Raw genomic sequence first — 225,949 nt, forward strand, 5'->3', positions numbered from 1 at the left:
CTGGCCACCGACGGCAAGGCCCGTCGTGGTCGCATCACCTTCCCACGTGGCACCGTGGAAACCCCGGCATTCATGCCGGTGGGTACCTATGGCACGGTCAAGGGCATGCTGCCACGCGATATCGAGGCCATCGGCGCCGAGATGATCCTTGGCAACACCTTCCACTTGTGGCTGCGTCCTGGCACCGAGGTGATCAAGAAGCACAACGGCCTGCACGATTTCATGCAGTGGAAAGGCCCGATCCTCACCGACTCCGGTGGTTTCCAGGTGTTCAGCCTGGGTGCCATGCGCAAGATCAAGGAAGAGGGCGTGACCTTCGCCTCGCCAGTCGATGGCTCGAAGGTGTTCATGGGCCCGGAAGAGTCGATGCAGGTGCAGCGTGACCTGGGCTCGGACGTGGTAATGATCTTCGACGAGTGCACCCCGTACCCGGCCGAGCACGATGTGGCACGTACTTCCATGGAGCTGTCGCTGCGTTGGGCCCAGCGCTCGAAAAACGCCCACGCCGACAACACTGCAGCGCTGTTCGGCATTGTCCAGGGCGGCATGTATCAGGACCTGCGCATGCGCTCGCTGGAAGGTCTGGAGAACATCGGTTTCGATGGCCTGGCCATTGGCGGCCTGTCGGTGGGCGAGCCCAAGCACGAAATGATCAAGGTGCTGGATTACCTGCCGGGCCAGATGCCTGCTGACAAACCTCGTTACCTTATGGGGGTAGGCAAACCGGAAGATCTCGTTGAGGGTGTGCGCCGCGGCGTCGACATGTTCGACTGCGTGATGCCGACGCGTAACGCGCGCAACGGTCATCTGTTCGTTGATACAGGGGTGATCAAGATCCGCAACGCGTTCCATCGTCATGATGAATCGCCGCTGGATCCGACCTGTGACTGCTATACCTGCACCAACTTCTCGCGCGCCTATCTCCATCATCTGGACAAATGCGGCGAAATGCTGAGCAGCATGCTGAATACCATCCACAACTTGCGCCATTATCAGCGCTTGATGGCCGGTTTACGCGAGGCTATTCAACAGGGTAAATTGGCCGCCTTTGTCGACGCCTTCTACGCCAAGCGCGGGCTTCCTGTACCGCCCTTGGACTGACTGTCCGCATCCATTATTAGAAAATTACATTAGGAGTGCCCAATGAGCTTCTTCATCCCCGCCGCATACGCGGACGCTGCAGCACCTGCCGCTGGCCCAGCCGGTACCGGCTTCGAGTGGATTTTCCTGGTCGGTTTCCTGGTCATCTTCTATCTGATGATCTGGCGCCCGCAGGCCAAGCGCGCGAAAGAGCAGAAGAACCTGCTGAGCAACTTGCAGAAAGGTGACGAAGTTGTCACCAACGGCGGCATCGCTGGCAAGATCGTCAAGGTTTCCGATGACTTCGTGGTGCTGGAAGTGTCCGACACTGTCGAGCTGAAGTTCCAGAAGGGTGCCATTGCTGCGACCCTGCCAAAAGGTACGCTCAAGGCTATCTGAGTTACCGGTTTTTTTTCCAGTCGGGGCGCGCAACGCGCCCCGCGTCTTGAACGGGCGGCGTGATGCTGAACAAATATCCTCTGTGGAAATATGCACTGATCGTGCTGGTACTGGTGGTCGGTTTCATTTATTCCGCTCCCAACCTCTACCCGGATGACCCGGCGGTACAGATCAGCGGTGCCAGTTCGGCGCTGCAGGTGAATCAGGCCGACCTCGATCGCGTCAGCAAGGCGCTGGTCGATGCCAAGATCGCGGTCAAGGGTGTAAGCCTGGGTGAAAAGGGCAGCGGGCTGATTCGTCTGACCAATCAGGAAGATCAGTTGCCTGCCAAGGATGTAGTGCGCAAGGCACTGGGCGATGATTACGTCGTGGCCCTGAACCTGGCCCAGACTACCCCGAAATGGCTGCGCAACCTGGGTGCAAGCCCGATGAAGCTGGGCCTGGACCTGTCCGGTGGTGTGCACTTCCTGCTGGAAGTGGACATGGACAAGGCCATGACTGCCCGCATGAAAGTCTACGAAGGCGAGGTCAAGACCTTGCTGCGCAAAGAGCGCATCCGCTACCGCAGCCTGCCTCAGCAGGATGGCGGCATCATGCTGGGCTTCGCTGACGATGCTACCCGCGAACAGGCACGTGCCCTGATCCGCAAGAATTTCAATGATTTCGACCTGACCACCACCGAGCGCAACGAGCTTGCGGTGCTGCGTCTGGCGCTGACCCAGGCGAAAGTCGCCGAGATCCGCGAATACTCGATCAAGCAGAACCTCACCACCGTGCGCAACCGCGTGAACGAGCTGGGTGTGGCCGAGCCGCTGGTACAGCGCCAGGGCGCCAACCGTATCGTGGTCGAGCTGCCAGGCGTGCAGGACACTGCCGAAGCCAAGCGGATCCTTGGTAAAACCGCCAACCTGGAGTTCCGCTTCGGTGCCGAGCCGGGCGCGTCCAAGGCCACCACCGAGGTGTTCGAGTTCCGTGAAGGCGGCCGCTCCGCTGCCGTCGAGCGTGGCCTGATCATCACAGGTGACCAGGTTACCGACGCCCAGGCCAGCTTTGACGAGCATGGTCGCCCGCAGGTGAACATCCGCCTGGATGGTCACGGTGGCGAGCTGATGAGCCGTGCTACCCGTAGCAACGTCGGCCGTAGCATGGCGGTGATCTTTATCGAGCAGAAGCCAGTCACCCGCTACGTCAAGCAGACTGTCGGTGGCGTCGAGAAGGACGTTGCCGTACAAAGCTTCGTGGAAGAGAAGAAAATCATCAGCCTGGCGACCATCCAGTCGCCACTGGGCAGCCAGTTCCGCATCACCGGCCTGAACGGCCAGGGCGAATCGTCGGAGCTGGCACTGCTGCTGCGTGCGGGTGGTCTGGCCGCCCCGATGTACTTCGCTGAAGAACGTACCATTGGCCCAAGCCTGGGTGCCGACAACATCACCAAGGGTATCGACGCGTCGCTGTGGGGCATGTTGTTTGTCTCTCTGTTCATCATTGTCATCTACCGCGCCTTCGGTGTGCTGGCCACCATCGCCCTGGCGGGCAACATGGTGCTGCTGCTGGCGTTGATGTCGCTGCTGGGGGCCACGCTGACCCTGCCGGGGATCGCCGGCATCGTGTTGACCATGGGTATGGCAGTGGACGCCAACGTGCTGATCTTCTCGCGTATTCGCGAAGAGATCGCTGCTGGCATGTCGGTGCAGCGCGCCATCCACGAAGGCTTCAATCGCGCCTACTCGGCAATCGTCGACGCCAACCTGACCACTCTGTTGGTCGGCGGCATCCTGTTTGCCATGGGTACCGGCCCGGTCAAAGGCTTTGCGGTCACCATGTCCCTCGGGATTTTCACCTCGATGTTCACTGCCATCATGGTGACCCGTGCATTGGTCAACCTGACCTGTGGCGGGCGTGACATCAAGAAGCTGTGGGTTTGAGGGAGCTGCGATGAAAACCATCAATTTCATGGGCGTGCGCAAAGTCGCGTTCGCCGTCACCGTGCTCCTCACCGTGCTGGCGCTGTTCAGTTGGTGGCAAAAGGGCCTGAACTTCGGGCTGGACTTCACCGGGGGCACGCTGATCGAGTTGACCTACGAACGCCCGGCTGACGTCAAGGCTGTGCGTGCCGAGCTGGTCAACTCCGGCTTCCACGAAGCTGTGGTTCAGAGCTTCGGTGCTACCACCGACCTGCTGGTGCGCATGCCTGGCGACGACCCGATGCTGGGTAACAAAGTGGCCGAAGCCCTGCAGAAGGTTGGCGGCGACAACCCGGCCAAGGTCAAACGCGTCGAGTTCGTTGGCCCGCAGGTGGGTGAAGAGCTGCGTGACCAGGGCGGCTTGGGCATGCTCCTGGCTCTGGGTGGCATCCTCATTTACCTGGCGTTCCGCTTCCAGTGGAAGTTCGCCGTGGGGGCGATCGTTTCGCTGATCCACGACGTGGTCGTAACGCTGGGTATCCTGTCGTTCTTCCAGATCACCTTCGACCTGACGGTGCTGGCGGCGGTACTGGCGATCATCGGTTACTCGCTGAACGACACCATTGTCGTGTTCGACCGGGTGCGCGAGAACTTCCGCGTGATGCGCAAGGCCTCACTGATCGAGAACATCAACATTTCCACCACCCAGACGCTGCTGCGTACCGTCGCCACTTCGGTTTCGACCTTGCTGGCCATTGCCGCGCTGCTGTTCTTTGGGGGTGACAACCTGTTCGGTTTCTCGCTGGCCCTGTTCATTGGTGTCATGGCTGGTACTTACTCGTCGATCTATATCGCCAACGTGGTACTGATCTGGCTGAATCTGAACAGCGAAGATCTCATTCCGCCGGTCAAGGCCGAGGGTGTGGACGACCGTCCGTAAGTTCTTCCCTGCGCCGCCTGGCGGTGAAAAGGCGCGAGTGTTGAACTCGCGCCTTTTTTTTTGCTCCAAGGCTGGGAGAAGCGCGGGTTCATGCCCGCTGGTACGATCAGGAGGTTCACGTGAATAAATCAATGCTGGTGGGTGCGGTGCTGGGTGCTGTCGGTGTAACCGCCGGAGGTGCTGTGGCGACCTACAGCTTGGTGAACAAAGGCCCCGAAGTCGCCCAGGTGACTGACGTGCAGCCGATCAAGCAGCAGGTGAAAACCCCGCGTGAAGTATGCAAGGACGTGACAGTGACGCGCCAGGCGCCCGTCAAGGATCAACACCAGATAGCCGGTACCGTGGTCGGTGCGCTGGCGGGTGGTCTGCTCGGTAATCAGATTGGTGGTGGTACCGGCAAGAAGATTGCTACGGTGGCTGGTGCGGTCGGTGGTGGTTATGCGGGTAACAAGGTGCAGGAAGGCATGCAGGAGCGTGATACCTACACGACCACGCAAACACGCTGCAACACGGTCAACGACATCAGCGAGAAGGTGGTGGGCTATAACGTGACCTATTCCATCGGTGACCAGGTAGGCAAGGTGAAGATGGATCGCGAGCCGGGATCGACCATTCCGCTGGACAAGAATGGCAAGTTGATCCTGAGCGAAGCTGGTCAGTAATTTGCGTTGCCTGTACCGGCCTCTTCGCGGGTAAACCTGTTCTTACAGGGGCTATGCGATCCATGTAGGAGCGGGTTTACCCGCGAAGAGGCCGGTACAGGCCACGCAAAACCACCAGGCACAAAAAAAGCACCTCGAGAGGTGCTTTTTGTTTGCCGGCAATCTGCGCTTAGCGCTTCATGCTTTCTGGCAGGTGCGGCTGGATGGCAGTCAGTACCGCCTTGAAGCACTTGATGTTGCCTGCAACGATGTGGCCTTTGTCGAGGAAGTCGTGGCCGCCGTTGAAGTCGCTTACCAAGCCGCCGGCTTCCTGGATCAGCAGCACGCCAGCTGCCATGTCCCATTCGGACAGGCCTGACTCCCAGAAGGCGTCGAAGCGGCCAGCAGCCACATAGGCCAGGTCCAGGCTGGCGGAGCCGGCGCGGCGGATGCCGGCGGTCTGGCCGGTCAAGGCGCGGAGCATACCCAGGTAGTTGTCCATGTCCGCCATCTGGCCATCACGGAACGGGAAGCCGGTGCCCAGCAGGGCGCCTTCCAGGCTTGTGCGCGAGCTGACGCGCAGGCGGCGGCCATTGAGTTGGGCGCCACGGCCGCGGCTGGCAGTGAATTCTTCCTGGCGAACCGGATCCACGATCACGGCGTGCTCAAGGCGGCCGCGGTATTTGCAGGCGATGCTGACGGCGAAGTGCGGGATGCCGCGCAGGAAGTTGGTGGTGCCGTCCAGCGGATCGATGATCCACAGGTAATCCTTGCCTTCTTCGCCGCTACCCGCGTGCAGGCCGGTTTCCTCGCCCTGGATGGAGTGGTTCGGGTAGGCCTTGCGCAGGGCGTTGACGATGCTTTGCTCGGCGGCGCGATCGACTTCGGAAACGTAGTCCTTGGCCTCTTTCTCATCGACCTTGATGCTATCCAGGCGTTCGATGGAGCGGAAAATCAGTTCACTGGCGCTGCGAGCGGCGCGCAGGGCGATATTCAGCATAGGCTGCATGGGCGGGTCACCTGGAGATGTTAAAGAAGAAAGCCGATCATTCTAGCAGAAAACTTTGGCGGCAGAAGTGTCACATTTGCTTTCATGGCGTTACGTCTGTCGGTTCTGTAAGATCGAAGACCCTGATTCCTGCATCTGTGAGCACAACACCTTGCTGCAAAATATTCGTGTTGTTCTGGTCAATACCAGCCACCCCGGCAATATCGGCGGCGCTGCGCGTGCCATGAAAAACATGGGCTTGTCGCGTCTGGTGCTGGTGCAGCCGAAAGAATTCCCCGCCTTGGATGCCAGTGCCCGAGCTTCGGGCGCCGACGACTTGCTGGATAACGCCCAGGTGGTCGACAGCCTCGAACAGGCGCTGGTTGGCTGCAACCTGGTGATGGGTACCAGCGCCCGCGAGCGCAGCATTCCCTGGCCGTTGATCGGCCCGCGTGAGTGCGGTGCCAAGGCGGTGGAGCATGCCAATGGTGGCGAGGAAATCGCCCTGGTGTTCGGGCGCGAGCACGCCGGCCTGACCAACGAAGAACTGCAGCGATGTCATTTCCATGTGCACATTCCCTCCAATCCCGACTTCAGCTCGCTGAACCTGGCTGCTGCCGTGCAGGTGCTCTCCTATGAGGTGCGCATGGCCTGGCTGGCTGCCGGTGCGGCGCCGGGCAAAGTCGAGAAGGTTGATGCCACTGAGCTGGCGACCATGGATGAAATGGAGCTGTTCTACGACCACCTGGAGAAAACCCTGGTGGGCATCGGTTTCCTCGACCCCGAAAAACCCAAGCACCTGATGCCGCGCCTGCGCCGGCTGTATGGGCGGGTGGCGGTCGAGCGTTCGGAAATGAGCATTTTGCGCGGCATCCTCACCGAGACCCAGAAAGTGGTCCGGGGCGAGCCGCATAAACGGAAGGACTGACAGATGTTCGAACGCCTGCGTGAAGATATTCAAAGCGTATTCCACCGTGACCCGGCTGCGCGCAATGCCTTCGAGGTGCTCACCTGCTACCCCGGCATGCATGCCATCTGGCTGCACCGCTTGGGCAATGCCCTGTGGAAGCGTGATTTCAAGTGGTTGGCCCGGCTGGTGTCGAATTTCGGTCGCTGGCTGACCGGTATCGAAATCCACCCTGGCGCCACCATTGGCCGGCGCTTTTTCATCGATCACGGTATGGGCATCGTCATTGGTGAAACCGCCGAGATCGGCGATGACGTCACCCTGTATCAGGGCGTGACGCTCGGCGGCACCAGCTGGAACAAAGGCAAACGCCACCCCACCTTGGAGAACGGCGTGGTGGTAGGGGCGGGTGCCAAGGTCCTGGGGCCTTTCACCGTCGGCGCCGGGGCCAAGATCGGTTCCAATGCGGTGGTCACCAAAGCAGTGCCGGCCGGGGCTACGGCGGTAGGCATTCCAGGGCGGATCATCGTCAAGAGCGAGGACACCGAAGTCGAAGCCAAGCGTAAGGCAATGGCTGAGAAGATCGGCTTTGATGCCTACGGTGTCAGTGGCGACATGCCCGACCCGGTCGCGCGGGCCATCGGCCAGATGCTCGATCATCTGCAGGCCGTCGACGAACGGTTGGAGGGTATGTGTGGCGCGCTGACCAAGATGGGCAGTGACTATTGTGCCAAGGAACTGCCGGCCTTGCCGGAAGACGACTTCACCGAGGTTGCCCAAGTGGCCCAGCGCGACACTCAGTCGCATTGATCGCGCCGTACTGAAATCATGTTGACATGCGGGGCGTGTGCTCACGCCCCTCGTCTGCTACAATCGCGCCCGCCTCCCTGATGCAAACCCGACTAAAGCAGTAGGTCTAATAGTTGACTTAAATGCTCGGGAATCGCATACTCGCACACATCCCGAAACTCCCGTGGTACCCAATAGCCATGCGACTGACTACCAAAGGCCGATACGCTGTGACCGCCATGCTCGACCTGGCGTTGCACGCGAAGCATGGGCCGGTGTCTTTGGCCGATATTTCCGAGCGCCAGGGCATTTCCCTCTCTTATCTGGAGCAGCTTTTCGCCAAGCTGCGCCGTAGCAGCCTGGTTTCCAGCGTGCGCGGTCCAGGCGGTGGCTACCAGCTGTCGCGGGGCATGGAAACCATCCAGGTGGCCCAGGTCATCGACGCGGTCAACGAATCGGTTGATGCCACCCGTTGCCAGGGGCTCGGGGACTGCCATGCCGGTGATACCTGCCTGACCCACCACCTGTGGTGCGACCTCAGCCAGCAGATCCATGAATTCCTCAGCGGCATAAGCCTGGCCGACCTCGTCAAGCGCCGTGATGTGCAGGAAGTCGCCCAGCGCCAGGACCTGCGGCGTGTCGCAGGACGAACCGCCCAGCTGGACAAGATTGAGACGTCTGCCGTCGATTGACCCCCTGGGACGACGAGCGACGCCACCGCCTGATAGGAGAGACAAATGAAGTTGCCGATCTACCTCGATTACTCCGCGACCACTCCGGTCGACCCACGCGTGGCCCAGAAGATGGCCGACTGCTTGCTGGTCGACGGGAACTTCGGTAACCCGGCCTCGCGCTCCCACGTCTTTGGCTGGAAAGCCGAGGAGGCGGTGGAAAACGGTCGCCGCCAGGTTGCCGAGCTGATCAATGCCGATCCGCGTGAAATCGTCTGGACCAGCGGTGCCACCGAGTCCGACAACCTCGCACTCAAAGGTGTCGCGCACTTCTATCAGACCAAGGGCAAGCACATCATTACCTCCAAGATCGAGCACAAGGCGGTCCTGGATACCGCTCGCCAGCTGGAGCGCGAAGGTTTTGAAGTCACCTACCTGGAGCCAGGCGAAGACGGCATCGTCACTCCGGCCATGGTAGAGGCGGCGCTGCGCGACGACACCATCCTGGTCTCGCTGATGCACGTGAACAACGAAGTCGGCTCGATCAACGACATCGCCGCCATCGGTGAACTGACCCGTTCGCGCGGCGTGCTGTTCCATGTCGATGCCGCCCAGTCGGCCGGCAAGGTCGAAATCGACCTGCAAAAGCTGAAGGTCGACCTGATGTCGTTCTCGGCGCACAAGGTCTATGGTCCGAAAGGCATCGGCGCACTGTACGTCAGCCGCAAGCCGCGTGTACGCCTGGAAGCCATCATTCACGGCGGCGGTCATGAGCGCGGCATGCGTTCGGGCACCTTGCCGACCCACCAGATCGTCGGCATGGGCGAAGCCTTCGCCATTGCCAAGCAGGAAATGGTTGCAGAAAACGCACGCATCAAGGCCCTGAGCGACCGCTTCTTCAAGCAGGTCTCAAACCTTGAAGAGCTGTACGTCAATGGCAGCCAGACTGCGCGTGTACCGCACAACCTGAACCTGAGCTTCAACTACGTCGAAGGCGAATCGCTGCTGATGTCGCTGAAAGACATCGCCGTATCGTCCGGTTCGGCCTGTACCTCCGCGTCGCTCGAGCCGTCTTACGTACTGCGTGCTCTGGGCCGTAACGACGAGCTGGCGCACAGCTCGATCCGCTTCTCCTTTGGCCGATTCACCACCGAAGAAGAAGTCGACTACGCCGCGCAGAAAGTCTGCGAGGCTGTCAACAAACTGCGTGAACTGTCGCCGCTGTGGGATATGTACAAAGACGGCGTTGACATCTCCAAGATCGAGTGGGCCGCCCACTAAGCAGTCGCCGGCAAGAGCGGCTCCCTGATGAGGAAGGAATTGCACCATGGCATACAGTGAAAAGGTCATCGACCACTACGAAAACCCGCGCAACGTCGGCAAGATGAATGCCGAAGACCCGGATGTCGGCACCGGCATGGTCGGCGCCCCGGCCTGCGGTGACGTGATGCGCCTGCAGATCAAGGTCAACGAGCAGGGCGTTATCGAAGACGCCAAGTTCAAGACCTATGGCTGCGGCTCGGCCATCGCTTCCAGCTCCCTCGCCACCGAGTGGATGAAGGGCAAGACCCTGGACGAGGCCGAAACCATCAAGAACACCCAACTGGCCGAAGAGCTGGCGTTGCCGCCGGTCAAGATCCACTGCTCGGTACTCGCCGAGGATGCCATCAAGGCAGCCGTACGCGACTACAAGCAGAAGAAAGGCTTGATCTAAGTCGCCTGTTGCAAGGTAAGGAGTTCTGATGGCTATCAGCATGACAGAAGCCGCCGCCAACCACATTCGCCGCTCCCTCGACGGGCGCGGCAAGGGTGAGGGCATTCGCCTGGGCGTGCGCACCACCGGTTGCTCGGGTCTGGCCTACGTGCTGGAATTCGTCGACGAACTGGCGGACGAAGACCAAGTGTTCGAGAACCATGGCGTCAAGGTGATCATCGATCCCAAGAGCCTGGTTTACCTCGATGGCACCGAGCTGGATTTCGTCAAGGAAGGGTTGAACGAAGGCTTCAAGTTCAACAACCCCAACGTGCGCGGTGAGTGTGGCTGCGGCGAAAGCTTCAACGTTTGAGGCTGGCTGTGGGTACTCCTTGTCATTACGCATTGTTTGACCTCCAGCCAAGCTTCCGTCTGGATCTCGACAAGCTGGCCACTCGCTATCGCGAGTTGGCCCGCGAAGTCCATCCTGATCGCTTTGCCGACGCCTCTGAGCGTGAGCAGCGTATAGCGCTGGAAAAATCCGCTGCCCTCAACGACGCTTACCAGACGCTGCGCAGTGCGCCGCGTCGTGCGCGCTACCTGCTGGCCATCAGCGGCCACGAAGTGCCTCAGGAAGTCACGGTCCACGACCCTGACTTCCTGCTGCAGCAGATGCAGTGGCGTGAGGAGCTCGAAGAACTGCGGGATGAAGCCGACCTTGATGGTGTCGGCGTGTTCAAGAAGCGCCTGAAGGCCGCTCAGGACACGCTGAATGAGGACTTTGCCGGCTGCTGGGATGCCCCTGGCGAGCGCGACAAGGCTGAACGCCTGATGCGCCGCATGCAGTTCCTCGACAAGCTCGCCCAAGAAGTGCGCCAACTGGAAGAGCGCCTCGACGATTAACCCCGGTGCTGCCCGTGATGGCACCTAAGGTATTCAGATAAGCATGGCCCTACTGCAGATTGCCGAACCCGGTCAAAGCCCTCAGCCGCACCAGCGCCGCCTGGCGGTTGGGATCGACCTGGGCACCACCAACTCAATGGTCGCTGCCTTGCGCAGCGGCCGTAGCGAGCCCCTGCCCGATGCGCAGGGTAACGTCATTCTGCCGTCCGCGGTGCGCTACCTCGAAGGGCGCATCGAAGTGGGGCAGGCCGCGCGTGATGCTGCCTCCAGCGACCCGTTTAACACCGTGCTGTCGGTCAAGCGCCTGATGGGGCGCGGCCTGGCCGACGTCAAGCAACTGGGCGAGCAACTGCCATACCGCTTTGTGGGTGGTGAGTCGCACATGCCGTTCATCGACACCGTGCAGGGGCCGAAAAGCCCCGTGGAAGTGTCTGCCGACATCCTGAAGGTGTTGCGCGAGCGTGCCGAAGCCACCTTGGGTGGCGAACTGGTGGGCGCGGTGATCACCGTGCCGGCCTATTTCGATGACGCCCAGCGTCAGGCTACCAAAGATGCTGCGCGTCTGGCTGGCCTGAACGTGCTGCGCCTGCTCAACGAGCCGACCGCGGCCGCCGTAGCCTACGGCCTGGACCAGAACGCCGAAGGCGTGGTGGCCATCTATGATCTGGGTGGCGGCACTTTTGATATTTCCATCCTGCGGCTGACCGCTGGTGTATTCGAAGTACTGGCCACCGGCGGTGATACCGCTCTGGGTGGTGACGACTTCGACCATGCTATTGCCGGCTGGATCATCGAGCAGGCTGGCCTCTCGTCCGATCTGGACCCGGCTACCCAGCGCGCGCTGCTGCAAACCGCCTGCGCCGCCAAAGAAGCCCTGACCGATGCTGACGTGGTCAACGTCAGCCACGGTGCCTGGCACGGTGAGCTGACCCGTAGCGCCTTCGAAGCCATGATCGAACCACTGGTTGCCCGCAGCCTGAAGGCTTGCCGCCGCGCCGTGCGCGACAGTGGTGTTGAGCTGGAAGAAGTCAGCGCCGTGGTCATGGTCGGTGGTTCGACCCGCGTGCCGCGTGTGCGTGAGGCCGTGGGCGCGCTGTTCGGGCGCACCCCGCTGACCTCGATCGACCCAGACCAGGTGGTGGCCATTGGTGCCGCCATCCAGGCCGACACCCTGGCCGGTAACCGCCGCGAAGGTGGCGAGCTGCTGCTGCTCGATGTCATCCCGCTGTCGCTTGGTCTTGAAACCATGGGCGGGCTGATGGAGAAGGTGATCCCGCGTAACACCACCATTCCGGTGGCGCGGGCTCAGGAGTTCACCACGTACAAAGATGGCCAGTCGGCCATGATGATCCACGTGCTGCAGGGCGAGCGCGAGCTGATCAGCGACTGCCGTTCGCTGGCCCGCTTCGAGCTGCGCGGCATTCCGGCCATGGTTGCCGGTGCTGCGAAAATTCGCGTCACCTTCCAGGTGGATGCCGATGGCCTGCTCAGCGTCGCTGCCCGCGAGCTGGGTTCGGGCGTGGAAGCCAGCATTCAGGTCAAGCCGTCCTACGGCCTGACCGACGGCGAAATCGCCCGCATGCTCAAGGACTCCTTCGAGCACGCCGGTTCCGACAAGCACGCCCGCCAGCTGCGAGAGCATCAGGTAGATGGCGAGCGGCTGCTCGAGGCGGTACAGGGCGCCCTGGACGCCGACGGCGAGCGCCTGCTCAGCAGTGACGAGCGCGACGCCATCGAATTCCAGATGCAAGAACTACGTGATTTGCTGGCCGGCACCGATGGCGCAGCCATCGAGCAACAGACCAAGCGTCTGTCGCAGGTGACCGATGCATTTGCCGCCCGTCGCCTTGATTCGACGGTCAAAGCCGCACTGGCCGGGCGCAACCTGAATGAGATCGAGGAGTAATCGATGCCGCTGGTGACATTCCTGCCGCATGAGAAGTTCTGCCCCGAGGGGCTGACCGTGGAGGTCGAGCCCGGGACCAACATCCTGGAGCTGGCCCACGACCATCACATCGAGATGGAAAGTGCCTGCGGCGGCGTCAAGGCCTGCACCACTTGCCACTGCATCGTGCGCAAGGGCTTCGATTCGCTCGAAGAGGCTGACGAACTGGAAGAGGACATGCTGGACAAAGCCTGGGGCCTGGAGGCGCAGTCGCGCCTTGGCTGTCAGGTGGTCGTCGCTGACGAAGACCTGACCATCGAGATCCCCAAGTATTCGCTCAACCACGCTGCCGAAGCACCGCACTGAGGGCCTGTACATGAGTCTGAAATGGGTTGATGTACTTGAGATCGCAATCCAGCTTGCAGAAAGCAAGCCTGAGGTCGATCCTCGTTATGTGAATTTTGTGGACCTGCACCGCTGGGTGCTGGCATTGCCCGAGTTCAGCGACGATCCGTCACGCGGCGGTGAGAAAGTGCTCGAGGCAATCCAGGCCGCCTGGATCGACGAAGCCGACTAAGCGTCACTTGCAGGTTAGGCAATCCCCTGGAACCCGCGTATAATTCGCGGGTTTAATTTTTCGTAACACTCATATTCTGGAGTTTTCCATGGCTGTTCAACGTACTTTCTCCATCATCAAGCCTGACGCTGTTGCCAAAAACGTCATCGGCAAGATCACCACTCGCTTCGAAGAAGCCGGCCTGAAAATCGTTGCCTCGAAAATGAAGCAACTGTCCAAAGCCGAAGCCGAAGGCTTCTACGCTGAGCACAGCGAGCGCGGCTTCTTCGGTGACCTGGTTGCCTTCATGACTTCCGGTCCGGTCGTTGTCCAGGTTCTGGAAGGCGAGAACGCCATCGCCAAGAACCGTGAGCTGATGGGCGCTACCAACCCTAAAGAAGCTGCTGCCGGCACCATCCGTGCTGACTTCGCCGAGTCGATCGACGCCAACGCCGTTCACGGTTCGGACTCCGAAGCTGCTGCTGCTCGCGAAATCGCTTACTTCTTCGCTGCTACCGAGGTAACCACTCGCTAAGCGAAAGCTTACGGGTGAGGGTGAATCCATGACGACATCTACTGGCAAAATCAACCTGTTGGGTCTGACCCAGCCGGAAATGGAACAATTCTTCGACTCTATCGGGGAGAAGCGCTTCCGTGCCGGCCAGGTGATGAAATGGATTCACCATTTTGGCGTGTCCGACTTTGCGGCCATGACCAACGTAGGCAAGGTCTTGCGCGAAAAGCTCGAGGCCGTTGCCGAGATTCGCCCACCGGAAGTGGTCAGTGAAGACATTTCCGCTGACGGCACCCGCAAATGGGTGATCCGCGTTGCCTCCGGCAGCTGCGTCGAGACCGTCTATATTCCAACCGACGACCGCGGCACCCTGTGCGTATCGTCGCAAGCCGGCTGTGCCCTGGACTGCAGCTTCTGCTCCACCGGCAAGCAAGGCTTCAACAGCAACCTCACTGCCGCCGAAGTGATCGGCCAGGTGTGGCTTGCCAACAAATCCTTCGGGACCGTTCCTGCCAAAGTCGACCGCGCGATTACCAACGTGGTCATGATGGGCATGGGCGAGCCTTTGCTGAATTTCGACAACGTCATTGCCGCCATGAAAATCATGATGGATGACCTTGGCTATGGCATTTCCAAACGTCGTGTCACCTTGTCCACCTCGGGCGTGGTGCCGATGATCGACGAACTGGCCAAGCACATCGACGTGTCGCTGGCCCTGTCGCTGCACGCGCCGAACGACGAACTGCGCAACAAGCTGGTGCCGATCAACAAGAAGTACCCGCTGAAGATGCTGCTGGAATCGTGCATGGGCTACATGTCCACCTTGGGCGGCAAGCGCGTGCTCACCATCGAGTACACCCTGCTCAAGGACGTCAACGACCAGCCCGAGCATGCCGCGCAGATGATCGAACTGTTGCGCGATGTACCCTGCAAGATCAACCTGATCCCGTTCAACCCGTTCCCGCATTCGGGTTACGAGCGACCGAGCAACAACGCCATTCGTCGTTTCCAGGATCTGCTGCACCACGGTGGCTTCAACGTCACCACCCGTACCACGCGCGGTGACGATATCGACGCTGCCTGTGGCCAGCTGGTCGGTCAGGTCAATGACCGTACCCGTCGTAGTGAGCGCTACATCGCTGTTCGCCAGCTTTCTGCGGACGTCGAGCTGCCAGACAGCGCCGCCAGCCACTGACAGGGACCTTGCCCATGAGCCTGCGCGCCGCGTCGATCCTTGCGCTTTCGCTGCTGGCCGGCTGCGTGTCAGGCGGCGCGAGCGACCCTTTGGCCAGCCGCCAGGGCAGGGCGGAGGCAGGGCGGGCTTATGTGCAGCTTGGCTTGGGTTATTTGCAACAAGGATTGACCGAGCAGGCCAAGGCGCCGCTGGGCAAGGCCCTGGCACTGGATGATCAGGATGCCGACGCGCACGCGGCCCTGGCGGTAGTGTTTCAAGCCGAAGGTGAGCCGGCGCTGGCCGGAGCACACTTTCGCAAGGCCTTGCTGATAAGTCGCGGTGACACGCGAATTCGCAACAATTACGGCAGTTTCCTTTATGCTCAGGGACGATTTGCCGAGGCCAAGCAGATGTTTCGCCTGGCCAGTGCCGATACCCTGTATCCTGAGCGTTCACGCGTGTATGAAAATCTGGGCCTGACCGCCCTGAAGCTCGAACGCCGCGATCAGGCGCACGCGTATCTGTTGAAAGCGTTACAACTCAACCAGCACCAACCAAAAGCGTTGCTGGAAATGGCTGAGTTGTCCTACGAAAACAGGCATTATGTGCCGGCCCGGGACTACTACGATCGTTTCAGCCAGTTGAGCGACCACGACGCCCGTAGCCTGCTGCTGGGCAGCCGCCTTGCCAGGGTGTTCGACGAGCAGGGCGCACTGGCCGAGTTGGGCCAGCAATTACAACGACTTTATCCCGGTACGCCGGAATACCAGCAATACCTGTCGGAGCAACGATGAACGCCGCGCATCCCGAAGTAGCTGTAGCGCCTGGCCAGAACCCCGGTGAGCTTTTGCGCCTGGCCCGTGAGAAACGGGACTGGTCTCAAGCCGAGGTGGCCCGCAAGCTCAACCTCACTGTCAGTTCGTTGAACCACGTGGAAACCGGCGCCTTCGACAAGCTGCCCGGGCATACTTTCGCTCGTGGCTACATTCGCGCCTACGCCAAGCTGATGGACCTTGACCAGGCCGCCCTGGTAGATGCCTTCGACCGCTACACCGGTACCCACGCCAAAGGCAGCGACGTGCATTCGCTGGGCCGTATCGAAGAGCCTGTGCGGCTGTCGCACAACATCCTGCGCGGCGTCAGCCTGCTGTTGCTGGTGGCTGTTGTCGGTGGTGGCTTTTTCTGGTGGCAGGACCAGGGCAGCCTGCGGGGCAAGGAACTGGCCAAGATTGCCCTGGAGCACGTCGAAGTCGAAAGCGCCGACGGCACCACACAGATTCACCCGCTCGATGAGCCTGAAGACCAGGCCGTTTCCGTTGGCCAGCAAGCTGAGAGTGCACCGCTGGCTCTGGAGCCGGGCGCTGCCGAGCAGCCTGCTGCCAATGAACAAGCGCCGGTAAGCTCGACCACAGCCACTGCCGCAGCGCCTGCTCCGGCACAGCAAGCGCCCGTGCAACCCGCACCTGCTGCTTCGCCTGAGCCGATTACGCCTCCGGTACAGCCCACTGCTGCACCAGTACCTGCACCGGCAGTGGCCGCCGCTGAGCCTGCCGCGGTGCCGGCTGGCAGTGCCAAGGTCGCCATCCAGTTCACCGCCGATTGCTGGACCCAGGTCAGCGACGGCAATGGCAAGGTGCTGTTCAGCGCCATCAAGCGCAAGGGGGACAACCTCGAGCTGACCGGCAAGCCGCCATTCGCGGTACGCCTGGGCTTTGCCCGGGGCGCCCAGGTCAGCTACAACGGCCAGCCCGTTGATGTTGCTCCGTTCACCAGTGGCGAGACTGCTCGCCTGAAGTTGGGACAGTAAGTCATGCACGGCGAATCTCCGATCAAACGTCGCGAATCCCGCAAAATCTGGGTTGGCAATGTGCCGGTGGGCGGTGATGCGCCCATCGCGGTGCAGAGCATGACCAACACCGACACCAACGATGTCGCTGCTACCGTGGCGCAAATCCAGCGTCTGGTCGATGCTGGCGTGGATATCGTGCGGGTCTCGGTACCGGACATGGACGCCGCCGAAGCTTTTGGCAAGATCAAGCAACTGGTCAGCGTGCCGCTGGTCGCCGACATCCATTTCGACTACAAGATCGCATTGCGCGTTGCCGAGCTGGGCGTTGATTGCCTGCGTATCAACCCGGGCAACATCGGTCGTGAAGACCGTGTACGCGCCGTGGTCGATGCCGCCCGCGACCGCGGCATTCCGATTCGTATCGGGGTTAACGCCGGTTCGCTGGAAAAAGACCTGCAGAAGAAGTACGGCGAACCGACCCCGGCTGCGCTGGTCGAGTCGGCCCTGCGCCACGTCGAGCATCTCGACCGCCTGGATTTCCAGGACTTCAAGGTAAGCGTCAAGGCCTCGGACGTGTTCATGGCTGTCGAAGCCTACCGTTTGCTGGCCAAGCAGATCGTACAACCGCTGCATCTGGGCATCACTGAAGCCGGCGGCCTGCGTTCGGGGACGGTGAAGTCCGCCGTCGGCCTCGGTATGCTGCTGGCCGAGGGTATTGGCGATACCATCCGTATCTCGCTGGCGGCCGACCCGGTCGAAGAAGTGAAAGTCGGCTACGACATCCTCAAGTCGCTGCATCTGCGTTCGCGTGGCATCAACTTCATTGCCTGCCCGAGCTGCTCGCGGCAGAACTTCGATGTGGTCAAGACCATGAACGAGCTGGAAGGGCGTCTGGAAGACCTGCTGGTACCGCTGGATGTGGCGGTGATCGGTTGCGTGGTCAACGGCCCGGGTGAAGCCAAGGAAGCCCATGTAGGGTTGACCGGCGGCACGCCGAACCTGATCTACATCGACGGCAAGCCTGCGCAGAAACTGACCAATGACAACCTGGTCGATGAGCTGGAAAAGCTCATCCGCCAGAAAGCGGCCGAAAAGGCCGAAGCCGACGCGGCGCTGATCGTCCGTGGCTGACACACCGAATTCGTAAGGACTTTTCGTGAGCAAATCGCTGCAAGCCATCCGTGGCATGAACGACATCCTGCCAGAACAGTCGCCGCTGTGGCGCTACTTTGAAGGCACCGTGGCCGGCCTGCTGGACACCTACGGGTACAGCCAGATCCGCACGCCGATCGTCGAGTTCACCGAGCTGTTCAAACGCTCGATCGGTGAAGTGACCGACATCGTCGAAAAAGAGATGTACACCTTCGAGGACCGCAACGGCGATTCGCTGACCCTGCGCCCTGAAGGCACCGCTGCCTGCGTGCGAGCGGTGCTCGAGCACGGCATCACCGGCAACGGTCAGGTGCAGAAGCTGTGGTACATCGGCCAGATGTTCCGCCACGAGCGCCCGCAGAAGGGCCGTTACCGTCAGTTCCACCAGATTGGCGTGGAAGTGTTCAACCTGGACGGCCCGGACATCGATGCCGAGCTGATCATGTTGACCTGGCGCCTGTGGGGCCAGTTGGGCATCCAGGACGCGGTCAAGCTCGAGCTCAACAGCCTGGGCACCAGTGAAGCCCGCGCACGCTACCGTGACGCGCTGGTCGAATTCCTTTCGGCGCGTCTGGAGCAGTTGGACGAAGACAGCCAGCGTCGTCTGAAGAGCAACCCGCTGCGCATCCTCGACAGCAAGGACCCGAACACCCAGGCGGTGCTGGTCGGCGCGCCGAAGCTGGAAGAATACCTGGACGAAGAATCGCGCGTGCACTTCGAGGGGCTCAAGGCCCGCCTGGATGCCGCCGGTATTCCGTTCGTGATCAATACCAAGCTGGTACGTGGCCTGGACTATTACAGCAAGACCGTGTTCGAGTGGGTAACCGACAAGCTTGGCGCCCAGGGCACCGTGTGCGCGGGTGGCCGTTACGACGGCCTGGTCGAACAGATGGGTGGCAAGCCGACCACTGGCGTTGGTTTCGCCATGGGCATCGAGCGCCTGATCCTGCTGTTGGAAACCCTGGGCAAGGTGCCGGACTCCATCAGCCGCCAGATCGACGTGTACCTGTGCGCCTTTGGCGAGCAGGCGGAGCTGGCCGGCCTGCGCCTGTCCGAAGGCCTGCGCGACCGCTTGCCGGGCCTGCGCCTGGCCGTCAACGCTGGTGGTGGCAGCTTCAAGAGCCAGTTCAAGAAAGCCGACAAGAGCGGTGCACTGTTCGCCCTGATCCTCGGCGACGACGAGCTGGCCAAGCAAGAAATCGGCTTGAAGCCCCTGCGTGGCCAGGGCGAACAACAGAACATTGCCTGGGATGCTCTTGCAGAGCACCTGGAAACCGCGATCGCGCAGGCGTAACGCGGTTCAACAAGCGAATAGGCGAAAAGGAGTATTGGGGTGTCGAGTACCGATGATGATGACCTGGCAGGGATCAAGGACTGGTGGAGCCGCAACGGTAAGCCGCTGCTGACCGGCGCTTTGCTGGCTGGCGTGGTGGTGTTGGGCTGGAATACCTGGCACAAGTACCAGAACAACCAGTCGCAAGGTGCCTCGCAGTTGTATCAGGCGTTGATTGAAACCAGCCTGACACCGACCGGCCAGCCGGACACCACCAAGGTCGCGGAGCTGGCCGGCAAGCTCAAGAGCGAGTTTGGCGGCACCGCTTACGCCCAGTACGGCAGCCTTTTCGTGGCCAAGGTCGCGGTCGACAGCGGCAAGCTCGATGACGCCGCAGCCGAGCTGAAAAGCGTGCTGGACAATCCGGCCGACGTCACGCTGGGCGAGATCTCGCGTCAGCGTCTGGCGCGTGTACTGGCAGCCCAGAACAAGGCCGAAGATGCCCTGAAGCTGCTCGACGGCGACGCCGATAAAGCCTTTCTGGCCAGCCGTGAAGAGTTGAAAGGGGACCTGCTGGTTCAGCTGGGTCGCCCCGACGACGCACACAGCGCTTACGAAAAAGCCAAGGCCGCGCTGTCCGATGATGCGGCGGTCGGTGGCTTGCAATTGAAGCTGGATGACCTGGCTAAAGGGGACGCGTAAGTGATCGGTTGGAAACATGCAGCAGTGCTGACCCTGGCCGTGCTGGCCGCAGGTTGCAGCAGCAACAGCAAGAAGGAACTGCCCCCGGCCGAGCTGACCAAGTTCACCGAGGAAGTGGTGCTGAAGAAGCAGTGGAGCCGTTCGATCGGTGACGGCCAGGGTGAAACCTACAACACCCTGGTACCGGCCATCGAGAACGACCGCATCTACGCTTCCGACGTCAACGGCGAAGTCTATGCCCTTGATCGCATCACCGGTGACGTAGTGTGGAAGAAGGACCTGGAGCTGAAGGTTTCCGGCGCAGTTGGCGTGGGCTACGGCCTGGTCATGCTCGGTACCCTCAAGGGTGAAGTCATTGCCCTGGACTCCAGCACCGGTGAAGAGCGTTGGCGCTCGCGCGTGACCAGCGAAGTGCTGGCCCCGCCTGCCAACAACGGTGACGTGGTAGTGGTGCAGACCCAGGACGACCGCCTGATTGGCCTGGATGCCGCCACTGGCGACCGCCGTTGGATCTACGAGAACTCCCCGGCCGTGCTGACGCTGCGTGGCACCGGTGCACCGATCGCCACCAACCGCCTGGCTGTTGCCGGCCTGTCTACCGGCAAGGTTGTGGCTGTGGACATCAACAACGGTGTGCCGGTGTGGGAAAGCCGTGTGGCCATCCCGCAGGGCCGTTCCGAGCTGGACCGTGTGGTCGACATTGACGGCGGCCTGCTGCTGTCCGGTGGTATCTTGTACGTCAGCACCTACCAGGGGCGCGTTGCTGGCCTGGACCTGGAAAGCGGCCGCGAGCTGTGGCAGCGCGATGCCTCCAGCTACGTGGGTGTCGCCCAGGGCTTCGGTAACGTCTATGTGAGCGAGGCTTCCGGCTCGGTCGAGGGTATCGATGAGCGGTCTTCCAGTGCCCTGTGGACCAACGACTCGATGGCGCGTCGCCAACTGACGGCGCCTGAAGTGTTCTCAAGCTACGTAGCGGTAGGGGACTTCGAAGGCTATCTGCACTTGCTCAGCCAGGTCGATGGCCGTTTCGTTGGCCGTGAGCGCATTGACAGCGATGGCCTGCGCGCCCGCCCGCTTGTGGTCGGCGACACCATCTATGTCTTCGGCAACAGCGGCAAGCTCGAGGCACTGACCATCCGCTGAAGCTATGCTTGAAGCCTTGACCGGCTTCAAGTCGCGGCGTAGGACACGCCGCCCGTACCCCGGCCGCTGCCTTGCAGCGGCCTTTGCATTTTCAAGAATTCTAGAGTGGAGAGCCGATGGTTCCCGTAATTGCCCTGGTGGGCCGCCCGAACGTCGGCAAATCCACCATGTTCAACCGCCTGACCAAGACCCGCGATGCCATCGTCGGTGACCTCTCGGGCCTGACCCGTGATCGCCAGTATGGTGATGCCAGCTGGCAGGGTCGCTCCTTCATCCTGATCGACACTGGTGGTATCACCGGTGACGAAGTGGGCATGGACGAGAAAATGGCCGAGCAGTCGCTCATGGCCATCGAAGAAGCCGACTATGTGCTGTTCCTGGTTGATGCCCGTGCTGGCATGACCGCAGCAGACCAGATGATTGCCGAGCACCTGCGCAAGCGGAACAAGGCCGCGATCCTGGTTGCCAACAAGATCGACAACATCGACCCCGACGTTGCCCGCGCCGAATTTTCGCCAATGGGCATGGGTAACGCCATTCCGGTGGCGGGCTCCCAGGGCCGTGGTATCAGTGCCCTGATGGAAGCCGTGCTCGGCCACTTGCCGCGCGATGCCGAAGAGGAAGCCCTCGACCAGGACGTCGCTGAAGGTGAGGAAGCCGTGCGCATTCCTGGCCCAAGCGAGAAGGATGGCATCAAGATCGCCATCATCGGCCGCCCGAACGTTGGCAAGTCGACGCTGGTCAACCGCATGCTCGGCGAAGAGCGTGTGGTGGTCTACGACGAGCCGGGCACCACCCGTGACAGTATCTACATCCCGTTCGAGCGCGATGGCGAGAAGTACACCTTCATCGACACCGCCGGGGTGCGCAAGCGTGGCAAGATCCACGAGGAAGTCGAGAAGTTCTCGGTGGTGAAGACGCTGCAGGCGATCAAGGACGCCAACGTCGTCATCTTTGTCATGGATGCCCGCGAGGGTGTGGTCGACCATGACCTGAACCTGCTGGGCTTCGCCCTTGAGGCCGGTCGCGCCATCGTCATTGCCCTGAACAAGTGGGATGGCATGGAGCCGGGTGAGCGCGCCTACGTGAAGACCGAGCTGGAGCGCCGGCTGTTCTTCGTCGACTTTGCCGACATCCACTTCATTTCCGCGCTGCATGGCACGGGCGTGGGCAACTTGTACAAGTCGGTACAGGCTGCGTTCCAGTCCGCGGTCACCCGCTGGCCGACCAGCCGCCTGACGCAGATCCTCGAAGATGCCGTGAGCGAGCACCAGCCGCCGATGGTCAATGGTCGCCGCATCAAGCTGCGCTATGCCCACCTCGGCGGTGCCAACCCGCCGCTGATCGTGATCCACGGCAACCAGACCGACAGCATTCCCAAGTCGTACTCGCGTTACCTGGAAAACACCTATCGCCGGGTGCTCAAACTGGTCGGTACGCCGATCCGTATCGAGTACAAGGGCGGTGAGAACCCGTACGAGGGCAAGAAGAACACCCTTACCGATCGCCAGGTCAACAAGAAACGCCGCCTGATGTCGCACCACAAGAAGGCCGAGAAGAAGCGTCGCGACAAGCGCTAAGTCGCCCCATGTGGGGGCAGGCACAGCCGCCCCCACAGACGCCCCTTGATCCAGAGCAATCCCCCTATTGTTTCAACCTTTTTCCTGACCGCTCGATCCGCTATGCTCGGACTCCACCCCGTGCCGGATATACCCCAGGAAAGAGGGCTCCATGATCCGCAGCAAACTGCCGAACGTCGGCACGACCATCTTCACCACCATGTCCCAGCTCGCCGTGCAGACTGGCGCGCTCAACCTGTCCCAGGGCTTTCCTGACTTCAATGGCCCGCAGGCCCTGCTTGATGCCGTGGGCCGGCACGTGGCTGCCGGGCATAACCAGTATTCGCCGATGACCGGCCTGCCGGCCTTGCGCCAGCAGGTAGCGGCCAAGGTCGAGCGGCTGTATGGGGCCAGGGTGGATGCCGATCAGGAAGTGACTATCACCCCCGGCGCCACCGAGGCTATTTTCTGTGCCATCCAGGCGGTGGTACATGCCGGTGACGAAGTGATCGTCTTCGATCCCTGCTACGACAGTTACGAGCCGTCAGTGGAGCTGGCCGGTGGCCGCTGTGTTCATGTGCAGTTGAGCGACGGCACCTTCCGTATCGACTGGCAGAAATTCAGCGATGCCTTGACCCCGCGCACGCGCATGGTCATCCTCAACTCGCCACACAACCCCAGCGGCGCGCTGATCACTCGCGAAGACCTCGACCAGTTGGCCGCACTAATTGCCGACCGCGATATCTACCTGGTCAGCGATGAAGTGTACGAGCACCTGGTCTACGACGGTGTACGCCACGCCAGCGTGCTGGCCCATGAGCAGTTGTACTCGCGTGCCTTCGTGGTCAGTTCGTTCGGCAAGACGTACCACGTTACCGGCTGGAAGACCGGGTACGTGATCGCACCGCCTGCCCTGAGCGCCGAGCTGCGCAAAGTGCACCAGTACGTCAACTTCTGTGGGGTGACGCCGCTGCAGTGGGCCTTGGCCGATTTCATGGCCGAGCACCCCGAGCATATTGATGAATTGCCAGCCTTTTACCAGGCCAAGCGCGACGTGTTCTGCGGCTTGCTGGAAGGCTCGCGTTTCAACTTTACCCGCACGACGGGCACTTATTTCCAGCTGGTGGACTATTCGCAAATCCGCCCGGACCTGAACGATGTCGACATGTCGCTGTGGCTGACGCGTGAGCACGGCGTGGCGACCATCCCGGTATCGGTGTTCTACCAGCAACCCATCCCCGAGCAACGCCTGGTGCGCCTGTGCTTTGCCAAACGAGAGGAGACGCTGCGTCAGGCAGCGGAAAGACTATGCGCGATCTGAGTACACTGCCGAACCTGAAAGTCGCCCTGGTGCAAACCACCCTGGCCTGGCATGACCGCGAGGCCAACTACGCGCACTTCGAGGTGCTGCTGGAGCAGGTGGGCGAGGTGGACCTGGTGATCCTGCCGGAAATGTTCACCACCGGCTTTTCGATGCAGTCGGAAAGCCTGTGCGAGCAGGAGAACGGTCCGACCTATAAATGGTTGAAAGCCCAGGCGAAGAAGCACAATGCGGTGATTACCGGTAGTGTGATCATCCAGGCGGCCGATGGCAGCCACCGCAACCGCCTGTTGTGGGCGCGGCCGGACGGCGAGATTCTGCACTACGACAAGCGCCACCTGTTCCGCATGGCCGGTGAGCACAAACATTACACCCCAGGCGAGCGGCAGGTGCAGTTCGAGGTCAAGGGCTGGCGGATTCGCCCGCTGATCTGTTACGACCTGCGCTTCCCGGTGTGGAGCCGCGACGCCCAGGACACCGACCTGCTGCTTTATACGGCCAACTGGCCGGCCGCGCGTCGCCAGCACTGGAACCGCCTGCTACCGGCGCGGGGCATCGAGAACCTGTGCTATGTGGCGGCGGTGAACCGGGTGGGCACGGACGGTAAAGGCTTTGCTTATTCTGGTGACAGCCAGGTGCTGGATTTCCAGGGTGAGAGCCTGCTCAGTGCCGGCGAGGCGGACGGGGTGTTCACTGCAGTACTGAGCGCGTCGGAACTGGCGGCGTACCGGGCCAAGTTCCCGGCCAACCTGGATGCCGATACCTTCGAGTTGCACTGACAGCAGCGCCGGTTTCTTCGCGGGCTTGCCCGCGAAAGGGCCTGGTGGCCAATCTCCCTGGCCCTTCACCGTTACCGCCGCCACCGTATTCGCGGGTAAACCCGCTCCTACACAGATCGGTGGTGGACACACATCTGGGGTTGGACACAGCCCGCTGTAGGAGCGGGTTTACCCGCGAAGAGGCCGGCGCTGGTTGAATCGATTTCCAGTCAATACACATCCCGCCGATACCGCCCATCCTCGATCAACTGCTGTACAGCTTCTTCACCCAGCATGCGATTGAGCGCAGCATCCACCCCCGCCGCCATGCCTTTCAGGCTGCCGCAGACATACACGCAAGCCCCATCGGCTACCCAGCGCTTGAAGTCCTCGGCCTGCTGCAGCATCACGTCCTGCACATACACCTTCTCGGCCTGATCGCGCGAGAACGCCAGGTCCAGCCGTGCCAGGTCGCCGTTGTCCAGCCAAGCATGCAGCTCATCGCCGCACAGCAAGTCATGCGCCCGATTACGCTCGCCGAACAAAAGCCAGTTGCGCTGCTCACCGGCATTGACCCGCGCGCGCAACAGGCTGCGAAGGCCTGCCAGGCCAGTGCCGTTACCGATCAGGATCATCGGCGCAGCGGCCTCAGGCAGATGGAAACCACTGTTACGCCGCAGGCGCAGGCTCAGGGTGCCATTCATTGGCAGGTATTCGGTCAGCCAGCCAGAGCCCAAGCCAAGGTTGCCGTCGGGGTGGCGTTCCTGGCGCACGATCAGCTCCAGCACACCATCGCTAGCGATCGAGGCGATGGAGTATTCGCGGCTGCCGATCGGTACCAGTGCATCCACCAGTGCCTGCGGCTGCAAGCCGATCAGGTGATCGCGGCGCGTCGGCAACTGGCGACCAGCGAGTGCCTGGGCAAGGGTTTCGCTCAGGCCATTCACCTGCACTTGGCTGCTGGCGTCCAGTGCCATGCCCTTGAGGAACGCGTCGATACGTGGCTGCCCATTTAGCGGCAGTATTTCTACCAGGTCGCCGGCTTCCCAGCTCGCAGGTTCTGCAGCCTGCAGGCCAAGCAGGTACACCGGTTGGCCTTGGCTGCCGGGGTTGAGCAGTTTGCGGCGCACCAGCGACCAGTTGGCAAAGGTTGGCGGCTGCCAGGCGGCGACCGGCTGGGCGCCGGTCAGTTGCGCCAGTTCCTGCTGCCATTGCTGCAGAGCGGCCTGGTCGGCGTTGTCCACTTCCACCGGGCTGAATGCACTGCTGGCGCCGCGCTCCCCCAGCCACGCCTGGAGGCGACGAGCGAAGCCGCAGAAGTGCGGGTACTGACGATCACCGAGGGCGAGCAGGGCATAGTTGAGGTTGTTCAGTGCCCAAGGCTGGCCGAGCACCTTGCGCTCGAAGGCGCGGGCGCTGTCGGGTGCTTCACCGTCGCCGAAGGTACTCACCACGAAGAGCGCGCGATGGGCCTGGCGCAGGTCGTTTTCACCCAGCTGGGCAAGGGCGCGCACTTGAACGGGCTGGCCGGCTGCCTGCAGCTGCCTGGCGCTCTGCCAGGCCAACTGTTCGGCAAAGCCACTCTGGCTGGCAAAGCCGATCAGCCAGCCGTCGCCATTGCCGTTGCTGTTGGCGACGTTGCCACGGGCTGCGCGCACCTGACGTTTCTTGCGGCGACGGTCGAGGTACAGCAGCCAGCCGGTGACGAAGAACAACGGCATGGTCAGGCTGGCGATGGTGACGATGATGCGCCCCGGCAAGCCGAAGTACTCGCCCACATGCAAGGCGTAAACACTCTGCAGCAGTTGCGCCTTGAAGGACTTGTCGGTGTAGCGGTCGTGCTTTTTAACCTGGCCGGTGGCCGGGTCCAGGACCAGGGTATTGAAGGCACGTGGGTGGGCAGCGTTGTCGAGCAGGTAGAACAGGTTGGCCGGCTGACCGCCAGCGGGCGGCAGGCGCAGGTTGTAGGTGGACAGGCCTGGGCCCGCGGCATCCTTGAGGTTGGCCCAGATGGCGTCATAGTCCACCACCAGCGGTGGCGCATTCCTGTCGACTTTCTGCGGCCCGTGCCGGCCACGGCCTTCACCACGTTTTTGCTGCTGGCCCGCAGCCGGCGCGTCAGCCAGCAGCTTGTTCAGGCCTTCGCGGTACCACTCATAGGACCAGAACAGGCCGGTCAGGGCGAACAGAAGGTAGAACAGCAGGCACCAGGTACCTGCCACGGCGTGCAGGTCCCAGTTGAAGGCGCGGCCTTTCTTGGCCCATTCGAAGGTCAGCCAGGTGCGCCAGGCCAGTGCTTTGCGCGGCCAGCGCAGGTACAGGCCGGACAGGCAGAAGAACACCAGCATCAAGGTGCAGGCCCCGGTGATTTGCCGGCCAGTATCGCCCATGGCGAGGAAACGGTGCAGCTTGAGCATGAGGTTGAAGAAGCCTTGCCCGGCCACTTCACCCTTGAGCTCGCCGGTGTACGGGTCGGCATAGCGCAGTTCGCCACGGCGTTCGCCCGGTGCAGGCATGAAGAAGATACGTGCAGCGTTGCCTTCACGCACGTCGACCCACAGCATCGACACCTTGTCGTGCTGCTGGGCTTCGACTCGTTTAACCAGCTCGGCCGGCGGCAGCACGCCTTCGGCGCGTACTTCTACCTTGAGTACATCGGCATTGAATGCGCGCAGCAGTTCTTCCTGGAACGAGTACAGCGCCCCGGTAATGCCCATCAAGGCCAGCACCAGGCCAGCGGTGATGCCAAAGAACCAGTGCAATTGGAACAGCGTCTTCTTCACCACGTTACTCACCTTGAGTTGCTGCCGCGACCTGCGCGGCGTGCATTATGCCTTGATACGCAAAAGCCCCGCTCACGGGAATGAACGGGGCTCGGGGTGACTTGATTAGAAGTGGAAGTTGGCACTCATGAGTGCAGTACGGCCAGGCGCTACGTGAGCGTAATGCGTAGCGAATACTTGATCGAAGTAACGCTTGTCGGTCAGGTTCTGCACATTCAGTTGCAAGTCGACATTCTTTGTCAGGCGATAGGTAGCCATGGCGTCATAGCGCCAGTAGGAAGGTACCTCGACCGAGTTGGCTTCGTCACCGAAGCGCGAATCGACAAAAGTCGCTCCAGCACCAACGGTCAGTTGCGGAATGATGTCGTAGGTCGACCAGAACGTGAAGTTGTTACGCGGCGTGCTAGGCATGTGGTTGCCTTCGTTCGCTGCAGTAGAGGTTTTCACGATCTCGCTTTCCATATAGGTGTAGCCGCCATAGACCTTCCACTTGCTGGTCAGGTTACCCGAGTAGGTCAGCTCCACACCCTGGACCCGTTGTTCGCCATCGAGCACCTGATATGTGGCATTGTCTGGATCGGTGACGCGTGCGTTGGTTTTGTCGGTACGGAACAAGGCTGCGGTCAACGATAGGTTATCGTCGAAGAAGTCCCACTTCGTGCCGATTTCGTAGTTGCGGTTACGTTCTGGATCGAGGTTGCTGTTGTTGGCCGCCAGCTCCAGGCCTCCATTACCGCTGGTTTCGCCCGACGGGTTGCTGGAGGTCGACCAGGCGGCGTAAATACTGCCGTTGGGCAACGGCTTGTAGACTACGCCAACTTGGTAGTTCCACAGATGCGCGTTGTTTTCGCGAGAGAAGTCCCCCGCAACCGAGCCACGCCCACCTGTGCTGTATCCGCTTGATTTGGTCTGGTAATCGTCGTAACGCAGGCCGAGGTTCAGCGACCACTGTTCGTTGAAAGTCAGTGTGTCAAATACGTAGGCAGCGCTGGTCTTCGTATCCGTATCGGTGAAGGCTTGGCTGTCGGTAATCGTGCCAGACCAGCCGTCATCCGGGGATGGGTCGTAGAGGCTGGTGCAGTCGCCCGAAGCCAGCAAGGCGGGGGTGCAAACAGTGCCTGTGCCAGCGGCCGAGGTGACGACATACCCGCGGTTATGCGTGTCGCTGTAGGTGAACTCCAGGCCTGTCACCAGGCTATGCTCGATGAAGCCGGTATTGAACTTGGCACTCAGGTCGGTCTGGTTCACCCAACCTTTGGACGTCGAATTGCGGTTCTTGGTGGCGCGATAGACCGTACCGTTGGCGACGTTACCTTTACTGTCATCCGGGTTGGTCACGATGTAGTCGAGGGTCGAGCGCGACATGCGGAAGCTGTTGGACAGTGTCAGGTTTTCGTTCAGGTCATGTTCGATACGGATCGTGCCGCTGTCGTTGCTGGTCTTGCGGTAGTCGCGTCCGTTCAAACCGTAGAAGTTGTCGCGGTCTACATGAGCCGGGCCATCTACATTGTATTTGCTGCGCGTGGCGCTGCGATTCAGCGGGATGCCGTAGTCAGGCATATCGTCGGTTTTCAGGTGGTAGTAACCCACTGTGACCCGTGTATCGGTGCCCAAGCCAAAAGCGAACGACGGTGCCACCCCCCAACGGCTCACATCCACATCGTCACGACCGGCGACGTTGGCTTCGTGCTTCATCAGGTTCAAGCGAAAGGCAGAGGTGTCGGTCAGCTGTTTGTTCAAATCCAGGGTGGTGCGTTTGGTCTGGTCTGAACCCCAAGTGAACCCACCGTTGTAGCTATCGCCAAGTTTTGCGCTCTTGGTGACCAGATTGAGGCTCCCGCCCGTCGAGCCAGCACCGGTAAAAGCGGAGCCAGGGCCTTTTGCGACCTCAATGGACTCCACGTTGAAGATCTCCCGGCTTTGGGATGCGACATCGCGCATGCCATCGACAAATACGTCACTTTCGGCGTTGAAGCCGCGGATGATAGGGCGGTCACCCGCTGGGTTGCCGCCTTCGCCTGCGCCAAAAGTGATGCCTGGGGTTGTACGCAAGGCGTCTACCAAGGACGTCGCCCCCGTGTCACGAATGACTTGCTGAGGGATCACCGTGACACTCTTCGGTGTTTCACGCAGCGGGGCGGTGTACTTCTTCGAGCTGGCGGTGTCCGTCTTGTAGCTGGTGACATCCTGTGCCGCGTTGACGCTGGTTGCGTCGAGTGAAATGACAGAATCAGCAGCCTGATCATCTGCATATGCAAGCTGAGCAGTCGATGCTGCAGAGATGGCAACGCCAATGGCGGACGCAAGCAGGCGTTGTGAGCTCACAGCAGATGGCACGTAATGACGCATTGGTAAGGACCTTCCCCAAGGTTTCGAGGCGGTGGATCTTAATGTAAGCAATTTTGACTAACAATTGAGATTCGTTACCATTCGTGAAGAATTTACAATCTTTACAATTTGTCTTTACGGTTTCATGCAGCTGAAACGTCTTAACTGGCGAATGGGGCTTGTGTAGCGCAAAAGGGAATCAATATCATTGAGCCTTTACATTTCCCAACGGTGCTGTTGCCATGCTGCTTCACATCCCAGGTCTGTTCGACGCTGATGAACTGGCCCGTATTCGCGAGGCGCTGGAGCAGGCCGACTGGGCCGATGGCAAGCTTACGGCGGGTTATCAGTCGGCCAAGGCCAAGCACAACCTGCAGTTGCCGGAAGGCCATGCGCTGGCCAAGGAAATTGGCACTGCGTTGATCGACCGCCTGTGGAAAACCCCGCGCTTCATGTCGGCAGCGTTGCCGCACAAAGTGTTCCCGCCGCTGATCAATTGCTATCGCGAAGGTGGCAACTTCGGCTTCCACATCGACAACGCCCTGCGCCAGCCCAAGGGCAGCCCGGAGCGGGTGCGTACCGACCTGTCTTCCACGTTGTTCCTCAGCGACCCGGAAAGCTACGACGGCGGTGAGCTGGTGATCCAGGACACCTATGGCGTGCAACAGGTCAAGCTGGCCGCCGGTGACATGGTGCTGTACCCCGGCACTAGCCTGCACAAGGTCAACCCGGTGACCCGTGGCCAACGCTATGCCGCATTCTTCTGGACCCAGAGCCTGGTGCGCGATGACAGCCAGCGGACGCTGCTGTTCGAGATGGACAACGCAATCCAGCAACTGACTGCCGATGTGCCGGACCATCCTTCGTTGTTGCAGCTGACGGGCACCTACCATAACTTGCTGCGCCGCTGGGCTGAGGTCTGAGCCGTGTCCTACCTGCTGCGGCGTGAGGAAGTGGTGGATGTGGCCGGCTTGCAGGCCATGCTCGAGGAATCCCCCGGCAAGGCCGCCCAGGCAATTCTGGCGGCAGCGGGGCAGGGTGCGGTCGAGGCGCAGTTGCTGCTGGGGCAGATCCTGCTGGATGGGCTTGGCATCCAGCAGGATGCCACCGTCGCCCGGCGTTGGTTCGGTATCGCTGCACAGGGGGGGAATGCCATGGCGCACAACATGCTCGGGCGTTGCCTGGAGCATGGTTGGGGCGGTGAGGTGAGTTTGGCGCAGGCTGCCGTTCACTACGCCCGTGCGGCCGATTCCGGTTTGGACTGGGGCCTGTATAACCTGGGCAACCTTCTGGCGACCGGGCGCGGGGTGCCGGTCAATCAGGTGCAGGCGCTGATGTGCTACGAGAAGGCTGCGCAGCTGGGGCATGCCAAATCGATGAATCTCTATGGGCGTTACCTGGAGCAGGGCATTGCCACGGCGCCCAGCCCGGCGCGGGCGGTGCGCTGGTATCGGCGTTCGGCCGAGGCGGGGGATTTTCGCGGGATGTTCAGCCTGGCGCTGGTGCTGGTCGAGCGTGGGCAGTTGGCCGAGGCAGGGCAGTGGCTGGAGCAGGCCCGGGTTGCGGGGAACATGAATTTCCTGCGTGCTGCGTTGGTAACCCTGCAGGACGCGGGGCCGGTGTTGATGGCCTTTGCGGCGCGGTATGCCGAGGAAATCGATCGGCGCGAAGAGGCCGGTACAGGAGAGCACACATGAAAACGGGGCCTTTCGGCCCCGTTGTGCATTACAGGTAGTAAGCCTTCAGCGGCGGGAAGCCGTTGAATTCCACTGCGCTGTAGCTGGTGGTGTAGGCGCCGGTCGACAGCCAGTACAGGCGGTCACCGATGGCCAGGTTCAGCGGCAGCCCGTACTTGTAGTTCTCGTACATGATGTCGGCACTGTCGCAGGTCGGGCCGGCGATGACCACTTCTTCGGCTTCGCCTTTTTTCTCGGTCCAGATCGGGAACTTGATGGCTTCGTCCATGGTTTCGATCAGGCCGGAGAACTTGCCTACGTCGGTGTAGATCCAGCGCTCGACGGCGGTACGCGACTTGCGTGCGACCAGCACCACTTCACTGACCAGGATACCGGCGTTGGCGATCAGCGAACGGCCAGGCTCGAGGATGATTTCCGGCAGTTCGTCACCGAAGTCTTCCTTGAGGAAGCGGATGATTTCTTCGGCGTAGGTTTCCAGGCTGTTGGTACGGGTGATGTAGTTGGCCGGGAAGCCACCACCCATGTTGATCAGCTTCAGTTCGATGCCGTCTTCTTCTTTCAGGCGCTCGAAGATCACCTTGACCTTGGCGATGGCGGCGTCCCACACGCTGATGTCGCGTTGCTGCGAACCCACGTGGAAGGAGATACCGTAAGGAACCAGGCCCAGGTCGCGGGCGAGGATCAGCAGGTCCATGGCCATGTCGGTCTGGCAGCCGAACTTGCGGGACAGTGGCCAGTCGGCAGTGGTGGAGCCTTCAGTCAGAATGCGCACATACACTTTCGAGCCCGGTGCGGCCTTGGCGATGTTGCGCAGGTCGGCTTCCGAGTCGGTGGCGTACAGGCGCACGCCCTTCTCGTAGAAGTAGCGGATGTCCTTGGACTTCTTGATGGTGTTGCCGTAGCTGATACGGTCAGCGCTGACACCGCGGCCCAGTACTTTGTCCAGTTCGTAGATCGAGGCGATGTCGAAGCTCGAACCTTTCTCTTTGAGCAGGTCGATGATTTCCACGGCCGGGTTGGCCTTGACCGCGTAGTAGACCTTGGCAAATTCGAAACCGGCGCGCAGGTCGTCATACGCCTGGCTGATCATCTGGGTGTCGATGAGTACGAACGGGGTTTCCTGCTTGTCAGCGAACGCCTTCATTTTCTGGAAGGTTTCACGCGCGAAATAGTCTTCGACCTGGATCGACATGCTCAGGGACTCCATGGGCAAACTGAAAGATTAAGTGGCTGCAAACTGAACGTCCTCCGTATCCCCACTTTGGTTCGCCTACTCAGTACTTGAGCCGGATGGATCGTTTCCAGCATGGACGTTCGGCGCGCACTTTAGGGCGTGAAGAATGCAGAATCAACAGGCAATCCGGGCGTGATCGACGTGGATCGACGACCAGCCATTTGAATAACCGACTCGTGTGACCGGCTGATGTTCCCTGCGATGTTTCAAGCGTAAAAAATTGTGGAATGGAGCGTGTTGGGCCCTTCGCGGGCAAGCCCGCTCCCACAGGGGATACGCGTTCAATGTGGGAGCGGGCTTGCCCGCGAAAGGGCCGGAGGTGTTCATATTTATGGCCACATTTTCCTGGTACCCCCGTACAGGAAATCGCCCATAAATTTTTTGTTACCGACTGGCGGATTTGCTGCTTTTGATGCGAAACATTACTATTCGCACCCTTATCTGCCTCCCTGATGACCCCGACCGTGTCCGGACACAAAGGCTTCTTCGACCACTACCATGAGCTGATCGGCACCTGGACGCGCAAGCTGCGCAGTCGTCAGCAGGCCGAGGACCTCACCCACGATGCCTTTGTCCGGGTACTGGAAACCCCGCGCGAGCAGGTTGAGCAGCCACGCGCCTACCTGCATCAGGCTGCGCGCAACATCGCTGTGGATGGCTTCCGTCGCGAAGACCGACGCCAGGCCCTGGAGCGGGAAGCCTTCGAAGAAGGCGCAACCGGCAGTGGCGACCCGGAAGCCTACGTGCATGCCCTGGAGCTGGCCGACAGCGTTGAGCGGGCGCTGGCCGAGCTGCCTCTCAACTGCCGGCAGGTGTTCATCTGGCAGAAGCTCGAAGGCCTGACTCAGGCCGAGATTGCCGAGCGCATGGGGTTGAGCAAGAACATGGTCGAAAAGTATATGATCCGCACGCTCCGGCACCTGCGTGAGCACCTGGATGTGTCGGCATGAAGAGTCAGGAGATCTTTTCGATGGAACAGCACGGTACCGATGCCGTCCGCGAGCAGGCGGCCGCATGGTTCGCCCGCGTGCAGGATGCACCTCGGGATGCCGGGCTGCACAAGCAGTTGCATGCCTGGTTGGCGAGCGACGAGCACCACCGGGAAGAATATGAGCATCTCTGCCGCGTGTGGCAGGCCGCCGACTTCATTCCACGTCAGCGCCTGGAGGCGCTGTGCCAGCCAGACCCGGTGCAGCAGCTGCCACGACGGCGTTTCATGCGCCAGGCGTTGGCCGCCAGTGTCGCGGTAGTGGCGCTGGGCCTGGGCTGGGGCGGCTGGCACCACCTGCAACTGAACCATCAAGGCAGCCTGCAGACGGCCTTCAATGAGCGCCGTCAGGTCGAACTGCCGGATGGCTCGCATCTGGAGCTCAATGGCAACACGCAGTTGCAGGTCGAGTTCAGCGCCGGCCGGCGGCACGTGCGCCTGAACGCCGGTGAAGTGATGTTCAGCGTCGCCCATGACAGTAACCGGCCGTTTGTGGTCGACACTGCCCAGGGCAGTGTGGTCGTCACAGGTACCCGCTTTGACGTCCGCCTTGACCCAGCTAGCACCCGTGTGGCGGTGGAGCAGGGGGCGGTGCGGGTGCAGGGCAAGGGCGACTCGCCGGCGCAACTGTCGGCCGGGCAGGGGTCGCATATAGATGCACAGGGCCTGGTCGCCGCACCCTATGCGGTCAACACCGGCGCCATGACCGCATGGCGACAGGGCAAGCTGGTGTTCGACAACGCAACCCTCGCCGAAGTAGTGGCCGAAACCTCGCGCTACCGTCGCCAGACATTGCGGGTCGCCCCTGGGAAAGTCGCCCGGCTGCGCCTGTCCGGTACCTTCAGTACCAACGATACAGACGCTCTGCTGCGGGCCTTGCCGAGCATTCTACCGGTGGCCATCAAAGCTCATGAAGACGGCTCCAGCGAAATAATCGCCAAATAGATTCAGGTTTTTTTTCACTCGTTCGTCTTCCTCGCCAGCTGCAACTGCCAAGCATTTCCATTTGCACGCGGTTGGCGTTTATTCCGCATTCCAGGATGTTTCGACGACGTGAACAACAACAAACCTCTCCCACGCTTTCGCGCCCTGGCGCTGGCCCTGGCGGTCAGTACTGTGGCCGTTGGTAGCCCGGCCGCAGAGGCCGCTAATGCCCTCCACATCCAGGCCCAGCCGTTGGGTTCGGCGCTGAACCAGCTCGGCCAGCAGACCAGCCTGCAGCTGTTTTTCAGCCCCGAGCTGGTCGCCGGCAAACAGGCCCCGGCGGTATCGGGCAACCTGGCGCCGGTGCAGGCGCTGCAACAGCTGTTGCAAGGCAGCGGGCTCACCTACGAGATGTCCGGGGACACCGTTGTGGTGAAGCCTTTGCCGACTACCCTTGACCTGGGCAGCGGCAGCCTGGAGCTGGCCCCCACCGACATCAAGGTGGTCGGTGACTGGCTGGGTGATGCCCAGCAGAGCGTGATACAGAACCATCCCGGGGCACGCACCGTGGTACGCCGCGAGGCAATGGTGGAGAAGGGCGCAATGAACGTGCGCGACGTGCTGCGCGGCATCCCTGGCGTGCAAGTGCAGGACTCCAACGGAACCGGTGGCAGCGACCTGTCGCTGAACGTGGGCGTGCGCGGCCTTACTTCGCGCCTGTCGCCGCGCTCCACGGTACTGATCGATGGCATCCCGGCCGCCTTCGCGCCGTATGGCCAGCCACAGCTGTCGATGGCACCGATTTCTTCTGGCAACCTCGACAGCATCGACGTCGTGCGTGGTGCCGGCTCGGTGCGCTACGGCCCGCAGAACGTGGGTGGTGTGATCAATTTCGTAACCCGGGCGATTCCGCAAAAGGCCTCGGCAGAGCTGTCCACCACCCTGGAGACCTCCCAGCACGGTGGCTGGAAACACACCGAGTCAGCCTTCGTCGGTGGCACGGCCGACAATGGCATGGGCGTGGCGCTGTTGTACACCGGGGTGAATGGCAACGGTTACCGTGAAAGCAACAACGGCAACGACATCGACGACGTTATCCTCAAGACGCATTGGGCGCCAACCGATGTCGATGAGTTCTGGCTCAACTTCCATTATTACGATGGCCGTGCCGACATGCCGGGTGGCCTGACCCAGGCCCAATACGACAGCAACCCGTACCAGTCGCTGCGCGATTACGACTACTTTGCGGGCCGGCGCAAGGATGTGTCGTTCAAATGGCAGCGGCAGCTCGACGACGCCACCCAGTTCGAAGTGCTGACCTACTACACCGACAGCTTCCGCGGCAGCACAATAGCCTCGCGGGACATGAAGACGTTGTCGTCGTACCCGCGCAACTACCACACCTTCGCCATCGAACCCCGTGTGTCGCGCATCTTCTTTGCCGGCCCAACCACCCAGGAAGTGAGTGTCGGTTACCGTTACCTGAAGGAAGCGATGCGCGAACAGACGACTCGGCTGGCGCTGATCGACAACGTGCCGACGGAGACCCCGACTTCCGACGGCCACGTGTTCCAGGACCGCAGCGGCGGCACCGAGGCCAGCGCCTACTACATCGACGACAAGATCGACGTGGGCAACTGGACCATCACCCCTGGCGTGCGTTTCGAGCATATCAATACCGACTGGCGCGACCGCCCGGTGCTGGGCGCCAACAACCTTCCGGTAGCCGAGAAGAAGCGCAGCATCACCAGCAACGAGCCTTTGCCGGCGTTGAGCGTGATGTACCACGTTTCCGATGCCTGGAAGGTGTTCGCCAACTACGAAACCTCGTTCGGTAGCCTGCAGTACTTCCAGCTGGGCCAGGGCGGTTCTGGCAACAGTACGGCCAATGGCCTTGAGCCGGAAAAAGCCAAGACCTACGAAATCGGTACCCGTTATGACAATGGCGGCTTTGCCGGTGAGCTGACGGCGTTCTACATCGACTTCGATGATGAGCTGCAGTACATCAGCAACGACGTGGGCTGGACCAACCTCGGTGCGACCAAGCACCAGGGCATCGAGGCTTCGGTGCGTTATGACCTGGCCGGGCTGGACCCGCGCCTGGACGGGCTGTCGGTGAGCGGTGGCTACACCTATACCCGCGCGACCTATGAAGGGGATATCCCAGGGTTCAAGGGCCGAGACCTGCCGTTCTATTCACGCCAGGTGGCCACTGCCGGGGTGCGTTACGCGGTCAACCGCTGGACCTGGAACCTGGATGCCTACGCCCAATCCAGGCAGCGCGCACCCGGCACCGGAATCAATGCCGATGGCAGTTTCAATGGCGACTACATCACCGAGCCGAGTGCCGACGGGCGGTATGGCGATATACCGGGCTACGTGACCTGGCGTGCCCGTGGTGGTTATGAATTCGGGCCGCAGTGGTCCAACCTGAAGCTGGCGGCGGGGGTGAAGAACCTGTTCGACAAGCAGTACTTCACACGTTCGAGCGACAACAATGCCGGCCTTTACGTGGGTGAGCCGCGGACCTTCTATGTGCAGGCCAGTGTTGGGTTTTGATCCGAGATTACCGGGGCCGCTTTGCGGCCCTTCGCAGGTAAACCCGCTCTTGTAGGAGCGGGTTTACCCGCGAAGGGGCGCAAAGCCCCCCAACGCTTACGAAACCACCGCCTCGGCCGGCGAAACGATACTGGTCTTCGCCCCCCGCGACCTCCCCGAGCTCAGGTACGCCGCAATCGACTCCTGCGTCACCTCGCCCAAGAACACCTGCTCGGCATCCAGCACTGGCAACCACGCGCGGTTGAACTCGTACATACGCGACAACAGGATGCGCAAATGCTCATCGTGCGACGCCGTGGCATTGAACGGCCGCAGGAAATCGCCACACGTCCCTTGCTGGCGGTGCATGTCGCGTCGGCGTACATAGCCCAGCGCCTTGTTTTGCGCATCGGTCACCACCACGTAGCGGCGGTCGTGTTCATCAAGCAGCTCCAGCGCATCGCTCACAGGCGTTTGCGGGCTCACCGACGGCGCGTTGTCCGCGGCATCCTCGGCACGCACCAGCAACAGGCGCTTGAGCGTGCTGTCCTGGCCCACGAAGTTGCTGACGAAATCATCCGCCGGGTGGGCCAGCAAGGTGTCCGGATGGTCCAGTTGCAACAGCTTGCCGGCACGGAAGATGGCAATCTTGTCGCCCAGTTTGATCGCTTCGTCGATGTCGTGGCTGACCATGATCACCGTCTTGTTCAGCGCCCGCTGCATTTCGAAGAACTCGTTCTGGATCATCTCGCGGTTGATCGGGTCGACCGCGCCGAACGGTTCGTCCATCAACAGCACGGGTGCATCTGCTGCCAGGGCACGAATCACGCCGATACGCTGTTGCTGGCCGCCGGACAGCTCGCGCGGGTAGCGTTGCAGGTACTGCTTGGGTTCGAGCTTGATCATGTGCATCAGCTCGCGGGCGCGTTCGTGGCATTTCTGCTTGTCCCAGCCGAGCAAGCGTGGCACCACGGTGATGTTTTCTTCGATGGTCATGTTGGGAAACAAACCGATTTGCTGGATCACATAGCCGATGTGCCGGCGCAGGGTGACTTCGTCCAACCCGGTGGTGTCTTCGCCATTGATGAACACTTGGCCCGAGGTGGGCGTGATCAGGCGGTTGATCATTTTCAGCGTGGTGCTCTTGCCACAGCCCGAGGGGCCGAGGAACACGCAGATTTCCCCTTCGTTGACGGTGAGGCTTACCGAGTCGACGGCTGTGACGTCCTTGCCGTTGACGTTGAAGGTTTTGCTGAGGTTCTTCAGTTCGATCATGAGCGCAGTCCTTCTGGAGTCAGGGCACGTTGCAGGGTTTGCAGCAGCAGGTCGGCGATGATTGCCAACAGGCTCACCAGCAAGGCGCCGATCAGCAGCATCGACATGTCGCTGCGGCTGATGGAGGTGAGGATGAGCACACCCAGGCCGCCGGCGCCGATGGTGGCAGCAATGGTCATGACACCAATGTTCATGACCACGGCGGTGCGTACACCGGCGAGGATGACCGGTACGGCTATGGGCAGTTCGACCATGCGCAGGCGCTGACCGAAGGTCATGCCTATTCCGCGTGCGGCTTCACGGATGCCGGGCTCGACATTGGTCAGGGCCAGGTAGGTGTTGCGCAGGATCGGCAGCAGCGAGTACAGGAACACCGCAGTGATCGCTGGCATCGGCCCCAGGCCCTGGCCGAACTTGGAGTAGAACGGCAACAGCAGGCCGAACAGGGCAATCGAGGGGATGGTCAGCAGCACCGTGGCGCTTGCCTGCAGCGGGCCTGCGAGGGCCGGAAAACGGGTCATGAGGATGCCCAGCGGCACCCCGACCAGAATCGCCAGGCCCACGGCAACGCCTACCAGCATGATGTGCTGCCAGGTCAGATGCAGCACCTGGGCCCAGTCCAGGTGGCTGAAGGTATCGATCAGGTTCATGGCTGGCCCTCGCTGTTCAGTGGGTGCTTGCGCAGAAAGTCCGCGGCCACGGCAGTGGGGTTCTGGTGCTCGACATCGACCTTGGCGTTAAGCTGGCGCATGGTTTGGTCATCCAGTTGCTCGGCCAGCGGCTTGAGCAGGCCAGCCAGCTGCGGGTTGGCGTCGAGCGTGGCTTTGCGCACCACCGGCGCGGCGGTGTAGTCGGGGAAGTAGTGTTTGTCGTCTTCCAGCAGCTTGAGGTCGAAAGCGTCCAGGCGGCCGTCGGTGGTATACACCAGGCCGGCGAACACCTGATTGTTGCGCATGGCGGTGTACACCAGCCCGGCGTCCATCTGGCGGATGTTGCGCCGGCCCAGCGGCAGGTCATACATTTCGCGCAGGCCTACCAGGCCGTCGGGGCGGTTGGCGAACTCGGTGTCCAGGGCCACCAGGTGATTACGCTTGCTCTCGTCGCGCAGCACCTGGTTGAGGTCGCTGATCGAGTTGATCTGCGGGTAGGCCTCGGCGACCTGCTTCGGCAAGCCGAGGGCATAGGTGTTGCTGAATTTCGACGGGGTCAGCCAGATCAGGTCTTTTTTGGCATCCAGCTCCTTGACCTTGGCGTAGGTGGCCTCGGCGCTGGGCATGCGCTCTTCGATGTGGTTGTACGACACCAGCGACACACCGGTGTATTCCCACATCAGGTCGAGCTGGCCGGTTTCCTGAGCCTGGCGTGCGAGGCTGCTGCCAAGCCCGCCGATGACACGCACATCGAAGCCGTTGGCGCGCAGGTATTGCGCGGTGATTTCGGCGAGCACGGTCTGTTCGGTGAACACCCGCGCGCCGATGCGGATCAGCGGTTTTTCCGCTGCCTGGGCAAATCCTGCGTACAGCAAGGCCGCGCCCAGTAGCAAGGCGATTCTCTTCTTCATACGTTTCCTATCCTTATTCGACCAGGCCGCGTTCCAGCCAGCGCTTGCTGGAGAAACTCACCGCCGCATCCAGCACCAGTGCCAGCAGTGCGGTGCAGGCGGCACCCAGCAGCAGTTGTGGCTGGTTGTTCAGGGCGATGCCGGGGAAGATCAGGCTGCCCAGGCTGTTGGCGCCGATCAGGAACGCCAGCGGTGCGGTACCCACATTCAGTGCCAGGGCCACGCGTACGCCGCCGACGATGATCGGCACGGCGTTGGGCAGTTCCACTTGCCAGAGTTGCTGGCGCGGGGTCATGCCAATGCCGGTGGCGGCTTCCTTGAGCGAGGCAGGGACGTTTTTCAGGCCTTCGTAGGTGTTGCGCACAATGGGCAGGAGGGAGGCGAGGAATAGCGCGAAGATCGCAGGCCCGGCTCCGATGCCCAGGATACTCAGGGCGATGGCCAGAACGGCCAGAGGGGGAATGGTGTTGCCAACGTTGAAGAACTGCATGAAGCGCTCGGCTTTGTCGACCCGGTGCGGTCGACTTAACGCAATGCCGGCGGGGATGCCCACGGCCAGCGCCGCCGCCATCGAAGCCAGCACCAATACCAGGTGCGCTTGCAGGTAGAACCCAAGATCGTCGCGATAACGCGCGATCGTGTCGATGCCGATCCAGTGGACCAGCAGGGCCAGGATGACGAGCACGGCGGCCCATCCCAACAGCCCCGAACCGTAGCGTTTTGCCACAGGTGGACTCCTTGTGTAGTCGGCGAGCACACTTCTTGGTTGCCGGCCAGTCCTGGCGGCGGGTGGTGTGTTCGCGAGTAGCAGCGTGAGGCAAGCCGAGGGCTGCGATCAGGCCATGAGCCGAACCCCGTCGGGCCCGAAAATGCTGATGAAACCAGTCCCCAACCGAAGCGGTTTGCAGGGGAGTGGACGTCTCCATGGGTGTCAAGGTTCCCATCTGAGGCAGCATTTGACCAGCGTTAATCACTGGGTGGCAGGATTTTTGGCGAGAAAAAACAGCGACTTAATGTGCTGCAGGCGTTGAAATAACTGCGCTTTGGTCATTTGTCGTGATAAAGCGATTGCCTGTTGGATTTCTTTTGTCTATGGCGGCCTCTTCGCGGGTAAACCCGCTCCTACACAGACTGCACCGCATTCGAATCCTGTGTCATACCTGTGGGAGCGGGTTTACCCGCGAAGAGGCCGGCACAGGCGCCATTCATTCGGCAGATTTTGGTCCAGGCCCAACTTCAGGTATGATACTGCCCCTTTCAAATCCCCCAGTCAGGCGATTTCCCATGACCAACCAGGCCGCCGAAGTCGCGAAGCGCCGCACTTTCGCAATCATTTCCCACCCCGACGCCGGTAAGACCACCATCACCGAGAAGCTGCTGCTGATGGGCAAGGCCATTGCCGTCGCCGGTACCGTGAAGTCGCGCAAGTCCGACCGCCATGCCACCTCCGACTGGATGGAAATGGAGAAGCAGCGCGGCATCTCCATCACCACCTCGGTGATGCAGTTCCCGTATCGCGAGCACATGATCAACCTGCTCGACACCCCCGGCCACGAAGACTTCTCCGAAGACACCTACCGCACCCTGACCGCGGTGGACTCGGCGCTGATGGTGCTCGATGGCGGTAAAGGTGTAGAGCCGCGTACCATCGCCCTGATGGACGTGTGCCGGCTGCGCGACACGCCAATCGTCAGCTTCATCAACAAACTCGACCGTGACATCCGCGACCCGATCGAACTGCTCGACGAGATCGAAGCCGTTCTGAAGATCAAGGCCGCGCCAATCACCTGGCCAATCGGTTGCTACCGTGACTTCAAGGGTGTGTACCACCTCACTGGCGACTACATCATCGTCTACACCCCGGGCCACGGCCACGAGCGCACCGAAGCCAAGATCATCCAGAAACTGGACTCAGACGAAGCCCGCGCACACCTGGGCGACCAGTACGACGCGTTCGTCGAGCAACTGGAACTGGTGCAGGGCGCCTGCCACGAGTTCAACCAGGAAGAGTTCATCAACGGTCAGCTGACCCCGGTGTTCTTCGGTACTGCGCTGGGCAACTTCGGTGTCGACCACGTGCTCGACGCCGTGGTCGACTGGGCGCCGCGTCCGCTTGGCCGTGTGGCCAACGAGCGTACCGTGGAGCCTGTGGAAGAGAAGTTCACCGGCTTCGTGTTCAAGATCCAGGCGAACATGGACCCGAAACACCGCGACCGTATCGCCTTCATGCGCATCTGCTCGGGCAAGTACGAGAAGGGCATGAAAATGCGCCACGTGCGCTTGAACAAAGACCTGCGTATCGGCGATGCGCTGACGTTCTTCTCCTCCGAGCGTGAGCAGCTGGAAGAAGCCTTTGCCGGTGACATCATCGGCCTGCACAACCACGGCACCATCCAGATCGGCGACACCTTCACCGAAGGCGAGGCGCTGGGCTTCACCGGTATTCCGCACTTCGCGCCGGAGCTGTTCCGCCGCGTCCGCCTGAAAGACCCGCTGAAATCCAAGCAACTGCGTCAAGGCCTGCAGCAGCTGGCCGAAGAAGGTGCTACTCAGGTGTTCTTCCCTGAGCGCAGCAACGACATCATCCTGGGGGCGGTCGGCGTGCTGCAGTTCGACGTGGTCGCCAGCCGCCTGAAGGAAGAGTACAAGGTCGAGTGCGCCTACGAGCCTATCACCGTCTGGTCCGCGCGCTGGATCAGCTGCGATGACAAGAAGAAGCTCGAGGAATTCCAGACCAAGGCCATGGAAAACCTGGCCATCGACGGCGGCGGTCACCTGACCTACCTGGCGCCAACCCGGGTCAACCTGGCGCTGATGGAAGAGCGCTGGCCGGACATCAAGTTCCGCGCTACCCGCGAGCACCACTGATCGCGAGAGCTTGCCCTTGACCCCTGTGGGAGCGGGTTTACCCGCGAATGCGTCGGTAGAGTCAACACCGCATTCGCGGGTAAACCCGCTCCCACAAGGACGTCGTAACGACTGAAATCAGTTCCCTGCTTTGATACTGGTCCAGATTCGCGTACGAATACGGTCGATCTTCGCCGGCATCGCCTCCAGCGCATATAGCTTGCCCATCACCTCGTCGCTCGGGTAAATCATCGTATTACCCTTCATCGCCGGGTCCACCAGCCCGTCTGCCTTGAGGTTGCCGTTCGCGTATTGCACATGGTTGCTGATGTTGGCCATCACTTCCGGCTGCAGCAGGTAGTTCATGTAGGCATATCCGGCCTTTTCATCCGGCGCATCGACGGGCATGGCGACCATGTCGAACCACATCGGCGCGCCCTCCTTGGGTATCGAATAGCCCACCTTCACGCCATTGTTCGCCTCGTCGGCGCGGTTCTTCGCCTGCAGCACATCCCCTGAGAACCCCACCACCACGCAGATATCGCCGTTGGCCAGGTCGCCCGTGTACTTGGACGAGTGGAAATAGCTGATGTACGGCCGCACCTTCATCAGCAACTCCTTGGCCTTCTCGTAGTCCTTGGGGGCTTGGCTGTGATGGGGCAAGCCCAGGTAGTGCAGGGCGATCGGCAGCAGTTCGGGGCCATTGTCCAGCACCGCGACCCCACAGCTTTTCAGCTTGCTCATGTACTCGGGCTTGAAGATCAGGTCCCAGGAATCCACGGGCGCGTTGTCGCCGAGTACCGCCTTGACCTTGTCGATGTTGTAGCCAATGCCGGTACTGCCCCACAGGTACGGGAAACCGTACTGGTTGCCCGGGTCGTTCACCTCCAGCGCCTTGAGCAGCACCGGGTTGAGGTTGTGCCAGTTAGGCAGCTGCGACTTGTCCAGGCGCTTCAAGGCCTTGCCCTGGATCTGCCGGGCCATGAAGTGGTTGGAGGGGAACACCACGTCGTAGCCGGAATTGCCGGTCATCAGCTTGCCATCGAGGGTTTCATTGCTGTCGTACACGTCGTAGGTGGGCACGATGCCGCTGGCTTGCTGGAAGTTCTTCAACGTATCGGGGGCCACGTAGCTGGACCAGTTGTAGATCTTCACCGTTTCAGCGGCGCTGGCCACGCTGGCGGCCAGCATCAGAGGGGCGAGGAGGAAGGTGCGCATGTCGGGTTTACCTTGCTTTGTCTGTTGTTATCGAAGGCAGGCGATCAGCGGATCAGAAAACAAGCACGTAGGTCTTGCGCACGGTCTCCTGGATGTCCCAGGTGCCGGTGCTGTTGGCCGGTAGCATCAATGCGTCTCCGGCTTCTATGACCAGGGGCTCGCCACCGTCGGGGGTGAACGTGCAGCGGCCCTTGATGAAATGGCAGAACTCCTGTTGCACGATCTGCCGCCGCCAGCGCCCTGGGGTGCATTCCCAGATGCCGGTTTCGACGCCATCGCTGCGCTCCACGCAGGTGACTGACGTGACTGCCACGGGTTCGCCGAGCGGTACCGCGACCGGGTTGGAGCTGTCGAGCACAGCAAACTCTGTGTTCTTGAACTGGGTGATGCTCATGACCGGTGGATCCTGTACGAGTGATAAGGGAAGTCAGTGCATGAAGCCTTCCATGAAGTCCGCAAGCGATATGGCCAGGCGCCGCCTCCACGGCGCGCTGGCGGGGTTGGCGAGGGTCCGGTCCTCGTGGACGAAGCTCTGGATGATCGCGTTGTAGCCCAGCCAGCGGCAGGGCTCGGGGGGCCAGCTGGCCAGGCTCGATAGCGGGCGGTTGTCGAGCACCCAGGGTTGTGCTGTCAGTTCGTTTTGCTGGTTGAGGATCAGCGCCGCCAGGGTGCGCCCACCCAGGTTGGTAGCCCCCACGCCTTCGCCGCCGTAGCCGCCGGCAAGGGCGATGCCGCGCTGGCGGTCGCAGAGCATGTGTGGGCGGAAGCGTCGCGCCATGCCGAGGTTGCCGCCCCATGTATGAGTGATGCGTACCTGTTTGAGCTGCGGGAACAGTTCGCCGAACAGGTAGCGGCGCAGTTCGATTTCATGTTCGTCGAGGTTGAAGTTTTCGCGCAGGCGCCCACCGAAGCGGTAGCCACCGCGGGCACCGAAGACCAGGCGATTGTCGGCGGTACGCTGGCCATAGGTGACCTGGCGGCTGCTTTCACTGAAGGCTTGGCCCTGGCTCAGGCCAATTTGCTCCCAGGTGGCCTCTGGCAGCGGCTCAGTGGCCACCAGCAGGCTCTGTACCGGCAATTGGTGTTTGCCCAGTGGCGGCAGGCTGGCGGCGTAACCCTCCACGGCAGGCACCATCCACTGGCAGCGAATCTGTGCCAGCGGGGTACGCACCTCGCTCGGCTGCCAGTCGATGGCCGGGGTGTTTTCGTAGATCGGTACGCCCAGCGCCTCCACTGCCCGGGCAAGGCCGCGCACCAGCTTGGCTGGCTGGATGGTCGCCGTGTGCGGGCTATAGATGGCTCCAAACGCATTGCTGACCCGCAGTTGGCTCCCCAACTGCTCGGGGCTCAGCCAGCGGTAGTCGTCCTCGGTCATGCCTTGGCGATACAAGTCGTCGAGGTAGGCGCGCAGGCTGCGTTCCTGCTCCGGGTAGCGCGCCGCGCAATACAGCACGCCGCCTTTGCGGTAGTCACAGTCGATGCCTTCGCTTTGCAGCACGCGATGCACTTCATCAGGGATGCCGTGCAGCAGGTCGATGCTGGCGCGGCGCTGTTGCGGCGAGAGGGTGCCGAGCAGGCGGTCTTCGCCTAGCAGGTTGCCCATCAGCCAGCCCCCATTTCGGCCGGAGGCGCCGAAGCCGGCGATTTGGGCTTCGATCACCGCAATGTTCAGCTGGGGTGCCTGGCGCTTGAGGTAGTACGCGGTCCAAAGGCCGGTATAGCCGGCACCGATGATGCACACGTCAACGTCGAGGTCATTGCGCAGTGCCGGGCGCGCGCACAGCGGCTCGTCGAGCTGGTCCATCCACAGGCTGAGCGTGCGCAGGGGTTGCATCTGGTTCGGCTCCACATCCGTCAAGGTCTGTGGGCGATCGTAGTGGTGTCAGCGGGCAGCTGTCTTACGTGCGTGCACGCAGGGAAATTTGCTTCAGGTAGGCCTTGGGCGTGAGCCCGGTGTGCTCACGGAAGCACTTGTAGAACGCCGACAGCGAGTTGAAGCCGGCACTGAAGGCCAGCTCGTCGATCGTCGCCTCGACGCTGTCATCGCCGAGGCTGGCCATCAGGTGCTGCAGGCGTGCCTGGTTGACGTAGCGGTAGAAGCTTTGCCCCAGCACCTGGTTGAGCAGGTAGGAAATCTGGTTGCGGCTGTAGCCGCTGGCGTCGGCGACCTGTTGCAGGTCGAGCTCCGGGTCGAGGTAGGGGCGTTGACGCTGGAAGTAGTGCTCCAGGTCCTGGGCCATGGTCGACAACTGCCGAGGCGACAGGCCCAGGCGGCTGGTGGCGGGGCGCGGGCCGCTGTTGGCGTGGCCTGTGCCGTTCTGGCGGACCAATGTGGCGTATTCGTTGACCCGCCAGATCAGCCCGTCCCTGACGGTGATCGCCTCGCTGGACTGGAACGCAACCAGGCCGTCACCGCCCTGGACCGTGACCTGATACTGGATGAATGCGGTGCAGCCATCGACGCGGATGCGGTCGCTGTGGACGATGTCCTCGCCGGCTTCATGGGGCAGGCAGGCGCGTACGTAGTCGCGCAGTTCCTGGTGGCCGAGCACGCGGTTCTGAAAGAAGTCGTGGTACTGGATATCGGGGTGGTAGAGCGCCATGACACCGTCGAGGTCGCGGTGCTTCCAGCAGAGGTGGTAGCGCAGCACGATTTCGGCGGTAAGCGGCGTTTGCTCGGGGCCGTCGGGGAGGGTGGTGGCGATCATGGTTGGATAGTGCATTGCAGAACACCCAGGTGCAAGGGCGTGGATCCTGCATATTGCACGGTTTGCTCAGGCGGCGTGAAGGGTAAGCCTTTGATTTTTATGAATGTAGTTTTTTGATACAACTGGCATGGCGGCTGCACCTTTCTTGTCACCATCGAACAAGGAGAAAGGCCATGCGCTCGATACTGCTTTGGATGATTGGGGTGCCGATTCCGGTGATCATTCTGATCTGGTTCTTTATGCATTGAGATTTTGGGGGCCGCGCTTTGCGGCCCTTTTGCTACAACTCTTCGCTACAAAAGGCATGTTCAAGGCAGGCAAGCGCGAACATAGTCGAATCCCCATATTTTGTAGGCTTGGAGAAAACCGCACCCGCAGGTAACGTCGCGGAATGCCCTGAGCAAAGCCCTCAGTTATCTGGCCAGCAACTGGTACTGGGTGAGGGTTTCCACCACTTTGTTGTTCACCACCCGCTTGATGTCGGTCAGTGTGCCGTTGGGGGGGCGAGTGAAGTGAAGGAAGTGGCCGAGGACGTTCTCGATGCGTTGCAGCGGCACTTCGGTGTTGGTGTCTGGCACTTCGCCGAAGTAGAACAACAGATTGTCGAGGGTCTGCAGGATGTAGTGGCCGCCCTCGGTGTACGTGAAAAGCTCGCTATTTTTATAATGTTTTATTAAAAAAAAGTAATTGGCAAGCTGCGTAATTGCTCAGTGCTGCTGCAAAAATTTTTCGACCAAAGCAAAACCAGAAACACTCATCAATATATGATTTTGGTACTCTTCAATTGCTAGATTCCTAACTGGGCTTCCGCGCCGATAAAGAGTGCCCGCCATATTAAATTCAAAATCTTTCAACGCGGAATCAGAAACCACACTGTGCTGTAAAATAGGCCACTCACCCGCCTTCAGTTTATCTACAGCCGTAAATATTACCGTAAAGCTTCCTCTGTGATCTTTGAATACTAAATATCTAGCATCCTCAGGCACCTCCTCGCTACTGCTGATAGACACCACAGCGAAAGCAAATACCTTCTTAAATTTTTGTTCCTTGCTTTCTGCGCCAAGCCAAATTATTTGGCTGATTGCAAATCTACCGTCTTCCATCGGAATAGAAAAATAGTCACCCGCTTGCATACGTTTTACTCTTGTCATAAGCCTAGCGCCTTCATCTTGGTCAAAGCGTCAGATAGTACAACGTCCCCAACTAGGGTTATGTCCGGCCACGTCATAAATTGAAGCATTAGGATTGGAGGAGCTATACGACCTGATGCTATTCAATAAATTTGTAACCTCATTGGTCGACAGCGCACCTCCATTAAGATACATGATTTTTTGCTCTAAGAATTCGGCCTCAGCTTTGGTCAGATTGTTGTCAAAAACCACGTGCTGCTGCAAGTTAGACTTCCCTGGAGTCGCAGCATGCACACCTAAGCGGGCCGTGGCATCATGTCCCAGGAGTGTTCTGGGTTGCAGGGAGGGGAGGGGCTTTGCGCACGAAGTCTGTATTTTTTGAGTTTCAGAGGCGCCTGTCAGAAAAGTCGTAGTTGTTGGACTCATTGCACTCAGCTAAGTAACGCATCATTCCTTATCTACGTTTCGATGAAGGGGACCGAAGCCTGGAGCAGTTCACACTACCCCGGCAGCCTCATCGGCTTTCTCGTCCCCTTCGCGAATCACCTCACAAGATTAGAGAAACTGCTCGGCATAGTGACAAGCCACCTGCCGCGTACTCACCTGCCTCAGCGCCGGCACCTCCTTGGCACACCGCTCGGTCGCATACGGGCAGCGTTTGTGAAACGCGCACCCATCCGGCGGGCTCAGCGGGTTGGGCAGCTCCCCGGCGATGCGAATCTTCGGCTTCAACGGGTCTGGATGAATCGCCGGTGTCGCCGACAGCAACGCCTGGGTATACGGGTGCAGCGGCTTCGCGTAGATGTCCTCCTTCGGCCCCATCTCCGCCGGCCGCCCCAGGTACATCACCAGTACCTGATCCGCCACATGCCGTACCACCGCCAGGTTGTGCGAGATGAACACGTAGGCGGTGTTGAACTCCTTCTGCAGATCCATGAACAAGTTCAGCACCTGTGCCTGAATCGACACGTCCAGCGCCGAGGTTGGCTCGTCCGCCACCAGCACTTTCGGCTGCAGCATCATCGCCCGTGCCAGGGCAATGCGCTGGCGCTGGCCGCCGGAAAACATGTGCGGGTAGCGCTGATAGTGCTCGGGGCGCAGGCCGACCTGCTCCATCATCTTCTGCACCTTGTCGCGGCGCTCGGCCTTGCTCAGAGAAGTGTTGATCAGCAGCGGTTCGGCCAGTTGGTCGCCGATCTTCTGCCGTGGGTTGAGCGAGGCGTAGGGGCTCTGGAACACCATCTGCACATCGCGGCGCAGTTGTTTGCGCTCTGCCTTGCTGGCGCCCTTCACCTCGGTGCCGGCAATTTGCAGCGAGCCGGACGAAGGCTCTTCGATCAGGGTCAGGGCGCGGGCCAGGGTCGACTTGCCACAGCCGGACTCACCGACCACGGCCAGGGTCTTGCCGGCCTCCAGTTCGAACGACACGCCATTGAGCGCGCGCACCAGCGCGTGGCCCTTGAACAGCCCGCGGGACACTTCGTAATGCCGGGTCAGCTCCCGTGCGGTAAGTACGACGGCCATCACGCCACCTCCTGATTCAGCGGGTAGAAGCAACGCACCAGGCTGTGGGCCTGTGGGTCGAGGGGCGGGCGCTGGCGCCGGCAATTGTCCTGTACATAGGGGCAGCGTGGTGACAGCAGGCAGCCGACCGGGCGGTCGTAGCGGCCGGGGACGATGCCAGGCAGTGTGGCCAGGCGTTCGGCGCCAATGCTGTGCTCGGGGATCGCGGCGAGCAGGGCTTCGCTGTAAGGGTGGGCGGGCACATCGAACAGTTCTGGCACCTGGCCGACTTCCACGGCTTGGCCGGCGTACATCACGCACACCCGCCTGGCGGTTTCGGCGACCACGGCGAGGTCGTGGGTGATCAGGATGAGCGCCATGTTGCGCTCCTTCTGCAGGTTGACCAGCAGTTCCATGATCTGAGCCTGGATGGTCACGTCGAGGGCCGTGGTCGGTTCGTCGGCGATCAGCAGCTTGGGCTCGCCGGCAATGGCCATGGCAATCGCCACACGTTGGCTCATGCCGCCTGACAGCTGGTGCGGGTAAGCGTCCAGGCGGCTTTCGGCGGCCGGAATCTCGACCTTCTTCAAGAGCTCCAGAGCACGCTGGCGGGCAGCCTTGCCCTTTAGGCCCAAGTGCTGGCGCAGCACTTCCTCGATCTGGAAGCCCACGGTGTAGCTGGGGTTGAGCGCGGTCATCGGGTCCTGGAAGACCATGGCGATGTCCTTGCCCACCACCTTGCGCCGCTGACGGCCGCTGAGCTTGAGCATATCGGTGCCGTCGAAGGTCAGTGAGTCGGCGGTGATGCGCCCGGGAGCGTCGATCAGGCCCATCAGGGCCATCATGGTGACCGACTTGCCCGAGCCGGACTCGCCGACGATGGCCAGGATCTCGCCAGCGTCGACTTTCAGGTCCAGGCCGTCCACCACCGGTACTGCATTGGCGTCGCCGAAGCGCACGTTCAGGTTGTTGATCTGCAACAGTGACATGGCGTTCTCCTCAGGCGGCGTTCTTGAGTTTCGGGTCCAGCGCGTCGCGCAGGCCGTCGCCCATCAGGTTGATTGCCAGCACACTGAGCAGAATGGTCAGGCCAGGCAGGCTCACTACCCACCAGGCGCGCTCGATGTAGTCTCGGGCCGAAGCCAGCATGGTGCCCCACTCGGGGGTTGGCGGCTGTACGCCGAGGCCAAGGAAACCCAGTGCGGCGGCGTCGAGGATGGCTGAGGAGAAGCTGAGGGTGGCCTGCACGATCAGCGGGGCCATGCAGTTGGGCAGCACGGTGACGAACATCAGCCGTGGCAGGCCGGCACCGGCCAGGCGTGCGGCGGTGACGTAGTCGCGGTTGAGTTCACCCATCACCGCGGCGCGGGTCAGGCGCACATAAGAGGGCAGCGAGACGATGGCGATGGCGATCACGGTGTTGATCAGGCCAGGGCCGAGGATGGCGACGATGGCCACGGCCAGCAACAGCGACGGCAAGGCCAGCATCACGTCCATCAGGCGCATGATCGACGGGCCGAGCAACTGCGGGAAAAAGCCGGCCAGCAGCCCAAGGAGAATGCCCGGGATCAGTGACATCACGACTGAGGACAGGCCGATCAGCAGCGACAGCCGTGCACCCTGAATCAGCCGCGAAAGCAGATCACGGCCCAGTTCGTCGGTGCCCAGGATGAACTGCCAGGTGCCGCCTTCCAGCCACACCGGCGGGGTCAGCAGGAAGTCGCGGTACTGCTCGCTTGGGTCATGCGGGGCGACCCAAGGCGCGAACAGCGCGCAGAACACAACCAGGCACATGAAGGCCAGGCCCATTACCGCGCCCTTGTTGCGCGCGAAGGCTTGCCAGAATTCTTTGTACGGGGAGGGGTAAAGCAGGCTCTGGTCCACCGGGCTGGCCGGCGACACGGATTTTGGAATTGGGCTAGTCATGGCAAAGGCCTCAGCGCTGATGACGGATGCGTGGGTTGGCCAGGCCGTAGAGGATGTCCACGACGAAGTTGACCAGAATCACCAGGCAGGCGATCAACAGGATGCCGTTCTGGACCACGGGGTAGTCACGGGCACCGATGGCTTCGATCAGCCATTTGCCGATGCCCGGCCAGGAAAAGATGGTTTCGGTCAGCACTGCACCGGCCAGCAGCGTGCCGACCTGCAGGCCGAACACGGTCAGCACCGGGATCAGCGCATTGCGCAGGCCGTGCACGAACACCACGCGGGCCGGCGACAGGCCTTTGGCGCGGGCGGTGCGGATGTAGTCCTCACGCAGCACTTCGAGCATCGACGAGCGGGTCATGCGGGCGATCACTGCCAGCGGGATGGTACCGAGCACGATGGCCGGCAGGATCAGGTGCATCACTGCGTCCTTGAACGCGCCCTCTTCATCGCTGAGCAGGGTATCGATGAGCATGAAGCCGGTTTTCGGCTCGATGTCGTAGAGCAGGTTGATGCGCCCGGATACCGGGGTCCAGCCCAGGCTTACCGAGAAGAACATGATCAGGATCAGGCCCCACCAGAAAATCGGCATCGAGTAGCCGGCCAGTGATATGCCCATGACACCGTGGTCGAACAATGAACCGCGCTTGAGTGCGGCGATTACCCCGGCCAGCAGGCCGACGATGCCGGCGAACAGCAGGGCGGCGAAGGCCAGTTCAAGGGTGGCCGGGAACAGGGTGAGGAACTCGCGCCACACGCTTTCGCGGGTGCGCAGCGATTCGCCAAGGTCACCCTGGGCAAGTTTGCCGACGTAGTCCAGGTACTGGACCGGCAGTGGCTTGTTCAGGCCCAGGCGTTCCATGGCCTGGGCATGCATTTCGGGGTCGACCCTGCGCTCGCCCATCATCACTTCCACCGGGTCGCCGGGGATCAGGCGTATGAGCGCGAAGGTCAGCAAGGTGATGCCGAAAAAGGTCGGTATCAGCAGGCCAAGGCGCCGGGCAATAAAACTCAACATTGTCGGGGTTACCTCATCAGGCCGTGGGGCGATCAGCCCGCTACGGCAGTGCCGCCGGTCCCCGTGTGGGGTGCCGGCGGTCGTTGTTGTTCTACTTCACCTTGGTCGTGGCGAAGTTATTGTTGGTCAGAGGGCTGATCACGTAGCCCTCCACGTTGTCACGCATGGCCGTGAACACCTTGGGGTGGGCCATGCTGATCCAGGGTTGGTCGTCATCGTACACTTTCAATGCCTCGCTATAGAGCCTTGCGCGTTCGTCGTTGTCGATCACCTCGCGGGCACGGGTGATCAGCTCCTGGAATTTCGAGTTGCACCAGCGCGCGTAGTTCTCACCGTTCTTGGCCGCCTCGCAACTGAGCAGCGGGCCAAGGAAATTGTCCGGGTCGCCGTTGTCGCCTGCCCAGCCGGTTGACACCAGGTCGGCTTCGCCCTGCTTGGCGCGGCGTAGCATCTCGGCCCATTCCATTACGCGGATATCCAGCTTCAGGCCGATCTGCTTGAGGTCGGCTTGCAGCATTTCGGCCGACAGGCGCGGGTTGGGGTTGGTCATGCCGCCGCCGTTGCGGGTGAACAGGGTGATTACCGTACCCTCGGGTACACCGGCCTGCCTGAGCAGGGCGCGGGCTTTGTCGAGGTCGCGCGATGGGTTCTGGTTGTGGGTGTTGTAGCCGATCATGGTGGGTGGGTAGGGGTTTACCCCCACCAGCGCGTTGCCTTTGCCAAACAGTTGGTCAACATGGGTCTGGCGGTCGAAGGCCATGTTGATGGCTTTACGTACGCGCACGTCGTTGAGGTATTTGTGCTGGGTATTCATGGCGATATAGCCGGTGACCAACGCTTCGGTCTCTGCGACCTTGAGGTTGGCGTCGGCTTTTATCGAAGGCACGTCCTCCGGTTTGGGGTACAACGCCACCTGGCACTCGTTGGCGCGCAGTTTCTGCAGGCGCACGTTGCTATCGGTAGCGATGGCGAATATCAGGGCGTCGGCTGGCGGCTTGCCGCGAAAGTAATCCGGGTTAGGTTTGAAGCGGACCTGCGCATCCTTGTTGTAGCGCTGGAAGATGAACGGGCCGGTGCCGATCGGCTTGCTGTTCAGCTCTGCGGTCTTGCCGGCCTTGAGCAACTGGTCGCCGTATTCGGCGGAGTAGATCGAGGTGAACCCCATCGCCATGTCCCGCAGGAACGGCGCTTCCGGGCGGGTGAGGGTGATCACCACCGTGTGGTCGTCGGTTTTGTCCACCGCCTTGAGCAGCTGCCTGAAGGCCATGCTTTCGAAGTACGGGTAGCCGACGCTGGTCTTGTCGTGCCATGGGTGGGCGGGGTCGAGCTGGCGGCGCAGGCTCCACAGCACATCGTCGGCGTTGAATTCACGGGTAGGGGTGAAGTACTCGGTGCTGTGGAACTTCACCCCGTGGCGCAGGTGAAACGTGTAGGTCAGGCCGTCGGCTGAAATGTCCCAGCGCTCGGCCAGGGCCGGCTGGATATCGGTGGTGCCGGGCTTGAAGTCGACCAGGCGGTTGAACAGGGTTTCGGACGAGGCATCGAAGGTGACCCCAGTGGTGTACTGAACAACGTCGAACCCTTCCGGGCTGGCTTCTGTACACACCACCAGCGGTTTGGCCGCCAGTTGCGTGGCGCCGCCCAGAAGCAGCGCGACCAGGGCTAGGCGCAACGGCCGCGATTTCATGAAAGCTCTGTGCATGTGTTGAAAACTCCCTGCTTGCATTGGTTCCAGCGTAGCCGCCCCGGCCCGCAGCGAAACGGGCCAGGGCGCCGACGGTCAGAGAATGTTGAACGGAATGGTGGTGACCACGCGGAACTCATCCAGGCTGCCATCGCCCTGTGCCTTGCTGGCGCGATGGGTGGTGTAGGTGGCACGGATGCTGGTGTCTTTCAGCGGCCCGCTCTGCAGCGCATAGCTGGTGCCGATACCCCACTCATAGTGGGTTTCGCCATCCAGGCCATTCACGTCGTAGGCAGTGCCACGGTAGTGGGTGCCGTCGATACCCCAGCCGCGGGCGTTGTACAGGTTGAACTTCAGGCCAGGCACGCCATAGGGCGCCATGTTCAGCACGTAGGAAATCTGCAGCGATTTCTCGTTGGGGCCGTTGAAGTCCGACAGCAGCGAGTTGGCCAGGAAGATGCCGTTGGTTTCGTGCAGGTAGTCAAAGTACTCGTTGCCGTTGACCTGCTGCCAGGAGGCGCTGAGGGTGTGGGCCTGATGGGTCAGGCCCAGTGACAGGCTGTAGGTGTCGTTGTCGATCTTGCCCATTTTCTGGCTGCCGGCGTCGACGGTCTTGTAGTAGTTCAGGCCGGTGCTCAGGCTGAGCACTGCGCTGTCGCCGAGCACATGGTTGGCGCCGAAGTAGTACTGGTTCCAGAAGTCGTCGACCTTGGTGGCGTACAGGCTGGTACTCAGGCTCTTGAACGGCTGGTAGTTGATGCCGGCGGTGCTGGCACGGTCGGTTTCCACGCCGGTGGCACTGTACTCGCTGCGGAACTTGCTGAGGCTCTGTTCGGTACGTGGCGAGACGCGGTCGAAAGTACCCAGGTCGATGCTGATGTTGTCGAATTCGGCGCTGTGCAGGAATGCGCCCTGGAAGCTCGAGGGCAGGGCGCGGTTGCCGATGTAGGCGATCATCGGCGTGTCCACCGACTGGCGGCCGAGGGTAAGGGTGGTGTTGGACACACGCGCCTTGATATTGCCCAGGCCCAGTTTGCTCCACTGGCCGATGGGGTCGCCATCGCTGTGGGTGAGGGTGCGGTTGTTGGGGCCGGCAATGGCTTCGCGGCTCTGCTGCAGGGCGATGGCGTTGTAGCCGGCGGCCTCGACGGCGAAGCCCACGGTGCCCTGGGTGAAGCCGGAACTGTAGTTGAGGATGGTGCCCTGTACCCAGTTTTCACGGCTGTGGGTGTCGTGGCGGGTGCCGTCGTTCTTGTAGTACTTCCACAGCGGCGCGCGTGCGGCGCGTTCGCGGGCATACCAGTTGCGGGTGCTGCCGGACAGGCTTTGGCCGTCGATGAAGCCGCTGGCTTGCGCTTGCTCGCTTGTGCTTTTGAGGGTGAGCGGGAGGTAGTCCTGGCTCTGCGGATCTGCCTGGGCCACAGTGGAAAAGGCACTGATGGATAACGCCAGTGCGGTCAAGGTGAATACTTTCAAGGTTAAAGCTCCCTTTCTTTTCTAGTTATGGCCGGCCTTGTGGGCCGGGTGATTGCTGCTGTGTTGCCAGGGTTGCCGCGGGATCACCGGGCAGAATCGGGGTGTTGTGTTGGCCGTACTGGCCTCTTCGCGGGCAAGCCCGCTCCCACAGGCAGGGCGCAGTGTCCGAACCTGTCGAGATCCTGTGGGAGCGGGCTTGCCCGCGAAGAGGCCGGTACTGGCTAACGCTTAATCAACACTCACACCGGAAAAATCATTGCGCCCAAACGGGCTGACCTTGAACTGGGAAACCTTGACGCTAAGCGGCTGGTTCACTGTGGAATGCGCCACCGGGGTAATCGGTACCTGCTGCTTGAGCCGCTGCTGGGCCTGCTGGTAGAGGGCGGTGCGCTGGGTACGGTCGGTCACCTGCTTGGCCTGCTTGACCAGGCTGTCGTACTGCGGGTCGCACCACTGCGAGTAGTTGTTGCTGCCGATGGCATCGCAGCTGTATAGGGTACCCAGCCAGTTGTCCGGGTCGCCGTTGTCTCCGGTCCAGCCGATCAGGGCGACGTCGTGCTCACCGTTTTTCATGCGTTTGAGGTATTCGCCCCATTCGTAGCTGACGATGCGCACCTTGAACCCGAGTTTGCTCCAGTCGGCTTGGAGCATTTCGGCCATCAGCTTGGCATTGGGGTTGTACGGGCGCTGCACCGGCATGGCCCACAGGGTGATCTCGGTGCCAGGTTTGACACCGGCCTGCAGCAGCAACTGTCTGGCCTTTTCCGGAGCGTACGGTGCGTCCTGGATGCTGTCGTCATAGGACCACTGGGTCGGTGGCATGGCATTGACTGCCAGTTGACCGGCGTCCTGATACACCGCCTGGATGATGGCTTTCTTGTTAACCGCCATGTCCATTGCCTGGCGCACTTCCAGGCGGTCGAACGGCGGGTGCTGGGTGTTGTAGGCGATGTAGCCGAGGTTGAAGCCTGGTTGCTGAAGCACCTGCAGCGTGCTGTCGGCCTTGAGCGCCGGCAGGTCGGCCGGGCGCGGGTGCAGGGTGACCTGGCATTCGTTGCGGCGCAGCTTCTGGATGCGCACCGAGGGGTCGGTATTGATCGAAAACACCAGGTTGTCGATCTTCACTTCGTTCGCTGCCCAATAGTCCTTGTTGCCCTTGTAGCGGATCTGCGAATCCTTCTGGTAGCGCTGGAACACGAACGGCCCGGTACCGATAGGCTGCTGATTGATGTCGCTGGGGCGTCCACTGGCCAGTAACTGCTCGGCGTATTCAGCGGAGAGGATGGAGGCGAAGCTCATGGCCAGGTTCTGGATGAACGCGGCATCGACCGTGTTCAGGGTGAACACCACGGTCATCGGGTCGATCTTCTCGACGCGGGCGATGTTCTTGTCCAGGCCCATGCCGATGAAATAGGGGAATTCGGTAGGGTAGGCCTGACGGAACCGATGACCCTTGTCGAGCATGCGGTTGAAGGTGAACAGCACATCGTCGGCGTTGAACGCGCGGCTCGGGCTGAAGGCCTTGTTGCTGTGGAACTTGACCCCTTCACGCAGGTGGAAGGTGTAGCGCAGGCCGTCGTCGGACACCTCCCAGCGGGTCGCCAGGGCCGGGTGCACGGCGGTACCGCCACGTTCAAACTCGACCAGGCGGTTGTAGATGGGTTCGGCGGCGTCGTTGTCGGTGGCGCTGGTGTACTGAGCGGTGTCGAAGCCAGCTGGGCTGCCCTCGGAGCAGAACACCAGATTGTTAGCCAAAACGGCCGGGGATTGGCTGATCAGGCCCAGGGCCAGCAGGGTCGAAAGGCGTTTGGCGAAGCACATGGCAGTTCCTTTTTCATCTGTTTGCGCCGCCTTGGGGTGCGAATGGCGGCAACAGTTAGCCGACCCCGCAGCGGATAGCTGCAGGACGACATGAAAGGGTGGCAAGGAGGGGGCACCCGCCGCTCAGCGGGTGCCACGGTCAGCCTATTTGTCCACGCTTACGCCGTAGAAGGAATTCAGCGCAAACGGGCTGATCTTGAAGTCCTTCACCTTGGCGCTCATGGGTTGGTAGACAGTGGAGTGGGCGATCGGGGTGATCGGTACCTGCTCCTTGAGGATGTGCTGCGCCTTTTGGTACAGCTCGGTGCGCTTGGCCTGGTCGGACGTGGCCTTGGCCTGTTTGATCAGGTCGTCGTAGGGCTTGTAGCACCACTTGGAGAAGTTGTTGCCATCGACGGCATCGCAACCGTAGAGGGTACCCAGCCAGTTGTCCGGGTCACCATTGTCACCGCTCCAGCCAATCAGCATCGCACCCTGCTCGCCGCCTTTGGAGCGCTTGATGTATTCGCCCCATTCATAACTGACGATCTTCGCCTTGATACCGATCTTGGCCCAGTCGGCCTGGAGCATTTCGGCCATCAGTTTGGCATTGGGGTTGTACGGGCGTTGCACGGGCATGGCCCACAGGGTGATTTCGGTGCCTTCCTTGATGCCGGCTTCCTTGAGCAGTTGCTTGGCTTTCTCGGGGTCGAAGGCGGCGTCCTTGATGCTGTCGTCATAGGACCACTGCGTGGGCGGCATGGCGTTGACCGCCAACTGGCCGGCGCCTTGGTACACCGACTCGATGATCTTTTTCTTGTCCACGGCCATGTCCAGCGCCTGTCGGACTTTCAGCTGGGCCATGGGGTTGGCCTCGTTGCTGCCCTTGATCTTGTCCATCACGTTGTAGGCGATGTAGCCGAGGTTGAAACCGGCCTGCTGCGGCATTTGCAGGTTCTTGTCGGCTTTTAGCGGCTCGATGTCGGCCGGGCGTGGGAACAGGGTGACCTGGCACTCGTTCTTTTTAAGCTTCTGCATGCGCACCGAGGCGTCGGTGGTGATAGCAAAGATCAGGTTGTCGATCTTCACGTCCTCGGGCTTCCAGTAGTCCTTGTTGCCCTTGAAGCGGATCTGCGCGTCCTTCTGGTACTTGCTGAACACGAACGGGCCGGTGCCGATCGGCTTCTGGTTGATGTCGGCGGCCTTGCCGTTCTTGAGCAACTGGTCGGCGTATTCGGCGGACTGGATCGAGGCAAAGCTCATGGCCAGGTTCTGGATGAACGCGGCGTCAACCTCGTTGAGGGTGAACCTCACCGTGTGCTCGTCAAGTTTCTCCACCTTGGCAATGTTCTTGTCCATGCCCATGTCGGTGAAGTATGGAAACTCGGTGGGGTACGCCTTGCGGAACGGGTTGTCCTTGTCGAGCATACGGTTGAAGGTGAACAGCACGTCGTCGGCGTTGAACGGGCGGCTGGGCTTGAAGTAGTCGGTGGTGTGGAACTTCACCCCTTCGCGCAGGTGGAAGGTATAGGTCTTGCCGTCGTCGGACACCTCCCATTTGGTTGCCAGGCCCGGGATGACCGCAGTGCCGCCGCGCTCGAACTGGGTCAGGCGGTTGAATACGGTCTCTGCCGAGGCGTCGAAGTCGGTCCCGGTGGTGTACTGCCCCGGATCGAAGCCGGCCGGGCTGCCTTCGGAGCAGAACACCAGGTTGGATGCGGCAACGGCCGACGGTGCGCCGCTGAGCAAGCCTGCACCCAGCAGGAACGGAATGACTGCGTGTTTGAGCATGGTGGCCTCATTGTTGTCATTTTTTGGATGAGGTGGCCTCGTGAGCCGACCTGCGGATACTTATGCAGGGGCTGTTCCCAATGCAACAGGTAGGAGGATAGTTGGCGCCAGAAAAGTGGAACGTCCGTACATGGATGTCGCATCGATATAACTTTTGGCGAAGTTAAACGTTTGCGTAGGCGCGATGATGGCGTTTTGCGCGATATTTCGGGTGGGCAGGAATGTAGGAAGGCACCTATGTGGTGCGTAGGAAACTTCCGAAAATCGTGAAATTGATGCGGTCACCTGTAGGAGCGGGTTTACCCGCGAACACGGGCGAAGCCCGTGCCATCCACCGCAGTGTCTAGTTCGCGAGCCCACCCGCTCTCACAGATGATGCGTGGACGCCTTATGGCATCTGCACTTCGATCAGGCCATCGGCGTTCATGCTCACTTCACTGGTGCCCGCCTCGATATCCGGCGCGGGTGCTGCTTCATCAGCCCCCATGGCCTTCATCGCCATCGGCGCGCTACGCAAGTACGGGCGCGGGTAACCGCTGCTGTTGAGGTTCAGGCTGACCACTTTGTAGCCTTTGCCACCCAGCGCTTCAGTCGCCAGTTGCGCGCGAGCCTTGAAGGCATCGACCGCATCCTTGAGCAGTGCATCCTCGCTGGCCTTGCGCGTGGCGGGTGCGATGGAGAAGTCCATGCCGCCCATTTTCAGCTCTTGCAACAGATCGGCGGTAAGCTGGGACAAGGCCGGGAAGTTGGCGCTTTCCAGGCGCAGCTCGGCGCGTTCGCGCCAGCCGGTGATCTTCTGGCCCTTGCTGTCGTATACCGGGTAGCTGTTGCGGCTGCCCTGGCTGATCTTCACGTCCTTGACCTGGCGCGACTGCTGCACGGCCTTGTTCATGGTTTCGGTGATCTGCTTGGCGAGCTTGCCCGGGTCGCTGTTCTGCGCTTCGCTGTACAGGGTCACGACCATCAGGTCGCGCGCCACTTCCTTGCTGACTTCGGCCCGCAGCGATACCTGGTTGAAACGCGGTTCATCGGCGGCCAGTGCCGGCAGGCTGGCGAGCAGGCCACAAGACATGATCAGGGCGGCGCCGCGACGTGGGATTTGCATGTGATACTCCTTGGCATTGAAAGGCGTGGGGGCTGGACTTCCATTCCACGCATGGCCCATCGGACCGGCAACAGTGTAGTGGGTTCAAAAGTGCCATCATGAACCTGTGACAAAGTGTGGCGCTTTGCCGCATCGCTGCAGCGAGGCGCCCGGCTTCGGTATACTCCAGCCGATTTTTCTGGAGCACTCATCAGGAGAGCTCATGCTCGCCGCCGTACAACCGTTGTCCGCTACCCGCCAGAACCTCTGGCGCCTCACCCTTATTCGGGTCCTGGTCCTGGCTGCCCAGGCCGGCTCGGTGGGCGTTGCCTACTGGACCGAACTGCTGCCGTTGCCCTGGCTGTCGCTGGCCGGCACCTTGGCCCTTTCTTCGCTGCTGTGTGCCTTCACGGCCCTGCGCCTGCGCCTGTCGCTGCCCGTCACCGAAATGGAATACGCCCTGCAGCTGGCCTGTGACCTGCTGATCCATAGCGCCTTGCTGTATTACTCCGGCGGCTCGACCAACCCGTTCGTGTCGTATTACTTGGTGCCGCTGGCGATCGCTGCGGTGACCTTGCCGTGGCTGTATTCGCTGATCCTGTCGGGTATTGCGCTGACGGCCTACAGTTTGCTGCTGGTGCAGTTCTACCCGCTCGAAGGGCTGCCAATGGCGCGGGACAAGATGCAGGTCTACGGCATGTGGCTGAGCATTGCCTTGGCTGCCGCAGTGATCACCTTCTTTGCCGCGCGCATGGCCGAAGAGCTGCGCCGCCAGGAACAGCTGCGTTCAGAGCGGCGTGAAGAGAGCCTGCGCGACGAGCAACTGCTGGCAGTGGCGACCCAGGCCGCCGGCGCCGCCCATGAGCTGGGTACGCCGCTGGCGACCATGAGCGTGCTGATCAACGAAATGCGCCAGGACCACACCGACCCGCTGTTGCAGGAGGACCTGCAGATCCTCCAGGACCAGGTAAAGCTGTGCAAAGAGACCTTGCAGCAGTTGGTGCGCGCAGCCGAAGCCAACCGACGCCTGGCCATCGTGGAGCAGGATGTGACTGCCTGGCTGGACGAGGCGCTCAACCGCTGGCACCTGATGCGCCCGGAAGCCAGCTACCGCTTCCAGCGCCTGCGCGACGGCAAAGTGCCGCGCCTGTCTCCGCCGCCAGACCTGACCCAGGCGCTACTGAACCTGTTGAACAATGCCGCCGATGCCTGCCCTGATGATCTGGAGGTTCGCCTGGACTGGGACGCCCAGGACATTGTCATCAGTATCCACGACCACGGCCCTGGCGTACCGCCGGCCATTGCCGAAGCCATTGGCAAACCTTTTATTACCACCAAGGGCAAAGGCTTTGGCCTTGGCCTGTTCTTGAGCAAGGCCAGCGTGACCCGTGCGGGCGGCTCGGTGAAACTCTATAGTCATGAACAGGGTGGCACCCTGACCGAACTGCGCCTGCCCTATGGCAAGCGAGGAGATGAATGATGAGCGAAGAAAACCAGGTCGAAAGCGAAGAGCTGCCGCACCTGCTGCTGGTGGATGACGATGCCACCTTCACCCGGGTCATGGCCAGGGCCATGAGCCGTCGCGGTTTCCGTGTGAGCACTGCCAGTTCTGCCGAAGAAGGCTTGATTCTGGCCCAGCAGGACCTGCCTGACTACGCCACGCTGGACCTTAAAATGGATGGCGATTCCGGCCTGGTGTTGCTGCCCAAGTTGCTGGAACTGGACCCGGAAATGCGCGTGGTGATCCTGACCGGTTACTCGAGCATTGCCACCGCAGTGGAGGCGGTCAAGCGCGGTGCCTGCAACTACCTGTGCAAGCCGGCTGACGCCGATGACGTGTTGGCAGCACTGCTGTCGGAGCACACCGACCTGGATACCCTGGTGCCGGAAAACCCGATGTCGGTCGATCGCCTGCAGTGGGAACACATCCAGCGCGTGCTGAACGAGCATGAAGGCAACATCTCGGCGACCGCACGGGCGCTGGGCATGCACCGGCGGACGCTGCAGCGCAAGTTGCAGAAGCGGCCGGTTCGGCGCTGATGCTCTATTGATGATGTTGGCCTGTTCGCGGGGGCATCCGCTCCTGCAACTGTGAGAGCGGGCTTGCCCGCGAAGGGCTGCAAGGCAGCCCCAATCAGGGCGAGCACGATGAAGGTACTGTTGGTCCTCCTTGCGATGATTGCAGGTAGCGTCAAGGCTGAGGACTGGCCTGACCCGCAGTGGCAGAACGACCCTGCCACCCTTGACTGGCGGGCCGTCGACGCTTACGCCTTTCCCGCACGCTCTCCCTCAGAGCGCAACGGCATCCGCACCGACGCTCTGCTGGTCATCCGCGACGGTCGTATCCTCCACGAGCGCTACACAGCGCCCACCTGTGCCGACACCGCGCACCTGACCTGGTCGGTAAGCAAGAGCGTACTGGCCACGATAATGGGCGTGGCCCAGGGCGAAGGCCGCTTCCAGATGCAAGACCTGGTCAGCCGCTTCTATCCACCCATGCGCGCCCACCCCGGTGTGCGTATGGCCGACCTGCTGCACTGGGCCAGTGGCCTCGACTGGCAGGAAGACTATGAATATGCACCGCTGAAATCCTCGGTGGTGGCCATGCTGTATACCCGTGGCCGCGCAGACATGGCAGCCTATACGGCAGCGCGGGGTACCGCTGCCAGCCCCGGTCAGCGATTCCTCTACTCCAGCGGCGACAGCAACCTGCTGGCCGCAGCGCTGCGCGGCATGCTCGATGCCGGGCAGTACCCCGACTATCCCTGGGACGCACTGTTCACCCCGTTGGGTATCGGCAGTGCGGTATGGGAGCGAGACCGGGCAGGCACCTACGTAGGCTCTTCTTATCTGTACCTAAGTGCCCGCGATTTGGCCCGTATCGGCCTGTTGATGCAACGCGACGGGCGCTGGCAGGGCCGACAATTGCTGCCCAAAGCCTGGGTAGCCTTCAACCGTACCCCGTTTGCCCAGGCCCAAGCGCTGCCTGGCGAGGCCACCCCCGGTGGCCACTGGTGGCTCAACCAGCCGCTGGCTGGCGCCGAACGGCCTTGGCCCAGCGCACCCGCAGACACCTTCGCCGCCCTTGGCCACTGGGGGCAGGCGTTATATGTGCTGCCTGAACAAAAGCTGGTGATCGTGCGCTACGCCGATGACCGCGACAGCAGCTACCGACACGATGAACTGCTCAAGCGGGTGCTGGCGGCACTGGCCGGGGAGGGGGCATGAAGCGGCTATTGCTGCTGGTCCTGGCAGGGCTCCTGTATTGGGCCTGGCAAGAACGCCAGGCGCTGGCGGACTTCCCCGGCATACTGCCGGCCTACTCGGCCAAGGAATACTGTTCCTGCCGCTTTGTCATGGGCTTTGACGAGGCGTACTGCCGAGGGTATGTGAAGCAGTGGCTGCCATTGAGCCTGCTGGAGGAAAACAGCCAGCAGCGGAAAGTCACCGCTGAAGGCCTGGGGCGGCGCAGCCAGGCGGCCTGGCAAGGCGCGCGTGAGGGCTGCCGCTTGCTGCCATGAATGCAGGCGGGTAAGGTTGGCGGCCTGGTTTCACGAGATCTGTCATGTTCAAGCTGCCCCGCCTGCTGCCTGCCTTGTTGCTGGCTTTGTGCCTGCCCGCTCATGCCAATTGGCACCTGGATGGCGAATCTTCACGGCTGTCGTTTATTACCGGCAAGAATGGCAATACCGCCGAAGTGCATCGTTTTCTGGTGCTGCACGGCACGGTCGACCGCAAGGGTGTGGCCGGGTTGAGGATCGAGATGGACTCGGTAAGCAGCGGTATTCCGCTGCGTGACGAGCAAATGCGCGACAACCTGTTCGAGGTCGAGCGCTTCGCCGAGGCCACAGTGAAGACGCAGATCGACCTGCAGCCGATCAATGACCTGGCCGATGGTGCACAGATCGAGTTGCGCCTGCCGCTGACGGTCACCCTGCATGGCCAGTCGCACCGCTACAATGTTTTGTTGCTGGCCACCCGCCTGGATGCGCGGCGTTTCCAGGTGGTGACCCTTGAGCCCCTGGTGCTGCGCGCCGAAGATTTCGGCTTGATGCCGGGCCTGGAAAGCCTGCGCAAGTTTGCCAGGTTGAAGTCCATCAACCCGTCGGTGCCGGTTAGCGCGGTGCTGATCTTCACTGCGCGCTGACATGGCGGGGCCGGTCTTCCCCTGGCGGGATGGCAACCAGTTCGAACTGCTTATCGATGGCCCCGCGTTCTTTCCGCGCATGCTCCTGGCGATCATGCGGGCCGAGTTCCAGGTTGACCTGGAACTGTACCTGGTCGAGGCCGGCGCCTGTGCCGAGGCGGTGGTGGACGCGCTGGAGCAGGCTGCCCGACGTGGCGTACGGGTGCGCTGCCTGTTTGATGACTACGGTGCATTGGCCTTCAACAGTGCGTTGCGTCAGCGCCTGCTGGACGCTGGCGTGTACTTGCGCTGGTATAACCGCCTGCGCTGGAAGCGTGGCCTGCGTAACCTGTACCGTGATCATCGCAAATTGCTACTGGTGGACGAACGTTGGGCCGTGGTGGGGGGGACGGGCGTTACCGACGAGTTCTGGAAGCCGGGTGAGGCGACCAGCGAATGGCACGAAGTGATGGTGCAGATGCAGGGGCCGGTGGTGAGCGACTGGCAGTTGCTGTTCGACCGTCAGTGGCACGCCAACACTCGCCGCACCGCCTGGCGCCCTGCTGAAGGCTTTGGCCTGCCGCGTCTGCCCAAGGTGCCTGCGCAGGGGCAGGGCATGGGCCGGGTCGCTTATGCCGACGCCCGCCAGCACCAGGACATCCTGCACGCGCTGGTACGGGCACTGAACAGCGGCAAGAAACGGGTATGGCTGGCCACGCCGTACTTCTTGCCGACCTGGAGCGTGCGCCGCTCGTTGCGTCGGGCTGCCAGCAAGGGCCTGGACGTGCGGCTGTTGTTGACCGGTCCGCGCACCGATCACCCCTCGGTACGCTACGCCGGGCATCGTTACTACCCGCGGCTGTTACGCGCGGGCGTACGGATTTTCGAGTACCAGCCGTGCTTCCTGCACCTGAAGATGGCTGTGGTGGACGACTGGGTCAGCGTCGGTTCGTGCAACTTCGACCACTGGAACTTGCGCTTCAACCTTGAAGCCAACATCGAGGCGCTGGACCCGCCGTTGACAGCGGCGGTGGTGGCCAGCTTCGAGCGCGACTTCGCCCTGAGCGAAGAAGTCGACCTCGCTCACTGGCATGCGCGCCCTTTGTGGCGCAGGGTCAAGCAACGGATCTGGGGCTGGCTGGATCGTTTGGTGGTCAACTTCCTCGACCGCCGTGACTGACAGCGGCTATCGTGCAGTGACTATTCACGGTTAACCGAAGGAGTGGGCAAGATGACGGCGAAGAAAATTCTCATGCTGGTGGGCGACTACGTCGAGGATTACGAAGCGATGGTGCCGTTCCAGGCCCTGAGCATGGTAGGCCACACGGTGCATGCGGTGTGCCCGGAGAAGCTGGCGGGGCAGACTGTGCGTACCGCGATTCATGACTTCGAGGGTGAACAGACCTACAGCGAAAAGCCCGGGCACAATTTTGCCCTGAACTATGACTTCGTGCGGGTGCGGCCCGAGAGTTATGACGCGCTGCTGATTCCGGGTGGTCGCGCGCCGGAATACCTGCGCCTGAATGAAAAGGTGCTGGAGCTGGTGCGTGCGTTCGACCAGGCCGGCAAGCCGATTGCAGCGGTATGCCATGGTGCCCAGTTGCTGGCGGCAGCTGGGGTGCTGGATGGGCGTGAATGCAGCGCGTACCCGGCATGTGCGCCAGAAGTGCGCCTGGCGGGTGGCACGTTCATCGACATCGCGGTGGACCAGGCGCATGTGGATGGCAACCTGGTGACCGCACCGGCATGGCCAGCGCACCCGGCCTGGCTGGCGGCGTTCCTTCAAGTACTGGGCACGCGTATTGTCTGACAGGCTTGGTTGAGTTCAGAGCGGGTTGCTTCAGGCAACCTGCTCAACCCAGTCATTGAGGTTGTAGTAGTTGGTCACCCGGGCAATCTTGCCACAGTGAATATAGAAGAACGCCCCCGCCGGCAGCACATAGGTCTGCCCGTTTGCCGTCGGCAACCCTTCGTCATCGGCCAGGTATTCGCCATGCACGGTGAACTCCGCCGCCGCGCGGCTGCCATCGGCGTTCTGCATCACCACGATGTCGGCCAGGCGCTCGCGGTAGCAGCGGTTCATCTTTTCCATGAACGCGGCGAACCTGGCCTTGCCCATCTGACGCTCGCCCTGGTTGATGTCGTGGATCACGTCTTCGCTGAGCAGCGCCAGAAAGCCTGGCATGTCACCCGCGTTGAAGGCGGCGTAGTAAGCATTTACCAGTTCGGTTGCGGTCATGGAACAATTCCTGTCGTGTAGGGAAAAGGCGGGTCGCTAACTCGGATGATAGGGTTTCCCCTCAAGCCCGGCTTAGCCGAGCGCGTCATCCACATCGACAAAACGACCGCCAAACATGGAAATACGCCTGTTGCACGGTGCCGCTATCGCGCCTTACATCGATGACCTCGCTCGCCTGCGCCTTACTGTGTTCCGCGAGTTCCCCTACCTTTACGACGGCACCCCGGAGTACGAGGCCGACTACCTGGCCAACTATGCCCGCTCCGGGCGCAGCCTGGTTGTGCTGGCGCTGGACGACGGCAAAGTGGTCGGCGCTTCTACCGGCCTGCCGCTGGTGGACGTCGCGCCCGAATTCCAGCAGCCATTCCTGGCCCAGGGGCGCGACCCGGCCAGTGTGTACTACTTCGGTGAGTCGCTGGTGTTGCCGGCATACCGCGGTCAGGGCCTGGGGGTTCGCTTCTTCATCGAGCGCGAGTCCTACGCACACAAACTGGCCGAGTTCGATTATTGCGCGTTCTGCGCGGTCGAACGGCCTGGTGCACACCCGCGACGACCAGCAGAGTACAAACCCCTGCACGGCTTCTGGCGCAACCGCGGCTTCCTGCACGACCCGTCGCTGCGCACCACCTACGCCTGGCGCGACCTGGACGAGCAGGAAAGCTCTGACAAGCTGATGTCATTCTGGCTCAAGGCACTGCCGATATGATCCGCCTGGCGGCCTGCCAGTACGCCATCGAGCTGCATGAGACGTGGGACGCCTACGCCGACCACCTGCAAGGCCTGTGCGCCGAAGCGGTGGAGGCAGGGGCACGCTTGCTGCTGTTGCCGGAGTACGCCGGGCTGGTGCTGAGCGGCCAGCTGAATGCCGGGCAGCGGGAAGACCTGAAGGCTTCGATTGCCGGCATCCAGCCGCTGATCGAACCCTGGAAAGCGTTGTGCGAGAGCCTTGCCCGGCGCTGGGGGATCTACCTGCAACCGGGCAGTGTGCCGGTGCTGGACAGCGATGGGCGCTACCGCAACCGTGCCTGGCTGTTCGGCCCCCAAGGTGTGCTGGGTTATCAGGACAAACTGATGATGACCCGCTTCGAGCGCGAGCAATGGGACATTGCTGCAGGCCAGGGGTTGCAGGTCTTCGAAACCGAACTGGGGCGGCTGGGCATTCTGATCTGCTACGACAACGAGTTCCCGATGCTGGCCCGCCGCCTGGCCGAGTGTGGTGCCGACCTGATTCTGGCGCCGAGTTGTACCGATACCGAAGCCGGTTACCACCGGGTGCGTATTGGCGCCCAGGCGCGCGCTCTGGAGAACCAGATTGCCGTGTTGCAGAGCCCTACGGTGGGGGTGGCGCCGTGGTCGCCGGCATTGGACGAGAATATTGGTCGGGCAGGCCTGTTCGTGCCGCCGGATCACGGGATGCCAGGGGATGGGGTGCTGGCGTTGAGTGAGCAGTTGAACCCGGACTGCAGCCAGTGGCTGGTGTGTGAGGTGGATTTGGAGGAAGTACGGCGGGTGAGGCAGGAAGGGCAGGTGTTTACCTGGCGGGACTGGCCGGAGCAGTTCGAGAGAGTCCTGTGATGACAGTGGCGGCCTCTTCGCGGGCAAGCCCGCTCCCACAGTCAAACGCGTAGCCTTCTGGCTTGCGCTGAACTTGTGGGAGCGGGCTTGCCCGCGAAGCAGGCGCCACAGTTACATCAGGTTACTTCACTTCTACGGCCAGGCTTTCGGCAATCTTGCTCTGCCACAGGGCAGGGCCAGTGATGTGTACCGACTCGCCGTTGCTGTCCACGGCGACGGTCACCGGCATGTCCTTGACTTCGAACTCGTAGATCGCCTCCATGCCCAGCTCGGCGAAGGCCAGCACCTTCGACTTGCGGATGGCCTGGGCTACCAGGTAGGCAGCGCCGCCAACGGCCATCAGGTACACAGCCTTGTTGTCCTTGATCGCTTCGATGGCGGTCGGGCCACGCTCGGACTTGCCGATCATGCCCAGCAGGCCAGTCTGCTCAAGGATCTGGCGGGTGAACTTGTCCATGCGGGTAGCAGTGGTCGGGCCGGCTGGGCCTACCACTTCGTCACCCACCGGATCGACCGGGCCTACGTAGTAGATGAAGCGGCCTTTCAGGTCTACCGGCAGCTCTTCGCCACGGTTGAGCATTTCAACCATGCGCTTGTGCGCGGCATCGCGGCCAGTCAGCATCTTGCCGTTGAGCAGGATGGTTTCGCCCGGCTTCCAGCTGGCAACTTCTTCCGGGGTAATGTCGTCGAGGTTGACGCGACGGGCGCTCGGGCCGGCTTCCCAGACGATTTCCGGGTAGGCGTCCAGCGACGGCGCTTCCAGTTCTGCCGGGCCGGTGCCATCGAGCACGAAGTGGGCGTGGCGAGTAGCGGCGCAGTTGGGGATCATGCACACCGGCAAGGACGCCGCGTGGGTCGGGTAGTCCATGATCTTGACGTCGAGCACAGTGGTCAGGCCACCCAGGCCTTGAGCGCCGATGCCCAGCTGGTTGACCTTGTCGAACAGCTCCAGGCGGATTTCTTCCAGGCGGTTCTGTGGGCCACGGGCTTTCAGTTCGTGAATGTCGATGGACTCCATCAACACTTCCTTGGCCATGACCGCGGCCTTCTCGGCGGTACCGCCGATGCCGATGCCGAGCATGCCGGGCGGGCACCAGCCAGCACCCATGGTCGGCACGGTCTTCAGTACCCAGTCGACGATCGAGTCGGACGGATTGAGCATGGCCATCTTCGACTTGTTTTCCGAGCCGCCGCCCTTGGCTGCAACATCCACTTCGACCTTGTCGCCAGGGACGATGGAGTAGTGGATCACTGCCGGGGTGTTGTCCTTGGTGTTCTTGCGGGCACCGGCTGGGTCGGCCAGGATCGAAGCGCGCAGGACGTTCTCAGGCAGGTTGTAGGCGCGACGCACACCTTCGTTGATCATGTCGTCGACGCTCATGGTGGCGCCGTCCCAGCGCACGTCCATGCCCACGCGGATGAACACGGTGACGATACCGGTGTCCTGGCAGATTGGACGATGGCCGGTGGCGCACATGCGCGAGTTGATCAGGATCTGGGCGATGGAGTCGCGTGCAGCAGGCGACTCCTCACGCAGATAGGCCTCGTGCATGGCCTGGATGAAATCGACGGGGTGGTAGTACGAGATGAATTGCAGGGCGTCGGCGACGCTCTGAATCAGGTCGTCTTGCTTGATCACGGTCATGCAGCGCGCTCCTCTTAAAGACGGGAACATTCAAAAAGACGCTCGACATAGCCGACCAGCACGTCGAAACGCCTTGCAAGGCGCCGGCAGGTCAGGCCGACGGAAAAAGGCGCGGCAGTATAGCGCGCATCCGTGCCCGGCACACCTGCGGCCGGTCTGGACCATGGTCGGCAGCGTGCCGGCATCTATTTTGCTGGTGTGCTCTGCTTGGCTTACAGTGAGCCTTGGATAGCAGGAGATGTACCGAACATGCCCGAAATTTGCGTGGGCGAGCGCCGCTGGGTGGTGCCCATTGGCAGCAACCTGCTCGATGCCCTCAACGAGGCGGGGCTGAATGTGCCCTACAGTTGCCGCGCCGGCAGTTGCCACGCTTGTCTGGTGCACTGCCTGGATGGGCAACCGGCGGACGCTTTGCCCGAGGCATTGGCGTTGGAGAAACACGCTCAGGGCTGGCGCCTGGCATGCCAGTGCCGGGTGGTCGAGGACCTGCGTGTGGCGCTATACGACCCCCGGCAGGGTGGCGTACCGGCGCAGGTCTGCGCTTTGGACTGGTTTGGCGATGTATTGCGCCTGCGGGTGCGGCCCGCGCGGGCGGTGCGTTACCAGGCGGGGCAGCATGTGGTGCTGTGGCTGGAGGCGGTTGCTCGGCCTTATTCCCTGGCCAGCCTGCCGGGTGAGGATGATGTTCTCGAGTTTCATATCGATTGCCAGCGACCTGGTGCCTTTTGCGACAGGGCGCGTGGGCTGCAGGTGGGCGATCAGATGCATTTGGGTGAGTTCAGAGGCGGAGCCCTTCATTACGACCCTGATTGGCAGGAGCGGCCGCTGTGGTTGCTGGCCGCGGGAACCGGGCTGGCGCCGCTCTGGGGTATCTTGCGCGAAGCGTTGCGCCTGGGGCATCGGGGCGAAATCCGCGTGCTGCATGTAGCGCGGGATCCGGCGGGGCACTATCTGGCGGAGCCGCTGCTGAAGCTGCCAGGGGTGAGTGTCGAGTTGGTGCTGGTGGAACAGATGGATGAAGCGTTGGCCGGGATGCGGCTGTTGTCGCGGCAGACGGTGGTGCTGCTGTGTGGGGCGCCTGGGAGTGTCGAGCGGTTTGCCCGGCGGATGTTCATCGCAGGCGTGCCGCGGGGGCAGGTGTTTGCTGATGTGTTCGTCGAGCATGCCTGAGGGCAGCCTTGTGATGCGAAGGGACCGCAAAGCGGCCCCTCCCTCTTTCATGCGGCGCTGTGCTCGGCGACGGGCACCTCGGCCTGCGCCCGCCGATAGAGAACCAGGTAATACGACCCCAGTCCGATCAACCAGCAGAACACTGCTGTCCACACATTGTGCGACAGGAAGTGCGCCCCCTGCATCATCCTGCCCACCGACAGTATCGACCCTGCTACCAGGGCTACTAAAAACGCCACCCGCGCCAGGCGCGGCTTGCGATCACGCAGCATGAAGAACAAGGCGAACAGGCAGAACCCGGTCGCGGCATGCCCGCCCGGCCAGCACAGCCCAGGCTTGTTGGTAGGCGGCCGTGGTTCCAGCAGCTTGCTGTACGTTTCGGTGCCGCCAAACTGGGTCAGGCTCCAAGGGCACTGCACCTGGGTGACTTTTTTCAGCGGCGTGACAAACGCTGTGGACAAGCCCAGCGCCAGCACCAGGCAGCCTAGTTCACGGCGCCAGCCAAACAGGCGCTTCCAGAAAAGGCTCGCGGCAAAGGTCAGCAGCGATATCACCCCCAACAGGATCACCACTTGCTTGACCCGGTCATGCAGGATGTTTTCCAACACGTAACTGTGGCGGCCAATGAACTGCCCGGCAGCGGGGTCGAAGAACAGGTTGGCGACATCCATGTCGACTGAAGTCAGTTCCAGCAGGATCAGGGCCAGCGCAGTCGCCAGGGGAATCCCCAGGTACAGCCAGTAGTTGATCGGGCGAGGGCGGGTGCGTTGCTGCATGACGGCTCCAGGGCGCGAAAAAGAGCGGGTATTTTCGGCCGCCCGCTATCCTGTGTCCGTGAAGGATCAGTGAAAAAACTGTCAAGTGGGGTGAATTTTCCCAAGGGCTGGCACCGTGCAGGCATTGGCCTTAAGCTGCGCCTGCCGCGCACCACAGCGAGAAGCGCCGCACAGGAGAAACCGATGCGCATTCTTTTGGTTGAAGACAACCGCGATATCCTGGCCAACCTGGCCGATTACCTGGGCATGAAGGGCTACACCGTCGACTGTGCCCAGGATGGCCTGTCCGGGCTGCATCTGGCCGCCACCGAGCACTACGACCTGATCGTCCTCGACATCATGCTGCCAGGCATTGATGGTTACACCTTGTGCAAGCGCCTGCGCGAAGATGCCCGCCGTGACACGCCGGTGATCATGCTCACTGCCCGTGACCAGCTGGACGACCGCCTGCAGGGCTTCCGCTCTGGGGCTGACGACTACCTGCTCAAGCCATTTGCCCTGTCGGAGCTGGCGGCGCGCATCGAAGCGGTGCTGCGCCGTGCCCAGGGCGGTGGGCGGCGCACCCTGCAGGTGGCTGACCTCAGCTACGACCTCGATACCCTCGAGGTAACCCGCCAAGGTCGCCTGCTGAAGCTCAACCCGGTCGGCCTCAAGCTGCTGGCGGTACTGATGCAGAAAAGCCCGCACGTACTGCGCCGCGAGGTGCTGGAAGAAGCCTTGTGGGGCGATGACTGCCCTGATAGCGACAGCCTGCGCAGCCATGTGCATCAGTTGCGCCAGGTGATCGACAAACCGTTTGAAAAACCGTTGCTGCATACCGTCCATGGCGTCGGCTATCGCCTCGCCGAGGGCCGCGATGGAGTTTAAGCAAAGCCTTGCCCAGCGCATCATCATCGCCTTTGCCCTGATGAGCGCGCTGGTGGCCGGGGCCTTCGCATTCGGTATCGTCGCCACGGTGCACCTGGTCGAGGAACGACTGATTTCTTCGGTACTGGGCGGTGATCTGCAGCGCCTGCTGCGTATGGACAGCGTCAGTGACTGGAGTCATCGGCCTCGCCCGGACCAGCTGTTCTACTTCAGTGGTGGGCGTGACGACTTCGAGCTGCCCAAGGACCTGCGTCACCTCGACCGCGGTTTCCACGAAGTGTTCCGAGACCAGCTGTCGTACCACGCCATGGTCGAGATCGTCGATGGTCGCCGCTATGTACTGCTGCAGGACCAGAGCGACTTCGAGGAGCGTGAGCGCATACTGTTTGCCGTGGTTGTGGTGGGCTTCGTGCTCAGCCTGGTGCTGGCGGTCATCCTTGGCTGGTTGGTTGCACGTCGGGTAATGGCACCGGTCATCCGCCTGGCGCGTCAGGTGCGCCACCGCGATCAGTTACTGGGCCTGGCCCCACCGCTGGCGCCGGATTATGCGGCAGACGAAGTCGGCCAGCTTGCAGTGGCTTTCGACGATACCCTGGGCCGCTTGCGTGATGCGTTGACCCGCGAGCGGCTGTTCACCAGCGACGTCAGCCACGAACTACGCACGCCGTTGATGGTGTTGGCTACCTCTTGCGAGCTTCTGATGGAAAACCCTGGCCTCGATGCCCGCGCGCGCAGCCAGGTGGAGCGGGTTGCGCGGGCTACCGAAGAAATGCGCGAGCTGGTCAAGACCTTCCTCATGTTGGCCCGGGCGCAGCGTGATGAGGGCGCGGTGGCGTCACGGGCGACCCTGCGCGAAGTGGCCGACGAGCTTATCGGGGTGTGGCGCGACACCATCGAACAGAAAGGCCTCACCCTGTATTTCGATGGCCGCGTGAGTGCTAGCCCTGTGCTGTACAACGCCACCTTCCTGCAGTCGGTGATGGGTAACCTGCTGCGCAATGCTGCGCACTACACCGACAGTGGGTATATCCGCCTGAGCCTGGAAGCCAACGGTTTCAGCGTAGAAGACAGCGGCGTGGGTATCCCCGAAGAGCAGCGCGAGGCCATGTTCAGGCCGTTCGTGCGCGGCGATGAACGGCGTGGCGAGGGCCTGGGGCTGGGGCTTTCGCTGGTACAGCGGATCTGTGACGACCAGGGCTGGCGTGTCACCCTGACATCCACCTTGCCACATGGCTGCCGCTTCCAGGTGGACCTGAGCAACACCGCAACCAAAGGTGACCCGGACGCCTTGGTCGGGTAATTTCTTGTATCAGGTCAACTGGTACTCAACGTTTTTTTCACACTGGCATGACCTGATTCCAACGCTTGCATACCTAATGTGGGCGCAATGGAGTCAGGAGATGCCCAATGCGTAGCCCCATCAAGCTTGAATTTTCCGAGAAGTACGACAAAGACCATGCGCGCGAGTACTTTCTCAAGCACCAGGCCGGCCTGGCGCGACGCCTTTCCCACAAGCGAGATGAGCAGTTGGCGCGCCGCGCCTTGGCATTGGCTGGCGAGCCCGGCCTGGTATTGGACCTGCCATGCGGTGCGGGCCGTTTCTGGCCGCTGTTGGCGGAAAAGCCCAATCGGGTAATCATCGGTGCCGACAACTCCGAGGCCATGATCGAGACTGCCTGTGCGGCGCAACCGCCAGAGGTGGTCGCACGGGTACGGCCTTTGCAGACTTCGGCATTTGCCATCGACCTGCCGGATAACGCCGTCGACAGCATTTTCTGCATGCGCCTGTTCCACCACATTGGCGAGGCGGCGCACAGAAAGACCATACTTTCGGAATTTCAGCGGGTTAGCCGTGATAGTGTGATCCTGTCCCTGTGGGTGGATGGCAACTTCAAGGCCTGGCGCCGGAAAAAGCTGGAGCTGCGCCGTAGCGCCAAAGCCGAACAGGATAATTACCAGAACCGTTTCGTGTTACCTGCCGAAACGGTCGAAGAAGAATTCAGGGCTGCCGGCTTCAGAATCCAGGAACGCCTCGACTTCCTGCCGTTCTATGCCATGTGGCGAGTCTACGTATTGCGTAAGGGGTAGTGTTTGATGGCTGTAGCCCATAAAGGGGAATCGCGGTTCGATTTTTACTGGCGTCAGCAAGGCGAGTGGGTCGAGGAGCCTAACCAGCGCCGCGGCGGTGAAAGTGGCGTGCAACGCCTCAACGATGCCAATGGCAAGCTGTTGTATGCCAAGCGCCAGGTTGGGCATATCTACCGCAGCCTGTTGCACCCTTTTGGTCGGCCGACGGTATTGCGTGAACTCGATGCGCTGAACAGTTTCGAGCAGCTGGGCGTGCGTGTACCGCGTATCGTCTTCTGTGGTGCGGAGCGCGATGCCGAGCACCAGTGGCGCGCGCTGCTGGTCAGCGAAGCGCTGGACGGTTTTGTCGAACTCGACACCTGGCATGCCGAAGGTGCCCGCGAGCGTTACCCGCAGGTGGTGCATGAGCGCATGCTCAAGGACCTGGCGGAAAACCTGGCGCGGATGCACCTGGGGCACTGGCAACACGGCTGCCTGTATGGCAAGCACGTATTCATCAAGGTGATCGGCGAGGGCGACCAGGCTCGCGTCGAAGTGGCGCTGCTGGACCTGGAAAAGTGCAGGCGGCGTATCAGTTGCCAGCGTGCGGCCGGCAATGACTTGCGTCAGCTACGCCGCCATTCGTCGCTCAATGACGCAGAATGGCGGACACTGCTCTACTTTTACAAGATGGCGTTTGGCAGCGCTGTCAAAGGGTTAGAGTAATGAAACTAGAAATTGCTCGAGCTTTGTTCCTGGTAGCTGGCCTGGCGGTGACCACCGTGGCGGTGGCTGCCTGGGAAGAGCCGAGACCGACGGTGTTCAGCAAGGCAGAAATGGCAGACCAATGCGCGTTGCCGCGGGATGCAAAACCGCAGCAGGCCCGGACCGAGCCGGACCATGACCTTTTGCTGTTCCTGTTTGGCTTGCGTCAAGGGCTGCGTCCATTCGGTTGAACCCTGCGTTAGCTGGAAAAACCAGAGGCCTCGCGATTGCGGGGCCTCTGGCTTTTTGCGCCTGCGTTGCCGGCCTCTTCGCGGGCAAGCCCGCGCCCACAGTTTGGCTCAAGCGATTGCAGGTTCCTTGGCGCTCGCCTTGTGCGCCAGCAGGGTGTAGATACATGGCAACACAAACAAGGTAAACAGCGTGCCAATCGACATCCCGGTGGCAATCACCATACCGATGTCAAAACGGCTGACCGCTCCCGCCCCGGTTGCCAGAATCAGCGGCACCATGCCGAACACCATGGCCGCCGTGGTCATCAGCACCGGTCGCAGGCGAATAGCCGCTGCTTCCTCGATCGCTTCGCGCACGCTCAGGCCCCGCTCCTGACGTAGCTGATTGGCGAACTCTACGATCAGGATACCGTGCTTGCTGATCAGTCCGATCAAAGTCACCAGCCCGACCTGGGTGTAGATGTTCATGCTCGACACACCCAGGAACAGCGGCAAAAGCGCGCCACAGACCGACAACGGCACTGTCACCAGAATCACCAACGGGTCGCGGAAGCTTTCGAACTGGGCAGCCAGTACAAGGAAAATGATCGCCAGCGCCAGGCCGAAGGTGACCCACAATGCGCTACCTTCCTGAACGTACTGCCGGGCCGCGCCGGCGTAGTCGAAGGCAAAGCCTTCCGGGGCCTCTTCGCGAGCTATGTCCTGCACGGTCTTCAGCGCCTCGCCCAGGCTGACCATGGGTACACCCTGGATGATCGCAGCGTTCAGTTGCTGGAACTGGTTGAGCTGACGTGGGCGAGCACGGTCGGTGAGGGTGATCAGGGTCGACAGCGGCAGCAATTGGCCCTGGTCGTTCTTCACGTAGTAATTGTTCAGCCAGCCGGGGTTGTCGCGGTACGGCCGTTCAACCTGGGCGATCACCTTGTAACTGCGGCCCTCAAGGGTGAAACGGTTGATTTCCGCCTCGCCCAGCAGGGTCGCCAGGGTGCTGCCGATGGTGTCCATCGACACCCCCATCTGTGCCGCCTTTGCCCGGTCGATGTCCACCACCACTTCGGGCTTGTCGAAGGCAAGATCGATATCGAGGAAGGCGAACTTGCCCGATTCCTGAGCGCGCTTCTTGATGCGTTGGGCCACTTCCAACAGTGCCGGGTAGTCGCCAGCGGTATTGATCACAAACTGGAACGGCAAGCCCTCGCCAGTGCCGGGCAACGACGGCAGGTTGAAGCCGAAGATCTGCAACCCGCTGATTTCCTCGAGTTTGGCCTGCACCAGCGGCAGTAGCTCCATCTGTGTGCGTTCACGTTCGTTCCAAGGCTTGAGCAAAAAGCCACCGATACCGGTCTGCACGCCATTGAAACCGTTGATCTGAAACGACGAATAGTATTCGGGGAAGGTCTTGAACAGCGGTGTGAACTCGTCGGTGTAGGCATTGAGATAGTCGAGGTTGGTCGGCTGGGGCGAGCTGCTCATCATGAAGATCACCCCTTGGTCCTCGTTGGGCGCCAGTTCGTTCTGAGTGAATTTGAGCAGCACCGGGATCAGGCACAGGACGATCACGGCAAACACCAGCACCACCGGCCGACTATCGAGGGTGGCGTGCAGCAAGCGCTGGTAGCGCCCCTTCAGGCGTTCGAACAGCTGGTCGAGGCGGTGGGCCAGGCCGCTCGGGTTCTGCTCCCGGCGCAGCAGCAAGGCGCACATCATTGGCGACAGGGTAAGGGCAACGATACCGGAAATGATCACCGCCCCGGCCAGCGTCAGGGCAAACTCCTTGAACAGCGCGCCAGTGAGCCCGGTCAGGAAGCCGATCGGTGCATACACCGCGGCAAGGGTGATGGTCATTGACACCACTGGCATGGCGATTTCGCGCGCGCCTTGCAGGGCCGCGTCGAACGGCGACTTGCCTTCTTCCATGTGCCGGTGGATGTTTTCCACCACCACAATGGCATCGTCCACCACCAGGCCGATGGCCAGCACCATGGCTAGCAGGGTCAGCAGGTTGAGCGAGTAGCCCATCATCTGCATGAAAAACAGTACACCGATCATCGACAACGGTATGGTCACCACCGGAATCAGCACCGAGCGCAGGGCACCGAGAAACAGGAACACCACCACGATGACGATCAGCACCGCTTCGCCCAAGGTCTTGATCACTTCGTCGATCGAAGCCTGGATGAACCGCGTGGCGTCGTAGGCAATCGACACTTTCAGTGCCGAGGGCAGCTGGCTTTCCAGCTCTGGCATGATGCGCCGCACTTCCTTGATGACATCCAGCGGGTTGGCGGCCGGGGTGGCCTTGATGCCGATATAGACCGACGGGGTGCCGTCGAACGAGCTGACCGTGTCGTAGTTTTCTGCGCCCATCTCGACCCGCGCCACGTCGCCCAGCAGCACGCGGCTGTCACCGCTGGTCTTGAGCGGCAGGGCGGCGAACGCCTCGGCCGACTTCAGCTCGGTACTGGCGTTGACGCTGGTGACCACGTATTCGCCTTTGACCTCGCCTGCGGCGGAAAGGAAGTTGTAGCGGCGTACGGCATTGGTCACGTCGGTAGCCGAAAGGCCGAAACCGGCCAGTTTCACCGGGTCCAGCCACAAACGCATGGCAAACACCTGGTTGCCGAGGATCTCCGCCTCGGCCATGCCCGGCAAGGTGGCCAGCTTGGGCTGGATAACCCGTGACAGGTAGTCGGTGATCTGCGGGTTACTCATTTCCTTGCTGTAGAAGCTGACGTACATCAGCGCCGAGGCGTCGGCAGCTTCCTTGCTCAGTACCGGGTCTTCGGAGTCCTGGGGTAACTTGTTGCGCACCTCATTGGCCTTGGCCAGCAGCTCGGTGAACAGTCGGTCGCTGTCGGCGCCAATGCGCGCGTAAATGGAAATGATCGAGAAGTTCTGCCGGCTCACCGAGGTCATGTAGTCGATGCCTTCGGCACTGGCCAGGCTCTGCTGCAATGGTTGGGTGATGTAGCCCTGGATGGTTTCGGCGTTGGCCCCGGGGTAGGCAGTGGTGACCGTGATCAGGGCGTTTTCCATTTGCGGGTACTGGCGGATCTGCAGCTTGTTCCAGGCCTGGAAGCCGAGCAGCAGAATCAGCAGGCTGACCACGCTGGCCAGCACCGGGCGGCGGATGAACGGGTCGGTGAACGCCATGCCAGCCTCCTGTCAGTCCTTGGCCGCTGCGCCCGGTTCGGGCTTGAGAGCGTTGTCCTGGCCAATGCGTATCGCGGCACCGGGGGTGAGTTTCAGCTGCCCTGCGGTGACCACCTGTTCCCCGGCCTGCAGGCCTTTGCTGACCACAACCACACCGTCTCGGCGCTCGCCAGTCTGTACTGTGCGCTGTTCGGCGATCAGCAGGGGTTGGCCCTTGTCGTCGTTTTCCTGCTTGCCGTTCTTGTCCTTTTTCGGTGAGACGACATACACCGAGTTGCCATACAGGGTGTAGGTAATGGCGCTTTCCGGCGCCACCACTTGCGGCTGCGGGTTGGGCAGCAGGATCAACAGGCTGGCGAACATGCCTGGCAGCAGTTTGCCGTCGGGGTTGGCCATGGTGGCGCGTACCAGCAGGTTGCGCGTGGTTTCCTCGACCTTGGGGTTGATGGCGCTGAGGTTGGCGGGGAAGCGCTGGCCCGGATAGGCGGCCACTTGCACCAGCACCTGCTGGCCCAGGCTCAGGTGTGGCAGGGCCTGTTCCGGCACGTTGAAGTCTACGTACAGGCTGGACGTGTCTTGCAGGGTGGCGATCACCGTGCCGGCGGCCAGGTACTGGCCGATGTCTACCTGGCGGATGCCGATGGTGCCGCTGAAAGGTGCATTGAGTCTCTTCTTGATCTTCTGCGCCCTGAGCTGCTCGACCACTGCCTGGTTGCGCCGGTACTGGGAGGAAAGGCGGTCAAATTCGCCGCGGGAGATGGCCGAATCGCCGACCAGCTGGCTGCCACGGCCGAAATCGACCTTGGCCAGGCCCAGGTCGGCCTGGGCGGTGCCGAGCAGGGCTGTTTCCTGATCGTCGTTGAGCTGCAATAGCAGTTGCCCGGCCTTGACCTGCTGGCCTGAGTCGAAGTGCAGGGATTTGACGATGCCTTCCACCTCCAGGCTCAGATCCACGCCCTGCAGCGCTTTGAGGCTGCCGACCGCGGGGAGGCGCTCTTGCCACTGGCGCTGTTCGGCCATGGCAGCCGCCACGGTGATGGGCGGTCTGGGGGCAGTGAACATCTGGATCTGCTGGTAGATCGAGAAGGCTTTGTAACCCCCCAGGGCCAGCAGAATCAGCAGAACAACGGCCAACATGATGAGCATGCGGCGGCGCAGCATAGGTCCGGTTCCTTGGATGCAGTTGTTATTCGTTTCTACACGACAACGGGCGATCCTGCCCACGTGTGGATGGGGGAAGTATTGACTGTTTTTCGGGAGGAGGGGTGTGAAATGCCTGTGCCGGCCTTTTCGCGGCTAAAACCGCTCCCACAGGGACCGTGTAGAACCCTGTGGAATCGGCTTTAGCCGCGAAAGAGGCAGTGAATGCAACAGAAAAATCAGACGAGATGCAGGTGGTTGTCCCAGAAACCGGACGGCAGGTTCATCGGTTGTCCGACCAGTTCGGCCTTGCGGCAATCGTAGAACCGGCAACGGCCCTGCCCGGAGGTGACGACAAAGCCGTCCTTCACTGCGCCAACGCCTGCGCAGTCGGGCATCGGGGCATCCAGCCGCACCGCGCCGCTGTCCAGGTCCCAGACGAACAGGCGATTGGCCCGCGGCGCCGTCAGCGCTACCAGCCGCAGCTCGCTGTGGATGGCAACGCTTGCGGTGTATTGGGCCATGGCTTGCAGTTGCCGCTCCGGCACCGGAAAGGCCTTGAATGGCTCGCCCGGGCGCTTGATCGCCAGCAGCTCGGCAGTTTCATCGGCATCGCCCATGAACTGCTGGCAGGCGGCGATGGTGCCATCGCTGGCCACTGCCAGGTGTCGCACGCTGTTCATCTGCTGGGCCAGGGTTTCCTTGCTCAGCAGGGTGCCGTCACGCTGCATCAGCACCAGGCTAGGTTGCATGGCATCGAGGTTCATCTCGACACGGCTTTCGGCTTCGGTACGGATACCGCCATTGGCCACGACCAGCGTTTCGCCGTCGGGCAGCCAGGCAACCTCGTGCGGGCCGATACCGTGGGTCGGTATCTCGCCAGTGTGCACCAGGCGCTCGCCTTCGAACCGGTACACGCCAAGCACGCCCCGCCCCGGGTCGGTGGTGTCGTTTTCGGTGGCATACAGCCATTCGCCGTCTTTGTGTACCACGGCATGGCCATAGAAGTGCCGGTTAGGCTGCGAGGCTACCGTTTGCAGCAGGCGGCCGTCACGCAGGTCGATCAGGTAGCTTTCGGTACCAGGGCGGCGGGCGACGAACAGGGCGATTGGCTGCTCGGGGTGGTGGATGATGGCATGGCAACGCTGAGCGACCTGGGTGCTGAACACCTGTGTGCCGTCCAGGCGAAAACCTACGGCAAAGTGCTGGCCGTTGCCGTTGTCACGCGCCGAGAGCAGCAAGGGTTCGCTGCCTTTGTTGCGGAACAGGCTCCAGCCGCCCAAGGTGAGGGCACTGAGCAATACGCTACCGAGTTTGAGTGCCTGGCGTCGCAGCATGATCAGTCACCGTCGTTGGCATTGAAGCCCAGCTGGATGTTCAGTGCCTTGGCCAGATCGCTTTCGTGCAGGCGATGGACGACGTTGAGGCTGTCGTAGATCTGGTTGAGGGTTTGCTGACCGGCGTCGTCGGCCAGCAGCTCACCCAGCGTTTTCTGGTTATCGGCCAGCAACTTGAGCGAGGTAGCGTAGGCGGCGTCGATCTTGTCCGCCAGCGCTTTCTGACCGCTGGGCAACAGGCCGCGCAGGCCCTGGTTGTCTACCCCGACCCAGACGGCTTCGGCGGCCTTGAGGCTGGCCTGCAGGCTGTTCATCGAATTGTGGCTGCGCCAGGCCTCGGCCTGCAACGGCTGCGGGATGCCCTTGCTCTGACGGCCCATCGGTGCGCCGAGCTTCTTCTTCAGGGTGTCCAGAGCGGTAACCTGGGCGCGCAGCAGATCGGCGATCGCCTCGTGGGAGTCGGCGTAGCGCTGGTTGGGGAACTTGGTCATCTGCGAGAGCATGCCGTCGGTGCTGTTCCAGCCTTTGAGGATTTCCTCTGCCAAGGCCTTCTGGTGCGCGCCGATGGCCACCAGCAGCGGGCAGTAGCGGGCCTTCTGCTCGGCAGTGGCGATGTCCGGCTTGCTGTCGAACAGGATGTACTCATAGGCCGACAGGCCACGTACCACTACGCTGGACTTGCCCAAAGCCTCAGCATCAACTGGCTTGTCGCCGTTGACCAGTTGCTCGACCTGACGGCCGACCAGGTTTTTCTTGTCGGGCCAGAACTGTACCTGCCAGGCGCGGTTGCCTTCGGCCAACGGGCCGACCAGCAGCGGCTGAAGCTCGGCCCAGGCTTTTTGTGCGTTGAGGAAGTCGGCGCGGGCTTTGTCCAGGCTTTCCTTGCCTTCGCAGTAGGCCAGGGCGCTGGCAGCCAACGTACGGTCGGCTTCGACCCAGCGGCTGTAGGTAGGCAGGATCACCTGGTTGGCGATAGCGGCGGAGGTCACTGCTTGCGGGTCTTGTGGCGAGCAGGCACCGAGGGCGAGTGCGGCGAGGCTTGTGAACAACAGTTTGGGTCGGAACATGCCCGGCTCCTTTGCGCGTTTAAAGTGAGTTCAGGAACGCCAGCAACGCGGCGCGCTGCTCGGCATTGAAAGTGAGTACGAAGTTGCGTGCCGCCTCGGCTTCGCCACCGTGCCACAGCACGGCTTCAAGCAGGTTGCGGGCGCGGCCGTCATGCAGGAACTGGCTGTGGCCACTGACCGTTTCGCTCAGGCCGATGCCCCACAGCGGCGCGGTGCGCCAGTCCTGGCCGTTGGCGGCAAATTCGGTGCGCTCGTCGGCCAGCCCCGGGCCCATGTCATGCAGCAGCAGGTCGCTGTAGGGGCGGATGACCTGGTTGGCCAACTCTGGTTCGGCGGCGTCGGCGGCGGTGGTGAACTGCGGTGTGTGGCAACCTTGGCAACCCGCCTGGTAGAACAGATTCTTGCCCGCCAGTACCTGTGGCGAGCCGACGTCGCGGCGGGCCGGCACAGCCAGGTTGCGGGTGTAGAACGTGACCAGGCGCAGGATGTTGTCGCTGACTTCTTTCTCGCCATCGGCCCCGTCGCCGTTAGGTGCGGACAGGCAGGCGGTTTGGGCCGGGGTGCAATCGTCCTTGGGCTGCAGGGTGCTGGTCAGACCCATGTCGCCGGCAAAGGCGTGCACGTTCTGCTGGTTGACGTTGGGCTGCCCGGCTTTCCAGCCGAAGCGGCCGATCACCGTTTTACCCTGGGCATCGTCCCATACACGGTTGGCCCGCCCGCGGATGCCATCGCGGTTGCGGTCGTCCGGGTCTTCGTTGGCCAGCAGGTCGGCTTCGGGGATAGCTTCAAGCAGGCCCAGGCCGATCATCGGTGGTGCCACCCGCGCCGAAAAGCGCGTGTCGGGGTGCATCACACCATAGCCGAGCTGGGTAATTTGCAGGGCTGGCTTGCGCAACTCGACCTGGTGGCCGTCCTTGAATGACAAGGTTTCGCTGGAGTAGCTGACCCGCACCTTGCCTTCCGGCGCCACGCCGGGGACGGCCATGTCCTGCAACTGGGTGCCATAGACTGGCTCTGGCACCACGCCGAGGCGCTCGATCACTTTGGCCAGGTAGGGTTGGTCGGGGATCGACAAGCGCACCAGCATACCCACCGCGTTGCTGTCACCCGGCTCTGGTGGGTGGCCACGGCCATCGCGCACGTGGCAGTTCTGACAGGCGTTGGTATTGAACAGCGGGCCCAGACCATCACGCGCGGTGGTGGTGGACGGGGCAATCACCCAGGGGTTGCGAAAGAAGCTGTTGCCAACGGCGAAGTCCAGGCGCTGCTCTGGCGAGAGGTTGGCCGAGGGCAGGGAATAGGCATTGCGATCGCTGCGCTGCACGGTCGCCTTGCCACCCGATAACGCTTCGCCGGGCTCGGCGTGGGTGAAACGCGGGGCGTCGTCACAGGCGGCCAGGGCACAGGCCAGCAGCAGGGGAGGGAGTCGGGACAGCGACAAGGACATCGAAAATCCTGGGCGTGAGCGAAAAACCGGCGTGCAGCTTAGCAGGCCCAGGATCATTGAATAAGAGCAATTTGCGTTTGCTTGATGAAATTGCCGCGAGCGCAGTTGGTCAGGCCATATAGAGCATGAAGTTTCGGTTGACCAGGTTGACGATCAGGTTTTTGTTGCCGCCACCGCGATTATCGCCGGTGACTTCGATGACTTGTTCGCTGGTGTATTCCATGGAAGAGGCAGTAATGCACTTGACTGCGTCCTCGTGCGCAGGTTGCCAGTAGTCCTGGAATATCCAGATGCTGGTGTCGGCAGACGGGCCGAGGATCAGGCGCAAGGCCTTGTGGTTCTCAGTCGATCTGCCGATCCATGGGATGGCCAGCGAGCCATTCCAGACGTGCTGGGCGCCGACTGCCAGGCTGTTGCTGCGGTTTTCACCGTCGATCAGGGTCAAGGTATAAGGGGTGTTATTGGCGATGGAGCGCAAGTAGGTGACGTTGGCCATGTGGTGTTTCCTCTTAATGTTCAGTTTTCGGGCGGGGTAAGGGGCTAGTCGGGGCGCGATAGACATAGGCCGCGAGCAAGGTGATTTCGTTGAACGGGGGGTCGAGCTCGGCGGGATGAAAGCGACCGAGCAGTTGCAGCCCTTGGTCACTGGCGACCGCTTCGAACATCCGGCGGTCGGTTTCGTTGGGGTCGTACAGGTAGATCTTGCCGGGGCGGGCAACTACCCGGCACATTTCCTCGGCCACGTGGTGGGTAATCGGAGCGCCCATCAGCGTCACGTGAGGGACTGCATGGTCGTCGAGGGGAAAGTCCGGAGCATCGTATTCGTATACGACGATGAGGTTGGGAATGTGCCCGCCTGCGAACGGCCCGTTGGAGATGAGCTGGCCGGCCTTGTTCAGGTTGTACGCATCGTTGAATCCGGTAATGAGGTCCCCCCCATTCATGCGTTGGACGATTCGGCCTTCGCCCCAGACATCAAGAATCTGCAGCACTGTGCCTCCTGTTAGCTTTGATCGAAGGCCTACAGGATGAGCATCTGCGCGTACGCCAGGCAGCAGGAAGCGTTTTACCCGGCAGCAAATGAAAACGCCCGGCACAAGGCCGGGCGTTTGCGTTGAAGCGCTACAGCAGGATCAGAACTCGTGATCCGCAGTGTCCGGGTTCAGGTTGGCAATACCCAGCTTGCCCGCGGCCTGCTCAATCGCCCCGGTCTGCTTGACCAGTGCGGCGATTGCGTCACGCACGACCTGGTTACCTGCAGCATTGTCGGCGGCGATCAGCTGGTCGTAGTGCTCGCCTTTGAGGGCATGGTCGACGATTACCTGAAGCTTGGCCTCGGTGGCTTCCAGGTCGGCCTTGAGGGTTGCATCGGCGGCTGGGTCAACCTTGGCGACCAGCGACGAAAGGCTAGGGCCGGTCAGCTTGGTGCCGTCCGGGCGGGTGTACTCGCCCAGGTAGACGTTGCGGATGCCCTTGGCGTCGTAGAAGTGCGAGTAGTGGGTGTTGTCGCTGAAGCAGTCCTGCTCGTCTTCCGGCGAGTTGGCTTCCAGCGAAACTTTCATGCGCTCACCCGCCAGTTCGCCCAGCGACAGGCTGCCCATGCCGAACAGCATCTTGCGCAGGCCGTCGTTGACAGGCTCGGCTTCCAGCTTGGCGCGGTAGTTGTCGGCGACGTTCGGTGCCCAGTTGCCGACCATCTCTTCGAGGTCGGTGACCAGCAGGTCGGTAACCGCTTTCAGGTAGGCACGGCGGCGGTCATTGTGGCCGCCAGTAGCGCCCTGGCCTTCCAGGTAGTCGGATGCCGGACGGTTGCCAGCGCCTGGGCCGGTACCGTTCAGGTCCTGGCCCCAGAGCAGGAACTCGATGGCGTGATAGCCCGTGGCAACGTTGGCTTCGGAGCCAGCCAGCTCGTTCAGGCCAGCCAGTTTTTCGGGGGTGATGTCCTTGACGTCGACCTTCTCTTCACCCACCTGGATCTCGGTGTTGGCAATGATGTTGGCGCTGGCCGCCGGGTTGCCCAAGGCGTGCTCGTAGCTCTTGTCGACATAGTCGATCAGGCCTTCGTCCAGGGGCCAGGCGTTCACCTGACCTTCCCAGTCGTCGATGATGGTGTTGCCAAAGCGGAAGGCTTCGCTCTGCAGGTACGGTACGCGTGCGGCGAACCAGGCTTGCTTGGCGGCCTTCAGGGTTTCGTCGTTGGGCTTGGCCAGGAACGCGTCGACTGCGGTCTGCAGCGTCTTGGCAGTGCTCAGCGAGTCGCTGTACACGGCGTAGACCATGTCGGTGTAATGCTTGACCACGGCTTTGCCGGCTGCTTCGTCGACAGCGCCTGGCGCAGCAGCGGCGGTGGCAGCAGCAGGTGCCTGGGCTTGCGCCGCGGCGGCTTTTTCGTCCTTGCCTTCACCGCAACCGGCGAGGGCGATGGCAATGGCCAGCAGACTGGCGGAGGCCAGAGGCATTCGAATCATTATTGGTTTTCCTGCATCGTGTGGTTGGACCAAGGGGTGGACCGTGCGCCGTGGCACGCGAAACTACAACATCATGCGAAAGATTTGCATTTGCTGTAAAGGGGCGGGCGCGCAATTCGTGTAAATCCGGGTCACGGCCTGTAACCGGGCAGGTGGCCTCAGGAAACCGAAACCCGGCTGCGTTGCGCTTGTTTGAGGAAGTGAGTCAGTTCACGGGTCGAAAGCGGCTTGCTGTAGTGGTAGCCCTGGCCCTCGTGGCAACCCTGGGCAACGATGTAGGTTTCCTGTTCGGCGGTTTCCACGCCCTCGGCGATCACCTGCATCCCCAGGCTCTTGCCCAGCTGGATGATGGCGCGAACGATTGTGGCGTCGTCATCGTCGTCGAGCAGGTCCTGAACGAAGCTCTTGTCGATCTTGATCTTGTCCAGCGGCAGCGACTTCAGATAGCTGAGGGACGAGTAGCCAGTGCCGAAGTCGTCGATGGCAATCAGCGCCCCGGAGCGGCGCAGGCTCAACAGGTGCTGGGCGGCGGTACTGATGTCTTCCATCAGGCCGGTTTCAGTGACTTCCAGTTCCAGGCTGCGCGGTGGTAGGCGATAGGCTTGCAGCAGGTTGTTGACCACCCGTGGCAGCTCGCTGTGGTGCAGTTGCACGGTTGACAGGTTGACCGCCATGCGCAGGTCGCTGAAGCCCTGGTCGTGCCATTCGCGCAGTTGTCGGCAGGCCTGATCAAGTACCCATTCGCCGATGCTGATGATGCTGCCATTCTGCTCGGCCAAGGGGATGAACTGGTCGGGTGGCACCATGCCCAGTTCCGGGTGCTGCCAGCGCAGCAGGGCCTCTACGCCAACCACCCGGTGGTCGCGGTAGCTGATCTGTGGCTGGTACACCAGGTACAACTGGTTGCGCGGCAGGGCTTCACGCAGGTCCTTTTCCAGTTCGCGACGGCGACGCATCTCGCTGTCGACGCTGGCGATATAGAACTGGTAGCGGTTGCGCGAACGGACTTTGGCCAGGGTCATGGTCTGTTCGGCTTTTTGCAGCAGTTTTTCGGTGCTGTCGCCGTCTTCGGGGAACAGGGTGATGCCGATGGTCGCGCGCAGGCGGATTTGTTCGTGGTCGAGGTCGAACGCCACTTCCAGGTCGTCGAGGATGCTCTGCGCCAGTTCGGCAGCCTCGTAGGGCTGCTCGATATTGGCCTGTACCAGGGCGAACTGGTCACCGCCCAGCCGCGCCAGGGCGCCCAGGCGGCCACTGTGGGCGCGTAGCCGGTCGGCCAGGGCCAGCAGCAACTGGTCACCGACCTGGTAGCTGAATTGTTCGTTGATGCCCTTGAAGTCGTCCAGGCCTAAGCACAGCACTGCCACGCGGTGCTGCAGGCGGCCGCCGTCGATGAGGATCTTGTCCAGTTGCTGCTGCAGTTGCTGGCGGTTGGGCAGGCCGGTGAGGAAATCATACTGGGCCATGCGTTGCAGGCTGTTTTCCGCTTCGTGGCGCAGATGGGTGTTGCGTTCGATCGAGGCCAGCAACTGGTTGGCGGTGTTCACCCACAGGCCCAGTTCGTTTTTCTCGTGGCCCTTGAGCAGCGGTATCTGGTGCTGGCTGGGGCGGTCAGGGTTGATCTGGGTGAGATGCTCGATGATCTTCGACAGCGGTTTGGTCAGCAGCCAGTGGTAGACCAGGTACAGCACCAGGCCCATGGCCATGGCCCGCAGTACGCCGGAAATGAAGATGATCACCGCGTTGATCAGGAAATCTTTACCGTAGGACGAGGTGTCGAGGGTAATGCTGAGGTCGCCGTAGTATTCGCTGTAAGGGCCACGACCGACCAGTTGCGTGGTGTAGGTGCGTTCCTGGCCGAGGATGAGGTCGGTGAGCCAGCGCATGGACATGTCCTGCAGCGGGCGGGACTTTTCTGCCAGCATGGTTTCGTTGGGATGGCCAATGGAGGCCATGCGCACTGACTCGTCCTGGAACAGGCCTTCGATGACCTGCATGCCCATTTCACGGTCGAGGCTGTACACCGCCTGGGTCGAAGGGTCGCGGAACATGTCGAGGATGCGCTGGGCATCATTGTTCACGGCTTGGCGGGTCTTGTAGGTGTCGTAGATGATTTGCGCACAGCTGAGCACGACGCCGACCGCCAGCGCCGACAGCAGCACGACCCTGAGCAACTTGACCGACAAGCTGTTCCGCAATTCCAGCTTCAATGGGGTTTCCTTAATCCATGCGCATGGCATCATTTTGCCATCAACGATGACGATACACTACCGGCCGACCATTAGCAGTGTATCGGTTGCCTGACCCCGCAACTTGAATGCGCTGTATCAATCTTCCAGAGGTTTGATGTTAGCGTGGTATGCGGGCTGAGCAAGCAAAACCGTGGCAGCCTCTTTGCGGGCAATACAGGCACAAAAAAACCCGGCACATGGCCGGGTTTCTTGATCAAGGCTGAATGGCTCAGGCCTTGAAGGTCTTGCCTTCGAACTGCTCGGCAACGAAGGCCCAGTTGACCAGGTTCCAGAACGCCTCGACGTACTTCGGACGCAGGTTGCGGTAGTCGATGTAGTAGGCGTGTTCCCAGACGTCGCAGGTCAGCAGCGGGGTGTCGCCGCTGGTCAGTGGGCAGCCGGCGCCGATGGTGCTGGCCAGGGCCAGGGAACCGTCAGCTTTCTTCACCAGCCAGCCCCAGCCGGAACCGAAGGTGCCGACCGAAGTCTTGGTGAACTCTTCCTTGAACTTGTCGAAGGAACCGAAAGCGGCGTTGATGGCGTCAGCCAGTGCACCGGTCGGCTGGCCGCCGCCGTTTGGCGACAGGCAGTTCCAGTAGAAGGTGTGGTTCCAGACTTGAGCGGCGTTGTTGAAGATGCCGCCCGAAGAGCTCTTGACGATCTCTTCCAGGGTCTTGCCTTCGAATTCGGTGCCTGGGACCAGGTTGTTCAGGTTCACGACATAGGTGTTGTGGTGCTTGTCGTGGTGATACTCCAGGGTTTCCTTGGAGATGTGCGGCTGCAGGGCATCGTGGGCGTACGGCAGCGGCGGCAATTCAAAAGCCATGGTGGATCTCCTGATTCAGGTCTGTTTGCGGTTTGCGCAAGGCCGATCACGGGCGGCCCGATAAGCGTCGGCGAGTCTGTACTCTTTGCGACGCAAGCGCTGGATCATAGCACCGGGCCCGGCGCATAACCACGCAACAAACATAGGGAATAGAGGTTCCGGAGGGGTTGGGCTGAGCCGACCGGCGGCTCGCCCTTGCGCTGGTGTCAAATGTGAGACCGAGTGCCGCTCGATCTTGCAGTCGATGAATATGGCGCGCCAAACCCCGAGGTCAGTTGAAGATCAGTTGCGCAGCCACTGCAAACATCATCACTGCCACCATCAGGTCGAGCATCCGCCAGGTCGCCGGCCGCGCCAGCCACGGTGCCAGCCAGGCCGCGCCAATGGCCAGGGTCGAGAACCACAGCAGCGAAGCGCTGGCCGCACCGGCCACGTAGGCGCCAGGGGCGGACTGTTGGGCGCCCAGCGAGCCGATCAGCAACACCGTGTCGAGGTACACGTGCGGGTTCAGCAGGGTCACCGCCAGGGCGCTGAGCAGCACGGCGCGACGGGAACGGACGCCCTGGCCCTGCTGGTGCTGCAGGCTCTGCTTGGAGCAGGCGCTGCGCAGCGCCTTGGCGCCGTACCAGATCAGGAACACCGCGCCGCCCCAGCGGGCAATTGCCAGCAAGGTCGGGTTGTGCGCCAGCACGGTGGCCAGGCCGAACACCCCGGCGGCTACGAGGATGGCATCACAGACGATGCACAGCGCTGCCACCGGCAGATGATGCTCACGGCGCAGGCTCTGGGCGAGGACGAAGGCGTTCTGGGCGCCGATGGCCATGATCAGGCCGAAGGCCACCAGCATGCCATTGAGATAGCTTTGCCACATGGCAGGGCTCTCCAAAAAGGGTCACGGAAGATGCTGGCCATTGTGATGTTCGGCGCTGTATAAGAAAAACAAATAAAGCTGATCACCCATTAGGAAAATCGATGTTCGACTACAAACTGCTGGCTGCCCTTGCGGCAGTGATCGAACAAGGCGGTTTCGAGCGTGCAGCGCAGGTATTGGGCTTGTCGCAGTCGGCCATTTCCCAGCGCATCAAGTTGCTTGAGGCGCGGGTCGGCCAGCCGGTCCTGGTACGTGCCACGCCGCCCGGCACGACCGAAGTCGGCCGCCAGCTACTCAACCATGTGCAGCAGGTGCGCCTGCTCGAGCGCGACCTGCAGCGCCAGGTACCGGCGCTGGACGAAGAGGGCATGCCGGAGCGCCTGCGCATCGCCCTCAACGCCGATAGCCTGGCCACCTGGTGGGCTGGCGCGGTGGGCAACTTCTGCGCACAACAGAACGTGCTGACCGAGCTGGTGGTAGAGGACCAGGAAGTGGGGCTTAAACGCATGCGTGCCGGCGAGGTGGCAGCCTGCCTGTGTGGGAGTGAGCGACCGGTAGCCGGAGCACGCAGTTTGCCACTGGGGGCCATGCGCTACCGGGCGCTGGCCAGTCCCGTGTTCATGGCGCGGCACTTCCCCCAAGGTTTTGTCGCCAGCCGCCTGGCCCGTACCCCGGCGATCGTGTACGGCCCGGACGATTTCCTGCAGCACCGCTACCTGGCATCGCTGGGCATGGAGGGGGGGTTTCTGCACCACCTGTGCCCTTCATCCGAAGGCTTCCTGCGTATGACAGAGGCGGGATTGGGGTGGGGCCTGGTGCCCGAACTGCAGGCCCGGGAGCAATTGGCCAGTGGGCAATTGGTGGAAATCTGTCGCGATACCCCCATCGATGTGCCGCTGTACTGGCATCATTGGCGCAATGGCGGGCAATTGCTTGCGCAACTGACTGACCACTTGCGGCACACCGCACAGCACTGGCTGGTGCCCTTGTAGTCATGGCTAGCGTCAGTTGCATCTGAAATCTGGCAAGACGGAGTGTTACATGCGAATTCTGGTCACCGGCGCGAGTGGCTTCATTGGCGGGCGCTTTGCGCGTTTCGCTCTGGAGCAAGGCCTGGACGTGCGTGTCAGCGGCCGCCGTGCCGAAGGGGTCGAGCACCTGGTCAAGCGTGGCGCACAGTTCATCCCGGGCGATCTGGGGGACGCCGAGTTGGCCCGGCGTTTGTGTCAGGGTGTCGAAGCCGTGGTGCACTGCGCTGGCGCGGTGGGTAACTGGGGACGCTATCAGGAGTTCTACCAGGGCAACGTGGTGGTTACCGAAAACGTGGTCGAGGGCTGCCTGAAAGAGCATGTACGGCGCCTGGTGCACCTGTCTTCGCCGTCGATCTATTTCAATGGCCGTTCGCGTCTGGACATCCGTGAAGACCAGGTGCCGCGTCGCTTTCACGATCACTATGGGCAAACCAAGTACCTGGCCGAGCAGAAAGTGTTCGGTGCCCAGGAGTTCGGTCTGGAAGTGCTGGCGCTGCGCCCGCGCTTCGTCACCGGCGCTGGCGATGCCAGTATCTTTCCGCGGCTGATGCAAATGCAGCGCAAAGGGCGTGTGGCGATCATCGGCAACGGCTTGAACAAGGTCGATTTCACCAGTGTGCACAACCTCAACGAGGCGCTGCTAAGTGCATTGTTCGCTGATGACCGGGCGCTGGGCCAGGCTTACAACATAAGCAACGGTCAGCCACTGCCGCTGTGGGACGTGGTCAACTACGTGATGCGCCAGATGCAGCTTCCCCAGGTGACCCGCTACCGTTCCTATGGCCTTGCCTATAGCCTGGCCGCCCTGAACGAGGCGGCCTGCATGTTATGGCCAGGGCGCCCGCAACCGACCTTGTCGCGCCTGGGGATGCAGGTGATGAGCCGTGATTTCACCCTGGATATCAGCCGTGCCCGGCAGTATCTGGACTACCAGCCCAAGGTCAGCCTGTGGACGGCGGTGGATGAGTTCTGCAGCTGGTGGAAGCATTTGCCGCCCGGCTGACAATGGTCATCAATGCGCCGCGCTGGCGGTTTATACTCGTGCCTCTATGTGACTTCGGCGGTTGAATGTATCCATGCGTAACCATGTTCACGATGACTTTGATGACGTGCCAACTTTGCGGGCGGGAACCGTTGATGATGACGAACTGATGCCGGCGCATGTGATGCGCAGCCGCCAGAAAGCCGCCCGCGGGGCCAGCACGGCGCCGTTGTGGGCGTTGATCGGAGCCTCCTTCATCGCGTTGGCGGGCCTGGGCTGGTGGAGTTTCCAGCAGATCTCGCTGATGGAGCAGCAACTGGTGGCCACCCAGGAAAGCTTTGCCCGCATCAGTGAGGAGGCGGCTGGCCGCCTTCAGGCGATCAGTGGCAAGGTGGCGGCCACCGAGTCAGGCGCCACTACCAGCACTGAGGCATTGAAGCTACAGCTGCGCCAGTTGCAGAAGGGTGTTGCCGGTCAGACCGGCGACCTGGGCAAGCGTCTGGAGCAGGTGCTGGCCGATACGCGAGAACAGCAGAAGGCCGTGACCGAGCTGCAAAGCCAGTTGCAGGCGCAGTTGAAGCTGGTGAATGGCGAGCTGGCGGCGTTGCGTTCGGGTCAGGTCGATGGTGGCAAGCTGGATGCCCAGTTAAAGAGCCTGAACGAGCAGGTTGCCGCGCTGAAGGCTGCACAGGTTGATGGCGGCAAGCTGGACGGCCAGCTCAAGAGTTTGGGTGGCGAGGTGGCAGCACTGAAGAAGCAGGGCAACCCGAGTGCGGCTATCCAGAGCCTGGAGCAGGACATGGTCGTGCTCAAGAGCCAGATCGACAACCGCCCGGCTGCGGCGTCCTCCAGTGGTGCTTCGGTGAAGGAGTTCGATGCCTTCCGGGCGCAGATGACGCGTAACCTGAACACGCTGCAAAGCCAGATTCAGAACCTGCAGCAACAGATCAACGCTCGTCCGTGACATCAGCTGAGCCTTATTCGCAGGCACGCCCGCTCTCACAGGATCAAGAACAGCTTTCAAGCTTTTCGCCGTACCGGTGGGAGCGGGCGTGCCCGCGAACGGCTCTCGATCACAACCGCGGATAATCGATGTAACCCACCGGCCCCTTGCCATAGAAAGTTTCGGGATGTGCCTCGTTCAACGGCGCATCGGCTGCCAGCCGTGCCGGCAGGTCGGGGTTGGCGATGAACGGCACACCAAACGCCACGGCATCTGCTTTGCCACTGGCCAGGGCGGAATTGGCACTGGCCTTGTCGAAACGCTCGTTGACAATGTACGGGCCACCGAATGCCTCTTTGATCAGCGGCCCGATGCTGTCATCGGCTTCCCGCTCCCGCGAGCAGATAAAGGCGATGCCGCGCTTGCCCAGCTCTCGGGCCACATAGGTGAAGGTCTCGGCGCGGTCGGCGTCGCCCATGTCATGGGCGTCGGCACGCGGTGCCAGGTGCACACCTACGCGCTGCGCGCCCCACACTTCAATGGCCGCATCGGTCACCTCCAGCAGCAGGCGCGCGCGGTTCTCCAGCGAGCCGCCGTAACGGTCGGTGCGCTGGTTGGTGCTGCTTTGCAGGAACTGGTCGAGCAGGTAACCGTTGGCGCCATGGATCTCCACACCATCAAAACCGGCAGCCTTGGCATTTTCGGCACCGCTGCGGTAGGCCTCGACGATGTCGCTGATTTCTTCGGTTTCCAGTGCTCGTGGGGTGGGGTAGTCACTCAGTGGGCGCACCAGGCTCACATGGCCCTTGGGTTGGATCGCGCTGGGGGCTACAGGCAGTTCGCCATTCAGATAGCTGGGGTGGGAGATTCGGCCCACGTGCCACAGCTGCAGGAAGATGCGTCCGCCTGCGGCATGTACGGCCTTTGTCACATTGTTCCAGCCACGGACCTGTTCATCGTTCCAGATGCCGGGGGTATCTGGGTAGCCGACGCCCATGGGGCTGACCGAAGTGGCCTCGCTGAGGATCAGCCCGGCGCTGGCACGCTGTACGTAGTATTCGGCCATCAGCGCATTGGGCACGCGGCCTTCATCGGCGCGGCAGCGGGTGAGCGGGGCCATGATGATACGGTTGGGCAGTTGCAGGTCGCCCAGTTTGATTGGATCGAAAAGCGTGGTCATAGCGGTTACCTGCCTTGTCAAAGTGCTTGGCGCAGTTGTTCGAGGAACGCCTGGATGGTGGCTTCGTCGCGTTTGAAAAAGTGCCATTGGCCAATCTTCTGGCTGCTGATAAGCCCGGCGCGCTGCAACGTGGCCAGGTGGGCAGAGACCGTCGACTGCGACAGGCCGCAGCGCTGGTCGATTTGCCCGGCACACACACCGTTTTCGGTGCTGTGGTACTGGTCTGGGAACTGGGTTGCCGGGTCTTTCAGCCAGCTGAGAATTTCTCGCCTGACCGGGTGGGCCAGTGCTTTTATGATTTCGTCGAGATCGAGTGGCATGGTTTGAGGCTCGCTGTAGCGGTATATCGCGATAGGGCGAAATATAATTCGCTGAATTCCGATATACAAATACGAAGGCGTTCTGAGCTGAGCACGAATCGATATATCGCGTTATAACGATATGCTGGGTGGCGATGCTAGACTGCGCTCATGAACTACCTCGCACACTTGCACCTGGGCGGCCCGGCGCCGCAACAACTGCTTGGCAGCCTTTATGGCGACTTTGTCAAAGGCTCGTTGGAAGGGCGCTTTCCGCCTGCGCTGGAGGCGGCCATCCGGCTGCACCGGCATATCGACAGTTACACCGACCAGCACCCGTTGGTGCTAGCGGCTCTGGCACGTTTTCCGCGCGAGCGGCGGCGCTTTGCCGGCATCGTTCTGGACGTGTTTTTCGACCATTGCCTGGCACGGCATTGGAGCCACTACGCCGAACAGCCGCTGGAGCAGTTCACTGGCGCGTTTTATCGGGTACTGCTGGCAGAGCCCGAGCTGCCTGGGCGGTTGGCGCGGATTGCGCCTTTCATGGCAGCGGATGACTGGCTAGGGGCGTATGGCGATTTTGCCACCTTGGAGCAGGTGTTCAACGGCATTGCCCGGCGCTTGTCACGGCCTGAGGGGATGGCCGGGGTGATGGTGGAACTGGAGCGACTGTATGAGCCGCTGCTGGCGGATTTTCGCGAGTTCTACCCGCAGCTGCAGGCGTTTGCGGCGGTAGGGCGGAGGTCTGACAGTTAGAGGTGTGTGGGTGATACTGGCCCCTTCGCGGGTAAACCCGGTCCTACGGGCAATGCGCTCGGTGTAGGAGCGGGTTCACCCGCGAAAGGGCCAGAACAGGCAGTACACGCATTCAGGCAGCCCGCGCCTGTCGACGTGGCGCCATCTCCACGTCTTCAACCCCAAACAGCGCCAGGTGAATCGCCTGTTGCGCCTGCAATGCCAGCACCGCACGTTCCTTGCCCACGCTACCTATTGGCTGCAGCAGGTGGATGCACACCTCGCCCCGCGGCAGGGCGAACAGGCGCATCAGGTGCGACACCAGGTCGTCCTCACCAATGAACGGCGCTACCGGGTCGATCTGGCCATCACGCAGGTACTGGATAGCGACTGGCTGCACTGCCACGCCACGGTCGATGGCACCTGCCAGCAGGCGGCCATGAAAGGTGCGCAGCGTGCGGCCGCTGGTGGTGGTGCCTTCGGGGAATATCAGTAGCGGGCGGGCCAGACCCAGTTGCCCGGCGATCTGTTCGCGCAGGCGCTGGCTGTCGCCACCACCACGGCGAATGAACAGCGTGCCGGCCTTTTCCGCCAACCAGCCGGCCACCGGCCAATGGCGAACTTCGGCCTTGGACAGGAAAGACAGCGGCGTGAGCATGCCAAGCAGGGGTATGTCGGTCCAGGAAACATGGTTGCTGACCCACAGCATCGGCCGCTGTGGAAGTTCGCCAACTACCTTCACGTCGAAGGGTAGGGCGGCGACCAGGCGCTTCATGAACAGGCAGGTCCAGCGCTGGCGCCGTTCGATCGGCGCCTTGAAGCCCAAGCGTTCTCCCAAGGCGATGATGCTGGCCATCAGCATGCCCTGCGTCAGCACCAGCAGCAGTCGGATGAGGCGGGCCAGTACCCGCAACTTCGGCATCAGACCGCCGCCTTGAAGTGGCGGGCGTAGCGTGGGCACAGCTCGTCGCGTTTTAGCAGGATGAACACGTCAGCCACCTGGAAATCCTCGTCCCAGCATGGCTCGCCGCAAATCTTCGCGCCCAGGCGCATGTAAGCCTTGAGCAGCGGTGGCATTTCGGCAATGACGTTGTTGGGCAGGGCCAGTTTCGGCAGCGGGTTCTTCGGCTCGGCTCGCAGGTGTTCGGTGCACAGGTAGCGCTCACGCAGGCGCTGCATCACTGCATGGGCCTGTACGCCGCCGTCCTGCATGGGGATGCTGGCGCAGCCCATCAGATAGCTGTAGCGGCCCTCGTTGAGCGCCTCGGCCAGTTCACCCCAGAGCACGGCGATGGTGCCGCCGTTGCGGTAGTCGGGGGCCACGCAGGTCCGGCCCAGCTCGAGGATCGGGCCTTGCAGCTGCAACAGGCCGTGCAGGCTGAACTCTTCTTCGCTGTAGAAGCGGCCCAGGCTGCTGGCGGCCTGATGATCGAGCAGGCGGGTGGTGGCAACCAGTTCGCCGGTGCTCAGGTCGCGTACACCAATGTGGCGGCAGTGCACGTCGTAGTCGTCCATGTCCAGGCCTTGCTCGGCACCTTTGAGCTTGGCCTTGAATTCTGCGCTGAATACTCTGTAGCGCAAGGCTTGGGCTTCTTGCAGCGCCGCGGCGCCAACCAGGCGTTCGGCTTGCAGACGGCGTTCAGTGCTGTAGTCGCCAGCGGTAGCGATCCGAGTCATTACGAGTCTCCATAAGCCAGCCAAGAAGGGTTGCGGCCGGTCGGCTTTGTTGTGCAAAGTCAGCCTAGGTAGACCCAGTGTCACCCCTGTGAATCTTTGGTGATGCTTGCGTGACACACCCTGAGCCTTAACTGAAAGCCCTCCAGCAAGGAGCTGTGCCATGGCCTGGTTGCAACGACTCAACGATCCGCTTCGCCTCGCGCCGACAGGCACCCTGGGCGAAACCTACGCCGCGCTGCTTGAGCGCCTCGGCCCGGTTGCCCCGTTCGAACTGGCGGTACTGGGCGGGCGTGCAATGGCCACCCCGGGCCTGGCCTTCCTGGTGGGTTACCAGGCTGCCCTTCGCGTGTTGTGGCCCAGTGCGCCGCACAGCCTTGGCGCCTTGTGTGCCACCGAGCGGCGCAGCGTGCGGCCGGCAGACATGCACACACGGCTGGATGCTCTGCGGCTGTCGGGTTGCAAAGACTTCGTTACTGCTGGCCTGGAGGCGGAGTGGTTGCTGGTGGCTGCGCGTAGCGAAGCGGCTGGCGCTGCGCCGCAACTGAGCCTGGCGGTGGTTTACCCCGGGGAGCCGGGGGTGACACTGGAGCCATTGCCAACTCTGCCGCTGATGCCGGAAGTCGGCCATGGCCGATTGCTGCTGGAGCAGGCATCGTGCGAGTTGCTGGCCGGTGACGGTTGGGATGCCTATGTGAAGCCGTTCCGTTCGCTGGAGGATTTGTATGTGCTCACGGCGCTGACCGCTTGGTTATATGGCGTGGGACAAGAGTGCGCCTGGCCGCAGGGGCTGCGCCTGCAGTTGCTTGGGCTGTTGGCCGGCTGTGCCGAGGGTAGCCGCCAGTGTGCCGATAGCATGGGTTGTCACTTGTTGCTGGGCGGGTTGTTTGCGCAGTTCCAGGCGTTGCGGGGGGAGATAGATGCGGCGTTGGCGACAGGGCCGGTACATTGGGCGCAAATCTGGCAGCGTGACCAGGGGGTGATGGCGCTGGCGGCGTCGGCGCGGGAGAAGCGGCTGAACAAGGCTTGGGTTGCTGCGGGCTTGTCATGAATGGCTGACAGGTATGTATGAGCCGATGAGTTGCGGCGTGGTACCTGTGGAAGCGGGTTTATGTGCAAAGAGGCCGGTGAAGGCATCGGAAAACCTGAAAGGCATTTCCTTTTATCGCGCTTGATCCCCGCAAATCCCGGCCGTTGACGTATCATTGGCCGCCTGACGGCAACCCCTCCAGGATCGCTTGCGCATGCTCGCCCTTCTTATCCAGACCCTGAACATCACGGCGCCGGTATTCGCCATGCTGTTCATGGGCGTCCTGCTCAAACGCGTACACTTGATCGACGACAACTTCAACCGTGTCGCCTCGCAGCTGGTGTTCAACGTCTGCATGCCGGCGCTGCTGTTCCTCGGCATCTACCACGCCGACCTGGCCGCAGCGGTCAAGCCCGGTGTCCTCCTGTATTTCATCTTCGCCACCCTGGCCGGTTTCGGCATTGCCTGGGGCATGGCCATCTGGCGCAGCCCGATGGCCGACCGGGGCATCTATACCCAGGGCGCCTTCCGCGGCAACAACGGTGTGATCGGCCTGGCCCTGGCCGCCAGCCTGTACGGTGACTATGGCATTTCCCTGGGGGCGGTGCTCGCAGGCCTGGTCATCCTCATGTACAACTCGCTGTCAGCGGTAGTACTGGCGGTGTACAGTCCGGACCTCAAGTCCGATCCGTGGAGTATCTGCAAGAGCATTTTCAGCAACCCGCTGATCATCAGCGTGCTGGTGGCCGCACCGATGGCTTACGGTCAGGTGCCGCTGCCTAACTGGTTGCTGACCTCGGGCGACTACTTGGCACAGATGACCCTGCCGCTGGCGCTGATCTGTATCGGTGGCACGCTGTCACTGGCAGCGCTGCGTAACTGTGGCCGGCTGGCCATCGATGCCAGCCTCGTGAAAATGCTCTGGCTGCCGCTGCTCGGCACCCTTGGGGCCTGGTTTTGCGGGTTTCGCGGGGCGGAGCTGGGCATCCTGTTCCTGTACATGGGCAGCCCGACCGCTGCAGCCAGCTACGTGATGGCGCGGGCGGCCAACGGCAATCATGAACTGGCCGCGTCGATCATCGTGATTACCACGCTAATGGCGGCGATCACCACCAACATTGGTATTTTCATCTTGCAGTGGGGCGGATGGATCTAGATCCTTGACTGCAAATAACAGCAACAACACTGCCTCACTGAGCTAAAGGACACTTCATGCAAGACCAGAGCACGCCCGAGCGGTTACAGCGCGGGCTGAAGAATCGCCATATCCAGCTGATCGCGCTGGGCGGGGCCATCGGTACCGGCTTGTTCCTGGGCATTGCCCAGACCATTCAGTTGGCCGGCCCCTCCGTGTTGCTGGGCTACGCCATCGCCGGCATGATGGCCTTCCTGATCATGCGCCAGCTGGGCGAAATGGTGGTGGAAGAGCCGGTCGCCGGCAGCTTCAGCCACTTCGCCCACCAATACTGGAGCGAGTTTGCCGGCTTTGTCTCAGGCTGGAATTACTGGGTGGTGTACGTGCTGGTCGGCATGGCCGAGCTGACGGCGGTCGGTATCTACGTGCAGTACTGGTGGCCGGACTTCCCCACCTGGGCCACGGCGGCGATCTTCTTCGTGGTGATCAACCTGATCAACCTGACCCAGGTAAAGGTCTATGGCGAGATGGAGTTCTGGTTCGCCCTGGTCAAGGTGGTAGCCATCGTCAGCATGATCGGCTTTGGTGCCTGGTTGCTGGGCAGCGGTCATGGTGGCCCGGATGCCAGCGTGGCCAACCTTTGGCAGTACGGCGGCTTCTTCCCTAACGGCGTCACGGGTCTGGTAATGGCCCTGGCGGTGATCATGTTCTCGTTCGGTGGCCTGGAGCTGGTCGGCATCACGGCTGCCGAGGCTGACAACCCGCGCCAGAGCATCCCCAAGGCCACCAACCAGGTGGTGTACCGCATCCTGATTTTCTACATCGGTGCCTTGGCAGTGCTGTTGTCGCTGTACCCTTGGCAGAAGGTGGTGCAGGGCGGCAGCCCGTTCGTGATGATCTTCCACGAACTGGACAGCGACCTGGTGGCGACCATCCTCAATATCGTGGTGTTGACGGCTGCGCTCTCGGTGTACAACAGCTGTGTGTACGCCAATAGCCGTATGCTGTTCGGCCTGGCTAGCCAGGGCGATGCGCCGCGTCAGTTGCTGAAGGTAAGCCGTAGCGGTGTGCCGCTGACCGCGCTGGGCGTCTCGGCCTTTGCGACCGGCCTGTGCGTGCTGATCAACTACCTGATGCCAGGTGGGGCCTTTGGCTTGCTGATGGCGTTGGCGGTGTCTGCGCTGGTAATCAACTGGGCGAGCATCAGTATCACCCACCTGAAGTTCCGCAAGGCCAAGCTGGCTGCCGGCATCACCCCTTTCTACAGAAGCCTGGGGCACCCACTGACCAACTACCTGTGCCTGGCATTCATTGTGCTGATCCTGGTGGTGATGTACCTGACGCCGCCAATTCGCATCTCGGTAATGCTGATCCCGGCATGGATCGCTGTGCTGTGGCTCGCCTTCAAGATGAAGAAGGCGCGCCAGGCCAAGGGCTGATCGGGTTTGTTCGTAAGGGGTATGCCGTTAGGTTTTCGGTGTCTGTGAGATCGAGCGCCGCGCGGGTGGCGCTCGATCTCACAGGCGATGAAAGCCTAAAGGCATGCGTCTGGCGGCCCTGACGCGTGCCACTTCCATGCCTTTCAATGCTGCCTCCGCCAGGCACGCACGGTGGTGTACAGCAGCACTGTGGCGAGCACCGGCAGTACATAGAACAGCATCAATCGCTCCAGGCGGCCAGCCAGCGGCATACCCATGGTAAAAGCCGCCACATGAAGGCCGTAGGCCAGGTACAGGCAAAGAAACACCAGGCCTTCGGCGCGAGTGATGCGGTAACCGGAATAGAACACTGGCAGGCTCAGTACGGCAACGCCGAGCATTACAGGCAGATCGAAAGACAGCGCGTTAGGCGAAATCGACAGTGGCTCCGGGGTGATCAGTGCGGTCAGGCCCAATACGGCCAGCAGGTTGAACAGGTTGCTGCCGATCACCGTGCCCACCGCGATCTCCCGTTCGCCACGCAAGGCGGCGATCAGCGCAGCGGCCAGTTCCGGCAGGGAGGTGCAGATGGCAACCACCGTCAGGCCGATGATGCGCTCGGACAGGCCCAGGTCGGTGGCCACCTCGATGGCAGCTTCCAGTAACAAGTGGCCCGCCAGGCTCAGCAGGCCAAGGCCGACCAGTACCTGCAGCAGCGTACCTGCCCAGAAGCGCCCGGCACCTGACCTGGCGGCGTCCGGGGCAGGGTAGGTGCGTGCGTAGTGGCGCGACTGGTGCCAGAGCATGGCCAGGTAACCGGCCAGCCCAAGCAATAACAGTGCCCCTTCAACCCTGCCCAGGCGGGCATTGGCGGACAGTGCATACACCAGCCCGCTGGCGACGATCATCAATGGAATGTCCAGGCGCACCAGCTGGCGTGACACCCGCAGCGGGATGATCAGTGCGGCCAGGCCGAGAATGACCAGTACGTTGAAGATGTTGCTGCCTATCACGCTGCCTACTGCCACATCCGGCGCGCCCTGGTAGGCAGCCTGGAGGCTGACGGTCAATTGTGGCGCGGTGCTGCCGAAGGCCACCAGGCTCAGGCCTATGATCAGCGGACGAACATGCAGGCGTTGCGCCAGGCGCAAAGCGGAGCGCACCAGTAACTCGGCGCCGCCGACCAGCAACAGCAGGGCAACGCCCATTTGCAGCAGGCTAAAAGTGGGAAGGGTGGCCAGGTCGAAAATGGTCGGACTCCTGTCGCGTCAGTCGCTAAGCCCTTGTACCCGCACGCGCGCTGTTCCGCTACGGAGCATGCCGATTTTTTCTGCTGCTGCGCGAGACAGGTCGATCAGGCGGCCGCGGGTGTGCGGGCCACGGTCGTTGATACGTACCACCACACTGCGCTGGTTGGCCATGTTGGTGACCAGTACACGCGTGCCGAAAGGCAGGCTGCGGTGGGCGGCGGTAAGGCCGTGCTGGTTGAACGGTTCGCCACTGGCGGTGCGTTTACCGTGGTGGCGCGACCCGTAGTAGGAAGCGGTGCCCGTTTGGTCGTAACCGCGGGGGTCGATGTCATGGCTGGCGCAGCCGGCCAGGAAAGAAAACAGGGCGAGGGTGCCGAGGGATCGTTTTAGCAAGTCAGGTGCTCTCCGGTGCGGCCATTCGCGGGTAAACCCGCTCCTACAGGTGAAGCGCTGGCTTGTGTAGGAGCGGCTTCAGCCGCGAACGAGGGCGAAGCCCTCGCAGCATTACAGGGGGAAAATCATCACCCTTCGAGCTTGGCCTTGAGCAATTGGTTCACCTGCCCCGGGTTGGCCTTGCCTTTGGAGGCTTTCATGGCCTGGCCGACGAAGAAGCCGAACATCTTGCCGCGCTTGGCCTCATCGGCTGCACGATACTGTTCGACCTGCTCGGCATTGGCTGCCAGCATTTCGTCGAGCATCTTGTCGATCGCCCCGGTGTCGGTAACCTGTTTCAGGCCTTTGCTCTCGATGATGCTGTCAGCATCGCCTTCACCGGCGGCCATGGCCTCGAACACGGTCTTGGCAATCTTGCCGCTGATGGTGTTGTCACGAATGCGCAGCAGCATGCCGCCCAGCTGCGCGGCGCTGACCGGCGCCTGATCGATTTCGACACCCAGCTTGTTCAGCAGGCTGCCCAGTTCGACCATGACCCAGTTGGCCGCCAGCTTGGCATCCCCCCCGATCTTCACCACTTCTTCGAAGTAGTCTGCCTGTTCGCGGCTAGAAGCCAATACGTTGGCGTCGTAGGCCGACAGGCCGTACTGGCTCTGGAAACGCTCGACCTTCTGTGGGGGCAGTTCCGGCAGGCCGGCGCGGATGGTTTCGAGGAAGCTGTCCTCGATGACCACCGGCAGCAGGTCCGGATCGGGGAAGTAACGGTAGTCGTTAGCTTCCTCTTTGCTGCGCATGGAGCGGGTTTCGTCACGGTTCGGGTCGTACAGGCGGGTCTCCTGCACCACTTTGCCACCGTCTTCGATCAGGTCGATCTGGCGCTGGATTTCGCTGTTGATCGCGCGCTCGATGAAGCGGAACGAGTTGACGTTCTTGATTTCGCAGCGAGTGCCGAACTCGGTCTGGCCTTTCGGGCGGATCGATACGTTGCAGTCGCAGCGCAGCGAACCTTCGGCCATGTTGCCGTCGCAGATGCCCAGGTAGCGCACCAGCGCGTGGATCGCCTTGACGTAGGCGACGGCTTCCTTGGCGCTGCGCATGTCAGGCTCGGAGACGATTTCCAGCAGCGGGGTGCCGGCACGGTTCAGGTCGATACCGGTGGAACCGCTGAAGTCTTCGTGCAGGCTCTTGCCGGCGTCCTCTTCCAGGTGCGCGCGGGTTACGCCGATGCGCTTGATGGTGCCGTCTTCCAGCGCGATGTCCAGGTGGCCCTTGCCGACGATCGGCAGGTCCATCTGGCTGATCTGGTAGCCCTTGGGCAGGTCCGGGTAGAAGTAGTTCTTGCGTGCGAACACGTTGCGCTTGCCGATCTCGGCATCGATGGCCAGGCCGAACATGCACGCCATGCGCACGGCTTCCTCGTTCAGCACCGGCAGTACGCCGGGCATGCCCAGGTCAACCAGGCTGGCCTGAGTATTCGGCTCCGAGCCAAAGGTGGTAGCGCTGCCGGAGAAGATCTTCGACTGGGTGGCGAGCTGAGTGTGAATTTCCAGCCCGATCACAACTTCCCATTGCATGTGTGAATTCCTCAGAAGCCGTTGGGGGCGCGGGTGTGCCAGTCGGTCACCTGCTGGTAGCGGTGCGCGACGTTAAGCAGGCGGCCTTCCTGGAAGTACGGCGCCAGCAGCTGCACGCCGACCGGCAGGCCGTCGACGAAGCCCGCAGGCATCGACAGGCCTGGCAGGCCCGCCAGGTTGGCGGTGATGGTGTAGACGTCTTCGAGATACGCGGCAACCGGGTCGCTGCTCTTGGCGCCAAGCTTCCAGGCCGGGTTTGGCGTGGTCGGGCCGAGAATCAGGTCGACATCGTTGAAGGCGGCCATGAAGTCGTTCTTGATCAGGCGGCGGATTTGCTGCGCCTTCACGTAGTAGGCGTCGTAGTAACCGGCCGACAGGGCGTAGGTCCCGACCATGATGCGGCGCTGTACTTCAGCGCCGAAGCCTTCGCCGCGTGAGCGCTTGTACAGGTCGGTGAGGTCTTTGGGCTCTTCGCAGCGGTAGCCGAAGCGTACGCCGTCGAAACGCGACAGGTTGGAAGAGGCTTCAGCCGGGGCGATCACGTAGTAGGCCGGAATGGCATGCTGCATGTTCGGCAGGCTGATTTCCTTTACCACTGCACCGAGCTTTTCCAGCTCTTTGACGCTGGCCTGGACCAGGTCGGCGATGCGGGGGTCGAGGCCGGCGCCGAAGTACTCTTTCGGCAGGCCGATGCGCAGGCCCTGCAACGAAGCGTTCAGGCTGGCGCTGTAGTCCGGCACCGGTTCTTCGATGCTGGTGGAATCCTTGGCATCAAAGCCGGCCATGCCTTGCAGCAGCAGCGCGCAGTCCTCGGCGGTGCGGGCCAGCGGGCCGCCTTGGTCGAGGCTGGAGGCGTAGGCGATCATGCCCCAGCGTGACACACGACCGTACGTTGGCTTGAGGCCGGTGAGGTTGGTCAGTGCCGCGGGTTGGCGGATCGAGCCGCCGGTGTCGGTGCCCGTGGTGGCGGGCAGCAGGCGCGCGGCCACTGCAGCGGCCGAACCACCGGACGAGCCGCCCGGAACGTGCTCAAGGTTCCATGGGTTTTTCACCGCGCCGTAATGGCTGGATTCGTTGGCCGAACCCATGGCGAACTCGTCCATGTTGGTCTTGCCCAGGGTGACCATGCCGGCTTCGGCCAGCTTGGCGACCACCGTGGCGTCATAGGGCGCCTTGAAGTTGTCGAGCATCTTCGAGCCGCAGCTGGTGCGTACGCCGTTGGTGCAGAACAGGTCTTTGTGGGCGATCGGTGCACCCAGCAGCGCGCCGGTTTCGCCAGCGGCGCGCCGGGCATCGGCGGCACGCGCCTGGCCCAGGGCCAGGTCGTCGGTGATGCTGATGAAGCTGTTGATCTGTGGGTCGAGCTGTTTGATGCGCGCCAGCAGCGCGCCAGTCAGCTCTTCGGAAGAAAACGATTTGTCGGCGAGTCCGCGGGCGATCTCGGCCAGGGTCAATTGATGCATGGCAGGCTCTATCCCTTACTCGATGACTTTGGGAACCAGGTACAGACCGCTTTCGGTCGACGGCGCGATGGCCTGGTAGGCGTCGCGCTGGTTGCTTTCGGTGACTTGGTCAGGACGCAGGCGCTGGCTGGCCTCCAGCGGGTGGGCCAGAGGCTCGATGCCAGTGGTATCGACCGCTTGCATCTGGTCGACCAGGCCGAGAATGCTGTTCAGGGCGTCGGTAATGCGTGGCAGTTCGCCATCATTCAGGCCCAGACGGGCCAGATGGGCGATCTTTTCCACGTCGCAGCGTTCAAGCGCCATGAGGATCTCCAAGGGAAACAAAGAACGGAATTTGGGTCCGCAGTGAGGAACATGTCAGCTTTCTGGCGGTCTAACGGCCGCGAAATTCTGCTGGCGTGCTCGGAAAAACAGCCAATTTAACATATTGGCTCCTTGCCCAAAATCCCTGCCATTGTTAGAGTTTGCCGCACTTTTTTACCCACGCTTTCCCCAGGGTCACTTTCCCATGTTCAAGAAACTGCGTGGCATGTTTTCCAGCGATCTTTCTATCGACCTGGGTACTGCCAACACCCTTATTTACGTGCGTGAGCGCGGTATCGTCCTGAATGAGCCCTCGGTTGTTGCCATCCGTACCCATGGCAACCAGAAAAGCGTCGTCGCCGTCGGTACCGAAGCCAAACGCATGCTGGGCCGTACGCCTGGCAACATTGCAGCCATTCGTCCGATGAAGGACGGCGTCATCGCCGACTTCAGCGTCTGCGAAAAAATGTTGCAATATTTTATCAACAAGGTTCACGAGAACAGCTTCCTGCAGCCAAGCCCGCGCGTGCTGATCTGCGTGCCGTGCAAGTCGACCCAGGTCGAGCGTCGCGCTATCCGCGAGTCGGCCCTCGGTGCGGGTGCCCGTGAAGTGTTCCTGATCGAAGAGCCGATGGCCGCTGCCATCGGTGCAGGGCTGCCGGTTGAAGAGGCCCGCGGTTCCATGGTCGTCGATATCGGTGGTGGTACCACTGAAATCGCCCTGATCTCGCTGAACGGCGTGGTCTATGCCGAGTCCGTCCGTGTGGGCGGTGACCGCTTCGACGAAGCCATCGTTACCTACGTGCGCCGCAACTACGGCAGCTTGATCGGCGAATCCACCGCCGAGCGTATCAAGCAGGAAATCGGTACTGCCTACCCAGGTGGCGAAGTACGTGAAGTCGACGTACGTGGTCGTAACCTGGCCGAAGGCGTACCGCGTGCCTTCACCCTGAACTCCAACGAAGTGCTCGAAGCGCTGCAGGAATCGCTGGCGACCATCGTCCAGGCGGTCAAGAGCGCCCTCGAGCAATCGCCGCCGGAGCTTGCTTCGGACATCGCCGAGCGCGGCCTGGTGCTGACCGGTGGTGGTGCGCTGCTGCGTGACCTCGACAAACTGCTGGCCCAGGAAACCGGCCTGCCGGTAATCGTTGCCGAGGACCCGCTGACCTGCGTCGCCCGTGGCGGCGGTCGCGCCCTGGAAATGATGGACAAGCACGCGATGGACCTGCTCTCCAGCGAGTGATCACGCTTGCTGTTCACGAGCGCCCGGTTTACAGGTAGTACGCACAGTGCTACCTGTATGTGCTGCGCTGGTGCCCGTTTGGGGCGCCGTAACCGTCAATCCGCAACCAGGCTGGTGCGTTGTCCCATGTCCAATGACCTCCTGAGTCGTCCACGAGGAACGGCCCATTAAACCGCTTTTCTCCAAGGGCCCTTCGCTGGGCGTTCGCCTGCTCGTTCTGGTGGTGATGTCAGTCGCGTTGATGGTTGTCGACGCGCGCTTTGACGTGCTCAAGCCCGTGCGCAGCCAGATGGGCCTGGTGCTGATGGAGTCGTACTGGATCACCGATTTGCCTCAGCGTGCCTGGCAAGGCGTGGCCGGCCAGTTCGGTAGCCGCACCGAGCTGATTGCCGAAAACGAGAAGCTCAAGACTGAAGCCCTGCTGCTGCAGGGGCGCCTGCAGAAGCTGGCGGCCCTGACCGAGCAGAACGTGCGGCTGCGCGAGTTGCTCAACTCTTCGGCGCTGGTCAACGAAAAGGTCGAAGTGGCCGAGCTGATCGGTGTCGACCCCAACCCGTTTACCCACCGCATTCTGATCAACAAGGGTGAGCGTGATGGTGTGTTCCTGGGCCAGCCGGTGCTCGATGCCCGCGGCCTGATGGGCCAGGTCGTAGAGTTGATGCCCTACACCGCGCGGGTGCTGCTGCTGACCGATACCACCCACAGCATTCCGGTGCAGGTCAACCGCAACGGTCTGCGTGCCATTGCCAGCGGCACTGGCAACCCGGAGCGCCTGGAGTTGCGCCATGTGGCCGACACTGCCGACATCAAGGAAGGCGACCTGCTGGTCAGTTCCGGCATGGGGCAGCGCTTTCCTGCCGGTTACCCGGTGGCCACGGTCAACGAAGTGATCCACGATTCCGGCCAGCCCTTTGCCATCGTCCGTGCCATCCCCACCGCCGCGCTTAACCGCAGCCGCTATATGTTGCTGGTGTTCAGTGACCGGCGTAGCCCGGAGCAGCGCGCCACCGATGCCGCTATTGCGCAGGAGGAGGCTGACCGCAAGGGGGCTGCACCTGCTGGTCAGCCGGCCGCTACCGGTGATCAGGTTGCGCCAGCCGCTGGTACGCCGGCCGCGGCGGTCGCACCGGCAGCTCCGGTCACTCCGGTCGCGCAGCCAGCAGCCCCGGCTGCTGCACCTGCCACGCCGGCCGCACCCGCTCAACCCCGGAGGCAATGATGGCTGCATCACGCCGCAACAACGGCTGGGTCATCTGGCTTACTTTCGCCATCGGCCTGCTGCTCAGTGTTTCTCCCATGCCGCAGTTCATGGAGGTGTTCCGGCCCATGTGGCTGGCCTTGCTGGTGTCGTTCTGGACCCTTGCCGTGCCGAACAAAGTCGGCATGACCACGGCATTTGTGCTGGGCCTGGCCGAGGACGTGCTGTATGGCACCCTGCTGGGGCAGAATGCGCTGGTCCTTACCCTCATCACCTTTCTGGTGCTGTCCCTGCAGCAGCGTCTGCGCATGTTCCCCATGTGGCAGCAAAGCCTGGTCATTCTGGTGATCTTTGGCATCGCCCAGTTGATCCAGCTATGGCTCAGCGCACTGACCGGCAACCGCCTGCCCACCTTGGCGCTGGTTTGGTCGGCGGTAATCAGTGCCTTGCTCTGGCCGTGGATCAGCTTTGCCTTGCGCGACCTGCGTCGACGCTTGCATATCAACTGACGGCAATGTGCCGCTGACAGGGAGATGTCTGCATGACCCCGCTATACCTGGCTTCCGGCTCGCCCCGTCGTCGTGAACTGCTGACGCAGATCGGCGTGCCATTCATTGTCATCAATGCCCCCGTCGATGAATCTCCGCTGCCCAGCGAAAGCGCCCCTGCCTACGTCGAACGCCTGGCCCGGGCAAAGGCCGCCGCCGGCCTGGCCCGTGTCGACGGGCCGGCTGTAGTGCTCGGCGCAGACACTGCCGTGGTGCTCGATGGTCGTATTCTCGGCAAACCGGAAAACCGCGAAGATGCCTTGGCCATGCTGGCTGACCTGTCGGGCCGCGAGCATCAGGTGCTGACCGCTGTTGCCCTGGACGATGGCCAGCGGGTGCACAGTTTTTGCGTTACCAGCAAGGTGCGCTTTCGCGCCATCAGTACCGATGAAGCGCAGCGCTACTGGGCCAGCGGCGAGCCGGTCGACAAGGCAGGCGGCTATGCCGTCCAGGGGTTGGGTGCGGTGTTCGTCACCGGCCTCTCTGGCAGCTACTCGGCGGTGGTCGGCTTGCCGCTCTGTGAAACGGCGGATTTGCTTGGCCAGTTCGGCATTGCCTGCTGGCAATCGCCCGCGCATACGCCAGAGGTAACAAACCCGCAGTAGCCAGCAGTGCATACGCCATCCATCATTAGAAAGAACCTTTGACGAGAGCCTGCCATGAGTGAAGAGATCCTGATCAACATCACCCCGATGGAGTCACGTGTGGCGGTGGTGGAAAACGGGGTGCTGCAGGAAGTGCACGTCGAGCGCACCCAGCGCCGTGGCATCGTCGGTAATATCTACAAGGGCAAGGTGGTGCGTGTGCTGCCAGGCATGCAGGCGGCCTTCGTCGACATCGGCCTTGAGCGCGCTGCGTTTATCCATGCCTCGGAAATTTCCCAGCGTGAAGGCTCGGCGGTAGAGAACATCACCGCACTGGTACACGAAGGGCAGGCCCTGGTGGTGCAGGTGACCAAGGACCCGATCGGCACCAAGGGTGCGCGCCTGACCACTCAGCTATCAATTCCGTCGCGCTACCTGGTGTACATGCCGCGCAGCAGTCATGTCGGTATTTCGCTGAAAATCGAGGACGAAGCCGAGCGTGATCGCCTCAAGCAGGTGGTCAGCGACTGCATGGATAGCGAGAACATCAAGGATGCCGGCGGCTTCATCCTGCGCACCGCCGCCGAAGGTGCGCGTGCCGAGGAGATCTTGCAGGACATTCGCTACCTGCGCCGCCTGTGGGAGCAAATTGGCACCCAGATCAAGACCTGCGGCGCGCCCACGGTCATTTACGAAGACCTTGGCCTGGCCCTGCGTACCCTGCGCGACCTGGTCAACCCGAAGATCGAGAAGATCCGCATCGACTCGCGGGAAACCTTCCAGAAGACTACACAGTTCGTCGGCGAGTTGATGCCGGAAATTGCCGACCGCCTCGAACATTACCCGGGCGAGCGCCCGATCTTTGACCTGTACGGCGTCGAAGACGAGATCCAGCGGGCCCTTGAGCGCAAGGTGCCGTTGAAGTCCGGCGGCTATCTGGTGGTCGACCCGGCCGAAGCGATGACCACCATTGATGTCAACACCGGGGCTTTCGTCGGCCACCGCAACCTCGAAGAAACCATCTTCAAGACCAACCTCGAGGCCGCTACCGCCATCGCCCGACAACTGCGCCTGCGCAACATTGGCGGCATCATCATCATCGACTTCATCGACATGGAAGACGAAGATCACCAGCGCCAGGTACTGCGTACCCTGGAAAAACAGCTGGAGCGCGATCATGCCAAGACCAACATCATTGGCATCACCGAGTTGGGCCTGGTGCAGATGACCCGCAAGCGCACGCGGGAAAGCCTGGAGCAGGTGCTTTGCGAGCCGTGCCTGGCCTGTCAGGGCCGCGGCAAGCTGAAAACACCCGAGACCATCTGTTACGAAATATTCCGCGAGATCCTGCGGGAGGCCCGTGCCTATCAGGCTGAAGGCTACCGTGTGCTGGCCAACCAGAAGGTGGTCGACCGCCTGCTGGATGAAGAATCAGGCAACGTGGCGGAACTGGAGGCCTTCATCGGTCGAACCATTCGCTTCCAGGTCGAGTCGATGTATTCGCAGGAACAATACGACGTGGTGCTGCTCTGAGGCCTTCTGAAACACGCCACTGCGTCGTCGGGCTGGCAAAACCGGCAGTACCGGCCATCATGGATAAACGACTTGGAGGGCCATGGCCATGGGACGTCTGAACCGCGTTCTTGTCGCTCTGACCCGCTGGGGGTTGGGCATATGTGCCCTGCTGACAGTATTGGTAGCGCTATATGTCAGCCTCGGTCGTGAACTGGTGCCGCTGGTAGCCGAGTACCGTGCCGATGTAGAAAGCAAGGCCGAGCAGGCGCTGGGCCTGCCCGTGCATGTCGGTGCCCTGGAAGGGCACTGGAGCGGACTGGCCCCCGTGTTGCGGGTGCGCGACCTGCAATTGGGCGAAGGCGCCAAGGCGCTGCGGCTGGACGAGGTCATGGTGGTGCCCGACATCTGGGCCAGCCTTACCGCCCGCGAAGTGCGCCTGGCGCGTATTCAGCTGGGCGGGCTGCAACTGATCCTTCGCGAGAACGAGCAGGGCGCCTGGAGCCTCGAAGGCCTACCTAAAAAGGACGATGCACCGCTGGACCCTGCCGACCTGCTGCAGCGCTTGCGCCAGCTGGGGCGCATCGATGTGTGCGACAGTCTGGTCACCCTGCACCCCTGGCAGCGCGACCCGCTGACCCTGACTTATGTGAGTGCCGGCGTGCAGGCCGGTGCCACACGCCAGGCCTTGGACCTGCGTGCCACCCTGCCCGACGGCCAGCCCCTGGCGCTGAGCCTGAACAGCCATATGTCGGCCGAAGCTTGGCGCGATGGCGAGGTAGAAGCCTATTTGAGCCTGCCGCAAAGTGACTGGGCACATTGGCTGCCGCCCCGGGTGTTGGGGCAGTGGCATGCTGATACCCTGCGGGCAGGCGGTGAGTTCTGGGTCAACTGGGGCAAGGGACAGTTGCAACGGGCCGTCGTACGGCTCAATGCTCCCAGGCTGGAGGGCGCCTATGCCGGGCGCAAGGCTGCCAACCTGAATAATCTGGCTTTTGGTGCGTGGTTCCAGCGGCGGGAGCAAGGCTTCGACGTAGTCGTCGACTCGTTGGCCATGGACCTCGGTAAGGCTCGCTGGGAGTCTCACCTGCAGTTGCAGCAGCGCCCTGGCCAGAACGCAGCCGATGAAAGCTGGCAGTTACAGGCGGACCGCCTCGACCTCACACCGCTGACCCCGCTGATCGATGCCCTGGCACCGCTGCCGGACAAGGTAAAGGATGTGGTCGATGGCTTGAAGGTAACCGGTACGTTGCGCAATGTGCGCCTCGAGGCCAGGCCCAAGGCCGAGGGTGACCAGCGCCTGCAGTTTGCAGCCAACCTGGAGAAAGTAGGCTTCGATGCTTATCACAACGCCCCGGCGGCCGGTAACGTCAGTGGCAGCATCAGGGGTGATCTGGGCCATGGCGAGCTGCGCCTGGATACCGATGCGTTCATGCTGCATCTGTACCCGATCTTCGCCAAGCCCTGGCACTACCAGAAGGCGAATGCGCGCCTGACCTGGACTTTGGACAAAGACGGTTTCACCCTGGTTGCGCCCTACCTCAAAGTGCTGGGCGAAGAGGGCAAGATCGCCGGTGACTTCCTGATTCGCCTGTTGTTCGAGGAGGGCCGCGAGGACTACATGGACCTGCGCGTCGGCCTGACCGAAGGCGATGGCCGTTATACCGCCAAGTACTTGCCCGAAGTGCTCAGCCCGGCACTCGACGAATGGCTGCGCAGCGCTATCGTCAAAGGTGCCGTGGACGAGGGTTATTTCCAGTATCAGGGCTCGCTGAACCATGGCGCAGCGCCGGAAGCGCGCAGCATCAGCCTGTTCTTCAAGGTGCACGACGCCGCCCTGGACTTCCAGCCTGGTTGGCCACAGGTGCAGCATGTGGATGGCGATGTGTTCATCGAGGACAGTGGCGTGCGCATCATGGCCCGGCGAGGCGTGCTGCTCGACACCAAGGTCAGCGATGTGAAAGTCGATATCCCGCATGTTGACGGTGACCAGCACAGTCACCTTTATCTGGACGGCGACTTCGACGGTAGCCTGGGTGATGGCCTGAAGATTCTCAAGGAAGCGCCCATCGGCACCGGTGAGATTTTTGCCGGCTGGGAAGGTGAGGGGCCGCTGAAGGGCAAGGTCAAGCTCGATATCCCGCTGACCCATGGGCAGCGCCCAAAAGTGCAGGTGTACTTCGCCACCAGTGATGCGCGCCTGAAGGTTGCCCCGCCGAGCCTGGAGTTGAACCGCCTGAAGGGCGACTTCAGCTTCGACTTCGACAAGGGCCTGAGTGGCAAGGGCATCAGCCTACAGGCCTTCGGCAAGCCGGTAACGGCTCGAATCACCGCTGAAGGTCAGGCTGGACAGATGCAGACCCGCATCAATGCCAATGGCCAGGTATCGCTCAAGGCGCTGACTGACTGGCTGCAATTCAACCAGGCTTTGCCGGCATCCGGTGACCTGCCGTATCAGTTGCAGCTCAGTCTGGGGAGCCGGGACAACCGCCTGAGTGTCACTTCCAGCCTCAAGGGCCTGGCCATCGACTTGCCGGCTCCGTTCGGCAAAGCGGCAGCAGATACCCGTGACAGCCGTTTCAACATGAGCCTTCAGGGCCCGGAGCGGCAATTCGATGCCGCCTACGCCGACCTTGCCCGCTTTGCCTATGCTGCGCCGGCCGAAAAGTTGACTCAGGGCCGTGGCGAGCTGGTGCTGGGTACAGGCGACGCCCGGGTACCTGTCAGCCAGGGGCTGAGGGTGCGCGGGCGCCTGGAGACCCTGGACCTGGCCCCTTGGCAGGAAAAGGCTGCCCAGCTTGCTGGCGACGACCCGGGTGGCAGCGCGCGGCAGAACTTGCAAAGCGTCGACCTGAGCATCGGCCAGTTGAAAGCCTTCGGCATGGACCTGAACCAGGCCGTAGTTCGCCTGGCCCGGGCCGGGCCAGCCTGGGATTTGCGCCTCGACAGCAAGGAGGTCATCGGTAACGCACGCGTACCGGATGCCAAGGGCGCGCCCATGGTCGTGCGCATGCAGACCTTGCGCCTGCCTGCCGCCAGCGCCGCTGAACAGCAGGCTGAAGACGGGCCCGACCCGCTGTCCTCGTTCGATCCGCGCAAAGTCCCGGCACTGGACCTGAGCATCGACAAGCTTTATCGAGGTGACGATCTTTACGGCAGCGCCTCGATCAAGCTGCGGCCGACCGCACGTGGCGTCAAGGCCAGTGATATCGACCTCGACCTCAAGGGGTTGCGCATTGATGGCGGTGGTGGCTGGGAGGGTGAAACGGGCAAAACCAGTAGTTGGTACAAAGGGCGCCTTGATGGCAAGAACCTGGCGGATGTGCTCAAAGCCTGGGGCTTTGCCCCGACTGTGACCAGCCGCGACTTCCGCCTGGATGTGGATGGCCGCTGGCCGGGTTCGCCGGCCGCGGTGGGCCTGAAACGCTTCTCGGGCAGCCTGGATGCAGCGCTGCGCACCGGCCAGTTCGTCGAGGTCGAAGGCAGTGCACAGGCACTGCGGGTGTTCGGCCTGCTCAACTTCAACTCGATTGGCCGTCGCCTGCGTCTGGACTTTTCCGACCTGTTTGACAAGGGCCTGGCCTATGACCGGGTCAAGGGCTTGCTGGTGGCCAGTAGTGGCGTCTACGTAACCCGCAAACCGATTACCGTGACCGGCCCGTCGAGCAACTTCGAGCTCGACGGCACGCTGGACATGGTCAGCGACCGGGTCGATGCCGACCTGCAGGTGAGCCTGCCGGTGACCAACAACCTGCCGCTGGCAGCGTTGATCGTCGGCGCGCCAGCTGTGGGTGGCGCACTGTTCCTGGTCGATCGGCTGATCGGTGACCGCGTGTCACGCTTTGCCAGCGTGCACTACCGTGTCGAAGGGCCATGGAAAGAGCCTAGAATCACATTTGTGAAACCTTTCGAAAAATCCCGCTAGGAGAACCCATGAAGGCAGCGGTAATCCAGATGGTCAGCCAGGACGACGTGCAGTCCAACCTGCAGCGTGCCGGTGCCCTGTTGGAGCAGGCCGCGTCCGGCGGCGCACGGTTGGCGGTGCTGCCGGAAAACTTTGCCGCCATGGGGCGCAAGGACGCTGCTGCCATCGGCCGTGCCGAGGCCTTGGGGGAAGGGCCTATTCTGCCATGGTTGAAACGCACCGCCCGCGACCTCAAGTTATGGATTGTTGCCGGTACCTTGCCATTGCCACCGGTCGGCCAGCCCGATGCCAAGGCCCATGCGTGCTCGCTGTTGATCGATGAACACGGCGAGGTGGTGGCACGGTATGACAAGCTGCACCTGTTTGACGTGGATGTGGCCGACAATCGGGGCCGCTACCGCGAGTCGGATGACTACGCGCAGGGTGCTCTGGTGGTGGTGGCTGATACGCCGCTCGGGCGGCTTGGGCTTAGCGTGTGCTACGACCTGCGCTTTCCCGAACTGTACAGCGCGCTGCGCGCCGCCGGCGCGGAGCTGATCACCGCACCGGCTGCTTTTACTGCAGTGACCGGCGCAGCACATTGGGAGGTGCTGGTGCGAGCCCGGGCCATCGAAACCCAGTGTTATCTGCTGGCTGCGGCACAGGGCGGCGCCCACCCTGGCCCACGGGAAACCCATGGCCATGCGATGATCGTCGACCCTTGGGGACGCATTCTCGCAGAACAGGCGCAAGGTGAAGCGGTACTGCTTGCCGAGCGCGACATTGAAGAACAAGCGTCCATTCGGGCGCGCATGCCGGTGGTATCGCACCGGCGCTTTTTTTCGCAGGGCGCGTTGCGACCTGCGCATACCTCGGAGTGACTATGAGCCAGATGTTATCCACCGTCAGTGAGCAGCTCCTGGCCCCAGGCGGCTTGACCCTGGACAGCCTGCAGAGCGTGCTGGGTGAGTTGGCTGGCCCCGGCATCGACGCCGCCGACCTGTATTTCCAGGGCCAGATCTCGGAAACCTGGGCGCTGGAAGACGGCATCGTCAAAGAGGGCAGCTTCAACCTCGACCAGGGCGTGGGCGTGCGTGCCCAGTCCGGCGAAAAAACCGGCTTCGCCTACAGCAACGCGATCAACCTTGAAGCGCTGACCTCGGCAGCCCGTGCCGCCCGTTCGATTTCCCGTGCCGGGCAAAACGGCAGGGTGCAAGCTTTCCGCAGTCAGGAGGTGGCCGCCCTGTATACCGCGGACAACCCGTTGGACGTGCTCAGCCGTGCCGAAAAGGTCGAGCTGCTTAAGCGTGTCGATGCCGCCACCCGTGCTCTGGACCCGCGCATTCAGCAAGTCAGCGTGAGCATGGCCGGGGTCTGGGAACGCATCCTGATTGCTGCGGCCGATGGCAGCCTGGCTGCCGACGTACGCCCGCTGGTGCGCTTCAATGTCAGCGTCATCGTCGAGCAGAATGGCCGTCGCGAACGTGGCGGACAGGGCGGTGGCGGCCGTACCGACTACCGTTTCTTCACCGAAGAGCGGGTCATGGGGTATGCCCGCGAGGCGTTGCGCCAGGCCCTGGTCAACCTGGAAGCGATACCGGCACCGGCCGGTACCTTGCCGGTGGTGCTGGGCTCGGGCTGGTCGGGCGTGCTGCTGCATGAAGCGGTCGGCCACGGCCTGGAAGGTGACTTCAACCGCAAGGGCAGTTCGGCGTTCAGCGGCCGGATTGGCGAGAAGGTGGCGTCGAGCCTGTGCACCATCGTCGACGATGGCACCCTCGAAGGCCGCCGCGGTTCTCTGAGCGTGGATGACGAAGGCACCCCGACCGAATGCACCACGCTGATCGAGAATGGCGTGCTCAAGGGTTACATGCAGGACAAGCTGAACGCGCGCCTGATGGGCATGGCTGTGACCGGTAACGGCCGTCGTGAATCCTACGCGCACCTGCCGATGCCACGCATGACCAACACCTACATGCGTGCCGGCGAAAGCGACCCGCAGGAGATCATCGCGTCGGTGAAGAAGGGTATCTACTGCGCCAACCTCGGTGGTGGGCAGGTGGATATCACCAGCGGCAAGTTCGTGTTCTCCACGAGTGAGGCCTACCTGATCGAAGACGGCAAGATTACCGCGCCGGTGAAGGGCGCAACCCTGATCGGCAATGGTCCGGAGGCGATGAGCCGGGTTTCGATGGTCGGTAACGACCTGGCACTGGACAGCGGGGTAGGGACGTGCGGCAAGGACGGGCAGTCGGTGCCGGTCGGGGTGGGCCAACCTACCTTGAAACTGGATGCGATTACCGTGGGCGGTACCGGGGCTTGATGGTTTCGGGAACCGTTGTGGGAGTGGCGATGCCCACTCCCACAGCGGCCCAGCCTGTCAGCGTAGCCCGCGCTGCAACTCGTCGAGGTCGCGAATGTACTTGAACACCTTGCGCGCGGCGGCAGGCGGTTTGTTCCGCGCCTTCTCGTGCTGGGCATGGCGCACCAGCGAGCGCAACTGCTGGCGGTCGGTGTCGGGGTACTCGTTGACGAAGCGCTCGAGGTCTTCGTCGTTACCGTCGATCAACCGGTCACGCCAGCGCTCCAAACTGTGGAAGCGTTCGTTGTACTGGCGAGTCGAGCTGTCCATCTGCTCGAGCAGGGCGTGGATGGCATCGAGGTCTTGCACGCGCATGAGCTTGCCGACGAACGACATGTGGCGTTTACGGGCGCCATGAGCGGTGTGCTTGCTGGCTTCGGCCAGTGCCTTGCGCAGCTCGTCGGTCAATGGCAGGCGCGCCAAGGTATCGGCCTTGAGCGTGGTAAGCCGCTCGCCGAGTTCGACCAGCGCATGGAGTTCGCGCTTGATCTGGGTTTTGCTTTTTTCGCCGTCGAAGGCGTCGTCGTTTGAATCAACCATGGTGGCAGTCCGCTAGAAATCGCCGCCATGATAACCAGTCGGGGGCCGCTTGTCCGGCCCGGTCGTAGAATGACCCCAAGCCGTACGCAGAATTTGAGTGGAGAGAACCATGAGTGCAGTCCAGAGCGTAGGTCCGAAAGACTTGCCAGCATTGCAGGAACAGGTCGAGGCGATCATCGCCGAGGCGCGTCGTCAGGGGGCCAGTGCCTGCGAAGTGGCGGTGTCGCTGGAGCAGGGGCTGTCCACCACCGTGCGCCAGCGTGAGGTCGAAACGGTCGAGTTCAACCGCGACCAGGGCTTTGGTATCACCCTCTATGTCGGCCAGCGTAAAGGTTCGGCCAGCACCTCTGCCAGTGGCGCGGAGGCGATTCGCGAGACCGTCGCCGCAGCGCTGGCAATTGCCAGGCATACCTCCGAGGATGAATGCTCGGGCTTGGCCGACGCGGCGCTGATGGCGCGTGAAATCCCTGATCTGGACCTGTACCACGACTGGGATATCGAGCCCGAGAAGGCCATTGAAATGGCCCTGGCCTGCGAGGCGGCGGCGTTCGACGCCGACCCGCGCATCCTCAACGCCGATGGCACCACCCTCAATACCCACCAGGGCTGCCGCGTGTATGGCAACAGCCATGGGTTCATCGGTGGCTACGCCTCGACCCGCCACAGCCTGAGCTGCGTGATGATTGCCGAAGGCGACGGGCAGATGCAGCGTGACTACTGGTACGACGTGAACCGCCAGGGCAACCTGCTGGCCGACCCGCGCAGCATCGGCGTGCGCGCTGCCCAGCGTGCTGCCAGCCGCCTTGGCGCCCGGCCGGTGCCGACTTGCGAGGTACCGGTGCTGTTCTCGGCCGAATTGGCCGGTGGTCTGTTCGGTAGCTTCCTGTCGGCCATTTCCGGCGGCAACCTCTACCGCAAGTCGTCGTTCCTGGAGGGTACCATTGGTCAGCGTCTGTTCCCTTCCTGGCTGACCCTGGACGAGCGTCCGCATATTCCGCGTGCGTTGGGCAGCGCCGCGTTCGACGGTGATGGCCTGGCCACCTATGCCAAACCGTTTGTCGACAAAGGCGAGCTGGTGTCGTACTTGCTGGGTACCTATTCCGGGCGCAAGCTGGGTTTGCCAAGTACGGCCAATTCCGGTGGCGTGCACAACCTGTTCGTCAGCCACGGTATCGAAGATCAGGCCGCGCTGATTCGCCGCATGGGCCGCGGGCTGCTGGTGACCGAGCTGATGGGGCATGGCTTGAACATGGTGACGGGGGACTATTCCCGTGGTGCGGCGGGGTTCTGGGTCGAAAATGGCGAGATCCAGCATGCCGTGCAGGAAGTCACCATCGCCGGAAACATGAAAGACATGTTCCAGCAGATTGTCGCGATTGGCAGCGATCTTGAAACCCGCAGCAATATCCATACGGGCTCGGTGCTGATTGAGCGCATGACCGTTGCTGGTAGCTGATCGTTAGCCCGCGAACGGGCTGCTACAGGCTCTAAACTTTTTCTGCAAATCCTAAGACCCGGCCCTTGCGCCGGGTTTTTTGTTTCATCATCCCCTCTTGTAATGATTATGGTTGTCATTTAATAATAAATATCATTATCCGTTAACTCGGCGATGATGTTCATGAAACCCGTCCTCCGCGAACTGCCCTACCTGGAAAACTGGCGCTGGCTCAGCCGGCGTATTCGCTGTGCGCTCGAGCCCGACGAGCCGCGCCTGATCGAGCATTACCTGGCCGAAGGCCGCTATCTGGTGTGCTGCACCGAAACCTCGTCTTGGACGGTGGCGCTGACAGCGTTTCGCCTGCTGCTGGATACCGCCTGTGATCGCATGCTGCCTTGGCATTGGCGTTGCCTGTGCCTGGATCAGGCATGGCGTCCTCTGTTGGACCTGCGCAACCTCGACCGTCAGGAACAGAACCAGCGCTGGCAGCCCTACGCCTTGCAGTTGGCCAATTGCCGCCTGCTGCCTTCGATTTCTCCCGATGAACTGATGCAAGGATTTGATGATGAGTGATACCCGTATCGAGCGTGACAGCATGGGTGAGCTGCAGGTGCCGGTTCAGGCCCTTTACGGCGCCCAGACCCAGCGCGCGGTCGACAACTTCCCGATCAGCGGCCAGCGTATGCCGGCACAGTTCATTCGTGCCTTGTTGCTGGCCAAGGCCGCTGCGGCCAAGGCCAACGTCGAACTGGCGCAACTTTCTGCCGGGCAGGGTCAGGCTATCGTCAAGGCGGTTGAGCGACTGCTGGCCGAGGATTTCATCCAGCACTTCCCTGTCGATGTGTTCCAGACCGGCTCTGGCACCAGTTCGAACATGAACGCCAACGAGGTTATCGCCACCCTGGCTTCCCATGTACTGGGTGAGGCGGTCAATGCCAATGACCACGTCAACTGTGGCCAGAGCAGCAATGACATCATCCCGACCACCATCCACGTCAGCGCTGCGCTGGCCCTGCACGAGCAGTTGCTGCCAGCCCTGACGCACTTGGTGCAGGTGATCGAGGTCAAGTCGGCACAAGTACATCAGTACGTGAAGACCGGTCGTACTCACCTGATGGACGCGATGCCGGTGCGCATGAGCCAAGTGCTGGATGGCTGGGCTGCGCAGATCAATGCTGCCAAGGCGCACATCGAAGCGATGCTGCCGCACTTGCAGGCGCTGGCCCAGGGCGGAACCGCCGTGGGTACCGGCATCAATGCCCATCCGCAGTTCGCTGTCGGTTTCGCTCGCCAGCTCAGTGGCCTGACCAAGATCGAGTTCACGCCCGGCCAGAACCTGTTCGCCCTGATCGGCTCGCAGGACACGGCCGTGGCTTTGTCTGGCCAGCTCAAGACCACCGCCGTGGCGCTGATGAAGATCGCCAACGATCTGCGCTGGATGAACTCCGGCCCGCTGGCCGGTTTGGGCGAAATCGAGCTGCAAGCTCTGCAGCCGGGCTCTTCGATCATGCCAGGCAAGGTCAACCCGGTGATCCCGGAGGCCACTGCCATGGTCGCCGCCCAAGTGATTGGCAACGACGCGACCATCGCCGTCGCGGGCCAGGCCGGTAACTTCGAGCTGAACGTGATGCTGCCGGTGATCGCTCGCAACCTGCTGGAAAGCATCGAGCTGATGGCCAATGTCAGCCGCTTGCTGGCCGACAAAGCCATCGCCAGCTTCAAGGTCAACGAAGACAAACTCAAGGAAGCCCTCGCGCGCAACCCGATCCTGGTCACTGCGTTGAATCCGATCATCGGTTACCTCAAGGCCGCCGAAATCGCCAAGACCGCCTACAAGCAGGGGCGCCCAATCATTGATGTGGCGCTGGAGCACACCGATCTGTCCCGCGATCAGCTTGAAGCGCTGCTGGACCCGGAAAAGCTCACCGCCGGGGGTATCTGACACTGCGTCACCGCCCAGAACCCATGCCTACGGAATTCACTGACATGCACCATACCTTGCCTGCATTGCCATACGCCTACGACGCGCTGGAGCCACACATTGATGCCCAGACAATGGAAATCCACCACACCAAGCATCACCAGACTTATGTCAACGGGCTCAATGCCGCCGTTGAAGGTACCAAGTGGGCCGAATGGCCGGTGGAAAAACTGATCGCTGCCGTCAAGCAACTGCCGGAAGACCTGCGTGGCGCTGTGACCAACCACGGCGGCGGGCACGCCAACCACGGCCTGTTCTGGACTGTCATGTCACCTCAGGGCGGTGGCGAGCCCGTGGGTCTGCTGGCGCAAGCTGTCACTGCCCAACTTGGCGGTTTCGAGGCTTTCAAGGAGGCTTTCACCAAAGCCGCGTTGACCCGCTTCGGCAGCGGTTGGGCCTGGCTCAGCGTAACGCCGCAAAAAATGTTGGTGGTGGAGAGCAGCGGCAACCAGGACAGCCCGCTGATGCACGGCAATGTGCCGATCCTGGGCCTGGACGTGTGGGAACACGCGTACTACCTCAAGTACCAGAATCGTCGCCCGGAATACATCGGTGCCTTCTACAACGTCATTGACTGGGTGGAAGTCGAGCGTCGCTACCTCGAAGCCCTGAAGTGAGTCGGACCGGTATGCGCTCTTGGCGAGCTTTAGGCTGTGTACAGGCTTCTGTCTGATGATGGTGATGGATGCCGCGATGTCCTGACATTGTGCAAGCGCAGGTGTGCGAGGTCTATTCGCCTTCGTCAAAGAAGTTGTTGATCAGCTCGACCAGTGCGTCCATGGCGTCGCTGTCCTGCTCGCCCTCGGTATGCAGGTGCACCTGGGTGCCTTTGCCTGCTGCCAGCATCATCACCGCCATGATGCTCTTGCCATCCACCAGCTTGTCCGGGGCGCGGCCAACCCGTACCTGGCAGGGGAAGCGGCCGGCCACCCCGACGAACTTGGCTGCCGCCCGGGCATGCAGACCCAGCTTGTTGATGATGGTGATTTCGCGGGCGGGCATCGTGGGGCGGATCCTTGGGCTAGAGGTCGCGATGGCGGACCTGGACGTTTTTCAGGGTTTGCTGCAGCTGTCGACCAAGGCGCTCGGTGATGTACACCGAACGGTGATGGCCGCCAGTGCAGCCGATGGCGATGGTTACGTAGGCGCGGTTGCTGGCAGCGAAGCGGGGCAACCATTTGAGCAGGTAGCTGGAGATGTCGTTGTACATGTCTTCGACATCCGCTTGTGCAGCCAGGTAGTCGATCACGGGTTGATCGAGGCCCGAGTGCTCACGCAGTTCTGGCTTCCAGTAGGGGTTGGGCAGGCAGCGCACGTCAAAAACCAGGTCGGCGTCAACCGGCATTCCCCGCTTGAAACCGAACGACTCGACCAGAAACGCTGTGCCAGGCTCGGGCTGGTTGAGCAGGCGCAGCTTGATCGAGTCACGCAACTGGTACAGGTTCAGGTTGGTGGTGTCGATCTTCAGGTCGGCCAGGTCGGCAATGGGTCCCAACAACTCGCTTTCCACGCGAATCGCTTCCGCGAGCGAGCGGTTGGCGTTGGTCAGAGGGTGTCGCCGGCGGGTTTCCGAGAAACGTTTGAGAAGGACCTCTTCATCGGCATCCAGGTACAACACGTCGCACTGGATGTGCCGGGCGCGGGCTTCTTCAAGCAGTTCAGGGAAGCGTATCAGGTGGCTGGGCAGGTTGCGCGCATCGATTGACACCGCCACCTTGGGCTGCAGCAAATCGGTGTTGATCAGTGCATTTTCCGCCAACTGCGGCAGCAGCCCAGCGGGCAGATTGTCGATGCAATAAAAACCGCTGTCTTCCAGGACATCGAGGGCGGTGCTCTTGCCGGAGCCGGACCGGCCGCTGACGATGATCAGGCGCATGTTCAGTGCTCGTTCTGTACGTCCAGGACAACCTGGAACAGAGCCTCATTGCTGGTGGCCGCGCGCAGCCGATCACGAACCTCCTTGCGATCGAGCATGCTGGCGATCTGACGCAATAGCTCAAGATGGGCATCGGTGGCCGCTTCGGGCACCAGCAGCACAAACAGCAGGTCCACTGGCGCGCCATCGATGGCGTCGTAATCAATAGGGGCTTCCAGGTGCAGCAGAGCGCTGACTGGAGCTGAGCATCCTTCAAGGCGGCAGTGCGGGATGGCGATGCCATTGCCGAATCCGGTAGAGCCGAGCTTTTCCCGGGCTACCAGTTTTTCGAAGACGTCCTGCATCTCCAGTTCTGGCACTTGGTCGGCGATGACAGTGGCGACCTTTTCCAGGGCGCGCTTCTTGCTGCCGCCCGGCACGTTCACGAGGGAACGGCCGGGGGTCAGGATGGTTTCAAGTCGGATCATGGATGAGGGGGATCAGCGGGCAGCTGCACCTTGCAGCAGGCTTTGCTGTTTTTCCTTGTGTTTTTTCAGTTGGCGGTCGAGCTTGTCGGCCAAGGCATCGATCGCTGCATACATGTCTTCGTGTTCGGCGTTGGCTACCACTTCGCCGCCGGGAATCTGCAGGGTCGCCTCGACCTTCTGCTGAAGCTTCTCGACTTTCATGATTACCTGCACGTTGGTGATCTTGTCGAAGTGACTCTCCACGCGGGCGAGCTTTTCAAGCACGTAATCGCGCAGTGGCTGGGTGACTTCTACATGCTGTCCACTGATATTGACTTGCATACAGCTTCTCCTTTGTTGCCCGTGCATAAAGAGGCAGGTCTTGCACCTGCCACGAAAACGCTGTGGCTCATCTCAGGGGCTACATCAGTCGCTTGCGTTCGCTCGACGGTGCGATGCCGAGGGACTCGCGGTACTTGGCGACGGTGCGACGGGCTACCTGGATGCCTTGTGCCTCCAGTAAACCAGCGATCTTGCTGTCACTCAATGGCTTTTTCTGATTTTCCGCCGCAACCAGTTTCTTGATGATCGCGCGGATCGCCGTGGACGAGCATTCTCCGCCTTCGGAGGTGCTGACATGGCTGGAGAAAAAGTATTTCAGTTCGTAGATACCGCGCGGGGTGTGCATGTATTTCTGCGTGGTAACCCGCGAGATGGTCGATTCGTGCATGCCTACTGCTTCGGCAATGTCATGCAGTACCAACGGCTTCATCGCTTCGTCGCCGTGGTCGAGGAAGCCGCGCTGGTGCTCGACGATCTGCGTGGCCACCTTCATCAGGGTTTCGTTACGGCTTTGCAGGCTCTTGATGAACCAGCGCGCTTCCTGTAGCTGGTTGCGCATGAAGGTGTTGTCGGCGCTGGTGTCGGCACGTCGCACGAAGCCGGCGTACTGCGGGTTGACGCGCAGGCGTGGGATGGCTTCCTGGTTCAGCTCTACCAGCCAACGGTCGCTGTCCTTGCGCACGATGACGTCGGGCACCACGTACTCGGGCTCGCTGGACTCGATCTGCGAACCAGGGCGCGGGTTAAGGCTTTGCACCAGTTCGATGACCTGGCGCAGCTCGTCTTCCTTGATTTTCATCCGCCGCATCAGCTGGCTGTAGTCACGGCTGCCGAGCAGGTCGATGAAATCGGTGACCAGACGCTTGGCTTCGGTCATCCACGGGGTTGTAGCGGGCAGTTGGCGCAGTTGCAGCAACAGGCATTCGCCGAGGTTGCGAGCACCGACGCCAGCCGGCTCGAACTGCTGGATGCGGTGCAGTACTGCTTCGACCTCGTCCAGCTCGATATCCAGCTCCGGGTCGAAACCGGCGCAGATTTCTTCGAGGGTGTCTTCCAGGTAGCCCTGCCCGTTGATGCTGTCGATCAGGGTGACGGCAATCAAGCGGTCGGTGTCGGACATCGGCGCCAGGTTCAACTGCCACAGCAGGTGGCTTTGCAGGCTCTCGCCGGCCGATGTGCGTGTGGTGAAGTCCCACTCGTCGTCATCGTTGCTCGGCAGGCTGCTGGCGCTGGTCTGGTAGATGTCTTCCCAGGCGGTATCGACCGGGAGCTCGTTGGGGATGCGCTCGCTCCACTCACCGTCTTCCAGGTTGTCGGCGCTGACGGCGCTTTCCTGGAAGCTGTTGTCCTGAACTTCGGCGGCCGGCTTGTTCTCGGCGTTGTCGGCCATCGGGTCGCTGTTGTCGAAGTCTTCGCCGTCTTCCTGACGTTCGAGCATCGGGTTCGACTCCAGCGCTTCCTGGATTTCCTGTTGGAGGTCCAGGGTTGAGAGCTGGAGCAGGCGGATGGCCTGTTGCAACTGAGGAGTCATCGTCAGTTGCTGGCCCATTTTTAGGACGAGCGATGGTTTCATGGCAGGGGCTTAATACCTTGTTCGCCGGCGCGCATGCGCCATCCACTACACGAGGGCGCCGGAGCGCCAGATCAAGCAAGTTTTATGCCTTAAATTGTAGCGTTTGCCTAGAGTACCGTAACAACTTTACCCGCAGTCTCACGGCTGTTAGCCAGTACTTCAGGCGCTTGCCGGGTCAGAGGCGGAACTCATGGCCCAGGTAAACTTCTTTGACCAGATCGTTTGCCAGGATGGTTTCTGCGTCGCCTTCAGCGATCAGTCGGCCATCGTTGACGATGTAAGCGGTTTCGCAGATATCCAGCGTTTCACGCACGTTGTGGTCGGTAATCAGTACACCGATACCCTTGGCCTTGAGGTGGTGGATGATCTGCTTGATGTCGCCAACCGAAATCGGGTCGACACCGGCGAACGGTTCGTCCAGCAGGATGAACTTGGGCGCTGTCGCCAGGGCGCGGGCAATCTCGACGCGGCGGCGTTCGCCACCGGACAGGCTCATGCCGAGGTTGTCGCGGATGTGGCTGATGTGGAACTCCTGCAGCAGGCTTTCCAGCTCTTTGCGGCGGCCGTCCCGGTCGAGATCCTTGCGGGTCTCGAGGATGGCCATGATGTTGTCGGCTACCGACAGCTTGCGGAAGATCGAGGCCTCCTGCGGCAGGTAGCCGATGCCGGCGCGGGCGCGGCCGTGCATGGGCTGGTGGCTCACATCGAGGTTGTCGATCAGTACTCGGCCCTGTTCGGCCTGGACCAGCCCGACAATCATGTAGAAGCAAGTGGTCTTGCCGGCGCCGTTGGGGCCGAGCAGGCCGACGATCTGGCCGCTGTCGATCGACAGGCTGACATCACGTACTACCTGCCGCCCCTTGTAGCTCTTTGCCAGGTGCTGGGCTTTGAGGGTTGCCATTTACTCGGCCTTCTTCTTGGGCTGGATCACCATGTCGATACGCTGACGTGGTGTTGTCACGTTGCTACCGCGACCGGCGGTCGCCACCTGGGTCTGGGTGTTGTAGACGATCTTTTCGCCTTCGGTGGTGTTGCCTTCGTTCTCGACCTTGGCGCGGTCGGTGAGAATTACCAGGTCCTTCTGCGCCTGGTACTGGATGGTCACGCCCCAGCCTTTCATCTTGTCCGGCTTGGCTGCGCTCTGCTGCTGCTCGAAGTAGGCCAGGTTGCCCACCGAGGTCACCACATCGATGTCGCCGGAGGCGGAGCGGGTGATGGTCACGGTGTTGCCTTTGATCATCATCGAACCTTGGGTGATGATCACGTCACCGGTATAGGTGGCCACGCCTTGCTTGTCATCCAGGTGAGCCTGGTCGGCCTGGATGCGGATCGGCTGATCACGGTCATTCGGCAGTGCGAAGGCGCTCGCGCTTCCCAGTGCTGCGCTCAGGCTGAGCAAAAGGGGGAGAGTTTTAACGAGCCTCATACTGTCCTCTTACGTTAGAGAGCAGGTCCATCCTGCTTTCTTTCAAATACGCTTTCATTCCTTTGCCCGTAGTTGTGCCACCGGCGCCGTCGATTCTAACGGCTTGCTCGGTCTGCGCATATTGCTTCTGCGGGAACACGGTCATGCGTGAACTGGTAATGATGGTTTCACGCTGCTTTTCGTCGGTGCGCGCAATCCGTACGTTGTCGATCAGTTCGACCTCGGTGCCGTCCGGATTGACCTCGGCACGGGTGCTCTGCACGTGCCACGGGTATTCGGTGCCGCGGTACATGTGCAGATCCGGCGTAGTCAGCAACGTGATTTCGCTGGCCTTGAGATGCTCGACCTTGTCGGCGGTCATTTCGTACTGCAGCTTGCCGTCAGGCAGGAACTGCACACTGTGGGCGTTGATCGCATAGTAGTCGATGGCGCTTTCGTCTACCTTGGCCACCGGCTTGTCGAGGAAGCTTTCCGGGCTGACATTCCAGTAGCCGACCGCCGCCAGCAGGGCGGTAATCACTGCTAGCAGCGCAATAGTGCGGGCTTTCTTGCTGAACATGGGCAGCCTTACAGGTAATTGGCGTTGGCAGCGTCCAGGGTGCCCTGGGCCTGCATAATCAGTTCGCAGAATTCACGGGCTGCGCCTTCGCCACCGCGTGCCTGGGTCACGCCGTGGGCGTGCTGGCGAACAAACGGTGCGGCGTTGGCCACGGCCATGCCCAATGCCACCCGGCGAATGACCGGCAGGTCGGGCAGGTCATCGCCCAGGTAGGCTACTTGATCATAGCTCAGGCCCAGCTCCGCAAGCAGGCCGTCAAGCACGACCACTTTGTCCTCGCGGCCCTGGTACAGGTGCGGGATGCCGAGGTTCTTCGCCCGGCGCTCGACTACAGGGGTTTTGCGCCCGCTGATGATCGCGGTGGTCACGCCCGAGGCCATGAGCATCTTGATGCCCTGGCCGTCGAGGGTGTTGAAGGTCTTGAACTCACTGCCGTCTTCGAGGAAGTACAGGCGCCCGTCGGTGAGCACGCCATCCACATCGAACACTGCCAGCTTGACGGCTTTGCCCCGTTGCATGAGGTCCTGATTCATTCCATCGCTCCTTACATTACACCGGCGCGCAGCAGGTCGTGCATGTTCAGGGCGCCGGTCGGGCGGCCCTCGCGGTCTACCACCACCAGCGCGCCGATCTTGTGGTCTTCCATGATCTTCAGGGCTTCGGCAGCGAGCATTTCGGCGCGGGCCGTTTTTCCGTGCACGGTCATCACCTGGTCGATCAGAGTGGTGTGTATGTCGATGTTGCGGTCCAGGCTGCGGCGCAGGTCGCCGTCTGTGAATACCCCGGCCAGCGTGCCGTCGGCTTCGACGATCACGGTCATGCCCAGGCCCTTACGGGACATTTCGAGCAGTGCCTCTTTGAGCAGGGTGCCGCGGGCAACCTGGGGCAACTCGTTGCCGCTGTGCATCACGTTCTCGACCTTGAGCAAAAGGCGGCGGCCCAGTGCACCACCCGGGTGCGAGAAGGCAAAGTCTTCAGCGGTGAAGCCGCGGGCCTCGAGCAGGGCGATGGCCAGGCAGTCACCCAGCACCAGCGATGCCGTGGTAGAGGAGGTAGGGGCGAGGTTCAGCGGGCAGGCCTCTTGCTCGACGCGGGCGTCGAGGTTGACCTCGGCGGCCTGGGCCAGGGGCGAGTCCGGGTTGCCGGTCAGGCTGACCAGCTTGATGCCCAGGCGTTTGATCAATGGCAGCAGGGTGACGATTTCGGCTGTGCTGCCGGAATTGGACAAGGCAAGGATGACATCATCGCGCGTGATCATGCCCATGTCGCCATGGCTGGCCTCGGCCGGGTGGACGAAAAACGCTGGCGTACCGGTGCTGGCCAAGGTGGCGGCGATCTTGTTGCCGATGTGCCCGGACTTGCCCATGCCGACCACGACGACCCGGCCCTTGCTGGTCAGAATCAGTTCGCAGGCTTTGACGAAATTGTCGTCGATGCGCGCCAAAAGGGCCTCTACGGCCTCGAGTTCCAGGCGCAGGGTGCGTTGGGCGGATTGGATCAGCTCGCTGGATTGGCTCATGTCGAAAAAGCAATGCCTGAGGAAAAGGCGACGATTATACGCGCAATGATGAAAACCCTCACCTCCTCGATTGCTGTAGCGAATACCACCAAAGCCTGTCCCGGTGCTGAACGACTGCTTGCCCGGCCTTGGGGCGGCGCTGTCAGCGGTGCTATAGTTCGCCGCTATTCGGCCTGCCGGGATGTGTGTGCCTTCCAGATGGAGGCCGGCGTCCACTAGGACGAGGCTGCATTAGCAAGGAGTCTAGATGAGTGTGGATAGCGCCTACGCGGTCGAGTTGAAGGGTGTAACCTTCAAACGTGGTTCGCGCAGCATTTTCAGCAACGTCGACATCCGCATCCCGCGCGGCAAGGTCACCGGCATCATGGGACCATCGGGTTGCGGCAAGACCACGTTGCTCCGCCTGATGGGGGCGCAACTGCGTCCCTCCAGCGGTGAAGTATGGGTGGCCGGCCAGAACCTGCCGACGCTGTCGCGCAGCGACCTGTTCGACGCCCGCAAGCAGATGGGCGTGCTGTTCCAGAGCGGCGCGTTGTTCACCGACCTCGATGTGTTCGAGAACGTCGCGTTCCCGCTGCGCGTGCATACTCAGCTGTCGGACGAAATGATCCGTGACATCGTGCTGATGAAGCTGCAGGCCGTGGGGCTGCGCGGTGCCATCGACCTGATGCCCGATGAGCTGTCCGGTGGCATGAAGCGCCGCGTGGCGCTGGCCCGGGCGATTGCCCTGGACCCGCAGATCCTCATGTACGACGAACCGTTCGTCGGCCAGGACCCGATCGCCATGGGGGTACTGGTGCGCCTGATTCGCCTGCTCAACGATGCCCTGGGCATCACCAGCATCGTGGTTTCCCATGACCTGGCAGAAACCGCCAGCATCGCCGATTACATCTACGTGGTAGGTGACGGCCAGGTGCTGGGCCAGGGGACGCCTGATGAGCTGATGGGCTCGGACAATCCACGGATCCGCCAATTCATGAAAGGCGACCCGGATGGCCCGGTTCCCTTCCACTTTCCCGCGCCTGATTACCGCGCCGACCTGCTGGGGGCGCGTTGATGCGCAGAAAATCCTTACTCGAACGTGTCCGCCTGCTGGGCCGGTCGGCAATCGACGTGCTGGCCGTGCTCGGGCGTTCGTGCCTGTTCCTGTTCCATGCGCTGGTCGGTCGCGGCGGCATTGGTGGCGGCTTCCAGCTGCTGACCAAGCAGTTGTACTCGGTGGGCGTGCTGTCACTGGCGATCGTCGTCGTGTCCGGGGTGTTCATCGGCATGGTGCTGGCGCTGCAGGGTTACAGCATTCTGACCAAGTACGGCTCGGAGCAGGCGGTAGGGCAAATGGTCGCCCTGACCCTGCTGCGTGAACTTGGCCCGGTGGTAACGGCGTTGCTGTTTGCCGGTCGTGCCGGATCCGCGCTGACCGCCGAAATCGGCAACATGAAGTCCACCGAGCAGTTGTCGAGCCTGGAAATGATCGGTGTCGATCCGCTCAAGTACATCGTTGCTCCACGCCTGTGGGCAGGTTTCATCTCGCTGCCGCTGCTGGCGCTGATCTTCAGCGTGGTCGGTATCTGGGGTGGCTCGTGGGTGGCGGTGGACTGGCTGGGCGTCTACGAGGGTTCGTTCTGGGCCAACATGCAGAACAGTGTTTCGTTCACTGACGACGTGCTCAACGGGCTGGTCAAGAGCCTGGTATTTGCTTTCGTCTCGACCTGGATCGCCGTATTCCAGGGGTACGACTGTGAGCCCACTTCAGAAGGGATCAGTCGTGCAACCACCAAGACCGTGGTCTATGCCTCGTTGGCAGTGCTGGGTCTGGACTTTATTCTGACCGCCTTGATGTTTGGAGATTTCTGATGCAAAACCGCACCCTGGAAATCGGTGTCGGCCTGTTCCTCCTGGCCGGGATCCTGGCGCTGCTGCTGCTGGCCCTGCGTGTCAGCGGGCTGTCGGCCAGCCCGACCACTGATACCTATAAAGTTTATGCGTACTTCGACAATATCGCCGGTTTGACGGTCAGAGCTAAAGTGACCATGGCTGGTGTGACCATCGGCAAGGTCACCGCCATCGATCTGGACCGTGATTCCTACACCGGTCGGGTGACGTTGCAGCTGGACAAGTCGGTCGATAACCTGCCGACCGACTCCACTGCCTCGATCCTGACCGCCGGTTTGCTTGGTGAGAAGTACATCGGCATCAGCGTGGGCGGTGAAGACGATGTCCTCAAGGATGGTTCAACCATCCATGACACTCAGTCGGCACTGGTGCTGGAGGATCTGATTGGCAAGTTCCTGCTCAACTCTGTTGGCAAGGAACCGAAAGAAGCGCAACCGGCTAATTAAGGAGTATCCATGATTTCGATCCTGCGACGTGGCCTGCTAGTGCTACTGGCGGCCTTCCCCCTGCTGGCCCTGGCTGCGCAGACACCGCACGAAGTGGTTCAGGGCACCACCAATGAACTGCTCGGCGACCTCAAGGCCAACAAGGAGCAGTACAAGTCCAACCCCAACGCCTTCTATGACTCGCTCAACCGCATTCTTGGCCCGGTGGTGGATGCTGACGGTATCTCGCGCAGCATCATGACCGTGAAGTACTCGCGCAAGGCGACCCCGGAGCAGATGCAGCGCTTCCAGGAGAACTTCAAGCGCAGCCTGATGCAGTTCTATGGCAATGCCTTGCTTGAGTACAACAACCAGGGCATCACCGTCGACCCGGCCAAGGCCGATGACGGCAAGCGCGCCAGCGTCGGCATGAAGGTCACCGGCAACAACGGTGCCGTGTACCCCGTGCAGTACACCCTGGAGAACATTGGTGGCGAGTGGAAGGTGCGTAACGTGATCGTCAACGGCATCAACATCGGCAAGCTGTTCCGTGACCAGTTCGCCGATGCCATGCAGCGCAACGGCAACGACCTGGACAAGACCATCGACGGCTGGGCCGGCGAAGTGGCCAAGGCCAAGCAGACTGCTGACAACTCGCCAGAGAAGAGCGTCAAATGAGCGAGGCTGCTGTAAGCATGGCCGAGCCGGGCGTGCTGCGTCTGGCTGGCGTGCTGGATTACCGCAGCGGCCCGGCCTTGCGCAAGCAGGGCAAGGTGCTGATCGATGGCTCGCGGGAGCCGCGACTGGTGCTTGATTGCTCGGCTGTCGAGAAGTCGTCGAGTGTCGGCCTGTCGCTGTTGCTTGCGTACATTCGTGATGCTCAGGCCACCGGCAAGGCGTGCGAGGTGCGTAGCATGCCCGACGACATGCGGGAAATTGCCGAGGTCTATGATCTCGATGAAGTGCTGGCAAGCTAGTGGCCAGGCACGGATGATGGCCCCTCGGTCAGCGAAGCCTTCGTTGGGCTTCGCAGGCGAGGGGCTTTTTTGTATGATGGCCGACCCGTGCGCATCGGGCGCCGATTGAGGTTGAGCATGCAGGCCGTAGAAGTTAAGAGCTTCCTTGAAGAGAAATTGCCGGGTTCCCGGGTCGAAGTTGAAGGCGAAGGCTGCAACTTCCAGTTGAACGTGATCAGCGACGAGTTGGCTGGCCTGAGTCCGGTCAAACGCCAGCAGGCGATCTATGCTCACCTGAATCCGTGGATCGCCAATGGCAGCATCCATGCGGTAACCATGAAATTTTTCAGCAGCGCAGCCTGGGCTGAGCGCACCTGAGCCAACTTGGCGGCGAGACTCCAATGGACAAACTGATTATTACTGGCGGCGCTCGCCTTGACGGCGAGATCCGCATTTCGGGCGCGAAAAACGCAGCCCTGCCGATTCTGGCAGCGACCCTGCTGGCCGATGGCCCGGTCACCGTGGGCAACCTGCCGCACCTGCACGACATCACCACCATGATCGAGCTGTTCGGGCGTATGGGCATCGAGCCTGTAATCGACGAAAAGCTGTCGGTGGAAATCGATCCACGCACCATCAAGACCTTGGTCGCGCCGTATGAGCTGGTCAAGACCATGCGCGCTTCGATCCTGGTGCTGGGCCCGATGGTTGCCCGTTTCGGCGAAGCCGAAGTGGCTTTGCCTGGCGGTTGCGCCATTGGCTCGCGCCCGGTCGATCTGCACATCCGTGGCCTTGAGGCCATGGGGGCGAAGATCGAAGTGGAAGGCGGCTACATCAAGGCCAAGGCGCCTGAAGGCGGCCTGCGTGGCGCGCACTTCTTCTTCGACACCGTCAGCGTGACCGGTACCGAGAACATCATGATGGCCGCTGCCTTGGCCAAGGGCCGCAGCGTGTTGCAGAACGCCGCGCGTGAGCCTGAAGTGGTCGACCTGGCCAACTTCATCAACGCCATGGGCGGGAACATTCAGGGCGCAGGTACCGATACCATCACCATCGATGGTGTCGAACGACTGGATTCGGCTAACTACCGCGTGATGCCGGACCGCATCGAGACCGGTACCTACCTGGTCGCCGCTGCCGTGACCGGTGGCCGCGTCAAGGTCAAGGACACCGACCCCACCATCCTTGAGGCCGTACTGGAAAAACTCAAGGAAGCGGGTGCCGACATCAATACCGGCGAAGACTGGATCGAACTGGACATGCATGGCAAGCGGCCGAAAGCCGTCAACCTGCGTACCGCCCCGTACCCGGCGTTCCCGACCGACATGCAGGCGCAGTTCATCTCGCTGAATGCCATTGCCGAAGGCACTGGCGCGGTGATCGAGACCATCTTCGAAAACCGCTTCATGCACGTTTACGAAATGCACCGCATGGGCGCTCAGATCCAGGTCGAAGGCAACACCGCCATCGTCACTGGCGTCAAGGCGCTGAAGGGTGCCCCGGTCATGGCCACCGACCTGCGTGCTTCCGCCAGCCTGGTGCTGTCGGCGCTGGTTGCCGAAGGCGATACCCTGATCGATCGCATCTACCACATCGACCGTGGTTACGAGTGCATCGAGGAAAAACTGCAGATGCTCGGCGCGAAAATCCGCCGCGTACCGGGCTAATGCCCCGCGGGTGCAAGGACGCACCTTTTGAATTGAATGCGGCCAGGTCGATGACCTGGCCGGCAGCAGCCGCTTAAGGACCGACGTTCCAATGTTGACCATCGCGCTTTCCAAAGGCCGTATTCTCGACGATACCTTGCCGTTGCTGGCCGAGGCCGGCATCGTGCCGACCGAAAACCCGGACAAGAGCCGCAAGCTGATCATCCCCACCACGCAGGACGACGTGCGTCTGCTGATCGTGCGTGCCACCGACGTGCCGACCTACGTCGAGCATGGTGCTGCCGACCTGGGTGTGGCCGGCAAGGACGTGTTGATGGAGTACGGCGGCCAGGGCCTGTATGAGCCCCTGGACCTGCAGATTGCCCAATGCAAGCTGATGACCGCGGGCGTAGTCGGCGCAGCCGAGCCCAAGGGGCGCCTGCGCGTGGCCACCAAGTTCGTCAACGTAGCCAAGCGTTACTACGCCGAGCAAGGTCGCCAGGTCGACATCATCAAGCTGTATGGCTCGATGGAGCTGGCACCGCTGATCAACCTTGCCGACAAGATCATCGACGTGGTCGACACCGGTAACACCCTGCGTGCCAACGGCCTGGAACCCCAGGAACTGATCGCCACGATCAGCTCGCGCCTGGTGGTCAACAAAGCCTCCATGAAAATGCAGCACGCCCGCATCCAGAGCCTGATCGAGACGCTGCGCGGAGCGGTCGAATCGCGACACCGCGGCTAACGCTCTACCTGCTGCGCGCGGCCTTCGCTGTCGCGCCCGTCTATCCGCGTCATAGCCATTTTTCTCGGGTGCCCGCGCGTATGGACTGGTAGCTTGGGATTGTGCGAAAAGTCGCCGAGCGGCGATCATGCAAGAACGAAAACAGGCGAGGAACGGCCGGGGTCGCGCCCGACTTTGCTGGTTGCAAATGAGCATTCCGAGCCTGTTTTTAACGTAGCATGATCGTCGCGCAGGCGCTTTTCGCACAATCCCCTAGGGCGCCTGAGCATTCGCTAATATTACGAGGCCCTCGCCATGACCGTGTCCACTGCAATTGCCCGTCTCAACGCTGCTGATCCGGATTTCGCCCGACATCTGGATCATCTGCTGAGCTGGGAAAGTGTGTCCGATGACGCGGTCAATCAGCGCGTGCTCGACATCATCAAGGCCGTGCGTGAACGCGGTGATGCGGCGCTGGTGGAATTCACCCAGCGCTTCGATGGTGTTGACGCCAAGTCGATTGACGACCTGATCCTCAATCGCGCGCGCCTGGAACTGGCGCTGACCCGTATCACTCCGGTCCAGCGCGAAGCCCTGGAAAAGGCCGCCAACCGTGTGCGCATCTATCACGAGCGGCAGAAGCAGGATTCCTGGCAGTACACCGAGGCCGACGGCACCGTGCTCGGCCAGAAGGTCACCCCGCTGGACCGTGCTGGCCTGTATGTGCCGGGCGGCAAGGCGTCGTATCCGTCGTCGGTGCTGATGAACGCCATCCCGGCCAAGGTTGCCGGCGTGGCTGAAGTGGTGATGGTGGTACCGACCCCGCGGGGTGAGGTCAACGAGCTGGTGCTGGCGGCTGCCTGCATCGCCGGTGTCGACCGGGTGTTCACCGTCGGTGGTGCCCAGGCCGTGGCTGCGCTGGCCTACGGCACTGAAAGCGTGCCGCAGGTGGACAAGATCGTCGGCCCGGGCAACATCTACGTTGCCACCGCCAAACGCCACGTGTTCGGCCAGGTAGGCATCGACATGATCGCCGGCCCCTCGGAAATTCTCGTGGTATGCGACGGCCAGACAGACCCGGACTGGATCGCCATGGACCTGTTCTCCCAGGCCGAGCACGACGAAGACGCCCAGGCTATTCTGGTCAGCCCGGATGCCGCCTTCCTCGATCGCGTGGCTGCCAGCATCGACAAGCTGATGCCAACCATGGAACGTGTCGATATCATCGAAAAGTCGATCAACGGCCGTGGTGCGCTGATCCAGGTGCGAGATATGCAGCAGGCCATGGAAGTGGCCAACCGCATCGCACCGGAGCACCTGGAGCTGTCGGTGGCCGACCCGCAAGCCTGGCTGCCACACATTCGCCACGCTGGCGCGATCTTCATGGGCCGCCACACCAGCGAAGCGCTGGGCGATTACTGCGCTGGCCCTAACCACGTGCTGCCCACTTCAGGTACCGCGCGTTTTTCGTCGCCGCTGGGGGTGTATGACTTCCAGAAGCGTTCGTCGATCATCTTCTGCTCCGAGCAGGGCGCGTCCGAGCTGGGTCACACTGCCTCGGTCCTTGCCCGAGGCGAGTCGCTCACTGCCCACGCCCGTAGTGCCGAATACCGTATCCTGACCCAAGACAAGGGGAACTGAGCATGAGTCGATTCTGGAGCCCCTTCGTCAAGGACCTGGTGCCTTATGTGCCGGGCGAGCAACCCAAGCTGGCGCGCCTGGTCAAGCTGAACACCAACGAAAACCCCTATGGCCCGTCGCCCAAGGCGCTGGAGGCCATGCGCGGCGAACTTAACGATAACCTGCGCCTGTACCCCGACCCGAACGGTGACCGTCTCAAGCAAGCGGTGGCCGAGTACTACGGCGTGACCCCGGCGCAAGTGTTTGTCGGCAACGGCTCGGACGAGGTGCTGGCGCACATCTTCCACGGCCTGTTCCAGCACGATGCGCCCCTGCTGTTCCCGGACATCAGCTACAGCTTCTACCCGGTCTACTGCGGCCTTTACGGCATTGCCTTCGAACAGGTGGCGCTGGATGAGCAGTTCCAGATCCGCATCGAGGACTACAAAAAGCCCAACGCGGGCATCATCTTCCCCAACCCCAACGCGCCGACCGGTTGCCTGATGCCGTTGCAGGTGGTGGAGCAGTTGCTGCAGGCCAACCGTGATTCGGTGGTGGTGGTGGATGAGGCCTACATCGATTTCGGTGGTGAAACGGCGATCAGCCTGGTGGACCGCTACGATAACCTGCTGGTTACCCAGACGCTGTCGAAGTCGCGCTCGTTGGCGGGTCTGCGAGTTGGCCTGGCAGTGGGGCACCCGGACCTGATCGAGGCGCTGGAGCGGATCAAGAACAGCTTCAACTCCTATCCGCTGGACCGTGCAGCTATCGTCGGTGCGGCGGTGGCGTTCGAAGATCGAGAGTACTTCGAGGAAACCTGCCGCAAGGTGATAGACAGCCGCGAGGAGCTGGTCGGGCAACTGCAGGCCAAGGGCTTCGAGGTACTGCCGTCGGCTGCCAACTTCATCTTCGCCCGTCACCCGCAGCAGGATGCCGGCGAGCTGGCGGCACGCTTGCGCGAGCAGGGCGTGATCGTGCGCCACTTCAAGCAGCCGCGTATTGCCCAGTTCCTGCGGATCACCATCGGTACGCCGGAAATGAACCAGGCACTGCTGGATGCGTTGAGCTGACGTGTAGGAGCGGGTTTACCCGCGAATACGGTAGCGGCGGCAACGGTGAACGGCGGGTGGAAACTGGCCAGCAGGCCCGGCCCTTTCGCGGGTGAACCCGCTCCTACGGGGATCGCGCCAGCCCTTGAGGAACGACAAAACTGTTGCTTCTCAAGGGCTTAATAGCGGCGGTCTTCGATCACAAACGGCTTGGCTGCCGGCCTGTTGCGCACTGCCGTCGGTGTACCATCAAGCACCAGTACATAATCGTTCTGCTCGTCCATGCCCTCAGGGTCGGTCCATTGCTCGTCTCTGGCCGCCACCTGGGCAACTACATGCCCATTCTTGAAAATGGTCAGATAGCCATTGGCATTGCTGTTCCAGCGTAGCCATCCTTTGTTCTCGTCGGCCCGCGCCTTGCGTACGCCGGTATCACCCAGTAAAGGCGTGCCATCCAATAGCCATTCCGGCTGCAGCTTGAGGCCCATGTGGCGCAGCACCGTGGGCGCTACCGAGGTCTGCGCGGGTAGCCCGTACAGGTTTCCGGGCCCAGGCATTTCCACAGGAATGCTCAGCTCGGTCAGTTCCTGATTCAACGGTTTGTTGCTGGCGATGAAGATGCTCTTTTCCTGCTCCGAAGCGCCGCCATGGCCTTTCCCCCAATAGTCCCGGCCATGGTTGGTACTGACGAGCACCAGCCAATCTTCCTGCGGGAACATGCGACGCCGCTGGTCTACCTTGTCCAATAGCCGTCCGATCTCGCTGTCTGCCTTGCGCAACGCCTGTGCATAGCGCTCACCATAACCGGTGTGATGGCCGATTTGGTCAGGTTCATCCAGTTGAATGAACGTGAAATCAGCGGGTGTGTCGCCAAGGATCTGCAACGTACGTGCTATCACCTGTTCATCCGACAAACCACTCTCGCGTACATCGGCGTCATGGGCGTCCTCCAGCAGAAATGCCGTGTTGATGGGTGACCAGTTGACGATGCTGGAGAGGTAGGCATTGGGGTATGCCAGGCGTAGCCGCTTGAACAGGCTAGGAAACGCCGGGTTTACCCGTTGCGAGTCATCGTCCGATTCAACGCCATGCTTGTTGCTCCACACGCCGGTCAGCAAAGTGATCCAGCCAGGGCCGCTCAAGGTGGGTTGCTCGCTGGTTTTACCACTGATGCCCCCTGTGTAGGCCTTGCCGTAATACAGGCGCTGCTTCAGGTTGGTCGCATCGCCCAGTTGCAGGTATTGCTGCAATTGCACGCCGTCAAGGCCGATGAGCAAGGTTTTAGGGCGGCTCTGGTGCCGGGCCGTGTCACAGCCTGGCTGCAGGGTCAGGAACAGAAATAACAGCAAACTCGCCAGTCGCATGTAGGCACATCCTTGAAAGCACGCAACGAGGGTTGCAACAAAGTGTCATGCCCACAACTGGCAGAAATATCAGGTTGTTTACGTTTTTGCCCGCAATCCAGTAAGCTGCGTAAATTCATCGGATGATTGGTTGAGTGGCATGAATACAGAGCTGAGCAAGCGCTCCCTGGTGGAGTTGGCCGTAGAGCGCATGCGCGAATGCATCGTGCAGGGCGATTGGCAGGTCGGCCAGCGCCTGCCTACCGAGCCAGAGCTTGCCTTGCAATTGGGCATTAGCCGCAACACCGTGCGTGAGGCCATGCGCGTGCTGGCGTTCAGTGGCCTGGTGGAAATTCGCCAGGGCGACGGCAGCTACCTGCGCACTGCCCAGGACCCGCTGCAGGCGGTGCGCGCGATGTCCCGATGTACGCCCGAGCAGGCCCGGGAAACACGCCATATCCTTGAGGTGGAGGCCATCGGCCTGGCGGCTCTGCGCCGTACCGATGCTGACCTGCAAGCGCTACGGGATGCCCTTGAAGGCAGTGCCGGGCACTTTCACGGCGATGTCGATGCCTATGTGGCTTGCGATCTGGTGTTCCACCAGCGGCTGGTCGATGCCGCCCACAACCCGGCATTAAGCGAGTTGTACCGTTACTTTTCCGGTGTCGTGGCTGCCGCGCTGCAACACAGTCTGGCGACCGTTCCGCGCTGCCAGGCCACGTTCGACTTGCATGGGCAGATCCTCGAGGCCATCGAGCGACGTGACGCTGAACGGGCCAAGTGCCTGAGCCGTACCCTCATTGAATCCTGACACCGAGAAGGCCATGGCTGAATCCATCACCCGTAATACCCCCTCGAACGAGCGGGATCTCGATGAGCTGCTGATCGACGCTGAAGCTGACGACGAGCAGGTCCAGCAGCAGGCTGTGGTGTTGCGGCGGCCCTGGCTGTTGCTGCTGGGCCTGGTGCTGGTGGCTTTGAACCTGCGCCCGGCATTGTCGAGCATGGCGCCGGTACTGGGCCAAGTATCTGAAGGCCTGGGCCTGAGTGCTTCGCAGGCTGGCTTGCTGACCACCTTGCCGGTGCTCTGCCTGGGCCTGTTTGCTCCCTTGGCGCCGGTGCTGGCGCGGCGCTTTGGCAGCGAGCGGGTGATTCTTGGCATCCTCGTCACCTTGGCACTTGGCCTCGTGGTACGAAGCGCCTTTGGGGCTGTCGGGGTGTTCCTCGGCAGCCTGATGGCGGGGGCCAGCATCGGCATTATCGGCGTGTTGTTGCCGGGTATCGTCAAGCGCGACTTTCCGCAGCACGCTGGCACACTGACCGGCGTATACACCATGGCATTATGCCTGGGCGCTGCCATGGCCGCGGGTGCCACCGTTCCTTTGGCCCAGCATTTCGACGGCAGCTGGGCACTAGGGTTGGGCTTCTGGGTGCTGCCGGCCTTGCTGGCCATGCTGGTGTGGCTGCCACAGGCCCGTCAGGGGCATGGCCTGCACAAGGTAGCCTATCGCGTGCGAGGCCTGTGGCGTGACCCACTGGCCTGGCAGGTGACCCTGTACATGGGCCTGCAGTCATCACTGGCTTACATCGTGTTCGGCTGGTTGCCATCGATCCTGATCGGTCGCGGCCTCAGCCCAACCGAGGCAGGGCTGGTGCTGTCAGGGTCGGTAATCGTGCAGTTGATCAGCTCGCTCAGCGCCCCTTGGTTGGCCACCCGCGGCAAGGACCAGCGGCTGGCGATCGTGGTAGTCATGTCGGGTACGCTGGCGGGGCTGTTCGGTTGCCTGTATGCGCCACTTTCCGGGTTGTTGGGGTGGGCCATTGTGCTGGGCCTGGGGCAGGGCGGTACCTTTGCCCTGGCGCTGACCTTGATCGTGCTGCGCTCGAAGGATGCCCATGTGGCGGCGAACTTGTCGAGCATGGCCCAGGGGGTGGGTTATACCCTCGCCTCAATGGGGCCATTTGCGGTGGGCCTGGTGCATGACCTGACTGGCGGCTGGGCGGCCCTGGGCTGGATTTTTGCGGTGCTGGGCGTCGGCGCCATCGTGTTCGGTCTGGGGGCCGGGCGGGCGCTGCATGTGCAGGTGACCAGCGAGAAAGTCTGAGGCCTGTTTTGCAGTACCGTCTTCTTACCCGCCAAGAGGACGGTACTGGCATTAGCCATCGGGGCAGATTATCGTGCAGCTTTCGAACCTAGGACGGACCAGCCCCCCCATGAGCGATGCCAACCGCGCCCTGATCACCCGTTTCTACCAGGCTTTCCAGCGCCTGGATGCCGACGCCATGCTGGCCTGCTACAGCAACGATATCGTTTTCAGCGACCCGGTGTTCGGCACCCTGCGCGGCAAGGACGCCGGCGATATGTGGCGGATGCTCACCACCCGCGCCAAGAACTTCACCCTGACATTCGACAGCATACGCGCAGATGAGCACAGTGGCAGCGCGCATTGGGTGGCTACCTACCTGTTCAGCCAGACCGGGCGTATTGTGGTCAACGATATCCAGGCACGCTTTGTCATTCGTGATGGGCTGATTTGCCAGCATGACGACACCTTTGACCTGTGGCGCTGGTCGCGGCAAGCGCTGGGTGTTCCTGGCATGCTGCTGGGGTGGTCGCCGCTGATGCAGAACAAGGTCCGCCTGCAGGCATTCAAGGGGTTGCGCGCATTCCAGCAGGCCCAGGGTGAGTGAGGTTGTCGAACCTGCCGTTGGAAAGCCCTGGTTCGTCTATCTGGTAAGGGCAGCCAATGGCTCGTTGTATTGCGGCATCAGCGATGATCCGCAGCGTCGGTTTGCCGCGCATCAGAAAGGGCAGGGCGCCCGCTATTTCAAGACCAGCCCGGCCCAGGCGCTGGTGTATGTGGAGCAGTGGCCGGACAAGAGCGCGGCGCTGCGCCAGGAGCGGTTGGTGAAACGGCTGCGCAAGTCGGCGAAGGAGGCATTGGTTGCCTCCTTTGGCGGCTTGGGGGAAATCAGTCCTTGCGGCGCTTCAGCTGATCCACCAAGGTTGTCGGCAGCCCCTTGATGATCAAGGTCCCCGCCGCTTCGTCATATTCCACCTTGTCCCCCAGCAGATGTGCCTCGAAGCTGATCGACAGCCCCTCGGCACGCCCGGTGAAACGGCGGAACTGGTTGAGGGTGCGTTTGTCCGCCGGGATTTCCGGCGAAAGGCCGTAGTCCTTGTTGCGGATGTGGTCGTAGAACGCTTTGGGGCGGTCCTCGTCGATCAGGCTGGACAGCTCTTCCAGTGTCACCGGCTCGCCCAGCTTGGTCTGGGTGGTGGCGTACTCGACCAGGGTCTGGGTCTTCTCGCGGGCAGATTCTTCCGGCAGGTCTTCACTTTCAACGAAATCACTGAAGGCCTTGAGCAGGGTGCGGGTTTCGCCCGGGCCGTCGACACCCTCCTGACAGCCGATGAAGTCGCGGAAGTAGTCCGACACCTTCTTGCCGTTCTTGCCCTTGATGAACGAAATGTACTGCCTGGAGTTCTGGTTGTTCTTCCACTCCGACAGGTTGATGCGTGCTGCCAGGTGCAGTTGGCCAAGGTCGAGGTGACGGGAAGGGGTCACGTCGAGCTCGGCATTCACAGCTACACCTTCGCTATGGTGCAGCAGGGCGATTGCCAGGTACTCGGTCATGCCTTGCTGATAGTGTGCAAACAGGATGTGGCCGCCGGTGGACAGGTTGGACTCTTCCATCAGCTTCTGCAGGTGCTCGACAGCCACGCGGCTGAAGGCGGTAAAATCCTTTTCTTCATCCAGGTACTGCTTCAGCCAGCCGCTCAGCGGATAGGCACCCGATTCGCCGTGGAAAAAGCCCCAGGCTTTGCCTTGCTTGGCGTTGTAGCTGTCATTGAGGTCGGCCAGCAGGTTTTCGATGGCATCGGAGGCAGCCAGTTCGGAGTCACGAGCATGCAGCACGGCGGGGCTGCCATCGGGCTTTTTGTCGATCAGGTGAACGATGCAATGACGGATTGGCATGGAATTCTCGGCGAGCTGCAAAAGTTGCCAAGTTTAACCTAGACCTGAGGTGATGCAGTGGCCGTATGTTGGCAGATATGTCTGTTGTTCGTTTTTTGTTCAGTTTTGTGTGTTTTCAGCTGAAACGCCCGAAAAACCTGCATTTAATCAAAGTGCGAAGCGGATATTTATCCATTCCTGTGGTAGTTTTGCGCGGTCTTGCGCCCCTCGTGTGGCGCAGTGCTGGCAGCTTGCTTTCGTCGTGTCGAACCAAACGCCGATTTACGTATCTACATACGCAATTGGCGCGGCCCTCCATTTAAAGGGGCTGGCCCGATAACGTCGTAGTCCGCTGCATAACCATCGAATTTGATAGGGAAGGAACACCACCATGGCATTGACCAAAGACCAACTGATTGCCGACATCGCCGAATCGATCGCCGCGCCAAAAGCCACCGCCAAGAACGCTCTGGAGCAACTGGGCCAGATCGTTGCAGACCAACTGGAAAACGGCGCTGAAATCACTCTGCCAGGCATCGGCAAGCTGAAAGTCTCCGAGCGTCCTGCCCGTACCGGCCGCAACCCTTCGACTGGCGCTGCCATCGAAATCGCTGCCAAGAAAGTCGTCAAGTTCGTTCCAGCCAAAGTGCTGACCGACGCTATCAACAAGTAATTGTTGCTTTGACGAAACCGCGCCCGGCTTGCCCGGGCGCGGTTTTTTCATGCCTGTGATTTACGCCGGGCGTGCCAGGCCTGACGTGCGGCGTCGTCATGGAAGCTCCAGGCGACCATGCGGCTCTGTTTCTGCCCCTGGCCCATCTCGATGATGCGCACGGCCTTGGCGCCGGACTTCTTCAACGCGGCCTCGATGCCCGGCAGGTTGCTGGCCTTGGACACCAGGCTGGTGAACCACAGCACCTGCCCGGCGTACTGCACGCTTTCGCCAACCAATTGGGTGACAAAGCGGATTTCCCCACCTTCGCACCACAGTTCATTGTTCTGGCCACCGAAGTTCAGCACCGGCAGCTTGCGTTTGGGGTCCTGCTTGCCAAGGTTCTTCCATTTGCGCTGGCTGCCGCGGGTGGCTTCGTCGCGTGAGGCATGAAAGGGCGGGTTGCACAAAGTCAGGTCGAAGCGCTCGCCCTCCTGCAGCAGGCCGCTGAGGATGTGCGCTCGGTTGGCCTGCTGACGCAGCGTAATGGCCTTGCCCAAACCGTTGGCCTGGATGATGGCCTTGGCCGAAGCCAAGGCCATGGGGTCGATGTCTGAGCCGAGGAAGCGCCAGCGGTAGTCGCTGTGGCCCAGCAGTGGATAGATGCAGTTGGCCCCCACGCCGATGTCCAGCGCGCGCACTTGGGGGCCCCTTGGGACGTCGCCGGCATTGTCATCGGCCAACAGGTCGGCGGCTACGTGGATGTAATCGGCACGGCCAGGAATGGGCGGGCACAGGTAATCGGCCGGGATGTCCCAGTGCTGGATGCCGTACTGGGCCTTGAGCAGTGCACGGTTGAACACGCGGACGGCTTCGGGGTTGGCAAAGTCGATGCTGGGCTTGCCGTGGGGGTTGGTGATGGTGAAACGGGCCAGATCAGGGTGGGCCTTGATCAGGCTGGGGAAGTCGTAACGACCCTGGTGGCGGTTGCGCGGGTGCAGGGTGGGTTTGTTCGGGGTCATGGCAGTGTCCAGCCCTATACGAGCGGTGGCTTGAAGAACCTGGGGTTGCTACGCAGCCCTTTCGCGACACAAGGCCGCTCCCACAGGAGGGTGGCGCCTTGAAGGTTGGCGCCGTCCTGTGGGAGCGGCCTTGTGTCGCGAAAGGGCCGCGTAGCGGCCCCAACGGTCTCTCTAGTGTTTACAGCGCAGCAATCCGCGCATGCTGCTCGGTGAAGTTGGCCAGAGCCTGTTCAGACTCGGCCAGCTTGGCGCGTTCTTTCTCGATCACCGCAGGTGGGGCCTTGTCGACGAAGGCTGCGTTGGACAGCTTGCCGCCAACACGTTGCACTTCACCTTGCAGACGCTGGATTTCCTTGTTCAGGCGTGCCAGCTCGGCATCCTTGTCGATCAGCCCGGCCATTGGCACCAGCACTTGCAGGTCACCTACCAGGGCGGTAGCGGACAGCGGCGCTTCGTCGGCATCACCCAGTACGGTGAACGATTCGACCTTGGCCAGCTTCTTCAGCAGCGCTTCGTTTTCCTGCAGGCGGCGCTGGTCGTCGGCGCTGGCATTCTTCAGGAACAGTGGCAGCGGCTTACCTGGGCCGATGTTCATTTCGGCACGGATATTACGCAGGCCGACCATCAGCTCTTTCAGCCACTCGATGTCGCCTTCGGCGGCGGCGTCAATGCGCGCTTCGTTGGCCACTGGCCACGGCTGCAGCATGATGGTCTTGCCGTCGATGCCGGCCAGCGGCGCGATGCGCTGCCAGATTTCTTCGGTGATGAACGGCATGAACGGGTGCGCAAGGCGCAGTGCCACTTCCAGCACACGCACCAGGGTGCGGCGGGTGCCGCGGGCGCGCTCTACCGGGGCGTTTTCGTCCCACAGTACCGGTTTGGACAGCTCCAGGTACCAGTCGCAGTACTGGTTCCAGATGAACTCGTACAGCGCCTGGCTGGCCAGGTCGAAGCGGAACTGCTCCAGCTGGCGGGTTACTTCGGCTTCGGTACGCTGAAGCTGCGAGATGATCCAGCGGTCGGCCAGCGACAGCTCGTAGGCTTCGCCGTTCTGGCCGCAGTCTTCACCCTTGTCCAGCACGTAGCGGGCAGCGTTCCAGATCTTGTTGCAGAAGTTGCGGTAGCCTTCGACGCGGCCCATGTCGAACTTGATGTCGCGGCCAGTCGAGGCCAGCGAGCAGAAGGTGAAGCGCAGGGCGTCGGTGCCGTAGCTGGCAATACCTTCGGGGAACTCGGCTTTGGTCTGCTTGGCGATCTTCTCGGCAAGCTTGGGCTGCATCATGCCGCTGGTGCGTTTTTCCAGCAGGGCGTCGAGGGTGATACCGTCGACGATATCCAGCGGGTCCAGCACGTTACCCTTGGACTTGGACATCTTCTGGCCCTGACCGTCACGTACCAGGCCGTGCACGTACACGGTCTTGAACGGTACCTGCGGGGTGCCGTCTTCGTTCTTGATCAGGTGCATGGTCAGCATGATCATGCGCGCAACCCAGAAGAAGATGATGTCGAAGCCAGTCACCAGTACGTCGGTGGAGTGGAACTTCTTGAGGAATTCAGTCTGCTCCGGCCAGCCCAGGGTGGAGAATGTCCACAGGCCCGAGCTGAACCAGGTGTCGAGTACGTCGTCATCCTGGCGCAGGGCCACGTCGGCGCCCAGCTTGTGCTTAGTGCGTACTTCTTCCTCGCTGCGGCCAACGTAGACCTGGCCAGCCTCGTCGTACCACGCCGGAATACGGTGGCCCCACCACAGCTGGCGGCTGATGCACCAGTCCTGGATATCACGCATCCAGGAGAAGTACATGTTCTCGTATTGCTTGGGCACGAACTGGATGCGGCCATCTTCCACGGCGGCGATGGCAGGTTCTGCCAGCGGCTTGGTGGAAACGTACCACTGGTCGGTCAGCCACGGCTCGATGACCGTGCCGGAGCGGTCGCCTTTCGGCACTTTCAGGGCGTGGTCGTCGATGCTGACCAGCAAGCCCTGGGCGTCCAGGTCGGCGACGATCTGCTTGCGCGCGACAAAACGGTCAAGGTTGGCATACTGGGCCGGCAGTTGGGTGTCGACCTGCTCGTTGACGCTGCCGTCGAGGTTGAAGGCCTGGGCACTGGCCAGCACGAAGGCGTTCTTGTCGAAGATGTTCAGCAGCGGCAGGTTGTGACGCTTGCCGACTTCGTAGTCGTTGAAGTCGTGGGCCGGGGTGATCTTCACGCAACCGGTACCGAACTCGGGGTCGCAATAGTCATCGGCGATGATCGGGATGCGGCGGCCGACCAATGGCAGTTCGACGAATTTGCCGATCAGTGCCTGGTAGCGTTCGTCGTTCGGGTTGACTGCCACGGCGGCGTCACCCAGCAGGGTTTCCGGACGAGTGGTGGCAACCACCAGGTAGTCCTGCCCTTCGGCGGTCTTGGCGCCGTCGGCCAGCGGGTAGCGCAGGTTCCACAGGTGGCCTTTCTCGTCGTGGTTTTCCACTTCGAGGTCGGAGATCGCTGTGTGCAGCTTGGTGTCCCAGTTGACCAGGCGCTTGCCGCGGTAGATAAGGCCGTCTTCATGCAGGCGCACGAACGCTTCTTTTACTGCTTCGGACAGGCCATCGTCCATGGTGAAGCGCTCGCGGCTCCAGTCTACCGATGAGCCCAGGCGGCGAATCTGGCGGCTGATGTTGCCACCGGACTGATCCTTCCATTCCCAGACCTTTTCCAGGAACTTTTCGCGGCCCAGGTCATGACGGTTCTGGCCTTTGGCTTCAAGTTGGCGCTCGACCAGCATCTGCGTGGCGATACCCGCGTGATCGGTACCAGGCTGCCACAGGGTGTCGCGGCCTTGCATGCGGCGGAAACGGATCAGGGCGTCCATGATCGCGTTGTTGAACCCGTGGCCCATGTGCAGGCTGCCGGTTACGTTCGGCGGCGGGATCATGATGGTGTAGGACTCGCCTGCACCTTGTGGAGCGAAATAGTTCTCGGACTCCCAGGTGTTGTACCAGGAGGTTTCGATTGCGTGCGGCTGGTAGGTCTTATCCATGCGCGGCGGGACCCTGTGCATTTATTCGGGAAAGCCGGGAAGTATAACCAAGCTGGGGGCCGCAGGCGACAAGCTGCTGACAACTGTCGGAACAGTGTCGCCTGTCTCGCGGGCAAAGCGCAGGCTTCGAACCTGTGGCAGCGGGTTTGCCTGCGAAGCAGGCGACACCGTTGCCCGATTCTACTCGGAACGCTTGATCAGGCGCTCGATCCGCGCATCCAGCCGGCGCTTGATTTCGTTCTCGATATGCGGGGTAAAGTCGTTGATCACGTCCTGCATGATCATCTGCGCGGCAGCGCGCAGCTCGCTTTCCAGGTGCAGCAGGGTGTCCTGGCGGCGGGTTTGCGGGTCGTCCTCGGGTTCGGCAGCTACCGGTTCGTCGGGCGCCGCGGGGTCGCTGGCGGTTTCGTCCAGCAGCAACGGAATCTTCTCTACCGTCTCGGTGAGCAGCGGCGGTTGCAGGTCGGCGTCGCCAAGCAGCTGACGGATCGACTCGAGGTCATCGAGCAGGTGGGCGGAATCGGGCAAAGGGGAGGGCTTGTCCATCGTCGTCAAAGTCGCTGTAAGCGGTGGTCTTGCAGAGCATAGCCCTGTTCACGGTAGAAACGGAATCGCTCACGGGCTGATTGGCGGATGGCGGGCTCTTCAACGACGATTTCGGCCACCCGCTCGAACTGCCCGACAAAGCCCGGCACGCTGGCGCCGAGGTTGATCAGCAGACCGCAGTGCTCGCCCGCGTTGTCAGCCAGGCCCAGCACCACGCCAGCATCTGCATGGACCTCGGCCAGGTCGTGGGGCACGAAAGCCTCGCCCTTGAAGCGCCACAAGCGTTGGTCCAGTTCACTGCGCTGTTCTGCATCTTGGCAGTGCAGATAGACGCGGTGGCCGAGGCGCCAGGCCTTCTCGCACAGCTTGCAGGCGAAATCGAGCCGAGCCGACAGCGAGTCGGTGGGCAGAATGTAGAAGTCGACTTTGCTCATGGTGGGAATCGCCGGCCGGTGGCGCGCAAGGCACCACCGGATTCACGGCGTCAGGCGCCAGCGCGGTCCAGCAGATACTGGGTCAGCAGAGGAACCGGGCGGCCAGTGGCGCCTTTGTCCTTGCCGCCACTGACCCAGGCGGTACCGGCGATGTCCATGTGCGCCCAGTTGTAGGCTTTGGCGAAGCGCGACAGGAAGCAGCCAGCGGTGATCGTACCGGCCTTCGGCCCACCAATGTTGCCCATGTCGGCGAACGGGCTGTCCAGTTGCTCCTGGTATTCATCGAACAGCGGCAACTGCCAGGCACGGTCGTCGGCGCGCTTGCCGGCATCGAGCAACTGCCCGACCAGGTCGTCGTTATTGCCCATCAGGCCGGAGGTGTGGCTGCCCAGGGCGACGATGCAGGCGCCGGTCAGGGTGGCGATGTCGATGACCGCCTGCGGTTTGAAGCGCTCGGCGTAGGTCAGGGTGTCGCACAGCACCAGGCGGCCTTCAGCGTCGGTGTTGAGGATTTCCACGGTCTGGCCACTCATGGTGGTAACGATGTCACCTGGGCGGGTGGCACCGCCGCTTGGCATGTTCTCGGCGCAGGCCAGCAGGCACACCAGGTTGATCGGCAGTTGCAGTTCGAGCACTGCATGCAGGGTGCCGAACACACTGGCGGCGCCGCACATGTCGTACTTCATTTCGTCCATGCCGGCGCCTGGCTTGAGGCTGATGCCGCCGGTGTCGAAGGTAATGCCTTTACCCACCAGCACGAAAGGCTTGTCGGCCTTTTTGCCGCCCTGGTAATTGAGCACGATCAGGCGGGGTGGCTGGTCGCTGCCCTGGCCCACGGCGTAGAACGCGCCCATGCCCAGGTCCTTGATCTTTTTCTCGTCCAGCACTTCAACCTTGAGGGCCTTGTGCGCCTTGCCCAGGTCTTTGGCCTGTTCGGCCAGGAAGCTTGGGTGGCAAAGGTTAGGCGGCAGGTTGCCGAGGTCGCGGGTGAAGGCCATGCCGCTGGCGATGGCGCTGGCATGCTTGACCGCGCGCTCGACTTCGGCCTGGCCGGCTTTGTCGGCCAGCAGGGTGACCTTCTTCAGCGCGCGCGGCTCGGCTTTCTGGCTTTTGAAGCGGTCGAACACATACTCGCCGTCCAGCAGGGTTTCAGCCAGCAGGCGGTACTTGCCATAATGGGCGTCGCGGTTGCTGACCGCGATATCGTCCAGGGCCAGCACTGCGTCAGCGCCATTCAGGCCCTTGAGCACGCCAGCGACACTGGCCACCAGTTTGCGCCAGGCGCGGTCGCCCAGGGCTTCTTCCTTGCCGCTGCCCACCAGCAGCACGCGCTCGGCTTTCAGGCCAGGGAGGTTCTGTAGCAGGAGGGTCTGGCCCGGCTTGCCGGCCAGGTCGCCGCGCTTGAGCACGGCGCTGATGGCGCCTTCGCTGGCCTGGTCGGCAGCCTTGGCAACAGCGCCGAGCTTGCGGTTTTCACCTACCGGAAGGACCAGGGTGGCGGTTTTTACGGATGCAGCAGCTACGCTTTTTACAACCAGTTCCATGTCAGGATCCCCGAATGATCGATACGAATGGCGCCGTGTGTTCCGGCGCTCTGGACGGGCCTGGCCGCGTCGTCGCGCACCAGCGGAAAAGCTGCCAGTTTGAGCCTGTGGCAAGCGTGCTGACAACCCCGTTGTGCACCTTCGTGCGCGGCCAAGTGACAGGGGCGGTCAATCACAGGATAATGCGCGCACTTTACATGGAGGTTCGCCTTTGGCGAACCGGCATTGGTCTTGGATGTACTAAGTCATTGTTTGGCGCCATTGCATGGCTGTCCGCCCTGACAACCCAGGAGTGTCTGGTTTGATCGTCTTTCGTTATCTGTCCCGCGAGGTCCTGGTGACCTTGAGCGCCGTCAGCGCTGTGCTGTTGGTGATCATCATGAGCGGGCGCTTCATCAAGTACCTGGCCCAGGCTGCCCAAGGCGTGCTCGACCCTGGCGTGTTGTTCCTGATCATGGGCTACCGCTTGCCAGGCTTCCTGCAACTGATCCTGCCTCTGGGGCTCTTCCTCGGCATACTGCTGGCTTACGGGCGCCTGTACCTGGAAAGCGAGATGACCGTGCTGTCGGCCACAGGCATGAGCCAGCAGCGCCTGCTGGGCCTGACCATGGCACCGGCTGCCCTGGTTGCCCTGCTGGTGGCCTGGTTGAGCATGAGCCTGGCCCCGCAGGGCGTGGCCCAGGTGCAGCAGATCATCAGCCAGCAGGATGCCCTGACCGAGTTCGATACCTTGGTGCCGGGCCGCTTCCAGACCTTGCGTGATGGCTCGCGGGTAACCTATACCGAGCAACTGTCGGATGACCGCATCAACCTGGGCGGGGTGTTCATCTCCGAGAAGCGCTTCAACCAGGACAAGACCAAGGACCGCGCCCCATCGGTGCTGGTCGCTGAAAAAGGTCACCAGGAAATCCAGGCCGACGGCAACCGTTACCTGGTTCTGGAAAACGGTTACCGCTACGACGGCAATCCGGGCCAGGCCGACTACCGCGCCATCAAGTATGACACCTACGGCGTGCTGCTGCCCAAGCCGGAAGTGGCCGAGGAAGTGACCGAGCGCGAAGCTATTCCCACCTCCGAACTGATCGGCGCCAAGGGCCTGCGTGAGCGCGCCGAGCTGCAATGGCGGCTGTCGCTGCCGATCCTGGTGTTCGTCGTCACCCTGCTGGCAGTGCCACTGTCGCGGGTCAACCCGCGCCAGGGCCGCTTCCTCAAGCTGCTGCCGGCAATTCTTCTGTATATGGCCTACCTGACAATGCTGATTTCCGTACGCGGCGCCCTCGAGAAGGGCAAACTGCCGATTGCCCTGGGCATGTGGTGGGTACACGGCCTGTTCCTGCTGATCGGCCTTGGCCTGATGTACTGGGAGCCGCTGCGCCTCAAACGCGCCGCCCGCCGTGCGGAGGTGGCCCATGGCTAAGCTCGATCGCTACATCGGCCAGAGCGTGCTGCTGGCCATCCTGGCCGTGCTGGGGATCATCCTCGGCCTGGCTTCACTTTTCGCTTTCATCGATGAGATGAGCGACCTGAGTGACACCTACACAGTGATGGAAGCGGGCAACTTTGTCCTGCTTACCGCGCCTCGGCGGCTGTATGAAATGTTGCCAATGGCCGCCTTGATCGGTTGCCTGATCGGCCTGGGCAGTCTGGCCAGCAGCAGCGAGCTGACCATCATGCGTGCGGCCGGCGTGTCCATCGGCCGCATCGTCTGGGCGGTGATGAAGCCGATGCTGGTGCTGATGCTGGTTGGTCTGCTGATTGGCGAATATGTGGCTCCGGTGACTGAGAACAAGGCTCAGGCCGACCGTTCTCTGGCTCAGGGTGGTGGTGAGGCACAAAGCTCCAAGCGCGGCATGTGGCACCGCCAGGGCGAGGAGTACGTGCACATCAACGCCGTACAGCCCAATGGCCTGCTGCTGGGCGTGACCCGCTACCGCTTCGACAGCGAGCGCAAGATCGTCACCTCGAGCTTTGCCCGCCGCGCACAGTACCAGAGCGACCACTGGCTGCTCGCCGATGTGCGTACCACCTACTTCCGTGGCGACCATACCGAGGTGGTCAACGCGCCAGAGGAGCGCTGGGATGTATCGCTCACGCCAGAGCTGCTCAATACCGTAATCCTCGCGCCGGAGTCGCTTTCGATTACCGGGTTGTGGGACTACATCCACTACCTGTCTGACCAGGGCCTGAACAACGCCCGCTACTGGCTGGCGTTCTGGACCAAGGTGCTGCAGCCGATGGTAACGGCGGCTCTGGTGCTGATGGCGATCTCGTTCATCTTTGGCCCGCTGCGTTCGGTAACCCTCGGTCAGCGCGTGTTCACGGGTGTACTGGTGGGCTTCGTGTTTCGCATTGGCCAGGACCTGCTCGGGCCTTCGAGTCAGGTATTCGGCTTCCCGCCGCTGCTAGCGGTGGTGATCCCGGCAGGTATCTGTGCATTGGCGGGCGTGTGGTTGCTGCGCCGGGCAGGCTAATAGCCTGAGCTGCACAAGAAAGCCGACCTCAGGGTCGGCTTTTTCATGGGTGTTGAGCTGTCCCGGCCTCTTCGCGGGTAAACCCGCTCCTACAGGTACCGCGCAGGCATCAAGAAAGGGCCGAACCGGCAACGCCAAGCTTGTGGCTTATTTCTTCTGTTTAGGAACCCGCACCAGCTGGCTTTCCGAATAGATGTCATGCCAACCACGCTTGCGATTGTCGATCAGCACCCAGAAAAAACCCAGCCCCAGGCACAGCCACGAGGCGATCGACACGACGAACCGCAACAGCGCCTGCCACAGGCTGATGGCCGAGCCATCGGCATTCTGCACCCGGACGCCCCACACCTGCATACCCAGCGTCTGCCCGCTGTGGGTCCAGAACTTGGCAAAGAAGCCGAACAGGGCAAACAGCAATACCGTAGACAGCAGTGGGTCGCCATCCAGTGCGCCGGCCTCGGTCAGCTCGCGCATACGTGCTTCGCCGATGATCGACATCTGAATCATCTTGTAGGCGCCAGCGGTAACGATCAGCAGTGCGGTACACAGCAAAAAGTCATAGAACATTGCAGCCAGGCGCCGGCCCAGGCTGACCGGCGGAAAATCACCCTGGGGTGTGAGTAGAGGCTTGGACATGCAGGACGCTCCAAAATACGAGCCCACTATTCTACGGGCAAAAAAAAACCCCTGCACTTGGCAGGGGCTTTTCAAAGTCTGGCGCTGGATCAGACAGGTTGAACCTTGTCAGCCTGCATGCCTTTCTGGCCCTGGACTGCTTCGAAGGTGACTTGCTGGCCTTCTTTCAGGCTCTTGAAGCCGTTGCCTTCGATAGCGCGGAAGTGCACGAAGAGATCCGGACCGCTTTCTGGGGTAATGAAGCCGTAACCTTTTTCGTCATTGAACCACTTGACGGTACCCTTCTGACGCTCAGCCATTGTCTTATTTCCTATGAAACTTAAATTTTGATGACAGTTTCTTTCGCACTTTTTTGTAAGCGAAAGACTACTGGGCTGGGTTGCAGGAAGTAAGAGACGTCGAACGGGTTGTAGCAAATCTCGGCTACTGGCCCAGGTCACGAACTGTTGCGACCCATGCAAACACAGTGCAGTGACTCTACGCCAACTCCCGAGCGAAAAACAAGCCCTTGGTCGTATGGAAAACTGGCCGCTTGCCGATAACCGACCGATTTGTCGGAAACGGCATGGCGCCTGGCCTGGCGCCATGTTCAAAAGTTATTGGGCAGGTTCGAAAACGAATATGTCGACGCTGCCCAAAACCTTCACAAAGCCGTTTCAGCCACGGTAGTAACGTGGTGTCACGAAAGGCATTTTGCTGACTTTCAAGGCCACCTTCTTTCCACGCACCACGGCAAACAGTGCAGTGTCGAGTGCAGCATGTTCACTATCGATATAACCCATTGCGACAGGTGCAGCGAGTGTCGGACCAAAGCCTCCGCTGCATACTTTACCCACCGGTTTATCGTTTGCGTCGACAATGTCCGCGCCTTCGCGTACTGGCGTACGCTCCTGAGGCAACAAGCCTACGCGTTTGCGCGCGACCCCGTCGCGCACGTGGGCGAAGATCGCCTCGGCACCAGGGAAGCCGGCAGCACGTGCACCCTCGGCACGGCGCACCTTGGAAATCGCCCACAGCAGGCTGGCTTCGATCGGCGTAGTCTCGGTGTTCATGTCATGGCCATACAGGCACAAGCCAGCTTCCAGGCGCAGCGAGTCGCGTGCGCCCAGGCCGATCGGCTGTACTTCCGGCTCGGCCAGCAGGCGGCGGGCCAGGGCGTCGGCAGCGTTGACCGGTACCGAGATCTCGTAGCCGTCTTCGCCGGTGTAGCCCGAGCGGCTGACGAAGCAGTCCACGTCCAGCAGCTTTACCCGGCGCAACTGCATGAAGATCATGCCGGCCACTTCTGGAGCCAGGCGTTCCAGCACTTTGACCGCAGCCGGGCCTTGCAGGGCGAGCAGGGCACGCTCCTCGAACAGCGGCTGCACCTCGCAGCGGCTGCCGATGTGCGCTTGCAGGTGAGCCAGGTCCTGCGCCTTGCAGGCCGCGTTGACTACCAGGAACAGAGTGTCGTCGCCCAGGTTGGCAACCATCAGGTCGTCAAGAATGCCGCCTTGCTTATTGGTGAACATGGCATAGCGCTGCATGCCCACCGGCAGGTCGATGATATCCACCGGTACCAGGCTTTCCAGCGCCTTGGCGGCGTCAGCACCACGCAGAATGATCTGGCCCATGTGCGAGACGTCGAACAGGCCGGCCTGCTCGCGGGTGTGCAGGTGTTCCTTGAGCACACCCAGCGGGTACTGCACCGGCATGTCGTAGCCGGCGAACGGCACCATGCGCGCACCCAGTTCCAGGTGCAGGGCATGCAGTGGGGTCTTGAGCAGTGTTTCGGACATCGATGACTCCTTGCTGTCATTGTCGGGTCAACATTCAATGATGTTGACGGCCAGGCCGCCACGGGCGGTCTCTTTATATTTGCTTTTCATGTCGGCGCCGGTCTGGCGCATGGTGCGGATGACCTTGTCCAGCGACACGTAGTGCTGCCCGTCGCCGCGCAGGGCCATGCGTACCGCGTTGATGGCCTTCACCGAGCCCATCGCATTGCGCTCGATACAGGGCACCTGAACGAGGCCGCCGATCGGGTCGCAGGTCAGGCCCAGGTTGTGTTCCATGCCTATTTCGGCGGCGTTCTCCACCTGCTGCACGCTGCCACCCATCACTTCGCACAGCGCCCCGGCGGCCATCGAGCAGGCCACGCCGACCTCGCCCTGGCAGCCCACTTCGGCACCGGAGATGGAGGCGTTTTCCTTGTACAGGATGCCGATGGCTGCGGCGGTGAGCAGAAAGCGCACCACCCCGTCCTCGCTGGCACCCGGCACGAAGCGCATGTAGTAGTGAAGGACTGCCGGGACGATGCCCGCTGCGCCGTTGGTAGGGGCCGTAACCACACGACCGCCGTAGGCGTTTTCCTCGTTCACTGCCAAGGCGTAGAGGTTGACCCAGTCGAGCACCGACAGGGCGTCACGCAGGCTGGCCTCCGGGTGGCCGCTCAGTTGGCGGTACAGGGCCGGCGCACGGCGTTTGACCTTGAGCCCTCCCGGTAATATGCCCTCATGCTGGCAACCAGCAGCGACACAATCTTGCATCACCTGCCAGATGCGCAGCAGCCCGGCTCGGGTTTCTGCTTCTGGGCGCCAGGCGGTCTCGTTGGCCAGCATCACCTGGCTCACCGACAGGTCATGCGCGGTGCAGTGGCCGAGCAGCTCCTTGGCGGTCTTGAACGGATAGGCCAGCACCGTGGTGTCCTCGACGATGCGGTCGTGGCCGGCAGCGTCCTCGTCGACCACGAAACCACCGCCTACCGAGTAATACTCGCGGCTTCGGATTTGCAGGCCTGCGTCGTCGAACGCGCGGAAGATCATGCCGTTGGGGTGGTAGTCCAACGGCTTGCGGATCATCGCCAGGTGCTGCTTTTCGATGAACGCAATGCTGTGCTCGCCCAGCAGGTTGATGCGTCCGCTGTCGCGGATGGCTTGCAGGCGAGCGGGAATGCTGTCGGTGTCGATAATGTCCGGGTGTTCGCCTTCAAGGCCCAGCAGCACGGCTTTGTCACTGCCGTGGCCTTTGCCTGTGGCGCCCAGTGAGCCATACAGCTCGGCTTTGACGCTGGCGGTGCGGGTAAGCAAGCCATCACGGCGCAGCCCTTCGGCGAACCGCGCAGCGGCGCGCATCGGGCCGACCGTGTGGGAGCTGGAGGGGCCGATGCCGATCTTGAACAGGTCGAAGACGCTCAGTGACATGGTGGTTCCTCCAGCCGGGGAAATTAGGCGGACGGTGAACCCTGTGGGAGCGAGCGTGCCCGCGAATGCGTCGGTGAAGTCATCATCGCATTCGCGGGCGTGCCCGCTCCCACAGAGGTCCACACCTCAAGTCAGGTAGCGGGCCTGAGCGCAATCAGGCGTCCTGATAGCTCTCGATCGACGGGCAGGCGCACACCAGGTTGCGGTCGCCGAACACGTTGTCGACCCGGCCGACCGGCGGCCAGTACTTGCCCTCCACCAGACTCGCCAGCGGGTATACCGCCTGCTCGCGGCTGTAGCCATGGGTCCATTCGCCAACCAGCTCAGCCGCGGTGTGCGGGGCGTTTTTCAGCGGGTTGTCGTCCTTGTCCAGGCTACCGTCCTCCACCGCGCGGATTTCTTCGCGGATCTGGATCATCGCGTTGCAGAAGCGGTCCAGTTCTTCTTTGGACTCGCTTTCGGTCGGTTCGATCATCAGCGTGCCAGCCACCGGGAAAGACATGGTCGGGGCGTGGAAGCCGAAGTCGATCAACCGTTTGGCCACGTCGTCGACACTGATGCCGCTGGTGTCCTTCAGTGGGCGCAGGTCGAGAATGCATTCGTGAGCCACCAGGCCATTACCGCCGGTATACAGAACAGGATAGTGCTCTTCCAGGCGGCGGGCGATGTAGTTGGCGTTGAGGATTGCCATTTGCGAGGCACGTTTGAGGCCGGCACCGCCCATCATGCGGATATACATCCATGTGATTGGCAGGATGCTGGCGCTACCGAACGGCGCAGCGCATACCGCGCCCTGGGTGTTTTCCAGCTGTGCATGGCCTGGCAGGAACGGCGCCAGGTGCGACTTGACGCCAATCGGGCCAACGCCCGGGCCACCACCACCGTGCGGGATGCAGAAGGTCTTGTGCAGGTTCAGGTGGGAAACGTCGCCGCCGAACTTGCCTGGCGCGCACAGTCCGACCATGGCATTCATGTTGGCGCCGTCGATGTACACCTGGCCACCGTTGTCGTGGATGATCGCGCAGATTTCGCCGATCGCTTCCTCGAACACGCCGTGGGTCGACGGGTAGGTGATCATGATTGCAGCCAGGCGCTCGCGGTGCTCGATGGCTTTGGCGCGCAGGTCCTCGACATCGACGTTGCCACGGGCGTCACAGGCGGTAACCACGACACGCATGCCAGCCATATGTGCGGTGGCCGGGTTGGTGCCATGGGCCGACGACGGGATCAGGCAGATATCGCGGTGGCCTTCACCACGGCTGCGGTGGTAGGCGCGGATCGCCAACAGCCCGGCGTATTCGCCCTGCGAGCCGGCGTTGGGCTGCAGCGACACGGCATCATAGCCAGTGGCCGCGCACAGCATGGCCTCCAGTTCGGTGGTCATCTGCAGGTAGCCCTGGCTCTGCTCGGCCGGGGCGAACGGGTGCAGGTTGCCGAACTCGGCCCAGGTGACCGGGATCATTTCGCTGGCGGCGTTCAGCTTCATGGTGCACGAGCCCAGCGGGATCATGCTGCGGTCCAGCGCCAGGTCCTTGTCGGCCAGGCGGCGCAGGTAGCGCATCAGCTCGGTTTCGCTGTGGTAGCGGTTGAACACCGGGTGTTCCAGGATGGCCGACTGGCGCAGCAGGGCGGCAGGCAGCAGGGAACCGGTGCTGGCGGCCAGTGCGGTGAAGTCAGGCTGTGCCTGCTCGCCACCCAACAGCTGCCACAGCGACTCGACGTCAGCCTGAGTGCTGGTTTCGTCCAGAGACAAACCCACATGGGCGGCATCGATCTGGCGCAGGTTGATGCCTTGGGCGCGTGCCTTTCCATGCAGGCTGGCGGTGGCAGTGCCGGTGGCCAGGGTCAGGGTGTCGAAGGCGCTGGCGCCTACCACCTGTACGCCCAGCGCCTTCAGGCCGGCGGCAAGGATCGCGGTCAGGGCATGGGTGCGCTCGGCAATGCGCTTGAGGCCGGCAGGGCCGTGGTAGACGGCGAACATGCTGGCGATGTTGGCCAGCAGCACCTGGGCGGTGCAGATGTTGCTGGTGGCCTTTTCGCGGCGGATGTGTTGCTCGCGGGTCTGCATGGCCAGACGCAGGGCGGTTTTGCCGAAGCGGTCAATCGACACGCCGACCAGGCGGCCAGGCATGTCGCGCTTGAACGCATCGCGGGTGGCGAAGTAAGCCGCGTGCGGGCCACCGAAGCCCAGTGGCACGCCGAAGCGTTGGGCGCTGCCGATGGCCACGTCAGCCTCGAATTCGCCCGGTGGGGTCAGCAGGGTCAGGGCCAGCAGGTCTGCTGCTACGGCGACCAGAGCGTTGGCAGCATGGAAACGCTGTACGACCTCGCGGTAGTCGAACACTTCACCGTTGCTGGCCGGGTATTGCAGCAGGGCGCCGAAGAAGGCGCTGACATCGCCCAGCTCGCGCTCGTCGCCAACCACAACTTCGATACCCAGCGGCTCGGCACGGGTGCGCAGCACGTCGAGGGTTTGCGGGTGGCAGTGTACCGAGGCGAAGAAGGTGTGGCTGGCCTTGTTCTTCGACAGGCGCTTGCAGAAGGTCATGGCCTCGGCCGCAGCCGTGGCTTCGTCGAGCAAGGAGGCGTTGGCGATCGGCAGGCCGGTGAGGTCGCTGATCAGGGTCTGGAAGTTCAGCAGCGCTTCCAGGCGGCCCTGGGAAATTTCTGGCTGGTATGGGGTGTAGGCGGTGTACCAGGCGGGGTTTTCCAGCAGGTTGCGCAGAATCGGCGCCGGAGTGTGAGTGTTGTAGTAGCCCTGACCGATGTAGCTTTTGAACAGCTGGTTCTTGCCGGCGATGGCCTTGAGTGCGGCCAGCGCATCCGCTTCACTTTGGCCGTCATGCGAGCCAAGCACGCTCGTGCCCTTGATGCTGTCGGGGATGACCGCAGCGGTCATGGCGTCCAGCGAGTCGAAGCCCAGTGCAGTGAGCATGGCCTGTTCGTCAGCGGCGCGCGGGCCAATGTGACGGGCGATGAATTCGTTGGCGGTGCCGAGGTTGATGGTCATGGCGGGTGTCCTCAGGCGTCGTCGTTGGCTTTGAGCAGGCGGTCGTAGGCATCCTGGTCGAGCAGAGCGGTCACGGCTTCTGCATCGGCAGGGATGAAGCGGAAGAACCAGCCTTCGCCCATCGGGTCTTCGTTGACCAGTTCCGGGCTGTCTTCGAGCTGGCCGTTGACTTCGACCACTTCACCCGTCAGTGGCATGTACACGCCGCTGGCGGCCTTGACCGATTCGACGGTGGACGCTTCGCTGCCTTTCTCATACTGCTGCAACTCTGGCAGTTGCACGAAAACCACGTCGCCCAGGGCATTCTGGGCGTAGGCGGTGATGCCCACGGTGACGCTGCCATCGGCTTCGACGCGCAGCCATTCGTGATCTTCAGTGAAACGCAACTCGCTCATGGGAAATCCTCGGGAAGCAGGGCGTGGGGCGCGGTGGCGCCGCGCTCTTAGGGTAGGATTCCCTTAGCAATAATGCGGCCAATATAAAAAACTTATTATTTATCAATGGCTTACGTAAATATGGTGGAAAGCCATATTTTTTGTATGGAATGATATCGTTACAGGTGCTCATGGGAGGAAAAGGGTTTGAGCATCAAACCCTTGTGCACCCACGTCGAGGCGGGCTTGTATCGTTTTCGATACAGTGTAGCGAAAACGATACGATTGCTGCGTGAACAGGGCAGGTGCCAATTGGCCTTCGGTCATTTCACTTTCAGCAGATGATCCAGCGAAAACGCGCCGGCGCCACGTGCGACCAGGAGCAGCAAGAGCCCTGCCCAAGTCAGGTGGGTGGGCCACGCATCGGGGTATACGAACACTTCTATCACCAGGGTCATGCCCAGCAGTGCCAGCGCAGATAGCCTGGTCATCAGGCCGAGCACCAGCAATAGCGGGAACAAGTGCTCAGCGTAGGTTGCCAGGTGTGCTGCAAGCCAGGGCGAAAGGAGCGGCAGCGCGTACTCGGTGCGGAACAGCTCGTAGGTGCCGGGTGTGAGGGTGAGGAAACCTTCCACTTTGGTGCGCCCGGAAAGAAAGAATATCGAGGCGATCCCGAGCCGGGCGACCAGGCACAACAGGTCATCGCTCAACCGGCGCTCGATGCTCTGCGCAACGTGGTTCCAGGCGCGCCGCAAGCTGCTGGCCGGGGGCGTGAAATCGACACTAGCCATGGTGGTGTTCTCCTGTGAAGGCGAGTGGGCGAAAAGCCTGGGCTGTCATCAGGCGCCCGAGCATCTCGGTGAAGTCCAGGTCGGTTTCTGCGTGTCGTGCCAGGTCTGAGGCCTGCATCAGCGAGTGTCCGGCCGCACAGGCCTTGAGAAACTCATGGCCACCTTTCCCCAGCGGCTGATGGCATACGCCATCAGCGGTCCCGACAAACAGTACCCCTTCGCCCACCCATGGCTGGTCATGGGGCCAGGCAAGCTGTTCGCGGGCGCAGCGCCACAGGGTGTACACAGGATGCGCTTCGCACCAGTACCAACGGGCACTGGCACGGGGGGCCAGGCAACCGTGATCCAGATCGCTGGGGGTCATGCCTGCCAGCTCGACAAGGTTCAGGCACGATTCGTTCGGCGCGCTGAAGGCTTCTGTCCAACGCAGGTCCAGGCGCGCGACATCCGCCAGATACGGCACAGCATGTTGTGACTGAATGTCTTCGAGGAAATCCGGAAAGGTTGCGCCGTAGCAGATCAGCCGGGGATCGCTGGGGGGAAATTGCCGCGCATAGACTGCCGCGGTCTCATCCATCCAGGCGCGCCCGACGAGTGTGCACACGCTCGGAAAGTTTGCGCGCAGCGCATCCACGCAGCCGGCCAGCACCGTGTTGCGATAAACCGCGAACGCCGCTTGTTCGGTCACTCCCGAAAGCTGGGGAGCAGGGCGGGAATAGAGTGCCTCGATGAATGCGTGCTGGAACTGACCAAGGGAAAGGTTCATGGCAATACACCTGGGCAAGTCATGATCGACTGTGCGATGGACCGTTCAGCAAGCAGTTCGGTGAACGGGGGAAGCTTGTCGTCACGTTCAATGAGTGTCGGGCGCGGGCCGACACGGGAAACCAGTTGGCGGTACAGCGCCCACACAGGCTCGGCCACCTGCGCATCATGGGAGTCGATCAACAGGTTGCCTTGGTCATCATCGCTGTGCCCGGCCAGGTGAATTTCTGTGATGGCTTGCGCTGGAAAGCGGTCCAGGTAGGCAGTTGCCGAGAACCCCAGATTGTGAGCACTCACATAGACGTTGTTGATGTCCAGCAGCAGGCCACAACCCGTGCGACGTGTCAGTTCGCCAAGAAAGTCGATCTCGTCCCAGTCATGGCCCTGCAGCTGCAGGTAATGACTGGGGTTTTCGATGGATATACGCCGGCCCAATACCTCCTGGCATCGCTGGATGTTTTCAGCGATGCGGGTCAGGGCCTCGTTGCTGCGCGGAAACGGCAGCAGGTCTGGATGGTAGTGCCCCTGCCAGGTGGACCAGGCCAGGTGCTCTGATACAAGTACCGGTTCGATCTGATCGCACAGTGCGCGCAGACGCTGCAAGTGGTCCTGATCGGGGGCTGCGTCAGCCGCCAGCGAAAGTGCCACACCATGCAATGAGATCGGGTGCCGCTCTGCGATGCGGTTCAGCCAGGCAAGGCGAGGGCCACCGACCATGTAGTTCTCCGGGTGAACTTCAAACCAGAGCCCTTCGAGATCGCACGCCAGCGCCTGGTCGTAGTGCTCGGCCTTCAGGCTGACTCCGGCGCCCATTCGTGCGTCTGCGTTCATGGTCGGTTTCCCCTGATTAAGACTTGTGAGGTGTCAGCGAACCCATGCCGGCAGGTGTCTTGATCGAAGTGCAGGTGCCGGCGGGGACGTTTTTCCAGTGCATGCCGTCGTAGTCTTTCTTCGCACTGCCTGCGCAGCTGGTACCGGCGCCGGCCTTGCAATCGTTCTTTCCTGCCATGGCGACGCCGTAGCATTTTTCCATGGCAGCGCCACTGCCTGCGGGTTGCGTGCTGTCGGCCGCCATGGCAACGCCTGCAAGCGAGGCGAGAGCAAGTGCTGCAGTGGTGAGGGCGAGGGTTTTCATGGGTGAATCTCCTGAGAGTGTGGCCGTGGTCTTTACCGGCGGCTCATGGAGTAATTCGTGCCTCGCGTAAAAAGGGTTACAGCCGTGGGAGAATTTTTTTCAGGGCTTGTCTTCACAAGCTGATGTTGTAGCCAAGGGCATGGCATATTTGCAGCACCTGCGTGCCACACGCCGGGAGCGGATGAATCAAGTCAATTGTATTCAGGGTGTAACCCAGGCGGCCCATGCAGCGAACTAACTCACAGGATGAGCTCGAGGCTCGCGAGGCCCGGTTGAAAGCACTGTTGCTTCGAGGGCTGACAGGCGACCAGCTGGCCTATCAGGATTTTCTTGGCACGCTTGCGCTGCATGTGCGTGCGTTTCTGCGCAGCCGTCTGAGCAGGCGCCCGGCCGAGATAGAGGACATGGTGCAGGATGTGCTGCTGGCGGTGCATAACGCGCGTCACACTTACCAGGCACAGCAGCCTTTGACGGCTTGGGTGCATGCGATCGCCCGTTACAAACTGGCGGATCATCTGCGAAGTGTTTCACGTCGCGAAGCCCGGCATGATGTTCTGGACGATGATGCGCAATTGTTTGCTATTTCGGAGGTTGAATCAGCCGAGGCCAGCCGAGACCTGACCAAGCTGCTCAAGCAACTGCCAGAGCGGCAACGACTGCCGATTGTTCATGTCAAGCTGGAGGGGTTGTCTGTCGAAGAGACGGCACAACTTACCGGGCTTTCCAGTTCAGCGGTAAAGGTTGGGATACATCGAGGACTGAAAGCGCTATCCAGGCTGATTGGAGGAGCCAATAACCATGAAGACTGACGACTTGATTGCCTTGCTGGCCGCAGGCGAAGGGCCAGTGCCGCGCCACGCCGTTTGCAGGCGGATGGCGGTTGCTGTGCTGGGTGGGCTGACCGCAGCACTGCTGCTGACAGTCGCCCTTTACGGTGTACGTAGTGATATCACAGAGGTTGCACAAACCCCGTTGTTCTGGGGCAAAGTCGCCTTTCCAACCAGCTTGGCGTTGATCGGGCTGTGGTTGACAAGCCGCTTGGCCAGGCCAGGTGGGAAGGGCGCTGCAGGCTGGAAGATGCTTGGCTTGCCACTGCTGCTGGTCTGGTGCGGGGCGGCCGTGAGTATCGCCGGGGTGCCTGTGGATGCTCGCGCCGACCTGTTGTTCGGGCGCACATGGCGTACCTGCGCACTGAATATCACGTTGCTGTCGGTGCCGGCTTTTGTCACCGTGTTCTGGGCGCTGAAAGGCCTGGCGCCCACCCGGTTACGGCAAGCGGGCGCTGCCGGTGGCCTGCTGGCGGGCTCGACCGCAACGGTGGCCTACTGCCTGCATTGTCCGGAAATGGGCGTACCGTTCTGGGGTGTGTGGTATGTCCTTGGCATGCTTGTTCCGACGGCGTTCGGTGCCTGGTGGGGCCCCCGCATGCTGCGTTGGTAGGCAACTCAGAGCGGCTTTCTGGTTGCCGGTCCTGTGCTTTAAGGGGGCCTGAAAGCGCTTAACCAGTAATGAACAAGGGCAATGCCAGGTACAGCTTGATCACGATGACATTGATGATGTCGATGAAGAACGCCCCCACCATCGGCACCACCAGGAAGGCAAGGTGCGAGGCGCCATAGCGTTGTGTCACCGCTTGCATGTTGGCGATGGCTGTCGGTGTAGCACCCAGGCCGAAGCCACAGTGGCCGGCAGCCAGGACTGCAGCATCGTAGTTGCGCCCCATTACCTTGAACGTCACGAAGATTGCGAACAGCGCCATGACCAGTGTCTGCGCGGCCAACAAGGTAAAGAAGGGTAAAGCCAGGGCTGCCAGGTCCCACAACTTGAGCGACATCAAGGCAATGGCCAGGAACAGGGACAAACTTACATTGCCCAGTACCGACACTTCCCGTTCGAATACTTTGTAAAAGCCGAAAGCCCGAAGCCCATTGCGCAACAGTACGCCGACGAAGAGTACGCAAACGAATGTCGGTAGTTCGAATGCTGTACCTTTCAGCAAGCTGTTAAGTAATGTGCCAGTCAATAAGCTGACAGCAATAAGTGCCAAGGTTTCTATAAATGAAAACGATGTGATCAGGCGCTCTCTGTCCGGTTGTTCAAAGCCCTTGGGTAACTGCGGCGTTTCTTCTTGCACCCCTGGTGTCTTGACCCGTTTGATCAGCAACCGGGCGACTGGGCCACCAATCAAACCGCCCAACACCAGGCCGAAAGTGGCAGAGGCCATTGCCAGTTCCGACGCCGAAGCCAGGCCAAACCTCTCAGTGAAGGTCGCGCCCCAGGCAACACCTGTACCGTGGCCACCCGACAAGCTGATCGAACCGGCCAGCAGGCCCATCAGCGGGTCGAGCCCCAACGCTGTCGCCAGACCGATACCCATGGCGTTCTGAACCACCAGCAAACCCGTCACCACCAGGAGGAATACGGCGACCACGCGTCCACCTTTCTTCAGGCTCGCGAAGTCTGCACTCAAGCCGATGGTAGCGAAGAATGCCAGCATCAACGGTGTTTGCAACGAGGTATCAAATTGGACGTGTACATCGAAACTGCGCAATGCCAGAAGTGACAAGGCAACGACCAGGCCGCCTGCAACAGGCTCAGGGATATTGTATGCGCGCAGGAAACCAATACGTGCGACCAGGCCGCGTCCCAATAGCAGTACCAAAGAGGCGGCTACAAGTGTCCCGTAAAAATCGAGTTCAAACATCAGGGTGCTCTTAGTTCAAGGTGACATGCAAAATTACAATGTCACCATTCTACGGGGAGCACTCCAGTCAAATACGGCTGGGCAGCTAGGAAAAGTCTGATTCAATTATGGGTTTTTACCACGGGCGTCATGGTTTCCCGGGTATTCCATATTTACGCAGCCGCTGGGCGATAGCCGTGTGCGAAGTTTGCAAGCGCCCGGCCAGTTGTCGTGTTGACGGATAGCTGGCATACAGGCGCTGTAACAGCTCGCGCTCGAAATCACCCACGGCCTGTTCCAGGCTGGCCACTTCGCCATCTTGCCCGCGTGCCACCGAGGTGCCGGCGATGTCCAGGTCGCCGATATCCACCAGATTGCCCTCGCAGATAGCCGCGGCGCGGAAGATCACGTTCTGCAACTGGCGCACATTGCCCGGCCAAGGGTTGGCCAGCAGTGCCGAATGGGTGGAGGGGGTTAGTCGACAGGCTGGGCGCTGGATCTGCGTGCACGCCTGCTGCATGAAGAAGTGCGCCAGCATCAGGATGTCCTGGCCACGGTCGCGCAGCGGCGGTACCTCCAGGTTAAGCACGTTCAGACGGTAGAACAGGTCTTCGCGGAAGCTGCCTTCGGCGACCATGCGTTCCAGATCGCGGTGGGTGGCGCTGATGATGCGCACATCCACCTTCACTTCGCGGTCGCCACCCACCCGGCGGAAGCTGCCGTCGCTGAGAAAACGCAGCAGTTTGGCCTGCAGGTATGGCGACATCTCACCAATTTCATCAAGGAATACGGTGCCCTGGTTGGCCAGTTCCATCAGCCCAGGCTTGCCACCTCGTTGCGCGCCGGTAAAGGCCCCGGGCGCGTAGCCGAACAGTTCGCTTTCGGCCAGGCTCTCCGGCAGTGCTGCGCAGTTCAAGGCCAGGAACGGGGCCGCGTGGCGGCTGCTGACGGCATGGCAGGCGCGGGCTACCAGTTCTTTGCCGGTGCCGGTCTCGCCATGCACCAGCAGCGGCGCATCGAGCGCAGCCACGCGTAAGGCACGGGCTTTGAGGGTGCGAATGGCCGGCGACTCGCCCAGCAAGGCATCGAAGCCTTCGGCGTGGTCGTGGTGCAGGGCCGACAGGCGTTCGCCCATGCGCGAGGGTGGGTACAGCGTCAGCAGGCCGCCGGCGTTGGTGATCGGCATGGCGTCCAGCAGCAGGCTATGGCCGTTCAGCTGCATCTCGCGCATGGGCAGGTGGAAGTTGTTGTCCAGCAGCGCTTGCAGCAGTGCGGGGTCGCCAAACAGTTCACCCACCGAGCGCCCGGCAGATTCGCGACCGCACAGTTCGATCAGCGCCGGGTTGGCCAACAGCACCAGGCCTGCGCTGTCCACCGCCAGCACCGGGTCGCTCATGGCGGCCAGCAGGGCATCGAGTTGCAGGTGGCGGCGCTGGCCTGGGAGGATGTCGACCACGTCCACCGATTGCACGCCGTGTACTTCGAACAGCGCGTCGTGCAGTTCTTCGAGTACGGCGGGGCTGAGGGTAGGGGCGTCGATGTAGACGTTCGGCGGGACCATCTCCACGGCGTCCAGGTTGAGGTTGCGGGCACCGAGCAGGGCGAGGACTTCCTGGGTGATGCCGACGCGGTCGATGAAGCTGACGTGGATGCGCATGGGGTTCGAACAGTTGGCAACGGAGGCCGCCAGTATGCCCTGAGACGGGGGTCAGGCCCAAGGTTGGCGGTGGCGTATTCGCGGGCGCGCCCGCTCCCACAGGATTGCTGCTGTAGGGACGGGCTTGCTCGCGAAAAGGGTCACTCCAGATGTTCAGGTTTGATCGGGTCGCCCGATTTCACATCGAGCTTTTCGCGAATGTCCGCAAACATATGGTCATAGAGCTTGTGCGGCGAACTCAGGGTCTCGAATTTTTTCGGCGGCGCCAGATACGACTGCGCCTTGCGGGTCAGTAGCATGAGGAAGCTGGGCAAGACCTGGTCCTTGGCCAGGAAGAACTTTTCTTCCACCGGCTTGCCTTCGATGCTGCCATGCATGTGGAACTGAATACCTCTGCCTTCCTTGGGGTCCGACACAGCCTCGTACTCGATGCTCAGGTCATAGCTGTGGTCGGCGTTGTTCAGCGCAGTGCGCTCGATGTGTACATGACCGGAGTGATACTGGGCCATGGCTATCTCCTTTGGAAGGTCAAAAATGGCGGGCCGAGTAAGCCCGCCGACTGCATCAACGGTAGCTGATCCCCGGCTTCTCGGTGGAAACCCGAGTGCCGGCCGTGCCTTTGACGATGCCTTCGATGTTCTCCAGCGAACTGATCACCGCCACCTTGCCGGTGTTGCGGGCAAAGTCGCAGGCGGCCTGCACCTTCGGCCCCATGGAGCCGGCGGCAAACCCCAGCGTTTCCAACGCGTCCGGGTGGGCCTGGGCGATGGCCTTCTGCGTCGGTTTGCCCCAGTCAATGTAGGCTGCATCGACGTCGGTGGCGATAATCAGAAGGTCGGCTTCCAATTGCTCGGCCAGCAGCGCCGAGCACAGGTCTTTGTCGATCACCGCCTCGATGCCTTTGAGCTTGCCGTTTTCATCGTACATGGTGGGGATGCCGCCACCGCCTGCGCAAATCACGATGCTGCTTTTTTCCAGCAGCCACTTGATCGGGCGAATTTCGAAGATGCGCTTGGGTTTCGGGCTGGCTACCACGCGGCGGTACTTGTCGCCGTCGGCCTTGACCACCCAGCCCTTTTCCTTGGCCAGGCGCTCGGCCTCATCCTTGCTGTAAACCGGGCCGATGAATTTGGTCGGATCCTTGAAGGCCGGGTCGTTGGCGTCCACTTCCACTTGGGTGAGCAAGGTGGCGAAGGGCACCTCGAAGGCTAGCAGGTTGCCCAGTTCCTGTTCGATCATGTAACCGATCATGCCCTCGGTCTCTGCACCCAGCACGTCCAGCGGGTAGGCCTCGTCTGGCTTGTACGACAGGGCCTGAAGCGACAGCAGACCCACTTGCGGGCCGTTGCCGTGGGCAATGACCAGTTCGTTGCCAGGGTGAATCTTGGCGATCTGTTCGGTGGCGGTGCGGATATTGGCGCGCTGGTTGTCAGCGGTCATGGGCTCGCCGCGACGAAGCAGGGCGTTGCCGCCCAATGCAACAACGATACGCATGTGGAATGTCCTTTAGCGAAAGAATGAATGGACTGTCGCTGCACGGAGGCTGCGGAGTTCGCTGTGGGAGCGGGCATGCCCGCGAAGAGGCCAGACCTGACATCATCGATGATGTGGCTGACGCCTTCGCGGGCACGCCCGCTCCCACAGGGACTGCGGGCTACTTATAGATCCGCCAGGGTCGATACCAGGATCGCCTTGATCGTGTGCATGCGGTTTTCCGCCTGCTCGAAGGCGATGCACGCTGGCGACTCGAACACGTCATCGGTCACTTCGATGCCGTTTGCCAGGTCCGGGTATTGTTCGGCGATCTGCTTGCCTACCTTGGTGTCGGAGTTGTGGAATGCCGGCAGGCAGTGCATGAACTTGGTCCGCGGGTTGCCGGTGGACTTCATCAGTTCGGCATTCACCTGATAAGGCTTGAGCTGCTTGATGCGCTCACCCCAGGCTTCGATCGGCTCGCCCATCGAGACCCACACGTCGGTATGGACAAAGTCGACACCCTTGACCGCGGCTTTCGGGTCTTCGGTGAGGGTAATGCGTGCGCCGCTTTCTTCAGCGTACTGTTTGCAGCGTTCGACCAGGTCGTCATGCGGCCACAGTGCCTTGGGCGCGGCGATGCGCACATCCATGCCCAGCTTGGCGCCGATCAGCAGCAGCGAGTTGCCCATGTTGTTGCGGGCATCGCCCAGGTAGGCGTAGCTGATGTCGTGCAGCGGCTTGTCGCTGTGCTCACGCATGGTCAGCACGTCGGCGATCATCTGGGTTGGGTGGTATTCATCGGTCAGGCCGTTGAACACCGGTACGCCGGCGAACTTGGCCAGCTCTTCGACGATTTCCTGCTTGAAGCCACGGTACTCGATGGCGTCATACATGCGCCCGAGCACACGGGCCGTGTCCTTCATGCTCTCCTTGTGGCCGATCTGCGAGGAGTTGGGGTCGATGTAGGTGACGTTGGCGCCTTGGTCATAGGCTGCCACTTCGAAGGCGCAACGGGTACGGGTGGAGGTCTTTTCGAAGATGAGGGCAATGTTGTTGCCCTTCAGGTGCTGCTGCTCGGTGCCGGTGTACTTGGCGCGTTTGAGGTCGCGGGAAAGGTCCAGCAGGTAGCGCAACTCACGGGTGGTGTGGTGTTCCAGGCTGAGCAAGTTGCGGTTGTGAATGTTGAACGCCATGACAGTTTCTCCTTGAGTTCGGTGATGTCCCGGCCGCCACTTCATGGGTGCGGCCGGGCGTGATGGTCGTTAGTAGTCGATCGGGTCGCGCACGATCGGGCAGGTCATGCAGTGGCCGCCGCCACGGCCTCGGCCCAGTTCGCCGGCGCTGATGGTGATGACCTCGATGCCGGCCTTGCGCAGCAGGGTGTTGGTGTAGGTGTTGCGGTCGTAGCCAATGACTACGCCCGGCTCGATGGCCACCACGTTGTTACCGTCATCCCACTGTTCGCGCTCGGCGGCGAAGCTGTTGCCGCCGGTCTCGACCACGCGCAGCTGGACGCCCAGTTGCTCGCCCACCACTTCGATGAACGACTTGTTGATGCGGCGTACATCCATGCCGTAAGGCTTGCTTTCGTCCGGGCGGATGATGAATGGCACAATCTCTTTCACCACTTCCGGGAAGACCGTGACCAAGTCGCGGTCGCAGAAGCTGAAGACAGTGTCCAGGTGCATGGCGGCGCGGGATTTTGGCAGGCCGGCGACGATCACTTCCTTGACGGCGCCCTTGGCGAACAGGTTTTGCGCCAGCTGGCCGATGGCCTGGCGCGAGGTGCGCTCGCCCATGCCGATCAGCACGATGCCATTGCCGATCGGCATCACATCACCGCCTTCGAGCGTGGCATTGCCATGGTCCTTGTCCGGGTCGCCATACCACACCTGGAAGTCGGCCTCGGTGAACTCCTTGTGGAACTTGTAGATGGCGGTGGTCAACAGGGTTTCCTGGCGACGCGCCGGCCAGTACATCGGGTTCAGCGTCACGCCGCCGTAGATCCAGCAAGTAGTGTCTCGCGTGAACTGGGTGTTGGGCAGTGGTGGCAGGATGAAGCTGGAGTGGCCCAGGTAGTCGTTGTACATCTTCACGACTTCGGCGCCTTCGCTCTGCGGCAGGTCCTGGCCTGCCACACCGCCGATCAGGAATTCGGCCAGGTGGCGTGGCTCAAGGCCTTCGAGCCAGCTACGCACTTCGTTGGTCAGGCCTACGCCGACGGTGTCAGGGGTGATCTTGCGGTCGAGGATCCACTTCAGGGCCTCTTTGTTTTGCACGATATCGGTCAGCAGGTTGTGCATCTCCAGCACATCCACGCCACGCTCGCGCATCTTGGTAACGAAGTCGAAATGGTCACGCTTGGCCTGGTCGACCCAGATCACGTCGTCGAACAGCAGTTCGTCACAGTTGCTCGGCGTCAGGCGCTTGTGCGCCAGGCCAGGGGCGCAAACCATCACTTTGCGCAGTTTGCCGGCTTCGGAGTGGACACCGTACTTCTGTTTTTCAGCGGACATGGTTTCATTCCTCCAATTGAGCGAAGACGTGGGTCAAAGGGTCAGGAAGCCGTCATACAGGCCATAGGCTGCCACCAAGGCACCAATGACCACGGCTGCGAAGATCAGTTTTTCCACGTTGGTGAAGACCGGTTTGCCCACCTCACGCTTGGCTTTGGCGAACAGGATGGCGCCAGGTGCGTAGAGCAGGGCCGAGAGCAGCAGGTATTTCACGCCGCCTGCGTACAGCAGCCAGACGGCGTACAACAGGGCGATACCACCGATGATCAGGTCCTTCTTGCGTTCGGCCAGGGCCTGTTCGTAGGTTTCGCTGCGCAGTGCCAGCAAGAACGCATAGGCTGCCGACCACAGGTAGGGCACCAGGATCATCGAGGTGGCGAGGTAGATCAGGGACAGGTAGGTGCTGCTTGAGAACAGCGTGATGACCAGAAAGATCTGCACCATGGCGTTGGTCAGCCACAGGGCGTTGGCCGGTACCTGTTTGGCGTTCTCGCGGCGCAGGAACTCCGGCATGGTGTGGTCCTTGGCTGCGGCGAACATGATCTCGGCGCACAGCAGCACCCACGACAGCAGCGCCCCGAGCAGCGAGATGACCAGGCCAACGCTGATCAGCACCGCCCCCCAGTGGCCGACCACATGCTCCAGCACGGCAGCCATCGACGGGTTCTGCAGCTTGGCCAGTTCCGGTTGAGTCATGATGCCCAGCGACAGCACGTTGACCAACACCAGGAACAGCAGCACGGTCACGAAGCCGATCACCGTTGCCTTGCCCACGTCGGTGCGTTTTTCCGCCCGCGCCGAGAAGATGCTCGCGCCCTCGATGCCGATGAACACCCACACGGTGACCAGCATCATGTTGCGCACCTGGTTCATGACACTGCCAAGCTCTGGCGTGCCCACGGCCCAGATATCGGCGGTGAAGATGTCGAGCCTGAAGGCGAACAGGCAGATCAGGGCGAACAGCACCAGCGGCACCACTTTGGCCACAGTGGTGACCAGGTTGATGAAGGCAGCCTCCTTGATGCCGCGCAGTACCAGGAAGTGCACCGCCCACAACAGGATCGACGCGCCAATGATGGCGGCTGGGGTATTGCCTTCACCAAAGATCGGGAAGAAGTAGCCCAGGGTGCTGAACAGCAACACGAAGTAGCCGACGTTGCCCAGCCAGGCACTGATCCAGTAGCCCCAGGCCGAGGAAAAGCCCATGTAGTCGCCGAAGCCGGCCTTGGCATAGGCATACACCCCGCCATCCAGATCAGGCTTGCGGTTGGCCAGGGTCTGGAACACGAAGGCCAGGGTCAGCATGCCGACTGCGGTGATCGCCCAGCCGATCAGCACGGCCCCAACCCCTGCGCTGGCGGCCATGTTTTGCGGCAGCGAGAAGATACCGCCGCCAATCATCGAACCGACGACAAGTGCAACTAACGCGCCGAGCTTTAGTTTTCCGGATGAATCAGACATTTAACAACTCCTGCCAGGAGAAAGTTGACGACAGAATAGATCCGACGCCTTTGCCTTGAGCTGACTTATGTCAGTTTAAGGCGCCGTGAAGGTAGGAAATTTCCTTCACGGGTGCTCCTGGAGAGTGCCGACAGCTTGAGCTGCAGGCCTTGTGTGCTGGCACCTCCATGTCCTTCTAGAGCAAACGCTCTGTTCAGCCTGCGATGCTTGAAATTAGCCGCTTTTGCCGCTTTAGCAAATTTTTCACAAGAAATTCGAGTTTTATCAGTTTCTTTTCCTGTTGCCGGACTGCTGCTAGTTTTGAGAGGGCAGGTACATAGACAAAGCAGTTATGAGTGATATAGGTTGAACCCACAGCTTCAGTATAAGTAACGATATTTATATAGCCCGCAATGCTGTTTCAAACGCATGACAGGGTTTGAAGAAGGAGGCTCATGAGCGAACCGGGACAGAAGCTGCGCCTGGGCGCGCTGATCGCGCTGGTGGTCGGGTCGATGATTGGTGGCGGGATCTTCTCGCTGCCGCAGAACATGGCCGCGCGTGCCGATGTGGGCGCAGTGCTGATCGGCTGGGCGATCACCGCAGTCGGCATGTTGGCCTTGGCCTTCGTGTTCCAGACCTTGGCCAACCGCAAGCCGGAACTGGACTCGGGGGTGTATGCCTACGCCAAGGCTGGCTTTGGCGAGTACATGGGCTTTTCCTCGGCCTGGGGCTACTGGATCAGCGCCTGGCTGGGCAACGTCGGCTACTTCGTACTGCTGTTCAGCACCCTGGGTTTCTACTTCCCGGTGTTCGGCGAAGGCAACACACCCATCGCCATCGGTTGTGCCTCGCTGCTGTTGTGGTCGGTGCATTTTCTGGTATTGCGCGGCATCAAGGAGGCGGCTTTCATCAACCAGGTCACTACCGTGGCCAAGGTGGTGCCGTTGCTGATTTTTGTGGTGATCGCTGCATTTGCCTTCCGCGCCGACATCTTCACCCGGGATATCTGGGGCTTGAGCAACCCACAATTCGGCAGCGTGCTGGAGCAGGTGCGCAATATGATGCTGGTGACTGTATTCGTGTTCATCGGCATAGAGGGCGCTAGCGTGTATTCCGGGCGCGCCCAGCGTCGGTCAGACGTGGGCAAGGCCACGGTCATCGGCTTTCTTGGTGTGCTGGCGTTGCTGGTGCTGGTCAACGTGTTGTCGCTGGGCATCATGACCCAACCGGAACTGGCCGGGCTGCAGAACCCCTCACTGGCCTCGGTGCTGGAGCATATCGTTGGCCCCTGGGGCGCCTTGCTGATCAGTCTCGGTCTGGCAGTCTCGTTGCTTGGCGCTTTGCTGTCCTGGGCGCTGCTGTGTGCCGAGATCCTTTACGCTACGGCGCGGGACAAGACCATGCCGCGCTTTCTGGCCAAGGAAAACGCCAACCATGTGCCGGCTAACGCCCTGTGGCTGACCAACTGCATGATTCAGGGCTTCCTGCTGATCACGCTGTTTTCCGCCGGTACGTACACCAGTCTGATCTACCTGGCCTCGTCGATGATCCTGGTGCCCTACCTGTGGTCTGCGGCGTATGCCGTGCTGCTGGCGATGCGTGCAGAAACCTATGCCGGGCAGCCGAGGTTGCGGCGCAAGGACTTGCTGGTGGCGCTGGTTGCCCTGCTGTATGCCGTGTGGCTGCTGTATGCCGGCGGGCTCAAGTACCTGCTGCTTTCGGCGCTGCTGTACGCCCCCGGCGTCATCTTGTTCGCGAGGGCCAAGCATGAGCAGGGGCAGACGTTGTTCACGGCCTGGGAAAAGCTGATTTTCGCCGCCGTGCTGGTGGGTGCCGCGCTGGCGGCCTATGCCCTGTATTCAGGGCTGCTGAGCTTGTGACGGGGCAGGGCAGGCGTGCTCCGGGCGTGACCAGATCCACAGGTTGCCCAAGGTCATCCCGGCGATTGCCAGGAATACCGGCCAGTGGTGTTCCAGAAAGGTCAGCATCAGGCCCGCACACAGCAGCATGCTGATGGTTGCGCTGACCTTGGCGCGGCGCTGGATAACCTTGCCGTTGCGCCAGTTATGCAGAATTGGCCCGAACAGCCGGTGGTTCTCCAGCCATGCCGACAGGCGCGGTGAGCTGCGTGTGGCGGCCCAGGCGGCCAGCAGGATGAACTCGGTGGTCGGCAAGCCAGGGATCACAATGGCGACCAGGCCCACCCCGAGGCTCACGTAGGCCAGGATTCCATACAACAGGCGGGCGAGTTTCGAGCGGGCTGGTTGGGTCATGTTCTCACTGCATAAAACGGTTCGGCCACCGGAGGGGTGGCCGGCTACGGCGTATCAGACCAGCGCGGCATCCGCAGCGTAGGCGTGCTTGAGCAGCTCGGTGAAACGCTCGAAAGCGGCCACTGCACCGCGTTCGGCAGCCGCTTCCTCTTCAGGCGAGAGCGCCAGGCCATCGAGGATGCGGGTGAACTGCTTCCAGCCTTCGGCACGGCCACCGGCGGGCTCGCCCAAGTGACGGGCACCGAAGCTGTCGGACAGCTGCAGGGCCACGGCACGCTTGATCAGAAACGCAGCGCCCAGTTTGGAGCCTTCGGAGACGAAGATCCAGCCCATTGCCTCGCCCAGGCTCGGCTTGCCTACGGCGCCCGGCACGGCGGCCGGTACTTCGGTGTCGAGGTCGGCGAGGTCCAGGCGGGCCTGGTCGGCACGGCAGCGTTCAGCCAGGTCAGGGACGATGGCGATCAGTTGAGGGTCGTTGTACAGGGCCTGCAGCTCGGACTGGAACAGGTATTGCGCGACGACGAAGCGGGCGAAACTTTCGCGGCTGTCGAAAGGCGCGTGGGATTTGACCAGGGCATCCAGCTCGGCGTGCGGGGCGTGGGTGATCTGGTTCAGGCGTTGGGAGCGCAGGGCTGGGCGTTCGGTCATGGGGCAGTCCTTGGAGAGGGGGCGTCTAGATACAAGACGAAACAGCGGGGGCGGGACAGTAAAAAAAGGGTGTTTTCAGATTGGTTATTGCAGCGCCTGAGAGATCGAGCGCCGCCCGCGCGGCGCATCGCGAGCGAAGCTCGCTCCTACATCTGTTTCGGGCCAATAACACCTGTGACCGCGCGCGCGACCGCCTTGTTGGTTCGACACAATACAGAGTCGGACACCAAGGGGCCGCGCGCATAAGGCGCAGGAATAACTGGCCCGAAACAGATGTAGGAGCGAGCTTCGCTCGCGATGCGCCGCGCGGGCGGCGCTCGATCTCACAACCAATGCACATTTAAAGCGATCAGATATCCCAAACCACATTGATACCGAAGTTGCGCCCCGGCATGGTCAGGCGGTCGATGTTAGCGGGCTGGGTCACAGCCGCTTCACCCTGGCCGTCGTAGCTGCGCACCGAATCCCACTGCCAGTATTTCTTGTCGGTAAGGTTGTACAGCCCGGCATTGATGGTGACGTCGTCGGTGACCTTGTAGTAGCCGGTCAGGTCCAGCACGCCGTAGCCCGGGGTACGGAACTTCGAGGTGGAACCGTCAGGCGAATAGAAGGTACTGTCGTCGACACGGGTCTTGCGCTTGACCAGCGTCCAGCTCAGCAAGCCGCCGTAGTTCTGCTGCTCGTAGCCCAGGCCGAATACGCCCTTGAGCGGGTTGACACTGTTCAACGGTTGACCGGTGTCATCGTTACGACCATAGGTGTAGGCAATCGAGCTTTGGGCATAGAGGCCCTGCGCTGCGCCGAAGTGGTCGAGGTTCAGGCGGCCCTTGAATTCGGCACCCTTGATCGTGGCGTGCTTGATGTTGTTGGCCTGGAAGGTCTGTTCCAGGTTGGCGCTTTGCACGGCATCTTCGTCGATGAAATCACGGTACTTGTTGTAGAACACTGCCACGTCGAAGTTGCCGGCGTCGAAGTTGCCACGCAGGCCGGTTTCGTAGCTTTTGCTCTTTTCAGGCTGGAGGTTCGGGTTGCCCTCCACGCGGTAGCCTTGGTCCAGGTTCTGGAAGCGGCCATACATGGCTTTGGCTGTCGGAGTACGGAAGCCCTCTGCATACTGGCCGTACCAGGTGTAGTTGTCGTTGAAGGCGTAGGTCAGGCCGAACTTGGGCGAGATGCGGTGCCACTTCTTGTCCGAATCGTCCTGGGAGGTTGGCGCCGTACCGCTGGACTCCAGACCACGCAGGAATTCCTCGGTGAACTTGGGTTCCATGCGGGTGTAGTCGTAGCGCGCGCCGGGCATGAAGGTCCAGTTGTTCCAGCGGATTTCATCCTGCGCGAACAGGCTGTAGGTATTCACGGTCGGGTCCGGGAAGTCGCTGACCAACGCCTGCCCGTCACGCGCGCTGTCCTGTCCGATGGCGGTACAGGTCCCACCGATATTCAGGCAAGTGCCGGTGCCGCTACGTGAACCCGTGACTTTCTCCTGTTTGAGTGTGGTGCCGTAGGTGAGCAGGTGGTCGGTTTGGCCGATGCTGAAGGCCTTGTCCAATTGGGCGTCGAATACCCACTGGCGATCCTTGTAGGTCGTCTGCCGGTCCCGAAACACTTGGCGTCCCGAGGCGACATACAGCTCATCGGTGCGTTGGTCGGTCTTCGCGATCTGGTAGTTGAGGCTCCATTTGACGTGATCTGCGACCACGCTATCGAGGTCGAATTCATGATTGAGGCCGAAGCGTTCACGGGTGATCGTGTCGTTGCCCTGGCGCATGCGGTACGAGTTCATGCCACCGAAGCCCGGAATGAACGGCCCACCCACCGCGCTGAGGATGTTCTGGTCGCGGTCATCCTTGTAGCGCTCGTAGGTGAGCCCCAGGCGCGCGTCGTCGGCGTAGTTCCAGCCCAGCTTGGCCAGCACGTTGGTGGTGCGCACGTCCATCGGGTTGGCTTCGGTGCGTGACAGGCCGTCGCCACTGTGGCTGCCGTGGGTTTCGGTCTCGTGGCCGTTGCGCTGGCTCAGGTGCAGCAGGCCGTCGAGATCACCCTGGCGGCCGGCGACAGTGGCGGAGGTCAGCCAGCTTTCGTCGGCCGAGCTGTAGCCGGTTTTCAGGCGTGCACCTACGTCTTTGCCGGGCTTGATGATGTCGTCCGGGTCGAGGGTGAAGTAGCTCACCGCACCGCCGATGGCGTTGCTGCCATACAACACCGAGGCCGGGCCGCGGAGGATTTCCACACGCTTGACGATTTCCGGGTCGACATAGTTGCGCTGGGTCTGGGCGTAGGGGCCGTAGAAGAAGCTGTCGGGGATCGACACGCCGTCGACTTGGGTGAGAATCCGCTCGCCGTCGATACCCCGGATGTTGTAGCCGTTCAGCCCGCTGCGTTGGCCGGTTCCGGATACCGACACCCCCGGCTCGTAGCGCACCAGATCCTGGATATTGTTCACGTTCTGCCGGTCCAGTTGCTCACGGGTCTGCACGCTGACAGTGCTCGGCACCTGGCTGACGTCCTGTGCACTGCGGGTGGCGCTGACGGTCACCTGCTGCAGGGCGATCACGTTGCTTGCGGTTTGGCGCTCCAGTACCACATTGCCGTTGCTGATCTTGCGAAAACTCAGCCCGGTACCCCGCAACAGGCGCTTGAGGGCAGCATCTGGCGGCAGCGAACCCTGTACGCCTGGCGAAGCCACGCCGTCGGCCAGCTCGGCGCTGAAGCCGACCTGCCAGCCGGTGACCTGGCTGAAGGCGTTGATCGCCGACACCAGCGGTTGCTGGCCGATGCTGAAGCGGTAGTCGCCCATACGCGGGCTGCTGGCCTGTGCCGGCTCGGCGGCCAGCGCCGGCAGGCTGCAGGCACCGCTGGCGAGCAGGGCAAGGGTCAACAGGGACAGTTGTCCTGTACGGCGGGGAAGGTTGGACGAGCGGGTAGGACCAGTGGACATCGGAAGCGCTCCCAGACGCGCGGGCTGTTATAGGTGATGGCTGTTCTCGTTCACAAACAAGAATCAGTTGCATTGGCTATAACGAGACGGGCGGGCGAGTGCGATCGCGTAAAAATAATTCAGGGTCAGTTCAGGATGACCAGCGCCGGGTACTCATGCAGCTGTGCCGAGGTGATGTGGGCCAGTGCGCGCAGGGTTTCCAGCGGCTGGTCGAGGCGGTAGTTACCGGTGACGGCAACATTCTCCAGCTGTGTATTGCGGTTGATGATCCAGCCCGGGTAGTACCGCTGCACTTCGGCCAGCACCTGGCTCAACGGGCAGTTCTCGAACACCAGGCGGCCGTCGATCCAGGCCAGGTCCTTGTGCATGTCTGGGCGCTGGCGTTGGCCAAAGCCCTCGGGGCCGACGCTGATGCTGTCGCCGGCACTCAGGCGGATGCGCTGGTCGCGCCCACCCTGCAGGTCGACAGCGCCGCGTTGCACCCGCACCTGAGCTTCGCCGTCAAGGTAACGCACGGCAAAGTCGGTGTCGCGCACCTGTGCGCGCAAAGGCCCGGCTTTCACTTCCAGCGGCAGCTGCGCGCTGTCGGGAACCTGAAAATAAGCCTCGCCCTGCAGCAGGCGGGCGACCTGGCGGCCGTCCTGGCGTTCGCTGGCAAATGCCGAATTGGTGTTGAGCAGCACTTTTGCGCCGTCTTCCAGTTGCAGGCGCTGGCGCTCGCCGACCACAGTCAGGTGGTCCGCCTGCAGGCGCATGGGCAGGTTACCGACGGTGAACAGCCCAACCACCAGCAGCGCTGCGGTGGCCAGAGGTTTCCAGTGGCTGCGCAGGCGCCCGCGCCATGAGCGGCGTTGCTGCTGGTGCATCTGTGTGGCCACTTGATGCAACGGGGTACCGTTCCACAGTGCCTCGGCCTCGACATAGGCCTCGGCGTTTTCTGGCGCAGCGCTCAGCCAGGCTTCAAAGGCCTGGGTGTCTGCGGCATCTGCGCATTGCAGGCGCACCAGCCAGTCCAGCGCCTCGTCCATGGCACGAGCTCGGGCGCTAAGCCGGGCAGGTGACGGGCGAGGGGCAGGGCGGTCGGTCACGGTGAATCCTTGAATGGTTTTTTTGCGAATGATCAAGGCTAAGGCGGGGTGTGGCAAGGGCTTTGCGTTGCCGTTCGCCTGGGTTCAGCTTACTTGAGTCGTTCGGCAACACCCATGCAGATTGCCATGATCAGTTTCAGTTCCTTTTGTACCGTGCTGGGCGAAATGTTCAGTTGTTCGGCCACTTCCAGGTAGGTGGCGCCATGCAGGCGGCTGAGGATGAAGATGCGCTGTTGGCGCTCGCTCAGTTGCCCAAGGCTGACGCTGAGCTGTTTGAGCAACTGTTCGGCATGGGCGGCGTCTTCGTTGCTGGTGGCCGGTGCGGCCACGCTATGCAAGACCTCATCTGGCACGTCATCGACCAGCATGCGTGATTGCACGCGGCGCGCGCGCAGGTGGTCGAGGGCCAGGTTGCGCGCGGTCTGAAACACGAACGGCTCGATGTGCTCGATGGGCCGCTCGCCCAGCGCGCGGGACACCCGCAGGTAGGTTTCCTGCAGCAGGTCTTCGGCCGTGCTGGGGTTACCGACCATGCGCTGCAGGGTACGCAGCAGGGTGAGGCGCTGAACGAGGAAGACGGAATTGAACCGGGACTGACTCACGGGGGGACCTGGCCGACGAAAGGTTAATGATAATGCTTATCATCCGTGCGGCAGGTCAAGTGTGGAATTATCAGGAAAAGGTAAAGATTGTGAGTCTGCGGGCGCTTGGCGGTGGATTTTCTGTGTATTTGAAATCGAGCGCCGCCCGCGCGGCGCATCGCGAGCAAGCTCGCTCCTACATTTGTTTCGGGCCAGTCCATCCTGTGCCACTGGCGCGCGACCGCCTTGTTTGTACGACGCGATATCGAGCCATACGCCAGGGCGTTCGCGCGCAAATCCCACAGGCATAATTGGCCCGAAACAAATGTAGGAGCGAGCTTGCTCGCGATGCGCCGCGCGGGCGGCGCTCGATTTCATAGGCGCCGAAAATGCCTTGTCATGCTCAGCCAGCCCGGCACAACGCCAAACAGTTATCCAGCATCCGGTTGCTGAACCCCCATTCGTTGTCATACCAGGCCAGCACCTTGAGCATCCGCCCGTTGGCGCGGGTATGGTTGGCATCGAAGATCGACGACAGCGGGTTGTGGTTGAAATCGCAGGAAACCAATGGCAGGGCGTTATAGCCCAATACCTTGGAATGCTTGCTGGCCTCGAGGAACAACTGGTTGACCTGCTCCGCCGTAGCTTCGCGCTTGAGGTTGACAGTGAGGTCTACCAGCGACACGTTGATGACGGGCACCCGCACCGCCATGCCGGTCAGCTTGCCGGCCAGTTCCGGCAGCACCAGGCCCACGGCCTCGGCGGCACCGGTCTTGCTCGGGATCATCGACTGGGTCGCTGAACGCGCGCGGTACGGGTCGCTGTGGTACACGTCAGTCAGCACCTGGTCGTTGGTGTAGGCGTGGATGGTGGTCATCAGGCCTTGCTCGATGCCGAACTCCCGGTGCAGCACCTGGGCGATCGGCGCCAGGCAGTTGGTGGTGCAGGAGGCATTGGAAATGACCTGGTGCGAGGCGCGCAGGATGTCGTGGTTGACCCCGTATACCACGGTGGCATCGGCACCCTTGGCCGGTGCCGAGACAATCACCTTGCCCGCCCCGGCGGCCAGGTGCGCAGCAGCCTTGGCCCGGTCGGTGAACAGCCCGGTGCATTCGAACACCACGTCGATCGCCTCGGCCTTCCAGGGCAGTTCGGCCGGATTGCGGATGGCACTGACCGCGATACGGTCACCGTTGACCGTCAGGCTTTCGTGGTCGGCCTCGACGGTCGCGTCAAAGATGCCGTGGACACTGTCGTACTTGAGCAGGTGGGCATTCATGGCGCTGTCGCCCAGGTCGTTGATGGCGACGACCTGCAGGTCCTGGCGATAGCCTTGGGTATACAGTGCGCGCAGGACATTGCGCCCGATTCGGCCGAATCCATTGATGGCGATGCGAAGGGTCATGGCAGTACCTCTGGCAGTTCGAGTGAAACCTGTGGCACAAAGGAGCTTCACTGAAACGGTTTTGTTGTTGGAATTACAAGATTATTCACTGGCTGATAGAAAACAAGCCTTTTTAGTGGCAGTATTTTGTTTAAATATACAACGAGTGGTTGGGCGACGTGCCTCCACCGATGCAGCGGGCTCCTAACCATGAGCCTAGGCCGCAATCGTTTGGAGGGGAAATGCCCGGTAAACCGCCCTTACAATTAGCCTGGAGTCCAGTACATGCATCCGCGCATCCTTGAGGTCACCCAGCGGCTGGTCGAACGCAGCCGAGCCACCCGCGAACGCTACCTGCAGCTGATTCGTGGCGCGGCCAGTGACGGCCCCATGCGTGCCAGCCTGCAGTGCGCCAACTTCGCCCACGGCGTGGCCGGTTGCGGCAGCGAAGACAAGCAGACTCTGCGCCTGATGAACGCGGCCAACGTGGCCATCGTCTCGGCCTACAACGACATGTTGTCTGCCCACCAGCCGTACCTGCATTTCCCCGAGCAGATCAAGCAGGCCTTGCGCGAGGTCGGTTCGGTCGGCCAGTTTGCCGGTGGCGTGCCGGCCATGTGCGACGGTGTGACCCAGGGCGAGCCGGGCATGGAGTTGGCTATCGCCAGCCGTGAAGTGATCGCAATGTCCACGGCGGTAGCGCTGTCGCACAACATGTTCGACGCAGCACTGATGCTGGGCATCTGCGACAAGATCGTCCCCGGCCTGATGATGGGCGCGCTGCGCTTCGGCCACCTGCCGACCATCTTCGTCCCGGGCGGACCGATGGTTTCCGGCATCTCCAACAAGCAGAAGGCCGATGTGCGCCAGCGCTATGCCGAAGGCAAGGCCAGCCGCGAAGAGCTGCTGGAGTCCGAGATGAATTCCTACCATAGCCCCGGCACCTGCACCTTCTATGGCACCGCCAACACCAACCAATTGGTGATGGAGGTGATGGGGCTGCACCTGCCGGGCGCCTCGTTCGTCAACCCGTACACACCGCTGCGCGACGCACTCACCGCCGAGGCCGCGCAGCAGGTGACGCGCATGACCAAGGCCAGCGGCAGCTTCATGCCGCTGGGCGAAATCGTCGACGAGAAGGCGCTGGTCAACTCCATCGTCGCGCTGCACGCTACCGGTGGCTCGACCAACCACACCCTGCACATCCCGGCGATTGCCCAGGCTGCGGGTATCCAGCTGACCTGGCAGGACATGGCCGACCTCTCCGAAGTGGTGCCGACCCTGTCGCACGTGTACCCCAACGGCAAGGCCGACATCAACCACTTCCAGGCTGCCGGCGGCATGGCCTTCCTGATTCGTGAACTGCTCGACGCCGGCCTGCTGCACGAAGATGTCAACACCGTGGCCGGCCATGGCCTGCGCCGCTACACCCAGGAACCCTTCCTCGACGATGGCAAGCTGGTGTGGCGCGAAGGGCCGCAACAGAGCCTGGACGAAAGCATCCTGCGCCCGGTGTCGCGGCCATTCTCGGCCGAAGGCGGCCTGCGGGTGATGGAAGGCAACCTGGGTCGTGGCGTGATGAAAGTGTCTGCCGTCGCCCCTGAGCACCAGGTGGTCGAGGCCCCCGCACGGGTGTTCCAGGACCAGCAATCGCTGGCCGACGCGTTCAAGGCCGGCGAGCTGGAGCGTGACTTTGTCGCGGTGGTGCGCTTCCAGGGCCCGCGTTGCAATGGCATGCCGGAACTGCACAAGCTCACCCCGTTCCTCGGTGTGTTGCAGGACCGTGGCTACAAAGTTGCGCTGGTTACCGACGGACGCATGTCCGGTGCCTCGGGCAAGATCCCCGCGGCCATCCACGTTTGCCCGGAGGCTTACGACGGCGGCCCGCTGGCGCGGGTGCGCGATGGTGATATCGTGCGAGTCGACGGTGTCGAAGGCACGTTGCGGATCATGGTGTCGGCAGAAGAACTGGCCAGCCGTGAGCTGCCGCCAGCGCCCCAGGGCAACGACCTGGGGTGTGGGCGCGAGCTGTTCGGCTTCATGCGCATGGCGTTCAGCCCGGCAGAGCAGGGCGCCAGTGCCTTTACCTCGGCCCTGGAGCACCTCAAATGAAGCACCTGCTGGTTGGTGATATTGGCGGCACCAATGCCCGTTTTGCGTTGTGGCGTGACAACCAGCTGCATGAGGTAAAAATTTTCGCCACCGCGGACTACACCAACCCCGAGCAGGCCATCGAGGCCTATCTGGAAAGCCAGGGTATCGCCCGTGGCGGCCTGGCGGCGGTGTGCCTGGCGGTGGCCGGCCCGGTCGATGGCGATGAATTCCGCTTCACCAACAACCACTGGCGCCTGAGCCGCACGGCATTTTGCAAGACCTTGCAGGTCGAGCGACTGTTGCTGATCAATGATTTCACCGCGATGGCGCTGGGCATGACCCGTCTGCGCGAAGGCGAGTTCCGCGAGGTGTGCCCCGGCCAGGCCGACCCCTCGAGGCCGGCACTGGTGATCGGCCCAGGTACTGGCCTGGGGGTGGGCTCGTTGTTGCGTCTGGGCGAACAGCACTGGAAGGCCCTGCCGGGTGAAGGCGGGCATGTTGACCTGCCGGTAGGCAATGCTCGCGAAGCGGCAATCCACCAGCAGATCCACAGTCAGATCGGTCATGTCAGCGCCGAGGCCGTGCTCAGTGGTGGTGGCCTGGTGCGGCTGTACCAGGCGATCTGTGCGCTGGACGGCGACACGCCCAGGCACAAGACCCCGGCGCATATCACCGATGCCGCACTGGGCGGTGAGCCGCGAGCGCTGGCGGTGGTCGAGCAGTTCTGCCGTTTCCTTGGGCGAGTGGCGGGTAACAATGTGCTGACGCTGGGTGCACGAGGCGGGGTCTATATTGTTGGCGGTGTGATTCCGCGCTTTGCCGAGCTGTTCTTGCGTAGCGGGTTTGCCGCGAGTTTTGCCGACAAGGGGTGTATGAGTGGCTATTTTGCCGGGGTGCCGGTGTGGCTGGTGACGGCGGAGTTTTCCGGGTTGGAGGGGGCCGGTGTAGCGTTGCAGCAGGCGTTGGATCACTGATGGGGCCACTTGGCGGCCCCGATGGCAATACCCGACAGCAGGCAAAAAGACCTGCAATCAACAAGAGGAAGGACCACCTTGAGCACTGCCGGCAAATCGATCCTGATGGTCGACGACGACCAGGAAATCCGTGAACTGCTGCAAACCTACCTGAGCCGCTCCGGCTTCCAGGTGCATGCCGAGGCTGACGGCAGGGGCTTTCGCCGTGCGCTGGAAACCACGCCCTGCGACCTGGTCATTCTTGACGTCATGTTGCCCGACGAAGACGGCTTCAGCTTGTGCCGCTGGGTACGCCAGCACCCACGCCAGGCGCGCGTACCTATCATCATGCTCACCGCCAGCTCGGACGAGGCTGACCGGGTCATTGGCCTGGAACTGGGCGCTGATGACTATCTGGGCAAGCCGTTCAGCCCCCGCGAACTGCAAGCGCGAATCAAGGCTTTGTTGCGCCGCACCGAGTTCGGCCAGACGGCGCCGGGCAGCGCCGTGCTGGCCTTCGACGACTGGCGCCTGGACACGGTCAGCCACCGCCTGTTCCACCGTGATGGAGAGGAGGTGATCCTCTCCGGCGCCGACTTTGCCCTGCTCAAACTGTTCCTCGATCACCCGCAGCAAATCCTCGACCGCGACACCATCGGCAACGCCACCCGTGGCCGCGAACCGATGCCGCTGGACCGTATCGTCGACATGGCGGTCAGCCGTCTGCGCCAGCGCCTGCGCGATACCGACAAACCTCCCCGGCTGATCCGCACCGTGCGAGGCAGTGGCTACTTGTTGGCGGCGCATGTCTGCTGTGCGCCCTGAGCGGCGCTGGCGCCTGCTGCCGCGCTCCTTGCTGGGGCGCATGCTGCTGCTGACCTTGCTGGTTGTCCTGCTGGCCCAGGGGTTGTCCAGCATTATCTGGGTATCTCAGCTGCGCGCCAGCCAGCTTCAGGGGCTGCGTGCCAGCGCCAGCAGCCTGGCCCATTCCATGAGTGCCAGCGTCAGTTACTTCCGCTCGCTGCCGGTGGCCTACCGGCCGCTGGTGCTCGACCAATTGCGCAGCATGGGCGGCACGCGTTTCTTCGTGTCGCTTAACGCCACGCCGCTGGACATGCAGGCACTGCCCATCACCCCTCGCAAGCAGGCGGTGATCGATGTGTTCCAGCAGGTGCTGCACGAGCGCCTGGGTTCACAGATGGAAATTTCCGTAGCGTTCGTCGCCCCCGACGACCTGCGTATCTTCAACAGTGGCCTGAAGCTCGACGAGCTACCGCGCTCCTGGGCGCATTACTCGTTGACCCTGGAACCACTCAACCCGCCGGTGCTGGTAACGCAGATCCGTCTGGGTGGGGGGGAGTGGTTGTATATCGCCTCGTTGCTGCCCGAACCCTATACCAGCCTGGAGGCCGAACGCCTGCCTCGGCAGCAGATCGGTTTCATCGTGCTCACCACAACCTTGCTGCTGCTGTTCATCGGCCTGCTGGTGCACTGGCAAAGTTGGCCGCTCAAACGGCTGGCGCGGGCTGCGCGGGAAATGTCGTTGGGCGCCGATGTGGCGCCGTTGGCTGAAGCGGGCGGCAGTGAAGTGGTCGAGGTTAGTCGGGCGTTCAACAGCATGCGTGAGCGAATCAGCCGCTACCTGACCGAACGCAGCCAGTTGTTCAGCGCCATTTCCCACGACCTGCGCACGCCAATCACCCGCTTGCGCCTGCGTGTCGAACTGCTGGAGGACGAGCGCCTGCAGGCCAAGTTCAGCCAGGATCTGGACGAGCTGGAGTTGCTGGTCAAAGGCGCCTTGCAGTGCGTAAAGGACACCGACATCCACGAAAACATCGAGCCGGTCGACCTCAACCAGGTGCTGGAGATTCTGGCCGAGCCTTACCTGGGCGATGGTCGCATCACCGTCGAGGGCCAGGCGCTGGCGCCTTACCCGGGCAAGCCGCTGGCATTGCGTCGTTGCATCGGCAACCTGATCGACAACGCCATCAAGTACGGCGAACGGGCGCGGCTGCGCATCATCGACGGGGCAGAAGGCTTTGTGCTGCAGGTGGATGACCAGGGGCCCGGGGTGCCGCAGCAGCAGCTGGAACAGGTGTTCGAGCCGCATTTCCGTCTGGCCGGGCAGCAGCAGGGGTATGGGCTGGGGTTGGGCATTGCGCGCAACATCGCCCATAGCCATGGGGGCGAGGTGAGCTTGCTGAACCTGCGCGAGGGCGGGCTGCGGGTGACTCTGTATCTGCCACGGGGTATGGATTGATTTTTTGGGGTGCCTGTGTGGGCCTCTTCGCGGGCAAGCCCGCTCCCACAGGTACAGCGTAAACTTGGAAGGCTGTGTGGTCTTTGTGGGAGCGGGCGCGCCCGCGAAGAGGCCAATACAGGCAGGCGCAATGTCACTGACCGGTGACAATCCCGCCGTCCTTCGTGACATCCGCCATGACCCCGCTGGCTAGAATTCGCAAATGACTGGCAAGGATCAAGCTGGCCCATGACCTCCCTCAACCTGTCCGCTGACAGCTGGCTCAATGCCCCGGCCCACAACGCCTGGCGCTTGGCCGAAGCACAGCGCCTGCTGGCCTTTGCCAAGGCCGCGAAACTACCCGACGGTTTCGGCAATCTGGATGCCAACGGGCAACTCGCCCCTGGTGCCCGTGCCGAAACCATGAACACCGCCCGTATGACCCATTGCTTCGCCTTGGCCCATCTGCAGGGCATCCCTGGCAGCCTGGCCTATGCCGAGCACGGTGTGGCAGCACTGCGCGGAGCCATGCAGGATGCCGACCACGGCGGCTGGTTCGCTCACCCCGACGGCCACGTCGATAGCGGCAAGGCGGCCTACCTGCATGCCTTCGTCGCCCTGGCTGCCAGCTCGGCGGTTGTGGCGGGCGCTGTCGACGCTGGCACGCTGTTGGCAGACGCAATCCAGGTGATCGAAGCGCATTTCTGGAGCGAAGAAGAAGGTGCCCTGCGGGAAGCCTTCTCCCGCGCCTGGCAGCTCCCCGAGCCGTACCGGGGCGCCAACAGCAACATGCACGCGACCGAGGCCTTTCTGGCTTTGGCAGATGCCACCGGCAACGGCCTGTGGCTGCAACGCGCCCTGCGAATTACCGAACGCATCATCCATGGCCATGCTGCCGCCAACGGTTATCGGGTGATCGAACATTTCGATGCCCATTGGGCACCGCTGCCGGATTACAACCTCGAACACCCCGCCGACCCCTTTCGGCCTTATGGCACTACACCCGGGCATGCCCTGGAGTGGGCGCGGTTGCTGCTGCACCTGGAAGCCAGCCTTGAACGGGCCGGCCTGTGCGCCCCGCAATGGCTGCCGAACAGTGCCCGCGCATTGTTCGACACCGCCTGCCAGCAGGCCTGGAACGTCGATGGTGAACCGGGTTTCGTCTATACGCTGGACTGGGCTGATCGCCCGGTGGTGCATGCACGACTGCACTGGGTGCACGCCGAGGCCTGCGCCGCTGCGGCAGCCCTGTTGCAACGCACCGGCGAGGCGCATTACGAACAGTGGTACCGCTGCTGCTGGGGCTTTATCGCCAATCATTTCATCGACCCCATCGGCGGCAGCTGGCACCACGAACTCGATGCACACAACCAGCCGGCCGGCACCCTCTGGCCGGGCAAGCCCGACCTCTATCACGCCTACCAGGCGCTGCTGTTGCCAGGCTTGCCCCTGGCACCCAGCCTGGCCAGCAACCTGGGCGGCAATGTAACCAAACGATGACATTCACGCATCGCTTCGTTACCTGACGAGGCGAGCGCGCTGTTTAGACTTCATGCAACGCAAGCGATCGACTTGCACGGCATAACAACAAGAAAGGTGCCTCGATGAATTCCACGCTCCGTTTCGCTGCCGCAATTTCCTTTGCCTCCTTGATCCCCCTGGGTGCCCAGGCTGCTGACGCCAAAGGCAGCGTCGAAGTGGTGCACTGGTGGACCTCCGGTGGTGAAAAAGCCGCGGTCGATGTGCTCAAGGCCCAGGTCGAAAAAGATGGCTTCATCTGGAAGGACGGCGCCGTTGCCGGCGGCGGCGGTGCCACGGCCATGACCGTGCTGAAGAGCCGCGCCGTCGCAGGCAACCCGCCCGGTGTCGCGCAGATCAAAGGCCCCGACATCCAGGACTGGGCGGCCACCGGCCTGCTGGACGCCGATGTGCTCAAGGATGTGGCCAAGGAAGAAAAGTGGGACTCCCTGCTGGACAAGAAAGTCGCCGACACCGTGAAGTACGACGGTGATTATGTTGCCGTGCCGGTGAATATCCACCGTATCAACTGGCTGTGGATCAACCCCGAAGTATTCAAGAAGGCCGGCATCGACAAGGCGCCCACCACCCTCGAGGAATTCTACGCCGCCGCTGACAAGCTCAAGGCTGCTGGCTTCATCCCGCTGGCCCATGGTGGCCAACCCTGGCAGGACAGCACCGTGTTCGAAAGCGTGGTGTTGTCGGTAATGGGCGTCGACGGCTACAAGAAGGCCTTGGTCGACCTCGACAACACCGCCCTGACCGGCCCGGACATGGTCAAGGCGCTGACCGAGCTGAAGAAGGTCGCCACCTACATGGACCCGGACGGCAAGGGCCAGGACTGGAACCTGGAAGCCGCCAAGGTCATCAACGGCAAGGCCGGCATGCAGATCATGGGCGACTGGGCCAAGAGCGAATGGACACTGGCAAAGAAAACCGCCGGCAAGGATTACCAGTGCGTGCCATTCCCCGGCACCGACAAGGCGTTCCTGTACAACATCGACTCGCTGGTGGTGTTCAAGCAGAACAACGCTGGCACCTCTGCTGGCCAGCAGGATATCGCCCGCAAGGTGCTGGGTGAGGATTTCCAGAAGGTCTTCAGCATCAACAAGGGCTCGATCCCGGTACGCAACGACATGCTTGCCGACATGGGCAAGTATGGTTTCGATGCCTGTGCTCAAACCTCTGCCAAGGACTTCCTGGCCGACGCCAAAACTGGCGGCCTGCAACCGAGCATGGCGCACAACATGGCCACCACGCTGGCCGTGCAGGGCGCGTTCTTCGATGTGGTGACCAACTACATCAACGACCCCAAGGCCGACCCGGCCGATGCGGCGAAGAAGCTGGCGGCGGCTATCAAGGCTGCCCGGTAACGGCTGTTCGCGGGCACGCCCGCTCCCACATGGGCCCTGCTCACCACAGTTCCTGGTCATGATGCCGGACCTGTGGGGGCGGGCTTGCCCGCGAAGCGGTGCGCAGCACCGCCACTACCTCGGGATTCAATACATGAGCACTACCACCGCCCAACTGCGGGCCTCACCCCTGGACGCGCTTCAGCGCTGGCTGCCCAAGCTGGTGCTGGCACCCAGCATGTTCATCGTCCTGGTGGGCTTCTACGGCTACATCCTCTGGACCTTCGTGCTGTCCTTCACCACCTCGACCTTTCTGCCCACCTACAAGTGGGCGGGCCTTGCGCAATACGCCCGTCTGTTCGACAACGACCGCTGGTGGGTGGCGAGCAAGAACCTGCTTCTGTTCGGCGGCCTGTTCATTGCCATCAGCCTGGCCATCGGTGTGTTGCTGGCGGTGCTGCTGGACCAGCGCATCCGCCGTGAGGGCTTCATTCGCACCATTTACCTGTACCCCATGGCGTTGTCGATGATCGTCACCGGTACCGCGTGGAAATGGCTGCTCAACCCCGGCATGGGCCTGGACAAGCTGTTGCGTGACTGGGGCTGGGAGGGCTTTCGCCTGGACTGGCTGATCGACCCTGACCGGGTCGTGTACTGCCTGGTGATCGCCGCCGTGTGGCAGGCCTCGGGCTTTATCATGGCGATGTTCCTCGCCGGCCTGCGCGGCGTTGACCAATCGATCATCCGCGCCGCCCAGATCGACGGTGCCAGCTTGCCGCGCATCTACTGGACTGTAGTGCTGCCCAGCCTGCGCCCAGTGTTCTTCAGCGCGCTGATGATCCTCTCGCACATTGCCATCAAGAGCTTCGACCTGGTGGCGGCGATGACGGCCGGCGGCCCGGGTTACTCGTCCGACCTGCCTGCAATGTTCATGTATTCGTTCACCTTCAGCCGCGGCCAGATGGGCATAGGCTCGGCCAGCGCCATCCTCATGCTCGGGGCGATCCTGGCGATCCTCGTGCCTTACCTGTACTCGGAGCTGCGGAGCAAACGCCATGCATAGTCCTGTCGACAAGCCGGTGCTCAGCTTCAGCCGTATGGCCATCCATGCCGTGTTGCTGATAGCCGTGCTGCTGTATCTGGTACCGCTGGTGGTGATGCTGCTGACCAGCTTCAAGACCCCCGAAGACATCAGCACCGGCAACCTGCTGAGCTGGCCTGCGGTGATTACCGGCATAGGCTGGGCCAAGGCCTGGGCAGCGGTCAGCGGTTACTTCTGGAACTCGATCATGATTACCGTGCCAGCGGTGCTGATCTCCACCGCTATTGGTGCACTGAACGGCTATGTGCTGTCGATGTGGCGCTTTCGGGGTTCGCAACTGTTCTTCGGCCTGCTGCTGTTCGGCTGCTTCCTGCCGTTCCAGACCGTGCTGCTGCCGGCCTCGTTCACCCTCGGCAAGCTTGGCCTGGCCAGCACCACCAGCGGCCTGGTGCTGGTGCATGTGGTCTACGGCCTGGCCTTCACCACGCTGTTCTTCCGCAACTTCTACGTGAGTATCCCCGACGCGCTGGTCAAAGCCGCACGGTTGGACGGTGCCGGGTTCTTCACCATCTTCCGCCGCATCATTCTGCCGATGTCCACGCCGATCATCATGGTCTGCCTGATCTGGCAGTTCACCCAGATCTGGAACGACTTCCTGTTCGGCGTGGTGTTCTCCAGCGGCGATTCGCAACCGATCACCGTAGCCCTGAACAATCTGGTCAATACCAGCACCGGGGCCAAGGAATACAACGTCGACATGGCGGCAGCGATGATCGCTGGCCTGCCAACCCTGCTGGTCTATGTGGTGGCAGGCAAATATTTCGTGCGCGGGCTGACGGCCGGCGCGGTCAAGGGGTAAGCCATGGCAACGCTCGAACTTCGCAATGTGAACAAAACCTACGGCAGCGGCCTGCCGGACACCCTCAAGGACATCCAGCTGTCGATCAAGGATGGCGAGTTCCTGATCCTGGTGGGGCCGTCGGGCTGCGGCAAGTCGACCTTGATGAACTGTATCGCCGGCCTGGAGCAGATTACCGGCGGCGCTATCCTCATCGACGAGCAGGACGTCAGTGGCATGAGCCCCAAGGACCGCGATATCGCCATGGTGTTCCAGTCCTATGCGCTGTACCCCACCATGAGCGTGCGTGAGAACATCGAGTTCGGCCTGAAGATCCGCAAGCTGCCCCAGGCCGCCATCGACGAGGAAGTGGCGCGGGTGGCCAAGTTGCTGCAGATCGAACACTTGCTGGCGCGCAAGCCGGCGCAGCTGTCCGGTGGCCAACAGCAGCGCGTGGCCATGGGCCGGGCACTGGCGCGGCGACCCAAGATCTACCTGTTCGATGAACCCCTGTCCAACCTCGATGCCAAGCTGCGGGTCGAAATGCGCACCGAAATGAAGTTGATGCACCAGCGCCTGAAGACCACCACGGTGTACGTCACCCATGACCAGATCGAGGCCATGACCCTGGGCGACAAGGTGGCGGTGATGAAGGACGGCATCATCCAGCAGTTCGGCACCCCGCAGCAGATCTACAACGACCCGGCCAACCAGTTCGTGGCCAGCTTCATCGGTTCGCCGCCGATGAACTTCATTCCGGTGCGTCTGGCCAGGCACGATGGCCGCTTGCTGGCGCTGCTCGACAGCGGCCAGGCACGCTGCGAGCTGCCTTTGGGGCTGGCTGCTGACGAGCTGGAGGGGCGCGAGATCATCCTCGGCATCCGCCCTGAGCAGATCGCCCTGGGCGCTGCTGACGGTAATGGTTTGCCGGGTATCCGCGCCGAGGTGCAGGTCACAGAGCCCACCGGGCCGGACCTGCTGGTGTTCGTCACGCTCAACCAGACAAAAGTGTGCTGCCGCCTTGCACCGGATGTGGTGTGCCGGGTGGGTGACACCCTCAACCTGCAATTCGACCCGGCCCGGGTGCTTCTGTTCGACGCCGACAATGGCGAGCGCCTGCACCTGGCCAGCACTGGCGCAACTGCAAAGGACAACGTGGCTCACTTCAAAGGCCGTTGACTCGTCTACACCATCAATAAGAAAAAGAGGACGCAAAGGGATGGAACAGCGCAAACGCATCAAGACACTGGGATCGTTGGCCTTGCTTGCACTTGTAGGCAGCAGCGGTACACAGGCTGCCGAGGCTTTTTCCAGCGAATCAAAATGGATGACCGGCGATTGGGGCGGCACCCGGACCGAGCTGCTGGACAAGGGCTATGACTTCACCCTCGATTATGTAGGCGAGGTGGCTGGCAACCTGCATGGCGGCTACAACGACGACAAGACCGCACGCTACAGCGACCAGTTCGCCCTCGGCGCGCATCTGGACTTGCAGAAGATACTGGGCTGGCATGATGCCGAGTTCAAGCTGGCAATCACCGAGCGAAGCGGTCGCAACCTGTCCAACGACCGCATCAGCGACCCGCGCGCCGGGCAGTTCAGCTCGGTGCAGGAGGTGTGGGGCCGTGGCCAGACCTGGCGCCTGACCCAGATGTGGATCAAGCAGAAGTACTTCGACGGCGCACTGGACGTGAAATTTGGCCGCTTTGGCGAAGGCGAGGACTTCAACAGCTTCCCTTGCGACTTCCAGAACCTGGCTTTCTGCGGCTCGCAGGTGGGCAACTGGGTGGGCGGCATCTGGTACAACTGGCCGGTCAGCCAGTGGGCGCTGCGGGTGAAGTACAACATCACGCCGGAGTTCTTCGTACAGGTCGGGGCCTTCGAGCAGAACCCTTCCAACCTGGAAACCGGCAACGGCTTCAAGCTCAGCGGCAGTGGCACCAAGGGTGCGATCTTGCCGGTGGAAGCGGTGTGGTCGCCCAAGGTCAATGGCCTGCCGGGCGAGTACCGCCTGGGTTACTACTACAGCACGGCCAAGGCTGACGATGTGTTCGACGACGTCAACGGCAACCCGCAGGCGCTGACAGGTGAAGCCTTTAAGTCGCACTCCAGCAAGCACGGATGGTGGGTGGTGGCGCAACAGCAGGTCACCGCCCACGGCGGCGACGTCAACCGTGGCCTCAGCCTGTTCGCCAACTTTACCGTGCACGACAAGGCCACCAACGTGGTCGACAACTACCAGCAGGTAGGGTTGGTCTACAAAGGTGCTTTCGACGCTCGGCCCAAAGATGACATCGGCTTCGGCGTGGCGCGAATTCATGTGAATGACGACGTGAAGAAGCGCGCCGAGTTGCTCAACGGCCAAAGCGGCATCAACGATTACGACAACCCTGGTTTCGTGCCGCTGCAGCGCACCGAGTACAACGCAGAGCTCTACTACGGCTTCCACGTTACCAACTGGCTGACCGTGCGGCCTAACCTGCAGTACATCAAGAGCCCTGGCGGGGTGGACGAGGTAGATAACGCGCTGGTCGCTGGCTTGAAGATTCAGTCGTCATTCTGAGGGCACTTGTTGTAAATTTACGCCAATCCATTATCGGTTCCTGGCACCCACTGGTCTGCAGTGGGTGTCGGGGATAGGCCGAGACAGCGCTATCTCGAACAACAAGAGCTCTGAACCATGCCCGAACATCCGCTCCATCGCTTCTTTTCCTCGCAGCGGCCACGGCCGACATTCGAATGGGAGCGTTACCAGCAGCGCGATGTCCTGATCATCGACCACCCCCGTTGCCAGGCGGTGTTCAGCCGCCAGGGCGCGCAGTTGCTGCACTTTCAACCGGCGGGTGAACGGCCGTGGCTGTGGTGCGCCGAACAGTGGCCGCAGGTGGGGGCGATCCGCGGTGGTGTACCGGTGTGCTGGCCCTGGTATGGCTGCCATCCCAGCGAAGACCTGTGGCCGGACCACGGCTGGGCGCGGCTGCTGGACTGGAAACTGGTGGACAGCCGTGAGGACGAGGAGGGTGTGACCCTGAAATGGCGGCTGGACCTGTGCGACTGGCAAGTCGACCTGCACGCCCGGCTAGGTAGCCGTATGGAGCTGAGCCTGAGCACCGAACATCAGGATAGCGAGCCCTGCCAGCTGAGCCATGCGCTGCTGGCGTACTGGCGCATCAGTGACGTGTCAGAGATAGCGCTGTCTGGGCTGGAAGACATTGAAGGCTACGACCGCCTCAACCGCCAGGCTTGCCGTGAAGATGGCGCGCTGAAGCTCAAGGGCGGCTGCCAGAAGGTCTACCCCGGTACGCCACGGGTGCAATTGCAGGACCCAGCCTGGCAGCGCGAGCTGTGCATCGACACCGGTGACAGCGACGACACCGTGGTCTGGCACCCTGGCAATCGCCCGCTGATGGGGGTGACGGGCCGCGAGTCGCAGCGTTTTGTCTGCGTCGAGGCGACCAGCGGCAGTGGCGAAGGCCTGAGCCTGGCGCCTGGGCAGCGTGCGCACCTGCGTTTGCAGGCGCACCGGCTCAGTTGAGTTCGTCGTCCTCGATCGGGTAGCGGCTGGCGTTGAGGCTTTCCTTGATCTTGCGCAGGTGGGGCTGGAAGTCCACGCCGCGGCGCAGGGTCATGCCGGTGGCTAGCACATCGAGCACGGTCAGCTGGATGATCCGCGAGGTCATCGGCATGTAGATGTCGGTATCTTCCGGCAGCGGGATGTGCAGGCTCAGGCTGCAGGCATTGGCCAGTGGCGAGCCTGCGGCGGTCAGGCCCAGCACCGAAGCGCCGTTTTCACGTGCCAGGCGTGCCACTTCGACCAGTTCGCGGGTGCGTCCGGTGTAGGAAATGATCACGAACAGATCGCCGGTGTGGGCGACCGAGGCCAGCATGCGTTGCATCAGCACATCGGCGTGGGCCGACACGGCCAGGTTGAAGCGGAAGAACTTGTGCTGCGCATCCAGGGCCACTGGAGCCGAGGCTCCAAGGCCGAAGAAGTGGATCTGCCGGGCCTGGATCATCATGTCCACGGCGCGGCTGACCTGCTGCGGGTCCAGTTGCTGGCAGGCGCTGTCAAGCGAGGCGATGGCGCTGGCGAAGATTTTCTGGGTGTAGGCGGCCGGGTCATCGTCGGCCTCCACCGCGCGGCTGACATAGGCGGCACCACTGGCCAGGCTCTGCGCCAGTTGCAGCTTGAGTTCGGGGTAGCCGCTGACGCCGAACGAGCGGCAGAAGCGGTTGACGGTCGGTTCGCTGACCTTGGCCGCCTGGGCCAGCGCAGCGATGCTGAAACGGGTGGCTTGTTGCGGGTTGAGCAGGATGACTTCGGCGACTTTGCGTTCGGCCTTGTTCAGCTCGTCGAGGCGGCCCTGGATCTGTTCCAGGAGGTTTCGCACGCGGTCCATGGGTGTGTCCTTGGGTCGGGAAGACAGCCGGCTGTGGGATCAGCAGGCTTTTTGCACGGTCGTCTATCGTACTGTCGGTGCGGTTGGCGTACCACTTGTCTGTAACACTAGTGTGTAATGTTGTGGTTTTTACTACATTATCCCTTGAAAACCGTGTGTGAAAGCGGTATTCCTAGACCAACTTTAGGAAAGAACCAACATCATGGCTGCAATCAGTGTCGAACCTTGCACCTTTGCCCTGTTTGGCGCCCTCGGCGACCTGGCACTGCGCAAGCTGTTTCCTGCGCTCTACCAGCTCGACCGGGCCAACCTGTTGCACCCGGACACCCGCCTGCTGGCCCTGGCTCGCGAGGCCGGCAGTGCGCAGGAGCACCTGGACAGTATCGAAGCCCACCTGCGCCGGCACGTGCCCGAGACAGACATCGAGCCTGCTGCGCTGGGGCGCTTCCTCGCCCGCCTGAATTACCAGCACCTGGACTTCCTTCAGCCCGAGGGTTACCAGGCCCTTGCCGAGCAACTGCCTGGCGAGCTGCCGCTGATCGCCTACTTCGCCACGGCGGCGGCGGTGTATGGGGCCATCTGCGAAAACCTCGACAAGGTCGGGCTGGCTGCGCGCACCCGGGTAGTGCTCGAGAAACCTATTGGCCACGACCTGGAGTCGTCGCGCCGGGTCAACGATGCCGTGGCGCGGTTCTTCCCTGAAAGTCGGGTCTATCGCATCGACCACTACCTGGGCAAAGAGACGGTGCAGAACCTGATTGCCCTGCGTTTCGCCAATAGCCTGTTCGAAACCCAGTGGAACCAGAATTCCATCTCCCATGTGGAGATTACCGTGGCGGAAAAGGTCGGTATCGAGGGCCGTTGGGGCTATTTCGACAAGGCCGGCCAGCTACGCGACATGATCCAGAACCACCTGCTGCAGTTGCTGTGCCTGATCGCCATGGACCCGCCCAGCGAACTGTCCGCCGATGCCATCCGTGACGAGAAGGTGAAAGTGCTGAAGGCCCTCGCACCGATCACCGGCGACGGCCTGAGCACCAGTGTGGTGCGCGGCCAGTACATTGCCGGCTATAGCGAAGGCAAACCGGTGCCGGGTTACCTGGAAGAAGACAACGCCAACGCTCAGAGCGACACCGAAACCTTCGTCGCCCTGCGCGCCGACATCCGTAACTGGCGCTGGTCGGGCGTGCCGTTCTACCTGCGAACCGGCAAGCGCATGCCGCAAAAACTGTCGCAGATCGTCATTCACTTCAAGGAAACGCCGCACTACATCTTCGCCCCGGAACAGCGTTTGCAGATCGGTAACAAGCTGATCATCCGCCTGCAACCGGACGAAGGCATTTCTTTACGGGTGATGACCAAGGAGCAGGGCCTGGACAAAGGCATGCAACTGCGCAGTGGCCCATTGCAGCTGAATTTTTCCGATGCCTGGCGCAGTGCAAGAATTCCGGATGCCTACGAGCGGCTGTTGCTCGAAGTGATGCGCGGCAACCAGAACCTGTTCGTGCGCAAGGACGAAATCGAGTATGCCTGGAAGTGGTGCGACCAGTTGATCGCCGGCTGGCGTAATGCGGGCGACGCGCCCAAGCCGTACGCTGCGGGCTCCTGGGGGCCAATGAGCTCGATTGCACTGATCACACGCGATGGGAGGGCGTGGTATGGGGATATCTGAACTGAAACTGCCAGCGGCCGTGAAGGCTCATGAACTGGCGGATGCCAAGGCACTGTCCGTGTCCTTGGCTCATGATGTGGCTGAGCGCCTGCGCGCAGCGATTGCCGCCAAGGGGCAGGCCTGCTTGGTGTTGTCTGGCGGACGCAGCCCGGTGCCGTTCCTGGAGAAGCTGGCCAGCGAGAATCTGGACTGGGCCAAAGTCATCGTCAGCCTGGCTGATGAGCGCTGGGTGCCGGTAGAGCACGTCGACAGCAATGCCGGCCTGCTGGCCCGTCACCTGTTGAAGGGCGCAGCCGCCAAGGCCCGCTTCGTTGGCCTGTACCACCAGGCGGAGAACCTCGATGCAGCTGCGCTCAAAGCTGACCAGGCCTTGGCTGAGCTACCGCCGATCGACGTGCTGGTGCTGGGCATGGGCGACGATGGCCATACCGCCTCGCTGTTCCCCGCCAGTCCCAACCTGGAAGCAGGCCTGGACCCGGCCGGCCCACGCCGCTGCCTGCCGTTGCTGGCGCCGAGCGTGCCGCACCAGCGCCTGTCGATGACCCGTTCGCTGCTGGCCAGTGCTGCCTTCATCGCGCTGTCTGTGCAAGGCCAGAGCAAACTCGCTACCCTGCGCGCCGCGCTGGCGGGCAACGACCTTACTGAAATGCCGATTCGCGCTTTTCTTCACGACCCCCTGGACATCTACTGGTGCCCATGAGCCAAGGATCCACAGTCATGACCACCCTTGAACGCCCGCAGCCCAAGCTCTCGATGGTTGATAAAGCCGCGCGGATCGACGCCATTTGCAAAAAGGCGCGCATCCTGCCGGTAATCACCATTGCTCGTGAGGAAGACATCCTGCCGCTGGCTGACGCCCTGGCCGCCGGCGGCATCCGTACCCTGGAAGTGACCCTGCGCTCACAGCATGGCCTCAAGGCCATTCAGGTGCTGCGTGAGCAGCGCCCGGAGCTGTGTGTCGGCGCTGGTACCGTGCTCGACCGCAGCATGTTCGCAGCGGTTGAGGCTGCGGGCGCGCAGTTCGTCGTTACCCCAGGCATTACCCAGGACATTCTCGAGGCGGGGGTGGACAGTGAAATCCCGCTGTTGCCGGGCATCAGTACGCCGTCTGAAATCATGATGGGCTATGCCCTGGGCTACCGCCGGTTCAAGTTGTTCCCGGCGGAGATCAGCGGCGGCGTAGCAGCGATCAAGGCCTTTGGTGGCCCATTCGGCGATATTCGTTTTTGTCCCACTGGCGGTGTAAACCCGGCCAACGTGCGCAACTACATGGCCCTGCCAAACGTGATGTGCGTGGGGGGGACCTGGATGCTCGACAGCAGCTGGATCAAGAACGGTGACTGGGCGCGGATCGAAGCGTGCAGTGCCGAGGCTATGGCACTGCTGGACGCCAACTGAATCAGTTGTGTGCTTTACGGCTTATGGGGCGCTTGGTCGGCGCCCCTTTTTTTTGCCTGGGATATTTGCATTGGTTGTGCTGATCTTTTCGCGGGTAAACCCGCTCCTACACCTGATCGGTGGTGGACACACACACATTGGTGATTGGGCACAGGCCGTTGTAGGAGCGGGTTTACCCGCGAAAGGGCCGGGCCTGCTGGCCAATATCCCTGGCCGTTCACCGTTGCCGTGGCCTCCGTATTCGCGGGTAAACCCGCTCCTACACCTGATCGGTGGTGGACACACACATTGGTGATTGGGCGCAGGCCGTTGTAGGAGCGGGTTTACCCGCGAAATGGCCAGTCCAGGTCAACAAAAAAAGCCCGCATCAAACGATGCGGGCTTTCTCATCCCTCATTCCAGGCTTCAGGCCGCCTTGGCTTCCTGCTGGCTCAGCGAGCGGTTCAGCGCGCTGAACAGGGCCTTGAAGCTGGCCGTGGTGATGTTCTCATCGATACCCACGCCATGCACCGGACGGCCACCGGCTACACGCAGTTCAATGTAGGCCGCGGCCTTGGCATTGGTGCCAGCGCCAATGGCGTGCTCGTTGTAGTCCATGATCTCTACGGCAACCGGCAGGCCAGCCACCAGTGCTTCCAGGGCGCCGTTGCCCTTGCCGCGCCAGTGCAGGGTGGTTTCGCCTTCACCGGCAACTTCCACTTCCACAGCGCTGTGGCCGTTTTCTTCCTGCAGGCGATGGCTGACCAGTGCGTATGGCGCGTTGGCCTGGAGGTATTCCTTGTGCAGCAGGCTGTAGATCTGCTGGGCGGTCATTTCCAGGCCCAGGCGGTCGGTCTCACCCTGCACCACCTGGCTGAATTCGATCTGCATGCGACGCGGCAGGCTGATGCCGTATTCCTGCTCAAGCAGGTAGGTGATACCGCCTTTGCCCGACTGGCTGTTGACGCGGATAACCGCTTCGTAGCTGCGGCCAATGTCGGCCGGGTCGATCGGCAGGTAAGGCACTTCCCACAGTTCCCCATCCTGCTGCTTGGCGAAGCCCTTGCGGATGGCGTCCTGGTGCGAGCCGGAGAAAGCGGTATGGACCAGGTCGCCCACATACGGGTGGCGTGGGTGTACCGGCAGTTGGTTGCACTCTTCGACCACCTTGCGCACGCCGTCGATGTCGGAGAAGTCCAGCAACGGGTCGATGCCCTGGGTGTAGAGGTTCAGAGCCAAAGTCACCAGGTCGACGTTACCGGTACGCTCGCCGTTGCCGAACAGGCAGCCTTCGGCACGGTCGGCGCCGGCCATGAGGCCCAGTTCGGTGGCAGCGATGCCGGTGCCACGGTCGTTGTGGCAGTGCAGGCTGATGATCACGCTGTCGCGGCGGCTGATGTTGCGGCAGAACCACTCGATCTGGTCGGCGTAGATATTTGGCGTGGACACTTCCACGGTGGCCGGCAGGTTGAGGATGATCTTGTGTTCAGGGGTAGGGTTCCACACCTCGATGACCGCGTCACAGACTTCCTTGGCGAACTCCATTTCAGTGGCGCTGAAGGTTTCTGGCGAGTACTGGAAGGTCCACTGGGTTTCCGGCTGCTGGGCGGCGTACTTGACGAACAGCTTGGCCGCGTTCACCGCGATGTCCTTCACGCCTTGCTTGTCCTGATTGAAGACGATGCGGCGGAACGACGGGCTGGTGGCGTTGTACAGGTGGACGATGGCCTTCTTCGCACCACGCAGCGACTCGAAGGTGCGGGCAATCAGGTCCTCACGTGCCTGGGTGAGCACCTGGATGGTGGTGTCATCCGGGATGTGGCCGTCCTCGATCAGGGTGCGCACGAAGTCGAAATCGGTTTGCGAGGCAGACGGGAACGAGGCTTCGATCTCCTTCACGCCAACCTGCACCAAGGTCTTCCAGAAGCGCAGTTTCTTCTCCGAGTCCATCGGCTCGATCAGCGACTGGTTGCCATCACGCAGGTCGGAGCTGCACCAGATAGGTGCCTGGGTGATGGTTTTCGACGGCCAGGTACGGTCAGGCAGGTCGATGGTCGGGAAAGCGCGGTACTTCTTCGAAGGGTCTTTGAGCATGGTCATGGAAGCAATCCTTTTGTGTGCGGCCGAGGTCGGGCCTGCCGAAGCGATAACGATATGAAGAGGCGAGGCGACGCGATTCAGCCTGGTAGTCGGGCGCTGACCAGGCAGAGGCTGCGATGTTGTCGGAGCAGGATGAGGGTGCTGAAGGTTTTCATGCCTTCAAACTTAACCAGTGGGGTAGGGGATGGCAAGCGTTCGGGAAAAATTGAGATAAATGCTTAAAAAAAGTAATCGGGCGAGATTTTATGGCTTGTATCTTCTGGGCGCTTATTGATTCTTGCGCAGTATTTTTCGATGGCGCAACGCAGTTGATCTGCTGTCGACTGTGCTGGCGTCTTCGCGGGCATGCCCGCTCCCACCAGTATCGCGCTGTGTCTGAAGGCTTCGCTGTACCTGTGGGAGCGGGCGTGCCCGCGAAGCAGACGCCGCAGTTTCAGGGCTGGAACGCGCCAATGAAAATCGCCGGGTCCACCCGCGCATCGTTCAGGCTGACGTTCCAGTGCATATGCGGCCCGGTCGCCCGCCCGGTCGAGCCCACGCGCCCGACCACCTCGCCACGACGCAGTTGCTGCCCGACCTGCACATCGATCTTCGACATGTGGCAGAACATGCTGATGAAGCCCTGCCCATGGTCGACGAACACCGTGCGGCCGTTGAAGAAATAATCCCCCAGCAGAATCACTTTGCCATTGGCGGGTGTCTTGATCGGCGTGCCCGCCGGTACCGCAAAGTCCAGCCCGGCATGCGGGTTGCGTTCTTCGCCATTGAAGAAGCGGCGCACGCCGAACTTGCTCGACAGCGGGCCGTTGACCGGCTTGTCGAGAATCAGGTTGCTTGGCAGGTTCGGGCTGAAACTGCGGTAGGCCTCGATCTGCTCGGCCAGCTCGCGGTCGATGCGCTTGAGGTCGGCCGGGTTAGGGTTGACCTGGCGGGTGTTCTTCAGGGTGATGCGCTGCTCAGGGTACTTCTTGCTACCTACGCTGAAAGGCAGGGTGCGCCCGCCCTGGTTCAGCACTGCGGTACCGGGCTTTTGGGTGAGCGGGATGCCGACGATGGCCAGCCAGTTGTCCTGCTCCTTCACCACCAGCACCGGCTTGCCTTCGAAACGGGCGCTGGGTGCGCTGGCGGCGGGGCCCAGGTCGACGACCGCCACGCCGCCGGGTACCGGTTTGTTCAGCGTGCGGGTGATATAGCTGGCCTGGGCGCCGCCGGCCAGCAGCAGCAGGGAAAGGGCAAGCAGGGGCGCGAGCATGCGGGGCATGTGTCAGTCCAGTAGTGAGAGGGTGACCGGGGTCAGGTGGTTGTCTTCGACGCGCACCAGCAGCTCGCCTTCGTTCAGGCGGGCAGTCAGGCGTTGGCCGTTGCGGGTCTGTTCGGCGCTGCGAATGGCCTGGCCTTGTTCATCCAGCAAAATGCTGTATCCGCGGGCCAGGGTGGCCAGCGGACTGACCACTTGCAGTGTCTGCAGCTGGGCCTGGAACCGCTGGCGACGGTCCTTGAGCACCTCACGCATGGCCCGTGGCAGGCGCTCGGCCAGGCTGTCCAGGCGCTGGTTCAGCAGTTTCAGGTTACGCCCCGGATGCTGCGCGGCCAGGCGGGCGTCCAGGCGTGCCAGGCGTTCGCGGCGCTGGTTGAGGTTGAGCATGAACGCGCGACGCAGGCGCATGTCCAGGTCGTCCAGGCGTTGAGCCTGCTGGCGCAAACGCTCGCCTGGGTGGCGCAGGCGCCGGGTGAGTGATTCCAGGCGCAGGCGGTCGTGGGTCAGGCGGTTCTGCATGCGCAGCAGCAGGCGCCGTTGCAGGCCATCCAGGCGTTGCCGAAGGCCGCTGTTGTCAGGGGCCAGCAGCTCGGCGGCAGCAGACGGTGTGGGCGCGCGCACGTCAGCCACGAAATCGCTGATCGACACGTCGGTTTCATGGCCCACGGCGCTGACAATTGGCGTGACGCAGGCGGCCACGGCACGCGCCACGGCTTCCTCGTTGAAACACCACAGGTCTTCCAGCGAACCACCACCACGCGCCAGGATCAGCGCATCGAAGCCGAGGCTGTCGGCCAGGCGGATGGCGCGTACGATCTGCGCGATGGCTTCGCGGCCCTGTACCGCCGTAGGGATCAGGTTCAGCTCCACCTGCGGGGCACGGCGGCCGAACACACTGATGATGTCGCGGATCACCGCGCCAGTGGGCGAGGTGATGATGCCGATGCGCTGCGGGTGAGCCGGCAGCGGCTTCTTTCGTTCGGTGCTGAACAGCCCCTCGGCACCGAGCTTTTCCTTCAGGGCCTCGAAAGCCAGGCGCAACGCGCCATCACCGGCGGGCTCGACGGTGTCGAGAATCAGTTGGTAGTCGCCACGTCCCTCGAACAGCGAAACCTTGCCGCGCACCCGCACCGCCAGGCCGTCGCGCAGCGCCTGGCGTACCCGCGTGGCGTTCTGCCGGAACAACGCGCAACGCACCTGGGCGCCGCTGTCCTTGAGGGTGAAGTACATGTGGCCGGACGCCGGGCGGGCGAGGTTGGAGATTTCGCCTTCCACCCACACACTGCGGAAAACGTCTTCCAGCAGCACGCGGGCGCGGCCGTTGAGTTGGCTGACGGTAAGGACCTCGCGGTCCAGGCCGAGTCGTTCAAAGGGGTCTCTGATCATGGTGGGCATGATACTGGGCTGGGTGAGTGCATGTCTTGGGGTTTGTGGTGCCTGTGAGATCGAGCGCCGCCCGCGCGGCGCATCGCGAGCTGCGCTCGCTCCTACGTTTGTTTCGGGCCAATTATTCCTGTGCCATTTGCGCGCGAACGCCTTGGCGCATGGCGCAATATCACGTCTTACAAACAAGGCGGTCGCGCGCGCCTGTCACAGGCGTTACTGGCCCGAAACAAACGTAGGAGCGAGCGCAGCTCGCGATGCGCCGCGCGGGCGGCGCTCGATCTCACAGGCACCAAAAACCCCAAGACATGCACCTGTTTGCCCCAGCGCAATCCTGCGACGAATACAAGGACTACCCAGGAACTCGGCACGATGCTCGCTCAGCTCTCCTCATGGCCATCGCTGGGGCCTACATTGTCTTCGGCATCGCCTACCTGCTGCCTATCATGTTCACTGGCCTGTGGGTAGGGCGTAGATTGACCAACCGGTTGTCCCGCGAAGCGTTCGTACGCCTGGTCACCTTGCTGGTGCTGGCCAGCGGCCTGGCGTTGATTGGTCGCTACCTGAGCGCCTGAGCGGTAGAATTGCGTCATTACCGGCGTTTCTCAGGCTTGTCCCGTTCATGAACACCCAGAGCATCATCGTTCCAAAGCTGTCTACCGTCCCGGTGCATGAAGCCCGCTCCCGCGCCATCCTGCGCTGGCTGGTGCGCGAAAAAGTCGTCGAGGAGCAACTGACCACCTGCGGTCGCACCGGCAACCGCATGGGCCATGCCCTGGCGGCAGGGGCGCGCAAAGTGGCCCTGCACCCGGAAAAACTGCCCTTCGGCGAGCCGGTCAACGGCCTGGAAGTGATGCTCAAGCGCTGCATCTACACCCCCACCGAAGGCTTCCTCGAAGAAGCCGGTTGCCCGGAGTGCCGGCGCGAGGTAGGCGAGCCGTTGTTCGAAAGCCTGGAAGAGTGGATGCCGGGAGTGAGCGACAACTTTACCTGCCCACTGTGCGGCTTCGAAGATGACATCAATGGCTTCATTTACCTGCAGCCATGTGCCTTTTCCAACCTGGGGTTCATCTTCAACAACTGGGGCGAGGCCGGGTTCACCCAGGCCTTTCTCGACAGCTTCGCCGACTGGCTCGACCAGCCGGTGGCCGTGGTGCAGGTAAAACTGCCACAAGCCTGACCGAAGGCCCTTATTTTGCATTGAGCGGCGCGCCATGCATGAGTATAATGGCGCGCTTCCATTTTTCCCGCCCGGGAGCCCCCGCGATGCTGCGTATCAGCCAAGAAGCCCTGACCTTCGACGATATCCTCCTTGTACCTGGCTATTCCGAGGTACTGCCCAATGAAGTCAGTCTCAAGACCCGTTTGACCCGTGGCATCGAGCTGAACATTCCGCTGGTTTCCGCTGCCATGGATACCGTGACCGAAGCGCGTCTGGCCATTGCCATGGCTCAGGAAGGCGGTATCGGCATCATCCACAAGAACATGACCATCGAACAACAGGCCGGCGAAGTGCGCAAGGTCAAGAAGTTCGAGGCTGGCGTGGTCAAGGACCCGATCACCATCGACGCCGATGCCACTGTGCGCGACCTGTTCGAGCTGACCCGCCTGAACAACATCTCGGGTGTGCCGGTGCTGGCGAACGGCGACCTGGTCGGCATCGTCACCTCCCGTGACGTGCGCTTCGAAAATCGTCTGGACGCCAAGGTCCGCGACGTGATGACGCCGAAAGAGCGTCTGGTCACCGTCCGCGAAGGCGCCGACAAAAACGAAGTTCGCGAGCTGCTGCACAAGCATCGTCTGGAAAAAGTCCTGATCGTTGACGACAAGTTCAACCTCAAGGGCATGATGACCGTCAAAGACATCGAAAAAGCCAAGGCTTACCCGCTGGCCAGCAAGGACGACCAGGGTCGCCTGCGCGTCGGCGCCGCCGTCGGCACCGGCAAGGACACCGGCGAGCGCGTAGCTGCGCTGGTGGCGGCTGGCGTTGATGTTGTCGTCGTCGACACTGCCCACGGCCACTCCAAAGGTGTGATCGACCGCGTACGCTGGGTGAAAGAAACCTACCCGCAAGTGCAGGTGATCGGCGGCAACATCGCCACCGGCGCTGCCGCCAAGGCCCTGGCCGAAGCGGGTGCCGATGCGGTCAAGGTCGGTATCGGCCCTGGCTCTATCTGCACCACCCGTATCGTTGCCGGTGTCGGCGTGCCGCAAATCAGCGCCATCGCCAACGTTGCCGCAGCGCTGGAAGGCACTGGCGTGCCACTGATCGCTGACGGTGGTATCCGCTTCTCCGGTGACCTGTCCAAGGCCATCGTTGCCGGTGCTTCCTGCGTGATGATGGGTTCGATGTTCGCCGGTACCGAAGAGGCCCCGGGTGAAGTCGAGCTGTTCCAGGGCCGTTCCTACAAGGCTTACCGCGGCATGGGCTCGCTGGGTGCCATGGCACAGGCGCAAGGCTCGTCCGACCGTTACTTCCAGGACTCCTCGGCCGGCGCCGAGAAGCTGGTACCGGAAGGCATCGAAGGCCGCGTTCCTTACAAAGGTGCCTTGGCCGCGATTATCCACCAGCTGATGGGCGGCCTGCGTTCGTCCATGGGCTACACCGGCAGCGCAACCATCGAAGAAATGCGCACCAAGCCGGAATTCGTACGTATCACCGGTGCCGGCATGGCCGAGTCCCACGTGCATGACGTGCAAATCACCAAAGAAGCCCCTAACTACCGCGTAGGCTGAGGCTTCCAGCTACAACATAAAGCGGGGCTGTCATGACAGCCCCGCGTCGTTTCCGATTTCCACTGACGAGATTGAGTCATGGCCCTCGACATTCACGCTCACCGCATCCTGATCCTCGATTTCGGTTCCCAGTACACCCAGCTGATCGCCCGCCGAGTGCGCGAAATCGGCGTGTACTGCGAACTGCACCCGTTCGACATGGACGATGAAGCGATCCGCGAATTCAACCCGCGCGGCATCATCCTTGCCGGCGGCCCCGAGTCGGTCCACGAAGCCAACAGCCCGCGCGCTCCGCAGGCCGTGTTTGACCTGAATGTGCCTGTGCTGGGTATCTGCTACGGCATGCAGACCATGGCCGAGCAGATGGGCGGCAAGGTAGAAGGTTCCGACCTGCGTGAGTTCGGTTATGCCCGCGTGGACGTTGTCGGCAAGAGCCGCCTGCTCGACGGCATCGAAGACCACGTTGACGACGATGGCGTGCTGGGCCTGGACGTGTGGATGAGCCACGGTGACAAGGTCACCCAGATGCCTTCCAACTTCAGCATTCTGGCCAGCACCCCAAGCTGCCCGATCGCCGGTATGTACGACGACGCCCGCGGCTACTACGGCGTGCAGTTCCACCCCGAAGTGACCCACACCAAGCAAGGTGGTCGCATCCTGTCCCGTTTCGTGCAGGACATCTGCGGCTGTGAAGCCCTGTGGACGGCGTCCAACATCGTTGAAGACGCCATCGCCCAGGTGCGTGCGCAAGTCGGTTCGGCCAACGTTCTGCTGGGCCTGTCCGGCGGCGTCGACAGCTCGGTGGTTGCCGCGCTGCTGCACCGTGCCATCGGCGACCAGCTGACCTGCGTATTCGTCGACAACGGCCTGCTGCGCCTGCACGAAGGCGACCAGGTGATGGCCATGTTCAAAGAGAACATGGGCGTCAAGGTAATCCGCGCCGACGCTGAAAAGCAGTTCCTCGACAACCTGGCCGGCGAAGCCGACCCGGAGAAGAAGCGCAAGATCATCGGCCGCACCTTCATTGATGTGTTCGATGCCGAAGCCAGCAAGCTGGAAAACATCCAGTTCCTCGCCCAGGGCACCATCTACCCGGACGTGATCGAGTCGGCTGGCGCCAAGAGCGGCAAGGCTCACGTGATCAAGTCGCACCACAACGTCGGCGGCCTGCCCGAGGAGATGAACCTCAAGCTGGTCGAGCCGCTGCGTGAACTGTTCAAGGACGAAGTGCGCAAGATCGGCCTGGAGCTGGGCCTGCCATACGACATGGTCTACCGCCACCCGTTCCCGGGCCCGGGCCTGGGCGTGCGTATCCTTGGTGAAGTGAAGAAGGAATACGCCGACATCCTGCGTCGCGCCGACCACATCTTCATCGAAGAGCTGCGCAAGGCCGACTGGTACCACAAGACCAGCCAGGCATTCGTGGTATTCCAGCCGGTCAAGTCGGTCGGCGTCGTCGGCGACGGCCGTCGCTACGCCTGGGTCGTGGCCCTGCGTGCCGTCGAGACCGTGGACTTCATGACCGCGCGTTGGGCACACCTGCCGTACGAGCTGCTGGAAACTGTCAGCGGTCGTATCATCAACGAAATCGACGGTATCTCGCGCGTTACCTACGACGTGTCGAGCAAGCCGCCGGCGACCATCGAGTGGGAATGATCCCGCGTCCGGTATTGCCCGGCATGATCTAGCAAAAAATGCCCTGAAGCCCGCGTAATTGCGGGCTTTTGGCTTTTTGGGTCTGGCAAATTCGGGTAGCGTTCTGCATCGCCAAGCACGGTGTTTGTGTGGCATGGTACGGGGTATTGACTGCATCTAATGCCATGCATGACGCTCAATACCATGTCCTTTGTCTCAGTGTTGGCATGGTATCGAGTTGGCCTAAAGGCCCGGTTTTACTGGGGATGGACCCCATTCTTCCGCGCTTTTCAGGGCATGGTATTTTTTCATGGAAATAGTGGAAGCCATGCTCACCGATACCAAGCTTCGAAATCTCAAGCCCCAGGACAAGCTCTACAAGGTGATTGACCGTGATGGCTTGTACGTGGCCGTCACCCCAGCCGGCTCAATCTCCTTTCGCTACAACTACTCCATCAACGGCCGGCAGGAGACCATCACCTTCGGTCGTTATGGCTTAGGCGGGATCACTCTGGCAGAGGCTCGCGAGCGGCTAGGGGAGGCGAAGAAGATGGTCGCCGCTGGCAAGTCTCCAGCTAAGGAAAAAGCGCGTGCGAAGGCGCGCACGAAGGGTGCTGAGACTTTTGACGCTTGGGCTGAAAAATGGCTGCGCGGTTACCAAATGGCGGACTCGACGCGAGACATGCGTCGATCAGTTTACGAGCGCGAGCTGAAGCCGAAGTTTGGTAATCAGAAGCTGGTTGAAATCACTCACGAGGATCTGCGAGCGCTGACGGACGCCATAGTGGAGCGGGGTGCGCCTGCAACCGCCGTCCATTCACGGGAGATCGTGCTGCAAGTCTTCCGTTGGGCCATTGAGCGTGGCCAGAAGGTTGAAAACCCGGCAGATCTGGTACGGCCTGCCAGCATCGCGAAATTTGAGCCACGTGACCGTGCGTTGACGCCCGATGAAATTGCGCTGATGTACCAGTACATGGACAGAATCGGTACCGCGACTTCGGTTCGTGCTGCGGCAAAGCTCCTTCTGCTGACGATGGTGCGCAAGAGCGAGCTGACCAATGCGACGTGGAGTGAGATCAATTTCAGCGAGGCGCTGTGGACGATCCCCAAAGAGCGGATGAAGCGTCGTAACCCTCATTTGGTGTTTCTGTCCCAGCAGGCATTGGATTTCTTCATCGCGTTGAAAACCTTGGCTGGAGGTTCAGACTACGTTTTGCCGTCACGCTACGACTCTGATTTGCCAATGAGTGCGGCCACGGTCAACCAGGTGCTGACACTCACCTATCGCCTTGCCCAAAAGGAAGGGGTGCCACTAGGCAAATTCGGTCCCCACGACTTGCGACGCACGGCCAGCACGCTGTTGCATGAGGCGGGCTACAACTCCGATTGGATCGAGAAGTGCCTTGCGCACGAGCAGAAAGGTGTGCGCGCCGTTTACAACAAGGCCGAGTACCGTGATCAGCGCCGAGCGATGCTCCAAGACTGGGCGGATATGATCGACGAGTGGACCACCAAAAAGCCCAGACCCAAAGGGTGATTCGAGGCTTCTCAGCTGACGTTACTCCACGATATTCCCACTTCGGTGGGATTTTTTTTGTCCGAGAACACATGAGTTTCGGGAAAAACCGAATGAGGAAACCTAGCGTAAATCTACTTCAACAAAATCAGCTATTTATGTCGCCCGGACTGTCCGTAAAACGATAAGTTAATGGCATGCTCCAGTTGCATAGAATCGCATAGAGATAGAAGGCAAGATGTGTGTTGTACGGGTACGGGCAAGCCCGAACCCATCCAACACAGCTCCTTATTCGCCTTCGGCTCAACGGCATCTTGCTCTTCGAGGCCCCAGCCGCTGCCGCGTTCAAGAGTGGAAAAACGAGAACACCCACGTAAGCCGTCACATCAACCACTGAAGCCGCTCCGGGGATGAAGCAATCCCTGGGAGGACTCGTGTGCGGGAGGTGGGGCAGCGCCCATAGCGTTCCTTGGGAACAGCATGGAGGAATGCTCAACCGAACTATTTCTCCGAGCTCCTTCCGACACCACTCGTCGGGTCCTACCTATCTGCTAGAGTGGAGTAGCAGAAATTGACCCTTTGCCTGTGAGTACAGATCGCATGCAACGGTCGGATACGGTAGACTTCACAGCGCCTGAAATGGGTGTGAGAACTAGTGGAATAGGTAGACGGAGAACATAAATTGGAAAGTCGTGATGTTGAAATTAGGCAGCACTTTCACAAGAAGCGCTTGCAACATTATCATGACTGTCCAAACACTATCGTGATAGATGAGCTCGGTATTGCACACGGAAAAAACAGAGCAGATATAGCAGTTCTGAATGGGACATTCCATTGCTTTGAGATCAAAAGTTCAAAAGATACTATTGGTCGCCTTCCTGAGCAATTGTCAGAGTATTCAAGATGCTTTGAGAAGATTTCGGTAATTTCAGCTCCGAACCATCTTCATAAGATTATGCCTATGCTTCCGTCCTGGTGCGGCTTGATCGTTGCGACGAAAGGGGCTAAGGGAGCAGTTGCATTCAGGACTATAAAACGTCCCAAGAAAAACCCGCAATTAGAGATTACGGCCGTCGCTCACTTTCTCTGGCGGAGTGAAATAATCGAACTGCTTTTATCTCTGGGTGTGGAGGAGAAGCATCTTAAGCAATCTAGAGAAAAGCTTTATAAGTTGATCCCTCCAACCCTTACAGTCCAAGAATTGATGCAGTGGATCAAAGTTAAGTTTATGTGCCGTAAAGACTGGAGAGTTGCTTCACAACAAATGTTATGTGGTGATTGACGCCTACCCATTTCCAAGTCGTCAAGTTTCCACAGTTGTTCAGTCCGTTAGCGGTTTCATTAATTCGCTCATCGCCCTTGCTAAAACTACTGCTCGAATAGTTTCCGGAGGAGATGATGGCTTTGCAGTGGCCGACCATTTGTGACTCATTACCTCGAAATGCACCGCCCTTCGGTACAAACCAAGAGTCATTTATGGTGTAAACAATCTTCCCGGCAGGCTTCATTTTTCGCATGTCTAGACTTAAAAATGAAGGTGATTCAATGGAGTAATCTCCAAAACAAGGTGTGTAAATCGTTTTGGCAATCTCTGTACGCAAACTTGGAAAAAGTCCCCACTCGTGACGTTTTTGAGTCGCTCCTGGCTTTTTTATATCTCGAAGTTTTAGCGATGTAGCGACAAAAACGAGTGATCGGCAGGCGCTACATCCGCTCATCTTGCTTACTGCTCCTGCTACTACCTTAGCAAACAGGCCGTACGGCTCGAAGTTTTCTGGCTCCCCCAGGTCAATTACTAAATCTACCTCTTCCCAAGAAGACACACTGAGGGAGTTCATAAGAGCTGCTATGTCCGCATCCACGGATGGTTTGAGTAGCTCATCCAGCTTTAGTCTTAAAACTACTCCTGTCTTTTGAATGATTAGGAATGAGCGAACAGAAGAGTTGTAAGAGCTGCTTTTAGACAGGCCAACTACCGGACGGATATTGCACCCCAGGCCAATAGATTCATTTAGCACAAATTCAATGACTGGGCGCCCGTCATCCATGATCTCGTTTTCAAGAGAATCATGGAGATCGACCAGTGCAAGTCGTTTTCCCCATTTGGTATGGAGCCTTTTGGGGAAAGTTTCCACGTGCTCATGGACTGTCTTTTTCATTCTCTCCTCCTCGAAATCATACTCCCTAGGAGGTATCACTAGAAGCGGAACGACTTTGTCCTTTATGTCAGCTTTTAGAGTGAAAAGTGCTTGATACTCTCCCTGTCGCCATTTCAAAATTGGAACATATTTGTCACTGCTGATTTTCATAGCTTTTCCTCGAAGCAGGAGCGCACTTTTCCATTTCCTAAAAGCTCAGAAAGCACGTGGTAGTTATTGCTTTCCTTTCGTATTCTCCCTGCCAAGATACTTGGGTGAATACCTATTCTTTCTGCATCAAGTTGAACAGATTCTGAGGTTATTGAGAATCTAGAAATACATGAGTCCCAAGACTCCCTACTTATAAGAGCCTCTAAAGCAAACTCATCCGCTTCACGCTCAACCAAATCACCTTCACCGCACCCTTCCTCATCAAAGTAGTCCATTTGGAGGGAGTCGAATATATGAAGAGATATGTGAGCAAGCTCATGAAAAAGCACAAACCAGAAATTATCTAGGCGATCATATCTCAATGTCAGCGCAACGACTGGGTGCCCTGTTTCAAGAACCATGGCTGCTCCATCAAGATACGTTCCAGGTAAATGCTTTTCTACAACTAATACTATCCCTTTTTCGGCTAAGAACCTTTTAGCCGCCAGTGGGGCGTTCTCAATCTGCGTTAGTGAAGATAGCTCCTTAATCCAGTTGTCCGTATGGCTGTACTCAGAAATAGTTCCAGATGCTACCTCTTGTCTAGCTAGATCTAGTACACGAGCCTGCCAAGCTAATAAAGCATACTCGTTGGGCTTGTTCTCTCCATGAAATTTCTTTCTATGCAACGCAGGGGCAAATTGTCCTCCGCCGCTAAGAAAATAATCCTTGATTTGATCGACAGCACTGATCCCTTTTTTTGCCATGATCCAGCCGCGCTTGATCATTTCTTTCGCGGGGAATAATGTCCAGTCAATACTGTCTACGCTATTCCAGCAGATAACCGAATCGGCAGAGTTCGCCTTGGCTCCTGACCACGACTCACGAACTCTTACATTTAGTACTTCAGCTACAGAAATAAGGCGAGAAAGGCTAGCTCCCATGTAGCTAGAAGCCTCATATCTCTGAAGTTGCTGAGTCGGAATTCCTAGCTTTTCAGCAAGATCTCTTTGAGTTAAGCCCGACCCAATTCTCGCGAATATGAGCGTTTTCGGTAGTTCTGATAGGCCTGAGCACTCGGAGTAGGATATTTTTCCTTCCTTGATTAACTCGTACTCCTTTATCTCAGATTTTATGTCTAGGATTTGGGATTCAAGTGCATCAACTTGAGCCGAGTCTAACCACTCTACTCCAGAGGGTTTGAATGCGTTCAGCGATTGGCTGAGTTTCTCAAACTGCTTGTGCGCAGACTGATATTGCCTTTCGTTATATATCATTATCGTGCTCTCCCACACTGAAGGGGCTCGCAAGTCAAATCAATGGACAAGATGCCTTTAGAATGACCTGTAAAGCGATCATTCTGGAAAAACTCCAGGTATGTCTTTCCTGGTTCTGCTTCAGCGCTAAAAGGAAAAAACTCTCCCCCATATTTCAACTTCTGGTTCTTTCTCTTATCACTGAAGTCAAGAAATACAGGGTCGATTTTTTCGCGAGTGACTCCTACTGGGTCCCAGCATACGTCGTAGTCACCAGGCTGCGGCTTGGCCGTCACGTAGCTGCCGTCCAAGTAGACTATGCGGCAGCCAGCAGCTCGTAATGCTACGAACGCAGCTCGCATCCCCTCGAAAAGCCGTCGACGCGTCGCATTGGTAGCAAACACCTGTTCCACCTCTGCCATTGTGGCGACGTGGATTCCCGCTGGCAAAACTGGCCAAGGGCTTTGGTTCGGATTCACAAGAGATGGGATCATGATGCAACAAAATTGTTGTGTCGATGCGAGACGATAGCCACCTGCCACCTGAGCGGTCAAGCCCCTAATGCATGCATAGCTTTGCCACCTCGGAGCAAAACACTCTTGGCTTCTCCGGGAGCCTGTGTAAGCCATTGATATTTATGATTTTTTATTGATTTGTTTTTTGTGTTTCCTTTTATAAAGTAGAGCCGCATAGCCTGCCACTTTCGTGCCTATGCGACCTTGGATTGTCGAGGGGGTAAACGGCAATCAAAATCCCGGCGCTCTGAGGCATAGATTCAACCATCCCGTACCCTGCTTGGAGGATCCCCCCAAATGAAAGACCGGTCGCACGATGAGGCAATGGCAGATAGGTTCCGCACTGACCTGTCCTATGCAGTCGAGCTTCTAAATGACGTACGCCGTAACGGCGGCCCTGGTGAGATAGCCATAATATTGCGACAGATTGAGAAGGCGTTTGGGCAGGGCGGGGAGTGGGGTATTGTCGGTGCAGAACGTGACTTATTCATGAATCGCGGAAAAAATAACATTTAAAAGTGTTTAATGAGTGTGTTTCGCTAATGTTCTGGTGTGATTGCTTTCTTATTGTTGAATTATAGTTAATGGTTGGCGGCTATTTGTAACTGCCTGAATCGACTTCTGGATGAAAAGAGAGTGTTTGTAGAAGTCTTATTCTGTGGGTATGAAAGAATTTGCGCGATACCATGTCGATTAACGAATCTAAACATGGTATCGTCCCAGTCGACAAAACTCTCTAGTTCGTTGTGGTAACTGAAATTTAGGCGTCCACCTTGCCGGTAGCGGAATTTTTTCTCAAGCGGTCGTAGTTCTAGGGACCTTAAGCCTCCGGTGGTGTGATTGAATTTCAATGCTTTCTATATAGAGACTAATTTCGGAATGCCTAGGTATTCTTATACTAACTCATAGTACCGGGTGTCGTTGGAGTATTGCACCGATCTCTAAGCGCTTGCAGTTGGTCGAGCATTTTCCCCAACTCCCGGTTTACTATGTATTCGATCATTCCGACGAACTGAGGGTGGTTGTCTTTCTTGCCAATGAACGCGCTTACCGTGCACTCGAGAATAGGCATGAAACTAGCCAGCGCGACTTGCTCTAATTCGCTAGCGAGGCTCAACTGGGAGGCGAGCAATTTTGCATCAGCTTCGATTGCCTGCGCGACACGTGTCCGCTCCTCTACTAAAGGGCGTCTGTTGAGCCCGTAAGTCTGGATGCTTGTACGGGCGTAAGCTGTTGTAGCAGCTGCCTCCTCCCGAGGGACTATAACCTGAAGACCCTGCATCTCTTTCCAGATGAGGTAATCCGAGGGATCACGCTGACTCGGATCTATCAGCAGCGGATCCTCCTGCATTAAATCATCTGTTTCTGTGTAGGCACGGTATGGGCCAGCAAGAGGGAAATGATCGACCTTTCCACTTTTAATGAGCATAGGATCAAAGCCAGTAGCCGTGATATCGAACAATTCATTGTACTGTTCACGGTTACAAAGGATGCACGAAGCCAGCAGGTTGCTCCAGGTTGAGGCCAGCCACCAATAGCCTTTATGTCCCGTCGTATTGTTGACTCGCCCTTTTGGGCGGAAATGCTCGATGTCCGTCGGCGAGGTTGCACGGTATGAGCCTTCACAGTAGGCGCATTTGTTATTGAAAAGCTTATTTAAAGCAGCAAGAACCTCCCTATCTTTGTAAGCACTGAAATCGTAGGTAGCACAGTTAGGGTTGCTGTAATGCGCTTTGACCTTTATGCGCTCGTTCGCTGCTTTACTGTCAGTCTCTGCTAGTACTGCAGGCATTTCGACACGGTTCCGATCAATACGCTTCATTGCGCCATCGCTCTTTTCAAGACATTCATGATGGCGTCGATGGACTGTTCTCGAGCTAGGCCTCGATCTTGAATGTCTGCGTCTGGATGCAGTCGCAGATGTCGGGTCAAGGCTTCAGCCAGGATCTGTCGATCTGGACTGCTGCCGATGTAGGGCATTCCCTCGTAACGCTCTAATAAGCTATCCCGCTCCGAGCGCTCCGTCTTACTCAAACGGTCTTCGCCGATACCAGCCAGCTCGGCTAATCGCCTTATGATGTAGTCCTGCTCTGGATCCTCTGTGCTTGAAAGTCCGAAATAATCTGAAGAGAGAATTTGCTCGATGCGAAGGGTGGTGATATCAGGTAGATCAGAAAATGCCCGGATCTCGTGGCTATAGTCTCGCTGAAGTAGGCGAACTTCACCGTTTTTCATGCCTCGCAGGCAAAGCGGGTCGTGAGTCGAACAGATGAATTGAACCTTTGGCATCGCTTCACGGAGCGCCGCCATCACGCGCATTTTCCAGCGAGGATGCAGATGGGTTTCAATCTCATCGATTAGTACGATTGCTTCGGCGGTCTCTAAGTTATCCCAGTGACCAAGCAATTCACGCATAATATCGATAGACATGATGAATAGTGATTTGTATCCGTCGCTCAATTTCTCGATAGGGGTTAGTTTATTATGAGTCTTGATCAGTAATTCACGTCGACTGGTCTGGATAATCGATTCGTCATCACGCAGAGCAAGAATAGAGCGTAGCGCTCTAACAATTGCATTGAATTTGTGTTTCTCTTGAACGACCAGCCAATCGCGAGGGTCGCGAAGTGTCGCGAGGGGGTCGAACAAGGTCGCATTTAGGTATTTTTTTGAGGTGTGGCGAGGGTGCGTGGAGAAATAGCGGCGTGCGCCGTATCCGAAAACTAGGCAATTAACAGGAGATTTAGCCTCGAACGTGCCTCTTTGATTGGTTGATAGAATAAATGTTTTGTCGTTGTCAAGTGTGACTTTGATTTCTGTTGGGCGTTGCTTAGATGTAAACTTAGCAGAAGTCAGTCGAAGCCGCGTACGTTCCTTTGTTGATGAGAGCGCTAGTTTTATAGCCTGTAATACTGAGCTTTTGCCGGTGGCATTTTCTCCCAGCAACATCATGCACGCGGTCGCTTCTCGGTTGCGGGGAATGGACAGTGAAAGGCTTGATATATCTTTGAAGTTTCTGAGGGAGATGCTTTGTATATGGCCGTCATGGGCTCGTCTCGGTGTTTCGAAACCCCCAAGATCAGTATTGGGTAGTGCGAAAGCAAGATCGTTTTTGTCAAGTCTCTTAAATAAGGCTGATACTTGATTGTTGTCCATTTCGAGAAATATTGTTGCAATATGTTTAAATAGCGCATCTCCATAAAGCTTTTCTGTATTTACAGATCCGCGCTCTGCAAGCCGACAGAGATTTTGCAGGATGATTAAACTGGCGCCTGGATACTTTGTGCGCTCTCTTATATGGTCGCTTAGCAATACTCTGAGGTCGGAAGTTCTGCTCGTAAGTATTTCCCGTAACTCTTGGAAGCAATTTTCTCGCTCTGCAATAAGACTGGGCCTATTGAGCTTCAGTACTTCAATTGTTGTAGTGCCCTCCTTGCTGCGAGCGATAGCTTCACCTTGATAGGTAAACATCAGATGCTCTGAGGGGGTGGCTATATATGGGTTTAGAAGTAAGGGCTTTTCGCGAAGTTGAGCCTCTTGCCACGTTGACATTGGTTTAACTGGGTGCCCTTCTAGGGGGAACATTTCGCTCATTGCCGAATTACAGTCACTGCACACGATTAGCAGGTTCTGCCACTCGTACGCATACCATGCGTAATAGTCGATAATCGAATGCGCATGCTCTGATAGCACTGCGTTGCTCAATGGCCTGTAGTGAGTTACCTTGATCGAGTTCGCATCCAATGTCATCTCGCAGTAGGCGCATCTTTGCTGCTGGTTTCCCAGTATCTGTTCTACAACCTTTGGATGCTGATAGGTCTTGTGGTCGATTGGTGGGCGGCGCTGAGCGCGTTCGTCGTCGTTAAGCTCGAAATAGTCTTCCAGCGCGGCCCATTGCCGGCGGAGGTTCTTTTTGAGCAGAGGGGTTGGCTTTGCTTTTCCAATCCTTATGAGCTTTAGCACCGCTGATCACCTGAGAATGAGAGCATGGTCAAGCATGGATAGTGGCTTTTTGCTTTGATTTTTGCCAGCGGTGATGTCGATTTGCATGAGCATCATCGACCGGATTGGCGGCCCGTTATCGACGTACACCTGATTTACAGAATGCCCGAAATGGAAAAACGGATTAACGCCGCTTTTTGTCAAGGGGCCGCCGTCTCATAGCATTCGTGAAGTCGTCGCTGTTGGTTCTAGAGCCTGAAGCGGTTACGAGTACAGCGGCAGCATCCGGCGTCTGAACATAAGGGTTACTCCTGAGTGGAGGATGATTTCTTCGCTACGTTATGCCTGCAAATTTCGTATGGTATTTTTCATGGTTTTTAAGATTTGTATTTCTATACATAGCTAAAATGCTGGGGTTTTATAGCTCGTTGATAATAGAGTGGGAATAAGCCGGCATATGGCAAAAGCCAGTGTCAGATGACCTGTAACACACAAAGGCCCGCGTAATCGCGGGCCTTTGTCATTCTGAGGTCTATCGGCTACTCACATTCATCTGCCCCGCTGCGTGCATTATCACAGCGAGTAGAACGGGTCGCTTTCAGGCGCCTGGTCGTGCAGCGCTTGGGCGAGGTCCTGTATGTGTTCTGACCACGCCACTGTCTTTACCCATTGCACGGGCATGCCGGATACCCCGTACAACGCCCCGGCTAGTTGCCCCGCCACGGCTGCCACACTGTCGGCATCGTCTGCCAGGTTTGCTGCCAGAAGCACTGCGTCCCTGAAGTTGTCGGTATTCCACACTGCCCACAGTGCAGCTTCCAAGGTGTCGATGACATACCCTGAAGAGCGAATCTGGTCGCGGCTTTTTTCCTTGTATTCGCCAGCGTTGATAATCGTGGCGCGGGGCTGCAATGGGCGCACCATGGGGCGGCATATTTCCTCCTTGTCTGCGCCGTTCAGGGCGAGGTGCAGCTGCGCACCCAGCAGTTCGCAACAACTTAGTGCTTCGGGCGCCCGGTGGGTGGTCCGACTCTGACTTTGAGCTTCGCGCCAGGTGGACGGTAGCATGTGGCGCCTGAATATGGCGGTCGGGGCGAGTCGGATGATCGAGCCATTACCGGCCGTGTTCGGGTCTGTGTTGCCTGACCAGTCCAAGCCTTGCCGTAGCCATCCTTCCAAGGCAAGGCGGGTTGCATTGCCAATGTCGAAGCAGACACCGTTAGCGCTGTTTTCCCCTTGCTTGTACCACCTGCACAGACGCTCAAGATAATCGGCATGATCAAATCGCATGCACGCCAGGTACGAGTCCGCCAGGCAAAGCGCCATGCTCGTATCATCGGTCCACTCACCTGGCTTGAGCCTGAACGGCCCGCCGCCGACCATGTCATCGACATGCTTGGCATCACGGGGCAAGAACTCCAGCGTGGTGCCTACGGCATCGCCAATGGCCAACCCCAGCAATGCCCCCTTGGCTCTGTCGAGCGATTGATCGGGGGTGAGTGTGCAGGCGCGCGAATTTTGCCATTGCGGGTGTACGTAGCCACGGCTTGCGGATTCGCGTGGGGTGGGCGCTGGCAGCAAGTGGTTGTACCGGTAGGCATATTCGGTAACGGCGAGGGTGGAGCTGTGCAGGTCGATCATAGTACTTCTTCTAATAAGAGACGAGTCGTGGGGCCTTGTTCAATCCGATTCAGTACTCTGAAAGAGGTACCTGGCGGGTACAGTACCTCCGCTTCGGGAATTTGCGTGAGGAAACTGATGTCCTTGCCGGATACGCCGCGTACGACCATCTGGGTATTGCCCGAAAACGGTGTTGTAGCGGATGAGCTGAAGAATGCCATGTCGGTCTCTACTGCACCCATTTGCATCCGATTGAGCACATGCTGCGGAAGATCCGTTCCACGATAGGTTTCAGCGCCTAAGTAGCGAGGCAAGCGTGCCAGGCCTTCGGTTGCATGCTCGGCAAAGGCCTTGATACCAGGCGTAGCAGTGCCTTCGCGCAATGCTTGGTTATACGCCTTGTACACATCGTTGGTAGAGTAGCCGTAAAGTGCGCCTATTTGATCGTCGCTGAGCAGTCTCGAAAGCTCCGGGGCCCGTATGTCTGCCCGAGCGCGGCCTTCGGCAATCCATCGCTCTGCCATGTCCTTGCCCACTGCATCGCGCAGGCTCATGAGCTTCTTCGGCGCCGCTGCAACGGTTTTTTCCGTGGCTTGCGTCGCTGGGGGCAGCTCTGGCTCCGCTTTCTTAAGCGGCGTTGCGGTTTTCATCTGCAGCTCAGGTTCGATCAGCAGCCTGTTCTGGTTTTTTGCCAGCCAGTTGGCCAACTGCTTGTTGGAAATCTCGGCCTGAAGCTTGGCGCTGCGGCTGGCGATGCTTTCCATGCTGCTCATCACGCCGGCTTTCATCTGCCCGCGGGTCAGGTAGGTCACGATCGCCATCAGCAAAAGCATCACGAGTTGCTCTTGTCCGCGTGCCAGTTGCCTTGCAGCTTGTTCGGTACGTTCTTGAACCAGCGCGGCCGAGCCGCCCGAAGGGTCGAGACCCGAGGGTTTCAGGCCGTCTTCGGCAGTCCACGCGGTTGCAAGCCCCTCTTGCATCGAGGCCAGGCAGGCGGGAAGCCCTTGATAGAAATACTCCGCGATGGCGGCCAGGCCCAATGCCATCAGGATCAGGTTACCGACCTGCAGGCCGATACCGCTGCCTGCGACCACCCCAGGTGCCGCGCCCACGCCAAAGGCAAGAGAACCTACCGCGCCGCCTATAGCGCCGCCTAGCGCGACGCTGCCGCCGAGAATCATCACCACTTCCTGCACGAGCTTGAGCAGCACGGGCAAAATCTGGTCGATGTTGATGGATGCCCATTTGCGGGACAGATTTGACTGCATCATGGGATAGGACAGCGCCATCGCCTGCCGGACGTTGTCGATCCGGTGCCCGCCTACAGCGCCATAGGCCTGGCTGGCGCCATCGCTTACACGGCGGGTGAAGCCGTCCCAGCTGTCATGGGCACTGCGCAACCCGCTGCTGACGCTCTGATTCAGGGCGCTGAACTTCTGGTCCAGGTTGCGTTCGATGTCGTCCCAGCTAGGGACGTAAGCTGATAAGTCCATTTACCATTGCATTCCTTTAGAGAAAGCCCGGTGAGTGTGCTGGCTGAAGGCGATTCATTCCCATGCACCGCCCTGGCAGTCAAGCCAACTGCCAAATAAGCTGATGGTTGCATTGCGAGGCATTTTCTCATCTGAGGTGCCTCTGGCAATGGTGTCAATTTGATGTCGTCGCTGTCGATTGGTTCCGCTACGCCTGCCGTCCAGCCAATGCCGTGGCTAAAGCGGACGATGCTTGGATACTTCACTTAATATTTCCCATTTGCAGGTGTATCGTATTCGCCCCTCATCGTCAGCGCCTTGCTGGCAGACTGATTGCGCAGAACACGAGGTACCCGCACCGATGTCCTTCACCCGTCGACAAATGCTCAAGGGCCTGACCGGCCTGGTTGTGGTTGGCCTGGGCGCCGGTGGCGCGGCGCGTTACTGGCTGGGCAAGGTCGAGGACGAAAACGCCGGGCATGACTACGAGCTGATTGCCGCCCCGCTGGAAGTGGAGCTGGTGCCGGGCTTCAAGACCGAGGCCTGGGCCTTCGGCCCATCGGCCCCGGGCACCGAGCTGCGCGTGCGCCAGGGCACTTGGCTGCGGGTACGCTTTATCAACCATCTGCCGGTCGAGACCACTATCCACTGGCACGGCATTCGCCTACCGCTGGAAATGGACGGCGTACCTTATGTGTCGCAATTGCCGGTCAAGCCAGGTGAATACTTCGATTACAAGTTCCGCGTGCCGGACGCCGGCAGCTATTGGTATCACCCCCATGTCAGCAGCTCCGAGGAGCTAGGCCGCGGTCTGGTCGGGCCGCTGATCGTCGAGGAGCGTGAACCCACCGGGTTCCAGCATGAGCGTACGCTGAGCCTGAAGAACTGGCATGTGGACGAGCAGGGCGCATGGCTGCCTTTCAGCATCCCGCGCGAGGCCGCGCGCAACGGCACTGCCGGGCGGTTGATCACCATCAACGGCCAGGCCGACTCGATCACCGAGCTGCCGGCCGGCCAGGTGGTGCGGGTGCGCCTGCTGAACCTGGACAACACCTGGACCTATCGCCTCAACCTCAAAGGCAACTGCGAGGCGCGAATCTATGCCCTCGACGGCAACCCGGTCACCCCGCGTGCGTTGGATGAGTACTGGTTAGGCCCGGGCATGCGTATCTGTCTGGCCATTCGCATTCCCGAGGCGGGTGAGGAAATCTCCCTGCGCGACGGTTTCGTGCGCCTGGGCACCCTGCGTTCGGTGGCCAGCAACGACGCGCCGAGTGACTGGCCGCCAGCGCTGCCGCCCAATCCGATCGCCGAGCCGGACCTGGAGAATGCCGAAAAACTGAACTTCAATTTCGAGTGGGCGGCCAGCGTCTCTGTCACCACTGACGCGGGCAAACCGCCGAGCTTGTGGCAGATCAACGGTCAGGCCTGGGATATTACCGACAAGACCTGCGCCGACCGCCCCATCGCCACGTTGCAAAAGGGCAAGAGCTACATCTTCGAGCTTAAGAACATGACCCAGTACCAGCACCCGATCCACTTGCATGGCATGAGTTTCAAGGTGATCGGCTCCAACCGTCACGACATCAAGGAGCCGTGGTTCACCGACACCTACCTGCTGGGCAAGAACGAGCGTGCCCAGGTAGCGCTGGTGGCGGATAACCCTGGGACCTGGATGTTCCACTGCCACGTCATCGACCACATGGAAACCGGCCTGATGGCCGCGATCGCGGTGGTCTGATGCGTCCGCAGATCATCGATCGCAGTCGCGATCAGGAATTCATGCGGCTGGCACTGGGCTTGGCCGCCGAAGGCGCGGCGCTGGGCGAGGTGCCGGTGGGCGCGGTACTGGTGCAGCACGGACAGGTGATCGGCCAGGGGTTCAACCGACCGATCATCGACAGTGACCCCAGCGCGCATGCCGAGATGGTGGCGATCAGGGCGGCAGCCAGGTCGGCCAGCAACTATCGGCTACCCGGCAGCACCCTGTATGTGACCCTGGAACCGTGCAGCATGTGTGCGGGGCTGATCGTGCATTCGCGGGTGATGCGCGTGGTGTTTGGCGCGCTGGAACCCAAGGCGGGGATCGTGCAGAGCCAGGGACAGTTCTTTGGCCAAGGCTTTCTCAACCACCGGGTGATGGTGGAAGGCGGGGTGCTGGCCGAGGCGTGCGGGCAGATTCTCAGCGATTTCTTCAGGGCTCGTCGGGCCAAGGCCTGAATTGCATCGGGCTCTTTGCGGGCAGCCCGCTCCTGCAGGTTCTGTGCAAATTATGCAGGGGCGGGTTTACCCGCGAAGAGGCCCTGAAAGGCTTACATCGGTGGCGACTGATCCGCCGGCTTGTTCTTGTTGACCCCGGGCACATGCAGGTTGCCCTCGGCCACCTGGCCTTCGAGTTGCGGCTGGGTCACCCAGGTGAGGATGTCGTAGTAGCGGCGGATGTTGGCCACGAAATGCACCGGTTCGCCACCACGGGCGTAGCCGTACTTGGTCTGCCGGTACCACTGCTTCTGAGCCAGCCGCGGCAGCATCTTCTTCACGTCCAGCCACTTGTTCGGGTTTAGCTTTTCGCGCTTGGCCAGGGTGCGGGCGTCTTCAAGGTGGCCGCCACCAACGTTGTAGGCGGCAAGGGCAAACCAGGTTCGATCCGGCTCCTTGATGCTGTCATCAAGCTCTTCCTTGATCTTCATGAAGTACTTGGCGCCGCCCTGGATGCTCTGCCTCGGGTCCAGCCGGTTGGACACGCCCATGGCCCGGGCGGTGCGTTGGGTCAGCATCATCAGGCCGCGCACGCCGGTCTTGGAGGTGACTTCCGGCTGCCACATCGATTCCTGGTAGCCGATGGCTGCCAGCAGGCGCCAGTCGACCTGCTCGACCTTGGCGTAGCTCTTGAAGTGCTTCTCGTACTTGGGCAGGCGCTGTTGCAGGTGCTGGGCGAAGGTGTAGGCGCCGACGTAGCCGAGTACGTCAACATGGCCGTAGTAGCGATCCTTCAAACGCTGAAGGGTGCCGTTCTTCTGTGCCTTGTCGAGAAATTCGTTGATTTCGTTGAGCAGGCTGTTGTCTTCGCCTGCTGCCACTGCCCAGCGCTGGTCGCGGGTGTCGCCCAAATCGAAGGCGACCCTCACGTTGGGGAAATACACCTGGTTCATCGCCAGTTCGTTGGAGTCCACCAGGGTCAAGTCGATCTGGCCTTCGTCCACCATGCGCAGCAGGTCGACCACTTCGACGGCGTCGGATTCCTCATATTGCAAGGCCGGGTACTGCTTTTTCAGCTCGGCCAACTGGTCAGCATGGCTGCTGCCCTTGAGCACCATGATCTTCTTGCCGACCAAACCCTTGGCGCTGGTGGGGCGTGGGCGGCCGTTGCGGTAGATGACCTGCGGGGTCACCTCCAGATAGGGATGGGAGTATTTCACCTGCGCTTTGCGCCGCTCACTGCTGACCAGGCCGGCAGCAGCCAGTACCGGGCCGGAGGGCTTGCCGAGGGAGTCGTACAGCTCGTCCAGGTTGTCGGCGGTCTCGATCTGCAGCTTTACGCCGAGATCGTCGGCGAAATGCTGGACCAGTTCGTACTCGAAGCCGGTTTCGCCGTTACGGTCCTGGAAGTAGGTTGCCGGGCTGTTGCGTGTGATTACGCGCAGCACGCCATCCTCCTTCACGCGCTCGAGGGTGCTGGGTTTTTCAACGCAGGCACCTAGCAGCAGAAAGAGTCCGGTTGCGAGAAGCCATTTGGCGCAACGCTGGCGCAAAGCAGTGTGGGCGAACATAGGTTGCAGTATACGCAAAGGACTGGCCCAACCATATCTCGACAACTGTTAGCTTGTCTGGTAGCGGGTTCTGTGCTGTGTGGCTTGCCGTTAGAGGTTCGTCGCCTGGGAGATCGAGCGCCGTCCGCACGGCGCATCGCGAGCTGCGCTCGCTCCTACGTTTGTTTGCGGCCAGTTATTTCTGCAGGAGTTACGCGCGAGCGCCTTGGCGCATGACGGAATATCGCGTCGTACGGAGCACACGGTCGCGCGCGCCTGTCACTGACGTTACTGGCCTGAAACAAACGTAGGAGCGAGCGCAGCTCGCGATGCGCCGTGCGGACGGCGCTCGATCTGCCAGGCGACGAACATCTTCAGGCGAACATCCAAAATTCTGACCCGAAAGTCCGGTTCCGCCGCCCGGCAGGCGTGGCTTAGAGCAGGTGCCGAAAGCCATCGAATTAGGCTAGAATGCACGGCCTCTAAGCACACCCCTTCCTGAGGCTGTCCCGACGATGTTGATCCTGCGCGGCGCTCCTGCCCTTTCTGCCTTTCGCCACGGTAAATTACTCGAGCAACTGAGCCAGAAAGTCCCCGCTGTTACTGGTTTGTATGCCGAATTTGCCCACTTCGCCGATGTTGACGGCGAGTTGACCGCCGACCAGCAGCAGGTGCTGGGCCGTCTGCTCAAGTACGGCCCGAGCGTGCCGGTACAGGAGCCGACGGGTCGTCTGTTCCTGGTAGTGCCGCGCTTGGGCACCATTTCGCCATGGGCCAGCAAGGCCAGCGACATCGCCCACAACTGCGGCCTGCAGTCGATCCAGCGCCTGGAGCGCGGCATCGCCTACTACGTTGCCGGCACCCTGAGCGACGCTGACGCCGAACTGATCGCCGCCGAACTGCACGACCGCATGACCCAGCGTGTGCTCGGCCAGCTGGAGCAGGCTGCAGACCTGTTCAGCCACGCCCAGCCCAAGCCGATGACCTCCGTGGACATCCTTTCCGGCGGCCGTGACGCCCTGGCCAAGGCCAACATCGACCTGGGCCTGGCCCTGGCCGAAGACGAGATCGACTATCTGGTCAATGCCTTCCAGGGCCTCAAGCGCAACCCGAACGACATCGAACTGATGATGTTCGCCCAGGCCAACTCCGAGCACTGCCGTCACAAGATCTTCAACGCCAGTTGGGATATCGACGGCCAGGCTCAGGATAAGAGCCTGTTCGGCATGATCAAGAACACCTACCAGATGCACAACGAAGGTGTTCTGTCGGCCTACAAGGACAACGCCTCGGTGATCGTCGGCAACGTTGCCGGCCGCTTCTTCCCGAACCCTGAAACCCGCCAGTACGGCGCGGTGCAGGAGCCGGTGCACATCCTGATGAAGGTGGAAACGCACAACCACCCGACCGCCATCGCCCCGTTCTCCGGCGCCTCCACCGGCTCCGGTGGCGAAATCCGCGACGAAGGTGCAACCGGCCGTGGTGCCAAGCCCAAGGCCGGCCTGACCGGCTTCACCGTGTCCAACCTGCGCATTCCGGGCTTCGAACAGCCTTGGGAGCAGGCTTATGGCAAGCCCGAGCGTATCGTCGACGCCCTCGACATCATGATCGAAGGCCCTCTGGGTGGCGCTGCGTTCAACAACGAATTCGGTCGCCCGGCCCTGACCGGCTACTTCCGTACCTTCGAGCAAGCCATCGACACCCCCCACGGTGAAGAAGTGCGCGGCTACCACAAGCCGATCATGCTCGCCGGTGGTATGGGCAACATCCGTGAAGACCATGTGCAGAAGGGCGAAATCACCGTCGGCGCCAAGCTGATCGTGCTTGGCGGCCCGGCCATGCTGATCGGCCTGGGCGGCGGCGCTGCTTCGTCGGTGGCTACCGGTGCCAGCTCGGCTGACCTGGACTTCGCTTCGGTACAGCGCGAAAACCCGGAAATGGAGCGCCGTTGCCAGGAGGTCATCGACCGTTGCTGGCAGTTGGGCGACAGCAACCCGATCGCCTTCATCCACGACGTGGGCGCTGGCGGTATTTCCAACGCCTTCCCTGAATTGGTCAACGATGGCGGCCGCGGTGGTCGCTTCGAACTGCGCAACGTGCCAAATGACGAGCCGGGCATGGCCCCGCACGAAATCTGGAGCAACGAATCGCAAGAGCGTTACGTGCTGGCCGTCAGCGCAGTCGACTTCGAGCGCTTCAAGGCCATCTGCGAGCGCGAGCGTTGCCCGTTTGCCGTGGTTGGTGAAGCGACTGAAGAGCCGCACCTGACCGTAAGCGACAGCCACTTCGGCAATACCCCGGTGGACATGCCGCTGGACGTGCTGCTGGGCAAGCCGCCGCGCATGCACCGTTCGGTTACCCGCGAAGCCGAGCTGGGCGATGACTTCGACCCGAGCGAGCTGGACCTGGACAGCGCCGTCCAG

At 61.3% G+C, this 225,949-nt stretch carries 206 protein-coding genes and 2 pseudogenes (2 of these 208 cut by a window edge); 109 read left to right on the top strand and 99 right to left on the bottom strand.

What is annotated here, in order from left to right:
* The 5 genes from tgt to AC3B5Q_RS04020 form a co-directional block, all read left to right on the top strand.
* Positions 1 to 1,101, top strand: the 3' portion of a protein-coding gene (gene tgt / locus AC3B5Q_RS04000) for a tRNA guanosine(34) transglycosylase Tgt (protein WP_014589748.1). It extends 15 nt beyond the left edge of the window; only the last 1,101 of its 1,116 coding nucleotides appear in the window; the start codon falls outside the window, past its left edge; its stop codon occupies positions 1,099 to 1,101.
* 42 nt (positions 1,102 to 1,143) lie between these two features.
* A complete protein-coding gene (gene yajC, locus AC3B5Q_RS04005) occupies positions 1,144 to 1,479 on the top strand; it encodes a preprotein translocase subunit YajC (RefSeq protein WP_003248556.1) in 336 nt (111 codons plus the stop codon).
* 62 nt (positions 1,480 to 1,541) lie between these two features.
* Positions 1,542 to 3,404: a protein translocase subunit SecD gene (secD, locus tag AC3B5Q_RS04010; RefSeq protein WP_319298425.1), complete on the top strand. Its 1,863-nt coding sequence runs from the start codon at positions 1,542 to 1,544 to the stop codon at positions 3,402 to 3,404.
* A 10-nt stretch (positions 3,405 to 3,414) separates the two neighbouring features.
* Positions 3,415 to 4,323: a protein translocase subunit SecF gene (gene secF, locus AC3B5Q_RS04015; protein WP_021781765.1), complete on the top strand. Its 909-nt coding sequence runs from the start codon at positions 3,415 to 3,417 to the stop codon at positions 4,321 to 4,323.
* Positions 4,324 to 4,442: 119 nt separating this feature from the next.
* Positions 4,443 to 4,985, top strand: coding sequence for a glycine zipper 2TM domain-containing protein (locus AC3B5Q_RS04020; protein ID WP_010952063.1), 543 nt, complete (start codon positions 4,443 to 4,445; stop codon positions 4,983 to 4,985).
* Between the two features lie 169 nt (positions 4,986 to 5,154).
* Here AC3B5Q_RS04020 and suhB read toward each other — a convergent pair whose 3' ends face one another.
* Complete coding sequence (gene suhB, locus AC3B5Q_RS04025; RefSeq protein WP_021781766.1) at positions 5,155 to 5,973, bottom strand: type III secretion system regulator SuhB; 819 nt, start codon at positions 5,971 to 5,973, stop codon at positions 5,155 to 5,157.
* Positions 5,974 to 6,124: 151 nt separating this feature from the next.
* Between suhB and trmJ the strand changes: the two genes are divergently transcribed.
* From trmJ to AC3B5Q_RS04130, 21 genes are all read left to right on the top strand, one after another.
* On the top strand, positions 6,125 to 6,880 hold the full coding sequence (gene trmJ, locus AC3B5Q_RS04030; protein WP_028697393.1) for a tRNA (cytosine(32)/uridine(32)-2'-O)-methyltransferase TrmJ: 756 nt from the start codon (positions 6,125 to 6,127) through the stop codon (positions 6,878 to 6,880).
* A gap of 3 nt (positions 6,881 to 6,883) precedes the next feature.
* Positions 6,884 to 7,669, top strand: coding sequence for a serine O-acetyltransferase (gene cysE, locus AC3B5Q_RS04035; protein ID WP_016501401.1), 786 nt, complete (start codon positions 6,884 to 6,886; stop codon positions 7,667 to 7,669).
* A gap of 179 nt (positions 7,670 to 7,848) precedes the next feature.
* Complete coding sequence (gene iscR / locus AC3B5Q_RS04040) at positions 7,849 to 8,340, top strand: Fe-S cluster assembly transcriptional regulator IscR (protein ID WP_003248542.1); 492 nt, start codon at positions 7,849 to 7,851, stop codon at positions 8,338 to 8,340.
* A 45-nt stretch (positions 8,341 to 8,385) separates the two neighbouring features.
* Entirely contained in the window at positions 8,386 to 9,600 is a 1,215-nt protein-coding gene (locus AC3B5Q_RS04045; RefSeq protein WP_021781769.1) for an IscS subfamily cysteine desulfurase, read from the top strand.
* 46 nt (positions 9,601 to 9,646) lie between these two features.
* Positions 9,647 to 10,033 carry a Fe-S cluster assembly scaffold IscU gene (gene iscU, locus AC3B5Q_RS04050; protein WP_003248539.1) on the top strand — a complete coding sequence of 129 codons (387 nt, stop codon included), beginning with the start codon at positions 9,647 to 9,649 and terminating at the stop codon, positions 10,031 to 10,033.
* Positions 10,034 to 10,061: 28 nt separating this feature from the next.
* Entirely contained in the window at positions 10,062 to 10,385 is a 324-nt protein-coding gene (iscA, locus tag AC3B5Q_RS04055) for an iron-sulfur cluster assembly protein IscA (protein ID WP_003248536.1), read from the top strand.
* 8 nt (positions 10,386 to 10,393) lie between these two features.
* The gene (gene hscB / locus AC3B5Q_RS04060; RefSeq protein ID WP_028697394.1) at positions 10,394 to 10,915 is read left to right on the top strand and encodes a co-chaperone HscB; all 522 of its coding nucleotides are present in this window, start codon (positions 10,394 to 10,396) and stop codon (positions 10,913 to 10,915) included.
* Between the two features lie 43 nt (positions 10,916 to 10,958).
* Complete coding sequence (gene hscA / locus AC3B5Q_RS04065; RefSeq protein WP_021781771.1) at positions 10,959 to 12,821, top strand: Fe-S protein assembly chaperone HscA; 1,863 nt, start codon at positions 10,959 to 10,961, stop codon at positions 12,819 to 12,821.
* A gap of 3 nt (positions 12,822 to 12,824) precedes the next feature.
* Entirely contained in the window at positions 12,825 to 13,166 is a 342-nt protein-coding gene (fdx, locus tag AC3B5Q_RS04070) for an ISC system 2Fe-2S type ferredoxin (RefSeq protein ID WP_021781772.1), read from the top strand.
* A 10-nt stretch (positions 13,167 to 13,176) separates the two neighbouring features.
* A complete protein-coding gene (iscX, locus tag AC3B5Q_RS04075) occupies positions 13,177 to 13,377 on the top strand; it encodes a Fe-S cluster assembly protein IscX (RefSeq protein ID WP_003248529.1) in 201 nt (66 codons plus the stop codon).
* Positions 13,378 to 13,465: 88 nt separating this feature from the next.
* Complete coding sequence (ndk, locus tag AC3B5Q_RS04080; protein WP_003248526.1) at positions 13,466 to 13,891, top strand: nucleoside-diphosphate kinase; 426 nt, start codon at positions 13,466 to 13,468, stop codon at positions 13,889 to 13,891.
* A gap of 28 nt (positions 13,892 to 13,919) precedes the next feature.
* Positions 13,920 to 15,065 carry a dual-specificity RNA methyltransferase RlmN gene (gene rlmN / locus AC3B5Q_RS04085; protein WP_021781773.1) on the top strand — a complete coding sequence of 382 codons (1,146 nt, stop codon included), beginning with the start codon at positions 13,920 to 13,922 and terminating at the stop codon, positions 15,063 to 15,065.
* A gap of 14 nt (positions 15,066 to 15,079) precedes the next feature.
* Positions 15,080 to 15,838: a type IV pilus biogenesis/stability protein PilW gene (pilW, locus tag AC3B5Q_RS04090; RefSeq protein ID WP_021781774.1), complete on the top strand. Its 759-nt coding sequence runs from the start codon at positions 15,080 to 15,082 to the stop codon at positions 15,836 to 15,838.
* Complete coding sequence (locus AC3B5Q_RS04095) at positions 15,835 to 16,851, top strand: RodZ domain-containing protein (RefSeq protein ID WP_021781775.1); 1,017 nt, start codon at positions 15,835 to 15,837, stop codon at positions 16,849 to 16,851. Before pilW ends, AC3B5Q_RS04095 begins: the two co-directional genes overlap by 4 nt.
* A 3-nt stretch (positions 16,852 to 16,854) precedes the next feature.
* Positions 16,855 to 17,964, top strand: coding sequence for a flavodoxin-dependent (E)-4-hydroxy-3-methylbut-2-enyl-diphosphate synthase (ispG, locus tag AC3B5Q_RS04100; RefSeq protein ID WP_021781776.1), 1,110 nt, complete (start codon positions 16,855 to 16,857; stop codon positions 17,962 to 17,964).
* A 25-nt stretch (positions 17,965 to 17,989) separates the two neighbouring features.
* The gene (gene hisS, locus AC3B5Q_RS04105; RefSeq protein ID WP_021781777.1) at positions 17,990 to 19,279 is read left to right on the top strand and encodes a histidine--tRNA ligase; all 1,290 of its coding nucleotides are present in this window, start codon (positions 17,990 to 17,992) and stop codon (positions 19,277 to 19,279) included.
* A 39-nt stretch (positions 19,280 to 19,318) separates the two neighbouring features.
* Positions 19,319 to 19,960 (top strand): tetratricopeptide repeat protein, encoded by a 642-nt coding sequence (locus AC3B5Q_RS04110; RefSeq protein ID WP_021781778.1) that lies wholly within the window; start codon positions 19,319 to 19,321, stop codon positions 19,958 to 19,960.
* Positions 19,961 to 21,103 (top strand): outer membrane protein assembly factor BamB, encoded by a 1,143-nt coding sequence (bamB, locus tag AC3B5Q_RS04115; protein WP_021781779.1) that lies wholly within the window; start codon positions 19,961 to 19,963, stop codon positions 21,101 to 21,103.
* A 116-nt stretch (positions 21,104 to 21,219) separates the two neighbouring features.
* Positions 21,220 to 22,683 (top strand): ribosome biogenesis GTPase Der, encoded by a 1,464-nt coding sequence (gene der, locus AC3B5Q_RS04120; RefSeq protein ID WP_021781780.1) that lies wholly within the window; start codon positions 21,220 to 21,222, stop codon positions 22,681 to 22,683.
* 151 nt (positions 22,684 to 22,834) lie between these two features.
* Positions 22,835 to 23,983, top strand: a complete 1,149-nt coding sequence (locus tag AC3B5Q_RS04125) for a pyridoxal phosphate-dependent aminotransferase (protein ID WP_084850646.1) — start codon at positions 22,835 to 22,837, stop codon at positions 23,981 to 23,983.
* Positions 23,971 to 24,762 (top strand): amidohydrolase, encoded by a 792-nt coding sequence (locus AC3B5Q_RS04130; protein WP_021781782.1) that lies wholly within the window; start codon positions 23,971 to 23,973, stop codon positions 24,760 to 24,762. The genes AC3B5Q_RS04125 and AC3B5Q_RS04130 overlap by 13 nt, the downstream gene beginning before the upstream one ends.
* A 209-nt stretch (positions 24,763 to 24,971) precedes the next feature.
* Here AC3B5Q_RS04130 and AC3B5Q_RS04135 read toward each other — a convergent pair whose 3' ends face one another.
* Together AC3B5Q_RS04135 and AC3B5Q_RS04140 are read right to left on the bottom strand one after the other, a co-directional pair.
* Positions 24,972 to 27,527 (bottom strand): PepSY domain-containing protein, encoded by a 2,556-nt coding sequence (locus AC3B5Q_RS04135; RefSeq protein WP_319298419.1) that lies wholly within the window; start codon positions 27,525 to 27,527, stop codon positions 24,972 to 24,974.
* A 102-nt stretch (positions 27,528 to 27,629) separates the two neighbouring features.
* Complete coding sequence (locus AC3B5Q_RS04140) at positions 27,630 to 29,873, bottom strand: TonB-dependent receptor (RefSeq protein WP_103443524.1); 2,244 nt, start codon at positions 29,871 to 29,873, stop codon at positions 27,630 to 27,632.
* Between the two features lie 221 nt (positions 29,874 to 30,094).
* Here AC3B5Q_RS04140 and AC3B5Q_RS04145 point away from each other — a divergent pair, with 221 nt between their 5' ends.
* Together AC3B5Q_RS04145 and AC3B5Q_RS04150 are read left to right on the top strand one after the other, a co-directional pair.
* A complete protein-coding gene (locus AC3B5Q_RS04145) occupies positions 30,095 to 30,775 on the top strand; it encodes a Fe2+-dependent dioxygenase (RefSeq protein ID WP_021781785.1) in 681 nt (226 codons plus the stop codon).
* A 3-nt stretch (positions 30,776 to 30,778) separates the two neighbouring features.
* The gene (locus AC3B5Q_RS04150) at positions 30,779 to 31,549 is read left to right on the top strand and encodes a tetratricopeptide repeat protein (RefSeq protein WP_021781786.1); all 771 of its coding nucleotides are present in this window, start codon (positions 30,779 to 30,781) and stop codon (positions 31,547 to 31,549) included.
* A gap of 28 nt (positions 31,550 to 31,577) precedes the next feature.
* Here AC3B5Q_RS04150 and AC3B5Q_RS04155 read toward each other — a convergent pair whose 3' ends face one another.
* Positions 31,578 to 32,741, bottom strand: a complete 1,164-nt coding sequence (locus AC3B5Q_RS04155; RefSeq protein ID WP_021781787.1) for a type III PLP-dependent enzyme — start codon at positions 32,739 to 32,741, stop codon at positions 31,578 to 31,580.
* A 494-nt stretch (positions 32,742 to 33,235) separates the two neighbouring features.
* Here AC3B5Q_RS04155 and AC3B5Q_RS04160 point away from each other — a divergent pair, with 494 nt between their 5' ends.
* From AC3B5Q_RS04160 to AC3B5Q_RS04170, 3 genes are all read left to right on the top strand, one after another.
* A complete protein-coding gene (locus tag AC3B5Q_RS04160) occupies positions 33,236 to 33,733 on the top strand; it encodes an RNA polymerase sigma factor (RefSeq protein WP_084850647.1) in 498 nt (165 codons plus the stop codon).
* A gap of 20 nt (positions 33,734 to 33,753) precedes the next feature.
* On the top strand, positions 33,754 to 34,716 hold the full coding sequence (locus AC3B5Q_RS04165) for a FecR family protein (protein WP_392520763.1): 963 nt from the start codon (positions 33,754 to 33,756) through the stop codon (positions 34,714 to 34,716).
* 108 nt (positions 34,717 to 34,824) lie between these two features.
* Complete coding sequence (locus AC3B5Q_RS04170; protein ID WP_488392840.1) at positions 34,825 to 37,254, top strand: TonB-dependent siderophore receptor; 2,430 nt, start codon at positions 34,825 to 34,827, stop codon at positions 37,252 to 37,254.
* 96 nt (positions 37,255 to 37,350) lie between these two features.
* Here the strand turns inward: AC3B5Q_RS04170 and AC3B5Q_RS04175 are convergent, their stop codons facing one another.
* From AC3B5Q_RS04175 to AC3B5Q_RS04190, 4 genes are read right to left on the bottom strand one after another with little or no spacing between them, the layout of a single operon-like run.
* On the bottom strand, positions 37,351 to 38,508 hold the full coding sequence (locus tag AC3B5Q_RS04175) for an osmoprotectant ABC transporter ATP-binding protein OsmV (protein ID WP_488392841.1): 1,158 nt from the start codon (positions 38,506 to 38,508) through the stop codon (positions 37,351 to 37,353).
* Complete coding sequence (locus tag AC3B5Q_RS04180) at positions 38,505 to 39,158, bottom strand: ABC transporter permease (RefSeq protein ID WP_021781791.1); 654 nt, start codon at positions 39,156 to 39,158, stop codon at positions 38,505 to 38,507. The genes AC3B5Q_RS04175 and AC3B5Q_RS04180 overlap by 4 nt, the downstream gene beginning before the upstream one ends.
* Complete coding sequence (locus AC3B5Q_RS04185) at positions 39,155 to 40,069, bottom strand: glycine betaine ABC transporter substrate-binding protein (protein ID WP_028697401.1); 915 nt, start codon at positions 40,067 to 40,069, stop codon at positions 39,155 to 39,157. The genes AC3B5Q_RS04180 and AC3B5Q_RS04185 overlap by 4 nt, the downstream gene beginning before the upstream one ends.
* 13 nt (positions 40,070 to 40,082) lie before the next feature.
* Positions 40,083 to 40,796: an ABC transporter permease gene (locus tag AC3B5Q_RS04190; RefSeq protein ID WP_021781793.1), complete on the bottom strand. Its 714-nt coding sequence runs from the start codon at positions 40,794 to 40,796 to the stop codon at positions 40,083 to 40,085.
* A 557-nt stretch (positions 40,797 to 41,353) separates the two neighbouring features.
* On the opposite strand from AC3B5Q_RS04190, the gene AC3B5Q_RS04195 reads away from it, so the two are divergent.
* Entirely contained in the window at positions 41,354 to 42,937 is a 1,584-nt protein-coding gene (locus AC3B5Q_RS04195) for a peptide chain release factor 3 (protein WP_021781794.1), read from the top strand.
* A 117-nt stretch (positions 42,938 to 43,054) separates the two neighbouring features.
* On the opposite strand, the gene AC3B5Q_RS04200 is transcribed toward AC3B5Q_RS04195, so the two are convergent.
* The 15 genes and pseudogenes from AC3B5Q_RS04200 to AC3B5Q_RS04270 form a co-directional block, all read right to left on the bottom strand.
* On the bottom strand, positions 43,055 to 44,134 hold the full coding sequence (locus tag AC3B5Q_RS04200) for a polyamine ABC transporter substrate-binding protein (RefSeq protein WP_279934868.1): 1,080 nt from the start codon (positions 44,132 to 44,134) through the stop codon (positions 43,055 to 43,057).
* Positions 44,135 to 44,186: 52 nt separating this feature from the next.
* Complete coding sequence (locus AC3B5Q_RS04205; protein ID WP_014589771.1) at positions 44,187 to 44,528, bottom strand: cupin domain-containing protein; 342 nt, start codon at positions 44,526 to 44,528, stop codon at positions 44,187 to 44,189.
* 33 nt (positions 44,529 to 44,561) lie between these two features.
* Positions 44,562 to 45,968 carry an NAD(P)/FAD-dependent oxidoreductase gene (locus AC3B5Q_RS04210; protein ID WP_488392842.1) on the bottom strand — a complete coding sequence of 469 codons (1,407 nt, stop codon included), beginning with the start codon at positions 45,966 to 45,968 and terminating at the stop codon, positions 44,562 to 44,564.
* 64 nt (positions 45,969 to 46,032) lie between these two features.
* A complete protein-coding gene (locus AC3B5Q_RS04215; protein ID WP_330508952.1) occupies positions 46,033 to 46,857 on the bottom strand; it encodes an AraC family transcriptional regulator in 825 nt (274 codons plus the stop codon).
* A gap of 413 nt (positions 46,858 to 47,270) precedes the next feature.
* Positions 47,271 to 47,480: pseudogene (locus AC3B5Q_RS04220) on the bottom strand (hypothetical protein); the annotation flags it as partial.
* 69 nt (positions 47,481 to 47,549) lie between these two features.
* Entirely contained in the window at positions 47,550 to 47,993 is a 444-nt protein-coding gene (locus AC3B5Q_RS04225) for an Imm26 family immunity protein (RefSeq protein ID WP_330508954.1), read from the bottom strand.
* Positions 47,994 to 48,527: 534 nt separating this feature from the next.
* On the bottom strand, positions 48,528 to 49,496 hold the full coding sequence (locus AC3B5Q_RS04230) for a peptide ABC transporter ATP-binding protein (RefSeq protein WP_275966925.1): 969 nt from the start codon (positions 49,494 to 49,496) through the stop codon (positions 48,528 to 48,530).
* On the bottom strand, positions 49,496 to 50,464 hold the full coding sequence (locus AC3B5Q_RS04235; protein ID WP_010952089.1) for an ABC transporter ATP-binding protein: 969 nt from the start codon (positions 50,462 to 50,464) through the stop codon (positions 49,496 to 49,498). Before AC3B5Q_RS04235 ends, AC3B5Q_RS04230 begins: the two co-directional genes overlap by 1 nt.
* Before the next feature lie 10 nt (positions 50,465 to 50,474).
* Entirely contained in the window at positions 50,475 to 51,401 is a 927-nt protein-coding gene (locus AC3B5Q_RS04240) for an ABC transporter permease subunit (protein WP_009685150.1), read from the bottom strand.
* Positions 51,402 to 51,411: 10 nt separating this feature from the next.
* The gene (locus AC3B5Q_RS04245; RefSeq protein WP_021781800.1) at positions 51,412 to 52,422 is read right to left on the bottom strand and encodes an ABC transporter permease subunit; all 1,011 of its coding nucleotides are present in this window, start codon (positions 52,420 to 52,422) and stop codon (positions 51,412 to 51,414) included.
* Between the two features lie 91 nt (positions 52,423 to 52,513).
* On the bottom strand, positions 52,514 to 54,124 hold the full coding sequence (locus AC3B5Q_RS04250; RefSeq protein ID WP_275966926.1) for an ABC transporter substrate-binding protein: 1,611 nt from the start codon (positions 54,122 to 54,124) through the stop codon (positions 52,514 to 52,516).
* 78 nt (positions 54,125 to 54,202) lie between these two features.
* Positions 54,203 to 55,582 (bottom strand): OprD family porin, encoded by a 1,380-nt coding sequence (locus tag AC3B5Q_RS04255; RefSeq protein WP_488392843.1) that lies wholly within the window; start codon positions 55,580 to 55,582, stop codon positions 54,203 to 54,205.
* Between the two features lie 228 nt (positions 55,583 to 55,810).
* On the bottom strand, positions 55,811 to 57,403 hold the full coding sequence (locus AC3B5Q_RS04260) for an ABC transporter substrate-binding protein (RefSeq protein ID WP_103463225.1): 1,593 nt from the start codon (positions 57,401 to 57,403) through the stop codon (positions 55,811 to 55,813).
* A 144-nt stretch (positions 57,404 to 57,547) separates the two neighbouring features.
* Positions 57,548 to 59,173 carry an ABC transporter substrate-binding protein gene (locus AC3B5Q_RS04265; RefSeq protein WP_275966927.1) on the bottom strand — a complete coding sequence of 542 codons (1,626 nt, stop codon included), beginning with the start codon at positions 59,171 to 59,173 and terminating at the stop codon, positions 57,548 to 57,550.
* A 388-nt stretch (positions 59,174 to 59,561) separates the two neighbouring features.
* Positions 59,562 to 60,278, bottom strand: a complete 717-nt coding sequence (locus tag AC3B5Q_RS04270; RefSeq protein WP_021781805.1) for an SIMPL domain-containing protein — start codon at positions 60,276 to 60,278, stop codon at positions 59,562 to 59,564.
* A 202-nt stretch (positions 60,279 to 60,480) separates the two neighbouring features.
* Here AC3B5Q_RS04270 and AC3B5Q_RS04275 point away from each other — a divergent pair, with 202 nt between their 5' ends.
* The 7 genes from AC3B5Q_RS04275 (at position 60,481) to AC3B5Q_RS04305 (ending at position 66,193) form a co-directional block, all read left to right on the top strand.
* The gene (locus tag AC3B5Q_RS04275) at positions 60,481 to 61,737 is read left to right on the top strand and encodes an ATP-binding protein (RefSeq protein ID WP_021781806.1); all 1,257 of its coding nucleotides are present in this window, start codon (positions 60,481 to 60,483) and stop codon (positions 61,735 to 61,737) included.
* Positions 61,737 to 62,297, top strand: a complete 561-nt coding sequence (locus AC3B5Q_RS04280) for a response regulator transcription factor (protein WP_003255244.1) — start codon at positions 61,737 to 61,739, stop codon at positions 62,295 to 62,297. The genes AC3B5Q_RS04275 and AC3B5Q_RS04280 overlap by 1 nt, the downstream gene beginning before the upstream one ends.
* A 108-nt stretch (positions 62,298 to 62,405) precedes the next feature.
* A complete protein-coding gene (locus AC3B5Q_RS04285; RefSeq protein WP_274103361.1) occupies positions 62,406 to 63,485 on the top strand; it encodes a serine hydrolase domain-containing protein in 1,080 nt (359 codons plus the stop codon).
* Positions 63,482 to 63,778, top strand: coding sequence for an amidase (locus AC3B5Q_RS04290; RefSeq protein ID WP_274103359.1), 297 nt, complete (start codon positions 63,482 to 63,484; stop codon positions 63,776 to 63,778). The genes AC3B5Q_RS04285 and AC3B5Q_RS04290 overlap by 4 nt, the downstream gene beginning before the upstream one ends.
* A gap of 44 nt (positions 63,779 to 63,822) precedes the next feature.
* Positions 63,823 to 64,404 (top strand): YceI family protein, encoded by a 582-nt coding sequence (locus AC3B5Q_RS04295; RefSeq protein ID WP_021781809.1) that lies wholly within the window; start codon positions 63,823 to 63,825, stop codon positions 64,402 to 64,404.
* Between the two features lies 1 nt (position 64,405).
* Complete coding sequence (locus AC3B5Q_RS04300) at positions 64,406 to 65,563, top strand: phospholipase D-like domain-containing protein (RefSeq protein ID WP_021781810.1); 1,158 nt, start codon at positions 64,406 to 64,408, stop codon at positions 65,561 to 65,563.
* 51 nt (positions 65,564 to 65,614) lie between these two features.
* On the top strand, positions 65,615 to 66,193 hold the full coding sequence (locus AC3B5Q_RS04305) for a DJ-1/PfpI family protein (protein ID WP_252460157.1): 579 nt from the start codon (positions 65,615 to 65,617) through the stop codon (positions 66,191 to 66,193).
* Between the two features lie 30 nt (positions 66,194 to 66,223).
* Here AC3B5Q_RS04305 and AC3B5Q_RS04310 read toward each other — a convergent pair whose 3' ends face one another.
* The gene (locus tag AC3B5Q_RS04310) at positions 66,224 to 66,622 is read right to left on the bottom strand and encodes a nuclear transport factor 2 family protein (protein ID WP_274103355.1); all 399 of its coding nucleotides are present in this window, start codon (positions 66,620 to 66,622) and stop codon (positions 66,224 to 66,226) included.
* Positions 66,623 to 66,737: 115 nt separating this feature from the next.
* Here AC3B5Q_RS04310 and AC3B5Q_RS04315 point away from each other — a divergent pair, with 115 nt between their 5' ends.
* Entirely contained in the window at positions 66,738 to 67,328 is a 591-nt protein-coding gene (locus AC3B5Q_RS04315; RefSeq protein WP_003255235.1) for a GNAT family N-acetyltransferase, read from the top strand.
* Entirely contained in the window at positions 67,325 to 68,197 is an 873-nt protein-coding gene (locus AC3B5Q_RS04320; RefSeq protein WP_330508957.1) for a carbon-nitrogen hydrolase family protein, read from the top strand. Before AC3B5Q_RS04315 ends, AC3B5Q_RS04320 begins: the two co-directional genes overlap by 4 nt.
* Before the next feature lie 121 nt (positions 68,198 to 68,318).
* On the opposite strand, the gene AC3B5Q_RS04325 is transcribed toward AC3B5Q_RS04320, so the two are convergent.
* Entirely contained in the window at positions 68,319 to 69,842 is a 1,524-nt protein-coding gene (locus AC3B5Q_RS04325) for a fumarate hydratase (protein ID WP_003255232.1), read from the bottom strand.
* A 249-nt stretch (positions 69,843 to 70,091) separates the two neighbouring features.
* Between AC3B5Q_RS04325 and AC3B5Q_RS04330 the strand changes: the two genes are divergently transcribed.
* Positions 70,092 to 71,012, top strand: a complete 921-nt coding sequence (locus AC3B5Q_RS04330; protein ID WP_028697411.1) for an iron-sulfur-binding ferredoxin reductase — start codon at positions 70,092 to 70,094, stop codon at positions 71,010 to 71,012.
* A gap of 47 nt (positions 71,013 to 71,059) precedes the next feature.
* Here AC3B5Q_RS04330 and AC3B5Q_RS04335 read toward each other — a convergent pair whose 3' ends face one another.
* Positions 71,060 to 71,788, bottom strand: coding sequence for a phosphatase PAP2 family protein (locus tag AC3B5Q_RS04335; RefSeq protein ID WP_021781815.1), 729 nt, complete (start codon positions 71,786 to 71,788; stop codon positions 71,060 to 71,062).
* Between the two features lie 183 nt (positions 71,789 to 71,971).
* Between AC3B5Q_RS04335 and colR the strand changes: the two genes are divergently transcribed.
* The 5 genes from colR (at position 71,972) to AC3B5Q_RS04360 (ending at position 75,678) form a co-directional block, all read left to right on the top strand.
* Complete coding sequence (gene colR, locus AC3B5Q_RS04340) at positions 71,972 to 72,655, top strand: two-component system response regulator ColR (protein ID WP_003255215.1); 684 nt, start codon at positions 71,972 to 71,974, stop codon at positions 72,653 to 72,655.
* Positions 72,645 to 73,955: a sensor histidine kinase gene (locus AC3B5Q_RS04345; RefSeq protein ID WP_103443532.1), complete on the top strand. Its 1,311-nt coding sequence runs from the start codon at positions 72,645 to 72,647 to the stop codon at positions 73,953 to 73,955. Before colR ends, AC3B5Q_RS04345 begins: the two co-directional genes overlap by 11 nt.
* 107 nt (positions 73,956 to 74,062) lie before the next feature.
* Entirely contained in the window at positions 74,063 to 74,743 is a 681-nt protein-coding gene (locus AC3B5Q_RS04350; protein WP_021781817.1) for a class I SAM-dependent methyltransferase, read from the top strand.
* Between the two features lie 6 nt (positions 74,744 to 74,749).
* A complete protein-coding gene (locus AC3B5Q_RS04355; protein ID WP_021781818.1) occupies positions 74,750 to 75,448 on the top strand; it encodes a lipopolysaccharide kinase InaA family protein in 699 nt (232 codons plus the stop codon).
* The gene (locus AC3B5Q_RS04360; RefSeq protein ID WP_021781819.1) at positions 75,448 to 75,678 is read left to right on the top strand and encodes a hypothetical protein; all 231 of its coding nucleotides are present in this window, start codon (positions 75,448 to 75,450) and stop codon (positions 75,676 to 75,678) included. Before AC3B5Q_RS04355 ends, AC3B5Q_RS04360 begins: the two co-directional genes overlap by 1 nt.
* Before the next feature lie 108 nt (positions 75,679 to 75,786).
* On the opposite strand, the gene AC3B5Q_RS04365 is transcribed toward AC3B5Q_RS04360, so the two are convergent.
* From AC3B5Q_RS04365 to AC3B5Q_RS04415, 11 genes are all read right to left on the bottom strand, one after another.
* Positions 75,787 to 78,831, bottom strand: coding sequence for a multidrug efflux RND transporter permease subunit (locus tag AC3B5Q_RS04365; RefSeq protein WP_021781820.1), 3,045 nt, complete (start codon positions 78,829 to 78,831; stop codon positions 75,787 to 75,789).
* Positions 78,832 to 78,843: 12 nt separating this feature from the next.
* Entirely contained in the window at positions 78,844 to 79,992 is a 1,149-nt protein-coding gene (locus tag AC3B5Q_RS04370; protein ID WP_021781821.1) for an efflux RND transporter periplasmic adaptor subunit, read from the bottom strand.
* 218 nt (positions 79,993 to 80,210) lie between these two features.
* Positions 80,211 to 81,308, bottom strand: a complete 1,098-nt coding sequence (locus AC3B5Q_RS04375; protein ID WP_021781822.1) for a DUF1513 domain-containing protein — start codon at positions 81,306 to 81,308, stop codon at positions 80,211 to 80,213.
* Positions 81,309 to 81,310: 2 nt separating this feature from the next.
* The gene (locus AC3B5Q_RS04380; protein ID WP_021781823.1) at positions 81,311 to 82,375 is read right to left on the bottom strand and encodes an imelysin family protein; all 1,065 of its coding nucleotides are present in this window, start codon (positions 82,373 to 82,375) and stop codon (positions 81,311 to 81,313) included.
* A 19-nt stretch (positions 82,376 to 82,394) separates the two neighbouring features.
* Positions 82,395 to 83,822, bottom strand: coding sequence for a di-heme oxidoreductase family protein (locus AC3B5Q_RS04385; protein WP_053870403.1), 1,428 nt, complete (start codon positions 83,820 to 83,822; stop codon positions 82,395 to 82,397).
* 109 nt (positions 83,823 to 83,931) lie between these two features.
* On the bottom strand, positions 83,932 to 84,318 hold the full coding sequence (locus tag AC3B5Q_RS04390; RefSeq protein ID WP_021781825.1) for a hypothetical protein: 387 nt from the start codon (positions 84,316 to 84,318) through the stop codon (positions 83,932 to 83,934).
* A 13-nt stretch (positions 84,319 to 84,331) separates the two neighbouring features.
* Complete coding sequence (locus AC3B5Q_RS04395; RefSeq protein WP_021781826.1) at positions 84,332 to 84,814, bottom strand: hypothetical protein; 483 nt, start codon at positions 84,812 to 84,814, stop codon at positions 84,332 to 84,334.
* 141 nt (positions 84,815 to 84,955) lie between these two features.
* Positions 84,956 to 86,290, bottom strand: a complete 1,335-nt coding sequence (locus AC3B5Q_RS04400) for an imelysin family protein (RefSeq protein WP_021781827.1) — start codon at positions 86,288 to 86,290, stop codon at positions 84,956 to 84,958.
* Between the two features lie 158 nt (positions 86,291 to 86,448).
* Positions 86,449 to 88,500 (bottom strand): putative bifunctional diguanylate cyclase/phosphodiesterase, encoded by a 2,052-nt coding sequence (locus AC3B5Q_RS04405; RefSeq protein WP_488392845.1) that lies wholly within the window; start codon positions 88,498 to 88,500, stop codon positions 86,449 to 86,451.
* A 250-nt stretch (positions 88,501 to 88,750) separates the two neighbouring features.
* Positions 88,751 to 89,347, bottom strand: a complete 597-nt coding sequence (locus tag AC3B5Q_RS04410; protein WP_003255187.1) for a superoxide dismutase — start codon at positions 89,345 to 89,347, stop codon at positions 88,751 to 88,753.
* A gap of 271 nt (positions 89,348 to 89,618) precedes the next feature.
* On the bottom strand, positions 89,619 to 90,218 hold the full coding sequence (locus tag AC3B5Q_RS04415; protein WP_003255185.1) for a LysE/ArgO family amino acid transporter: 600 nt from the start codon (positions 90,216 to 90,218) through the stop codon (positions 89,619 to 89,621).
* 101 nt (positions 90,219 to 90,319) lie between these two features.
* Between AC3B5Q_RS04415 and AC3B5Q_RS04420 the strand changes: the two genes are divergently transcribed.
* The 3 genes from AC3B5Q_RS04420 (at position 90,320) to AC3B5Q_RS04430 (ending at position 93,195) form a co-directional block, all read left to right on the top strand.
* Positions 90,320 to 91,210, top strand: a complete 891-nt coding sequence (locus AC3B5Q_RS04420) for a LysR family transcriptional regulator ArgP (RefSeq protein ID WP_021781829.1) — start codon at positions 90,320 to 90,322, stop codon at positions 91,208 to 91,210.
* Between the two features lie 49 nt (positions 91,211 to 91,259).
* Positions 91,260 to 92,252, top strand: a complete 993-nt coding sequence (locus AC3B5Q_RS04425) for an NAD-dependent epimerase/dehydratase family protein (protein WP_021781830.1) — start codon at positions 91,260 to 91,262, stop codon at positions 92,250 to 92,252.
* Positions 92,253 to 92,325: 73 nt separating this feature from the next.
* Positions 92,326 to 93,195 (top strand): hypothetical protein, encoded by an 870-nt coding sequence (locus tag AC3B5Q_RS04430; RefSeq protein WP_021781831.1) that lies wholly within the window; start codon positions 92,326 to 92,328, stop codon positions 93,193 to 93,195.
* 109 nt (positions 93,196 to 93,304) lie between these two features.
* Here the strand turns inward: AC3B5Q_RS04430 and AC3B5Q_RS04435 are convergent, their stop codons facing one another.
* Positions 93,305 to 94,354 carry an alkene reductase gene (locus tag AC3B5Q_RS04435; RefSeq protein WP_103463221.1) on the bottom strand — a complete coding sequence of 350 codons (1,050 nt, stop codon included), beginning with the start codon at positions 94,352 to 94,354 and terminating at the stop codon, positions 93,305 to 93,307.
* Positions 94,355 to 94,371: 17 nt separating this feature from the next.
* A complete protein-coding gene (locus AC3B5Q_RS04440; protein WP_003255178.1) occupies positions 94,372 to 94,674 on the bottom strand; it encodes an ArsR/SmtB family transcription factor in 303 nt (100 codons plus the stop codon).
* Positions 94,675 to 94,824: 150 nt separating this feature from the next.
* On the opposite strand from AC3B5Q_RS04440, the gene AC3B5Q_RS04445 reads away from it, so the two are divergent.
* On the top strand, positions 94,825 to 95,409 hold the full coding sequence (locus AC3B5Q_RS04445) for an acyl carrier protein phosphodiesterase (RefSeq protein ID WP_021781833.1): 585 nt from the start codon (positions 94,825 to 94,827) through the stop codon (positions 95,407 to 95,409).
* A gap of 112 nt (positions 95,410 to 95,521) precedes the next feature.
* Here AC3B5Q_RS04445 and AC3B5Q_RS04450 read toward each other — a convergent pair whose 3' ends face one another.
* Positions 95,522 to 96,310 carry a lysophospholipid acyltransferase family protein gene (locus tag AC3B5Q_RS04450; protein WP_274102844.1) on the bottom strand — a complete coding sequence of 263 codons (789 nt, stop codon included), beginning with the start codon at positions 96,308 to 96,310 and terminating at the stop codon, positions 95,522 to 95,524.
* Positions 96,310 to 97,065: an L-ornithine N(alpha)-acyltransferase gene (gene olsB / locus AC3B5Q_RS04455; RefSeq protein ID WP_488392846.1), complete on the bottom strand. Its 756-nt coding sequence runs from the start codon at positions 97,063 to 97,065 to the stop codon at positions 96,310 to 96,312. The genes AC3B5Q_RS04450 and olsB overlap by 1 nt, the downstream gene beginning before the upstream one ends.
* Positions 97,066 to 97,225: 160 nt before the next feature.
* Here olsB and AC3B5Q_RS04460 point away from each other — a divergent pair, with 160 nt between their 5' ends.
* The 3 genes from AC3B5Q_RS04460 to AC3B5Q_RS04470 all read left to right on the top strand — a co-directional run bounded on the left by AC3B5Q_RS04460 (position 97,226) and on the right by AC3B5Q_RS04470 (position 100,666).
* Entirely contained in the window at positions 97,226 to 98,113 is an 888-nt protein-coding gene (locus AC3B5Q_RS04460; RefSeq protein ID WP_021781836.1) for an acyl-CoA dehydrogenase middle domain-containing protein, read from the top strand.
* Between the two features lie 193 nt (positions 98,114 to 98,306).
* Positions 98,307 to 99,248: an AEC family transporter gene (locus AC3B5Q_RS04465; RefSeq protein WP_101196485.1), complete on the top strand. Its 942-nt coding sequence runs from the start codon at positions 98,307 to 98,309 to the stop codon at positions 99,246 to 99,248.
* A 56-nt stretch (positions 99,249 to 99,304) separates the two neighbouring features.
* Positions 99,305 to 100,666, top strand: a complete 1,362-nt coding sequence (locus AC3B5Q_RS04470; RefSeq protein WP_274102847.1) for an amino acid permease — start codon at positions 99,305 to 99,307, stop codon at positions 100,664 to 100,666.
* 143 nt (positions 100,667 to 100,809) lie between these two features.
* On the opposite strand, the gene AC3B5Q_RS04475 is transcribed toward AC3B5Q_RS04470, so the two are convergent.
* From AC3B5Q_RS04475 to gatC, 5 genes are all read right to left on the bottom strand, one after another.
* Positions 100,810 to 101,853 carry a calcium/sodium antiporter gene (locus tag AC3B5Q_RS04475; protein WP_021781839.1) on the bottom strand — a complete coding sequence of 348 codons (1,044 nt, stop codon included), beginning with the start codon at positions 101,851 to 101,853 and terminating at the stop codon, positions 100,810 to 100,812.
* Positions 101,854 to 101,913: 60 nt separating this feature from the next.
* Positions 101,914 to 102,288: a septal ring lytic transglycosylase RlpA family protein gene (locus tag AC3B5Q_RS04480; RefSeq protein WP_012270637.1), complete on the bottom strand. Its 375-nt coding sequence runs from the start codon at positions 102,286 to 102,288 to the stop codon at positions 101,914 to 101,916.
* Between the two features lie 128 nt (positions 102,289 to 102,416).
* Positions 102,417 to 103,862 carry an Asp-tRNA(Asn)/Glu-tRNA(Gln) amidotransferase subunit GatB gene (gene gatB, locus AC3B5Q_RS04485; protein ID WP_021781840.1) on the bottom strand — a complete coding sequence of 482 codons (1,446 nt, stop codon included), beginning with the start codon at positions 103,860 to 103,862 and terminating at the stop codon, positions 102,417 to 102,419.
* Between the two features lie 11 nt (positions 103,863 to 103,873).
* On the bottom strand, positions 103,874 to 105,325 hold the full coding sequence (gene gatA, locus AC3B5Q_RS04490; RefSeq protein ID WP_021781841.1) for an Asp-tRNA(Asn)/Glu-tRNA(Gln) amidotransferase subunit GatA: 1,452 nt from the start codon (positions 105,323 to 105,325) through the stop codon (positions 103,874 to 103,876).
* Positions 105,326 to 105,340: 15 nt separating this feature from the next.
* Positions 105,341 to 105,628 (bottom strand): Asp-tRNA(Asn)/Glu-tRNA(Gln) amidotransferase subunit GatC, encoded by a 288-nt coding sequence (gatC, locus tag AC3B5Q_RS04495; RefSeq protein ID WP_003255165.1) that lies wholly within the window; start codon positions 105,626 to 105,628, stop codon positions 105,341 to 105,343.
* Between the two features lie 205 nt (positions 105,629 to 105,833).
* On the opposite strand from gatC, the gene mreB reads away from it, so the two are divergent.
* The 8 genes from mreB (at position 105,834) to tldD (ending at position 116,940) form a co-directional block, all read left to right on the top strand.
* Positions 105,834 to 106,871, top strand: a complete 1,038-nt coding sequence (gene mreB, locus AC3B5Q_RS04500; RefSeq protein ID WP_003255163.1) for a rod shape-determining protein MreB — start codon at positions 105,834 to 105,836, stop codon at positions 106,869 to 106,871.
* Positions 106,872 to 107,097: 226 nt separating this feature from the next.
* Positions 107,098 to 108,090, top strand: a complete 993-nt coding sequence (mreC, locus tag AC3B5Q_RS04505; RefSeq protein ID WP_021781842.1) for a rod shape-determining protein MreC — start codon at positions 107,098 to 107,100, stop codon at positions 108,088 to 108,090.
* Positions 108,090 to 108,578, top strand: coding sequence for a rod shape-determining protein MreD (mreD, locus tag AC3B5Q_RS04510; protein WP_003255161.1), 489 nt, complete (start codon positions 108,090 to 108,092; stop codon positions 108,576 to 108,578). The genes mreC and mreD overlap by 1 nt, the downstream gene beginning before the upstream one ends.
* Before the next feature lie 32 nt (positions 108,579 to 108,610).
* A complete protein-coding gene (locus AC3B5Q_RS04515) occupies positions 108,611 to 109,222 on the top strand; it encodes a Maf family protein (RefSeq protein WP_021781844.1) in 612 nt (203 codons plus the stop codon).
* 54 nt (positions 109,223 to 109,276) lie between these two features.
* Positions 109,277 to 110,734 (top strand): ribonuclease G, encoded by a 1,458-nt coding sequence (rng, locus tag AC3B5Q_RS04520; protein ID WP_021781845.1) that lies wholly within the window; start codon positions 109,277 to 109,279, stop codon positions 110,732 to 110,734.
* Positions 110,735 to 110,816: 82 nt separating this feature from the next.
* Complete coding sequence (locus AC3B5Q_RS04525) at positions 110,817 to 114,638, top strand: YhdP family protein (RefSeq protein ID WP_488392847.1); 3,822 nt, start codon at positions 110,817 to 110,819, stop codon at positions 114,636 to 114,638.
* A gap of 8 nt (positions 114,639 to 114,646) precedes the next feature.
* Positions 114,647 to 115,498: a carbon-nitrogen hydrolase family protein gene (locus tag AC3B5Q_RS04530; protein ID WP_021781847.1), complete on the top strand. Its 852-nt coding sequence runs from the start codon at positions 114,647 to 114,649 to the stop codon at positions 115,496 to 115,498.
* Between the two features lie 2 nt (positions 115,499 to 115,500).
* Positions 115,501 to 116,940 carry a metalloprotease TldD gene (gene tldD / locus AC3B5Q_RS04535; RefSeq protein ID WP_021781848.1) on the top strand — a complete coding sequence of 480 codons (1,440 nt, stop codon included), beginning with the start codon at positions 115,501 to 115,503 and terminating at the stop codon, positions 116,938 to 116,940.
* 57 nt (positions 116,941 to 116,997) lie between these two features.
* Here the strand turns inward: tldD and yjgA are convergent, their stop codons facing one another.
* On the bottom strand, positions 116,998 to 117,519 hold the full coding sequence (gene yjgA / locus AC3B5Q_RS04540) for a ribosome biogenesis factor YjgA (protein ID WP_003255152.1): 522 nt from the start codon (positions 117,517 to 117,519) through the stop codon (positions 116,998 to 117,000).
* Between the two features lie 109 nt (positions 117,520 to 117,628).
* Between yjgA and pmbA the strand changes: the two genes are divergently transcribed.
* The 4 genes from pmbA to AC3B5Q_RS04560 all read left to right on the top strand — a co-directional run bounded on the left by pmbA (position 117,629) and on the right by AC3B5Q_RS04560 (position 121,555).
* Entirely contained in the window at positions 117,629 to 118,975 is a 1,347-nt protein-coding gene (pmbA, locus tag AC3B5Q_RS04545; protein WP_021781849.1) for a metalloprotease PmbA, read from the top strand.
* 153 nt (positions 118,976 to 119,128) lie between these two features.
* Complete coding sequence (locus tag AC3B5Q_RS04550) at positions 119,129 to 119,530, top strand: hypothetical protein (protein ID WP_021781850.1); 402 nt, start codon at positions 119,129 to 119,131, stop codon at positions 119,528 to 119,530.
* Entirely contained in the window at positions 119,523 to 120,899 is a 1,377-nt protein-coding gene (locus tag AC3B5Q_RS04555; protein WP_031321956.1) for a class II fumarate hydratase, read from the top strand. Before AC3B5Q_RS04550 ends, AC3B5Q_RS04555 begins: the two co-directional genes overlap by 8 nt.
* A gap of 44 nt (positions 120,900 to 120,943) precedes the next feature.
* On the top strand, positions 120,944 to 121,555 hold the full coding sequence (locus tag AC3B5Q_RS04560) for a superoxide dismutase (protein ID WP_021781852.1): 612 nt from the start codon (positions 120,944 to 120,946) through the stop codon (positions 121,553 to 121,555).
* Positions 121,556 to 121,667: 112 nt separating this feature from the next.
* Here AC3B5Q_RS04560 and AC3B5Q_RS04565 read toward each other — a convergent pair whose 3' ends face one another.
* The 10 genes from AC3B5Q_RS04565 to AC3B5Q_RS04610 form a co-directional block, all read right to left on the bottom strand.
* Entirely contained in the window at positions 121,668 to 121,940 is a 273-nt protein-coding gene (locus AC3B5Q_RS04565; RefSeq protein ID WP_010952144.1) for an HPr family phosphocarrier protein, read from the bottom strand.
* A gap of 19 nt (positions 121,941 to 121,959) precedes the next feature.
* Complete coding sequence (gene rapZ, locus AC3B5Q_RS04570) at positions 121,960 to 122,814, bottom strand: RNase adapter RapZ (RefSeq protein WP_021781853.1); 855 nt, start codon at positions 122,812 to 122,814, stop codon at positions 121,960 to 121,962.
* 2 nt (positions 122,815 to 122,816) lie between these two features.
* Positions 122,817 to 123,281: a PTS IIA-like nitrogen regulatory protein PtsN gene (ptsN, locus tag AC3B5Q_RS04575; protein ID WP_003255137.1), complete on the bottom strand. Its 465-nt coding sequence runs from the start codon at positions 123,279 to 123,281 to the stop codon at positions 122,817 to 122,819.
* 12 nt (positions 123,282 to 123,293) lie between these two features.
* Positions 123,294 to 123,602 carry a ribosome hibernation-promoting factor, HPF/YfiA family gene (gene hpf, locus AC3B5Q_RS04580; protein ID WP_003255135.1) on the bottom strand — a complete coding sequence of 103 codons (309 nt, stop codon included), beginning with the start codon at positions 123,600 to 123,602 and terminating at the stop codon, positions 123,294 to 123,296.
* 79 nt (positions 123,603 to 123,681) lie between these two features.
* A complete protein-coding gene (locus AC3B5Q_RS04585; RefSeq protein ID WP_028697418.1) occupies positions 123,682 to 125,175 on the bottom strand; it encodes an RNA polymerase factor sigma-54 in 1,494 nt (497 codons plus the stop codon).
* A 175-nt stretch (positions 125,176 to 125,350) separates the two neighbouring features.
* Complete coding sequence (lptB, locus tag AC3B5Q_RS04590) at positions 125,351 to 126,076, bottom strand: LPS export ABC transporter ATP-binding protein (RefSeq protein ID WP_003255132.1); 726 nt, start codon at positions 126,074 to 126,076, stop codon at positions 125,351 to 125,353.
* Positions 126,077 to 126,601: a lipopolysaccharide transport periplasmic protein LptA gene (lptA, locus tag AC3B5Q_RS04595; RefSeq protein ID WP_021781855.1), complete on the bottom strand. Its 525-nt coding sequence runs from the start codon at positions 126,599 to 126,601 to the stop codon at positions 126,077 to 126,079.
* On the bottom strand, positions 126,588 to 127,160 hold the full coding sequence (lptC, locus tag AC3B5Q_RS04600; RefSeq protein ID WP_021781856.1) for an LPS export ABC transporter periplasmic protein LptC: 573 nt from the start codon (positions 127,158 to 127,160) through the stop codon (positions 126,588 to 126,590). The genes lptA and lptC overlap by 14 nt, the downstream gene beginning before the upstream one ends.
* Before the next feature lie 8 nt (positions 127,161 to 127,168).
* Positions 127,169 to 127,693: a KdsC family phosphatase gene (locus AC3B5Q_RS04605; RefSeq protein WP_021781857.1), complete on the bottom strand. Its 525-nt coding sequence runs from the start codon at positions 127,691 to 127,693 to the stop codon at positions 127,169 to 127,171.
* A gap of 11 nt (positions 127,694 to 127,704) precedes the next feature.
* Positions 127,705 to 128,679: a KpsF/GutQ family sugar-phosphate isomerase gene (locus AC3B5Q_RS04610; protein ID WP_021781858.1), complete on the bottom strand. Its 975-nt coding sequence runs from the start codon at positions 128,677 to 128,679 to the stop codon at positions 127,705 to 127,707.
* A gap of 247 nt (positions 128,680 to 128,926) precedes the next feature.
* On the opposite strand from AC3B5Q_RS04610, the gene AC3B5Q_RS04615 reads away from it, so the two are divergent.
* From AC3B5Q_RS04615 to hisC, 10 genes are all read left to right on the top strand, one after another.
* Positions 128,927 to 129,736, top strand: coding sequence for an ATP-binding cassette domain-containing protein (locus AC3B5Q_RS04615; RefSeq protein ID WP_012270662.1), 810 nt, complete (start codon positions 128,927 to 128,929; stop codon positions 129,734 to 129,736).
* Positions 129,736 to 130,533, top strand: a complete 798-nt coding sequence (gene mlaE, locus AC3B5Q_RS04620) for a lipid asymmetry maintenance ABC transporter permease subunit MlaE (protein ID WP_003255125.1) — start codon at positions 129,736 to 129,738, stop codon at positions 130,531 to 130,533. The genes AC3B5Q_RS04615 and mlaE overlap by 1 nt, the downstream gene beginning before the upstream one ends.
* Entirely contained in the window at positions 130,533 to 131,018 is a 486-nt protein-coding gene (gene mlaD / locus AC3B5Q_RS04625) for an outer membrane lipid asymmetry maintenance protein MlaD (RefSeq protein WP_003255124.1), read from the top strand. Before mlaE ends, mlaD begins: the two co-directional genes overlap by 1 nt.
* 9 nt (positions 131,019 to 131,027) lie before the next feature.
* Entirely contained in the window at positions 131,028 to 131,675 is a 648-nt protein-coding gene (locus AC3B5Q_RS04630; RefSeq protein WP_021781859.1) for an MlaC/ttg2D family ABC transporter substrate-binding protein, read from the top strand.
* A complete protein-coding gene (locus AC3B5Q_RS04635) occupies positions 131,672 to 131,974 on the top strand; it encodes an STAS domain-containing protein (RefSeq protein WP_021781860.1) in 303 nt (100 codons plus the stop codon). Before AC3B5Q_RS04630 ends, AC3B5Q_RS04635 begins: the two co-directional genes overlap by 4 nt.
* Positions 131,975 to 132,091: 117 nt before the next feature.
* Positions 132,092 to 132,331: a BolA family protein gene (locus AC3B5Q_RS04640; RefSeq protein ID WP_003255121.1), complete on the top strand. Its 240-nt coding sequence runs from the start codon at positions 132,092 to 132,094 to the stop codon at positions 132,329 to 132,331.
* Positions 132,332 to 132,354: 23 nt separating this feature from the next.
* The gene (gene murA / locus AC3B5Q_RS04645; RefSeq protein WP_003255119.1) at positions 132,355 to 133,620 is read left to right on the top strand and encodes a UDP-N-acetylglucosamine 1-carboxyvinyltransferase; all 1,266 of its coding nucleotides are present in this window, start codon (positions 132,355 to 132,357) and stop codon (positions 133,618 to 133,620) included.
* Between the two features lie 91 nt (positions 133,621 to 133,711).
* Positions 133,712 to 134,347 carry an ATP phosphoribosyltransferase gene (gene hisG / locus AC3B5Q_RS04650; protein WP_021781861.1) on the top strand — a complete coding sequence of 212 codons (636 nt, stop codon included), beginning with the start codon at positions 133,712 to 133,714 and terminating at the stop codon, positions 134,345 to 134,347.
* Positions 134,348 to 134,641: 294 nt separating this feature from the next.
* Positions 134,642 to 135,967 carry a histidinol dehydrogenase gene (gene hisD / locus AC3B5Q_RS04655; RefSeq protein ID WP_488392850.1) on the top strand — a complete coding sequence of 442 codons (1,326 nt, stop codon included), beginning with the start codon at positions 134,642 to 134,644 and terminating at the stop codon, positions 135,965 to 135,967.
* A 2-nt stretch (positions 135,968 to 135,969) separates the two neighbouring features.
* Positions 135,970 to 137,016 (top strand): histidinol-phosphate transaminase, encoded by a 1,047-nt coding sequence (gene hisC, locus AC3B5Q_RS04660; RefSeq protein ID WP_252461570.1) that lies wholly within the window; start codon positions 135,970 to 135,972, stop codon positions 137,014 to 137,016.
* A 158-nt stretch (positions 137,017 to 137,174) separates the two neighbouring features.
* On the opposite strand, the gene AC3B5Q_RS04665 is transcribed toward hisC, so the two are convergent.
* Positions 137,175 to 138,359, bottom strand: a complete 1,185-nt coding sequence (locus tag AC3B5Q_RS04665) for an alkaline phosphatase family protein (RefSeq protein WP_488392851.1) — start codon at positions 138,357 to 138,359, stop codon at positions 137,175 to 137,177.
* Between the two features lie 139 nt (positions 138,360 to 138,498).
* Here AC3B5Q_RS04665 and AC3B5Q_RS04670 point away from each other — a divergent pair, with 139 nt between their 5' ends.
* From AC3B5Q_RS04670 to AC3B5Q_RS04685, 4 genes are all read left to right on the top strand, one after another.
* Entirely contained in the window at positions 138,499 to 139,149 is a 651-nt protein-coding gene (locus AC3B5Q_RS04670) for a FadR/GntR family transcriptional regulator (RefSeq protein WP_021781865.1), read from the top strand.
* Positions 139,150 to 139,162: 13 nt separating this feature from the next.
* Positions 139,163 to 140,443, top strand: coding sequence for a CynX/NimT family MFS transporter (locus tag AC3B5Q_RS04675; protein WP_488392852.1), 1,281 nt, complete (start codon positions 139,163 to 139,165; stop codon positions 140,441 to 140,443).
* Between the two features lie 109 nt (positions 140,444 to 140,552).
* Positions 140,553 to 141,029, top strand: a complete 477-nt coding sequence (locus AC3B5Q_RS04680) for a nuclear transport factor 2 family protein (protein WP_028698096.1) — start codon at positions 140,553 to 140,555, stop codon at positions 141,027 to 141,029.
* The gene (locus AC3B5Q_RS04685) at positions 141,022 to 141,363 is read left to right on the top strand and encodes a GIY-YIG nuclease family protein (protein ID WP_021781868.1); all 342 of its coding nucleotides are present in this window, start codon (positions 141,022 to 141,024) and stop codon (positions 141,361 to 141,363) included. The genes AC3B5Q_RS04680 and AC3B5Q_RS04685 overlap by 8 nt, the downstream gene beginning before the upstream one ends.
* Here the strand turns inward: AC3B5Q_RS04685 and yejK are convergent.
* On the bottom strand, positions 141,311 to 142,318 hold the full coding sequence (yejK, locus tag AC3B5Q_RS04690) for a nucleoid-associated protein YejK (RefSeq protein WP_021781869.1): 1,008 nt from the start codon (positions 142,316 to 142,318) through the stop codon (positions 141,311 to 141,313). The genes AC3B5Q_RS04685 and yejK overlap by 53 nt on opposite strands.
* Before the next feature lie 370 nt (positions 142,319 to 142,688).
* On the opposite strand from yejK, the gene AC3B5Q_RS04695 reads away from it, so the two are divergent.
* Entirely contained in the window at positions 142,689 to 142,970 is a 282-nt protein-coding gene (locus tag AC3B5Q_RS04695) for an HU family DNA-binding protein (protein ID WP_003255106.1), read from the top strand.
* 47 nt (positions 142,971 to 143,017) lie between these two features.
* Here AC3B5Q_RS04695 and rlmF read toward each other — a convergent pair whose 3' ends face one another.
* The 5 genes from rlmF to AC3B5Q_RS04720 all read right to left on the bottom strand — a co-directional run bounded on the left by rlmF (position 143,018) and on the right by AC3B5Q_RS04720 (position 149,520).
* Entirely contained in the window at positions 143,018 to 143,971 is a 954-nt protein-coding gene (gene rlmF / locus AC3B5Q_RS04700) for a 23S rRNA (adenine(1618)-N(6))-methyltransferase RlmF (RefSeq protein ID WP_021781870.1), read from the bottom strand.
* Between the two features lie 178 nt (positions 143,972 to 144,149).
* The gene (locus tag AC3B5Q_RS04705) at positions 144,150 to 146,996 is read right to left on the bottom strand and encodes a valine--tRNA ligase (RefSeq protein ID WP_447782266.1); all 2,847 of its coding nucleotides are present in this window, start codon (positions 146,994 to 146,996) and stop codon (positions 144,150 to 144,152) included.
* Between the two features lie 180 nt (positions 146,997 to 147,176).
* Positions 147,177 to 147,542: a DNA polymerase III subunit chi gene (locus AC3B5Q_RS04710; protein WP_488392853.1), complete on the bottom strand. Its 366-nt coding sequence runs from the start codon at positions 147,540 to 147,542 to the stop codon at positions 147,177 to 147,179.
* A gap of 5 nt (positions 147,543 to 147,547) precedes the next feature.
* On the bottom strand, positions 147,548 to 147,976 hold the full coding sequence (locus AC3B5Q_RS04715; RefSeq protein WP_021781873.1) for a DNA polymerase III subunit chi: 429 nt from the start codon (positions 147,974 to 147,976) through the stop codon (positions 147,548 to 147,550).
* A 50-nt stretch (positions 147,977 to 148,026) separates the two neighbouring features.
* Positions 148,027 to 149,520 (bottom strand): leucyl aminopeptidase, encoded by a 1,494-nt coding sequence (locus tag AC3B5Q_RS04720; protein ID WP_021781874.1) that lies wholly within the window; start codon positions 149,518 to 149,520, stop codon positions 148,027 to 148,029.
* 301 nt (positions 149,521 to 149,821) lie between these two features.
* Between AC3B5Q_RS04720 and lptF the strand changes: the two genes are divergently transcribed.
* Positions 149,822 to 150,937: an LPS export ABC transporter permease LptF gene (gene lptF / locus AC3B5Q_RS04725; protein ID WP_021781876.1), complete on the top strand. Its 1,116-nt coding sequence runs from the start codon at positions 149,822 to 149,824 to the stop codon at positions 150,935 to 150,937.
* Positions 150,930 to 151,991, top strand: coding sequence for an LPS export ABC transporter permease LptG (lptG, locus tag AC3B5Q_RS04730; protein ID WP_021781877.1), 1,062 nt, complete (start codon positions 150,930 to 150,932; stop codon positions 151,989 to 151,991). The genes lptF and lptG overlap by 8 nt, the downstream gene beginning before the upstream one ends.
* Before the next feature lie 147 nt (positions 151,992 to 152,138).
* Here the strand turns inward: lptG and AC3B5Q_RS04735 are convergent, their stop codons facing one another.
* The 10 genes from AC3B5Q_RS04735 to AC3B5Q_RS04780 form a co-directional block, all read right to left on the bottom strand.
* Positions 152,139 to 152,627, bottom strand: a complete 489-nt coding sequence (locus tag AC3B5Q_RS04735; RefSeq protein WP_021781878.1) for an RDD family protein — start codon at positions 152,625 to 152,627, stop codon at positions 152,139 to 152,141.
* An 89-nt stretch (positions 152,628 to 152,716) separates the two neighbouring features.
* Positions 152,717 to 152,926: a cold-shock protein gene (locus tag AC3B5Q_RS04740; protein ID WP_014589840.1), complete on the bottom strand. Its 210-nt coding sequence runs from the start codon at positions 152,924 to 152,926 to the stop codon at positions 152,717 to 152,719.
* A gap of 357 nt (positions 152,927 to 153,283) precedes the next feature.
* A complete protein-coding gene (gene gcvT, locus AC3B5Q_RS04745; RefSeq protein ID WP_488392855.1) occupies positions 153,284 to 154,405 on the bottom strand; it encodes a glycine cleavage system aminomethyltransferase GcvT in 1,122 nt (373 codons plus the stop codon).
* A 27-nt stretch (positions 154,406 to 154,432) separates the two neighbouring features.
* On the bottom strand, positions 154,433 to 155,809 hold the full coding sequence (locus AC3B5Q_RS04750) for an L-serine ammonia-lyase (protein WP_021781880.1): 1,377 nt from the start codon (positions 155,807 to 155,809) through the stop codon (positions 154,433 to 154,435).
* Positions 155,810 to 155,963: 154 nt separating this feature from the next.
* A complete protein-coding gene (gene gcvP / locus AC3B5Q_RS04755; RefSeq protein ID WP_028698094.1) occupies positions 155,964 to 158,819 on the bottom strand; it encodes an aminomethyl-transferring glycine dehydrogenase in 2,856 nt (951 codons plus the stop codon).
* Positions 158,820 to 158,830: 11 nt separating this feature from the next.
* Positions 158,831 to 159,214: a glycine cleavage system protein GcvH gene (gene gcvH, locus AC3B5Q_RS04760; RefSeq protein ID WP_003255087.1), complete on the bottom strand. Its 384-nt coding sequence runs from the start codon at positions 159,212 to 159,214 to the stop codon at positions 158,831 to 158,833.
* 302 nt (positions 159,215 to 159,516) lie between these two features.
* Entirely contained in the window at positions 159,517 to 159,984 is a 468-nt protein-coding gene (locus AC3B5Q_RS04765) for a DoxX family protein (protein WP_392521230.1), read from the bottom strand.
* The gene (locus AC3B5Q_RS04770; RefSeq protein ID WP_448176632.1) at positions 159,977 to 160,750 is read right to left on the bottom strand and encodes an HvfC/BufC N-terminal domain-containing protein; all 774 of its coding nucleotides are present in this window, start codon (positions 160,748 to 160,750) and stop codon (positions 159,977 to 159,979) included. Before AC3B5Q_RS04770 ends, AC3B5Q_RS04765 begins: the two co-directional genes overlap by 8 nt.
* The gene (gene bufB / locus AC3B5Q_RS04775) at positions 160,747 to 161,580 is read right to left on the bottom strand and encodes an MNIO family bufferin maturase (RefSeq protein WP_488392856.1); all 834 of its coding nucleotides are present in this window, start codon (positions 161,578 to 161,580) and stop codon (positions 160,747 to 160,749) included. The genes AC3B5Q_RS04770 and bufB overlap by 4 nt, the downstream gene beginning before the upstream one ends.
* Before the next feature lie 16 nt (positions 161,581 to 161,596).
* Positions 161,597 to 161,884 carry a BufA1 family periplasmic bufferin-type metallophore gene (locus AC3B5Q_RS04780; RefSeq protein ID WP_021781885.1) on the bottom strand — a complete coding sequence of 96 codons (288 nt, stop codon included), beginning with the start codon at positions 161,882 to 161,884 and terminating at the stop codon, positions 161,597 to 161,599.
* 224 nt (positions 161,885 to 162,108) lie between these two features.
* Here AC3B5Q_RS04780 and AC3B5Q_RS04785 point away from each other — a divergent pair, with 224 nt between their 5' ends.
* On the top strand, positions 162,109 to 162,693 hold the full coding sequence (locus AC3B5Q_RS04785) for a sigma-70 family RNA polymerase sigma factor (RefSeq protein ID WP_021781886.1): 585 nt from the start codon (positions 162,109 to 162,111) through the stop codon (positions 162,691 to 162,693).
* Positions 162,683 to 163,324 (top strand): DUF1109 domain-containing protein, encoded by a 642-nt coding sequence (locus tag AC3B5Q_RS04790; protein ID WP_488392857.1) that lies wholly within the window; start codon positions 162,683 to 162,685, stop codon positions 163,322 to 163,324. Before AC3B5Q_RS04785 ends, AC3B5Q_RS04790 begins: the two co-directional genes overlap by 11 nt.
* A gap of 58 nt (positions 163,325 to 163,382) precedes the next feature.
* Here AC3B5Q_RS04790 and gltS read toward each other — a convergent pair whose 3' ends face one another.
* The 7 genes from gltS to arcD (AC3B5Q_RS04825) form a co-directional block, all read right to left on the bottom strand.
* Positions 163,383 to 164,588, bottom strand: a complete 1,206-nt coding sequence (gltS, locus tag AC3B5Q_RS04795; RefSeq protein WP_021781888.1) for a sodium/glutamate symporter — start codon at positions 164,586 to 164,588, stop codon at positions 163,383 to 163,385.
* 127 nt (positions 164,589 to 164,715) lie between these two features.
* Positions 164,716 to 166,224, bottom strand: coding sequence for a transcriptional regulator GcsR (gcsR, locus tag AC3B5Q_RS04800; protein WP_003255078.1), 1,509 nt, complete (start codon positions 166,222 to 166,224; stop codon positions 164,716 to 164,718).
* Between the two features lie 140 nt (positions 166,225 to 166,364).
* On the bottom strand, positions 166,365 to 166,733 hold the full coding sequence (locus AC3B5Q_RS04805; protein WP_021781890.1) for a DUF5064 family protein: 369 nt from the start codon (positions 166,731 to 166,733) through the stop codon (positions 166,365 to 166,367).
* A 55-nt stretch (positions 166,734 to 166,788) separates the two neighbouring features.
* Positions 166,789 to 167,718, bottom strand: coding sequence for a carbamate kinase (gene arcC, locus AC3B5Q_RS04810; protein WP_028698087.1), 930 nt, complete (start codon positions 167,716 to 167,718; stop codon positions 166,789 to 166,791).
* Positions 167,719 to 167,882: 164 nt separating this feature from the next.
* Positions 167,883 to 168,893 carry an ornithine carbamoyltransferase gene (locus AC3B5Q_RS04815; RefSeq protein ID WP_003255074.1) on the bottom strand — a complete coding sequence of 337 codons (1,011 nt, stop codon included), beginning with the start codon at positions 168,891 to 168,893 and terminating at the stop codon, positions 167,883 to 167,885.
* A gap of 69 nt (positions 168,894 to 168,962) precedes the next feature.
* Entirely contained in the window at positions 168,963 to 170,216 is a 1,254-nt protein-coding gene (arcA, locus tag AC3B5Q_RS04820) for an arginine deiminase (protein ID WP_021781892.1), read from the bottom strand.
* Positions 170,217 to 170,249: 33 nt separating this feature from the next.
* Complete coding sequence (arcD, locus tag AC3B5Q_RS04825; RefSeq protein WP_021781893.1) at positions 170,250 to 171,677, bottom strand: arginine-ornithine antiporter; 1,428 nt, start codon at positions 171,675 to 171,677, stop codon at positions 170,250 to 170,252.
* Positions 171,678 to 172,111: 434 nt separating this feature from the next.
* Here arcD (AC3B5Q_RS04825) and arcD (AC3B5Q_RS04830) point away from each other — a divergent pair, with 434 nt between their 5' ends.
* Positions 172,112 to 173,539, top strand: a complete 1,428-nt coding sequence (gene arcD, locus AC3B5Q_RS04830; protein WP_021781894.1) for an arginine-ornithine antiporter — start codon at positions 172,112 to 172,114, stop codon at positions 173,537 to 173,539.
* Here the strand turns inward: arcD (AC3B5Q_RS04830) and AC3B5Q_RS04835 are convergent.
* The 6 genes from AC3B5Q_RS04835 to gap form a co-directional block, all read right to left on the bottom strand.
* A complete protein-coding gene (locus AC3B5Q_RS04835) occupies positions 173,519 to 173,932 on the bottom strand; it encodes a YbaN family protein (protein WP_021781895.1) in 414 nt (137 codons plus the stop codon). The two genes, arcD (AC3B5Q_RS04830) and AC3B5Q_RS04835, sit on opposite strands and share 21 nt — an antisense overlap.
* A gap of 54 nt (positions 173,933 to 173,986) precedes the next feature.
* Entirely contained in the window at positions 173,987 to 174,580 is a 594-nt protein-coding gene (locus AC3B5Q_RS04840; RefSeq protein WP_021781896.1) for a biliverdin-producing heme oxygenase, read from the bottom strand.
* Between the two features lie 349 nt (positions 174,581 to 174,929).
* Entirely contained in the window at positions 174,930 to 177,518 is a 2,589-nt protein-coding gene (locus tag AC3B5Q_RS04845; protein WP_103443543.1) for a TonB-dependent receptor, read from the bottom strand.
* Between the two features lie 125 nt (positions 177,519 to 177,643).
* The gene (locus AC3B5Q_RS04850; protein ID WP_021781898.1) at positions 177,644 to 178,606 is read right to left on the bottom strand and encodes a FecR family protein; all 963 of its coding nucleotides are present in this window, start codon (positions 178,604 to 178,606) and stop codon (positions 177,644 to 177,646) included.
* Positions 178,607 to 178,695: 89 nt separating this feature from the next.
* The gene (locus tag AC3B5Q_RS04855) at positions 178,696 to 179,208 is read right to left on the bottom strand and encodes an RNA polymerase sigma factor (RefSeq protein ID WP_103463206.1); all 513 of its coding nucleotides are present in this window, start codon (positions 179,206 to 179,208) and stop codon (positions 178,696 to 178,698) included.
* Positions 179,209 to 179,590: 382 nt separating this feature from the next.
* Positions 179,591 to 180,592 carry a type I glyceraldehyde-3-phosphate dehydrogenase gene (gap, locus tag AC3B5Q_RS04860; protein WP_021781900.1) on the bottom strand — a complete coding sequence of 334 codons (1,002 nt, stop codon included), beginning with the start codon at positions 180,590 to 180,592 and terminating at the stop codon, positions 179,591 to 179,593.
* Between the two features lie 264 nt (positions 180,593 to 180,856).
* On the opposite strand from gap, the gene edd reads away from it, so the two are divergent.
* The 11 genes from edd to AC3B5Q_RS04915 all read left to right on the top strand — a co-directional run bounded on the left by edd (position 180,857) and on the right by AC3B5Q_RS04915 (position 194,142).
* Positions 180,857 to 182,683, top strand: a complete 1,827-nt coding sequence (gene edd / locus AC3B5Q_RS04865; RefSeq protein ID WP_103443545.1) for a phosphogluconate dehydratase — start codon at positions 180,857 to 180,859, stop codon at positions 182,681 to 182,683.
* Positions 182,680 to 183,639: a glucokinase gene (locus AC3B5Q_RS04870; RefSeq protein WP_021781902.1), complete on the top strand. Its 960-nt coding sequence runs from the start codon at positions 182,680 to 182,682 to the stop codon at positions 183,637 to 183,639. Before edd ends, AC3B5Q_RS04870 begins: the two co-directional genes overlap by 4 nt.
* 78 nt (positions 183,640 to 183,717) lie before the next feature.
* The gene (gene gltR, locus AC3B5Q_RS04875) at positions 183,718 to 184,443 is read left to right on the top strand and encodes a two-component system response regulator GltR (protein ID WP_101196496.1); all 726 of its coding nucleotides are present in this window, start codon (positions 183,718 to 183,720) and stop codon (positions 184,441 to 184,443) included.
* A complete protein-coding gene (locus AC3B5Q_RS04880; protein WP_392520117.1) occupies positions 184,424 to 185,878 on the top strand; it encodes an ATP-binding protein in 1,455 nt (484 codons plus the stop codon). The genes gltR and AC3B5Q_RS04880 overlap by 20 nt, the downstream gene beginning before the upstream one ends.
* Positions 185,879 to 186,106: 228 nt before the next feature.
* A complete protein-coding gene (locus tag AC3B5Q_RS04885; RefSeq protein ID WP_101196499.1) occupies positions 186,107 to 187,357 on the top strand; it encodes a D-mannose isomerase in 1,251 nt (416 codons plus the stop codon).
* A 104-nt stretch (positions 187,358 to 187,461) separates the two neighbouring features.
* Complete coding sequence (locus tag AC3B5Q_RS04890) at positions 187,462 to 188,748, top strand: ABC transporter substrate-binding protein (RefSeq protein WP_101196500.1); 1,287 nt, start codon at positions 187,462 to 187,464, stop codon at positions 188,746 to 188,748.
* 133 nt (positions 188,749 to 188,881) lie between these two features.
* Positions 188,882 to 189,790 carry a carbohydrate ABC transporter permease gene (locus tag AC3B5Q_RS04895; RefSeq protein WP_021781907.1) on the top strand — a complete coding sequence of 303 codons (909 nt, stop codon included), beginning with the start codon at positions 188,882 to 188,884 and terminating at the stop codon, positions 189,788 to 189,790.
* Positions 189,783 to 190,628, top strand: a complete 846-nt coding sequence (locus AC3B5Q_RS04900) for a carbohydrate ABC transporter permease (RefSeq protein ID WP_103463204.1) — start codon at positions 189,783 to 189,785, stop codon at positions 190,626 to 190,628. The genes AC3B5Q_RS04895 and AC3B5Q_RS04900 overlap by 8 nt, the downstream gene beginning before the upstream one ends.
* 3 nt (positions 190,629 to 190,631) lie before the next feature.
* Positions 190,632 to 191,786, top strand: a complete 1,155-nt coding sequence (locus tag AC3B5Q_RS04905) for an ABC transporter ATP-binding protein (RefSeq protein ID WP_103463203.1) — start codon at positions 190,632 to 190,634, stop codon at positions 191,784 to 191,786.
* 40 nt (positions 191,787 to 191,826) lie between these two features.
* The gene (locus tag AC3B5Q_RS04910; protein ID WP_021781910.1) at positions 191,827 to 193,170 is read left to right on the top strand and encodes a carbohydrate porin; all 1,344 of its coding nucleotides are present in this window, start codon (positions 191,827 to 191,829) and stop codon (positions 193,168 to 193,170) included.
* 117 nt (positions 193,171 to 193,287) lie between these two features.
* On the top strand, positions 193,288 to 194,142 hold the full coding sequence (locus tag AC3B5Q_RS04915) for a D-hexose-6-phosphate mutarotase (protein ID WP_021781911.1): 855 nt from the start codon (positions 193,288 to 193,290) through the stop codon (positions 194,140 to 194,142).
* Here the strand turns inward: AC3B5Q_RS04915 and hexR are convergent.
* Positions 194,135 to 194,998 (bottom strand): DNA-binding transcriptional regulator HexR, encoded by an 864-nt coding sequence (hexR, locus tag AC3B5Q_RS04920; RefSeq protein WP_169774905.1) that lies wholly within the window; start codon positions 194,996 to 194,998, stop codon positions 194,135 to 194,137. The two genes, AC3B5Q_RS04915 and hexR, sit on opposite strands and share 8 nt — an antisense overlap.
* 211 nt (positions 194,999 to 195,209) lie before the next feature.
* On the opposite strand from hexR, the gene zwf reads away from it, so the two are divergent.
* The 3 genes from zwf to AC3B5Q_RS04935 are packed head-to-tail and all read left to right on the top strand — an operon-like array spanning position 195,210 to position 198,077.
* Complete coding sequence (gene zwf / locus AC3B5Q_RS04925) at positions 195,210 to 196,679, top strand: glucose-6-phosphate dehydrogenase (protein WP_103463201.1); 1,470 nt, start codon at positions 195,210 to 195,212, stop codon at positions 196,677 to 196,679.
* On the top strand, positions 196,666 to 197,379 hold the full coding sequence (pgl, locus tag AC3B5Q_RS04930) for a 6-phosphogluconolactonase (protein WP_021781913.1): 714 nt from the start codon (positions 196,666 to 196,668) through the stop codon (positions 197,377 to 197,379). Before zwf ends, pgl begins: the two co-directional genes overlap by 14 nt.
* A 17-nt stretch (positions 197,380 to 197,396) precedes the next feature.
* Positions 197,397 to 198,077: a bifunctional 4-hydroxy-2-oxoglutarate aldolase/2-dehydro-3-deoxy-phosphogluconate aldolase gene (locus AC3B5Q_RS04935; protein WP_101196501.1), complete on the top strand. Its 681-nt coding sequence runs from the start codon at positions 197,397 to 197,399 to the stop codon at positions 198,075 to 198,077.
* A 405-nt stretch (positions 198,078 to 198,482) separates the two neighbouring features.
* Here the strand turns inward: AC3B5Q_RS04935 and leuA are convergent, their stop codons facing one another.
* The 3 genes from leuA to xseA all read right to left on the bottom strand — a co-directional run bounded on the left by leuA (position 198,483) and on the right by xseA (position 202,800).
* Positions 198,483 to 200,156 carry a 2-isopropylmalate synthase gene (leuA, locus tag AC3B5Q_RS04940; RefSeq protein WP_021781914.1) on the bottom strand — a complete coding sequence of 558 codons (1,674 nt, stop codon included), beginning with the start codon at positions 200,154 to 200,156 and terminating at the stop codon, positions 198,483 to 198,485.
* Positions 200,157 to 200,589: 433 nt separating this feature from the next.
* A complete protein-coding gene (locus tag AC3B5Q_RS04945) occupies positions 200,590 to 201,417 on the bottom strand; it encodes a M23 family metallopeptidase (RefSeq protein ID WP_103463199.1) in 828 nt (275 codons plus the stop codon).
* A 3-nt stretch (positions 201,418 to 201,420) separates the two neighbouring features.
* Positions 201,421 to 202,800: an exodeoxyribonuclease VII large subunit gene (gene xseA / locus AC3B5Q_RS04950; protein ID WP_028698084.1), complete on the bottom strand. Its 1,380-nt coding sequence runs from the start codon at positions 202,798 to 202,800 to the stop codon at positions 201,421 to 201,423.
* A gap of 425 nt (positions 202,801 to 203,225) precedes the next feature.
* Between xseA and AC3B5Q_RS04955 the strand changes: the two are divergent.
* The 6 genes and pseudogenes from AC3B5Q_RS04955 to AC3B5Q_RS04980 all read left to right on the top strand — a co-directional run.
* A pseudogene (locus AC3B5Q_RS04955) lies at positions 203,226 to 203,372 on the top strand (sulfite exporter TauE/SafE family protein); the annotation flags it as partial.
* A 47-nt stretch (positions 203,373 to 203,419) separates the two neighbouring features.
* Positions 203,420 to 203,977 carry a sugar ABC transporter ATPase gene (locus tag AC3B5Q_RS04960; RefSeq protein WP_488392859.1) on the top strand — a complete coding sequence of 186 codons (558 nt, stop codon included), beginning with the start codon at positions 203,420 to 203,422 and terminating at the stop codon, positions 203,975 to 203,977.
* Between the two features lie 86 nt (positions 203,978 to 204,063).
* On the top strand, positions 204,064 to 205,533 hold the full coding sequence (gene guaB / locus AC3B5Q_RS04965) for an IMP dehydrogenase (RefSeq protein WP_003255025.1): 1,470 nt from the start codon (positions 204,064 to 204,066) through the stop codon (positions 205,531 to 205,533).
* Between the two features lie 78 nt (positions 205,534 to 205,611).
* Positions 205,612 to 207,189, top strand: a complete 1,578-nt coding sequence (guaA, locus tag AC3B5Q_RS04970; protein ID WP_021781918.1) for a glutamine-hydrolyzing GMP synthase — start codon at positions 205,612 to 205,614, stop codon at positions 207,187 to 207,189.
* A 307-nt stretch (positions 207,190 to 207,496) separates the two neighbouring features.
* Complete coding sequence (locus AC3B5Q_RS04975) at positions 207,497 to 208,705, top strand: tyrosine-type recombinase/integrase (protein WP_488393118.1); 1,209 nt, start codon at positions 207,497 to 207,499, stop codon at positions 208,703 to 208,705.
* A gap of 661 nt (positions 208,706 to 209,366) precedes the next feature.
* The gene (locus AC3B5Q_RS04980; protein WP_488392860.1) at positions 209,367 to 209,966 is read left to right on the top strand and encodes a sce7726 family protein; all 600 of its coding nucleotides are present in this window, start codon (positions 209,367 to 209,369) and stop codon (positions 209,964 to 209,966) included.
* Here AC3B5Q_RS04980 and AC3B5Q_RS04985 read toward each other — a convergent pair.
* The 7 genes from AC3B5Q_RS04985 to AC3B5Q_RS05015 all read right to left on the bottom strand — a co-directional run bounded on the left by AC3B5Q_RS04985 (position 209,911) and on the right by AC3B5Q_RS05015 (position 219,798).
* Positions 209,911 to 210,993, bottom strand: coding sequence for a beta family protein (locus AC3B5Q_RS04985; RefSeq protein ID WP_488392861.1), 1,083 nt, complete (start codon positions 210,991 to 210,993; stop codon positions 209,911 to 209,913). The two genes, AC3B5Q_RS04980 and AC3B5Q_RS04985, sit on opposite strands and share 56 nt — an antisense overlap.
* On the bottom strand, positions 210,990 to 212,249 hold the full coding sequence (locus AC3B5Q_RS04990) for a helix-turn-helix domain-containing protein (RefSeq protein ID WP_488392862.1): 1,260 nt from the start codon (positions 212,247 to 212,249) through the stop codon (positions 210,990 to 210,992). The genes AC3B5Q_RS04985 and AC3B5Q_RS04990 overlap by 4 nt, the downstream gene beginning before the upstream one ends.
* The gene (locus AC3B5Q_RS04995; protein WP_488392864.1) at positions 212,249 to 212,857 is read right to left on the bottom strand and encodes a DUF6932 family protein; all 609 of its coding nucleotides are present in this window, start codon (positions 212,855 to 212,857) and stop codon (positions 212,249 to 212,251) included. The genes AC3B5Q_RS04990 and AC3B5Q_RS04995 overlap by 1 nt, the downstream gene beginning before the upstream one ends.
* 784 nt (positions 212,858 to 213,641) lie before the next feature.
* On the bottom strand, positions 213,642 to 214,565 hold the full coding sequence (locus AC3B5Q_RS05000) for an HNH endonuclease family protein (RefSeq protein ID WP_488392865.1): 924 nt from the start codon (positions 214,563 to 214,565) through the stop codon (positions 213,642 to 213,644).
* The gene (locus AC3B5Q_RS05005) at positions 214,562 to 216,706 is read right to left on the bottom strand and encodes an AAA family ATPase (protein WP_488392866.1); all 2,145 of its coding nucleotides are present in this window, start codon (positions 216,704 to 216,706) and stop codon (positions 214,562 to 214,564) included. Before AC3B5Q_RS05005 ends, AC3B5Q_RS05000 begins: the two co-directional genes overlap by 4 nt.
* 552 nt (positions 216,707 to 217,258) lie before the next feature.
* Entirely contained in the window at positions 217,259 to 218,326 is a 1,068-nt protein-coding gene (tri1, locus tag AC3B5Q_RS05010; protein WP_021781922.1) for an ADP-ribosylarginine hydrolase Tri1, read from the bottom strand.
* On the bottom strand, positions 218,323 to 219,798 hold the full coding sequence (locus tag AC3B5Q_RS05015) for a DUF6861 domain-containing protein (RefSeq protein WP_012051363.1): 1,476 nt from the start codon (positions 219,796 to 219,798) through the stop codon (positions 218,323 to 218,325). The genes tri1 and AC3B5Q_RS05015 overlap by 4 nt, the downstream gene beginning before the upstream one ends.
* 340 nt (positions 219,799 to 220,138) lie before the next feature.
* On the opposite strand from AC3B5Q_RS05015, the gene AC3B5Q_RS05020 reads away from it, so the two are divergent.
* A complete protein-coding gene (locus tag AC3B5Q_RS05020; protein WP_021781924.1) occupies positions 220,139 to 221,518 on the top strand; it encodes a multicopper oxidase family protein in 1,380 nt (459 codons plus the stop codon).
* A complete protein-coding gene (gene tadA / locus AC3B5Q_RS05025) occupies positions 221,518 to 221,997 on the top strand; it encodes a tRNA adenosine(34) deaminase TadA (protein WP_021781925.1) in 480 nt (159 codons plus the stop codon). The genes AC3B5Q_RS05020 and tadA overlap by 1 nt, the downstream gene beginning before the upstream one ends.
* A 92-nt stretch (positions 221,998 to 222,089) precedes the next feature.
* On the opposite strand, the gene mltF is transcribed toward tadA, so the two are convergent.
* Positions 222,090 to 223,547 (bottom strand): membrane-bound lytic murein transglycosylase MltF, encoded by a 1,458-nt coding sequence (gene mltF, locus AC3B5Q_RS05030; RefSeq protein WP_021781926.1) that lies wholly within the window; start codon positions 223,545 to 223,547, stop codon positions 222,090 to 222,092.
* Between the two features lie 494 nt (positions 223,548 to 224,041).
* Between mltF and purL the strand changes: the two genes are divergently transcribed.
* On the top strand, positions 224,042 to 225,949 hold the 5' end (the start) of the coding sequence (gene purL / locus AC3B5Q_RS05035) for a phosphoribosylformylglycinamidine synthase (RefSeq protein ID WP_021781927.1). It continues 1,992 nt past the right edge of the window; 1,908 of the gene's 3,900 nt are visible here — the first part of the coding sequence; it begins with the start codon at positions 224,042 to 224,044; its stop codon lies off the right edge, out of view.

This window comes from Pseudomonas sp. D5(2026), assembly GCF_057766845.1.

What these genes read in the sequence shown, in the direction of transcription:
- xseA (WP_028698084.1), bottom strand. Translation starts at nt 202,800, where the DNA reads ATGATCAGAGACCCCTTTGAACGACTCGGCCTGGACCGCGAGGTCCTT.
- lptC (WP_021781856.1), bottom strand. Translation starts at nt 127,160, where the DNA reads ATGTTCAGCAAGAAAGCCCGCACTATTGCGCTGCTAGCAGTGATTACC.
- AC3B5Q_RS04275 (WP_021781806.1), top strand. Translation starts at nt 60,481, where the DNA reads ATGCTCGCCGCCGTACAACCGTTGTCCGCTACCCGCCAGAACCTCTGG.
- AC3B5Q_RS04635 (WP_021781860.1), top strand. Translation starts at nt 131,672, where the DNA reads ATGAGCGAGGCTGCTGTAAGCATGGCCGAGCCGGGCGTGCTGCGTCTG.
- AC3B5Q_RS04910 (WP_021781910.1), top strand. Translation starts at nt 191,827, where the DNA reads ATGGAACAGCGCAAACGCATCAAGACACTGGGATCGTTGGCCTTGCTT.
- iscX (WP_003248529.1), top strand. Translation starts at nt 13,177, where the DNA reads ATGAGTCTGAAATGGGTTGATGTACTTGAGATCGCAATCCAGCTTGCA.
- AC3B5Q_RS04350 (WP_021781817.1), top strand. Translation starts at nt 74,063, where the DNA reads ATGCGTAGCCCCATCAAGCTTGAATTTTCCGAGAAGTACGACAAAGAC.
- guaA (WP_021781918.1), top strand. Translation starts at nt 205,612, where the DNA reads ATGGCCCTCGACATTCACGCTCACCGCATCCTGATCCTCGATTTCGGT.
- AC3B5Q_RS04845 (WP_103443543.1), bottom strand. Translation starts at nt 177,518, where the DNA reads ATGTCCACTGGTCCTACCCGCTCGTCCAACCTTCCCCGCCGTACAGGA.
- AC3B5Q_RS04550 (WP_021781850.1), top strand. Translation starts at nt 119,129, where the DNA reads ATGATGTTCATGAAACCCGTCCTCCGCGAACTGCCCTACCTGGAAAAC.
- suhB (WP_021781766.1), bottom strand. Translation starts at nt 5,973, where the DNA reads ATGCAGCCTATGCTGAATATCGCCCTGCGCGCCGCTCGCAGCGCCAGT.
- AC3B5Q_RS04165 (WP_392520763.1), top strand. Translation starts at nt 33,754, where the DNA reads ATGGAACAGCACGGTACCGATGCCGTCCGCGAGCAGGCGGCCGCATGG.
- AC3B5Q_RS04325 (WP_003255232.1), bottom strand. Translation starts at nt 69,842, where the DNA reads ATGACCGTGATCAAGCAAGACGACCTGATTCAGAGCGTCGCCGACGCC.
- AC3B5Q_RS04585 (WP_028697418.1), bottom strand. Translation starts at nt 125,175, where the DNA reads ATGAAACCATCGCTCGTCCTAAAAATGGGCCAGCAACTGACGATGACT.
- rapZ (WP_021781853.1), bottom strand. Translation starts at nt 122,814, where the DNA reads ATGCGCCTGATCATCGTCAGCGGCCGGTCCGGCTCCGGCAAGAGCACC.
- AC3B5Q_RS04320 (WP_330508957.1), top strand. Translation starts at nt 67,325, where the DNA reads ATGATCCGCCTGGCGGCCTGCCAGTACGCCATCGAGCTGCATGAGACG.
- ispG (WP_021781776.1), top strand. Translation starts at nt 16,855, where the DNA reads ATGCACGGCGAATCTCCGATCAAACGTCGCGAATCCCGCAAAATCTGG.
- AC3B5Q_RS04420 (WP_021781829.1), top strand. Translation starts at nt 90,320, where the DNA reads ATGTTCGACTACAAACTGCTGGCTGCCCTTGCGGCAGTGATCGAACAA.
- mreD (WP_003255161.1), top strand. Translation starts at nt 108,090, where the DNA reads ATGGCTGCATCACGCCGCAACAACGGCTGGGTCATCTGGCTTACTTTC.
- mreB (WP_003255163.1), top strand. Translation starts at nt 105,834, where the DNA reads ATGTTCAAGAAACTGCGTGGCATGTTTTCCAGCGATCTTTCTATCGAC.
- fdx (WP_021781772.1), top strand. Translation starts at nt 12,825, where the DNA reads ATGCCGCTGGTGACATTCCTGCCGCATGAGAAGTTCTGCCCCGAGGGG.
- iscA (WP_003248536.1), top strand. Translation starts at nt 10,062, where the DNA reads ATGGCTATCAGCATGACAGAAGCCGCCGCCAACCACATTCGCCGCTCC.
- AC3B5Q_RS04460 (WP_021781836.1), top strand. Translation starts at nt 97,226, where the DNA reads ATGGCCTGGTTGCAACGACTCAACGATCCGCTTCGCCTCGCGCCGACA.
- AC3B5Q_RS04995 (WP_488392864.1), bottom strand. Translation starts at nt 212,857, where the DNA reads ATGGCTTACACAGGCTCCCGGAGAAGCCAAGAGTGTTTTGCTCCGAGG.
- AC3B5Q_RS04380 (WP_021781823.1), bottom strand. Translation starts at nt 82,375, where the DNA reads ATGTTCCGACCCAAACTGTTGTTCACAAGCCTCGCCGCACTCGCCCTC.
- AC3B5Q_RS04475 (WP_021781839.1), bottom strand. Translation starts at nt 101,853, where the DNA reads ATGGGCGTTGCCCTGCTGTTGCTGGTCGGCGGCGCCGAGTTACTGGTG.
- gap (WP_021781900.1), bottom strand. Translation starts at nt 180,592, where the DNA reads ATGACCCTTCGCATCGCCATCAATGGATTCGGCCGAATCGGGCGCAAT.
- AC3B5Q_RS04815 (WP_003255074.1), bottom strand. Translation starts at nt 168,893, where the DNA reads ATGGCGTTCAACATTCACAACCGCAACTTGCTCAGCCTGGAACACCAC.
- AC3B5Q_RS04935 (WP_101196501.1), top strand. Translation starts at nt 197,397, where the DNA reads ATGACCACCCTTGAACGCCCGCAGCCCAAGCTCTCGATGGTTGATAAA.
- AC3B5Q_RS04400 (WP_021781827.1), bottom strand. Translation starts at nt 86,290, where the DNA reads ATGATTCGAATGCCTCTGGCCTCCGCCAGTCTGCTGGCCATTGCCATC.
- AC3B5Q_RS04175 (WP_488392841.1), bottom strand. Translation starts at nt 38,508, where the DNA reads ATGATCGAACTGAAGAACCTCAGCAAAACCTTCAACGTCAACGGCAAG.
- AC3B5Q_RS04885 (WP_101196499.1), top strand. Translation starts at nt 186,107, where the DNA reads ATGACCTCCCTCAACCTGTCCGCTGACAGCTGGCTCAATGCCCCGGCC.
- AC3B5Q_RS04375 (WP_021781822.1), bottom strand. Translation starts at nt 81,308, where the DNA reads ATGCTGCGACGCCAGGCACTCAAACTCGGTAGCGTATTGCTCAGTGCC.
- AC3B5Q_RS04335 (WP_021781815.1), bottom strand. Translation starts at nt 71,788, where the DNA reads ATGCAGCAACGCACCCGCCCTCGCCCGATCAACTACTGGCTGTACCTG.
- AC3B5Q_RS04705 (WP_447782266.1), bottom strand. Translation starts at nt 146,996, where the DNA reads ATGGATAAGACCTACCAGCCGCACGCAATCGAAACCTCCTGGTACAAC.
- AC3B5Q_RS04390 (WP_021781825.1), bottom strand. Translation starts at nt 84,318, where the DNA reads ATGGCCAACGTCACCTACTTGCGCTCCATCGCCAATAACACCCCTTAT.
- mlaE (WP_003255125.1), top strand. Translation starts at nt 129,736, where the DNA reads ATGCGCAGAAAATCCTTACTCGAACGTGTCCGCCTGCTGGGCCGGTCG.
- gcsR (WP_003255078.1), bottom strand. Translation starts at nt 166,224, where the DNA reads ATGCGCATCCACGTCAGCTTCATCGACCGCGTCGGCATCACCCAGGAA.
- colR (WP_003255215.1), top strand. Translation starts at nt 71,972, where the DNA reads ATGCGCATTCTTTTGGTTGAAGACAACCGCGATATCCTGGCCAACCTG.
- pmbA (WP_021781849.1), top strand. Translation starts at nt 117,629, where the DNA reads ATGAGTGCAGTCCAGAGCGTAGGTCCGAAAGACTTGCCAGCATTGCAG.
- ptsN (WP_003255137.1), bottom strand. Translation starts at nt 123,281, where the DNA reads ATGATCCGACTTGAAACCATCCTGACCCCCGGCCGTTCCCTCGTGAAC.
- olsB (WP_488392846.1), bottom strand. Translation starts at nt 97,065, where the DNA reads ATGACTCGGATCGCTACCGCTGGCGACTACAGCACTGAACGCCGTCTG.
- AC3B5Q_RS04555 (WP_031321956.1), top strand. Translation starts at nt 119,523, where the DNA reads ATGAGTGATACCCGTATCGAGCGTGACAGCATGGGTGAGCTGCAGGTG.
- gltS (WP_021781888.1), bottom strand. Translation starts at nt 164,588, where the DNA reads ATGTTTGAACTCGATTTTTACGGGACACTTGTAGCCGCCTCTTTGGTA.
- AC3B5Q_RS04285 (WP_274103361.1), top strand. Translation starts at nt 62,406, where the DNA reads ATGAAGGTACTGTTGGTCCTCCTTGCGATGATTGCAGGTAGCGTCAAG.
- AC3B5Q_RS04710 (WP_488392853.1), bottom strand. Translation starts at nt 147,542, where the DNA reads ATGGACAAGCCCTCCCCTTTGCCCGATTCCGCCCACCTGCTCGATGAC.
- AC3B5Q_RS04880 (WP_392520117.1), top strand. Translation starts at nt 184,424, where the DNA reads ATGTCTGCTGTGCGCCCTGAGCGGCGCTGGCGCCTGCTGCCGCGCTCC.
- AC3B5Q_RS04145 (WP_021781785.1), top strand. Translation starts at nt 30,095, where the DNA reads ATGCTGCTTCACATCCCAGGTCTGTTCGACGCTGATGAACTGGCCCGT.
- mlaD (WP_003255124.1), top strand. Translation starts at nt 130,533, where the DNA reads ATGCAAAACCGCACCCTGGAAATCGGTGTCGGCCTGTTCCTCCTGGCC.
- AC3B5Q_RS04610 (WP_021781858.1), bottom strand. Translation starts at nt 128,679, where the DNA reads ATGAGCCAATCCAGCGAGCTGATCCAATCCGCCCAACGCACCCTGCGC.
- AC3B5Q_RS04945 (WP_103463199.1), bottom strand. Translation starts at nt 201,417, where the DNA reads ATGCCCCGCATGCTCGCGCCCCTGCTTGCCCTTTCCCTGCTGCTGCTG.
- AC3B5Q_RS04770 (WP_448176632.1), bottom strand. Translation starts at nt 160,750, where the DNA reads ATGAACCTTTCCCTTGGTCAGTTCCAGCACGCATTCATCGAGGCACTC.
- arcA (WP_021781892.1), bottom strand. Translation starts at nt 170,216, where the DNA reads ATGTCCGCTGAAAAACAGAAGTACGGTGTCCACTCCGAAGCCGGCAAA.
- AC3B5Q_RS05000 (WP_488392865.1), bottom strand. Translation starts at nt 214,565, where the DNA reads ATGAAGCGTATTGATCGGAACCGTGTCGAAATGCCTGCAGTACTAGCA.
- AC3B5Q_RS04675 (WP_488392852.1), top strand. Translation starts at nt 139,163, where the DNA reads ATGGCTGAATCCATCACCCGTAATACCCCCTCGAACGAGCGGGATCTC.
- AC3B5Q_RS04305 (WP_252460157.1), top strand. Translation starts at nt 65,615, where the DNA reads ATGACGGCGAAGAAAATTCTCATGCTGGTGGGCGACTACGTCGAGGAT.
- hisC (WP_252461570.1), top strand. Translation starts at nt 135,970, where the DNA reads ATGAGTCGATTCTGGAGCCCCTTCGTCAAGGACCTGGTGCCTTATGTG.
- AC3B5Q_RS04440 (WP_003255178.1), bottom strand. Translation starts at nt 94,674, where the DNA reads ATGCCACTCGATCTCGACGAAATCATAAAAGCACTGGCCCACCCGGTC.
- AC3B5Q_RS04215 (WP_330508952.1), bottom strand. Translation starts at nt 46,857, where the DNA reads ATGCACTATCCAACCATGATCGCCACCACCCTCCCCGACGGCCCCGAG.
- AC3B5Q_RS04130 (WP_021781782.1), top strand. Translation starts at nt 23,971, where the DNA reads ATGCGCGATCTGAGTACACTGCCGAACCTGAAAGTCGCCCTGGTGCAA.
- AC3B5Q_RS04615 (WP_012270662.1), top strand. Translation starts at nt 128,927, where the DNA reads ATGAGTGTGGATAGCGCCTACGCGGTCGAGTTGAAGGGTGTAACCTTC.
- AC3B5Q_RS04695 (WP_003255106.1), top strand. Translation starts at nt 142,689, where the DNA reads ATGGCATTGACCAAAGACCAACTGATTGCCGACATCGCCGAATCGATC.
- AC3B5Q_RS04365 (WP_021781820.1), bottom strand. Translation starts at nt 78,831, where the DNA reads ATGGCGTTCACCGACCCGTTCATCCGCCGCCCGGTGCTGGCCAGCGTG.
- AC3B5Q_RS04560 (WP_021781852.1), top strand. Translation starts at nt 120,944, where the DNA reads ATGCACCATACCTTGCCTGCATTGCCATACGCCTACGACGCGCTGGAG.
- lptB (WP_003255132.1), bottom strand. Translation starts at nt 126,076, where the DNA reads ATGGCAACCCTCAAAGCCCAGCACCTGGCAAAGAGCTACAAGGGGCGG.
- AC3B5Q_RS04840 (WP_021781896.1), bottom strand. Translation starts at nt 174,580, where the DNA reads ATGACCGAACGCCCAGCCCTGCGCTCCCAACGCCTGAACCAGATCACC.
- arcC (WP_028698087.1), bottom strand. Translation starts at nt 167,718, where the DNA reads ATGCGTATCGTTGTTGCATTGGGCGGCAACGCCCTGCTTCGTCGCGGC.
- gatA (WP_021781841.1), bottom strand. Translation starts at nt 105,325, where the DNA reads ATGCATCAATTGACCCTGGCCGAGATCGCCCGCGGACTCGCCGACAAA.
- AC3B5Q_RS04280 (WP_003255244.1), top strand. Translation starts at nt 61,737, where the DNA reads ATGAGCGAAGAAAACCAGGTCGAAAGCGAAGAGCTGCCGCACCTGCTG.
- AC3B5Q_RS04240 (WP_009685150.1), bottom strand. Translation starts at nt 51,401, where the DNA reads ATGACTAGCCCAATTCCAAAATCCGTGTCGCCGGCCAGCCCGGTGGAC.
- AC3B5Q_RS04905 (WP_103463203.1), top strand. Translation starts at nt 190,632, where the DNA reads ATGGCAACGCTCGAACTTCGCAATGTGAACAAAACCTACGGCAGCGGC.
- AC3B5Q_RS04355 (WP_021781818.1), top strand. Translation starts at nt 74,750, where the DNA reads ATGGCTGTAGCCCATAAAGGGGAATCGCGGTTCGATTTTTACTGGCGT.
- AC3B5Q_RS04735 (WP_021781878.1), bottom strand. Translation starts at nt 152,627, where the DNA reads ATGTCCAAGCCTCTACTCACACCCCAGGGTGATTTTCCGCCGGTCAGC.
- gatB (WP_021781840.1), bottom strand. Translation starts at nt 103,862, where the DNA reads ATGCAATGGGAAGTTGTGATCGGGCTGGAAATTCACACTCAGCTCGCC.
- AC3B5Q_RS04415 (WP_003255185.1), bottom strand. Translation starts at nt 90,218, where the DNA reads ATGTGGCAAAGCTATCTCAATGGCATGCTGGTGGCCTTCGGCCTGATC.
- AC3B5Q_RS04565 (WP_010952144.1), bottom strand. Translation starts at nt 121,940, where the DNA reads ATGCCCGCCCGCGAAATCACCATCATCAACAAGCTGGGTCTGCATGCC.
- AC3B5Q_RS04765 (WP_392521230.1), bottom strand. Translation starts at nt 159,984, where the DNA reads ATGGCTAGTGTCGATTTCACGCCCCCGGCCAGCAGCTTGCGGCGCGCC.
- AC3B5Q_RS04225 (WP_330508954.1), bottom strand. Translation starts at nt 47,993, where the DNA reads ATGACAAGAGTAAAACGTATGCAAGCGGGTGACTATTTTTCTATTCCG.
- gcvP (WP_028698094.1), bottom strand. Translation starts at nt 158,819, where the DNA reads ATGACCATCAACCTCGGCACCGCCAACGAATTCATCGCCCGTCACATT.
- edd (WP_103443545.1), top strand. Translation starts at nt 180,857, where the DNA reads ATGCATCCGCGCATCCTTGAGGTCACCCAGCGGCTGGTCGAACGCAGC.
- lptG (WP_021781877.1), top strand. Translation starts at nt 150,930, where the DNA reads ATGGCTAAGCTCGATCGCTACATCGGCCAGAGCGTGCTGCTGGCCATC.
- AC3B5Q_RS04895 (WP_021781907.1), top strand. Translation starts at nt 188,882, where the DNA reads ATGAGCACTACCACCGCCCAACTGCGGGCCTCACCCCTGGACGCGCTT.
- AC3B5Q_RS04870 (WP_021781902.1), top strand. Translation starts at nt 182,680, where the DNA reads ATGAAGCACCTGCTGGTTGGTGATATTGGCGGCACCAATGCCCGTTTT.
- AC3B5Q_RS04780 (WP_021781885.1), bottom strand. Translation starts at nt 161,884, where the DNA reads ATGAAAACCCTCGCCCTCACCACTGCAGCACTTGCTCTCGCCTCGCTT.
- AC3B5Q_RS04450 (WP_274102844.1), bottom strand. Translation starts at nt 96,310, where the DNA reads ATGCCGAAGTTGCGGGTACTGGCCCGCCTCATCCGACTGCTGCTGGTG.
- AC3B5Q_RS04250 (WP_275966926.1), bottom strand. Translation starts at nt 54,124, where the DNA reads ATGCACAGAGCTTTCATGAAATCGCGGCCGTTGCGCCTAGCCCTGGTC.
- mltF (WP_021781926.1), bottom strand. Translation starts at nt 223,547, where the DNA reads ATGTTCGCCCACACTGCTTTGCGCCAGCGTTGCGCCAAATGGCTTCTC.
- hisG (WP_021781861.1), top strand. Translation starts at nt 133,712, where the DNA reads ATGTTGACCATCGCGCTTTCCAAAGGCCGTATTCTCGACGATACCTTG.
- AC3B5Q_RS04290 (WP_274103359.1), top strand. Translation starts at nt 63,482, where the DNA reads ATGAAGCGGCTATTGCTGCTGGTCCTGGCAGGGCTCCTGTATTGGGCC.
- AC3B5Q_RS04210 (WP_488392842.1), bottom strand. Translation starts at nt 45,968, where the DNA reads ATGCAACCCCTGCGCACGCTCAGCCTGTGGATGGACCAGCTCGACGAG.
- lptA (WP_021781855.1), bottom strand. Translation starts at nt 126,601, where the DNA reads ATGAGGCTCGTTAAAACTCTCCCCCTTTTGCTCAGCCTGAGCGCAGCA.
- rlmN (WP_021781773.1), top strand. Translation starts at nt 13,920, where the DNA reads ATGACGACATCTACTGGCAAAATCAACCTGTTGGGTCTGACCCAGCCG.
- AC3B5Q_RS04385 (WP_053870403.1), bottom strand. Translation starts at nt 83,822, where the DNA reads ATGTCCTTGTCGCTGTCCCGACTCCCTCCCCTGCTGCTGGCCTGTGCC.
- AC3B5Q_RS04805 (WP_021781890.1), bottom strand. Translation starts at nt 166,733, where the DNA reads ATGGCCCAGTATCACTCCGGTCATGTACACATCGAGCGCACTGCGCTG.
- AC3B5Q_RS04095 (WP_021781775.1), top strand. Translation starts at nt 15,835, where the DNA reads ATGAACGCCGCGCATCCCGAAGTAGCTGTAGCGCCTGGCCAGAACCCC.
- arcD (WP_021781894.1), top strand. Translation starts at nt 172,112, where the DNA reads ATGAGCGAACCGGGACAGAAGCTGCGCCTGGGCGCGCTGATCGCGCTG.
- mreC (WP_021781842.1), top strand. Translation starts at nt 107,098, where the DNA reads ATGTCAGTCGCGTTGATGGTTGTCGACGCGCGCTTTGACGTGCTCAAG.
- guaB (WP_003255025.1), top strand. Translation starts at nt 204,064, where the DNA reads ATGCTGCGTATCAGCCAAGAAGCCCTGACCTTCGACGATATCCTCCTT.
- AC3B5Q_RS04835 (WP_021781895.1), bottom strand. Translation starts at nt 173,932, where the DNA reads ATGACCCAACCAGCCCGCTCGAAACTCGCCCGCCTGTTGTATGGAATC.
- AC3B5Q_RS05020 (WP_021781924.1), top strand. Translation starts at nt 220,139, where the DNA reads ATGTCCTTCACCCGTCGACAAATGCTCAAGGGCCTGACCGGCCTGGTT.
- AC3B5Q_RS04295 (WP_021781809.1), top strand. Translation starts at nt 63,823, where the DNA reads ATGTTCAAGCTGCCCCGCCTGCTGCCTGCCTTGTTGCTGGCTTTGTGC.
- yajC (WP_003248556.1), top strand. Translation starts at nt 1,144, where the DNA reads ATGAGCTTCTTCATCCCCGCCGCATACGCGGACGCTGCAGCACCTGCC.
- AC3B5Q_RS04425 (WP_021781830.1), top strand. Translation starts at nt 91,260, where the DNA reads ATGCGAATTCTGGTCACCGGCGCGAGTGGCTTCATTGGCGGGCGCTTT.
- AC3B5Q_RS04270 (WP_021781805.1), bottom strand. Translation starts at nt 60,278, where the DNA reads ATGCAAATCCCACGTCGCGGCGCCGCCCTGATCATGTCTTGTGGCCTG.
- AC3B5Q_RS04525 (WP_488392847.1), top strand. Translation starts at nt 110,817, where the DNA reads ATGGCCATGGGACGTCTGAACCGCGTTCTTGTCGCTCTGACCCGCTGG.
- AC3B5Q_RS04370 (WP_021781821.1), bottom strand. Translation starts at nt 79,992, where the DNA reads ATGCTGCGCCGCCGCATGCTCATCATGTTGGCCGTTGTTCTGCTGATT.
- hisD (WP_488392850.1), top strand. Translation starts at nt 134,642, where the DNA reads ATGACCGTGTCCACTGCAATTGCCCGTCTCAACGCTGCTGATCCGGAT.
- AC3B5Q_RS04640 (WP_003255121.1), top strand. Translation starts at nt 132,092, where the DNA reads ATGCAGGCCGTAGAAGTTAAGAGCTTCCTTGAAGAGAAATTGCCGGGT.
- AC3B5Q_RS04665 (WP_488392851.1), bottom strand. Translation starts at nt 138,359, where the DNA reads ATGCGACTGGCGAGTTTGCTGTTATTTCTGTTCCTGACCCTGCAGCCA.
- AC3B5Q_RS04985 (WP_488392861.1), bottom strand. Translation starts at nt 210,993, where the DNA reads ATGAAAATCAGCAGTGACAAATATGTTCCAATTTTGAAATGGCGACAG.
- AC3B5Q_RS04515 (WP_021781844.1), top strand. Translation starts at nt 108,611, where the DNA reads ATGACCCCGCTATACCTGGCTTCCGGCTCGCCCCGTCGTCGTGAACTG.
- AC3B5Q_RS04205 (WP_014589771.1), bottom strand. Translation starts at nt 44,528, where the DNA reads ATGAGCATCACCCAGTTCAAGAACACAGAGTTTGCTGTGCTCGACAGC.
- AC3B5Q_RS04160 (WP_084850647.1), top strand. Translation starts at nt 33,236, where the DNA reads ATGACCCCGACCGTGTCCGGACACAAAGGCTTCTTCGACCACTACCAT.
- AC3B5Q_RS04235 (WP_010952089.1), bottom strand. Translation starts at nt 50,464, where the DNA reads ATGTCACTGTTGCAGATCAACAACCTGAACGTGCGCTTCGGCGACGCC.
- murA (WP_003255119.1), top strand. Translation starts at nt 132,355, where the DNA reads ATGGACAAACTGATTATTACTGGCGGCGCTCGCCTTGACGGCGAGATC.
- AC3B5Q_RS04960 (WP_488392859.1), top strand. Translation starts at nt 203,420, where the DNA reads ATGAACACCCAGAGCATCATCGTTCCAAAGCTGTCTACCGTCCCGGTG.
- tri1 (WP_021781922.1), bottom strand. Translation starts at nt 218,326, where the DNA reads ATGATCGACCTGCACAGCTCCACCCTCGCCGTTACCGAATATGCCTAC.
- arcD (WP_021781893.1), bottom strand. Translation starts at nt 171,677, where the DNA reads ATGTCTGATTCATCCGGAAAACTAAAGCTCGGCGCGTTAGTTGCACTT.
- gatC (WP_003255165.1), bottom strand. Translation starts at nt 105,628, where the DNA reads ATGGCGCTTGAACGCTGCGACGTGGAAAAGATCGCCCATCTGGCCCGT.
- AC3B5Q_RS04630 (WP_021781859.1), top strand. Translation starts at nt 131,028, where the DNA reads ATGATTTCGATCCTGCGACGTGGCCTGCTAGTGCTACTGGCGGCCTTC.
- AC3B5Q_RS04245 (WP_021781800.1), bottom strand. Translation starts at nt 52,422, where the DNA reads ATGTTGAGTTTTATTGCCCGGCGCCTTGGCCTGCTGATACCGACCTTT.
- AC3B5Q_RS05015 (WP_012051363.1), bottom strand. Translation starts at nt 219,798, where the DNA reads ATGGACTTATCAGCTTACGTCCCTAGCTGGGACGACATCGAACGCAAC.
- AC3B5Q_RS04300 (WP_021781810.1), top strand. Translation starts at nt 64,406, where the DNA reads ATGGCGGGGCCGGTCTTCCCCTGGCGGGATGGCAACCAGTTCGAACTG.
- AC3B5Q_RS04605 (WP_021781857.1), bottom strand. Translation starts at nt 127,693, where the DNA reads ATGAATCAGGACCTCATGCAACGGGGCAAAGCCGTCAAGCTGGCAGTG.
- AC3B5Q_RS04360 (WP_021781819.1), top strand. Translation starts at nt 75,448, where the DNA reads ATGAAACTAGAAATTGCTCGAGCTTTGTTCCTGGTAGCTGGCCTGGCG.
- gcvT (WP_488392855.1), bottom strand. Translation starts at nt 154,405, where the DNA reads ATGTCCGAAACACTGCTCAAGACCCCACTGCATGCCCTGCACCTGGAA.
- AC3B5Q_RS04715 (WP_021781873.1), bottom strand. Translation starts at nt 147,976, where the DNA reads ATGAGCAAAGTCGACTTCTACATTCTGCCCACCGACTCGCTGTCGGCT.
- AC3B5Q_RS04900 (WP_103463204.1), top strand. Translation starts at nt 189,783, where the DNA reads ATGCATAGTCCTGTCGACAAGCCGGTGCTCAGCTTCAGCCGTATGGCC.
- iscU (WP_003248539.1), top strand. Translation starts at nt 9,647, where the DNA reads ATGGCATACAGTGAAAAGGTCATCGACCACTACGAAAACCCGCGCAAC.
- AC3B5Q_RS04890 (WP_101196500.1), top strand. Translation starts at nt 187,462, where the DNA reads ATGAATTCCACGCTCCGTTTCGCTGCCGCAATTTCCTTTGCCTCCTTG.
- AC3B5Q_RS04200 (WP_279934868.1), bottom strand. Translation starts at nt 44,134, where the DNA reads ATGCGCACCTTCCTCCTCGCCCCTCTGATGCTGGCCGCCAGCGTGGCC.
- AC3B5Q_RS04125 (WP_084850646.1), top strand. Translation starts at nt 22,835, where the DNA reads ATGATCCGCAGCAAACTGCCGAACGTCGGCACGACCATCTTCACCACC.
- yejK (WP_021781869.1), bottom strand. Translation starts at nt 142,318, where the DNA reads ATGCCAATCCGTCATTGCATCGTTCACCTGATCGACAAAAAGCCCGAT.
- AC3B5Q_RS04430 (WP_021781831.1), top strand. Translation starts at nt 92,326, where the DNA reads ATGCGTAACCATGTTCACGATGACTTTGATGACGTGCCAACTTTGCGG.
- der (WP_021781780.1), top strand. Translation starts at nt 21,220, where the DNA reads ATGGTTCCCGTAATTGCCCTGGTGGGCCGCCCGAACGTCGGCAAATCC.
- AC3B5Q_RS04750 (WP_021781880.1), bottom strand. Translation starts at nt 155,809, where the DNA reads ATGTCACTGAGCGTCTTCGACCTGTTCAAGATCGGCATCGGCCCCTCC.
- AC3B5Q_RS04260 (WP_103463225.1), bottom strand. Translation starts at nt 57,403, where the DNA reads ATGTGCTTCGCCAAACGCCTTTCGACCCTGCTGGCCCTGGGCCTGATC.
- rlmF (WP_021781870.1), bottom strand. Translation starts at nt 143,971, where the DNA reads ATGACCCCGAACAAACCCACCCTGCACCCGCGCAACCGCCACCAGGGT.
- AC3B5Q_RS04155 (WP_021781787.1), bottom strand. Translation starts at nt 32,741, where the DNA reads ATGTCGATCCAGGTCGAAGACTATTTCGCGCGTGAAACCTTCCAGAAA.
- AC3B5Q_RS04990 (WP_488392862.1), bottom strand. Translation starts at nt 212,249, where the DNA reads ATGATATATAACGAAAGGCAATATCAGTCTGCGCACAAGCAGTTTGAG.
- pgl (WP_021781913.1), top strand. Translation starts at nt 196,666, where the DNA reads ATGGGGATATCTGAACTGAAACTGCCAGCGGCCGTGAAGGCTCATGAA.
- AC3B5Q_RS04310 (WP_274103355.1), bottom strand. Translation starts at nt 66,622, where the DNA reads ATGACCGCAACCGAACTGGTAAATGCTTACTACGCCGCCTTCAACGCG.
- AC3B5Q_RS04435 (WP_103463221.1), bottom strand. Translation starts at nt 94,354, where the DNA reads ATGACCACGCTTTTCGATCCAATCAAACTGGGCGACCTGCAACTGCCC.
- leuA (WP_021781914.1), bottom strand. Translation starts at nt 200,156, where the DNA reads ATGACCATGCTCAAAGACCCTTCGAAGAAGTACCGCGCTTTCCCGACC.
- AC3B5Q_RS04265 (WP_275966927.1), bottom strand. Translation starts at nt 59,173, where the DNA reads ATGCTCAAACACGCAGTCATTCCGTTCCTGCTGGGTGCAGGCTTGCTC.
- AC3B5Q_RS04140 (WP_103443524.1), bottom strand. Translation starts at nt 29,873, where the DNA reads ATGCGTCATTACGTGCCATCTGCTGTGAGCTCACAACGCCTGCTTGCG.
- AC3B5Q_RS04230 (WP_275966925.1), bottom strand. Translation starts at nt 49,496, where the DNA reads ATGGCCGTCGTACTTACCGCACGGGAGCTGACCCGGCATTACGAAGTG.
- AC3B5Q_RS04410 (WP_003255187.1), bottom strand. Translation starts at nt 89,347, where the DNA reads ATGGCTTTTGAATTGCCGCCGCTGCCGTACGCCCACGATGCCCTGCAG.
- AC3B5Q_RS04315 (WP_003255235.1), top strand. Translation starts at nt 66,738, where the DNA reads ATGGAAATACGCCTGTTGCACGGTGCCGCTATCGCGCCTTACATCGAT.
- rng (WP_021781845.1), top strand. Translation starts at nt 109,277, where the DNA reads ATGAGTGAAGAGATCCTGATCAACATCACCCCGATGGAGTCACGTGTG.
- zwf (WP_103463201.1), top strand. Translation starts at nt 195,210, where the DNA reads ATGGCTGCAATCAGTGTCGAACCTTGCACCTTTGCCCTGTTTGGCGCC.
- AC3B5Q_RS04680 (WP_028698096.1), top strand. Translation starts at nt 140,553, where the DNA reads ATGAGCGATGCCAACCGCGCCCTGATCACCCGTTTCTACCAGGCTTTC.
- pilW (WP_021781774.1), top strand. Translation starts at nt 15,080, where the DNA reads ATGAGCCTGCGCGCCGCGTCGATCCTTGCGCTTTCGCTGCTGGCCGGC.
- AC3B5Q_RS04180 (WP_021781791.1), bottom strand. Translation starts at nt 39,158, where the DNA reads ATGAACCTGATCGATACCTTCAGCCACCTGGACTGGGCCCAGGTGCTG.
- secF (WP_021781765.1), top strand. Translation starts at nt 3,415, where the DNA reads ATGAAAACCATCAATTTCATGGGCGTGCGCAAAGTCGCGTTCGCCGTC.
- AC3B5Q_RS04445 (WP_021781833.1), top strand. Translation starts at nt 94,825, where the DNA reads ATGAACTACCTCGCACACTTGCACCTGGGCGGCCCGGCGCCGCAACAA.
- gcvH (WP_003255087.1), bottom strand. Translation starts at nt 159,214, where the DNA reads ATGAGCGAGTTGCGTTTCACTGAAGATCACGAATGGCTGCGCGTCGAA.
- cysE (WP_016501401.1), top strand. Translation starts at nt 6,884, where the DNA reads ATGTTCGAACGCCTGCGTGAAGATATTCAAAGCGTATTCCACCGTGAC.
- iscR (WP_003248542.1), top strand. Translation starts at nt 7,849, where the DNA reads ATGCGACTGACTACCAAAGGCCGATACGCTGTGACCGCCATGCTCGAC.
- hpf (WP_003255135.1), bottom strand. Translation starts at nt 123,602, where the DNA reads ATGCAAGTCAATATCAGTGGACAGCATGTAGAAGTCACCCAGCCACTG.
- bufB (WP_488392856.1), bottom strand. Translation starts at nt 161,580, where the DNA reads ATGAACGCAGACGCACGAATGGGCGCCGGAGTCAGCCTGAAGGCCGAG.
- secD (WP_319298425.1), top strand. Translation starts at nt 1,542, where the DNA reads ATGCTGAACAAATATCCTCTGTGGAAATATGCACTGATCGTGCTGGTA.
- AC3B5Q_RS04915 (WP_021781911.1), top strand. Translation starts at nt 193,288, where the DNA reads ATGCCCGAACATCCGCTCCATCGCTTCTTTTCCTCGCAGCGGCCACGG.
- AC3B5Q_RS04785 (WP_021781886.1), top strand. Translation starts at nt 162,109, where the DNA reads ATGCAGCGAACTAACTCACAGGATGAGCTCGAGGCTCGCGAGGCCCGG.
- AC3B5Q_RS04195 (WP_021781794.1), top strand. Translation starts at nt 41,354, where the DNA reads ATGACCAACCAGGCCGCCGAAGTCGCGAAGCGCCGCACTTTCGCAATC.
- AC3B5Q_RS04790 (WP_488392857.1), top strand. Translation starts at nt 162,683, where the DNA reads ATGAAGACTGACGACTTGATTGCCTTGCTGGCCGCAGGCGAAGGGCCA.
- yjgA (WP_003255152.1), bottom strand. Translation starts at nt 117,519, where the DNA reads ATGGTTGATTCAAACGACGACGCCTTCGACGGCGAAAAAAGCAAAACC.
- AC3B5Q_RS04530 (WP_021781847.1), top strand. Translation starts at nt 114,647, where the DNA reads ATGAAGGCAGCGGTAATCCAGATGGTCAGCCAGGACGACGTGCAGTCC.
- tldD (WP_021781848.1), top strand. Translation starts at nt 115,501, where the DNA reads ATGAGCCAGATGTTATCCACCGTCAGTGAGCAGCTCCTGGCCCCAGGC.
- AC3B5Q_RS04185 (WP_028697401.1), bottom strand. Translation starts at nt 40,069, where the DNA reads ATGAAGAAGAGAATCGCCTTGCTACTGGGCGCGGCCTTGCTGTACGCA.
- AC3B5Q_RS04740 (WP_014589840.1), bottom strand. Translation starts at nt 152,926, where the DNA reads ATGGCTGAGCGTCAGAAGGGTACCGTCAAGTGGTTCAATGACGAAAAA.
- hscA (WP_021781771.1), top strand. Translation starts at nt 10,959, where the DNA reads ATGGCCCTACTGCAGATTGCCGAACCCGGTCAAAGCCCTCAGCCGCAC.
- tadA (WP_021781925.1), top strand. Translation starts at nt 221,518, where the DNA reads ATGCGTCCGCAGATCATCGATCGCAGTCGCGATCAGGAATTCATGCGG.
- AC3B5Q_RS04670 (WP_021781865.1), top strand. Translation starts at nt 138,499, where the DNA reads ATGAATACAGAGCTGAGCAAGCGCTCCCTGGTGGAGTTGGCCGTAGAG.
- AC3B5Q_RS04465 (WP_101196485.1), top strand. Translation starts at nt 98,307, where the DNA reads ATGCTCGCCCTTCTTATCCAGACCCTGAACATCACGGCGCCGGTATTC.
- AC3B5Q_RS04720 (WP_021781874.1), bottom strand. Translation starts at nt 149,520, where the DNA reads ATGGAACTGGTTGTAAAAAGCGTAGCTGCTGCATCCGTAAAAACCGCC.
- AC3B5Q_RS04345 (WP_103443532.1), top strand. Translation starts at nt 72,645, where the DNA reads ATGGAGTTTAAGCAAAGCCTTGCCCAGCGCATCATCATCGCCTTTGCC.
- AC3B5Q_RS04045 (WP_021781769.1), top strand. Translation starts at nt 8,386, where the DNA reads ATGAAGTTGCCGATCTACCTCGATTACTCCGCGACCACTCCGGTCGAC.
- AC3B5Q_RS04470 (WP_274102847.1), top strand. Translation starts at nt 99,305, where the DNA reads ATGCAAGACCAGAGCACGCCCGAGCGGTTACAGCGCGGGCTGAAGAAT.
- AC3B5Q_RS04330 (WP_028697411.1), top strand. Translation starts at nt 70,092, where the DNA reads ATGCCCGAAATTTGCGTGGGCGAGCGCCGCTGGGTGGTGCCCATTGGC.
- AC3B5Q_RS04975 (WP_488393118.1), top strand. Translation starts at nt 207,497, where the DNA reads ATGCTCACCGATACCAAGCTTCGAAATCTCAAGCCCCAGGACAAGCTC.
- ndk (WP_003248526.1), top strand. Translation starts at nt 13,466, where the DNA reads ATGGCTGTTCAACGTACTTTCTCCATCATCAAGCCTGACGCTGTTGCC.